The sequence below is a fragment of the Nocardia arthritidis genome, assembly GCF_011801145.1.
Taxonomy (GTDB): domain Bacteria; phylum Actinomycetota; class Actinomycetes; order Mycobacteriales; family Mycobacteriaceae; genus Nocardia; species Nocardia arthritidis_A.
On the sequence record NZ_CP046172.1, the window covers coordinates 3,781,529 to 4,012,214 of the forward strand.

General features: G+C 67.0%; 206 protein-coding genes, 3 rRNA genes and 6 pseudogenes (2 of these 215 cut by a window edge). 142 read left to right on the forward strand and 73 right to left on the reverse strand.

Going from position 1 to position 230,686, the window contains the following annotated elements; genetic code table 11:
- Positions 1–2,769, forward strand: the 3' portion of a protein-coding gene (locus F5544_RS17020) for an acyl-CoA synthetase (RefSeq protein WP_428847175.1). Its footprint begins 135 nt before the window's first position; 2,769 of the gene's 2,904 nt are visible here — the last part of the coding sequence; its start codon lies beyond the left edge, outside the window; it ends in the stop codon at positions 2,767–2,769.
- Between the two features lie 39 nt (positions 2,770–2,808).
- Here F5544_RS17020 and rffA read toward each other — a convergent pair whose 3' ends face one another.
- Together rffA and F5544_RS47315 are read right to left on the reverse strand one after the other, a co-directional pair.
- On the reverse strand, positions 2,809–3,945 hold the full coding sequence (rffA, locus tag F5544_RS17025; RefSeq protein ID WP_167474097.1) for a dTDP-4-amino-4,6-dideoxygalactose transaminase: 1,137 nt from the start codon (positions 3,943–3,945) through the stop codon (positions 2,809–2,811).
- Positions 3,942–4,999 (reverse strand): annotated as a pseudogene (locus F5544_RS47315) (glycosyltransferase). The gene rffA and the pseudogene F5544_RS47315 overlap by 4 nt, the downstream one beginning before the upstream one ends.
- Positions 5,000–5,247: 248 nt before the next feature.
- Here F5544_RS47315 and F5544_RS17035 point away from each other — a divergent pair.
- Genes F5544_RS17035 through F5544_RS17045 form a run of 3 tightly spaced genes read left to right on the forward strand, consistent with a single transcriptional unit; the run spans position 5,248 to position 8,249 of the window.
- Positions 5,248–7,488, forward strand: coding sequence for a hypothetical protein (locus F5544_RS17035; protein ID WP_238847289.1), 2,241 nt, complete (start codon positions 5,248–5,250; stop codon positions 7,486–7,488).
- Complete coding sequence (locus F5544_RS17040; protein WP_167474099.1) at positions 7,485–8,000, forward strand: GtrA family protein; 516 nt, start codon at positions 7,485–7,487, stop codon at positions 7,998–8,000. The genes F5544_RS17035 and F5544_RS17040 overlap by 4 nt, the downstream gene beginning before the upstream one ends.
- A gap of 21 nt (positions 8,001–8,021) precedes the next feature.
- Positions 8,022–8,249, forward strand: coding sequence for a Trm112 family protein (locus tag F5544_RS17045; protein ID WP_167474100.1), 228 nt, complete (start codon positions 8,022–8,024; stop codon positions 8,247–8,249).
- Positions 8,250–8,413: 164 nt separating this feature from the next.
- Here F5544_RS17045 and F5544_RS17050 read toward each other — a convergent pair whose 3' ends face one another.
- From F5544_RS17050 to F5544_RS17065, 4 genes are all read right to left on the reverse strand, one after another.
- Positions 8,414–9,103, reverse strand: coding sequence for a TetR family transcriptional regulator (locus F5544_RS17050; protein WP_167474101.1), 690 nt, complete (start codon positions 9,101–9,103; stop codon positions 8,414–8,416).
- Positions 9,104–9,238: 135 nt separating this feature from the next.
- A complete protein-coding gene (locus tag F5544_RS17055; protein WP_167474102.1) occupies positions 9,239–10,033 on the reverse strand; it encodes an ABC transporter permease in 795 nt (264 codons plus the stop codon).
- Complete coding sequence (locus F5544_RS17060) at positions 10,030–10,752, reverse strand: ABC transporter ATP-binding protein (RefSeq protein WP_167474103.1); 723 nt, start codon at positions 10,750–10,752, stop codon at positions 10,030–10,032. Before F5544_RS17060 ends, F5544_RS17055 begins: the two co-directional genes overlap by 4 nt.
- 88 nt (positions 10,753–10,840) lie before the next feature.
- The gene (locus F5544_RS17065; RefSeq protein ID WP_167474104.1) at positions 10,841–11,326 is read right to left on the reverse strand and encodes a MarR family transcriptional regulator; all 486 of its coding nucleotides are present in this window, start codon (positions 11,324–11,326) and stop codon (positions 10,841–10,843) included.
- An 87-nt stretch (positions 11,327–11,413) separates the two neighbouring features.
- Between F5544_RS17065 and F5544_RS17070 the strand changes: the two genes are divergently transcribed.
- The 8 genes from F5544_RS17070 (at position 11,414) to F5544_RS17105 (ending at position 17,582) form a co-directional block, all read left to right on the forward strand.
- Positions 11,414–12,109, forward strand: a complete 696-nt coding sequence (locus F5544_RS17070) for an NAD(P)-dependent oxidoreductase (RefSeq protein ID WP_167474105.1) — start codon at positions 11,414–11,416, stop codon at positions 12,107–12,109.
- Positions 12,110–12,199: 90 nt separating this feature from the next.
- Entirely contained in the window at positions 12,200–13,369 is a 1,170-nt protein-coding gene (locus F5544_RS17075; RefSeq protein WP_167474106.1) for an NAD(P)/FAD-dependent oxidoreductase, read from the forward strand.
- A gap of 58 nt (positions 13,370–13,427) precedes the next feature.
- Complete coding sequence (locus tag F5544_RS17080; protein WP_167474107.1) at positions 13,428–14,315, forward strand: RNA polymerase sigma-70 factor; 888 nt, start codon at positions 13,428–13,430, stop codon at positions 14,313–14,315.
- 54 nt (positions 14,316–14,369) lie between these two features.
- Positions 14,370–14,684 (forward strand): ArsR/SmtB family transcription factor, encoded by a 315-nt coding sequence (locus F5544_RS17085; RefSeq protein WP_167474108.1) that lies wholly within the window; start codon positions 14,370–14,372, stop codon positions 14,682–14,684.
- Positions 14,681–15,220: an SRPBCC family protein gene (locus tag F5544_RS17090; protein ID WP_167474109.1), complete on the forward strand. Its 540-nt coding sequence runs from the start codon at positions 14,681–14,683 to the stop codon at positions 15,218–15,220. The genes F5544_RS17085 and F5544_RS17090 overlap by 4 nt, the downstream gene beginning before the upstream one ends.
- A 28-nt stretch (positions 15,221–15,248) precedes the next feature.
- Positions 15,249–16,394: a low temperature requirement protein A gene (locus tag F5544_RS17095; RefSeq protein ID WP_167474110.1), complete on the forward strand. Its 1,146-nt coding sequence runs from the start codon at positions 15,249–15,251 to the stop codon at positions 16,392–16,394.
- Positions 16,395–16,433: 39 nt separating this feature from the next.
- A complete protein-coding gene (locus F5544_RS17100; protein WP_167474111.1) occupies positions 16,434–17,057 on the forward strand; it encodes a DNA-3-methyladenine glycosylase in 624 nt (207 codons plus the stop codon).
- Between the two features lie 108 nt (positions 17,058–17,165).
- The gene (locus F5544_RS17105) at positions 17,166–17,582 is read left to right on the forward strand and encodes a DoxX family protein (RefSeq protein ID WP_167474112.1); all 417 of its coding nucleotides are present in this window, start codon (positions 17,166–17,168) and stop codon (positions 17,580–17,582) included.
- A 58-nt stretch (positions 17,583–17,640) separates the two neighbouring features.
- On the opposite strand, the gene F5544_RS17110 is transcribed toward F5544_RS17105, so the two are convergent.
- Positions 17,641–17,976 carry a hypothetical protein gene (locus F5544_RS17110; protein WP_167474113.1) on the reverse strand — a complete coding sequence of 112 codons (336 nt, stop codon included), beginning with the start codon at positions 17,974–17,976 and terminating at the stop codon, positions 17,641–17,643.
- 85 nt (positions 17,977–18,061) lie between these two features.
- Between F5544_RS17110 and F5544_RS17115 the strand changes: the two genes are divergently transcribed.
- The 5 genes from F5544_RS17115 (at position 18,062) to rrf (ending at position 25,751) form a co-directional block, all read left to right on the forward strand.
- Positions 18,062–18,700, forward strand: a complete 639-nt coding sequence (locus tag F5544_RS17115; protein ID WP_167474114.1) for a TetR/AcrR family transcriptional regulator C-terminal domain-containing protein — start codon at positions 18,062–18,064, stop codon at positions 18,698–18,700.
- 82 nt (positions 18,701–18,782) lie between these two features.
- Positions 18,783–20,075, forward strand: coding sequence for a tyrosine--tRNA ligase (gene tyrS, locus F5544_RS17120; protein ID WP_167474115.1), 1,293 nt, complete (start codon positions 18,783–18,785; stop codon positions 20,073–20,075).
- A gap of 502 nt (positions 20,076–20,577) precedes the next feature.
- A 16S ribosomal RNA gene (locus F5544_RS17125) occupies positions 20,578–22,096 on the forward strand.
- A 324-nt stretch (positions 22,097–22,420) separates the two neighbouring features.
- Positions 22,421–25,529: ribosomal RNA gene (locus F5544_RS17130) — 23S ribosomal RNA — on the forward strand.
- Between the two features lie 105 nt (positions 25,530–25,634).
- Positions 25,635–25,751, forward strand: a 5S ribosomal RNA gene (gene rrf, locus F5544_RS17135).
- The 16S, 23S and 5S rRNA genes sit together here, the layout of an rRNA operon.
- 141 nt (positions 25,752–25,892) lie before the next feature.
- Here rrf and F5544_RS17140 read toward each other — a convergent pair.
- The gene (locus F5544_RS17140; protein WP_167474116.1) at positions 25,893–26,963 is read right to left on the reverse strand and encodes a hypothetical protein; all 1,071 of its coding nucleotides are present in this window, start codon (positions 26,961–26,963) and stop codon (positions 25,893–25,895) included.
- Between the two features lie 439 nt (positions 26,964–27,402).
- Here F5544_RS17140 and F5544_RS17145 point away from each other — a divergent pair, with 439 nt between their 5' ends.
- Positions 27,403–27,690: a hypothetical protein gene (locus tag F5544_RS17145; RefSeq protein WP_167474117.1), complete on the forward strand. Its 288-nt coding sequence runs from the start codon at positions 27,403–27,405 to the stop codon at positions 27,688–27,690.
- Positions 27,691–27,851: 161 nt separating this feature from the next.
- On the opposite strand, the gene F5544_RS17150 is transcribed toward F5544_RS17145, so the two are convergent.
- On the reverse strand, positions 27,852–28,115 hold the full coding sequence (locus F5544_RS17150) for a hypothetical protein (protein ID WP_167474118.1): 264 nt from the start codon (positions 28,113–28,115) through the stop codon (positions 27,852–27,854).
- A 196-nt stretch (positions 28,116–28,311) separates the two neighbouring features.
- Here F5544_RS17150 and F5544_RS47075 point away from each other — a divergent pair, with 196 nt between their 5' ends.
- The 12 genes from F5544_RS47075 (at position 28,312) to F5544_RS17205 (ending at position 39,442) form a co-directional block, all read left to right on the forward strand.
- Positions 28,312–28,437: a hypothetical protein gene (locus F5544_RS47075; protein ID WP_275107038.1), complete on the forward strand. Its 126-nt coding sequence runs from the start codon at positions 28,312–28,314 to the stop codon at positions 28,435–28,437.
- Positions 28,434–29,450, forward strand: coding sequence for a tetratricopeptide repeat protein (locus F5544_RS17155; protein ID WP_428847147.1), 1,017 nt, complete (start codon positions 28,434–28,436; stop codon positions 29,448–29,450). Before F5544_RS47075 ends, F5544_RS17155 begins: the two co-directional genes overlap by 4 nt.
- A gap of 620 nt (positions 29,451–30,070) precedes the next feature.
- Entirely contained in the window at positions 30,071–30,424 is a 354-nt protein-coding gene (locus tag F5544_RS17160) for a VOC family protein (protein WP_167474120.1), read from the forward strand.
- A gap of 201 nt (positions 30,425–30,625) precedes the next feature.
- The gene (locus F5544_RS17165) at positions 30,626–31,735 is read left to right on the forward strand and encodes an alpha/beta hydrolase family protein (protein ID WP_167474121.1); all 1,110 of its coding nucleotides are present in this window, start codon (positions 30,626–30,628) and stop codon (positions 31,733–31,735) included.
- A gap of 353 nt (positions 31,736–32,088) precedes the next feature.
- Positions 32,089–33,123 (forward strand): methyltransferase, encoded by a 1,035-nt coding sequence (locus tag F5544_RS17170; protein WP_167474122.1) that lies wholly within the window; start codon positions 32,089–32,091, stop codon positions 33,121–33,123.
- 1 nt (position 33,124) lies between these two features.
- Positions 33,125–33,883 (forward strand): glucose 1-dehydrogenase, encoded by a 759-nt coding sequence (locus F5544_RS17175; RefSeq protein ID WP_167474123.1) that lies wholly within the window; start codon positions 33,125–33,127, stop codon positions 33,881–33,883.
- Between the two features lie 9 nt (positions 33,884–33,892).
- Positions 33,893–35,143 carry a beta-ketoacyl-[acyl-carrier-protein] synthase family protein gene (locus F5544_RS17180; protein ID WP_167474124.1) on the forward strand — a complete coding sequence of 417 codons (1,251 nt, stop codon included), beginning with the start codon at positions 33,893–33,895 and terminating at the stop codon, positions 35,141–35,143.
- A gap of 2 nt (positions 35,144–35,145) precedes the next feature.
- Positions 35,146–36,354 carry a ketosynthase chain-length factor gene (locus F5544_RS17185; RefSeq protein ID WP_167474125.1) on the forward strand — a complete coding sequence of 403 codons (1,209 nt, stop codon included), beginning with the start codon at positions 35,146–35,148 and terminating at the stop codon, positions 36,352–36,354.
- A gap of 15 nt (positions 36,355–36,369) precedes the next feature.
- On the forward strand, positions 36,370–36,609 hold the full coding sequence (locus F5544_RS17190) for an acyl carrier protein (protein WP_167474126.1): 240 nt from the start codon (positions 36,370–36,372) through the stop codon (positions 36,607–36,609).
- A 12-nt stretch (positions 36,610–36,621) separates the two neighbouring features.
- Positions 36,622–37,383, forward strand: a complete 762-nt coding sequence (locus F5544_RS17195) for a cyclase family protein (protein WP_167474127.1) — start codon at positions 36,622–36,624, stop codon at positions 37,381–37,383.
- Positions 37,384–37,397: 14 nt separating this feature from the next.
- Positions 37,398–37,844 (forward strand): SRPBCC family protein, encoded by a 447-nt coding sequence (locus tag F5544_RS17200; protein ID WP_167474128.1) that lies wholly within the window; start codon positions 37,398–37,400, stop codon positions 37,842–37,844.
- On the forward strand, positions 37,844–39,442 hold the full coding sequence (locus F5544_RS17205) for an FAD-dependent monooxygenase (RefSeq protein WP_167474129.1): 1,599 nt from the start codon (positions 37,844–37,846) through the stop codon (positions 39,440–39,442). Before F5544_RS17200 ends, F5544_RS17205 begins: the two co-directional genes overlap by 1 nt.
- Here F5544_RS17205 and F5544_RS17210 read toward each other — a convergent pair.
- Entirely contained in the window at positions 39,415–41,193 is a 1,779-nt protein-coding gene (locus tag F5544_RS17210; RefSeq protein WP_167474130.1) for an AfsR/SARP family transcriptional regulator, read from the reverse strand. The genes F5544_RS17205 and F5544_RS17210 overlap by 28 nt on opposite strands.
- Before the next feature lie 14 nt (positions 41,194–41,207).
- Positions 41,208–41,924: a class I SAM-dependent methyltransferase gene (locus F5544_RS17215; protein WP_238847290.1), complete on the reverse strand. Its 717-nt coding sequence runs from the start codon at positions 41,922–41,924 to the stop codon at positions 41,208–41,210.
- Between the two features lie 297 nt (positions 41,925–42,221).
- On the opposite strand from F5544_RS17215, the gene F5544_RS17220 reads away from it, so the two are divergent.
- Entirely contained in the window at positions 42,222–43,127 is a 906-nt protein-coding gene (locus tag F5544_RS17220) for an HAD-IIA family hydrolase (protein ID WP_167474131.1), read from the forward strand.
- A gap of 41 nt (positions 43,128–43,168) precedes the next feature.
- Here F5544_RS17220 and F5544_RS17225 read toward each other — a convergent pair whose 3' ends face one another.
- Entirely contained in the window at positions 43,169–43,522 is a 354-nt protein-coding gene (locus F5544_RS17225; protein ID WP_167474132.1) for a hypothetical protein, read from the reverse strand.
- Positions 43,523–43,606: 84 nt separating this feature from the next.
- Here F5544_RS17225 and F5544_RS17230 point away from each other — a divergent pair, with 84 nt between their 5' ends.
- The 4 genes and pseudogenes from F5544_RS17230 to recN all read left to right on the forward strand — a co-directional run bounded on the left by F5544_RS17230 (position 43,607) and on the right by recN (position 47,482).
- Positions 43,607–43,870: a hypothetical protein gene (locus tag F5544_RS17230; RefSeq protein WP_167474133.1), complete on the forward strand. Its 264-nt coding sequence runs from the start codon at positions 43,607–43,609 to the stop codon at positions 43,868–43,870.
- A gap of 1 nt (position 43,871) precedes the next feature.
- A pseudogene (locus F5544_RS17235) lies at positions 43,872–44,692 on the forward strand (TlyA family RNA methyltransferase).
- A gap of 5 nt (positions 44,693–44,697) precedes the next feature.
- Positions 44,698–45,729: an NAD kinase gene (locus F5544_RS17240; protein ID WP_428847176.1), complete on the forward strand. Its 1,032-nt coding sequence runs from the start codon at positions 44,698–44,700 to the stop codon at positions 45,727–45,729.
- On the forward strand, positions 45,707–47,482 hold the full coding sequence (recN, locus tag F5544_RS17245; RefSeq protein WP_167474135.1) for a DNA repair protein RecN: 1,776 nt from the start codon (positions 45,707–45,709) through the stop codon (positions 47,480–47,482). Before F5544_RS17240 ends, recN begins: the two co-directional genes overlap by 23 nt.
- Before the next feature lie 23 nt (positions 47,483–47,505).
- On the opposite strand, the gene F5544_RS17250 is transcribed toward recN, so the two are convergent.
- Positions 47,506–47,931, reverse strand: a complete 426-nt coding sequence (locus tag F5544_RS17250; RefSeq protein ID WP_167474136.1) for an SRPBCC family protein — start codon at positions 47,929–47,931, stop codon at positions 47,506–47,508.
- Positions 47,932–48,099: 168 nt separating this feature from the next.
- Here F5544_RS17250 and F5544_RS17255 point away from each other — a divergent pair, with 168 nt between their 5' ends.
- From F5544_RS17255 to F5544_RS17315, 13 genes are all read left to right on the forward strand, one after another.
- Positions 48,100–49,077 (forward strand): sugar-binding transcriptional regulator, encoded by a 978-nt coding sequence (locus F5544_RS17255; RefSeq protein WP_167474137.1) that lies wholly within the window; start codon positions 48,100–48,102, stop codon positions 49,075–49,077.
- Between the two features lie 439 nt (positions 49,078–49,516).
- On the forward strand, positions 49,517–51,643 hold the full coding sequence (locus tag F5544_RS17260) for a fatty acyl-AMP ligase (RefSeq protein ID WP_238847292.1): 2,127 nt from the start codon (positions 49,517–49,519) through the stop codon (positions 51,641–51,643).
- A gap of 1 nt (position 51,644) precedes the next feature.
- Positions 51,645–52,688 (forward strand): 3-oxoacyl-[acyl-carrier-protein] synthase III C-terminal domain-containing protein, encoded by a 1,044-nt coding sequence (locus tag F5544_RS17265; protein ID WP_167474139.1) that lies wholly within the window; start codon positions 51,645–51,647, stop codon positions 52,686–52,688.
- A gap of 21 nt (positions 52,689–52,709) precedes the next feature.
- Positions 52,710–55,331: an aminotransferase class III-fold pyridoxal phosphate-dependent enzyme gene (locus F5544_RS17270; RefSeq protein ID WP_167474140.1), complete on the forward strand. Its 2,622-nt coding sequence runs from the start codon at positions 52,710–52,712 to the stop codon at positions 55,329–55,331.
- A gap of 60 nt (positions 55,332–55,391) precedes the next feature.
- Complete coding sequence (locus tag F5544_RS17275) at positions 55,392–56,495, forward strand: acyl-CoA dehydrogenase family protein (RefSeq protein ID WP_238847293.1); 1,104 nt, start codon at positions 55,392–55,394, stop codon at positions 56,493–56,495.
- 34 nt (positions 56,496–56,529) lie between these two features.
- The gene (locus tag F5544_RS17280; RefSeq protein WP_167474142.1) at positions 56,530–58,005 is read left to right on the forward strand and encodes an FAD/NAD(P)-binding protein; all 1,476 of its coding nucleotides are present in this window, start codon (positions 56,530–56,532) and stop codon (positions 58,003–58,005) included.
- A complete protein-coding gene (locus F5544_RS17285) occupies positions 58,002–59,585 on the forward strand; it encodes a DHA2 family efflux MFS transporter permease subunit (RefSeq protein ID WP_167474143.1) in 1,584 nt (527 codons plus the stop codon). Before F5544_RS17280 ends, F5544_RS17285 begins: the two co-directional genes overlap by 4 nt.
- A 3-nt stretch (positions 59,586–59,588) precedes the next feature.
- Positions 59,589–60,683: a DUF3419 family protein gene (locus F5544_RS17290; RefSeq protein WP_167474144.1), complete on the forward strand. Its 1,095-nt coding sequence runs from the start codon at positions 59,589–59,591 to the stop codon at positions 60,681–60,683.
- A 17-nt stretch (positions 60,684–60,700) separates the two neighbouring features.
- Positions 60,701–61,096: a hypothetical protein gene (locus F5544_RS17295; protein ID WP_167471234.1), complete on the forward strand. Its 396-nt coding sequence runs from the start codon at positions 60,701–60,703 to the stop codon at positions 61,094–61,096.
- Positions 61,097–61,119: 23 nt separating this feature from the next.
- Entirely contained in the window at positions 61,120–62,052 is a 933-nt protein-coding gene (locus F5544_RS17300; RefSeq protein WP_167474145.1) for an SGNH/GDSL hydrolase family protein, read from the forward strand.
- Positions 62,049–63,311 carry an acyltransferase family protein gene (locus F5544_RS17305; protein WP_167474146.1) on the forward strand — a complete coding sequence of 421 codons (1,263 nt, stop codon included), beginning with the start codon at positions 62,049–62,051 and terminating at the stop codon, positions 63,309–63,311. Before F5544_RS17300 ends, F5544_RS17305 begins: the two co-directional genes overlap by 4 nt.
- A 53-nt stretch (positions 63,312–63,364) precedes the next feature.
- Positions 63,365–64,231 (forward strand): alpha/beta fold hydrolase, encoded by an 867-nt coding sequence (locus F5544_RS17310; RefSeq protein WP_167474147.1) that lies wholly within the window; start codon positions 63,365–63,367, stop codon positions 64,229–64,231.
- 19 nt (positions 64,232–64,250) lie between these two features.
- Entirely contained in the window at positions 64,251–64,877 is a 627-nt protein-coding gene (locus tag F5544_RS17315; RefSeq protein WP_238847294.1) for a TetR/AcrR family transcriptional regulator, read from the forward strand.
- Here the strand turns inward: F5544_RS17315 and F5544_RS17320 are convergent.
- The 3 genes from F5544_RS17320 to F5544_RS17330 all read right to left on the reverse strand — a co-directional run bounded on the left by F5544_RS17320 (position 64,874) and on the right by F5544_RS17330 (position 68,892).
- Complete coding sequence (locus tag F5544_RS17320; RefSeq protein ID WP_167474149.1) at positions 64,874–66,691, reverse strand: ArnT family glycosyltransferase; 1,818 nt, start codon at positions 66,689–66,691, stop codon at positions 64,874–64,876. The genes F5544_RS17315 and F5544_RS17320 overlap by 4 nt on opposite strands.
- Before the next feature lie 123 nt (positions 66,692–66,814).
- Complete coding sequence (locus F5544_RS17325; protein ID WP_167474150.1) at positions 66,815–67,582, reverse strand: ESX secretion-associated protein EspG; 768 nt, start codon at positions 67,580–67,582, stop codon at positions 66,815–66,817.
- The gene (locus tag F5544_RS17330) at positions 67,579–68,892 is read right to left on the reverse strand and encodes a hypothetical protein (protein WP_167474151.1); all 1,314 of its coding nucleotides are present in this window, start codon (positions 68,890–68,892) and stop codon (positions 67,579–67,581) included. The genes F5544_RS17325 and F5544_RS17330 overlap by 4 nt, the downstream gene beginning before the upstream one ends.
- Positions 68,893–69,204: 312 nt before the next feature.
- On the opposite strand from F5544_RS17330, the gene F5544_RS17335 reads away from it, so the two are divergent.
- The 16 genes and pseudogenes from F5544_RS17335 to der all read left to right on the forward strand — a co-directional run bounded on the left by F5544_RS17335 (position 69,205) and on the right by der (position 87,611).
- Positions 69,205–69,540 (forward strand): hypothetical protein, encoded by a 336-nt coding sequence (locus tag F5544_RS17335; RefSeq protein WP_167474152.1) that lies wholly within the window; start codon positions 69,205–69,207, stop codon positions 69,538–69,540.
- Positions 69,537–70,811, forward strand: coding sequence for a WXG100 family type VII secretion target (locus F5544_RS17340; RefSeq protein ID WP_167474153.1), 1,275 nt, complete (start codon positions 69,537–69,539; stop codon positions 70,809–70,811). The genes F5544_RS17335 and F5544_RS17340 overlap by 4 nt, the downstream gene beginning before the upstream one ends.
- 196 nt (positions 70,812–71,007) lie before the next feature.
- A complete protein-coding gene (locus tag F5544_RS17345) occupies positions 71,008–71,688 on the forward strand; it encodes a sensor domain-containing protein (RefSeq protein WP_167474154.1) in 681 nt (226 codons plus the stop codon).
- A gap of 196 nt (positions 71,689–71,884) precedes the next feature.
- Complete coding sequence (locus F5544_RS17350; RefSeq protein ID WP_167474155.1) at positions 71,885–72,520, forward strand: sensor domain-containing protein; 636 nt, start codon at positions 71,885–71,887, stop codon at positions 72,518–72,520.
- A gap of 101 nt (positions 72,521–72,621) precedes the next feature.
- Positions 72,622–74,481, forward strand: a complete 1,860-nt coding sequence (locus F5544_RS17355) for an SMI1/KNR4 family protein (protein ID WP_167474156.1) — start codon at positions 72,622–72,624, stop codon at positions 74,479–74,481.
- Between the two features lie 396 nt (positions 74,482–74,877).
- On the forward strand, positions 74,878–76,098 hold the full coding sequence (steA, locus tag F5544_RS17360) for a putative cytokinetic ring protein SteA (protein ID WP_167474157.1): 1,221 nt from the start codon (positions 74,878–74,880) through the stop codon (positions 76,096–76,098).
- Positions 76,099–76,110: 12 nt separating this feature from the next.
- Positions 76,111–77,055 (forward strand): copper transporter, encoded by a 945-nt coding sequence (locus tag F5544_RS17365; RefSeq protein WP_167474158.1) that lies wholly within the window; start codon positions 76,111–76,113, stop codon positions 77,053–77,055.
- 76 nt (positions 77,056–77,131) lie between these two features.
- Positions 77,132–78,856 (forward strand): CTP synthase, encoded by a 1,725-nt coding sequence (locus tag F5544_RS17370; RefSeq protein ID WP_167474159.1) that lies wholly within the window; start codon positions 77,132–77,134, stop codon positions 78,854–78,856.
- Positions 78,857–79,503 (forward strand): annotated as a pseudogene (locus F5544_RS17375) (NUDIX domain-containing protein). It begins immediately after the preceding gene.
- An 11-nt stretch (positions 79,504–79,514) separates the two neighbouring features.
- A complete protein-coding gene (gene xerD, locus F5544_RS17380) occupies positions 79,515–80,456 on the forward strand; it encodes a site-specific tyrosine recombinase XerD (protein WP_167474160.1) in 942 nt (313 codons plus the stop codon).
- A 428-nt stretch (positions 80,457–80,884) separates the two neighbouring features.
- Complete coding sequence (locus F5544_RS17385; protein WP_167479268.1) at positions 80,885–81,823, forward strand: ParA family protein; 939 nt, start codon at positions 80,885–80,887, stop codon at positions 81,821–81,823.
- An 80-nt stretch (positions 81,824–81,903) separates the two neighbouring features.
- Entirely contained in the window at positions 81,904–82,773 is an 870-nt protein-coding gene (locus F5544_RS17390) for a segregation and condensation protein A (protein ID WP_167474161.1), read from the forward strand.
- Positions 82,774–83,627: 854 nt separating this feature from the next.
- Positions 83,628–84,272 (forward strand): SMC-Scp complex subunit ScpB, encoded by a 645-nt coding sequence (gene scpB / locus F5544_RS17395; protein ID WP_238847461.1) that lies wholly within the window; start codon positions 83,628–83,630, stop codon positions 84,270–84,272.
- A gap of 5 nt (positions 84,273–84,277) precedes the next feature.
- Complete coding sequence (locus tag F5544_RS17400; RefSeq protein WP_167474162.1) at positions 84,278–85,459, forward strand: pseudouridine synthase; 1,182 nt, start codon at positions 84,278–84,280, stop codon at positions 85,457–85,459.
- Positions 85,460–85,521: 62 nt separating this feature from the next.
- Positions 85,522–86,193 (forward strand): (d)CMP kinase, encoded by a 672-nt coding sequence (gene cmk, locus F5544_RS17405; RefSeq protein ID WP_167479270.1) that lies wholly within the window; start codon positions 85,522–85,524, stop codon positions 86,191–86,193.
- Positions 86,190–87,611, forward strand: coding sequence for a ribosome biogenesis GTPase Der (gene der / locus F5544_RS17410; RefSeq protein WP_167474163.1), 1,422 nt, complete (start codon positions 86,190–86,192; stop codon positions 87,609–87,611). The genes cmk and der overlap by 4 nt, the downstream gene beginning before the upstream one ends.
- Before the next feature lie 51 nt (positions 87,612–87,662).
- On the opposite strand, the gene F5544_RS17415 is transcribed toward der, so the two are convergent.
- Complete coding sequence (locus tag F5544_RS17415; protein WP_238847295.1) at positions 87,663–88,535, reverse strand: TIGR03621 family F420-dependent LLM class oxidoreductase; 873 nt, start codon at positions 88,533–88,535, stop codon at positions 87,663–87,665.
- A 43-nt stretch (positions 88,536–88,578) separates the two neighbouring features.
- Complete coding sequence (locus F5544_RS46375; RefSeq protein ID WP_167474164.1) at positions 88,579–89,415, reverse strand: SDR family oxidoreductase; 837 nt, start codon at positions 89,413–89,415, stop codon at positions 88,579–88,581.
- Positions 89,416–89,500: 85 nt separating this feature from the next.
- On the opposite strand from F5544_RS46375, the gene F5544_RS17425 reads away from it, so the two are divergent.
- Entirely contained in the window at positions 89,501–90,451 is a 951-nt protein-coding gene (locus F5544_RS17425) for an Lrp/AsnC family transcriptional regulator (RefSeq protein ID WP_167474165.1), read from the forward strand.
- Positions 90,452–90,834: 383 nt separating this feature from the next.
- Here F5544_RS17425 and F5544_RS17430 read toward each other — a convergent pair whose 3' ends face one another.
- Together F5544_RS17430 and F5544_RS47080 are read right to left on the reverse strand one after the other, a co-directional pair.
- On the reverse strand, positions 90,835–91,734 hold the full coding sequence (locus tag F5544_RS17430; RefSeq protein WP_167474166.1) for a hypothetical protein: 900 nt from the start codon (positions 91,732–91,734) through the stop codon (positions 90,835–90,837).
- Between the two features lie 33 nt (positions 91,735–91,767).
- On the reverse strand, positions 91,768–92,580 hold the full coding sequence (locus F5544_RS47080; RefSeq protein WP_167474167.1) for a LysR family transcriptional regulator: 813 nt from the start codon (positions 92,578–92,580) through the stop codon (positions 91,768–91,770).
- Here F5544_RS47080 and F5544_RS17440 point away from each other — a divergent pair.
- The 4 genes from F5544_RS17440 to F5544_RS17455 all read left to right on the forward strand — a co-directional run bounded on the left by F5544_RS17440 (position 92,554) and on the right by F5544_RS17455 (position 95,944).
- A complete protein-coding gene (locus F5544_RS17440; protein ID WP_275107058.1) occupies positions 92,554–93,039 on the forward strand; it encodes a dihydrofolate reductase family protein in 486 nt (161 codons plus the stop codon). The two genes, F5544_RS47080 and F5544_RS17440, sit on opposite strands and share 27 nt — an antisense overlap.
- Before the next feature lie 55 nt (positions 93,040–93,094).
- On the forward strand, positions 93,095–93,928 hold the full coding sequence (locus F5544_RS17445; RefSeq protein ID WP_167474169.1) for a class I SAM-dependent methyltransferase: 834 nt from the start codon (positions 93,095–93,097) through the stop codon (positions 93,926–93,928).
- Positions 93,929–94,006: 78 nt separating this feature from the next.
- A complete protein-coding gene (locus tag F5544_RS17450) occupies positions 94,007–94,762 on the forward strand; it encodes an SDR family NAD(P)-dependent oxidoreductase (protein ID WP_167474170.1) in 756 nt (251 codons plus the stop codon).
- Positions 94,763–94,885: 123 nt separating this feature from the next.
- Positions 94,886–95,944, forward strand: coding sequence for a glucose 1-dehydrogenase (locus F5544_RS17455; protein WP_167474171.1), 1,059 nt, complete (start codon positions 94,886–94,888; stop codon positions 95,942–95,944).
- A 16-nt stretch (positions 95,945–95,960) separates the two neighbouring features.
- Here F5544_RS17455 and F5544_RS17460 read toward each other — a convergent pair whose 3' ends face one another.
- On the reverse strand, positions 95,961–96,371 hold the full coding sequence (locus F5544_RS17460) for a DUF5313 family protein (RefSeq protein WP_167474172.1): 411 nt from the start codon (positions 96,369–96,371) through the stop codon (positions 95,961–95,963).
- Positions 96,372–96,731: 360 nt separating this feature from the next.
- Here F5544_RS17460 and F5544_RS17465 point away from each other — a divergent pair, with 360 nt between their 5' ends.
- Both F5544_RS17465 and F5544_RS17470 read left to right on the forward strand, forming a co-directional pair.
- The gene (locus F5544_RS17465; RefSeq protein ID WP_238847296.1) at positions 96,732–97,430 is read left to right on the forward strand and encodes a sigma 54 modulation/S30EA ribosomal C-terminal domain-containing protein; all 699 of its coding nucleotides are present in this window, start codon (positions 96,732–96,734) and stop codon (positions 97,428–97,430) included.
- A gap of 74 nt (positions 97,431–97,504) precedes the next feature.
- Positions 97,505–97,729, forward strand: coding sequence for a hypothetical protein (locus F5544_RS17470; protein WP_167474173.1), 225 nt, complete (start codon positions 97,505–97,507; stop codon positions 97,727–97,729).
- On the opposite strand, the gene F5544_RS17475 is transcribed toward F5544_RS17470, so the two are convergent.
- From F5544_RS17475 to hypF, 10 genes are all read right to left on the reverse strand, one after another.
- Complete coding sequence (locus F5544_RS17475; RefSeq protein ID WP_167474174.1) at positions 97,724–98,215, reverse strand: hydrogenase maturation protease; 492 nt, start codon at positions 98,213–98,215, stop codon at positions 97,724–97,726. The two genes, F5544_RS17470 and F5544_RS17475, sit on opposite strands and share 6 nt — an antisense overlap.
- Positions 98,212–99,504 (reverse strand): Ni/Fe hydrogenase subunit alpha, encoded by a 1,293-nt coding sequence (locus tag F5544_RS17480; protein ID WP_167474175.1) that lies wholly within the window; start codon positions 99,502–99,504, stop codon positions 98,212–98,214. Before F5544_RS17480 ends, F5544_RS17475 begins: the two co-directional genes overlap by 4 nt.
- Complete coding sequence (locus F5544_RS17485; protein ID WP_167474176.1) at positions 99,488–100,261, reverse strand: oxidoreductase; 774 nt, start codon at positions 100,259–100,261, stop codon at positions 99,488–99,490. The genes F5544_RS17480 and F5544_RS17485 overlap by 17 nt, the downstream gene beginning before the upstream one ends.
- A complete protein-coding gene (locus F5544_RS17490) occupies positions 100,261–101,115 on the reverse strand; it encodes an FAD/NAD(P)-binding protein (protein ID WP_238847297.1) in 855 nt (284 codons plus the stop codon). Before F5544_RS17490 ends, F5544_RS17485 begins: the two co-directional genes overlap by 1 nt.
- The gene (locus tag F5544_RS17495; RefSeq protein WP_167474177.1) at positions 101,112–101,612 is read right to left on the reverse strand and encodes a Crp/Fnr family transcriptional regulator; all 501 of its coding nucleotides are present in this window, start codon (positions 101,610–101,612) and stop codon (positions 101,112–101,114) included. The genes F5544_RS17490 and F5544_RS17495 overlap by 4 nt, the downstream gene beginning before the upstream one ends.
- A complete protein-coding gene (locus F5544_RS17500; RefSeq protein ID WP_167474178.1) occupies positions 101,609–102,763 on the reverse strand; it encodes a 4Fe-4S dicluster domain-containing protein in 1,155 nt (384 codons plus the stop codon). The genes F5544_RS17495 and F5544_RS17500 overlap by 4 nt, the downstream gene beginning before the upstream one ends.
- Positions 102,764–102,872: 109 nt before the next feature.
- Positions 102,873–103,925, reverse strand: coding sequence for a hydrogenase expression/formation protein HypE (gene hypE / locus F5544_RS17505; RefSeq protein ID WP_167474179.1), 1,053 nt, complete (start codon positions 103,923–103,925; stop codon positions 102,873–102,875).
- Complete coding sequence (gene hypD, locus F5544_RS17510) at positions 103,922–105,028, reverse strand: hydrogenase formation protein HypD (RefSeq protein ID WP_167474180.1); 1,107 nt, start codon at positions 105,026–105,028, stop codon at positions 103,922–103,924. Before hypD ends, hypE begins: the two co-directional genes overlap by 4 nt.
- The gene (locus tag F5544_RS17515) at positions 105,025–105,288 is read right to left on the reverse strand and encodes a HypC/HybG/HupF family hydrogenase formation chaperone (protein WP_167474181.1); all 264 of its coding nucleotides are present in this window, start codon (positions 105,286–105,288) and stop codon (positions 105,025–105,027) included. The genes hypD and F5544_RS17515 overlap by 4 nt, the downstream gene beginning before the upstream one ends.
- 10 nt (positions 105,289–105,298) lie before the next feature.
- A complete protein-coding gene (gene hypF / locus F5544_RS17520; protein WP_203217578.1) occupies positions 105,299–107,629 on the reverse strand; it encodes a carbamoyltransferase HypF in 2,331 nt (776 codons plus the stop codon).
- Positions 107,630–108,024: 395 nt separating this feature from the next.
- Between hypF and F5544_RS17525 the strand changes: the two genes are divergently transcribed.
- Positions 108,025–108,645 carry a hypothetical protein gene (locus F5544_RS17525; RefSeq protein WP_167474182.1) on the forward strand — a complete coding sequence of 207 codons (621 nt, stop codon included), beginning with the start codon at positions 108,025–108,027 and terminating at the stop codon, positions 108,643–108,645.
- Positions 108,646–108,680: 35 nt separating this feature from the next.
- On the opposite strand, the gene F5544_RS17530 is transcribed toward F5544_RS17525, so the two are convergent.
- The 4 genes from F5544_RS17530 to F5544_RS17545 form a co-directional block, all read right to left on the reverse strand.
- The gene (locus tag F5544_RS17530; protein WP_167479275.1) at positions 108,681–110,018 is read right to left on the reverse strand and encodes an alkaline phosphatase family protein; all 1,338 of its coding nucleotides are present in this window, start codon (positions 110,016–110,018) and stop codon (positions 108,681–108,683) included.
- A gap of 141 nt (positions 110,019–110,159) precedes the next feature.
- A complete protein-coding gene (locus F5544_RS17535) occupies positions 110,160–110,987 on the reverse strand; it encodes an acyl-CoA thioesterase (protein WP_167474183.1) in 828 nt (275 codons plus the stop codon).
- Between the two features lie 60 nt (positions 110,988–111,047).
- Positions 111,048–112,580 carry a DHA2 family efflux MFS transporter permease subunit gene (locus F5544_RS17540; protein ID WP_167474184.1) on the reverse strand — a complete coding sequence of 511 codons (1,533 nt, stop codon included), beginning with the start codon at positions 112,578–112,580 and terminating at the stop codon, positions 111,048–111,050.
- Positions 112,581–112,584: 4 nt separating this feature from the next.
- Positions 112,585–113,721 carry a nucleotide disphospho-sugar-binding domain-containing protein gene (locus F5544_RS17545; protein WP_167474185.1) on the reverse strand — a complete coding sequence of 379 codons (1,137 nt, stop codon included), beginning with the start codon at positions 113,719–113,721 and terminating at the stop codon, positions 112,585–112,587.
- Positions 113,722–114,173: 452 nt separating this feature from the next.
- On the opposite strand from F5544_RS17545, the gene F5544_RS17550 reads away from it, so the two are divergent.
- Both F5544_RS17550 and F5544_RS17555 read left to right on the forward strand, forming a co-directional pair.
- Positions 114,174–118,457: a glycoside hydrolase family 38 C-terminal domain-containing protein gene (locus F5544_RS17550; protein ID WP_167474186.1), complete on the forward strand. Its 4,284-nt coding sequence runs from the start codon at positions 114,174–114,176 to the stop codon at positions 118,455–118,457.
- On the forward strand, positions 118,454–119,170 hold the full coding sequence (locus F5544_RS17555; RefSeq protein ID WP_167474187.1) for a DUF7158 domain-containing protein: 717 nt from the start codon (positions 118,454–118,456) through the stop codon (positions 119,168–119,170). The genes F5544_RS17550 and F5544_RS17555 overlap by 4 nt, the downstream gene beginning before the upstream one ends.
- 4 nt (positions 119,171–119,174) lie before the next feature.
- On the opposite strand, the gene F5544_RS17560 is transcribed toward F5544_RS17555, so the two are convergent.
- Positions 119,175–119,804, reverse strand: a complete 630-nt coding sequence (locus tag F5544_RS17560; RefSeq protein ID WP_167474188.1) for a peptide deformylase — start codon at positions 119,802–119,804, stop codon at positions 119,175–119,177.
- A 145-nt stretch (positions 119,805–119,949) separates the two neighbouring features.
- Here F5544_RS17560 and F5544_RS17565 point away from each other — a divergent pair, with 145 nt between their 5' ends.
- From F5544_RS17565 to F5544_RS17575, 3 genes are all read left to right on the forward strand, one after another.
- Entirely contained in the window at positions 119,950–120,297 is a 348-nt protein-coding gene (locus F5544_RS17565; protein ID WP_167474189.1) for a hypothetical protein, read from the forward strand.
- Positions 120,298–120,476: 179 nt separating this feature from the next.
- Positions 120,477–121,217, forward strand: a complete 741-nt coding sequence (locus F5544_RS17570; RefSeq protein WP_167474190.1) for a GAF and ANTAR domain-containing protein — start codon at positions 120,477–120,479, stop codon at positions 121,215–121,217.
- Positions 121,218–121,273: 56 nt separating this feature from the next.
- A complete protein-coding gene (locus tag F5544_RS17575) occupies positions 121,274–121,702 on the forward strand; it encodes a pyridoxamine 5'-phosphate oxidase family protein (RefSeq protein ID WP_203217579.1) in 429 nt (142 codons plus the stop codon).
- An 81-nt stretch (positions 121,703–121,783) separates the two neighbouring features.
- On the opposite strand, the gene F5544_RS17580 is transcribed toward F5544_RS17575, so the two are convergent.
- Positions 121,784–122,236: a nitroreductase/quinone reductase family protein gene (locus F5544_RS17580; protein WP_167474192.1), complete on the reverse strand. Its 453-nt coding sequence runs from the start codon at positions 122,234–122,236 to the stop codon at positions 121,784–121,786.
- 77 nt (positions 122,237–122,313) lie between these two features.
- On the opposite strand from F5544_RS17580, the gene F5544_RS17585 reads away from it, so the two are divergent.
- A complete protein-coding gene (locus F5544_RS17585; protein ID WP_342760420.1) occupies positions 122,314–122,898 on the forward strand; it encodes a TetR/AcrR family transcriptional regulator in 585 nt (194 codons plus the stop codon).
- Between the two features lie 30 nt (positions 122,899–122,928).
- Here the strand turns inward: F5544_RS17585 and F5544_RS17590 are convergent, their stop codons facing one another.
- Positions 122,929–123,531, reverse strand: coding sequence for a methyltransferase domain-containing protein (locus F5544_RS17590; RefSeq protein WP_167474193.1), 603 nt, complete (start codon positions 123,529–123,531; stop codon positions 122,929–122,931).
- A gap of 269 nt (positions 123,532–123,800) precedes the next feature.
- On the opposite strand from F5544_RS17590, the gene F5544_RS17595 reads away from it, so the two are divergent.
- The 7 genes from F5544_RS17595 (at position 123,801) to F5544_RS17625 (ending at position 132,955) form a co-directional block, all read left to right on the forward strand.
- Positions 123,801–125,174: an MCE family protein gene (locus F5544_RS17595; protein WP_167474194.1), complete on the forward strand. Its 1,374-nt coding sequence runs from the start codon at positions 123,801–123,803 to the stop codon at positions 125,172–125,174.
- The gene (locus F5544_RS17600) at positions 125,171–126,199 is read left to right on the forward strand and encodes an MCE family protein (protein WP_167474195.1); all 1,029 of its coding nucleotides are present in this window, start codon (positions 125,171–125,173) and stop codon (positions 126,197–126,199) included. The genes F5544_RS17595 and F5544_RS17600 overlap by 4 nt, the downstream gene beginning before the upstream one ends.
- Positions 126,187–127,188 (forward strand): MCE family protein, encoded by a 1,002-nt coding sequence (locus tag F5544_RS17605; protein WP_238847299.1) that lies wholly within the window; start codon positions 126,187–126,189, stop codon positions 127,186–127,188. Before F5544_RS17600 ends, F5544_RS17605 begins: the two co-directional genes overlap by 13 nt.
- Positions 127,188–128,270 (forward strand): MCE family protein, encoded by a 1,083-nt coding sequence (locus tag F5544_RS17610; RefSeq protein ID WP_167474196.1) that lies wholly within the window; start codon positions 127,188–127,190, stop codon positions 128,268–128,270. Before F5544_RS17605 ends, F5544_RS17610 begins: the two co-directional genes overlap by 1 nt.
- Positions 128,271–128,281: 11 nt before the next feature.
- Positions 128,282–129,343: an MCE family protein gene (locus F5544_RS17615; protein ID WP_167474197.1), complete on the forward strand. Its 1,062-nt coding sequence runs from the start codon at positions 128,282–128,284 to the stop codon at positions 129,341–129,343.
- The gene (locus F5544_RS17620) at positions 129,340–130,509 is read left to right on the forward strand and encodes an MlaD family protein (protein ID WP_167474198.1); all 1,170 of its coding nucleotides are present in this window, start codon (positions 129,340–129,342) and stop codon (positions 130,507–130,509) included. Before F5544_RS17615 ends, F5544_RS17620 begins: the two co-directional genes overlap by 4 nt.
- Before the next feature lie 178 nt (positions 130,510–130,687).
- On the forward strand, positions 130,688–132,955 hold the full coding sequence (locus F5544_RS17625; RefSeq protein ID WP_167474199.1) for a glycoside hydrolase family 65 protein: 2,268 nt from the start codon (positions 130,688–130,690) through the stop codon (positions 132,953–132,955).
- Here F5544_RS17625 and F5544_RS17630 read toward each other — a convergent pair.
- A complete protein-coding gene (locus F5544_RS17630; RefSeq protein ID WP_167474200.1) occupies positions 132,952–133,851 on the reverse strand; it encodes an esterase/lipase family protein in 900 nt (299 codons plus the stop codon). The two genes, F5544_RS17625 and F5544_RS17630, sit on opposite strands and share 4 nt — an antisense overlap.
- A gap of 129 nt (positions 133,852–133,980) precedes the next feature.
- Between F5544_RS17630 and F5544_RS17635 the strand changes: the two genes are divergently transcribed.
- The 3 genes from F5544_RS17635 (at position 133,981) to F5544_RS17645 (ending at position 136,485) form a co-directional block, all read left to right on the forward strand.
- On the forward strand, positions 133,981–134,793 hold the full coding sequence (locus F5544_RS17635; protein ID WP_167474201.1) for an AraC family transcriptional regulator: 813 nt from the start codon (positions 133,981–133,983) through the stop codon (positions 134,791–134,793).
- A gap of 50 nt (positions 134,794–134,843) precedes the next feature.
- Entirely contained in the window at positions 134,844–136,202 is a 1,359-nt protein-coding gene (locus F5544_RS17640) for a pyridoxal phosphate-dependent decarboxylase family protein (protein ID WP_167474202.1), read from the forward strand.
- A gap of 70 nt (positions 136,203–136,272) precedes the next feature.
- Complete coding sequence (locus tag F5544_RS17645) at positions 136,273–136,485, forward strand: hypothetical protein (RefSeq protein ID WP_167474203.1); 213 nt, start codon at positions 136,273–136,275, stop codon at positions 136,483–136,485.
- 10 nt (positions 136,486–136,495) lie between these two features.
- Here the strand turns inward: F5544_RS17645 and F5544_RS17650 are convergent, their stop codons facing one another.
- On the reverse strand, positions 136,496–137,545 hold the full coding sequence (locus F5544_RS17650) for a YeiH family protein (RefSeq protein ID WP_428847148.1): 1,050 nt from the start codon (positions 137,543–137,545) through the stop codon (positions 136,496–136,498).
- Positions 137,546–137,643: 98 nt separating this feature from the next.
- On the opposite strand from F5544_RS17650, the gene F5544_RS17655 reads away from it, so the two are divergent.
- Positions 137,644–138,534: a LysR family transcriptional regulator gene (locus F5544_RS17655; RefSeq protein WP_167474205.1), complete on the forward strand. Its 891-nt coding sequence runs from the start codon at positions 137,644–137,646 to the stop codon at positions 138,532–138,534.
- 14 nt (positions 138,535–138,548) lie between these two features.
- Here the strand turns inward: F5544_RS17655 and F5544_RS17660 are convergent, their stop codons facing one another.
- From F5544_RS17660 to F5544_RS17670, 3 genes are all read right to left on the reverse strand, one after another.
- Positions 138,549–139,106 carry a hypothetical protein gene (locus F5544_RS17660; protein ID WP_167474206.1) on the reverse strand — a complete coding sequence of 186 codons (558 nt, stop codon included), beginning with the start codon at positions 139,104–139,106 and terminating at the stop codon, positions 138,549–138,551.
- Positions 139,103–139,690: a hypothetical protein gene (locus F5544_RS17665; RefSeq protein WP_167474207.1), complete on the reverse strand. Its 588-nt coding sequence runs from the start codon at positions 139,688–139,690 to the stop codon at positions 139,103–139,105. Before F5544_RS17665 ends, F5544_RS17660 begins: the two co-directional genes overlap by 4 nt.
- Before the next feature lie 272 nt (positions 139,691–139,962).
- Positions 139,963–140,295 (reverse strand): hypothetical protein, encoded by a 333-nt coding sequence (locus tag F5544_RS17670; protein WP_167474208.1) that lies wholly within the window; start codon positions 140,293–140,295, stop codon positions 139,963–139,965.
- Between the two features lie 268 nt (positions 140,296–140,563).
- On the opposite strand from F5544_RS17670, the gene F5544_RS17675 reads away from it, so the two are divergent.
- Together F5544_RS17675 and F5544_RS17680 are read left to right on the forward strand one after the other, a co-directional pair.
- Complete coding sequence (locus F5544_RS17675) at positions 140,564–141,412, forward strand: PhzF family phenazine biosynthesis protein (RefSeq protein ID WP_238847300.1); 849 nt, start codon at positions 140,564–140,566, stop codon at positions 141,410–141,412.
- 19 nt (positions 141,413–141,431) lie between these two features.
- Complete coding sequence (locus tag F5544_RS17680) at positions 141,432–141,800, forward strand: hypothetical protein (RefSeq protein WP_174867348.1); 369 nt, start codon at positions 141,432–141,434, stop codon at positions 141,798–141,800.
- Positions 141,801–141,985: 185 nt separating this feature from the next.
- Here the strand turns inward: F5544_RS17680 and F5544_RS17685 are convergent, their stop codons facing one another.
- Complete coding sequence (locus F5544_RS17685) at positions 141,986–143,401, reverse strand: threonine/serine ThrE exporter family protein (protein WP_238847464.1); 1,416 nt, start codon at positions 143,399–143,401, stop codon at positions 141,986–141,988.
- A 143-nt stretch (positions 143,402–143,544) separates the two neighbouring features.
- Positions 143,545–144,891, reverse strand: coding sequence for a family 1 glycosylhydrolase (locus tag F5544_RS17690; protein WP_167474210.1), 1,347 nt, complete (start codon positions 144,889–144,891; stop codon positions 143,545–143,547).
- Between the two features lie 409 nt (positions 144,892–145,300).
- Between F5544_RS17690 and F5544_RS17695 the strand changes: the two genes are divergently transcribed.
- Positions 145,301–146,908: a peptide ABC transporter substrate-binding protein gene (locus F5544_RS17695; protein ID WP_238847301.1), complete on the forward strand. Its 1,608-nt coding sequence runs from the start codon at positions 145,301–145,303 to the stop codon at positions 146,906–146,908.
- 76 nt (positions 146,909–146,984) lie between these two features.
- Here F5544_RS17695 and F5544_RS17700 read toward each other — a convergent pair.
- A pseudogene (locus F5544_RS17700) lies at positions 146,985–150,459 on the reverse strand (DNA-directed RNA polymerase subunit beta).
- A gap of 360 nt (positions 150,460–150,819) precedes the next feature.
- Positions 150,820–151,605, reverse strand: coding sequence for an NAD(P)H-dependent oxidoreductase (locus F5544_RS17705; RefSeq protein WP_167474212.1), 786 nt, complete (start codon positions 151,603–151,605; stop codon positions 150,820–150,822).
- A gap of 138 nt (positions 151,606–151,743) precedes the next feature.
- On the opposite strand from F5544_RS17705, the gene F5544_RS17710 reads away from it, so the two are divergent.
- From F5544_RS17710 to F5544_RS17735, 5 genes are all read left to right on the forward strand, one after another.
- Positions 151,744–152,577, forward strand: a complete 834-nt coding sequence (locus F5544_RS17710; protein WP_167474213.1) for a helix-turn-helix transcriptional regulator — start codon at positions 151,744–151,746, stop codon at positions 152,575–152,577.
- 204 nt (positions 152,578–152,781) lie between these two features.
- On the forward strand, positions 152,782–153,801 hold the full coding sequence (locus F5544_RS47320; protein ID WP_203217580.1) for a GNAT family N-acetyltransferase: 1,020 nt from the start codon (positions 152,782–152,784) through the stop codon (positions 153,799–153,801).
- Between the two features lie 241 nt (positions 153,802–154,042).
- Positions 154,043–154,483 (forward strand): phage holin family protein, encoded by a 441-nt coding sequence (locus tag F5544_RS17725; protein WP_238847302.1) that lies wholly within the window; start codon positions 154,043–154,045, stop codon positions 154,481–154,483.
- On the forward strand, positions 154,480–154,881 hold the full coding sequence (locus tag F5544_RS17730; RefSeq protein ID WP_167474214.1) for a DUF3618 domain-containing protein: 402 nt from the start codon (positions 154,480–154,482) through the stop codon (positions 154,879–154,881). Before F5544_RS17725 ends, F5544_RS17730 begins: the two co-directional genes overlap by 4 nt.
- Before the next feature lie 113 nt (positions 154,882–154,994).
- Complete coding sequence (locus F5544_RS17735; protein WP_167474215.1) at positions 154,995–157,022, forward strand: tetratricopeptide repeat protein; 2,028 nt, start codon at positions 154,995–154,997, stop codon at positions 157,020–157,022.
- Here F5544_RS17735 and F5544_RS17740 read toward each other — a convergent pair.
- The 4 genes from F5544_RS17740 to F5544_RS17755 form a co-directional block, all read right to left on the reverse strand.
- Positions 156,976–158,091, reverse strand: coding sequence for a hypothetical protein (locus F5544_RS17740; protein WP_167474216.1), 1,116 nt, complete (start codon positions 158,089–158,091; stop codon positions 156,976–156,978). The two genes, F5544_RS17735 and F5544_RS17740, sit on opposite strands and share 47 nt — an antisense overlap.
- A 139-nt stretch (positions 158,092–158,230) precedes the next feature.
- Positions 158,231–158,695 (reverse strand): hypothetical protein, encoded by a 465-nt coding sequence (locus F5544_RS17745; RefSeq protein WP_167474217.1) that lies wholly within the window; start codon positions 158,693–158,695, stop codon positions 158,231–158,233.
- 55 nt (positions 158,696–158,750) lie between these two features.
- The gene (locus tag F5544_RS17750; protein WP_167474218.1) at positions 158,751–159,200 is read right to left on the reverse strand and encodes a hypothetical protein; all 450 of its coding nucleotides are present in this window, start codon (positions 159,198–159,200) and stop codon (positions 158,751–158,753) included.
- A gap of 43 nt (positions 159,201–159,243) precedes the next feature.
- A complete protein-coding gene (locus tag F5544_RS17755) occupies positions 159,244–159,546 on the reverse strand; it encodes a hypothetical protein (protein ID WP_167474219.1) in 303 nt (100 codons plus the stop codon).
- 550 nt (positions 159,547–160,096) lie between these two features.
- Between F5544_RS17755 and F5544_RS17760 the strand changes: the two genes are divergently transcribed.
- The 15 genes from F5544_RS17760 to F5544_RS17825 all read left to right on the forward strand — a co-directional run bounded on the left by F5544_RS17760 (position 160,097) and on the right by F5544_RS17825 (position 175,331).
- Positions 160,097–161,470 carry an NB-ARC domain-containing protein gene (locus F5544_RS17760; protein WP_167474220.1) on the forward strand — a complete coding sequence of 458 codons (1,374 nt, stop codon included), beginning with the start codon at positions 160,097–160,099 and terminating at the stop codon, positions 161,468–161,470.
- 199 nt (positions 161,471–161,669) lie between these two features.
- Entirely contained in the window at positions 161,670–162,878 is a 1,209-nt protein-coding gene (locus F5544_RS17765; RefSeq protein ID WP_167474221.1) for an MFS transporter, read from the forward strand.
- Positions 162,879–162,907: 29 nt separating this feature from the next.
- Complete coding sequence (locus tag F5544_RS17770) at positions 162,908–163,462, forward strand: hypothetical protein (protein ID WP_238847303.1); 555 nt, start codon at positions 162,908–162,910, stop codon at positions 163,460–163,462.
- Between the two features lie 156 nt (positions 163,463–163,618).
- Positions 163,619–164,911 (forward strand): SidA/IucD/PvdA family monooxygenase, encoded by a 1,293-nt coding sequence (locus tag F5544_RS17775; protein ID WP_167474222.1) that lies wholly within the window; start codon positions 163,619–163,621, stop codon positions 164,909–164,911.
- Entirely contained in the window at positions 164,908–165,279 is a 372-nt protein-coding gene (locus F5544_RS17780) for a cupin domain-containing protein (RefSeq protein WP_203217581.1), read from the forward strand. Before F5544_RS17775 ends, F5544_RS17780 begins: the two co-directional genes overlap by 4 nt.
- Positions 165,276–166,883 (forward strand): class I tRNA ligase family protein, encoded by a 1,608-nt coding sequence (locus F5544_RS17785; protein WP_203217582.1) that lies wholly within the window; start codon positions 165,276–165,278, stop codon positions 166,881–166,883. Before F5544_RS17780 ends, F5544_RS17785 begins: the two co-directional genes overlap by 4 nt.
- A complete protein-coding gene (locus F5544_RS17790) occupies positions 166,884–167,909 on the forward strand; it encodes an NAD(P)/FAD-dependent oxidoreductase (protein ID WP_167474223.1) in 1,026 nt (341 codons plus the stop codon).
- A 25-nt stretch (positions 167,910–167,934) separates the two neighbouring features.
- Positions 167,935–169,233 (forward strand): ATP-grasp domain-containing protein, encoded by a 1,299-nt coding sequence (locus F5544_RS17795; protein WP_167474224.1) that lies wholly within the window; start codon positions 167,935–167,937, stop codon positions 169,231–169,233.
- Positions 169,230–169,553 carry a hypothetical protein gene (locus F5544_RS17800; protein WP_167474225.1) on the forward strand — a complete coding sequence of 108 codons (324 nt, stop codon included), beginning with the start codon at positions 169,230–169,232 and terminating at the stop codon, positions 169,551–169,553. The genes F5544_RS17795 and F5544_RS17800 overlap by 4 nt, the downstream gene beginning before the upstream one ends.
- Positions 169,550–170,896, forward strand: a complete 1,347-nt coding sequence (locus F5544_RS17805) for an FAD-binding oxidoreductase (protein WP_167474226.1) — start codon at positions 169,550–169,552, stop codon at positions 170,894–170,896. Before F5544_RS17800 ends, F5544_RS17805 begins: the two co-directional genes overlap by 4 nt.
- On the forward strand, positions 170,893–171,492 hold the full coding sequence (locus tag F5544_RS17810) for a flavin reductase family protein (RefSeq protein WP_203217583.1): 600 nt from the start codon (positions 170,893–170,895) through the stop codon (positions 171,490–171,492). Before F5544_RS17805 ends, F5544_RS17810 begins: the two co-directional genes overlap by 4 nt.
- 9 nt (positions 171,493–171,501) lie before the next feature.
- Positions 171,502–172,725, forward strand: coding sequence for an acyl-CoA dehydrogenase family protein (locus F5544_RS17815; RefSeq protein ID WP_167474227.1), 1,224 nt, complete (start codon positions 171,502–171,504; stop codon positions 172,723–172,725).
- Between the two features lie 46 nt (positions 172,726–172,771).
- Positions 172,772–172,894, forward strand: coding sequence for a hypothetical protein (locus F5544_RS47085; RefSeq protein ID WP_275107040.1), 123 nt, complete (start codon positions 172,772–172,774; stop codon positions 172,892–172,894).
- Complete coding sequence (locus F5544_RS17820) at positions 172,891–174,402, forward strand: peptide ABC transporter substrate-binding protein (protein ID WP_167474228.1); 1,512 nt, start codon at positions 172,891–172,893, stop codon at positions 174,400–174,402. The genes F5544_RS47085 and F5544_RS17820 overlap by 4 nt, the downstream gene beginning before the upstream one ends.
- Before the next feature lie 56 nt (positions 174,403–174,458).
- Positions 174,459–175,331 (forward strand): GNAT family N-acetyltransferase, encoded by an 873-nt coding sequence (locus F5544_RS17825; RefSeq protein WP_167474229.1) that lies wholly within the window; start codon positions 174,459–174,461, stop codon positions 175,329–175,331.
- A gap of 16 nt (positions 175,332–175,347) precedes the next feature.
- Here F5544_RS17825 and F5544_RS17830 read toward each other — a convergent pair whose 3' ends face one another.
- The 3 genes from F5544_RS17830 to F5544_RS17840 all read right to left on the reverse strand — a co-directional run bounded on the left by F5544_RS17830 (position 175,348) and on the right by F5544_RS17840 (position 179,006).
- Positions 175,348–176,733, reverse strand: coding sequence for an aspartate aminotransferase family protein (locus F5544_RS17830; RefSeq protein WP_167474230.1), 1,386 nt, complete (start codon positions 176,731–176,733; stop codon positions 175,348–175,350).
- Between the two features lie 151 nt (positions 176,734–176,884).
- Entirely contained in the window at positions 176,885–177,373 is a 489-nt protein-coding gene (locus tag F5544_RS17835; RefSeq protein WP_167479286.1) for an Lrp/AsnC family transcriptional regulator, read from the reverse strand.
- A gap of 124 nt (positions 177,374–177,497) precedes the next feature.
- Entirely contained in the window at positions 177,498–179,006 is a 1,509-nt protein-coding gene (locus F5544_RS17840) for a PucR family transcriptional regulator (protein WP_167474231.1), read from the reverse strand.
- A gap of 135 nt (positions 179,007–179,141) precedes the next feature.
- Here F5544_RS17840 and F5544_RS17845 point away from each other — a divergent pair, with 135 nt between their 5' ends.
- The 6 genes and pseudogenes from F5544_RS17845 to F5544_RS17870 all read left to right on the forward strand — a co-directional run bounded on the left by F5544_RS17845 (position 179,142) and on the right by F5544_RS17870 (position 187,117).
- Positions 179,142–180,572 carry a gamma-aminobutyraldehyde dehydrogenase gene (locus F5544_RS17845; protein WP_167479287.1) on the forward strand — a complete coding sequence of 477 codons (1,431 nt, stop codon included), beginning with the start codon at positions 179,142–179,144 and terminating at the stop codon, positions 180,570–180,572.
- A 90-nt stretch (positions 180,573–180,662) separates the two neighbouring features.
- A complete protein-coding gene (locus tag F5544_RS17850; protein WP_167474232.1) occupies positions 180,663–182,207 on the forward strand; it encodes an APC family permease in 1,545 nt (514 codons plus the stop codon).
- Between the two features lie 62 nt (positions 182,208–182,269).
- Positions 182,270–183,610: a 4-aminobutyrate--2-oxoglutarate transaminase gene (gabT, locus tag F5544_RS17855; protein WP_167474233.1), complete on the forward strand. Its 1,341-nt coding sequence runs from the start codon at positions 182,270–182,272 to the stop codon at positions 183,608–183,610.
- Between the two features lie 28 nt (positions 183,611–183,638).
- Positions 183,639–185,092 (forward strand): annotated as a pseudogene (locus tag F5544_RS17860) (NAD-dependent succinate-semialdehyde dehydrogenase).
- Positions 185,093–185,115: 23 nt separating this feature from the next.
- A complete protein-coding gene (locus F5544_RS17865; RefSeq protein WP_167474234.1) occupies positions 185,116–186,099 on the forward strand; it encodes a nitrilase-related carbon-nitrogen hydrolase in 984 nt (327 codons plus the stop codon).
- Positions 186,096–187,117, forward strand: a pseudogene (locus F5544_RS17870) (agmatine deiminase family protein). The gene F5544_RS17865 and the pseudogene F5544_RS17870 overlap by 4 nt, the downstream one beginning before the upstream one ends.
- Positions 187,118–187,204: 87 nt before the next feature.
- Here the strand turns inward: F5544_RS17870 and F5544_RS17875 are convergent.
- Complete coding sequence (locus tag F5544_RS17875) at positions 187,205–189,454, reverse strand: YfhO family protein (RefSeq protein ID WP_238847305.1); 2,250 nt, start codon at positions 189,452–189,454, stop codon at positions 187,205–187,207.
- 131 nt (positions 189,455–189,585) lie between these two features.
- Between F5544_RS17875 and F5544_RS17880 the strand changes: the two genes are divergently transcribed.
- The 5 genes from F5544_RS17880 (at position 189,586) to F5544_RS17900 (ending at position 194,451) form a co-directional block, all read left to right on the forward strand.
- Entirely contained in the window at positions 189,586–190,092 is a 507-nt protein-coding gene (locus F5544_RS17880) for a MarR family winged helix-turn-helix transcriptional regulator (RefSeq protein WP_167474235.1), read from the forward strand.
- A 133-nt stretch (positions 190,093–190,225) separates the two neighbouring features.
- Positions 190,226–190,879 (forward strand): TetR/AcrR family transcriptional regulator, encoded by a 654-nt coding sequence (locus F5544_RS17885; RefSeq protein ID WP_167474236.1) that lies wholly within the window; start codon positions 190,226–190,228, stop codon positions 190,877–190,879.
- A gap of 11 nt (positions 190,880–190,890) precedes the next feature.
- The gene (locus F5544_RS17890; protein WP_167474237.1) at positions 190,891–191,610 is read left to right on the forward strand and encodes an ABC transporter ATP-binding protein; all 720 of its coding nucleotides are present in this window, start codon (positions 190,891–190,893) and stop codon (positions 191,608–191,610) included.
- Between the two features lie 5 nt (positions 191,611–191,615).
- Positions 191,616–193,967, forward strand: a complete 2,352-nt coding sequence (locus F5544_RS17895; protein WP_167479289.1) for an ABC transporter permease — start codon at positions 191,616–191,618, stop codon at positions 193,965–193,967.
- 16 nt (positions 193,968–193,983) lie between these two features.
- Positions 193,984–194,451, forward strand: coding sequence for a nitroreductase family deazaflavin-dependent oxidoreductase (locus F5544_RS17900; RefSeq protein WP_167474238.1), 468 nt, complete (start codon positions 193,984–193,986; stop codon positions 194,449–194,451).
- Here the strand turns inward: F5544_RS17900 and F5544_RS17905 are convergent.
- Complete coding sequence (locus F5544_RS17905; RefSeq protein ID WP_203217584.1) at positions 194,445–195,410, reverse strand: hypothetical protein; 966 nt, start codon at positions 195,408–195,410, stop codon at positions 194,445–194,447. The genes F5544_RS17900 and F5544_RS17905 overlap by 7 nt on opposite strands.
- A gap of 281 nt (positions 195,411–195,691) precedes the next feature.
- Here F5544_RS17905 and F5544_RS17910 point away from each other — a divergent pair, with 281 nt between their 5' ends.
- A complete protein-coding gene (locus tag F5544_RS17910) occupies positions 195,692–196,483 on the forward strand; it encodes a hypothetical protein (RefSeq protein WP_167474239.1) in 792 nt (263 codons plus the stop codon).
- Here the strand turns inward: F5544_RS17910 and F5544_RS17915 are convergent.
- On the reverse strand, positions 196,465–197,382 hold the full coding sequence (locus F5544_RS17915) for a LysR family transcriptional regulator (RefSeq protein WP_167474240.1): 918 nt from the start codon (positions 197,380–197,382) through the stop codon (positions 196,465–196,467). The two genes, F5544_RS17910 and F5544_RS17915, sit on opposite strands and share 19 nt — an antisense overlap.
- Positions 197,383–197,457: 75 nt before the next feature.
- On the opposite strand from F5544_RS17915, the gene F5544_RS17920 reads away from it, so the two are divergent.
- Positions 197,458–198,951, forward strand: a complete 1,494-nt coding sequence (locus F5544_RS17920; protein WP_203217585.1) for an MFS transporter — start codon at positions 197,458–197,460, stop codon at positions 198,949–198,951.
- A gap of 89 nt (positions 198,952–199,040) precedes the next feature.
- Here F5544_RS17920 and F5544_RS17925 read toward each other — a convergent pair whose 3' ends face one another.
- The 5 genes from F5544_RS17925 to F5544_RS17945 all read right to left on the reverse strand — a co-directional run bounded on the left by F5544_RS17925 (position 199,041) and on the right by F5544_RS17945 (position 202,522).
- A complete protein-coding gene (locus tag F5544_RS17925) occupies positions 199,041–200,030 on the reverse strand; it encodes a hypothetical protein (RefSeq protein ID WP_174867349.1) in 990 nt (329 codons plus the stop codon).
- A gap of 35 nt (positions 200,031–200,065) precedes the next feature.
- The gene (locus F5544_RS17930) at positions 200,066–200,650 is read right to left on the reverse strand and encodes a PadR family transcriptional regulator (RefSeq protein ID WP_167474242.1); all 585 of its coding nucleotides are present in this window, start codon (positions 200,648–200,650) and stop codon (positions 200,066–200,068) included.
- A 90-nt stretch (positions 200,651–200,740) separates the two neighbouring features.
- The gene (locus F5544_RS17935; protein ID WP_167474243.1) at positions 200,741–201,217 is read right to left on the reverse strand and encodes an HAD domain-containing protein; all 477 of its coding nucleotides are present in this window, start codon (positions 201,215–201,217) and stop codon (positions 200,741–200,743) included.
- A 102-nt stretch (positions 201,218–201,319) separates the two neighbouring features.
- On the reverse strand, positions 201,320–201,874 hold the full coding sequence (locus tag F5544_RS17940; protein ID WP_203217586.1) for a GrpB family protein: 555 nt from the start codon (positions 201,872–201,874) through the stop codon (positions 201,320–201,322).
- A 69-nt stretch (positions 201,875–201,943) separates the two neighbouring features.
- Positions 201,944–202,522 (reverse strand): TetR/AcrR family transcriptional regulator, encoded by a 579-nt coding sequence (locus F5544_RS17945; RefSeq protein ID WP_238847306.1) that lies wholly within the window; start codon positions 202,520–202,522, stop codon positions 201,944–201,946.
- Positions 202,523–202,649: 127 nt separating this feature from the next.
- Between F5544_RS17945 and F5544_RS17950 the strand changes: the two genes are divergently transcribed.
- The gene (locus F5544_RS17950; protein ID WP_203217587.1) at positions 202,650–203,564 is read left to right on the forward strand and encodes an alpha/beta hydrolase family protein; all 915 of its coding nucleotides are present in this window, start codon (positions 202,650–202,652) and stop codon (positions 203,562–203,564) included.
- Positions 203,565–203,633: 69 nt separating this feature from the next.
- The gene (locus tag F5544_RS17955; RefSeq protein WP_167474245.1) at positions 203,634–204,491 is read left to right on the forward strand and encodes an LLM class flavin-dependent oxidoreductase; all 858 of its coding nucleotides are present in this window, start codon (positions 203,634–203,636) and stop codon (positions 204,489–204,491) included.
- A gap of 196 nt (positions 204,492–204,687) precedes the next feature.
- Here the strand turns inward: F5544_RS17955 and F5544_RS17960 are convergent, their stop codons facing one another.
- Positions 204,688–205,137, reverse strand: coding sequence for a hypothetical protein (locus F5544_RS17960; protein ID WP_167474246.1), 450 nt, complete (start codon positions 205,135–205,137; stop codon positions 204,688–204,690).
- Positions 205,138–205,141: 4 nt separating this feature from the next.
- Positions 205,142–205,366, reverse strand: coding sequence for a VOC family protein (locus F5544_RS17965; RefSeq protein ID WP_174867351.1), 225 nt, complete (start codon positions 205,364–205,366; stop codon positions 205,142–205,144).
- Positions 205,367–205,598: 232 nt separating this feature from the next.
- On the opposite strand from F5544_RS17965, the gene F5544_RS17970 reads away from it, so the two are divergent.
- Entirely contained in the window at positions 205,599–206,318 is a 720-nt protein-coding gene (locus tag F5544_RS17970) for a haloacid dehalogenase type II (protein WP_167474247.1), read from the forward strand.
- Between the two features lie 54 nt (positions 206,319–206,372).
- On the opposite strand, the gene F5544_RS17975 is transcribed toward F5544_RS17970, so the two are convergent.
- The gene (locus tag F5544_RS17975; protein ID WP_167474248.1) at positions 206,373–207,296 is read right to left on the reverse strand and encodes a LysR family transcriptional regulator; all 924 of its coding nucleotides are present in this window, start codon (positions 207,294–207,296) and stop codon (positions 206,373–206,375) included.
- Between the two features lie 290 nt (positions 207,297–207,586).
- Between F5544_RS17975 and F5544_RS17980 the strand changes: the two genes are divergently transcribed.
- The 3 genes from F5544_RS17980 to F5544_RS17990 are packed head-to-tail and all read left to right on the forward strand — an operon-like array spanning position 207,587 to position 210,425.
- Positions 207,587–208,303 (forward strand): TauD/TfdA family dioxygenase, encoded by a 717-nt coding sequence (locus tag F5544_RS17980; protein WP_238847307.1) that lies wholly within the window; start codon positions 207,587–207,589, stop codon positions 208,301–208,303.
- Complete coding sequence (locus F5544_RS17985; RefSeq protein ID WP_167474249.1) at positions 208,304–209,074, forward strand: TSUP family transporter; 771 nt, start codon at positions 208,304–208,306, stop codon at positions 209,072–209,074.
- Between the two features lie 34 nt (positions 209,075–209,108).
- Complete coding sequence (locus tag F5544_RS17990; RefSeq protein ID WP_203217588.1) at positions 209,109–210,425, forward strand: KamA family radical SAM protein; 1,317 nt, start codon at positions 209,109–209,111, stop codon at positions 210,423–210,425.
- Positions 210,426–210,452: 27 nt separating this feature from the next.
- Here F5544_RS17990 and F5544_RS17995 read toward each other — a convergent pair whose 3' ends face one another.
- Positions 210,453–210,755, reverse strand: coding sequence for a DUF4286 domain-containing protein (locus F5544_RS17995; RefSeq protein WP_167474250.1), 303 nt, complete (start codon positions 210,753–210,755; stop codon positions 210,453–210,455).
- A 131-nt stretch (positions 210,756–210,886) separates the two neighbouring features.
- Between F5544_RS17995 and F5544_RS18000 the strand changes: the two genes are divergently transcribed.
- The 7 genes from F5544_RS18000 to F5544_RS18030 all read left to right on the forward strand — a co-directional run bounded on the left by F5544_RS18000 (position 210,887) and on the right by F5544_RS18030 (position 218,506).
- Positions 210,887–211,330, forward strand: a complete 444-nt coding sequence (locus F5544_RS18000; protein WP_167474251.1) for a helix-turn-helix transcriptional regulator — start codon at positions 210,887–210,889, stop codon at positions 211,328–211,330.
- A 5-nt stretch (positions 211,331–211,335) separates the two neighbouring features.
- A complete protein-coding gene (locus F5544_RS18005) occupies positions 211,336–211,746 on the forward strand; it encodes a VOC family protein (protein ID WP_167474252.1) in 411 nt (136 codons plus the stop codon).
- 50 nt (positions 211,747–211,796) lie between these two features.
- A complete protein-coding gene (locus F5544_RS18010; protein WP_167474253.1) occupies positions 211,797–212,612 on the forward strand; it encodes an LLM class F420-dependent oxidoreductase in 816 nt (271 codons plus the stop codon).
- Positions 212,613–212,674: 62 nt separating this feature from the next.
- Positions 212,675–213,928, forward strand: coding sequence for a threonine/serine exporter family protein (locus tag F5544_RS18015; protein WP_167474254.1), 1,254 nt, complete (start codon positions 212,675–212,677; stop codon positions 213,926–213,928).
- A gap of 245 nt (positions 213,929–214,173) precedes the next feature.
- Positions 214,174–215,928: a hypothetical protein gene (locus tag F5544_RS18020; RefSeq protein ID WP_238847308.1), complete on the forward strand. Its 1,755-nt coding sequence runs from the start codon at positions 214,174–214,176 to the stop codon at positions 215,926–215,928.
- Between the two features lie 103 nt (positions 215,929–216,031).
- A complete protein-coding gene (locus F5544_RS18025) occupies positions 216,032–217,228 on the forward strand; it encodes a PucR family transcriptional regulator (protein WP_167474256.1) in 1,197 nt (398 codons plus the stop codon).
- A gap of 213 nt (positions 217,229–217,441) precedes the next feature.
- A complete protein-coding gene (locus tag F5544_RS18030; RefSeq protein ID WP_167474257.1) occupies positions 217,442–218,506 on the forward strand; it encodes a chitinase in 1,065 nt (354 codons plus the stop codon).
- On the opposite strand, the gene F5544_RS18035 is transcribed toward F5544_RS18030, so the two are convergent.
- Complete coding sequence (locus tag F5544_RS18035) at positions 218,479–219,660, reverse strand: aminotransferase (RefSeq protein WP_167474258.1); 1,182 nt, start codon at positions 219,658–219,660, stop codon at positions 218,479–218,481. The two genes, F5544_RS18030 and F5544_RS18035, sit on opposite strands and share 28 nt — an antisense overlap.
- Before the next feature lie 234 nt (positions 219,661–219,894).
- Here F5544_RS18035 and F5544_RS18040 point away from each other — a divergent pair, with 234 nt between their 5' ends.
- A complete protein-coding gene (locus tag F5544_RS18040; RefSeq protein WP_167474259.1) occupies positions 219,895–220,695 on the forward strand; it encodes an acyl-[acyl-carrier-protein] thioesterase in 801 nt (266 codons plus the stop codon).
- On the opposite strand, the gene F5544_RS18045 is transcribed toward F5544_RS18040, so the two are convergent.
- Together F5544_RS18045 and F5544_RS18050 are read right to left on the reverse strand one after the other, a co-directional pair.
- Positions 220,692–222,104 (reverse strand): FAD-binding oxidoreductase, encoded by a 1,413-nt coding sequence (locus F5544_RS18045; protein ID WP_167474260.1) that lies wholly within the window; start codon positions 222,102–222,104, stop codon positions 220,692–220,694. The two genes, F5544_RS18040 and F5544_RS18045, sit on opposite strands and share 4 nt — an antisense overlap.
- A gap of 199 nt (positions 222,105–222,303) precedes the next feature.
- The gene (locus F5544_RS18050; protein ID WP_167474261.1) at positions 222,304–222,843 is read right to left on the reverse strand and encodes a TetR/AcrR family transcriptional regulator; all 540 of its coding nucleotides are present in this window, start codon (positions 222,841–222,843) and stop codon (positions 222,304–222,306) included.
- Positions 222,844–222,940: 97 nt separating this feature from the next.
- Between F5544_RS18050 and F5544_RS18055 the strand changes: the two genes are divergently transcribed.
- From F5544_RS18055 to F5544_RS18065, 3 genes are all read left to right on the forward strand, one after another.
- A complete protein-coding gene (locus tag F5544_RS18055) occupies positions 222,941–223,477 on the forward strand; it encodes a DinB family protein (RefSeq protein ID WP_167479296.1) in 537 nt (178 codons plus the stop codon).
- A gap of 47 nt (positions 223,478–223,524) precedes the next feature.
- Positions 223,525–224,343, forward strand: coding sequence for an LLM class flavin-dependent oxidoreductase (locus tag F5544_RS18060; protein ID WP_167474262.1), 819 nt, complete (start codon positions 223,525–223,527; stop codon positions 224,341–224,343).
- Positions 224,344–224,584: 241 nt separating this feature from the next.
- The gene (locus tag F5544_RS18065; protein WP_167474263.1) at positions 224,585–225,967 is read left to right on the forward strand and encodes an amino acid permease; all 1,383 of its coding nucleotides are present in this window, start codon (positions 224,585–224,587) and stop codon (positions 225,965–225,967) included.
- Positions 225,968–226,039: 72 nt separating this feature from the next.
- Here the strand turns inward: F5544_RS18065 and F5544_RS18070 are convergent, their stop codons facing one another.
- From F5544_RS18070 to F5544_RS18085, 4 genes are all read right to left on the reverse strand, one after another.
- A complete protein-coding gene (locus tag F5544_RS18070; RefSeq protein WP_167474264.1) occupies positions 226,040–226,675 on the reverse strand; it encodes a hypothetical protein in 636 nt (211 codons plus the stop codon).
- Positions 226,676–226,959: 284 nt separating this feature from the next.
- Complete coding sequence (locus F5544_RS18075) at positions 226,960–228,525, reverse strand: flavin-containing monooxygenase (protein WP_167474265.1); 1,566 nt, start codon at positions 228,523–228,525, stop codon at positions 226,960–226,962.
- A 16-nt stretch (positions 228,526–228,541) separates the two neighbouring features.
- A complete protein-coding gene (locus tag F5544_RS18080) occupies positions 228,542–230,116 on the reverse strand; it encodes a flavin-containing monooxygenase (protein WP_167479297.1) in 1,575 nt (524 codons plus the stop codon).
- 185 nt (positions 230,117–230,301) lie between these two features.
- Positions 230,302–230,686, reverse strand: the 3' portion of a protein-coding gene (locus tag F5544_RS18085; RefSeq protein ID WP_174867353.1) for a hypothetical protein. 26 nt of this gene lie beyond the right edge of the window; the window shows 385 of its 411 coding nt (coding positions 27–411); the start codon falls outside the window, past its right edge — the gene reads right to left on this strand; it ends in the stop codon at positions 230,302–230,304.

Genomic DNA, 230,686 nt, shown 5'->3' on the forward strand with positions numbered 1-230,686 from the left:
CCCGGCCGCCCGGTCGCGGTGCTCGTCCCGCCGCTGATGGTCAACGCCGATATCTGGGACGTGAATGTCGCGGACGGCGCCGTCGGCATCCTGCATCGCGGCGGAATCGACTGCTGGGTGGTCGATTTCGGCTCGCCGTCCACCGAGGAGGGCGGTTGGGAGCGTGATCTCGCCGACCATGTGCTCGCGGTGAACAGCGCCATCGACACGGTCACCGAGGCCACCGGCGCCAACGTGCACCTGATGGGATATTCGCAGGGCGGCATGTTCGCCTACCAGACCGCCGCCTACCGAGACGGCAAGGGCGTCGAATCGATCGTCACCTTCGGCAGCCCGGTGGACGTCGTCGCGGGCATGCCGTTCGGATTGCCGTACGGCGTCGTCTCCGATGTCGCGGATTTCCTGGCCGACCATGTCGTCACCCGGTTGCCGATCACCGAATCCATGGTGCGCATCGGCTTCCAGATGCTCGATCCGATGAAGACCGCCAAGGCCCGCATCGATTTCCTTCGGCAGCTGCACGATCGGGAGGCGCTGCTGCCGAAGGAGCGTCAGCGCCGCTTCCTCAACAGCGACGGCTGGGTGGGCTACGCGGGCCCCGCGGCCGCCGACCTGCTCAAACAATTCGTGGCGCACAACCGGCTGATGCTGGGCGGCTTCGTAATTCGCGATCAGCCGATTTCGCTGGCCGAGCTGAAATGCCCGATCCTCGCCTTCGTCGGCGAGGTGGACGATATCGGCCAACCCGCCGCGGTCCGCGGCATCGTGCGGGCGGCGCCGAATGCGGAGGTGTACGAGGCGACCCTGGTCGCGGGTCATTTCGGCCTCGTCGCGGGCAGTATGGCGACCAATCACACCTGGCCGCTGGTGCGTGACTGGATCGACTGGCTGGACAACGACAAACCGCTGCCCGACGATATCGTGCCGATGTCGGATCAGGCCGCGGTCAGCAAGCCGCGGTCGGCGGCGACCAGGGTGGTGCACACCACCGCGTCGCTCGCCGAGGCGGGCGCGGGCATGGGTAAGGCGCTGGAGGCGATCGTCAGCAATACGGTGCGCGGCTCGGTGGATCTGGCCGGCGAGGCGGCCCGTGCGCTGCCCCGGCTGACCCGCCTGGGCATGATCCAGCCGCACACCCGCATCTCGCTCGGCAGGCTGCTCGCCGAACAGGCCCGGCGCGCACCGCTGCGTGACCTGTTCCTGTTCGACGACCGGGTGCACACCAATGCCGCGGTGAACGTCCGCATCGATAACGTTGTGCGCGGCCTCATTTCGGTCGGCATCCGGCCCGCGCAGCGCGTCGGCGTCGTGATGGAGACCCGGCCGAGCGCGCTGGCCACCGTGGCGGCGCTGTCCCGGCTGGGTGCGGTGGCGGTGTTGCTGTCACCGGGCAGCGAGCTGGCTCGGGCCATCGAACTCACCGGTGTCGCAACGCTTGTCGCCGATCCGGAGAATCTGCGCCAGGCCGTCGCGACCGGCGCGCGGGTGCTCGTGCTCGGCGGCGGTGAATCCCGCGAACTCGGTATCCCGCTGGGCGAGAACGTGATCGATCTCGAGCAGATCGATCCGGCGCAGGTGCGGCTGCCCGCCTGGTACCGGCCGGATCCGGGGCTGGCCCGGGAACTGGCCTTCGTGCTGGTGAGCGGCACCGGAGATCGGTTGGAGGCCAAGTACATCACCAACCATCGCTGGGCACTGTCCGCCTTCGGCACCGCGACCACCGCCGATCTCGACCGCCGCGACACCGTGTACTGCCTTGCGCCGCTGCATCATTCGTCGGGTCTGCTGGTGAGCCTCGGCGGCGCGGTCGCGGGCGGCAGCCGGATCGCGCTGGCCCGCTCGCTCGATCCGGCCAGGTTCGGCGCCGAGGTGCACCGCTACGGCGTCACCGTGGTGACCTACACCTGGACCATGTTGCGCGACATCCTGGACGCGGACGTCTTCCCGGCCGGGCACAACCATCCCATCCGATTGTTCATCGGCTCCGGCATGCCCGCCGGACTGTGGCGGCGCACCACCGAACAGTTCGCGCCCGCGCGGGTGCTGGAGTTCTACGCCTCCATCGAGGGAGATGTGGTGCTGGCCAACGTGACCGGCGTGAAGACGGGCTGCAAGGGCCGTCCGGTGCCCGGTACCGCGCGGGTGGAACTGGTTGCCTACGATCCGGAATCGGGCCTGATCCTGACCGACGACCACGGTTTCGCCCGCCGCGCCGCCGACAACGAGGTGGGGCTGCTGCTGGGCAAGGCGGCCGAGGGCGTCGACATCTCCGACGGCGGCCTGCGCGGTGTCTTCGCGGCTGGCGATTCCTGGATGCCGACCGAAAATCTGTTCCGCCGCGACTCCGACGGCGACTACTGGCTGGTCGACCGGAAGGATACGGTCATCCACACCGAGCGCGGCCCGGTGTTCGGCCAGCCGATCGTCGACGCGCTGAACGAGATCACCGCGGTCGATATGGAGGTGGCCTACGGTCTGCCGTCGGGCGACAGCTGCATCGCGGTGGCGGCGGTGAGCGTGCGCAAGGGCTTCCGGCTCACCGCGAAGGATGTCACCGAGGGCATGCGGGCACTCGATCCGGATCAGCGCCCCGACATCGTCTACGTGGTGGATGACATCCCGCGCAGCGCCTCCTACCGTCCGTCCACCAGGGCGGTGCAGGCCGCTGGGCTGCCGGAACCGGGTGAGCACACCTGGCGGTATCACCCGGAGACCGAATCCTATGAATCGCTCACCGCCGACGAGGCGCGAGAGCTGTTCGGGGCGTAGAGCTTTCGTGCGGTGGTCCCGGCCGGGTCCACCGCACGTTCACCACTCGAAACCGGTGACCCCGTCGACGACCCGCTGCAACTGCTGCTCGGTGAGCATCGGCCACAGCGGCAGCCGCAGCAGCGTCGCGGAGAAACGCGCGCTGCGCACGCACGGCACCGGCGTGCGCCCGTACTTCGATCCGGCCGGGCTGGAATCCAGCGGAATGTAGTGGAACGGCGCGACGATACCCAGTTCGCTCAGGTGCCGGATCATGCCGTCCCGGCTCTCCTCGGTCGGCATCCGCAGATAGAACAGGTGCGCGGTGTGCTCGGCGTCGTCGGGCACGTGCATGAGGCGAACATCCTTGCGCGCGGCCCAATCCGGCAGCGCGGCGGCGTAGGTGTCCCACACCCGGTGCCGGTCTTTCTGGATGGTCTCGAATTCGTCGAGTTGCGCGTCGAGCACCGCGGCGTTGAGTTCGCTGGGCAGATAGCTGGAACCGATGTCCTGCCAGGAGTATTTGTCCACCTGGCCGCGCAGGAAGCGGGCGCGGTCGGTGCCCTTCTCCCGCATGATCTCCGCGCGGCCCATCAGGATGTCGTCGCTGAGCAGCAGCGCGCCGCCCTCGCCGCAGTGCACGTTCTTGGTGTCGTGGAAGCTCTGGGTGCCGAGCGTGCCGATGGTGCCCAGCTGCCTGCCGCGCCAGGTGCCGCCGAGGCCGTGCGCATTGTCCTCGATGACGGCGAGTCCGTGCCGATCGGCAAGGGCAAGTAGGGGTTCCATCGCGGCGGCGACACCGCCGTAGTGCATCACCAGCACCGCCTTGGTGCGCGCGGTGATGGCATCGGCGACCGCGGCCGGATCGATATTGCCGGTCTGCTCGTCGATATCGACGAAAACGCATGTGGCGCCGCGCAATGCGATCGAGGTCGCGGCGGAGGTGAAGGCGAAGCTCGGCACGATCACCTCGTCGTCGTGGCCGAGTTCCAGTAGCAGCGCGGCCAATTCGAGCGCATGCGTGCACGAGGTGGTCAGCAGCGCGTGCTGTGCGCCGGTGATGTCCTTCAGCTTGGCGGTGGCCGATCTGGTGAACCGGCCGTCTCCGTGGCTGTGATCGGAGCCGAGTACGGCCTCCAGATTCGTCAGTTCACGACCGGCCCGGTACGGACGGCTGAAGATAATGCGGTCACTCACTCCCCATTGCCCCTCTCGGCGGCGGTTGCCGGCGCCGCGGCCTGCATCTGTCCCGAAACACCCACTCGTTCGAGCACATCCGGCGTCTCGATGGTATCGGGCCGGGGGGTCGGCGAATCCACCGTCAGGTAGAGGGGTTTGCCGACGAGGATATGCAGTGCGACACCGAGGTATTCGGCGATCAGGCCGAGGGAGAACAGGATCGCGCCCGAGCACAGCAGCAGCGCGACGATCATCGAGGTCCAGCCCTCTGGATCGTTGCCGCTGCCGAACAGCTTCTGGCAGATGATCACCGCGGCCATCGCCGCGCCGGCCAGCGCGAGGGTGACGCCGAGCAGGCTCACCAGGCGCAGGCCGCGAGTTCCGCTGCACAGCACCATCTTCCAGAACAGCGAGAACAGCCGCCGGTAGTTGTAACCGGATTCGTCGCGGCCCTCCGCGCGCAGCACCACCGGCACCGAGACGGCGTTGCCGACCACCCAGGTGAGCGCGACGTCCAGGTAGACGCCGTTGGCGGCGACCTCGGCGAGCTGGCGGCCGATATCGCCGCGGATCAGCCGGAAGCTTTCGAAGCGGGTGGAATCGGGAAGGCGAACACGGTGGCCAGCACCAGTTTCGCGCCGCGCGATGTGATGTTGCGCAGGAAGCCGTGCGGCCGGGTGTTGGTCGGCTTGGAGTACACCAGGTCGGCCCGCTCGGCCAGTGCGGTGTCGAGGAAGTCGGCGATGAACGCCGGATCGTGCTGACCGTCCTCGTCCATCGTGACGATCCATTCGCCCTGCGCGGCCGCCATACCCGCGATGGTCGCGGCGTCCTGGCCGAAGTTGCGGCTCAACCACACCGGGCGCACCTGCGGGTAGGCCTGTTCCAGCTCCAGCAGCGCGACATCGGAGCGATCCGGCCCGTTGTCGTGCACCAGGATGATCTCGTCGACGGCGAAGGCGGTGCCGCCCGGCGTCACGGTTTCCGCGGACAGGCGGTCGAGTTCGGCGACGAGCGCGCCGATGGTCTGCTCACCGCGATAGACGGGAACCACGACGGATACGGAATGCACGCGCTGGCGGTACCCGTTCGCCTGGGGGCTGTGGCCGTTCGACCGGCCGGGCCGTGGCGGGCGTGCGGAAGGAATCGGCATTGGCGAGGTTCGACTTTCGATGACGGTGCGATGCCGGTACTCGTCGCGGAAGGCTGAGCCCGAGCCGTGAGGAACTTTAACACGCGCTGCGAAGCGGACCGCAGGGTCCGAGCGGGTCGGCGGACGCGGCCTTCCCTCGACTTGGCATGTAGGGTCTGGGACTCGTGGTGGAAAGTAGAACCCTCACCCAGAAGGACATCTACCGCTGGGGCTGCGTGACCACACTGGGTGTGGTGGCGGGATACGTCGCGGTTCTGCTCGCAAACGTCCGGCACTTCTACACCGACGACAGCGAATCCCAATACGCGCCACTGTGGGTGATGCTCGGTCGGCGGCTGCGCGACGGTGAAATTCCGGCGCTGGTGCCCGAGCACTGGATGGCGGGCAACTACTCCATCGAGGAGGCGGGTCTGCTGAACCCGCCGCAGCTGCTGATCGATCTGATCGCGCCCTCGGTGGACAACCTGCTGATCTACATCACCGTCGTGAAGCTGCTCTTCGCGATCATCCTGGCGCTCGGCGTGTACCGGATCTGTCTGGTGTACGGGGCGAAGGCGCCGTGGGCGGCGGTGGCGGGCGTCGCGATCCCGTTCACCGGCTGGCTGCTGTTCTTCGACGAGGCGAGCTGGGTCACCGCGTTCACCGGCACCGCGTGGATGGTGCATGCCTGGGCCTCCGGTGTGAAGTACGCGCGCGGTAAGAGTGGGCCGATTCCCACTTTCGTCTTTCTGTACCTGGCCATTTCGGTGCAGTACATCTTCCCCGCGGTGGAGGCCGGTCTGATGATCGGCGCGGTGGCCGTCGGGGAGTTGATCTACCAGCGCAAGTGGGTGCCGTCGCTGCGGCTGCTCGGGGTGGCGGCCGGTGCGGCGGTGGCCGGTGTGGCCACCTATCTGCCGAGCATTCTCTCGGCGAAGGTGACCTGGCGCGGCACCTCGCAGATCAACAACGATCAATTCCTCACCGTGCCGTGGTCGGAGTCGTTGAACGCCAGCCTGCCCAGCACCATGCCCGCGTTCAGTTCTTGGTGGGGCTATGTGCAGCCGCTGCCGGTGGTGTACATCGCCTGGTTCCTGATTCCCGCGCTGGCCTTCATCGATTGGCGCAAGGCGCGGGAGAACTGGCAGGAGTTCAGCGGTATCGCGCTGTTCGCGGCGGCCGGTCTGATGTGGACGGCTGGCCCGGGCACCATCGGGCCGCTGCGTTGGCCCGCGCGGGTGCTGCCGATGGTCGCGCTCGGACTGCTGGTGCTGGTGTGCGTATTGCTCGGCCGCTACGCGACTTTCGCCGATTGGCGCAGGCGCGGCATCGCGGGCGGGGTGCTCATCGCGCTCTTGCTGATCCGCACCTACTCGGCCGACCCGCACGCCCTGGTGTGGCATCTGGTGGCGGCCGCCGCGGTGGCGGCGCTCGGCGCCGGACTGGTGTGGCTCGGTCGCACCCGCGGCACGGTCGCGGCCTGCGCGCTGGCGATCCTCGCGGTATTCCCGATCGCCTATCTACAGGTGTACGCGGTGCAGCCGACGCCGATGAGCTGGAATCTGCCGGAGAGCCGGTCGGCGATGAAGGCGAAGTTCCCGCATTTCACCGGCACCACACTGCAATTGGCGGATCGGGCGCTGCTGCAGCCGGGGGAGAAGAACCTCGACGGCGCGTACGGTTCGCTGGTCTTCGGCAACTACGCGAAGGATCTCGAGCTCACCTACACCGGTGGCTACACGCCCAACGGGCACTACTGGTTCGGCGACATGCTGTGCATGCGTTGGGACACCAGCGTCTGCCCCGACGCGTTCCGCCGCGCCTTCTCGGTCGAACCGAGCACACAGCGCACGCTGGTCGATCTGATGAAGGTGGACCGGGTGGTGCTGCAGCGCGCGCTGTATCCGGACGCGCGCAACCATCCGGCGCCGGAGGGCTGGAAGTGGGTCGACTATCCCGGCCACGAGAAGTTCATCTCGGTGCTCGAGCGCGAGGACGGCCCGATCTCCACCCGCAACGGCCGGATCTCCGATGCCAAGGGCGTTGTCGCGACGTCGGTCGAGGAATCCGATATGACCAGCCGGGTGCGGGTCAATTCGGACAACGGCGGGCGCGTCGTTTTCGCGCGGCTGGGGTGGCCCGGATACCGGGCGACGCTGAACGGCAAGGACCTGCCGTTCACTGTCGTTGCGAAATCCTTTGTCGCGGTTGATATTCCGGCGGGCACCAAGAACGGTGACCTGGAGCTGACCTGGCGGCCGCCCGGCTGGCGGCTGGGTGGTGTCGCGATCCTGCTCGGCCTGATCGACCTCGGCGTATTCCAGTGGTGGTATCTGCGCGGGCGGCGGCGCGATGATGATTCCGTGGACGCCACGAGCACTGCGGAGAACGCGACGCCGGAGCCCGATTTGGCGGGCGCGGCGCGATGACCGCCGGTTCGGCGGACCATGCCGCGGCGGTCGACGGTTCGACCGCCGCGGTTGTCGACGCGGCGGAGGCCGGCGGGACGGCGCAGGCCGATCCCGGGCCGCTGCTGCGCCTGGTGCGCCGCCAGGAACTGGCCTTCGCCGTGGTCGGCGGGTTCAACACGCTGCTCGGCATGGTGCTCACCGTCGGCTGGCTCGCGGTGTTCGGTGACCGGGTGTCGCCGTCGGTGGCGGTGGTCGCCGCCTACTGCGTCAGCATTCCGATCGCCTTCGTGCTGCACCGCACGCTGGTGTTCCGGGTGCGCGGCCGGGTGCTGCGCGATTTCGTCGCCTTCGTCGCGGTGAATTCCGTTGGGCTGGTGTCGAACAGCCTGCTCCTGGAGTTCGCGGTGCGGGTGTGTCATTTGCCGGACAAGCCGTCGGCCGTCGTGGTGATGGGCCTGGTCGCGGTGGCCAGCTACTTCGGGCACCGGCACATTTCGTTCCGGCGCCTACCCGAATCGGCTTCCCGATGAAAGCCGGGTAGGTTATCGCTCATGTCGGAAACCACCCTGGACGCCACGTTGCTGAGCCTGCTGGCCTGCCCGCAGGACAAGGGCCCGCTGCGGCTGGTGCGCGACGCCGCGGGCAACAGCGTGCTGTACAACCCGCGGCTGCGGCGCGCCTACTCGATCGAGAACGGCATCCCCGTGCTGCTCATCGACGAGGCCCGCGAGGTATCCGAGGCGGAGGCGGCCGCGTTCGCCGAGCAAACCGAGTCCTGAGCCTAGGCCCTGTGTCGAAGTCCCATCCGGCGCCTCCGCGGCCCAGCTCGCCGCCTGGCCGCGTTGTCGTCGTCGCCGATACAACCCCGGTATCGGCTCCTCCTCCGCCTTGCCAGGCGACGAGCTGGACCACGGATGCATCCGGCCGGACTTCGACACAGGGCCTAGCCTTTCCGAATGCCGTTGGGCCGCTGCCCTTTCGCGGTAGGCCCGGCGGATGACGTTGTGCCGGAACCGATATCGCCGGTGAGATAGCGTTGCAGCGTCGGTCCGACGGCCGCGACGAGCTGGTCGACGCTCGCCTCGGTCAACGGCGGCAGCTCGAGGAGCTTGCGGGTCAGCAGCAGCCCGCCCATCTGGGATATCGCCATCGCGACCCGGAATCGGCCGTCGTCCTCGGGCGTCGCTATGCGCTCGCGCACCCGCTTCAGCACGATCTCCAGCAGGAATGAGCGAGCCAGTGAGCTGTCGCCGCTGTCGCCGCCGCCGATGACGCTGCGCATGGTCGCGACCAGGCCGGGGCCCGCGGCGGAATCCCAGACCCCGAGCACCACCCGCACGATGGTCTCGCCGAGTTCGTCGACCGGCGCCGCGGCGATGGCCTGCAGCACGATATTCGGATCCATCGGCAGTTCGACCGCCGCGGCGAACAACTCCTGTTTGGTGCCGAAGTAGTGGTGTACCAGCGCCGGATCCACCCCGGCGTCGGTGGCCACCGCGCGTATCGAGGTTTTGTCGAAACCGTTGTCGGCGAAGCGCTTTCGTGCCGCGGCCAGGATCGTGCCACGGGTGTCGGTGCGCCCGGGACGGCGGCCGGTTCTGCCGGGGCGGCTGTCGGGATCGGGTCCGCTCATGCCGCACCGGCGCTCGGTCGCGGCGGCCGCCGTGTCGATGATTCGCCCGCAAGCTCGCTCATGCCGCTTCCTCGCTGGCGCTCGGTCGTGGCATGCGCGATGCGCGCTGTGTCGATGATTCGCTCGCAAGCTCGCTCATGCGGTCCGCCGCCGCAGCGTGGCCGCGCCGAGGCACAGTGCGACGATGGTGAATCCGGCGACGATCACCAGATCCCGCCACATGACGCCGGTGGCATCCCGATGGCTCGAAACCTGTTGCAGCGCTTCGACCGCGTAGCTCAGCGGCAGCACATTGCTGAGCGCCTCGAGCCAGCCGGGCAGCTGTCCGCGCGGAACGAGCAGGCCGCACAGGAAGATTTGTGGCGCCACCACCACCGGCATGAACTGCACCGCCTGGAACTCGGTGCGCGCGAAGGCACTTGCCAACAATCCGAGCGCCACACCACACACCGCATCGATCATCGCGATCAACACTACCCAGCCCGGATTGCCCGTCGATTTCAGGCCGAGCAGCCAGAAGGACACCACGCAGGCCACGGTGGCCTGCGCGGCCGCGGCCAGCGAGAACGCGGTGCCGTAGCCGGCGAGCAGGTCGAGTTTGCGCAGCGGGGTGGTGAGCAGCCGCTCCAGCGTGCCCGAGGTGCGTTCGCGTTGCATGGCGATGGCGGTGATCAGGAACATCACGATGAACGGCAGAATCCCGAGCATGCTGATGCCGACCTCGTCGAACAGCCGGACCGGGCGGAACGGGTTGGTCGGCGTGTCCTTGTAGATGAAGTAGAGCAGCGTCATCAGTAGTGCGGGAACCACCAGGATCATCGCGACGGTGCGGTGGTCGTTGCGCAGCTGACGCAGGATGCGCCCGGTGGTCGCGACGTACGGACGCACCAAAGCGGTTGCCGAGGACGGGTTTTCGAGTACGGCGGTCATGCTGCGCGTCCCATCGTGATCAGTGCCAGGAAGGCGTTTTCCAGATTCTGTTCGCCGGTGTTCGACCGCAGTTCGTCGGGGCTGAGCTGGGCGAGCAGCTGTCCATCGCGCATCAGCAGCAGTTTGTCGCAGTGGTCGGCCTCGTCCATCACATGGCTGGACACCACCAATGTCGTTCCGCCCGCGGCCAATTCGCGGAATTTCTTCCAGAGGTCAACGCGCAGTACCGGATCGAGGCCGACGGTGGGTTCGTCGAGGATCAGCAGTTCCGGTTCGGCGACCAGCGCGCAGGCCAGCGACGCCCGGGTGAGCTGTCCGCCGGAGAGTTCGTCGCCGCGCTGTTTGGCGTGTTCCTGGAGGCCGACCGCGGCGATCGCGTCGTCGACGGCGGTGCGGGCGCGGCCGTAGAGGGCGGCGTAGTAGGCGACGTTCTCGCGGACGCTGATGTCGTTGTAGATGCTCGGCGCCTGGGTGACATAGCCGATGCGGCGGCGCAATCCGGCGGATCCCGCGGCTTCGCCGAGCGCGGTGACCTGGCCGGACGCCACGATCTGGGTGCCGACGATGCTGCGCAGCAATGTGGTCTTGCCGCAGCCGGACGGGCCGAGCAGTCCGGTGATCGATCCGCGCGGGATGGTCAGCGAAACGTGGTGCAGCACTTCGCGGCCGCCGCGCCGGACGGTCAGGTCACGGATCTCGACGGCAGGGTTTTGCGACATGGTCGCCTCAATTCATCGAGTGTTGAATTCACTGTGTGATGAATTTAGCTCGGCCGCCGCGACACGACAAGCCGCGACGCGCCGGACGTCACTCCGTGGCGAGTTCGGTCGCCGCCGCGCGCCCGGCGTCGGCGGTCCGGTGCAGGAAATCGGCGATCACCGCGAGTTGCTCCTCGGTGTAGTCCGCGCAGAGCTCGTCCATCCGCCGATTCATCCCGGACAGCACCCGGTACACCTCGGGATTGCGGTCGCGGGTCGCCCGGACGGCGACCGCCCGCCGGTCGCTCGCCGCCGGATCGCGCTCCCGGACGATCCAGCCCGCGCGTTGCAGCCGATCGAGGACGCCGGTCATGGTCGCCGGATGCAGTGCGGCCAATTTCGCCAGTGCGCCGGGGCCGATCGGACCGTGTCGATTGATCAGGTCGAGGCAGTGCCAGTCCACGTCCCTGAGCTCGACCTTCGCGCCGAATTGCCGATTGAGCAGGGCGAGTTGGGTGTTCAGGTCGCGCAGCGAATCCTTGACCGCCTGCGCGGCGCGGCGATGTCGCCGGGCCGAATCGGATACGTTTGTCATATTGTATGACTTTCATATTAGTTGATATGGTTGTCATATGATACGGCGCTCGGATGGTCCGGCGTCGCGCACAGGAGGACTGTCGTCATGCGCATCATCGTTTTCGGAGCGAACGGACCCACCGGCCGCCTGCTGACCGGGCAGGCGCTGGCCGCCGGTCACGACGTCGTCGCGGTCACCCGCAGGCCCGAGGAATTCCCCATCGCTGGCGACCGGCTCACCGTCTTCGGCGGCGATGTGCGCCGAGCGGATTCGGTGCTGGCCGCGGTCGCGGGCGGCGACGCCGTGCTCTCGACGCTCGGCGTCCCGTACGGCAGGAAGCCGATCGACACCTATTCGCTCGGCGTCGCCAATATCGTCGACGCCATGTGCCGCAACGACATTCGCCGCATCGCGGTGGTGTCGTCCAGCGCGGTCGACCCGCAGACGTTCGCTCGCGCCGGCTTCCTGTTCAATCGTGTCATCCAGCCGTTCATCGCCGAATTCCTCGGCAAAACCGTGTACGACGACATGCGCCGGATGGAATCCGTGCTCACCGCAACGGATCTCGACTGGACCATCGTCCGCCCCGGTGGTCTCTACAACCTCCCGTCCGTCACCGATTACACGATGGCGCAAGGGCATCTCGATCATCGATACACCGCTCGAACCGATCTAGCCGCGGCACTGCTGCGGCTCGCCGAGAGCGACGTCTTCATCCGCCAAATCGTGGGGGTGGCGACCACCGTCGAGAATCCGACCGTGCTGCAACTGATCCGCACCGAGGCGCTGGCCAAGCGCTGAGTGACGCGGATCACATAGCCCGACTGTCACGGCCGCGTCGGGTCGTTTGTCCCTTGGTCGTCATCAACCCGATCGACCAAGGAGCAGACCATGAACACCGAAACCCGGATCGTCGTCCTCGGCGCCGGCTACACCGGCATGCTGGCCGCCGTCCGGCTGGCCCGGCGCACCCGCGGGCGCGGCGTGCACATCACGATCGTCAACCCGGTGGCCCGCTTCGCCGAGCGGCTGCGCATGCACCAGGTCGCGGCGGGGCAGGAACTCGCCGACTACCGGATCCCGGATCTGTTGCGCGGCACCGGAATCGAATTCCTCCAGGGTCGCGCGACGGCCATCGATCCGGTCCTGCGCCGCGTCACCGTCGACGACACGCGCTTACTGGACTACGACCACCTCATCTACGCACTGGGCGGCGTCGCCGCGACCGATACCGTGCCCGGCGCCGCCGAATACGCCTGCACACTCGACAATCCCGTTGCGGTACACCACTTCTCGCGGCGTGCGGCCGAGATCGCGGCGCGCGGGGGTGAGGTCGCGGTGATCGGCGGCGGGCTCACCGGCATCGAGGCCGCGACCGAAATAGCGGCGGGCAACCCGGGATTGCGGGTCACGCTCATCAGCAACGCCGAGCCGGGCGCGATGATGGGGGAGCGAGCCCGCGGCTACCTGAACCGCGCCCTCGACCGGCTCGGCATCGCACGGCTGGTCGGCAGCGCGGTTACCGAGGTGCGGCCCGACGCGGTCGAATTGGCAAGCGGTGAACGGATTCCCGCCGATCTCACGCTCTGGACCGCCGGGGTGCGCGGCGTGCCGCTGGCCGCGCAGTCGGGTATCGCCACCGACGCGCGTGGGCTGATCCTGGTCGACCAGACGCTGAAATCGTTGTCGCACCCCGAAATTCACGCCGTCGGTGACGCCGCCGCGGTGCGGATGCCATGGGGACCGCTGCACGGAACCTGCCAGAGCGGTATGCCGACCGCCGCCTACACCGCCGACGCCATAGCCCGGGAGCTGCGCGGAAAGCCGGTGCGGCCGTTCCGTTTCGGCTACATCCACCAGCCGGTGAGCCTGGGGCGCGACGATGCGGTCATCCAGTTCACCCACCGCGACGACACCCCGCGCCGCTGGTACCTGACCGGCCGCGCCGCCGTCCGCTACAAGGAAATGGTCAGCGGCAGCCCGGTTCCGGTGTTCCACCTCAGCAAGAAGATGAACGTCGCGGTGACGCTGCCGGCGGGCGAATACGCCACCGCGGCATGAGGGTGATGGCAGGGAATTGCCGCGACGGGTACGGGTGACGATGCGCGACGATGTGCCGATGACCGACGACCCGATGCGCGATCCGTTCCTGGAGCATCGGCGACTGCTGTTCGCCACCGCCTACCGGATGCTCGGCACCGTGACCGACACCGAGGACGTGCTGCAGGACGCCTGGCTCAAATGGAACGAGACCGATCGCACGGCGGTCGAGCATCCGAAGTCCTATCTGGTGCGCACCGTCACCAACCTGTCGTTGAATCGGCTCACCTCGGCCCGCGCGACCCGCGAAAACTATGTCGGCCCTTGGCTGCCCGAGCCCCTGCTGACCACTCCGAACATCGCCGAGGACGCCGAACTCGCCGATACCGTCTCGACCGCGATGCTCGTCGTACTGGAAACGCTGAGTCCGATCGAGCGCGCGGTGTTCCTGCTGCGCGAGGTGTTCGGCTACACCCACGCCGAGATCGCCGACACCCTCGACCGGCCCGAGGCGACCATCCGGCAGATCGCCCACCGCGCCCGCGAACACGTGCGGGCCCGCCGCCCGCGGTTCGACACCGACCGAACCGCCCGCGATCACGTCACCGAGCTGTTCATGGCGGCGGCATCCGGCGGCGATCTCAATGCCCTGATGGATCTGCTCGCGCCGGATGTCACCGCGTGGACCGACGGCGGTGGCGTCGTCACCGCGGCCCGTCGCCCGCTCTACGGACCGGACCATGTGGCCCGGTGGATCCTCGGCGTGCTCGCCAAGCCGATCGTCGCCGGATTCACCTTGGCGCCCGCGACCATCAACGGCGAACTCGGCGTCATCACCTATCTCGACGACAATCCGGTCTCGGCGTTCACCTACGACCTGGTCGACGGCAAGATCGAGAACCTCCGCTTCCAGGTGAATCCGGCCAAGCTGCGCGGTCTCCACCTCGGCACCGACCTGATCGGCTGAATAACCTGCAAATATTCCTTGTTGCGTATATACGTGAAGGAGTATATTAGCGGTGTGACGACCGATGTATTCGCTGTGGTGGCCGAACCGCAGCGCAGGCGAATCCTCGACGAACTGCGCACCGGCGCGGCTACCGTCAGCGATCTCGTCATCCGGCTCGAGCTGTCCCAGCCGACGGTGTCGAAGCATCTGCGAGTCCTGCGCGACTCCGGCTTCGTCACCTGCGAGGTCGCCGCGCAGAAACGGATATATCAACTCGCCCCGGCCCCGTTCGAACAACTCGACGACTGGCTCGCGCCCTATCTGCGGTTGTGGACACGGCATCTCGACGCGCTGGGCCGACACCTCGAGCGAAAGGAATCCCGATGAGCAACTACCGGCCGAGTCCGCTGCAGCGAGTCGAACTCGTCGACGATGGCGGGCGGTGGTCGCTGGTCTTCCACCGGCAGTTCCCGCAGGCGCCCGGTTCGGTGTGGGCCGCCCTCACCGAACCGGACGAGTTGCGGGAGTGGGCGCCGTACACCGCCGATCGGTCGTTGGCCGCGGTCGGACCCGTCACGCTGTTCATGACCGATGGCACCGAGCTGCCCGGCGAGGTGAGTGCGGCGCAGTCGCCGACTCTCCTCGAATTCACTTGGGGCGGTGACCTTTTGCGTTGGGAGCTGTGCGCGAGCGGTACCGGTACCGCGCTGACGCTCACCCACCGGCTGCCCGAGCGCGGCGTCGCGGCGATGATGGCGGCCGGTTGGCATATCTGTCTGGACGTCGCCGCCGAGCTGCTCGCGGGCAGCCCCGTCGGACCGATCATCGGGATGGCGGCCATGGCGCACGGCTGGCCGGAGCTCAACGCGCAATACTCCGATCGGCTCGGCGTCGAACCTGTCGCGCCGCCCGTGCAGCAATAACTCCGGCGGAGCGGTTTACGCTCCTGCCGTGACCACCGCGAACGCCGAACCCGCCGACGGCGGACAGGTCAGGGTCTCCACCCTGGAACTCTTCTTCGACCTAGTCTTCGTCTTCACCATCACTCAACTCACCCACGTCTTCACCCACGACCCGGGTTGGCGCGCGCTCGGTCAGGTCGCGGTGCTCTTCGGCGTGATCTGGTGGATGTACAGCGGATACGTCTGGCTCACCAACGAGGTGGCACCGAGCAATTCGGCGCGGCGCACCTGGCTGCTCATCGGCATGTTCGCGTTCTTCGTGCTCGCGCTGTCCATTCCGGACGCCTTCCACGGCTCCGGAATCCCCTTCGGCCTCGCCTACATCCTCGTCACCGTCATCCACACCCTGCTGTTCGCCTCCGGCGGCGGCGAATCGGCGACGATCGCGATCAAACGCATCGCCCCGCTGAACGCGCTGGCCGCGCTGCTGGTGCTCGCGGGCGGCTTCGCCGACGGCTGGCTCCAATACCTGTGCTGGACAGCCGCTTTCGCCGTTCAGGTGATCAGTCCATATCTGGTGGAGACCCGTGATTTCCAGGTGCGCGCCGCCCATTTCGCGGAACGGCACGGCCTGGTGATCATCGTCGCCATCGGTGAATCCGTCGTGGCCATCGGAGTCGGGCTGGCGGGGCAGTCGATCACGGTTCCGCTCGTCGCCCAGGTGGCGCTCGGTCTGTCGCTGGCATATGTGCTGTGGTGGGCCTATTTCGGCATCGATGACGAACGCGGCGAACATGCCCTGGCCGCCGTGCCCGTCCGGGAACGATCGACGCCCGCTGTGCTCGCGTACGGATATTCGCTGTACCCCATGCTGATCGGCATCGTCGTCACCGCGGCCGGTATCAATCTGAGCATCGCGCACGGCAATCAACCCACCTCGCTCGCCGCCGCGGCGGCGCTCTCCGGCGGTGTCACCCTCTATTTCCTCGGCCAGTTCGCATTCCGGCTCTCGCTGCGTCTTTCGCGCCCGTGGTCGCGCCTGGCCGCGGCCGTCGCGGTGGCCGCGACGATCCCGATCGGCGTCGCATGGGTGGCCTGGGGTCAGCTCGTCGCCCTCGTCGCCGTCGCATACGCCGCGGTCATCGCCGACGACCTCGTCGCTTTGCGCGCGGGGCAGCACAGTTCCTACGTGTAGCAGTCGGTCCGGGCAGGCCATCGGGAACAATGGAGCGCTGTGTCTGTTGATGAGCTCGCCGTCGAACCACCCGCTGCCGCCCGTCGGTTGCTCGGTTCGATCCTGTGGTCGGGTGCGGTGGCGGTGCGGATCGTCGAGGTGGAGGCGTATGGGGGAGATCCGGCCGGGCCGTGGCCCGATCCGGCCTCGCACTCCGGACGCGGCCGCACCAAACGCAATATGGTGATGTTCGGCCCGCCCGGATTTCTCTACGTGTACGTCAGCTACGGCATGCACACCTGTATCAACGTGACCACCGGCCCGGACGGCACCGCGAGCGCGGCCCTGCTCCGCTCCGGTGAGGTCATCGCCGGACTGGACGAGGTGCGCGCCCGCCGCCCCACTGCCCGCAACGACGCCGGATTGGCAAGGGGCCCGGGCAATCTCGGTAGCGCGCTGGGAATCACCTTGGGCGACTACGGAACCGCGCTGTTCGATCCGGCCTCGGCGATCCGGCTCGAGCTGCGCAAGCCGCTGCCGAAGTCCGCGATCGCCGGCGGGCCGCGCGTCGGCGTCAGCCTGGCCGCCGACCGGCCGTGGCGTTTCTGGCTGCCCGATTCGGCCGCGGTCTCGGCCTACAAGCGCAGCCCGCGCGCGCCTTTGGCGCCGGAACGCGCGTCCTGACCTGCGGCGGAACAAATTTCGGCGGGTTGCGATGAATTCCGCGCCGGGGCGGCGTCTTATCAGGTGAACGCGCTACCGAGAGCGCGAACCGACCCGAAGGAAAAGATCATGGCCACCATCGCCGCCCCCGCCGTCGCCCGCCCGAGCAAGGTCCGCAACCGTGTCCTGTGGACCCTGCAGATCGTGCTCGGCCTGTTCTTCATCATCGCCTCCGGCGCGCCGAAGCTGGCCGGCCAGCAGGACGCCATCCGCGTCTTCAACGAAATCGGTTGGGGCGACTGGTTCCGCTACTTCACCGGCCTGGTTGAGGTCTCCGGCGGCGTCGGCCTGCTGGTGCCGCGGCTGAACGGCCTGGCGGCCGCCGGCCTGTCCATCACCATGGTGCTGGCCGCCGCCACCCAGGCATTCGTGATGGGCGCGCCCGCGATGGCGATCTTCCCGCTGGCGCTGGCCGCGCTGTTCGCCTGGATCGCCTACCAGCGCCGCGATGGCCTGATCGCCGCGCGGAACCTGTTCTCCCGGTGAGTAATACGCGATAAACGCGAAAGCGGCGGACCGCACGGTCCGCCGCCGTCGCGCGTTGTCACTCCGAAATGGGCTGGGACAGATCGTCTTCCGCGACGACCTGGTAGACGGCGTTCAGGGTCGGTTCGCTCACCAGGTCTTTGATCCGTTCGTAGCGGCGCATCTCGATGGGGTTCAGGCGCTCGAGCCAGGCCGGAATATCGGCCGGTTCGGCGTCTTCCATCAGCGCGATGGTGAGGATCTCGCGCGGGTCCTCGACATTGAGCGCGCTGATCACCCGGGTGCGCGGGTCACCGGGAACGGTTTCGTCCGGGATCCAGGCCTTCCGGAAGGTGGCGTAGTCGACGTCGTCGTTGAGGCGGCGGGACATGGCGGCGATCAGCATGGTGGACAAGCCCTCTCAGGTTTTCTTGCAGTGCAAGATAAACCCTAAACCAGTTTTTCTTGCGGTGCAAGAAAAACTTCGGGATGATCGAGGCATGGCTGATCGCAGAGCACGGCCACGAGCCGGGCTGACCAGGGAAAAGATCCTCGACGCCGCAATCGAATTCGTCGACGCGCACGGGCTCACCGCGCTGTCCACCCGCAAGCTCGGCGCCGCCATGGGCGTCGACGGCATGAGCCTGTACCACTACGTGCCGAACAAGGCGGCGCTGCTGGACGGCATGGTCGAGCGCCTGCTCGAACAGTCGCTGGCGGATTTGCTGCCCGCGCCCGGAACCTCTTGGCCCGATGCGGTTTCCGCGATGGCGCACGGATTCCGGACCACCCTGCTGCGGCATCCGGCGGCGCTCGGCATCATCGCCACCCGGCCGGTCAACTCACCCGGCGCCTTCCGCATCCTGGAATCCGGGCTCGCCGTGCTCTGCGATCAAGGCGTCGAACTCGGCAGGGCGATGGACATACTCAACGCGGTGATGATGTTCGTCATCGGGCACACCCTCGCCGAGGCCGGCGCGACCCCAGGTCACGAACAAGACGAGTCGGCCCCGGCCGAGGCGGATCCAGACGCCTACCCGCTGCTCGCCGCGGCCCTCGCCACCGGCGCCGGACTCGACTTCGAAACCCGCTTCACCGCGACCGTCGACATCCTGGTCCGCGGTTTCGCCGCTGGATAAAACCGTTGGCTTCGGCCTGCGTGGCCGGGCGAGACTGAACCTCGGATCGAACCGGAATTGTCGTGCGGAAAGATAGGACATCGTGAGCGGCGACATCATCGATGAATTGACCTGGCGCGGACTGATCGCACAGTCCACCGACCTGGACGCCCTGCGCGCGGCGCTGGCGGCCGGACCGCTGACCCTCTATGCCGGGTTCGATCCCACCGCCGCCAGCCTGCACGCCGGTCACCTGGTTCCGCTGCTCGCGCTCAAGCGGTTCCAGCGCGCGGGCAATCGCCCGATCGTGCTGGCGGGCGGCGCCACCGGACTCATCGGCGACCCGCGCGATGTCGGCGAGCGCACCATGAACTCCACCGACACCGTGGCCGAATGGGCGCAGCGGATCCGTTCGCAGCTGGAGCGCTTCGTCGACCTCGACGACTCGCCCACCGGTGCGGTCATCGCCAACAATATGGACTGGACCGGTCAGCTGAGCACCGTGGACTTCCTGCGCGATATCGGCAAACACTTCTCGGTGAACGTCATGCTGGCCCGCGACACCATCAAGCGGCGCCTCGACGGTGAGGGCATCTCCTACACCGAGTTCAGCTACATGCTGCTCCAGGCCAACGACTACCTTCAGCTGCGCCGCAAGTACGGCTGCGTATTGCAGGTCGGCGGTTCGGATCAGTGGGGCAACATCATCGCGGGCGTCGAACTGAACCGCCGCGTCGACGGTGCGTCGGTGCACGCGCTGACCGTGCCGCTGGTGACCTCGGCCGACGGCAAGAAATTCGGCAAGTCCACCGGCGGCGGCAGCCTCTGGCTGGATCCGGAGATGACCAGCCCCTACGCCTGGTACCAGTACTTCGTGAATACGGCCGATGCCGATGTCGTCCGGTACCTGCGCTGGTTCACCTTCCTGTCCCGCGCGGAACTCGACGAGCTGCAGAAGGCCACCGAGGAGCGCCCGCACGCGCGGGAGGCGCAGCGCAGGCTGGCCGCCGAGATGACCACCCTGGTGCACGGTGAGGCGAACACCCGCGCGGTGCAGCTCGCCAGCCAGGCCCTTTTCGGTCGCGGTGAACTGCGCGAATTGGACGAGTCGACGCTCGGCGCCGCATTGCGGGAGGCCGCGGTGGACGGCGGCGTCGCGGAAATCGGACCGGGCACGCCGAACACGATCGTGGATTTATTGGTGGCGACCGGTTTGTCGGAAAGTCGCGGTGCGGCTCGGCGCGCGGTGAACGAGGGCGGTGCGTCGGTGAACAACGAACGGATTTCCGATCTCGAATGGACGCCCGCGGAAGGCGATTACCTGCACGGTCGTTGGCTGGTGCTGCGCCGCGGAAAGCGGAACATCGCCGGGGTGCTGCGCGCCACCGGAAATTGATCTTGGTGGCTCGGCTCACAATTGTGTGGGCCGAGCCGCCGATCGGCCCCGCCGCGCGATCCTGACATGCGCAAACGCGGTCGCGTCCAGGCGATTTGACGTAGCGTTTCCGAACCCGTAACTTATTCCAGGTCAGAGCGACACGGACACCGACCCGGGCCCCAGCGGCCAGGGAAACGAGGTAGGACGAGGAGCGCCTGACCACCCCAGCAAGATCAGAAAGCTCGACCGAACTTGACTTCGTTCGGGCCTGAGGTTAGGCTGGAAAAGTTGCCTCACTGAAGATCCGGCTAAACCGGATCAGATGTTTGTGCGCCTGTTCTTTGAGAACTCAATAGTGTGTCGATGAATGTCAGTGCCAAATATTTTTGGTTCTGTTCCTCATACCCCCGTGTGAGGGATGGACATTTTTTGTCAGCTAATTTCCGGCTGGCGTTTTAGTTAGGTTTTCGGACTCTGGTTCGAGATACTTTTGATTCACCTTCGGGTGTTTCGTGAGTCTTCAACGGAGAGTTTGATCCTGGCTCAGGACGAACGCTGGCGGCGTGCTTAACACATGCAAGTCGAGCGGTAAGGCCCTTCGGGGTACACGAGCGGCGAACGGGTGAGTAACACGTGGGTGATCTGCCCTGTACTTCGGGATAAGCCTGGGAAACTGGGTCTAATACCGGATATGACCTCGGACTGCATGGTTTGGGGTGGAAAGATTTATCGGTACAGGATGGGCCCGCGGCCTATCAGCTTGTTGGTGGGGTAATGGCCTACCAAGGCGACGACGGGTAGCCGGCCTGAGAGGGCGACCGGCCACACTGGGACTGAGACACGGCCCAGACTCCTACGGGAGGCAGCAGTGGGGAATATTGCACAATGGGCGGAAGCCTGATGCAGCGACGCCGCGTGAGGGATGACGGCCTTCGGGTTGTAAACCTCTTTCGACAGGGACGAAGCGGGAGTGACGGTACCTGTAGAAGAAGCACCGGCCAACTACGTGCCAGCAGCCGCGGTAATACGTAGGGTGCGAGCGTTGTCCGGAATTACTGGGCGTAAAGAGCTTGTAGGCGGCTTGTCGCGTCGATCGTGAAAACTCACAGCTCAACTGTGCGCTTGCGGTCGATACGGGCAGGCTTGAGTACTGCAGGGGAGACTGGAATTCCTGGTGTAGCGGTGAAATGCGCAGATATCAGGAGGAACACCGGTGGCGAAGGCGGGTCTCTGGGCAGTAACTGACGCTGAGAAGCGAAAGCGTGGGTAGCGAACAGGATTAGATACCCTGGTAGTCCACGCCGTAAACGGTGGGCGCTAGGTGTGGGTTTCCTTCCACGGGATCCGTGCCGTAGCTAACGCATTAAGCGCCCCGCCTGGGGAGTACGGCCGCAAGGCTAAAACTCAAAGGAATTGACGGGGGCCCGCACAAGCGGCGGAGCATGTGGATTAATTCGATGCAACGCGAAGAACCTTACCTGGGTTTGACATACACCAGAAAGCGGCAGAGATGTCGCCCCCCTTGTGGTTGGTGTACAGGTGGTGCATGGCTGTCGTCAGCTCGTGTCGTGAGATGTTGGGTTAAGTCCCGCAACGAGCGCAACCCTTGTCCTGTGTTGCCAGCGGATTATGCCGGGGACTCGCAGGAGACTGCCGGGGTCAACTCGGAGGAAGGTGGGGACGACGTCAAGTCATCATGCCCCTTATGTCCAGGGCTTCACACATGCTACAATGGCCGGTACAGAGGGCTGCGATACCGTGAGGTGGAGCGAATCCCTTAAAGCCGGTCTCAGTTCGGATCGGGGTCTGCAACTCGACCCCGTGAAGTTGGAGTCGCTAGTAATCGCAGATCAGCAACGCTGCGGTGAATACGTTCCCGGGCCTTGTACACACCGCCCGTCACGTCATGAAAGTCGGTAACACCCGAAGCCAGTGGCCTAACCCCTTGTGGGAGGGAGCTGTCGAAGGTGGGATCGGCGATTGGGACGAAGTCGTAACAAGGTAGCCGTACCGGAAGGTGCGGCTGGATCACCTCCTTTCTAAGGAGCATCTGCACTGCTTGGTCCGAAGAGTCGGAACCGAGGGTGCCAGAGCCGTTCATGTCCTCGAATGCAGGACTGCGGTGCTCATGGGTGGAACGCTGACATGTGCCTCGAATGTGCCTGGGCTCCAAGGGGGTTCGGGTTCGGGGATGTAGTCGACACACTGTTGGGTCCTGAAAGAACAGGCGTTCTTTCCAGGCAAGAGATAACGACAGGATCGTGCCGTAGTCATACCGGCTCCGTGTGGGAGTGCTGGTGCTGCATCAGGTTTCGGTCTTGTGTGTTGTTTGAGAACTGCACAGTGGACGCGAGCATCTTTGTTTGTAAGTGTTTAAGGGCGTTCGGTGGATGCCTTGGCACCAGGAGCCGATGAAGGACGTAGGAGGCTGCGATAAGCCTCGGGGAGCTGTCAACCGAGCTGAGATCCGAGGATTTCCGAATGGGGAAACCCGGCACGAGTGATGTCGTGTCACCCGCCACTGAATATATAGGTGGTGTGGAGGGAACGTGGGGAAGTGAAACATCTCAGTACCCACAGGAAGAGAAAACAACAGTGATTCCGTGAGTAGTGGCGAGCGAAAGCGGAAGAGGCTAAACCGTGTGGATGTGATAGCCGGCAGGCGTTGTCCATGCGGGGTCGTGGGACTCATCTTCTTATCACTGCCGTGGTGAGCAGTAGTCAGAAAAGTTCGTGTTAGCTGAATTGGTCTGGGACGGCCAACCGTAGACGGTGAGAGTCCGGTAAGCGAAAACGCGTGCTCTACTGTGATGTGTTCCCGAGTAGCAGCGGGCCCGTGAAATCTGCTGTGAATCTGTCGGGACCACCCGATAAGCCTGAATACTACCTGGTGACCGATAGCGGACTAGTACCGTGAGGGAAAGGTGAAAAGTACCCCGGGAGGGGAGTGAAATAGTACCTGAAACCGTGCGCCTACAATCCGTCAGAGCCCTCCTTTGGTGGGGTGATGGCGTGCCTTTTGAAGAATGAGCCTGCGAGTCATCGGTGTGTGGCGAGGTTAACCCGTGTGGGGGAGCCGTAGCGAAAGCGAGTCCGAATAGGGCGTTTGAGTCGCACACTATGGACCCGAAGCGGAGTGATCTACCCATGGCCAGGGTGAAGCGACGGTAAGACGTCGTGGAGGCCCGAACCCACTTAGGTTGAAAACTGAGGGATGAGCTGTGGGTAGGGGTGAAAGGCCAATCAAACTCCGTGATAGCTGGTTCTCCCCGAAATGCATTTAGGTGCAGCGTTGCGTGTTTCACACTGGAGGTAGAGCTACTGGATGGCCTAGGGGGCCCACAAGCTTACCGAAGTCAGCCAAACTCCGAATGCCGGTGTGTGAGAGCGTGGCAGTGAGACTGCGGGGGATAAGCTTCGTAGTCGAGAGGGAAACAGCCCAGATCGCCGGCTAAGGCCCCTAAGCGTGTACTAAGTGGAAAAGGATGTGGGGTCGCGAAGACAACCAGGAGGTTGGCTTAGAAGCAGCCACCCTTGAAAGAGTGCGTAATAGCTCACTGGTCAAGTGATCCTGCGCCGACAATGTAGCGGGGCTCAAGTACACCGCCGAAGCCGCGGCACTCAGACATGTACCTGCTTTCGAGCCAGGTGTCTGGGTGGGTAGGGGAGCGTCGTGTAGCCAGGGAAGCGGCGGGGTGACCTAGTCGTGGAGGCTGCGCGAGTGAGAATGCAGGCATGAGTAGCGAAAGACGAGTGAGAAACTCGTCCGCCGAATGACCAAGGGTTCCTGGGCCAGGTTAATCCGCCCAGGGTGAGTCGGGACCTAAGGCGAGGCCGACAGGCGTAGTCGATGGACAACGGGTTGATATTCCCGTACCCGTGTATCCGCGCCCAATATCGAATCATCTGTGCTAACCATCCAAAAGCGGATGGACCTCCTTCGGGAGGCCGGAAGTGGCTGCATGGGATCCTGGGTGTAGTAGGTAAGCGATGGGGTGACGCAGGAAGGTAGCTGGGCCAGGTGATGGAATACCTGGTGTAAGCCTGTAGGGCGTCTGGTAGGCAAATCCGCCGGACATTTAGCCTGAGAGGTGATGCGTAGCCGATTGAGGCGAATTCAGTGATCCTATGCTGCCGAGAAAAGCCTCTAGTGAGTTGGTACACGGCCCGTACCCCAAACCGACACAGGTGGTCAGGTAGAGAATACCGAGGCGATCGAGAGAACTGTGGTTAAGGAACTCGGCAAAATGCCCCCGTAACTTCGGGAGAAGGGGGACCCGGACTGGTGAACACCCTTGCGGTGGGAGCTGGTTGGGGTCGCAGAGACCAGAGAGAAGCGACTGTTTACTAAAAACACAGGTCCGTGCGAAGTCGTAAGACGATGTATACGGACTGACGCCTGCCCGGTGCCGGAAGGTTAAGAGGACCGGTTAGCGCCCTTTGGGTGCGAAGCTGAGAATTTAAGCCCCGGTAAACGGCGGTGGTAACTATAACCATCCTAAGGTAGCGAAATTCCTTGTCGGGTAAGTTCCGACCTGCACGAATGGCGTAACGACTTCTCTGCTGTCTCAACCACAGACTCGGCGAAATTGCATTACGAGTAAAGATGCTCGTTACGCGCGGCAGGACGAAAAGACCCCGGACCTTCACTATAGCTTGGTATTGGTGTTCGGTACGGTTTGTGTAGGATAGGTGGGAGACTGTGAAGCGGGCACGCCAGTGTTCGTGGAGTCGTCGTTGAAATACCACTCTGGTCGTATTGGACTTCTAACCTCGGGCCATGATCTGGTTCAGGGACAGTGCCTGGTGGGTAGTTTAACTGGGGCGGTTGCCTCCTAAAATGTAACGGAGGCGCCCAAAGGTTCCCTCAGCCTGGTTGGCAATCAGGTGTCGAGTGCAAGTGCACAAGGGAGCTTGACTGTGAGACTGACAGGTCGAGCAGGGACGAAAGTCGGGACTAGTGATCCGGCACCGGCATGTGGAAGCGGTGTCGCTCAACGGATAAAAGGTACCCCGGGGATAACAGGCTGATCTTCCCCAAGAGTCCATATCGACGGGATGGTTTGGCACCTCGATGTCGGCTCGTCGCATCCTGGGGCTGGAGTAGGTCCCAAGGGTTGGGCTGTTCGCCCATTAAAGCGGCACGCGAGCTGGGTTTAGAACGTCGTGAGACAGTTCGGTCTCTATCCGCCGCGCGCGTCAGAAACTTGAGGAAGGCTGTCCCTAGTACGAGAGGACCGGGACGGACGAACCTCTGGTGTGCCAGTTGTCCTGCCAAGGGCACCGCTGGTTAGCTACGTTCGGAAGGGATAACCGCTGAAAGCATCTAAGCGGGAAGCCTGTTCCAAGATGAGGTTTCTCTCCCACTTGATGGGTTAAGGCCCCCTACAGACCATGGGGTTGATAGGCCGGAACTGGAAGCCCAGTAATGGGTGGAGGTGACTGGTACTAATAGGCCGAGGACTTACCAACAAAGAAGCTACGCGTCCACTGTGCGGTATCTGAAACAACACACGCACACCCTCGAACCCGGGGATCACCCTGTGGTTCGGGTGGGTGTGGATAGTTTCATAGAGTTACGGCGGTCATAGCGGTAGGGAAACGCCCGGTCCCATTCCGAACCCGGAAGCTAAGCCTGCCAGCGCCGATGGTACTGCACTCGACAGGGTGTGGGAGAGTAGGACACCGCCGGAACATCTTTCACGATAGGGGACCCAGATTCTGGGTCCCCTATCGGCGTTTCAGCACCCTGTCAGGTGCCTGCCGCACCCGGTATGTGCACCGCACATTCGATGTACAGGGTGTGGGGTTGGTGGACCGGGTGGGGGAACAGAATCACCTACGCAGACAAAGACAATTCACGCGGTATCGTTGCGGGGTCGCGGCGGATAGCGCACCTAGAAAGGGATCACCGTGTCGGATCAGAACGACGGCCGTAAGCCTTTCCGGCGCAGCGGCTCGTCCGATGGCCGCTCGTTCCAGAACCGCTCCGGCAGCGACCGCGAAGGCGACCAGCGCGGCGGATCCAACCGCCGCGGCGACGAAGGCCAGCGCGGCTTCAAACGCAGCGGCGATACCAACCGGCGCGGTGACAATGACCGAGGTGGCTACCAAAGCGGCCGCGGCAGCTCCGACGATCGAGGATTCCGGCGCGGCGGTGATTCCGGTGAACGCGGACCCAATCGGCGCGGCGATAACGACCGCGGCGGCTACCAAGGCGGCCGCGGCGAATCCGGCGACCGAGGTTTCCGGCGCGGCAATGATCCCGCCCCACGCGGTGGATTCAACCGCCGTGGTGATTCCGATTCGCGCGGCGGATTCAACCGCCGTGAAGAATCCGGCGGTGGTTTCCGCCGGGGTGGCGATGACCGCGGTGGCTTCAATCGCCGTGATGACTCGGGTGAGCGCGGCGGTTTCCGCCGAGGCGGTGCCGGTGGTGATCGTGGCGGTTTCGAGCGTCGCGGTGATTCTGGTTCGCGCGGTGGTTTCAACCGCCGTGAGGAATCCGGCGGTGGTTTCCGCCGGGGTGGCGATGACCGCGGTGGCTTCAACGGCCGTGACGATTCCGGTGAGCGCGGCGGTTTCCGTCGCGGTGGTGCCGGTGGTGATCGTGGTGGTTTCGAGCGTCGCGGTGATTCGGATTCGCGCGGTGGTTTCAACCGTCGTGACGATTCCGGTGAGCGCGGTGGTTTCCGCCGGGGTGGTGATCGTGGCGGTTTCGAGCGTCGCGGTGACTCGGATTCGCGCGGTGGTTTCAACCGTCGTGAGGACTCCGGTGAGCGCGGAGGTTTCCGTCGCGGCGGCGCATCGAGTGACCGCGGAGGCTTCGAGCGGCGCGGTGACGCCGATCAGCGTGGTGGTTCCGGTTCGCGCGGTGGATTCGACAGGCGCGGAACCTCGGGTCAACGCGGCGGTTCCGACCGGCAGGGTGATTCGGGTTCGCGCGGCGGATTCAACCGCCGGGACAACTCGGATGAACGTGGCGGATTCAGGCGCCAAAATGATTCCGGCGCAGCCGATTTCAATCGGCGCGGCGCAGAGGACTCGGGCGAGCGCGGTGGATTCAAACGACGCGGTGCCGCGGACCGGCAGGGTGGTTTCGACCGCCGAGATTCGGCCAAGCGCGGCGGCGACACAGGCGACCGCAGTGAGCCCATTCGCCGAAATGATTCCGACGCAGGCGATTCCAGCCGCCGGAATTCGAGCGAGCGTGGATTCGACCACGGTGGCGACGCGGGTGAACGCGGCGGCTTCGACCGTCGAAGTGATTCCGGCGCGGGTGATTCCGGCCGTGAGGATTCGGGCGAGCGTAACTTTGACCGCGGCGGTGACGTAGGCGATCGTGATGGATCCGACCGTCGAAGTGGCTCTGGCGCGGGTGATTCCGGCCGTGAAGATTCGGGCGAGCGTGGATCCGGTCGCGGCGGCGACGCAGGTGAACGTGGCGGCTCCGATCGTCGAAGTGATTCCGGCGCAGGTGATTCCGGTCGTGAAGATTCGGGCGAGCGTGGATCCGGTCGCGGGGGTGACGCGGGTGAACGTGGCGGCTTCGACCGTCGAAGTGATTTCGGCGCGGGTGATTCCGGCCGTGAGGATTCGGGCGAGCGTGACTTTGACCGCGGCGGTGACGTAGGCGATCGTGGTGAATTCGACCGTCGAAGTGATTCCGGTGCGGCTGATTCCGGCCGTGGGGATTCGGGCGAGCGTGAGTTCGGTCGCGGCGGTGACGCGGGTGAGCGTGACGGCTCCGATCGTCGGAGTGATTCTGGTGGGAATTCGGGCGACGAGTACGGATCAGATCGCGGCGCTGCCGTCGGCGAGCGCGGTGGGTTCAACCGTCGAAGTGACTCTGGTGCGGGTGATTCCGGTCGTGAGGGTTCGAGCGAGCGTGACTTTGATCGTGGGGGTGACGTAGGCGAGCGTGGTGGATCTGATCGTCGGAGTGATTCCGGTCGTGAGGATTCGGGCGAGCGTGGGTTCGGTCGCGGCGGTGACGCGGGTGAGCGTGGTGGATCCGATCGTCGGAGTGATTCCGGTGGTGGGGATTCGGGCGAGCATGGGTTCGATCGCAGTGCTGCCGTCGGCGAGCGCGGTGGGTTCGACCGTCGAAGTGACTCTGGCGCGGTTGATTCCGGTCGTGAGGATTCGGGCGAGCGTGGATCCGATCGTGGGGGTGACGTAGGCGAGCGTGGTGGATTGAACCGTCGGAGTGATTCCGGTGCGGGTGATTCCGGCCGTGAGGATTCGGGCGAGCGTGGGTTCGATCGCAGTGCTGCCGTCGGTGGGCGCGGTGGGTTCGATCGTCGGAGTGATTCCGGTGCGGGTGGTTTTGGTCGTGGGGATTCGGGTGAGCGCGGCTTCGAGGGAGGTGGCGACGTGAATGAGGGTGGTGGATTCGGGCGTCGGGGTGCGTCCGGTGCAAGTGATTTCGATCGGTCCGGCGCTGGCGAACGGGGGGGTGACGTGAACGAGCGTGGTGGATTCAAACGGCGTGGTGCCGCGGGGTCGCGTGGTGATTCGGATCGTGAGGATTCGGGTGAGCGCGGGTTCAAGCGCGGTGGGGAGCGGGGGTACGACCGGCGCTCGGATTCGGGTGAGCGTGGTGGATTCGCGCGGGGCGGTGACGACGGGGCGGACCGGCGGCGCGGGGGCGAGGGTGCGCGGGGTGGCCGCTCACTCGATCGCAGGCCGCCGCGGCCCGAGGAGCCGGATCTGCCGGATGACGTGCAGGCCACCGAATTGGATATGGCGGTTCGCCGGGATCTGCTGAGCCTGGACAAGAGCAATGCCGAGACGGTGGCGCGGCATCTGGTGATGGCGGCGCGGCTGATCGACGACGATCCGGGGCTCGCGCTCGCACATGCCCGAGCGGCTCGGCAGCGGGCGGGCCGGATCGCGGTGGTCCGCGAAACCGCCGGCGTCACGGCATATCACGCGGGCGAATGGGCGGAGGCGCTGTCCGAGCTGCGTACCGCGCGCCGGATGTCCGGCGGGTCTGGTCTGCTCGCGGTGATGGCCGACTGCGAACGCGGTCTCGGTCGTCCCGAGCGCGCCATCGAATTGGGGCGCAGTGACGAGGCGCGTGCGCTGCGCGGCGACGAGGCGATCGAACTTCGCATCGTCGTGGCGGGCGCCCGGATGGACATGGGCCAATACGACCAAGCCGTGGTCACCCTGCAGACTCCGGATCTCGATCCGGCCCGCACGGGTTCGGCCCACGCCCGCCTCTTCTACGCCTACGCCGACGCCCTCGTCGCGGCGGGCCGCACCGACGAGGGCCTCACCTGGTTCCTCAACGCCGCCTCCGCCGACCTCGACAGCGAAACCGACGCCGAAGAACGCGCCGCCGAACTGACCGGCGAAACCTACGAACTGGGCGACGACTACCAGTAACGAGGGGCTACCGCTCCCGAGTTCTCGGGATATGTCGAGTGCCGCTGCTTCGCGCTTCGGGCGATGACGGGCATGTCCGGGAACTGTCCCTGGACACGAGGTTTGGCGACTGGACGCCCTCGGACTCCCGAACCTGGGGAGTTTCGAGGGTTCGCCGCCCTCGAGCTCCCGCCAGGGGTGGAGTTCGCGGTTAGGTTGTGATTTCCCGGCGTGTGATGGTCAACTCGGAAGCTGAGTGTTTGCACGAGACATCATGGTGTGCGTCGAACAGGTAGTTGTTGTCTAACTGTGAGCGACAATTTGGATCCGCGTCCGGTGTTGTCGCTCAGAGTTAGACAACAACTACTGCCCAACACCGACCACCGGCGACTTTATGGTTATCTTTGCGCGTAGAAGCAACCCTGCCCGGTGAATGCTGGCGACGACAGCCATCGCCTCGGTCCTAGCCGGGCCAAGCGGATCCGTTGGCCTGAACGTCAGAGACTCCGTCGGCGCACGTTCGGTGGTATGTGGCCACAGGGGGTTTCGGCCTGTCCCGTCGGGACGAAACTGGCTTAGTCCCAACAGATCCCCGAATCAATCGCCTGGTTCTGAAGCTCTGGTATGCCTAAGCTCGGTGGGTGAGCTTGGAATGGGAACAGGTAATTGTTCATTCAGTGGATCCGGTGGCCTTGGGGCAGTGGTGGGCTGAGGCTCTGGGGTGGGTCGTGGTCTACTCCTCCGACGACGAGTTCGAGATCCGTCCGGAGCCGGATCGCCTGCCGGGGTTGGATTTCGTCCGGCTCGATGAGGCCAAGAAGGTGAAGAGCCGACTCCATCTCGACTTCCGGCCCGATGACCAGGCCGCCGAGGTGGCTCGTCTGCTGGCCCATGGTGCACAGCATGTTGATATCGGCCAAGGTGATCAATCATGGGTCGTATTGGCGGACCCCGAAGGTAACGAATTCTGCGTCCTCGGCCAACGACATCAATAGGGGTCTCCTCTGGAGCGGGGTGCCATCCATGCGGGGATTTGGCTAGGCTGAGTCGGCCGAAGGCGAGCACGTCGGGACTGGGAGGGGATTGTCTTGTTGGGCAGGGTATTTCGTTGTCTATTGGTTTTCCTGCTGGCCTCGGCCGCGGTTGACGGCGGTGCCCGAGCCGAACCGGCGCCATCGCAACCGGCGTCGGTGGTCGTGACCTTGCCCGAGCCGAGCGGCACCGATGCGATCGGTGTGGTGGATCTGCATCTGATCGATCCGTCCCGTCACGATCCGTATGTCCCGGCTCGCGCACGCGAGTTGATGGTCAGCATCTGGTACCCCGCCGCCGATCGGGCGGCAATGCCGGTGCGGCCCTGGTTTTCCGAACAGATGGGCCGGGCCTACACGGACGGCTTGGCCCAGATCGGTCCACCGGCCACGGGGTCGTGGACGTTGGCGCCCAGCCACGGTCGGATCGATGCGGCCGCGGACAGCGCCGGTGGGCGACGGCCGGTCGTGTTGTTCTCTCCCGGCATGGGCATGCCACGAGAGGCCAGTACCGCACAGGCCGAGGATCTCGCCAGTCACGGATTCGTTGTGGTCGCCATGAGCCACACCCACGAATCGCTGGCGACCGAATTCCCCGGCGGACGGCTCGAAAAGAACATGCTGCCGCAGGCCCAGGACGTCGAACAGCTCGAGGCGCAAATCGGACAGGCGATGGAGGTCCGCGTCGCCGACACGCGCTTCGTACTCGACCGGCTGGCCGACCTCGGCACGGGCGCCGACCCGGACGCCGACGGGCATCCGCTGCCCGCGAACCTCGCCGGAATACTCGACCTGTCGAAGGTCGCGATGTTCGGGCATTCACTCGGTGGCGCCACCGCGGCCCAGGTGATGCACGACGATCGGCGCGTCGTCGCCGGGGTGGATCTGGATGGCTCCCTGTGGGGTTCGGTGCTCACCGACGGATTGGACCGTCCGTTCGTACTGATCGGCGGCACCGATCACGGACGAGCACAGGACACCGGCTGGCAGCAATTCTGGGCCGCCGATCGCGGACCGAAACTGGAATTCCGGCTCGACGGCTCACAGCATCACTCGTTCTGCGACAACCAGCTGATCGTTCCCGTCCTGGCCGCCGCGGGCATCGTGCCCGCCGATTTCGCCGCCAAGATGGTCGGCACCATCGACCCGCGGGACTCGCTCGATCTGCAGCGCGGCTACCTGCGCGGCTTCTTCGACACGACACTCGGCCGATACGACGATCTCCCGAAAGCCCCGGACACCTTGCTGCACCCGGAAATGATCCCGGTTCCGTAGGCGCTAGGCCGATCAGGCTCGATAGATCTGACCAGCCCGTCGGCGCTGGTCCTCGGGAATCTCCACTGATCGCTGATAGACGCGAATTGTGCGTTCGGCAGGGCATTTTCGAGGCTGATGCTGCCGAAGATCGAATGGCCGAACGGTATTCGAGTTCCTGCTGCCCGTCGGCTACTCGCGGACGACCGCGGCCGCCGGACGGACACTCTCGGCGTAAACGCCTGCCGCTCAACCGATTTGCCGCCCGGCTGAACCGTATCTTCGCCCGGTTGAGACGCGCTCGAGCCGCAGCGGATTTTCGCCGGATGCGCCGCCGTCAGGATTGCGTCATCGACCGCGACGAAAGCGAAGACATGGCAAGCATCTCCGCAATCCAATCCGATATTTCTCGCATCAAAGAGGTTGCCTGGGGCCTGGTTTCGACGGCAGCGCTGGTTACGGCCGTCGATCTCGGTATCGCGGGTGCGCTGGCGGCGGGGCCGCGCACCGCGGCGGCCCTGGCGACGGAGCTCGACGCGGACCCTGTCGCGCTGGCGCAGCTATTGGATGCGCTTGTCGCACGCGGGGTTTTCGACCGATCCGATGACGGCGCGTACGGCAACAACGGGTTGTCGAACCTGTTGCGCGAGGACGATCCCAATAGCGTGACGTACCTGGTCCGCTGGATCGGTCACCCGATTTTCTGGCGGCTGTGGCCGCATCTGCGGGAGGCCGTGCAGGAGGGGAAGCCGCAGTCGACGGCGGTGCTCGGCAGCGATTTCTTCCGCTACATCCACACGAACGAGCCTGCGGCCGTGGTGGTTTTCACCGCGGCGATGACCCAGGCCAGCGCGCACACCTCCGATGCGGTGGTTCAGGCGCTCGGCTTGTCCGGCACGGAGACGGTGGCCGATATCGGCGGCGGACAGGGCAGACTACTGTGCACGGTATTGGAGGCTTATCCGAACGCAAGCGGCTATCTGCTGGACCTGGAAGGCGTTGTCGCTCAAGCGCTTCCGGAACTGCGGACCGGGGCGCTCGCCGGGCGGGCCACCGTGCTCGCCGGTGACTGCCGCGCGGATATACCCATCGAGGCAGATGTCTACATTCTCAAGAACATTCTCGAATGGGATGACGACAGCACCGTGAAAACCCTGGAGAACGTGCGGCGCAACGCGCGACCGGGCGCCCGGGTGCTGGTGGTGGAGACGCTGACGGATCATACGCCGGAGCCGGTGGTCACCTCGGCACTGGACATGCTGCTGCTGTTGAACGTCGGTGGGCGCAAACATAATTCGCATCACGTCGCCGAACTCTTCGAGCGCGTCGGCATCCGCTTCGACGGCGTGCGGTCGACTGGAACTTTCCTCGCCCTCGTCGAGGGCGTCGTACCGGAAGGCGGTCGCTGACATGGGAATCCGTCTCGATGATCGGGTTGCGCTGGTCACCGGCGCCGCGTCGGGTATCGGCGCGGCGGCCGCGGTGGTGCTCGCCGCGGCGGGCGCGCGGGTGGTGCTCGCCGATCTGCAGGATTGCGCCGAGGTGGAGCGCGCGGTCAAAGACGTTGGCGGCGAGGCGATCACGGTGCGCGCGGACGTTTCGCGGGCCGCTGACGCGCAGGCGATGGTGGATAGGGCAGTGGAGCAGTTCGGGCGGCTCGACTGCGCGTTCAACAACGCGGGCGTCGAGGGTATGGCCGAACGGGAAATCCACGAGGCGGACGAGTCGGCGTGGGATCACGCGCTCGCGGTGAACCTCAAGGGCGTCTGGCTGAGCATGAAGTACGAGGTGCCGGCGATGCTGCGCGGCGGTGGCGGCGCGATCGTGAACGGCGCGTCGGTGGCGGCCATGGTGGCCTTCGACAAGAACGGTTCGTATGTCGCGAGTAAGCATGCGGTGGTCGGGTTGACCAAGACCGCGGCGCTGGAGTACGCCGATCGCGGTATCCGGGTGAACGCGGTGTGTCCCGGTGTGGTGCGCACCCCGTTCCTGGAGCGGTTCACCGGCGGCGTGCCGGAGGTGGAGGCGCGGTATACGGCGATCGTGCCGATGGGTCGCATGGCGACGCCGGAGGAGATCGCGAAGGCGGTGTTGTGGCTGGTCTCCGCGGAATCGTCGTATGTGACCGGGCACGGCTTGGTGATCGACGGCGGTCTGGTGGCTCGGTAGGGAAGCGCAGTGGAATCGCGTGTGGTGATCACCGGTATGGGTGTGCTGGCGCCGGGCGGTGTCGGCGTCAACGAGTTCTGGAAGCTGCTCGGCGACGGACGCACCGCGACCCGGCGGATCACGCTGTTCGATCCGGCGCCGTTCCGCTCCCAGGTGGCCGCCGAAATCGATTTCGTCCCAGCCGAACACGGGCTCACCGAGGAGGATGCGTCCCGGCTCGATCGGGCAACCCAGTTGGCGCTGGCGGCGGTTCGGGAAGCGCTCGGGTCCGGGCGCACCTTCGATCCGCATCGCACGGGCGTGACCATCGGTACGGCGGTCGGCGCCACGATGGGTTTGGAGCGGGAGTACCGCGTGGTCAGCACGGAGGGCCGCGACTGGCTGGTGGATCATCGGCTGGCGGTCGGGCATTTGTACGACTATTTCGTCCCGAGTTCGATCGCGGCGGAGGTCGCCCGCCGCACCGGTGCGCGAGGTCCGGTCGAGATCGTGTCGACCGGATGCACGTCCGGAATCGATGCCGTCGCGCATGCCGCCGAACTCATCCGGGACGGCATGGCCGACACGATGATCGCCGGTGCGACCGATGCGCCGCTTTCGCCCATCACCACAGCGTGTTTCGACGCCATCAAGGCGACGACACCGCGCAACGACGATCCCGAGCACGCCTCGCGGCCGTTCGACCGCACCCGCAACGGGTTCGTGCTCGGTGAGGGCGCCGCGATATTCGTGCTGGAGAAATACGATTCGGCGCGGGCGCGCGGCGCCGAAATCCTGGCCGAGCTGGCCGGTTACGGTTCCCGCTGCAATGCCTTCCACATGACGGGTCTGCGTCCGGACGGGCGGGAGATGGCGGCGGCGATCCGGACGGCGCTGGACCGGGCGCGGGTCGATCCCGGCGATATCGACTACATCAGCGCGCACGGCTCCGGCACCAAACAGAACGACTTGCACGAAACCAATGCGGTGAAGCGCGTTTTCGGGGCTCGCGCGTACGACGTTCCGATGAGTTCGATCAAGTCGATGATCGGTCATTCGCTCGGCGCGATCGGTTCGCTGGAGATCGCGGCGTGTGTTTTGGCGATCGGTGACAATGTGGTCCCGCCGACCGCGAATCTTCGTGAGCCGGACCCGGATTGCGATCTCGACTACGTGCCGGTCACCGCGCGGGAGTGGCGGACCGATGTGGTGCTGACCGTCGGCAGCGGCTTCGGCGGATTCCAGTCCGCGATGGTGTTGCGCGCACCGGGGAGGCGGTAGCGGTGCGGGCGGTGGTGACCGGGCTCGGCATCATGGCGCCGAACGGGATGGGGGCCGAGAAGTATTGGGCCGCAACGCTGGACGGGGAGATGGGGATCCGCCGGATCCGTCGTTTCCAACCGGACCGGTATCCGGCGCGGCTGGCCGGGGAGGTGATCGATTTCGTTGCCGAGGAACATATTTCGGGTCGGCTGCTGCCGCAGACCGATCACATGACCAGACTTGCTCTCGGCGCGGCCGATTGGGCGCTGGGCGATGCGGAGATCGATGTCCGCGAGGGCGACGGTTTCGATGTCGGCGTGGTAACCGCAAGCAGCGCGGGCGGTTTCGAGTTCGGGCAGCGGGAGTTGCAGAACCTGTGGAGCAAGGGCGGTTCGTATGTGAGTGCCTACCAGTCGTTCGCGTGGTTCTATGCGGTGAACACCGGTCAGATCTCGATCCGGCACGGATTACGCGGCCCCAGTGGGGTTCTCGTCGCCGATGACGCTGGCGGGCTGGCGGCGGTCGCACAGGGCCGCCGCCTCGTCGGCCGGGGCACACCGGTGGTGGTCTGCGGTGGCGTCGACGGCGTCATCTGCCCGTGGGGTTGGGCCGGTCACCTCGCGAGCGGGCGGCTCAGCGTATCCGACGATCCGTGTGCCGCGTACCTGCCGTTCGATGCGCGGGCGAGCGGATATGTGCCGGGTGAGGGCGGTGCGATCCTGGTCGTCGAGGACGCCGATCATGCGCGGCAACGCTGTGCCGCAAGGTGTTACGGCGAGATCGCCGGATACGGCACCACCTTCGACCCCGACACGGGGGATCCGTGTGGTCTGCGACGCGCGATCGAATCGGCGCTGGCGGCGGCGGATTCGGAACCGTCCGATATCGATGTCGTCTTCGCCGACGCCGCGGCCTCGGTGCCGCTGGACACCGCGGAGGCGCTGGCGCTCGCGGCGGTCTTCGGCCCCGGCGGCGTACCGGTGACCGCGCCGAAGACGCTGATCGGCCGTCTGGGCGCGGGTGGTGCCGCGCTGGATCTGGCCACCGCGCTGTTGTCGTTGCGGGACAACGTGGTTCCGCCGACCCGCAATGTGGCGCCCGCCGCGGAATACGACATCGATCTGGTGGTCGGCGCCGCGCGGCCGATGCCGCTGAACGCGGCGCTGATACTCGCTCGCGGCCATGGCGGCTTCAATTCCGCCATGGTGGTGCGCCGATCAACACAGTAGAAGGGAGAAACCGCCATGCGGCTCGACGAACTCATCGCGATATTGCGTCGCTGCGCCGGCGCCGACGAGGACGTGGTCCTGGACGACACCATCGTCGACACCGATTTCGAAAGCCTCGGCTACGACTCCATCGCGCTGCTCGAGGTGACCTCGGATATCGAGCGATCACAGCACATCGAACTGGGCGACGACGCCATCAAGGTCACCACCACACCGCGCGAGGTTCTCGCGCTGGTGGCCGAACGCGGCGCATGACGGGAAGGAGAAATGATGCCCGACAACCTCGCCCAGATTTTCGCGGCGGCGGAACTCATCGATTTGTCGAGCGATATCGGCGATCACGCCGAGGGACCGTTCACCACCCGAATCGATGCGCTCGAACCCGAACCGGGCGCGGATTTCTTCTGCGCCAACGTATTACCCAAGATCGCGGCGCACGCGGTCGGCAGGCTGAACGCGGCCGATTTCCCGGACAGCGCCTTTCTCCGCCATGAAATGGTGCACGCCTCCGTGCACGCCGGATCGCATATCGACGCACCGGGCCATTACGGTCCGGCGGCGGACGGTGTGCGGCGCGATATCAACGATGCGCCGCTGCGTTCCTTCTACGGGCCCGGTGTGCTGTTCGATCTGGCGAAACCGGACGGCGAGATCGTCACCCGGGCCGATATCGAATTGCCGGAGGGCACCGCGCCGGGATCCATCGTGCTGATCCGGACCGGCGGTGACAAGGCGATCGCGGCGGAGGCGATCGAATATCTGCTGGATGCCGGAATAACCGTAATCGGTACGGACGGTGCGAGTTTCGACGGTCCGTTCGAGCCGATGATCGAACGTTTTCTGGCGGGTGACCGTGCCGCGCTGTGGCCGGCGCATGTGCTGGGGCGGCACCGCCCGTATTACCAGATCGAGCGGTTGGCGAATCTGGACAAGCTGCCCGCCGCCGGATTTTTCGTCATCGCATTACCCGTCCTGATCGCGGGCGCCACCGCCGCGTGGACCCGCGCCATCGCTGTGCTCCAATCCTGATCGGGAGAAAGACAATGCAGGTCATCACTCGCTCCGTAATCGTCGACGCGCCCGTCGACGTCGTCTACGAGGTTTCCAATCGCATCGATCAGTGGCCGCAGATGATCCCCGAATATTTGAAATCGGAGATCCTGCGCCGCGAGGGCCGCAAGATCTGGTTCCGGTTGACCAACGCCGACAATCTTTCCTGGGTGTCGTGGCGGATGCTGTATCCGCCGTTGATCGCGTACGCGGAGCGGTACGAGCCGCTGGCGCCCTTCACGTTCAACCATCTCACCTGGGTCTATCAGCCGCTGCCCGGATATCGCAGCCAGATGACCTGGGATATGTACTTCGAACTCGTCGAGGACAAGCGCGCCGAGGAACCGCAGTGGCGGGAGCGGATGGCCGAGCACACCGCCGCCAATCAGGAGGCGGTGCGCGATTACATCGAATCGCTTGTCGGCGAGCTCGGCGCGTGATGAATACCGTTGAACGGGTGCCGGTGCTGGTCGTCGGCGGCGCGGTGAGCGGGCTGACGATGGCCGCGTTCCTGGCGCGGCACGGGGTCGGCTGTCTGCTGGTGGAGCGGCGCGACCGTCTTTCCCGGCATCCGCGGATGAGCGATATCGGGCCGCGGGCGATGGAGTTGTTGCGGGCCTTGGGAATTCAGGACCGGATCCGGCCGCTGGACGAGGAGCGGGAGAGCACGATCCTGCGGGTCGAAACGCTGGCCGGACGCGAAATCGATCGGTATTCGATGGGCGGGCCGGAGGAATTCGGCGGGCTGACGCCGGAAAAGCAGGTGTGGTGCGATCAGGATCAGCTCGAACCGATTCTGCGGCAGCGGGCCGTCGAATTCGGCGCCGGGATCCGATTCGGCACGGAGCTAACCGGATTCGAACAGGACGAGCGGGAGGTGCGGGCCGAGCTGCGCGACACCGTGACCGGGCGCCGCGTCAGCGTGGTCGCCGACTATCTGATCGCGTGCGACGGTTCGGGCAGCCCGGTCCGTGAGGCGCTCGGAATCGGTTGCGCCGGACCGGGATTGCTCGCATTGCAGGCGGGCATCCTGTTTCGCGCGGACCTGACCGCGGCGCTGCGCGGCCGGAGTTTCGTGCTGTGCATGGTGAACGATCTGGACGCGTCCGCCGCCGGTGTCCGGTTGAATATTCTGCTCGAACGCAACCTGAATCGCTGGACGCTCAGCGTTCCGCACGATCCGGCGACCGATCCGGAGCTGTCGGAGCGGCGCTGCGCCGAACTGGTCCGGCGCGCGGTGGGCGATCCGGATCTCGCGGTCGAAGTACTGGGCGTTGACATCTGGCAGATGCGGGCGTTGCTGGCCGACACCTTCCGGCGCGGGCGGGTGTTCCTGGTGGGCGACGCCGCGAAAACCTTGCCGCCCACCGGTGGTTACGGCGGCAATTCCGGTATCGATGACGCACACAATCTCGCGTGGAAGCTGGCGTTCGTGCTGGCGGGCAGGGCAGCGCCGGATCTGCTGGACAGTTACGAGGTCGAACGAAAACCGGTCGCGCAGTTGCTGATCGAGGATTCCGTCGTTCGGGCGGGTCTGCTCATCGCGGGTTCCGCGGAGGGCGGGTCGCGCCAGCCCGGCAACCGGCCGAGTAAGGCGAGCATCTGCCTCGGCTATCGGTATCGTGCGGGCGCGCTGATTCCGGAGGAGCCCGATGCCGGGGATGCGACGGAGGATCCGCGTAAGCCGACCGGCCGGCCCGGTACGCGGGCCGCGCATGTTGTGCTGATGCGAGATGGCCGGGAGATTTCGACATTGGATTTGTTCGGCTCGGATTTCGTGCTGCTCACCGGTTCGGATGGCTGGGAGCGGGCCGTGGACGGGCTCGGCGTTGTGGTGCACCGGATCGGGGCGCAGCTGATCGATGTGGAGGGCCGGTGGGCCGAGGCGTACGGGGTGACCGAGTCGGGGGCGGTGCTCGTGCGGCCCGACGGTTTCATCGCTTGGCGCAGCCGAAACGCCGCGGCGGACGACGCGCCGGCGACCGTGCTCCGGTCGATTCTCGGTGTGGCTCAACCGGTGTCCAGCTCCGAGAGGTAGCGGGCGACCATGGGCGGCAGCGTCATCGGCTTGCGCTCGGTGGCGACACGCGCGGTCACCATGCCGGAATCGATCAGGCTCAGCAGCGCGATCTCGGTTTGCGTCGGCGTGGTCGGCGCGAGCGTCATCACGTCGTCGATGTCGAACGGGCGGTCCCGCAGCGCGATGACGCTGCGCAAGACGGTGCGCTCGACGGCGTCGAGGTCGCGGTAGACGGCATCGATGCGGTAGAACAGGTCGAATCCCAGATTGGCCAGATCCGAAAGGCGCACGGCGTCATCGGGATTCATGATCCGCCTGCGGAGATGTTCGAGCGGGTACCTCGGCGAGACGGTCAGCCGGTCGCCGATGAACCGGATGGCCAGGGGGAGCGCGCCGACGATTTCTATCAATTGTTCGGCCGCGCGTTGCTCCCGTTTGATCCGGTCGGCCCCGACGATGGCGGCGAGCAGGTCGAGGCCGTCGCGGACGGACAGCGGGTCGAGCAGGCATTTGTCCACGCCGAACAGGCCGGTGAGCGGGCGGCGGGCGGTGATGATGGTCGCGGATCCGAGGGGCAGATGCGGCACGATATCGGCGCCGCGGTGCAGATTGTCGAGGACGACGAGGATGCGCCGCCCGCGGGTGATCGAGCGGAAGAGCGAGACCGCGCCCGCGAGGGTCGCGGGTAGCTCGCGGTCGCCGATGCCGAGCGCGCGCAGCACATCGGAGAAGGCGTCGAGCCCGGACCGCGCGGTGTCCTCGAGATCGATGTGCAGCTGGCCGTCGGGAAATGATCCGGCCACCGCGTGCGCGATGGTGAGTGCCGCCGCGCTCTTGCCGACGCCCGGCATACCGTGCACGCAGATCGTCCGCGGCGAATTCCGGGTGAGCAGATCGACGGCCGCGTCGACGGCGTGCCGATGCCCGACGAAATCCGGCACCATCGGGGGGAGCTGGGTCAGCTTGAGCGGTTCACCGCGGATATCGCCCGGCGCCGCGGGAACCGGGCCGAGGTTGCCGCGCAGGATGTCCTGTTGCAGCTGCCGCACCGGCTGGCCCGGTTCGATGCCCATCTCGTCGGCGAGCCGGGTGCGCAGCTCGCGGTAGACGTTCAATGCCTCCGAACGCCGGCCCGAGCGGGCCAGCGCCGCCATCAGCGTTTCGTGGAAACCCTCGTGATACGGGTTCTGTTCGATGTGGAATTTCAGTTCGCCGATCACCTCGTCGAAGCGCCCGAGCCGCATCTCGGCGCGCAGGCGCATCTCGATCACCTGCCGATTGCGTTCCTCCAGCCAGGCCACCCGGTTGCGCAGCCGCTTGCCGAGGATGACGTTGCGCAGCGGCGCGCCGTGCCAGCACGACATGGCCTGGCCGAGGTAATCGCTTGCCTCGGCCAGTTTTTCGGGTGAGTCCTCGGCCATGCCCGCGCGCAGCAGGCCGGCGCCGCTGTCGGCCAGCCGCTCGAATTCGTCCAGATCCAGGTAGGCGTCGTCGAGCCGCAGCGAATAGCCGCCCTGCCTGGTGACGATCAGGTTCTCGCCGCCCTTGCCGAGTATTTTCCGGAGCTCGTAGATATAGGTGTGTACCGTCCGGCTCGGTGTTGCGGAGCTCGGCAGGCGCCAGAGTTCGTCGACGATCCATTCGATCGGCACCGTGCGTCCGTGCTCGATGGTGAGCAGGGCCAGGATGCTTCTGATCTTCGGTTGCCTCGGCGTGATGTCGATATCGTCGAATTCGACCGAGAACTCACCGAGAACCGTGAAGTTCACAGGGATTCCCCCGTTCAGTTGCCGGCGCGGGGATTTCGCGCGGAGAAAAGACAGACGACGCCCGAGCGGGCGATCCGGACTTCCGTGAAACGCGCTGCCAATTCGGTTGCCAGATCTTCGATGCGGTCCGCGCTGTTGCTGAAGGAGTTGCGGCGGTTGAGGCGTCGCTGCAGCGCGGACGACACCGCGTTGTGTCCTGGATCGGCGCCGAGGACGGTGCTGCCGAACAGTCGGCCGCCATCGTCGAGCAGGGGCGCGAGATTGTCGAAGACGGCGGCCTTCCGGTGGACGGCACCGGGCAGGCAGTGCAGCAGAAAGTTCATGCCGATCGAATCGAACTGTGCGGCACCGAGATCCAGAGGTTTGAACACGTCGCCGACTACCGTGGCCGGACGGTAGCGCCGGATTCGCTTGGCCGCCACGGCCAATGCGCCCGCGCTGAGGTCGACGAGCGTGATCGACGGTGTGGCCGTGGGAAATCGGCAGTTGCCGAGGAACCAGCCGGTGCCGGGACCGACGTCGAGGTGGCGGGCGCCGACCTGATCGTTGTAGTGCGCCAACATCTTCGAGCGTGGGCAGCGCCAGACCCAGCGGCTGATCAGACCCAGCACCAGCCAGTCGTAGACGGCCAGCATGCGAGCGTGGTACGGCGCTATCCCGGCCTGGATGCGCGCCTCGATCGCCGCCGGGTCGTCTCCGGATTCGCTGAAATCCACGGTGTTGAATTCCACTGTGCGGCCTCTGCTTTGTGCTGACGCGGACTGCATCTGGATGCTGCGATATTGCGCGCCGATGTCGAGATCCCAAGGGCTCGTACCGGATTCATCGTAGACGATGTATCTGCATCCGAGATAGTGCCGATCGGATTCGGCATGGTGCGGGCGTACCACTGATCGACACGTTTTAACGTCGGTTGCGGTTCACCGGTGAAATCGCGGCCGCCCGCGACGCGGTCGGCTCCGGATCGGGGCGCTGGCGTATGGTGCGGATGATTCGAGCCGATACGGGTATGGATTTGGAGTGAGGGTGTGACGCGACTACGGGACCGCTACGCGGCATTGCTGCTCGATCTGGACGGGACGCTTTATCGCGGTCCCGTCGTGATCGATGGCGCACCGCAGGCGCTGGCGAATTCGGGCGCGTCGCAACGATTGATCTATGTCACGAACAATGCGAGCCGTCGCCCTGGACCGGTGGCCGAACATCTCGCCGAACTGGGCTACCCCGCCACCGATGCCGACGTGGTGACCAGCGCGCAGGCGGCGGCCCGGCTGCTGGCCGAGCGGCTGGACACCGGTGCGACGGTGCTCGTCGTCGGCACCGACGATCTGGCCGCCGAGGTGGCCGCGGTCGGTCTGCACCCGATTCGCCGCTTCGACGGCGTCGCCCCGGCCGCGGTGGTGCAGGGACATTCGCCGAACACCGGCTGGCCCGACCTGGCCGAGGCGGCGTATGCGGTGCGCGCCGACGCGCTGTGGATCGCCGCGAACACCGACAAGACCCTGCCGAACGAGCGCGGACTGGCGCCCGGAAACGGCGCGATGGTCGCCGCGCTGCGGGCCGCGACCGACCGGGAACCGTTGGTCGCGGGCAAGCCGTACCCGCCGCTGCTGGAGGATGCCATCCGGCGTGCCGGTACCCGCGACGCGCTGGTCGTCGGCGACCGGCTGGACACCGATATCGAGGGCGCCAACGGCGTCGGCCTCGACTCGCTGCTGGTGCTCACCGGCGTCAGCACCATCGACGAGTTGAAAGACGCTCCGGCGGAACGGATTCCGACATTCGTCGCGGAAACGCTCGATGCGCTCAACCATCCGGTCGCCGCGATCGACCCGATTGCGGCGACAGGTGATTTCGGGGATCGGGTGGTCGCCGGGTTGCGGCGGCATCAGGGCCGAGCGATTCCGTTGGCCGTTCGCGAGTTCGCGCGGTAACGCGAAGCAGGCGATTTCGCGGTATGGGGTCGGGCGATCCGTCAACTGTTCAGCAGTTCGCGCAGCGGCACCGCGACCTCCGGCTGCGGTGTTCCGCAGCGCGGACATGCGGTGCCCACGGCCGGGATATCGAGCCAGTAGCCGTCCACGAACGACCGGGTGGCCGCGACCGCCTGCTGGAGCTGATCGGTCGTCACCCGCTGCCCGCTGGGATTAGTGCTCAGTCCGGCCAGCACGACGACGCGCGGGTTCCGCTGCCGCGCCTGGGCGGCGGCCTGGCGGACGAAGTCGGCGAATTTCGCGGTATCCGCCTCCGAACCCTGAGCCTGGATGTCGATCACATCGGCGGATGCGGCGGCGCCGACGGTGACGCGGTACCGCAGCCGGTGGTGCATGACGCGTCAGCCGAACCGGCCCGGCGTGACGGACGCGACGGGTACGTGTGTGCGAATGCGAACTCCGGTAGCGTTGTCGCCACGATGACTACTCCTATGCCGCACCCCCAGGTCCCCGGGCCTCGACCGGCCGCGCCGCTGCCCGGGCAGCATCTGCCCGGCGCGAATCAGGCCGCGTTCGCCGAGCCCGAGAAGGTCCGGGCGGAGATCGATGCGCTGCTGGCCGAATTGGCCGCGGGGGCACGGGATTCGGAGATCGACGGCACCGATCTGACCCGGCGCGCCCGGATCCTGGAGCAGGCGCACGAGGTGCTGGTCCAGGCATTGGCCACGGTGGACAAGATCTGAGGTGGCCAGACGCGCGCGGGTGGACGCCGAACTGGTGCGCCGCGGGTTGGCCCGATCGCGGGAACACGCGGTCGAGCTGATCGGCGCCGGTCGGGTCCTGATCAACGGCGCGGTCGCGGTGAAACCGGCGACCGCGGTGGAAGCGGGCACCCCGCTGCTGGTCCGCGAGGAACCCGACGAGGTGTCGTGGGCGTCGCGCGGCGCGCACAAACTGCTGGGCGCGCTGGAGGCGTTCGAACCGCGGGGGCTGACGGTGGCGGGGCGGCGCTGCCTGGACGCGGGCGCGTCGACCGGCGGATTCACCGATGTGCTGCTGTCTCGCGGCGCGCGCGAGGTGGTCGCCGTCGATGTCGGCTACGGACAGCTGATCTGGCGGCTGCAAAATGACGATCGAGTCCGGGTTTTCGACCGGACGAACGTGCGCAACCTGACCCGGACGCCATCGATGGCACGGTCGAACTGGTGGTCGGCGATCTGTCGTTCATATCGCTCGCCCTGGTACTGCCCGCGCTCGCGGCGTGCGCGGCGCCCGAGGCGGATCTGCTGCCGATGGTGAAACCGCAGTTCGAGGTCGGCAAGGACCGCGTGGGTTCCGGTGGCGTCGTGCGGGATTCGGGCCTGCGGGCCGAGGCGGTGCGCGAGGTGGCGGCCGCGGCGGCCGCGCTGGGCCTGCGTACGCTTGGCGTGGTGGCCAGCCCGCTGCCGGGACCGTCCGGCAATGTCGAATACTTCTTGTGGCTGCGTAAGATCGGGCAGTTCGAGTACGACGGCGAGCAGGTCGCGGGCCTCGTCGAGCATGCGGTTATGGAGGGTCCACAGTGAACGCGCTGTCGGCGGGCGGTTCCGGTTGCCGGGAGATCCTGCTGGTGTCGCATCCGGGGCGGGCGGAGATCATCGAGACCGCCCACCGGGTCGCCAAGATCTTCGCGGATGCCGGTATCTGTCTGCGGGTGCTGGCCGACGAGGCGGACAGCACCCGATTCGAGGCGGAGCCGAGCGGCTTCCCGGTGCGGGTGGTCGAACACGGCCCGGAGGCGGCGGTCGGCTGCGAAATGGTGCTGGTGCTCGGTGGCGACGGCACCTTCCTGCGTGCCGCCGAGCTGGCCCGCCCGGCCAGGGTGCCGGTGCTGGGTATCAACCTGGGCCGCATCGGATTCCTGACCGAGGCCGAGGCCGAACACCTCGACGACGCCCTGGCGCAGGTGGTGCGCGGTGAATACCGCATCGAACACCGCATGACGATCGATGTCAGCGTCCGGGTGGACGATGTCGTCACCGAATCGGGCTGGGCGCTCAACGAGGCGAGTATCGAAAACGCTTCCCGCATGGGCGTTCTGGAGCTGGTCCTGGAGGTGGACGGGCGTCCGGTTTCCTCGTTCGGCTGCGACGGCATCCTGATCTCGACGCCGACCGGATCCACCGCGTACGCGTTCTCCGCGGGCGGTCCGGTGGTGTGGCCGGAACTGGAGGCGCTGCTGGTGATCCCGAGTAACGCGCACGCGCTGTTCGCCAGGCCGCTGGTCACCAGCCCGGAATCGCGGATCGCCGTCGAATCCGTTGCGACGGGCCATGATGCGATAGTTTTCCTCGATGGCAGGCGTACTCTCGCACTGCCGAAGGGTGGTCGGTTGGAGGCGGTCCGCGGTGCCGAGCCGGTGCGCTGGGTGCGGCTGGATTCCGCGCCGTTCGCCGACCGGATGGTGCGCAAGTTCCAGTTGCCCGTGACAGGCTGGCGTGGTCGCCGTCCTGCGCGGTCAGGTGCGGAGGAGATAGCGGAGCGTAACCACATAGCGCCCCGCGAAGGCGAGGTCGAGCACCGCCGAACGGAGAACACGAGTGCTGACAGAGATCAGGATTGACGGATTAGGCGTCATATCCACGGCTACCGCGCAGTTCCACGAGGGTCTCACCGTCCTCACCGGTGAGACCGGCGCCGGTAAGACCATGGTGGTGACCAGCCTGCACCTGCTCAGCGGGGCGCGGGCGGACGCCGGCCGGGTGCGGCTCGGCGCGACGCGCGCGGTGGTCGAGGGCCGGTTCACCGTCGACGAGGTCAATCCGTCGGCCCGCGCCGAGGTGGCGCAGGTGCTGGAAGCCGCTGCCGCGGAACAGGATGACGACGGCAGCGTCATCGCCATCCGCACCGTCGGCAGCGACGGCCGGTCCCGCGCGCACCTCGGCGGGCGCGGGGTGCCCGCCTCGGTACTCGCCGATTTCACCGCGCCGCTGCTGACCGTGCACGGCCAGAACGATCAGCTGCGGCTGCAGCGCCCCGAACAACAGCTGAACGCGCTGGACCAGTTCGCCGCCGACACCATCGGTCCGCTGCTGCGCAAGTACCGGGTGCACCGGCGTTCCTGGTTGGACGCGCGCGGTGAACTGCTGGAAAGGACAGCGCGCAGTAGGGAATTGGCGTTGGAGGCGGACCGGCTGAAGCATTCGCTGGCCGAGATCGACGGTATCGCACCGGAACCGGGTGAGGACGAACGCCTGGTGGCCGAGGTGCGCAGGTTGAGCGATCTGGATTCGCTGCGCGAGGCGGCCGCGGCGGCGCACGACGCGCTGACCGGCCCCGCGGACGCGCCCGAGACCGGTTCCGGCGCACTGGATTTGCTCGGCGGCGCCCGGGCCAGGCTCGAATCCGCCGAGGATCCCGCGCTTTCCGGGCTCGCGCCGCGATTGGGCGAGGCGATCGCGGTGGTGGTGGATCTGACCGCCGAACTCAGCGGCTATCTGCAGGATCTGCCGTCGGATCCGGGCGCGCTCGATTCGCTGCTGACCCGCCAGGCCGAATTGAAAACGCTGACCCGCAAATACGCGCCCGATATCGACGGCGTACTCGCTTGGGCCGATGACGCGCGCTCCCGGCTGGATTCGCTGGACGTCTCCGAGGAGGCGCTGACGAAGCTGGCCGCCGAGGTGGAGATCGCCGCGGAAAGGGTGCGGGAGTCGGCGCGCAAACTCAGCGCCGCGCGCACCAGGGCGGCGGGCAAGCTGGCCGCCGCGGTGAGCGCCGAATTGTCCGGGCTGGCAATGGGAAAGGCGCGGCTGGAGGTCGAGGTGCGGCAGGCGCAGGCGGGTCCGCAGGATTCGGCGCCGCTCACCATCGGCGGAAAAGAGTTGCACGCCGGGGGATCCGGGGTCGACGAGGTGGAGTTCCGGCTCTCGGCGCATTCGGGCGCACAGTCACTTCCCCTGAGCAAGAGCGCGTCCGGCGGTGAGCTGTCCCGGGTGATGCTGGCGCTGGAGGTGGTGCTCGCGAGCTCGGATCACGGCGCGACAATGGTTTTCGACGAGGTCGACGCGGGTGTCGGCGGCCGGGCCGCGGTGGAGATCGGGCGGCGGCTGGCCCGGTTGGCGCGCACCCACCAGGTGATCGTGGTGACCCATCTGCCGCAGGTGGCGGCGTTCGCGGACACCCATCTGGTGGTGAACAAGTCCGATGACGGGAAGGGCAAGGTGAACAGCGGCGTTCGCGCGCTGACCAAGGACGAGCGGGTGATCGAGCTGGCGCGCATGCTGGCCGGCCTCGACGATACCGAGACCGGCCGGGCGCACGCGGAGGAGCTGTTGGAGACTGCGCACGCCGAAAAGGCGGGCGCGGCAAGCTGATTCGTCGGTAGGCGACGAATCGTTCAGGCGCGCACGGCCTTCTGCGCGCCCTTGAGGAACTGCGTGATCAGGTTGTGCAGCACGAACTCCAGCGCCTTGTCGGGCACCGGGAGCTTGGGTTCGGATTCCATGGTGTAGGTGACCAGGGTGCCGTTGTCGGCGTCGGCGAAGGTGACGACGCCGACGTGCCGCTTGACCGGAACGCCCTTCACGATCTTGTATTCCATCCGCTCACCGGGCACCAGGTTGGTGATCTCCTCGGTGATACCGACCGACCCGAGGCCGAAGACGTGCTGCGCGCCGACCTCGTCGCCCGCGTTGATCCCCGGCCTGATCTTGGTCACCTGGATTACCGGCAGGTAGGGGCTCATGGATTCCCGCTCGGTGAAAAGCTTGTATACGACGTCGCGCGGTGCGGGGATGACGGCGTCGACGGTGCTGGTGGCCATGTGGTCTCCTCCTCGAGTTACCTGTGACCGGCAGCATACAGATATCTGTGCCACCGTCCGCGTGGCGGGCTTCGATCGTCGATTTATACCGCGAATGATGGTGCGACGGAACAGGTTTGGTTGTGCTACCCTAACTGGGCGCCGCATGAGCAGGCGCCTGGTACAAGGATGATCGTGACGCCCTACTCGCCGCTGCCTCAGGTCTCCGACGAGGTGCGACTCGCACTGCGCGCCGCGGAGCTCTACCACCTGGAGGGCGCCACCCGGGCGGAGATCGCCGCCAAGCTGGGAGTTTCCCGCCCTACCGCGGGTCGGCTCATCGCGCATGCCAAGGCGCACGGCATGGTGCGCGTCGAAATCGGCGTCACAAACGCGTGGCATTCGGCCGTGCACACCCCGCTCGAACACGCGTTGGAGGCGCGATTCGGGCTGGTCGAGGCGGTTGTGCTCGGCGAATCGGGCGGTGACGAATCGCCCGGTGACCAGGCGCTGGGCCACGCGGCCGCGGCGCTGCTGGTGCGGCGACTGCGGCGCACCGACACACTGGGCTACACCTGGGGGCCGGAGACGGTCGCGCTCGCGAAGGCGATCCGCGCGCGGACCGCCCGCTGTGCGGCGGTTGTGCAATTGAACGGGGCGATGACCTCCGCCGAATATCGGACCGGAGCCGACTACATCCTCGGACGCTGCGCCACCCTATTGCAGGCGCGGCCCGTGTCGCTACCGGCCCCGCTGTACGCCGACGTGGGCGTGCTGACCGCGGATTACCTTGTAAGCCAAGCTCTTTCGATCGGTACCGCGGCGGACATCATGGTGTTCGGCACCGGGCCGGTCGGCCCGGCGAGCACCCTGTGCACCGGCGGTTATCTCGATGCCGCGGCGCTCGACGAGCTGCGCGCGGCGGAAGCGGTCGGGGAGATCGGCGGCAGGTTCTTCCGGATCGACGGTTCGCAGGTCGGCGGTGCGCTGTCCGCCCGCACGATCGGGGTATCGCTGGCCGCGGTGCGGGACTGCCGGACCTCGGTGCTGGTCTCCGGTGGCGTGGCCAAGCATGAGGCCGTTCTCGGTGCGCTGAACGGCGGGCTGGCCAAGGTGCTCGTCACCGATGTCGAATGCGCACGGTGGTTGTCGGCGCAGCCGCGCTGAGTTATTCACACTGTTTCGGGAATTTCGATAACGGGTAGTAATAATTTGCTACTCCGTCGTTCGTGAAAAATACGAAAATCAGCGGCGAAAGTCTGTTCTGTGTGCTGTGTGAGCTGGGCGACTCGCCTCGACATCATCGTTTCATCATTGCTGAATCTATTGCGCATCAACATAACTCGTGTTCATCGGCGGCAGGTCGAGGCGGGTGGGTCGCGCGCGCCTCGTGCGGAGCCCTGCGACGCAGGCCAGTTAACATGGATGTCATATAAGCGTATTTCAATTCCATTTGGTTGCGTCCGCTTCATCGGTCGATTAATGTCGATTTCAGTTCCGCTCGAGACTTGTAATACGAGCTGTGGTCACACTGTCGTGACACGGCATTCTGCGTAATACGGCGTATCGATCGTGCGGAGGCTTCTTTACTGTGTCGAGGTGTTTCGTGCGAGATCCATCAGTACCTCCCACCCTGCCCGCAATTCATAATTTCGCAGAACTGTTGCGTGCGCGGTCGGAGGATAAGGGCGAGCAGCGTGCATTCGTATTCTTGAATGCCGAAGGTGAGCCGGAGCAAATGCTCACCTATGGGGAGCTCCAGTGGCGCGCGTGCGCCGTCGCCGAGCGGCTCCGCGATCGGGTATCTCCAGGTGATAGGGCACTTTTGCTGCATCCGCCCGGGTTGGAGTATGTGGTCTCCTTTTTCGGCTGCCTGTATGCCGGAGTGATCGCGGTACCGCTTTATCCGGTACAGCGGAATAAGCTGGGGCAGGTCGAGGCGATAGCCGAGGATTGCGCCGCCGCGGTAATTATGACCACCCCGGCGGTGGCCGCCGAAATGGCTACGCAGACTGCGGGATCGCCGTTGGGCGAGCTGCCGGTGATCGCGGTGGATATGCTGTCCGATCCCTCGGAGCCGACGAACTCTGCGCAAATCGCCGAGCCGACCGCGCCCGACGCGGATGCGCGAATTGCCTACCTGCAGTACACCTCCGGGTCGACCTCGACGCCCAAGGGCGTGATCGTCACCCATCGGATGCTCGCCCACCAGTGCGCCGAGCTGGTGGCGGGCTGGGGTGTCGGCGACGACGCGGTGGTGGTCTCGTGGCTGCCGCACTTCCACGACTTCGGGCAGCTCAGTGGTGTGCTGCTGCCGGTGTACGCCGGTATCGAGGCGGTGCTGATGGCGCCGTCCACCTTCGTCAAGCAACCGATCCGCTGGCTGGCCGCCGTCACCGAGTATCGGGGAACGCATTGCGGCGCACCGAATTTCGCGTACGACCTATGTGTCGACCGGACCACGCCGCAGCAACGGTTCGGGCTCGATCTGAGCAGCTGGCAACTGGTGTGCAACGGTGCGGAGCCGGTGCGCAAGGCCACCCTGGACCGCTTCCAGCGCATGTTCGAGCCGTACGGACTTTCGGCGACCGCGCTGTCGCCCGGTTACGGGCTGGCGGAGGCCACCCTCAAGGTCGCCTCCAGCGCACCTGACAGCGCGTATACCGCCACCGCGTTCGACGAGTCCGCGCTCGGCCTGCGCCGGGTGGTACCGGGCAGCGGACCGGACGCCACCGAACTGGTCGGCTGCGGCCGACCGGTGCTGTGGACCGAAATCGCGATCGTGGCACCGGAATCCGGGCTTCAGGTGGGTGCGAACGAGGTGGGCGAGATCTGGGTGTCCGGGCCCAGCACCGCGCCCGGCTACTGGGACCGCCCCGAGGACACCGAACGCACCTTCCGCGCCCGCATCACCGGCGCCGACGATGACAAAACCTGGTTGCGGACCGGTGACCTGGGCTTCGAGTACGAGGGCGAGCTGTACATCTGCGGCCGGGTGAAAAACCTGATGATCGTCAACGGCGTGAACTACTACCTGGAGGACATCGAGTCCACGGTGGTGAACAGCGACACCTCGCTCAGCGCTGGCGCGGTGATCGCCTTCGCGGTCGAGCAGGACGGTGTGGAGGGCTTGGTGCTGGTCGCGGAATATCGCGCGGGCGGTGATCCCGCGCCCGCGGACCTGGTCACCACCGTGCACGACGCGGTGGCCCGACGCCACGCGCTCGCGCCTGCGGTGATCGTCTTCATCGAATCCGGCACGATACCGCGCACCACAAGCGGCAAACTGCGCCGACAGCAGTGCAGGGCCGACTTCCGAGCCGGGCGGCTCGCGGAGATCCATCGTTGGGAAGGCATTGTTACCGTGACTGAAACCGCTGCGGCACAGGAGAATTCGTCCCCGCAGCTGGTGTCGATGTTCGAGCTGGTTCGTGCCGGGCTGCTTGTCCAGATCGCCGACTGGATCACCCGCAATCTCGGCCCCGACGCGCCGCGGCTGGACCAGACCCGTTCGCTGGCCGAGCACGGACTCGGCTCGGTGCACCAGATGAACCTGCACGAGGCGCTGGAAACCTGGTCAGGCAAGCGTTTTCCACCCGAACTGATGTGGGACGCCGAGACAGTCGAGGAGATGACCGGTCTGATCGCCGCGCACATCGTGCCGGGCGGGTCCGATACCTCCGACGAAATTGTAAGGGCCACAGAAGATCCCACCGGCGTAGGAGTGAACTGAGATGAGACTGCGCTCGGTGGCGGCGGGCCTGCCGTCCCGCGTCGTCGGCAATACCGACATCACGGAGCTGATCGCGGCGCACAGCACCGGCTGTTTCGACGGTGATCTCGACGCCGCGCTGCGCACCGTCGACTACTACCTGCGATATGCCGGATCGGAGCGACGACGCTGGCTCGACGCGGGAGAGCGTCCGATAGACCTGCTCCGCAAGGCCGCGAATTCGGCACTGGCCCAAGCGGATCTGTCGGTGGACCAGATCGACCTGCTCATTTACACCGGTATCGGTCGCGGGTTCATCGAGCCGGGCGGCGCCTATCATTCGGCTGCCGCGATCGGCCTGCGCAACGCGCACTGCTTCGACGTCCTCGACGCCTGCATGAGCTGGACCAGGGCGGTGCAGATCACCGAATCACTGTTCCGCACAGGGCAATTCCGGCACGCGATGATCGTCAACGCGGAGTTCAACCTGCGTGCGGGCGGAGTGGTGTTCCCGCACCTGTTCCGCATCGAACGGCTGGCGGCGCTGGAATCGACCTTCCCCGCGTACACCCTGGGCGAGGCGGCCACCGCTACGGTGCTCTCCGCGGAGGACAACGAGCCGTGGGAGTTCCGGTTCATCTCCCGCCCGGACCTCGCGCCGTTGTGCAACGTCACCCTGGACGGCTACGACGGTTATTGCGACCCCTCGGATAAGTTGGCCCGCAACGGGGTCGGCATCTTCACCTCCTTCGGCTTCGAGATGCACGAGGCGGGCGCCGGCGAGGCGCTGGCGGTGTTCGAACAGCTCGCACCGCCGACCGACGAGGTGGCGGCCCTGTTCACCCACGCGTCGAGCAAGCGCTACTGGCAGACGATGGCCGACAAGGTCGGACTCGGCTCGGTGATCCAGCACATCTACCACGAGACGGGCAACGTGGTCTCGGCGTCGGTGCCCGCGGCCATCGCGTCGGCGCTGGCCGCGGGTCGGCTGCAGACCGGGCGGCGTGCGGTCGGCTGGGTGGGCAGTGCGGGAATGTCCTTCGGCGCCTTCAGTTTCGTCATCTGACCAGTCACCCGGAGCCGAATCATGTTGAAACATCTGGCCAAGGCGGCCACGTTCACGGCGCTCGGCGCTGCCGAGTACTCCCTTGCCGCGCTGCGCGAGCGGGGGAACAGGTCTCGCGACCAGCGGCGGGCCGACGCCATCCTGGAATTCCTGGTCCGCATGGGGCCCATCTACATCAAGATGGGCCAGATCGCGGCCACCCGCTCGGATCTACTGCCGCCCGAATGGGTGAACACGTTGCGGGCGCTGCAGGACCGGACTCCGCATATGCCGCCGGAGCGCACCCGCAGGGCGATCGAGCGGGAATTGGGTGGGCCGATCGAAAAGACTTTCCGCACAATTGATCTCACTCCGGTGGCCAGCGCATCGGTGGCGCAGGTGCATATCGCCGAGCTGTGCGACGGACGCAAGGTCGCGGTGAAGCTGGTCAAGGACGCGGTGCCCGAGCAGATCGACGAAAGCCTCGGAGCCATCGGAAATCTGCTGCGTCTGGCGCACCGTGCGACGCCGCGGATCCGGGAACTGGAGCTGCCCAAGCGATTCGACGAGGTTGCTCGGCTGCTGCGGCCGCAGGCCGACATGACCCATGAGGCCACCCAGCAGCGGCGGATATACGCCAACTTTCGATCGCATCCGTACGTGCGGGTTCCCGCGGTGCTGCCCGAGCTGGTGACGGCCCGGATGCTGGTCATGGAGTACATGGACGGCATACCCGGAAAGCATTCGGACACGGTCGGATTCCCGCCCGAACGGCTGGCCCAGCGGCTGCAGGATGTCATCTACACGATGCTGTACATGCACGGGCTCAGCCACGGCGACCCGCATCCGGGCAACATCATGTTCGGCCCGGAGGGTGAGCTGATCCTGCTCGACTACGGCGTGACCGTCGAGCTGAGCGAGGACGAGAAATGGGGGCTGTCCTCGTTCTACTACGCCTGCACCCGCAAGGAATGGGATATCGCGATCGACCGGTTCACCCGGTACTTCGTGCTCGCGGGGCCGGAGCTGGAGCGCAACCGTGCCGAGTACGACGCGAAGATGGCCGAGGTACTGCGCTACCACTTCGACGTCAGCTCCAACCGCTGGTCCACCGTCGCCTACTTCAACGACGTCAGTGCCGTTCTGCGTCAGTACAATTCGCAGTACACCACCAACTTCACCAAGGTGGAGCTGGTGTTCCTTTCCTGTGAGGGGTTCGCCTCGCAGATAAACCCGGGCATCGACATCTGGGCCAACGCGCGGAAATTCACCGATCGGTACTCGCCGTACATGAACGCGGAGGTCGAACGGCGGTTCGCCGAGAGCTTCGCCCAGCAGATGCCGACCTCGCTGAAGATGCGCGACCGAGCCCGCGACACCCTCGTCGCCCCAACACATATCGACCGCTACTTCTTTCCGAGCGGATTCCCCGTCTTCGTCAAGGAGGCGGTCGGTGGCATGGTCCGCGATTTCGACGGCAACGAATATATCGATCTGTCAGGGGGATACGGGCCGCACCTGCTCGGCTACGCCCATCCGGCGATCAATGCCGCGATCGCCGACGGCGTGGCACGCGGCCTGGTGAACGGTATCGGCAATCCGGCCGAGATCGAACTGGCCGAACTCCTGGTCGACGCGTTCCCCTCGGCCGACAAAGCGCTGCTGTGCAATTCGGGCACCGAGGCCATCCAGATCGCCATCCGGATGTGCCGTGGTCTGCGGCGGCGCACCAAGGTGGCCAAGTTCGAGGGTCACTATCACGGGTTCTCCGATCAGGGCATGGTGAGTTCCTGGTTCCGGTTCTCCGGCGACCGCGACGAGCCGAAACCCGTTGCGGGATCGCTGGGTGTCGCTCCGGGCACGGTGGAAAGCACCATGGTGCTGCAATACGGCGACCGGGCCGGATTGGCCCGGCTGCGCGCGCACGCGGACGAATTGGCCTGCGTGATCCTGGAGCCGATGCCCACCTCGGTGGTCACGCTGAAACTGGAGTTCCTCGCCGAATTACGGACGCTGTGCACCGAACTCGGCATTCCGCTGATCTTCGACGAGGTGGTCAGCGGATTCCGGGTGGCGTACGGCGGGGTGCAGGTGCTCGCCGACATCCACCCGGATCTGACCTGCCTCGGCAAGGTGATCGGCGGCGGGCTGCCGTGCGGTGCGGTGGTCGGCGCGGCCCAGCTCATCGACATGGCCAAGAGTTCACAGGACCCGTTCTACGACTACGAGAACAAGGTTTTCGCCGGCGGCACGCTCAGCGGCAACTCGCTGACCTGCGCCGCGGGACTGGCCGCCCTGCGCCATCTCGGTTCGCACCAGGAGATATACACCCGACTGGAGGACAACACCCAGCGGCTGGCCGCGATGATGCGCGAGGCGGCGCACCGGCGAGATATCGCGTGCCGGATCAACGCGCGCAACTCCGTGTTCTCGCTGAACTTCAGCCACCGCGAGGCGGGGCTGTACCGAGAACGCATGGCCGGCAGCAACTTCAAGGCCACCATCGCCCTGGCCTACTACATGCGCAAGCACCAGGTGTACCTGCCGGAGCTGCACAGCTTCCTGATCAGCGCCGCCCACACGAGCGAGGACCTCGACCAGGTCGCGCATGCCTTCGAGAAGAGCCTCGACGAGATGCTCGCCGACCAACTGTTCGTCATCTGACCCGGCCACATATCGCGGGGGACCAACATTTCCGAAACTTCGGAGGACGCAATGCAATTCATGACACGAGAACGCGAAACCGCGGAACGGTTCCTGCCCGGCCTCGACGCCGAGCTGCGGGAGACGCCGCTGGATGTGCTGGAATCGACCGAGAGCCCGGGACTTTCGATCTTCAAGAAAACCGGCGGCACCGGGCTGCTGATCGGCGCGGAATCCGGTGGGCTCGGCGCCTCGCTGCTCGACGCCGCGCGCATCCACCGGCTGATCGGCAGCTATTCGCCATCGCTGGCCATCGCGGTGAACATGCACTCGTGCACGGTGGCCGCCATCCCGCCCGGCCCGGCCTCGGAAATGCTGCTCGGCATGGTCGCGCAGGGCGGGCTGTATCTGGCTTCGGCCTTCGCCGAGGGGATTCCGGGCGCCAGCGTGATCGCGCCGACGCTGAGCGGTTCCCGAATCGACGGCGGCTGGCGGCTCAACGGCAGCAAAAAGCCGTGCAGCCTGTCGAATTCGATGGACATCCTGACCGCGAGCGTGCTGCTGCGCCCGGACGGCGCGGACGAGGACGAGTTGGCGCTCGCCGTGATCCCGGCCGGCACACCGGGTATCGAGGTGCGCCCGCTCGACAGCGCGAACCGGATCTTTCCCGGCTCGGAGACCAACGAGGTGGTGCTCACCGACGTCGACATCACGGCGGATTCCGTGTCGTTCTTCGGCAAGACCGACACGCTGAACGCGGCGCTGTCGGCGGCCTGGCTCACCTTCGAACTGCTGGTGTCCGCATGCTATCTCGGCATGGTCAGCGGGCTCGTCGAACAGGTGCTCGACCAGCGTCGCGGCGGTGCCGCGGACCGGATGCTGCTGGTCGGCGAGCTGGAGACGGCGATGGCGGCGATCGAAGCTGTCGCCCTCGAAATCGGTTCGGGCGCGGCCGAATCCGGCACGGTGGGCCGGGTGCTGCACCTGCGGTTCGCGGTGCAGCGCACCATCGAACGCACCTCGGCCCTCGCCACCGAACTGCTCGGCGGCGTCGCCTTCATGGTGGGCTCGAGCGCGCTGCGGTACACCGCATGCCGCGGGCTGGCCTTCCACCCGCCGTCGCGGATGAACATCGCCGAGCCGCTGGACCGCTTCGTCGCGGGCGAGCCGCTGATCGTCACCTAGATCCGCAACCGGCAGTACAGAATTCGAGGTTCTCATGACAACCGTCGCCGTGGCTGCGGTCATCGTCCAGATCGGGCGCGGGCCGACCGGGACGGCGTTGGCGAGGCAGTTGCTCCCGACCTTGCCGCCGGGCACCCGATACGTGGTGATAGACCGCGACCCGGGCGCACCGCACCTGCCGTTCGGCACGCCCGAGCCGACCCATCTGCTCAACACCCGAGCGGCGAAATCCAGCCTGAATCTCGGTGATACCGAGGAATTTCAGCGCTGGCTCACCGCGTTGGCCGCGGCGACCGGGGGCTCGGTGCCCGAATTCCCGGCCCGCGCCCTGTTCGGCCGCTACGTGCGGGATATGTTCGATCAAGCGGTGCGGCAGGCGGTTTCGGCCGGCGTCGAGGTGGATGTGGTATCCGACGACGCGGTCGGGATCGAGCAGTTCGGTACGCGTTGGCAGATACGCTGTCGCAGCGGGCGGATTTTCGGCGCCGACCGAGTCGTCGTCTGTACCGGCATGCTGCCGCAGTCGGATCCGTATCCCGGAATAGCCGGGCACGAGGGATATTTCGATGATCCGTGGCGGCTGCCGTCGCTGCCGGAGCACGCCGCGGTCGCGGTGCTCGGCACCCGGCTGACCGCCATCGACACCCTGCTCACGCTGACCGCGCGCGGGCATACCGGACCGGTGCTGTTGGCCTCGCGGACGGGGCGGCTACCGCGGCTGCGTGGACCGGAAACCGTTGCGCCGGTGCCGAATGTGGAGCTGTGCATGCGGCGGGCCGCCGATTCCGGCACGCTGCGGCTCGCCGATTTCGGGCGGGCGCTGATGGCCGATATCGAGGCCGCGTCGGCCGCCCCGCCGGACTGGTCACAGGTGCGCGGCGGGCCGACCACCCGCGCGCAATTGGCCGCCGAGCTGGCCGAGGTCGAGGCGGGCGCCGAACGCGGCTGGCAGCAGGTGGTCAACGGTGCGTCGCCGCTGCTGCTGCCCGCGTGGCAGCTGCTCGCCGCCGCGGACCGGGCGGAGTTCTTCGCAGAATGGCTCACCCCACTGCTCGTGCACGGCGCGCCCATTCCGGCGGTCACCGCGCGCCGGGTACTCGCCGAGCTGGATGCGCGACGACTGCGGGTGCTGGGTGGATTGCACGAAATACGGTGCTGTGATGGCCGATTCGAGGTACACACCGCGGATCGGGTGGACGTGGTGGATGTGGTGATCAATGCCACCGGCGCGGGCACCGACGAGGCGGCGCTGCGCCGGGAACCGATGCTGGCGGGCCTGCTCGACTCCGGCCTGCTGACGCCGCATCCGCAGGGCGGGGTGCGCATCGACGTCAGCACCTTCGAACCGTTGGATGCCGGTGGCGCGCCGGTGCGGGGGCTCCATGTGGCGGGCGATCTCGTGCGCGGCGCGGTGCTCGTCACCAACGACGTGATCGCGCTGTCGTTCCAGGCCACGCTCGTCGCCACCGCGATGAGCGCGAAAACTGAAGCAGGGGTGAATATTTCATGACGACAACGACGACGGCCCGAGCCAAGGGGCCGGTGCTGGCGGTGCTGTGCCTGTGCGTCATCGCGATCTACATGGACGCGATGATCGTCAATTTGGCGCTGCCCAGCCTGGTGAGTGCCCTGGGATCGAGTACCAGCGGGCTGCAGTGGATCGTCGATGCCTACGCGCTCACCTTCGCCGCGCTGGTGCTGGCCGCGGGCAGCCTGGGTGACCGATTCGGCCGGCGGACAACGCTTTTGGCCGGATTGGCGGTGTTCACCGTCGCCACCGGGGCAGGTGCGCTGTGCACATCGACCGGACAGCTGATCGCGGCGCGCACGGTGATGGGGCTCGGCGCGGCACTGATCTACCCGTCGACGCTGTCGATCCTGACGAACGTATTCACGGAGCGCAAGGAACGTGCGGCGGCCATCGGCGTCTGGGGCGCGGTGTCGGGTATCGGCGTGGTGCTCGGGCCGATCCTGGGCGGCCTGCTGCTCGATCACTTCTGGTGGGGCAGCGTATTCGTGGTCGTCGTGCCGGTCGGAGTGCTCTGTGTCCTGTTGACGGTGCTGGTGGTGCCGAATTCACGGGACCCGCGGACACCCCGACTGGATCTGCCCGGCCTCATCGCGTCGACCACCGCGATCGGGTTGCTCGTCTACACCATTATCGAGGCGCCGGACCGCGGTTGGTCGGGCGCCGCCAGCCTGCTCGGATTCGCTGGTGCGGCAGTGCTTTTGGCGGTACTGGTGTGGCGGGAGCTGAACACCGAGCATCCGATGATCGACGTCCGGCTGTTCGGCAACCTGCGCTTCTCGGCGGCCTGCGGCACCATCACCATCACGTTCTTCACCCTGAACGGCTTCACCTTCCTGGTGACGCAGTACTTCCAGTTTCTGAAGGCATACACCCCGCTTGGCGCGGGTGTGCGGCTGATCCCGGTCGCGGTGGCCATCATCATCGGCTCGGTGCTCGGCGGCAAATTCGTTACGCGCGTCGGCACTCGGGCGGTGGTGACGACGGGCCTGGTGCTGATGGGCATCGCGTACGCCTGGTTCTCCGCGGACGGCATCGACACCGCCTACGGCGTGATCGCGGGCCAGATGGCGCTGATCGGGTTGGGGATCGGCGCGGTGGCGGTGCCCGCCACCGAGGCGATCATGAGCGTCGTACCCGCCGCGAAGGCCGGCATCGGCTCGGCGATGAACGACGCGACAAGGCTTTTCGGCGGCACGCTCGGCATCGCGGTGGTCGGCAGCGTGCACCATTCGCTCTACACCGGGCGGCTCGGCGAAGGCAGCGTCCCCGGTGTGCCCGCCGGGGTGCTCGAGCACAGCCGGGATTCCGTCGGCGCGGCACTGCAGGCGGCGGCCGCCCTGGCCGCACGCGGTCAAGAGACGGTGGGTTCCGCGCTGCGGGACGCGGCGCAGCAGGCGTTCCTGCACGGCTTCGAGGTGGCCTGCCTGGTGGTGACCGGCATCTGCGCGGCAGCCGCCCTCGCGGCGGGCGCACTGCTGCCCACCCAACCGCCCGAAGATCCGAATTCCGAACCGGCCGAACCGGATACCGCGACAGCGTCTCCCATTAAGGATTTGTAGAAGATGAAAACTGCTGAGCCACAGGATCGTTGGTTGCTGTACAGCACCTGTGACGAGGATTCCCGCTCGGAGATGCGGGCCTTGGAGATCGGCGCGAACGACGATGTGCTCGCGGTGACCGGCAGCGGTTGCCGGGCGCTGAGTCTGATGGTGAACAACCCGCGCACGGTCACCGCGGTGGACAGCTCGGCGGGGCAGACCTATCTGTTGGAGCTGAAACTCGCCGCCATCCGGCATTTCTCGTACGACACGCTGCTGGCCTTCCTCGGCGTCGACCCGTCGAACGAACGATGGCGACTGTTCGACGAGTTATCGCAGCGGCTTTCGCCCGGATGTGTCGCGTATTTCACCCGCTACCGGAAGGCGATCGAAAAGGGTGTGCTGACGCAGGGACGGCACGAGCAGCTGTACGTGCGGGTGGTCGCGCCCGTCATGCGGCTGCTGTACGGGTCGGCGATGCGCGAGATCTTCACCGCCGCCGATCTGGAGCACCAGCGCCGGATCTACCGGACCAAGGTGGACGGCCGATTGTGGCGGGCCATGGTGCGCAACGGTTTTTCCGAACGCACGCTGAAGTTGGTGCTCAACGACGACTCCTACCGGGTTGTCACCGATGTTCAGGATTGCGGCGGGTATGTGCTGGAACGGTTGGATCATATATTCACCAATCACCTTGCCAGGAACAATGATTGGCTGTCCTTCATGTTCCACGGCGGCTATCCGGATCGGGAAGTGCTGCCGCACTACCTGTTACGTGACAACGTCGCGGTGATCCGGTCGGCGCGGACGGAAATGAACATCGTCCGAGGTGATCTGATGCAGCGGCTGCGCGCGCTGCCGGACGGTGCGATCGACAAGTTTTCGCTGTCCGACGTAACCAGCTGCATCGACCGGGAGCAATTCGCGGTGATGATGAAAGAGGTTGTGCGTGTGGCCCGCAAGGACGCGCGGATCGTCTACCGCAACTTCCTGTCCCGGCATCGCCCGGCCGCCGGCTTGCTCGACGTGCTCACCCGCGACGACGCGCTGTGCGATCAGCTGTACCACGACGACTACGCCTTCGTCTATCAGTTCGAAGTGTTCACCGTAGACGCCTGAGATCGAAGGGAAAACCCGTGCCCGAGAACAGGATACGGATCATCCGCGGCGCTGCTCTCGCTGCGGTGCTTGCCGCGGCGCTCACCACCACCGCCTGCGGCGGTGACAAATCCGATTCGCCGCCCGCGACGAAGAGCCCGGTGGTCGCTCCGATGGCGACGATCACTGTCGCGCCCGCTGTGCCTACCGAAGCGCCGCAACCGCAGCAACCCGTGCCGCCCCCGCAACAGCCGGCGCCGCCCCCGCAACAGCCTGCACCCACGCCGCCGCAACAGCCTGCACCCCAGCCGCCGCAACAGCCCGCGCCCCAGCCGCAGCCGAAACCCGCCGCGCCGCAACCGAAACCGGAGACCGCCAAACCGCAGCCGCCGACCCTGCCCGACCCCGGATTCGAACCCAAGCCCGGCTACTGACCCGGCCAGCTACGAGGAAAGTCATGACCACTTCGACACGCTTACGCGCCATCGCCGCCGCTGTCGGCTGCGCCTCGGCCGTCCTCACCGGGACCGCGCCTGCCGCGACGGCCGCCGAGGGCGGTAAATCCGTTGTCGTACTCGGTGATTCGTTCACCGCGAACGGCGATATCGCCGCCGCGCTGGAGAACGCCGCACCCAACGCCAGCCCCGATTGCTCGCACGGCGCCACATCCTGGCCCACCCAGCTGGCGAAGGGGATGGGCCTCTGGGACACACCGGATTTCGCCGACCTGTCCTGCCGAGGCGCCTCGCTGGTGAGCGGTCCCGGCTACACGCTGGCGCACGAGGCCCGCGGTGCCGATGCGGCAGGCGCGTTCGGACCGAACACCAGGGCGGTGCTCATCCAGACCGGTCTGAACGACGCCTGGGGCGATAACCAGGTCCGGTTGCGGCAGACCTTGCTCAACTGCGTGCTCGACGTGATCCGCGGCTGTGGTCCGGAGGCGGCGGCCGAGGGGCGGGCGACCGACTTCCGCGGCGTGGAGGGCGGGCTCTACACCGAGCGGATCAAGCCGGTGGTCGATTATGTGCGGTACTACGCGCCCAACGCGCGGATCATCCTGGTCGGTTATCCGGAGATGAACGCGCCCGGTCAGCGGCAGTGGTGCATCGATGTGCTCGGCGTCGGCTCGATCGTGCAGACCAGGGCCGATGCGGCGATCGAGCTGTGGGACCGAATGGATGCGGCGCAGCGGACCGCGGCCCGGACCCTCGGTGTGGAGTTCTTCGACGCCAAGGCGGTGACGGCGGGGCACGGATTGTGTTCGGCCGAGCCGTGGTTGGCCGGGATACTGGATCCGCGCAGCGATTTGATGGGGACACCGGTGCACCCGTCGGCACACGGTGACGCCGTGGTCGCCGGGGCGCTGCAGAAGCTGATCGCCGAGCGATGACCACCGAGGAGACGGTGGCGCGGACGCCGGGAACTGTTGCCGCCCAGACAGATTTGGGCGGCACGGACCGGCGCGGGCCCGCGCTGCCGTCGCTCACCGGCGCCAGATGGTGGGCCGCGTTCGCGGTATTCCTGCTGCACGCCTTGGTTTTCCTGCCGGTATACCCATTTCAGAAGTCCGAGCTGTTCCGCCGGATCCATGCGGTGCTGCCGATGCAGTTGGGCGCGGCGGGTGTGACGTTCTTCTTCGTGCTGTCCGGGTTCATCATCTACTGGTCGTTCCGGCCCGGCGATTCGGTGCGTTGGTTCTACTGGCGGCGGGTGCTGAAGATCTATCCGTCGCATCTGGTCGCGGCGCTGCTGTTCGTTGCGGCGGCGAGCGTTCCGCTGCACCGACCGGTGGTGTGGGCGCCGAACCTGCTGCTGATCCACACCTGGGTGCCGAAGTGGACGACCGTCGGCGGACTGAACGTGCCGTCCTGGTCGCTGTGCTCGGAGATGTTGTTCTACACGAGTTTTCCGCTGCTGTTGCCGCTGGTGCGGCGCATCCGCGGGGCGCGGCTGTGGTGGTGGCTCGGCGGGCTGCTCGTACTGATCCTGCTGCTGCACACCGCATACTACCTGTGGGTGCCCGGACCCAAGGGCATCGCGAATGCCTTTGCGCCGCGGCTTGTTCCGGGAGAGACCTCGCCGTACTACGAATTGCATGCCTCGCACGCGTGGTTCGCCCAATCCGATATCCCGGTCTCGCCGTCGTATTGGCTCAGCTACGACTTCCCCGCGTCGCGGCTGCCGGAGTTCTTCCTGGGGGTGCTCGCGGCCCGGCTCGTGCTCGAAGGCCATTGGCGCCGTACGGCTCTCGGATGGCCGCTGCTCGCCCTCGCGACGGCGTACGCGACCACCTGGGTGGTACCGGTGAACTACAAGATGTCGGCGCTGCTGGTGGGACCGATGACGGCGGTGGTGGCCACCATGGCCGCCCGCGATCTGGCCGGAATTCGGGGGCTGAATGCCACACCGCGCATGGTTCGGCTCGGTAATGTCTCTTATGCGTTCTATCTCGTGCAGTTTCCCGTCATGGTGTTGATTACTCGAATCTTTATAGGCGGCAAGCAGTTCGGCTTCTTCGGTTGGTTCGGATGGGCGGTGCTGAGTCTGATCGTCTCGGTGCTCGCGGGCGCCGCCGTCTACTACTGGGTGGACGATCCGCTTATGCGGCGGTTCGCCGGCCGGCGTCGCCGAGCCGGGGGGCCGCGGTAGATCCGGATCCGTAATCGACAGCAGGACAACGACATATCGCCAAGGAGGAAAGTGTGGAGCTCAGCAGCTCGCTCGGCGGGCAACACGAAGTAGAGCTATCCGGTGGCCGGATTCGTTACTACGACACCGGATCCGGTGCGCCCGTCGTCTTCGTGCACGGCCTGCTCGTGAATGCCAACCTGTGGCGCAAGATGGTGCCCGCCATCGCCGCGGCCGGACACCGGTGCCTGAGCCCGGACTGGCCGCTGGGCGCACACCGGATCCCGGTGCCGCGAGCGGATCTGACGCCTACCGGGCTCGCCGACATGATGGCGGAGTTCCTCGCCGCGCTCGACCTGGACGATGTCACCATCGTCGCCAACGACACCGGTGGTGCGATCACGCAGGTATTGTTGAGCCGCAACAGGAATCGGATCGGCCGGGTGGTGCTCGCCTCGGTGGACTGCTACGAGCGGTTCCTGCCGCCACCGTTCAACATGCTGCCCCCGGTGGCCCGGATTCCCGGCTCGCTGCGCCCGGTGACCGAACTGCTGCGGATCAGGGCGCTGCACCCGCTGCCGATCGCGCTCGGCTGGGTCGCGAAACACCCGGTGCCACATGACATCATCGATACCTACCTGATGCCCAGCCGCGAGTCGGGTGCTATCCGGCACGACCTGCGCCGGTTCTTGAAGACAGCGAACCGGAAATACACGCTGGCTGCGGCCGAGCATTTCCCCGAGATCGATCTGCCCGTCCTGCTGGCGTGGGCGCGCGAGGACAAGCTGTTCCCGGTCCGGCTCCCGGAACGTCTTGTCCGCGAATTGCCCAACGCCACATTGAAATTCATCGATGACTCGTACACCGCGAGCCCCGAGGACCAGCCTGATTTGCTGACCGAGCTGATTCTGGAGTTCACTCGTTCACATGCAAAGCCGTAGTCAGGAAGACCGTTCCCGAGTGACCCGGACGGCGTTGGAGCAAGCTGGCAGAACGCTTTTCGCCGAACAGGGTTTCCTCGCCGTATCCACGGACGAGATCGTGGCCGCCGCGGGGGTGACCCGCGGCGCGCTCAACTATCACTACGGTGACAAACGCGGACTGTTCCTGGCTGTGCTCGAGCGTATGGAACGCGAGAATTCGGCCGAGATCCAGGCGGCCATAGCCACCGTCGCCGATCCGGGAGATCTGGTCGAAACCGTCGATGTGGGGCTGCGGGTATTTCTGGAAATCTGCCAGCGCCCCGACATGGTGCAGATCGCGCTGTCCGACGCGCCGGGGGTGCTCGGTTGGCAGGCGTGGCGGGAGTTCGAGGCCAGGCATGGGCTCGGTCTGATCACCGCACAGCTCGAGCAGGCGCAAGCCGCGGGATTGCTGGTCGACATGCCGATCTCCATGCTGGCGAAACTACTGCTGAGCGCGATCACCGAGGCCGGTCTGCTTGTCGCGCAAACCGATGATCGGGCGGCCGCGAGCGCCGATGCCGCCGCGACCCTGGCCGCGATCGTCCGCGGACTGTTGCGCGGCGCCGAGCCACGTCGGGCCGTCACCGATCAGCTCGCGGAACCCGGGACCGACGGCCGCTAGCGGCGCCCGCAGTAGTAGGCGAGGACGGCCGGTCCGTTGCCGCCGGGGCGAAGTTCCTTGCAGTGCTGCCGAATCCAGTGCACCCGGGAATCGTCGGCGGGGGCGATCAGAACCAGGCCGACCTGGCCGCCGGCAATCAGGCGGGCGATCTGCTCGGTGGTCGGGACGGGGGCCTCGCCGGTGAAACCGCCGATGGAGGGGATTTCGGTGCCGCTGACGGTGATGAACGGTGCGGCCAGGGCGGAGGTGTAGGTGAGCAGTGGGTAGCGCTCGGAATGGGGTTGTTTGTGCAGGTCGTTGAGGACTTTGTCGGCCGCTTTCAGCGATGAGCCGAGGAAGCCGTGGGTGACCTGGCGGGCCTGTGCCGATTCGAAGGGCGTGTCCAGTGCGCCGTCGTTGTTGACCAGCAGCGATACCGAGGCGACCGCCGGTGCGGCCAGTACCGCGGCGAGTAGGAGGGCCGTGGTCCGCCGCAACAGTGCCGCGATGCCGAGGACCAGCGCCGAAATGGTTGTTGCCCAACGTATTCCGGGTGGTGCGGGGGCGAGTAGCCACCAGGCGTACGCGATGGTGATGGCCCCGGCGAGTAGGCCGAGGCCGCGCATTCGTCGGTCGCCCGCCGCCTCGACGAACGCCGTCGCGCCCATCCCGATCAGCGCGGCCAGCGCCGGTGTGAGCGCCGCGAGGTAGTACGGGTTGACCGTGCCGATGGTCAGGAACGCCGCGATATGGATGAGCAACCAGCCGCCCCACAGCACGAGAGCGCCGGTCGCTGGATCGGTGCGCGGTCCGCGGCGAGCGCGCAGCGCGAGCGCGACCAGGCACAGCAGCGCCAGCGGTACCAGCCAGCCGATTTCCCGGCCGCCGACACCGCCGAAGATGTGGTCGAAGCGTTCGTTCGGGCCGATCACCAGTGCGGCGCGATAGCTCGTGCCGGACGCGGCGCTGGTGGCGAAACTGGCGGCGCCGACGTTGAACGAGTCGTTGGCGCGGCTGGCGGCGTTGTAGAGGAAGACCTGCTCGAACAGCGAATTATGTTGGCTGCCATCGATATACGGCCGGTGTTCGGCGGGCAGCACCTGCACCACCGTCAGCCAACTCAACGAAACCACAAGCGCCACAAGGCCGAACAGTACGGTGGCAGTAATACGCTGCCGCAGTTCGGATCTCGGCGCGGTAATGAGCACCGCGGCGGCCAGCGCCGGTATCACGAACCACGCCTGCACCATCTTCGTCTGGAACGCCAGACCGACGAACAATCCGGCGTACATCAGGTTCCTCGTGCGGCCGGACGCGATCGTCGCCGCGACCTGATCGGCGGCCAGCACGAGCAGCAGGATCAGCAGCGTATCGGAGATATTGCCGCGATTCAGCGCGACCGTCGCTGGGGTGAGCGCGGCCACCGCGGCGGTGATCAGCCCGGCCGTCGGAGTGGCGAGGCGGCGCACCGCGCGGTAGAGCACCAGGATGGTCAGCACGCCCGCGACGACCTGCGGCAGCAGATACGCCCAGGTGTGCGGGCCGAAGATACGCACCGACAGCGCCTGCACCCAGAGCGCGCCCGGCAGTTTGTCGACGCTGATCGTCGCGTCCGGATCGAAGGCGGCGAAGAAGAAGTTGTGCCAGCTCATCGACATCGATCGGACGGCCGCGGCGTAGTAGACGTGCGGGATCTGCGAGCCGATACCCCACGCGTACAGCACCGCGGCGACGGCGGCGATCGCGAGCAGTGCCGGGCGCGCCCAAGCCGGTTGGTCGTCCGGTGCGCGCCAGATCCGCCGGTATCGCGAGTGCGCCAGGACCGCGGTTGTCACGGGACAAATATCCGCACGGGCGCGGCGGGCTGTCAAAGGATTTCACTCAGGACGAACCGGCCCGGTCGCGGCGAATGTGCCGAAGGATCGCCGATGATGCTGTGCGACAACCACTTCGGCGGATCACGCGTCGATGCGGTAGTCCGGATCGTGCTCTTCGCGATAGCCCTTGATCGTGGCGTTCAGGGCGCGGTCCAGATTGTCCCGCAGACCCGCTGCCTCGGCGGGCGTGGCGCGCAGGGTGTCGCCGCTGCGAACCAGGTAGCGGCCATCCGGATAGTCCATCACGTGGAAGCCGCGCGACGGCGCGGGCCGGTTGTCCCATGCCGGGCCCGCGTAGGCGGCGATATGGACGACGTTGGTGCGCGGACGTCCGAAGAAGCGCGCGGCCTGCTCCTTGGGCGAGCGATGCCCGACCCGGTACGGCCGGTCGTCCTCCTCTTCGATATCGCGCCGGGCGACCTCGAGACCCGGACCGCTCGCGGGCGGCACGGAGGGCAGCAGCGCGATGAGCCGCGGCGCGACCTGCTCGGCGTCGATCATCGACATGCGAACCGTCCCACCGGAATCCGGTGCACCGGACGGTTCCTGAACCAGCAGCACCGCGGTGTTGCGCTGCACCGCGGCATGGGCCCGCAGCTTGTCGGGGCCGAGGAATCCGGCGACCTCGACGCGCGCCTCCGGCTGGGTGAGCACGCCGAGCGCGGAGTACAGCCAGTCGTCGAGCCGGGCGTGCAACTGCCCGGCCTCGTCCTTCCACGCCTGCTCGTATTCGGCCACCGTCTCGTGGGTCGAGCGGTACTGCAACGGATACGGCAGGATGTCGCGGTCGAAGGCGCGCCACAGCACCGTGAAGCCGAGTGGGCTGAAATCCCATTCCCGCACGCTCATTCGCCGATCACCGGCGGCACCGATTTCACGCGGCTCTTCTCGTCGAGTCCGGTGAGCTCCTCGCCGTTCTCGCGATTCACCAGGTAATCCTTCGTCTTGTGCTCTTTGTCGTCGTCGCCCTTGCCGCGGGCCGCGCCGGGCATGCCGAAACCGGACGCGCCGTTGGCGCCCGCCCGGGTGGCTGCGGCCAGGTTCGCCGGATTGGCGGCGGTGACGACCGGTGGCAAGTTGAGGCTGCTGCGCGGTGCGCCCGGGTTACCGGTATTCGGGGTGCCGGTCTTCGGGGTGCCGGGCAGGCCCGTCTTGCTCGGGTCGAACGTCGTCGGGCTCGGTGTGGTGGAGGTCGGGTTGGTGCTGGTGGGGTTGGTTTTGGTCTTCGACGGGTCGTCTGTTTTCTGAGTGTCGGTCTTGGTGGGGTCCGTATTCGTCGGGTTCGTGCCGGTCGGGTTCGTGCCGTCGGGCTTCGTGTTGTCGGGATTGGTGCCCTGGTCCTTGTCTTTGCCGTCCCCTTTGTCTTTGCCGTTCCCGTCCGGGCCGTTCTTGCCGGGGCCCGGGTCGCCGCCGGGTTTCGGCTGGTCGCCGCCGGTCTTCCGGACGACCGGGCCGACCTCCTCCTGGTGAATCGGGTTGTCCGGCTTGGGCACCAGCGGAACTCCGCTGTCGGTTTCCCGGACGGCGGGGTAGAAGACGTTCTTGATCGTGTTGACGGCGGCGTTCTGGTACTGGTCGTCGCGGTGCTGATTGATCCGCCAGGTCGGACCGGGGACCCAGCTCGCGATATTGCTCGACAGGGTGTGGTCCGGGGCCTTCTGCACATTCGGCCGGGTGAGCTCGATGCCGGATCGGATGATCTTCACCTTCTCCGACACGAGCTGGACCGAACCGAGCAGACCCTGCGCGTTCTTGACGTATTCGGTGATGCCTTCGGACGCCGCCTTGTGCGACGCGCCCTGCCACTTGTCGTCGGTGGCCTTGGCGATCGCCGGGCCGAAATCCTTCAGGCCGCTGTCGAGCCGGTCGCGCACCGATTCCCAGCGCTTATGCGTGGAGACCACCTCGTCGACCGACATGGCCTGCACCCGCTCGTACAGGTCGTGCATGGTGGACGGGTTCTTGTAGGCGTCCTCAGGCACCTTCGCCGATTGCGATTGCAGGCCGAGGCCCTCGTTCTGGATCTCCCTGATCCGGTTGCGGGCGATGGACGCGTCGGGGCTCTGATCCGGTGACACCTGCGGCGGGCCGGACTTGCGCCATTCGCTCAGTACCGAGCTGATGACCGTTATCGACGTCGGGTCGAACGGAAAGACCACCGACTATCCCCCAATCGCTCAGATCTGCACATCGCCTCGAGGTCTATGACGCACCTCGCCGCGCTTCGGTTCCATCAGATCACGTGAAGTCACCGGCTCATAGGGCGACCGGCGATAGCCGGCCGGCATGCGGTCAGGCGTTGCGGGTCGCGGTCCGTCAGCTGTCAGGGGATGTCTGGTCGATGTGCCGCTGAATCCCAAGCGACAGTGAGGGTTCGGACTCCTCGTGGGGTATCGCTGGTGATGGTGTGGTCGCTACGATGAGGCATCAGCGGCGTTGGGGTGGTCTGCCGATCAGGGGAGGAGCATCGAATGGCGATTTACAGCAAGCCGGGCGGTTGTTGTGGGGCGACCGGATTCTATTTGGACACCGAAAAGGTCGCCCAGCATGCGCGGCTCCTCGATGCGGCCGGCAGCAGCCTGACGGCTTTGGTCGGGTCAGTGGATTTCGCCAGTACCGCGAACTCTTTCGTCGGATCAGACCTGGCCGCGATCCTCGGCAACGGTGCGAACGTTCTCGATTCGGCGCTGACCAGCCATGCCGGGTTGGTGCAGTCCACCAGCGAAGGATTCGCGCGAGTGGTGAGCGAGATTTCGAAGCAGGACCAAACCAGCGCCGACGCGATCAAACAGGCAACTGCCCAGTGAAGCTGACCCGAGCGCAACTGGAAGCGGTCGATCCCAGCGCGTTACACGGGCTCGCGACACAAGTGGGAAATGTTCACGAGGAACTGACGCAGCACGCCAAAACGCACGAACAAATCTGGCACGATCTCGACGACGGCTGGCGAGGTTCGGCAGCCGACAGCGCCAGCGATAGCCTCGACAACCACATGCGGCGACTGCGAGCCAACGCCGAGGGCGTAGAACAGTTGCAAACCTCGGTCACCAGTGCGGCGGCGGACCTGAGCACCGCCAAAGCGAAAGTGCTCAGCACTGTCGCACAGCTGGAGGCCAACGGCTTCAAAGTCGGTAATGATTGGTCGATTCAGGATGTATCGGGCGCAAATGACACGGCGTGGTCGGAGAGTTTGCAAAACAACTCTGTCGCACTTCGGGGAGCGCTCGACGGGTATGAATACGCGGAGAAGCTCGCTGGGCAGAAGATCGAGGCCGCGTACAAGAATATCCAGCCCGTCGCCGCCCCCGCTCCTGGGTATGGCAATCCGGATAACTGGGACACAAAATGTCACATTACTGGCGGGTTGACGTGGGGTGACTTCACTGAAGAGCAGAAGAGGAACGCTCGAGATATTTATGCGGTAGGGCGTTGTCTCGGGATGAAGAAGGAAGAGATCCAGCTCGCGTTGATGACCGCGTTGCTCGAAAGCCACATGTACAATATCGGCGACAAGACCATAGCTGGCTCGGAAGAAAAAGCGGACGGCCGCAATGGGAAAAAGTGCATGGGTCACACCGAGGACTCGGATAAAGAAAGTGGTGCCGGAATTTTCCAGCAGCATCCGTTCGATAAAAACGGGTACTGGGGAACTGCCGACGAGATCATGGATCCGGTGCAGGCTGCAACAATGTTCTACAAAGGCCGATGTACGCCGAGTGGTGTGCTAGCCGATGGTATTTGGACTTACACCCGAGATCGTGGAATAGCTATCGACCCGTCCGCTGAAAGTCAGTATCTTTACGAGCCGAAGGAACGGAATCCGACTATCAAGATAGCGGATGGTTCTCCGAAGTCTTTACCGCCTTGGGCGATTGCACAAGCTATTCAGCGCCCTGCCATGCTGGAGCTGCATAATGGGGGCGGCCCTTATCCGAGTTATGAGGCCAACTGGGACAACGCGAAGGCCCTATACGGCAAGCTGGAGGAGGATCAGGCGCCTTTTGTCAATAACTCCGACTACTGCTCGGTACGTGCTGCGCGAGTGAACAATATCCTCCGGCAGAACACATGCGTATAATGTGGCCGAATCCCGATAAGGGTCCCGGTCAACCCGTACGCCGAAACGTGCTGTCGATTGCTGCGTCTGTGTACAACCTAAGGGGAGGGTCGTGTTCCGAATCGCTTTTCTAGTTGCAATTGTGGCTATATTATCGGGGTGTTCATCGAGCCCCGTCGCTTCGCCACCGTCGTCGAACGTATCGTCGTCGTCGACTGTGACACCTTCGTCGAGCGTAAAGCGTGATGCTGCCCTGGATGACCGGCTCGCTTCGTTCCTGCTCGACGAAGGTGAAGTCGATGCGCTGCGCACGGGTCAGGACCTGCCTGGGTTCAATCGGGACGGGGTTCGAGAATGGTTCAGTAAGAGGACTTCTGAGCCATACGATACGTTGCTTCCACCCCCAGACGTCAGAATTGTCGAGCCGGGCAAATGCGGCGATGCCGTTCGGCAGTCGTACAACTTCGATATCGCTGGCTGGACAGGGTTCGCGCGGTTCAGGCGTTTCGGGAACGAGGGGTCCAAATATGAGATATCACAGAGCGTGGCGGCTTATCCAGATATGTCCGCGGCGAAACACGCGTATGCGGGTATCGCTGATAAGGTTCGCGCGTGTGGAAACATGTCGGGAACTGTAGGGGTGAATGTCTCGGGGGGAACACCTATTGTCGGACCATTTTCCATGGAGATGCGTGATAACAATGATACCTCCCTGCGGTGGACATACATCAGTCATCGATTCTACGAAGCAAGCTCACCCCAATATTCGACGGAAGTGATGCTCGCAGTTGTCAACAATATTGTGGTGTGCACATCTGCCTCACGTTTCTCCGACTCCGAGCACCTCACCACCGCACTGATGCAGGCGCTAACCCAGCGAATTACATCGTCACGTTAGCGTCGGTCGACCCGGCGCAGCGAACGTGATGTCGATAGCTGCGTCCGTGGACAACCTAAGGGGGATGATCGTGTACCGAATCGCGTTTTCCATTGCAATCGCGATTATCTTATCAGGGTGTTCATCGGGCTCAGTCGCGCCATCGCCATCATCGACCGTGGTGTCGTCGACATCGACTGTGGCCTCTTCGTCGAGTATGAAGCGTGATGCTGCCCTGGATAACCGGCTGGCTTCGCTCCTGCTCCACGAAGATGAAATGAAGGCGTTGCGCACAAGCCGGGACGGGCCCGAACAATGGCGTACCGCCGGGTTTTCCGAACCGCCCGATACGAAATCTCCATGGCCTGACCTCAAAAATATCGAACCGAGCCAATGTAGCGATGCGGTCCGGCAGTCGTATAACTTCGATATCGCTGGCTGGACAGGGTACTCGCAGTACAGGCGTTTGGGACCGGAGGGCTCCGATTATCGGATAATTCAGACTGTGGCAGCTTATCCGGACGCGTCCTCGGCCCAACGCGCCTATACAGGTATCGCTGATAGGGTTCGCGCGTGCGGAAACACGTCGGGAACCTTAGCAGTGAAAGTCTCGGATATTGTTTCCGGCCCATTCTCCATCGAGCTGCGAGATATCAACCCTACATCGCTGCGATGGACATTCATCAGTCATCAAGACTTCCAAGCGGACTTCCCCCAATATTCGACGGAAGTGATACTCGCAGTTGTCGACAAGATCGTCGTGTGTGTATCTGCCTCGCGTTTCTCCGACGCCGAGCACCTGACCACCGCGCTGATGCAGGCGATCACCCAACGAATTAACTCGTCACGTTAGCCTCGATCTTTGCCCTTCCGGGGAACGAAGATAGACCTACATGATCAACAGTCCGTGCAGAAGAGCGGCCCCCGAGGGCACACAACGCATCGGTGTGCTCGATGTGGATGGCCTCGGCTGGCATTGCACTGATCAGCGTGGTCGGCTTGACGGCAGGGTTGAGACCGTCGCCCGTATCGGCCGAGGTGGCCTCCGGAGCAGGCATCGATGTCAGAGGTAGATGTGATGATCCGACGATGCACGTTTCTCTCATGGAAGAGTCCTGGCGACGGATCGACTCCTGGCTCGCCGCGAACGCGCCGCGCACGTTCGCATCCCTGCGCCCGCCCGCCTCGCAGGAGGCGATCAGCGCCGCGGCTGCCGAGCTGGGAGTGGAGTTCCCCGCGGATCTGGTCGCGTATCTGCGGCACCACGACGGAGTCTCCCCTGGGAAGCGGGGTTACGTCTCCCCCGAGGAGGGAGGTTTCAGCTTTCCCGGCTTCGAGCCCTACACCCTCGCCCAGATCGTCTCCTCGGGCTTGAGCAAGCAGGAGACGTGGGCCAGGTACGCCGAGGACGGGGTAGTCGAGGGACCCGAGGGCTTACTCGAGGGACCCGGGGGCTACTGGCACCGGGATTTCCTGGCTTTCGCCCGCAACATCAGTGCGGACGCGTTGGTCGTGGATTGCCGTCCAGGCGAGTCGTTCGGCGCGGTGGGCGAGGATGCGGAGGCCGAGGGCACGATATTCGGGGAATGGGGAAGCCTGGGAGCCTTCATGAAACAGGTCGCCGACTCCCTGGAGAGCGGAACCGCCATGACGGTTGGGCTGTCGTATGTGCCTGTCGTCGACGACGGGATGCTGCTGTGGGAGCTCACTCCCGAACGGCGACCCGAGCCGCGGTCCCTGTTCGACCGCGGGCTCGCCGACCCGGTCATCGCCGCGCCACGCCGGACGACTGCGCAAACCACGCCGAACAAGACCTGGCCCAGCGGGTACGACAATTTCTGCCTGACCTTCGCGCAGGCCTTGGACGAGACCGAACTCCTGCGCCGGTTCGGCGCGTTGCCCGAGACCCGGCGCCCACGGTGGAGGGAGGAGGCGGAAATTCCGGACCAGCGGCAGAACCCTGCCGTGCTGCTGCCGGTGGTCCGTGTGGGAACCCACGGCGGTTGGGCGTTCGGCATCGAGGAAGGTCACCATATTTTGGAGGGCACACGCGATGAGGTGCTGCGCCGCATGTCCCGTGGCACCCGTGCGGTGTCGGTCAGCTATTGGGGTGAAAGCGGCCCTATCTCGGTGTCTCTTTTCGACAACGGCGAACTGGTGACGAAGTACAACACTCAGTGGGCCGCGCTGCAATGGGCCGTCCCGCCTGACTGCGGGCGCGACCCGTTCGAGATCTTCCCCGGTCTGCCGCCGTACGGCGGTCAGGAACCAACACCCGAGCAGTGGCGGGAACGGCTGCTGGCGGTGTGTGATGCGGTCGTTCGCCGCTGCGGCATCCTACTGCCGCCGCCTGGCCTGGACGGTGAACTCGACAGCGCGCGGATCCTTCCTCTGCTGCCGGACAACAACTCCGGGGTACCCGTGCCTGACCGATTTGCCTCCCTCGTCGACGCCGCGCCGCCCGAGCGCCTGCGCCGCGCACTCGCCATGCAGATGTCGGCACTGGCCGCCGAGACCGGACTCGACACCTATCGCGAGGTCACCGACGCACTGCCCCTGCTCAGCGCGGAGGATCGCCCCGGCATCACCGACGATTCCGCACTTGACCTGCGGCTGCGCCGCGTTCACGCCGAGGCCCAAGTGATATACGCCGACTGGAACGACCGGTCTGTCTGGCAGGACCGCGCCATGGCCGCCCGCGCCCTGGCCGACGCGCTCAGCCTGCCGGTCCGGGAAGCCCTGGGCTTGGTCATAGGCTGCCGTCAGGACCCCCAATGGCGGCAGGAGTTTCGCAAGCAGCTGACCGACGACTGATTCCTGCATGATCCCTGGTTGCGCCGGACACGCCTAAAGTGGCTTTCAGTAAAGAGAATCGGCCGCCGATGAATCTTCGGGCAGCCCGATAGTAATGCGAGGTCAGCCATGGGCCGCGGTCGGGATAAGGCAAAACAGACCAAAGTGAAGTACCGCGGCGACCCCAGTGGCGGCGCCGCGGGTGTCCGCGAACCGCGCAGGCCAGTACCTCCGGATGATCATCTGGGCGCAACCCGCCCGTTCGATCCGGACCCCATAACGGTCAGCTTTCCCGACCCACGCAGCTGACGCCGGCACGAACCGACCGCGGTAACCGGAAGTATCACAGTGACGAATGTGACGCATGGTGCGGCGCGCCTCCACCATTAGTTGAGGGTTTGCGGCCATCATCGGGCCATGAGGATGCTGGCACTGCTGTCGAAGAACACCGAGACGCTGCCCGGACTGACCGGGATAGCCAGGGTCGACCGCAATACCAGGCGTCTGCTCAAGCGGGTCGGGCCGGGGGATGTCGTGGTGCTCGACGAGATGGACCTGGACCGCGTCACCGCCGACCGGCTGGTCGAGGCCGGGGTGGTCGCGGTGGTGAACACCTCGCCGTCGATCTCCGGCCGCTATCCGAATCTGGGCCCGGAAGTGTTGGTGGCCAACGGAATTCTGCTGTTGGATACGGTCACCTCGGATGCCTTCGGCAGGATCAAGGACGGTGTCAAGGTCCGCATCGACGAGGGCGTCGTCTACGCCGACAAGGTGACCAAGAAGGAACCCGAGGTCCTGGTCGAGGGCATCGAGCTCACCGAATCGGCCATCGCCGACCGGATGATCGAGGCGCGCAACGGTCTCGCCGATCATCTGGAGGCGTTCGCCGGCAACACGATCGAGTTCATCCGCACCGAAAGCGCCCTGCTCATCGATGGAATCGGTGTGCCGGAGCTGGAATTGAACATGAAGCACCGGCAGGTGGTCGTGGTGGCCGACGGGCCCGACCACGCCGACGACCTCAAGCGGCTCAAGCCGTTCATCAAGGAGTACGCGCCGATCATGGTCGGTGTCGGCCGCGGCGCCGACACCATGATGAAGCAGGGCTACAAACCCGATCTCATCGTCGGCGATCCTGACGAAATCACCACGGCCACTTTGAAATCCGGTGCGGAAATGATCCTGCCCGCGGACACCGACGGGCATGCGAAGGGTTTGGAACGCATCCAGGACCTAGGCATCGGGGCCACCACCTTCCCGTCCTCCGGCGCACCCGCCGATCTGGCGCTGCTGCTGGCCCACCACCACGGCGCCGCGCTCATCGTGACCGTCGGCGCGGCCGCCTCGCTCGACGATTTCTTCGACCGCAGCCGCCGCGACAGCAATCCGGCCACCTTCCTGACCCGGCTGAAGCTCGGCACCAAGCTGATGGATGCGAAAGCCGTCGCCACGCTGTACCGAAACCGGATGTCGGGCACCGCGATCGCGCTGGTGGTGCTCGCGGCGCTGATCGCGGTGATCGTGGTGCTGCTCGCCTCGAATTCCGGTACCGACCTGCTGAATTGGGGTTTGGACAGCTGGCATCGGCTCTCGCACTGGGGACATCGGTTCCTGGCACATTACGTCGAGCGAAAGTAGCAAGGGACGCAGATGATTTCGCTTCGCCAGCACGCAATCTCCATCGCCGCCATCTTCCTCGCACTCGCCATCGGGGTGGTGCTCGGCTCGCAGACGCTGGCCGCCGACCTGCTATCCGGGCTGCGCGCGGACAAGACGGATCTGCGCCAGCAGCTCGATTCGACGGCCGACCAGAATCGCAAACTGACCGATCAGCTGAACGCGGCCGACCGGTTCATCGCCGGCTCGGCGGGCCGCATCCTCGGCGGCACCCTCGCCGATCGCACCGTCGCGGTCTTCACCGCACCCGACGCCGATCCGGCCGACGTCGAGGGCGTCACCAAGGCGTTGGAAACCGCCAATGCCACCGTCACCGGCAAGATCGCGCTCACCGATGCCTTCCTCGACGCCACCGAGGGCGACCGGCTGCGCACGGCCATCACCAACGTCATCCCGGCGGGCGCCCAGCTGCGCACCGGCGCGGTGGACCAGGGCAGCCTGGCCGGCGACCTGCTCGGCCTGGTGCTGCTGCTCGATCCGAGCAACGCGCAACCGCGCAGCACCCCGCAGGAGCTGGGGCTGGCCTTGGAGACGCTGCGCGGCGGCGGCTTCCTCGCGTACGGGGATCCTGCGGTGCGGCCCGCGCAGCTGGCGGTCGTCGTCACCGGCAACGGCGCGAAATCCGGTGAGAACAACCAGGGTTCGAATCTCGCGCGGTTCGCCGGAGCGCTGCGTGGCCGCGGCGCGGGTGTCGTACTGGCCGGACGCGCCGGATCGGCCGATACGCCGGGGCCGATCGCCGCGGTCCGCTCCGACGCCACGCTGGCGGGCAGCGTAACCACCGTCGACAACCTGGACCGCGAGATCGGCCGCGTCACCACCGCCCTCGGCCTGACCGAACAGCTCAGCGGCGGCGCGGGCCGATACGGCACCGGCACCAAGGCGACGTCGCTCACACTCGCGGCGATGCCACGCTGACCGCGGCCCAGTCACCGGATGGCAAACGCGCGTGGCGTTCGATCCGGACCCCCTTTCCGTGTTACCGTGAAGACCCGTGGGTCAAACACGGATTCAGGCGCGAACGGCCACGAAGCACATCTTCGTCAGCGGTGGTGTCGCCTCCTCTCTGGGTAAGGGTCTTACCGCCTCCAGCCTCGGACAGCTGCTGACGGCGCGTGGACTGCGGGTCACCATGCAGAAGCTGGACCCGTACTTGAATGTCGATCCGGGCACCATGAATCCGTTCCAGCACGGAGAGGTGTTCGTGACCGAGGACGGTGCGGAGACCGATCTCGACGTCGGCCACTACGAGCGATTCCTCGACCGGGATCTGTCCAGGGACGCGAATGTGACCACCGGGCAAATCTATTCGTCGGTCATCGCCAAGGAGCGCCGCGGCGAATACCTCGGCGATACGGTGCAGGTGATTCCGCACATCACCGATGAGATCAAGAGCCGGATCATCGCTATGGCCGGTCCGGATCTGCAGGGGCAGACCCCGGATGTGGTGATCACCGAAATCGGCGGCACCGTAGGCGATATCGAGTCGCAGCCGTTTCTGGAGGCGGCCAGGCAGATCCGTCACGACGTCGGCCGGGAGAACGTCTTCTTCCTGCACGTGTCGCTGGTGCCGTACCTGGCGCCGTCGGGTGAGCTGAAGACCAAGCCGACCCAGCATTCGGTGGCGGCGCTGCGCAGCATCGGTATCCAGCCGGACGCGCTGATCCTGCGCTGCGACCGCGAGGTGCCGCAGGGTCTGAAGAGCAAGATCGCGCTGATGTGCGACGTCGACGTCGACGCGTGCATCTCCACCCCGGACGCACCGTCGATCTACGACATTCCGCGCGTGCTGCATCGCGAGGGCCTCGACGCCTACGTGGTGCGCAAGCTCGGGCTGCCGTTCCGCGACGTGGACTGGACCGTCTGGGGCGACCTGCTGGAGCGGGTGCATTCGCCGCGGGAAACCGTCGAGGTGGCGCTGGTCGGCAAGTACGTCGACCTGCCCGACGCGTACCTGTCGGTGACCGAGGCGCTGCGCGCGGGCGGCTTCGCCTCGCGGGCCAAGGTGAACATCCGCTGGGTGCCATCGGACGAATGCGAGACCCCGTCGGGCGCACAGGCGGCGCTGCGCGAGGTGGACGCGGTGCTGATTCCCGGCGGCTTCGGCATCCGCGGCATCGAGGGCAAGATCGGTGCGGTGAAATACGCACGGACACGCGGTATTCCGCTGCTCGGGCTGTGCCTGGGCCTGCAGTGCGTGGTGATCGAGGCGGCCCGCTCGGCCGGCCTGATCGAGGCGAGCTCGGCCGAATTCGATCCGGACACACCGCATCCGGTGATTTCGACGATGGCCGATCAGCGAGACGCGGTGGCGGGCGCGGCCGATCTCGGCGGCACCATGCGGCTCGGCGCGTATCCCGCTGTGCTGGAAAAGGGTTCGGTTGTCGCCCAGGCTTACGGCGGTGAGCAGGTGTCGGAGCGGCACCGGCACCGCTTCGAGGTGAACAACGCCTACCGCGACAAGATCGCGCAGAGCGGGCTGAAGTTCAGCGGCACCTCGCCGGACGGGCACCTGGTCGAATTCGTCGAGCTGCCCGCCGACGTGCACCCCTTCTTCGTGGCGACCCAGGCGCATCCCGAGTTGAAGAGCCGCCCGACCCGGCCGCATCCGCTGTTCGCGGCGCTCATCGCGGCGGCGCTGAAATACAAACTGGCCGAACGTCTTCCGGTCGACATCCCGGGTGAGGAAGAATTCGCCGACGCGGAGCAGGGTGCCTGAGTGAACGGTCCGGGGAGCCACGATTTCGAGACGGTGGCGAGTAGGACCGTCTACAGTGGCGCGATCCTCGCGCTGCGGCTCGACAAGGTGGCCATGCCGGGCGGCAAGGTCGTCGAACGCGAGGTGGTCGAACATCACGGCGCGGTGGCCGTTCTCGCCGTCGACGATGCCGACAACGTGGTGCTGATCCGCCAGTACCGGCATCCGGTCGGCGCCCGGCTGCTCGAGCTGCCCGCCGGGCTACTCGACGTGCCGGGCGAGGACCCGTTGACGGCGGCGCGGCGCGAGCTCGCCGAGGAGACCGGGCTGGCGGCGCGGGACTGGTCGGTGCTGGTGGATGTCGCGCTCTCGCCCGGCTTCACCGATGAGGCGCTGCGCGTGTACCTCGCCAGCGGTCTTTCCGAAACCGACCGTCCCGAACCGGAATTCGAGGAGGCCGATCTGGAGCTGGTGCGGCTGCCGGTGGCGGAGGCGGTGCGCGCGGCGCTGGCGGGGAGATCTCCAACGCCACCGCCGTCGCGGGTGTGCTCGCGCTGGCCGCCGCGCGGGCGAGCGGTATCGCGCCGCGCCCCGCCGATGCGCCGTGGCCGGGACAGCCCACCGCGTTCCTGGAACGCAAAGCCGCGCAACAGCAGTCGGAAGCCTGACGGGGCGCCCCATGGTGCTCGCGCGCGAGATCGACGCCTATCTCGACCATCTCGCCGTCGAGCGCGGCGCGGCGCGCAATACGCTCGGCGCCTACCGGCGCGATCTGGACCGCTACCGGAATTTCCTTACCGGGCGCGGTATTCCGGCGCTGGACGCGGTGACCGAGGGTGATGTCGCCGAGTTCATCATGGCGCTGCGGGCCGGTGGTCCGCAGCATCCGCCGCTGGCCGCGAGTTCGGTGGCGCGGGCACTGATCGCGGTGCGCGGGCTGCACCGGTTCGCCGCCGCCGAGGGACTCACCGTCACCGATGTCGCGCACGCGGTGAAACCGCCCGCGCCCGGCCGCCGGTTGCCGAAAGCCCTTCCGTACGAACAGGTGCTGCGGGTGCTGGAGGCGGCGGGCGGCCCGGTGGACGGTGACGGCGCGGATGGCGGGCCGCGCGGGCTGCGCGACCGGGCACTGCTCGAGCTGCTGTATTCGACCGGCGCCCGGATCTCGGAGATGGTCGGGCTCGACGTCGACGATCTGGACACCGCCGAGCGGGCGGTGGTGTTGCACGGCAAGGGCGGTAAGCAGCGCATGGTGCCGATCGGCAGGCCCGCGCTCGCCGCGGTCGACGCGTACCTGGTGCGCGGCAGGCCGCTGCTCGCCGCGCGCGGCAAGGCGAACGCCGGTGCGCTGTTCCTGAACGCGCGCGGCGGGCGGTTGTCGCGGCAGAGCGCGTGGCAGGTGCTGCAGACCGCGGCCGAGCGCGCGGGCATCGACGCGGCGGTCTCACCGCATACGCTGCGGCATTCGTTCGCCACGCATCTGCTCGACGGCGGCGCGGATGTGCGTGTCGTACAAGAACTTCTGGGGCACGCCTCGGTGACGACGACCCAGATCTACACCCTGGTGACCGTCAATACCCTGCGCGAAGTCTGGGCGACCGCGCATCCCCGGGCGCGTTGACCGCCGCTGCGCATACCATTTGTGTTCGCGCGCAGCGGATCGCGGTGTACACGAACACGAAACCCATGCGGCGCGACACACCCGACCGCGAATTCGGACGAAACGGCCGGTATCGACCGGCCGGAAAGGCGTGGATGGCGTATTCGAGACTTATCCGCGAATCGCCGGAAAACCGCTGTCGCGTGTCCGAGCGTGGATCTCGAGCGATCGGGCGGTAGCGTCTATCGGAAGCTGGACCGTACGTGAGCGAACGAAGAGAGCGAACCATCAGATACAGCGCGCATCGCGCACGGCGGAACCGAGCGCCAGCGAGGAGGAGCCGTAAGCGAGGTCGGGCCTGATCGGCTTCGCTAGGCTCGGCGAAGAAACGGGCAGGAACGTATAAGGAGCAGCGGATCGTGACGACAGCCGACGCGGCGGAGCCGCCGATGGGTGCTGGGGCGCAGCCGCTTATGGGCCCGCGAGGTCCGTACTCGGCCGCCGCGGCGGAAGCAGCCGTGTGGTCCGGGGCGGATCTGCCGGACGACGCGACACTCGGTCCGACGGGGCGCCCGCTGCGCCTGGTACCCGACCCGGCGCCGGTCCAGTCGCACGGCAATGCCCAGATCATCGCCATGTGCAACCAGAAGGGCGGGGTCGGCAAGACCACCTCGACCATCAATCTCGGCGCCGCGCTCGCCGAATACGGCAGGCGGGTGCTGCTGGTGGACCTCGATCCGCAGGGCGCGCTGTCCGCGGGATTGGGTGTGGCGCACCACGATCTGGAATTCACCGTGCACAATTTGCTCATCGGCTCCAAGGTCGGCATCAACGACGTGCTGATGCACACCCGGGTCGAGGGCATGGATCTGCTGCCGAGCAATATCGATCTATCGGCCGCGGAGATCCAGCTGGTCAACGAGGTCGGGCGGGAACAGTCGCTCGGCCGCGCGCTCGCGCCCATCCGCGACAACTACGATTATGTCCTCATCGACTGCCAGCCCTCGCTCGGTCTGCTCACGGTGAACGCACTCGCGTGTTCGGACGGCGTGATCATTCCGATGGAATGCGAATACTTTTCGCTGCGCGGCCTCGCCCTGCTCAACGACACCGTGGAGAAGGTGCGGGACCGGTTGAATCCCCGACTGAGCCTGTACGGCATCGTTGTCACCATGTTCGATGCGCGCCTACTACATTCCCGGCAGGTCATGGCGCGGGTTGTCGAGGTATTCGGTGACCTGGTCTACGATTCGGCGATCTCGCGGACCGTCCGATTCCCCGATGCCAGCGTCGCCGGTGAACCCATCACCACCTGGGCCCCCAAATCCAGTGGAGCCGAACAATATCGGTCGATGGCGCGGGAAGTCATCTACCGGTCCGGCCGGTGACCGGGCCTGCCCCATCCGCACGACAGTCGACAACGGAAACCATCGGTACCGAACCTGCTGTCGTGCAGGGTGATACCGCCGTGTCCGCCGAACCGGTTGCGGCGGAACAGGAGTCGCAGCCGCCATCCGGATTCCAGCTGCGCCTGAGCAACTTTCAGGGACCGTTCGACCTGCTGCTGCAGTTGATCAGCTCGCGCAAGCTGGACGTCACCGAGATCGCGCTGCACAAGGTGACCGACGAATTCATCGCCTACACCAAGGCATTGACCGCGAGCCTGGCCGACGAGCACAAATTGCGCGCGGACAAGATCCTGGATCAGACCACCGAATTCCTGGTGGTGGCGGCCACGCTGCTGGATCTGAAGGCGGCGCGGCTGCTGCCCTCCGGCGAGGTGACCGACGCCGAGGACCTCGAGCTGCTGGAGGCGCGCGACCTGCTCTTCGCCCGGCTGCTGCAATACCGGGCGTTCAAGCAGGTCGCCGAGTTGCTCGGCGAATTGGAGGCGGTGGCGCTGCGGCGTTATCCGCGCGCGGTGGGGTTGGAGGAGCGTTACCTCGGCCTGCTGCCGGAGGTTACCCTTGGGGTTGACGCGGCAGGTTTCGCCGATATCGCCGCGGCGGCGTTCCGGCCCCGGCCGGTACGCAAGGTCGGTCTGGAACACCTGCACGCACATGCCATTTCGATCGCCGAACAGGCCGCGCTGGTGCTGGAACGGTTGAAGCTGCGCGGTCCCGGCGGCTGGACCACCTTCGGTGAGCTGGTGGCCGACTGCACGATACCGATCGAGATCGTCGCCCGTTTTCTGGCGCTGCTCGAGCTGTACCGCGGCAAGACAATCGAATTCGACCAGCCCGATCCGCTCGGGCCGCTGTCGATCAGCTGGATCGGGGATCCGGAGAACGGGGCGGCGCACACACCGGCATTGACCATCGAGGAGGACTACGGGTGAACGAGTTCAGCGGGCGGACGGAGGAATCCGCGGACTCCTCCGTCGATGCCGACACCGCCGTTCCCGTGGACGCAGCCTCGGTCGATACTCCCGCTCGCCGGGTAGATGTCGCTGCGGCGATCGCTGCTGCGGCTCGGGCTGACGCTGCGACCTCTGGCGATGCCGGTGCCTCTGGCGATGCTGCGGTGTCTGGCGATGTCGATACCTCTGTTGATAAGTCGGCCCCGGTGGATGCCTCTGCTCCGGTCGATGTCGCCGCCGCAATTGCCGCCGCGGCTCGGGCTGATGCTGCTGCGTCAGCCGATGCCGCGATCTCTGGCGATGCCGCGGTGTCTGGCGATGTCGATGCCTCCGTTGACATGTCGGCCTCGGCGGATGTCTCTGCTCCGGTCGATGTCGCCGCTGCGATCGCGGCTGCGGCTCGGGCTGATGCGGCTGCGTCGTCCGCTGCCGCGACCTCGGTCGACGCCGAAACCTCTACCGGTACTTCGGCCCTGGCGGATGCTGTCGCCTCAGACGATGCTGGTTCGGTTGATGCCGGCGCGACTGCTACTGCGGCCGATGTTGTCGCCCCGGGTGCTGCGGCGATCCCGGCCAGTGGCAAAACCCCTATCCGTACTTCGGGTCTGGAGGGTGCATCCGCCTCGGTCGATGCCGAGATCACGGTTGATGCCGACACTTCTACCGGTACTTCAGCTCCACCCGATGCCGCCGACTCGGCCGATACCGCCGACTTGGGCGATGCCACCGACTCGCCCGATGCTGTCGTGTCGGCGAATGCGGGGCGGGCGACCGATGCGGATCTCGTTGATCTCGATCACACCGGCGATGAAGACGCCGCTTCCGACGACGAGGTGGCGGAACTCACGCCCGAACCGCTCGGGGATGCCGAGTTCCGCGCGGCATTGGAGGCGATGTTGCTTGTCGTCGACGCTCCGGCCCCGGTAGATCAGCTGGCTGCGGCGTTGGCGGATACCGCGCTGCGGGTGGAGACGGCGCTGCGCGCGATGTCGGCGGAGCTGTCGGAGCGGGGCAGCGGGATCGATCTGCGTTTCGTCGGTGACGGCTGGCGCTTCTATACTCGCAGCGAGTACGCGCCGTATGTGGAACGGATGCTGCTCGACGGCTCGCGGTCGAAATTGACGCGGGCGGCTCTGGAAACGCTGGCGGTGATTGCCTACCGCCAGCCGGTGACCCGGACCAGGGTCAGCGCGGTGCGTGGCGTTAATGTCGACGGTGTGATGCGGACCCTGCTGGCCAGGGGCTTGATCGCCGAGGCCGGGGCAGACCCGGAAACCAACGGGACGCTTTACTGCACCACCGAACTGTTCTTGGAACGGATCGGGTTGGCGTCGGTGAGCGACCTGCCACCGTTGGCGCCGCTGCTGCCCGGCGTCGACCTGATCGATGAGATCAACGAGAGCCTGGATACGGACCCCCGTTACACCAGGCTGAGGAAACCCGCCGAGACCGACCTGGATCTCGGCGCCGAGGATTAGGACAGATGAATACTTCCGCTCGCCGAGATGGCACACCGGATCGTAGAAATAGAGGCGACCAGCCCGCACGGGGTGGCGCCGGCCGCACCGCGGGCACCAGCCGCGGCGCCCGTGCGGCACAGCGGGGGAGCTCCGAACGCGGCATCCCGGATCGGCAGCGCGACGGCGCGCCACGCCGGGGAGCCGGTGCCCGTGGTACCGGCTATGGTGCGGGAAGTGCCGCACCGCAACGGAATTCGCAACGCAAAGCGGAACCCGGGCGTAAGCAGGAGCCGGGGACCCAGCGCCGCACCGAATCCGCGACGGCCGGTAAGCCGGTCGGCAAGAAAACCAAGAACGCCAAGCCGCAGCGGCAGTCCCAGCAACCGACGTTGCTGAGCAACGCCAAACCGGCCCGCCGCCAGCACGTCGACGCGCCCGCCGAGGGCGGCCACACCAAGCTGCCGTGGGGTGAGGGCGAACGGCTGCAGAAGGTGCTGGCCAAGGCGGGTGTCGCCTCGCGCCGCGCCGCCGAGGAGCTGATCGCCGCGGGCCGCGTCGAGGTGGACGGTGCGATCGTCACCGAACAGGGGCTGCGGATCGATCCGCAGCATGCGGTGGTCCGGGTGGACGGCACCCGCGTCATGGTCCGCGAGGAACTGGTGCACCTGGCGCTGAACAAGCCGAAGGGCTGGCAGTCCACCATGTCCGACGATCTCGGCAGGCCGTGCGTCGGCGATATCGTCGCCGAACGCATCGCCGCGGGCCAGCGCCTGTTCCATGTCGGCAGGCTGGACGCCGATACCGAGGGGCTGCTGCTGCTCACCAACGACGGCGATCTCGCGCACCGGCTGATGCACCCCTCGTACGAGGTGTCCAAGACCTATCTCGCGACGGTCAACGGTGAGGTCAACGCCAAGATCACCGGTAAGCGCCTGCGCGACGGCATCGAACTGGAGGACGGTCCGGCGAAGGTGGACCGGTTCCAGGTGCTGGAGTTGGGCGAGGGACGTTCTCTGGTCAAGATCGTGTTGCACGAAGGGCGCAAGCACATCGTGCGGCGGCTGCTCGACGCGGTCGGCCATCCGGTGACCCGGCTGGTACGCACGCATATCGGGCCGGTCGCGCTCGGCGATCAGCGTCCGGGCACGCTGCGGGTGCTCGGCCGCGATGAAATCGGCAAACTGTATGAGGCGGTGTCGTTGTGAACGGTGTGGAGATTCCGGTCCGGGCCGAGCGGCTGTCGGGCACGTCGCCGCTGGTCGTCGCGATGGACGGGCCGTCGGGGACCGGTAAGTCGAGCGTGTCGCGGCGGTTGGCCACCCGGCTGGGCGCCCGCTATCTGGACACGGGAGCCATGTATCGGGTCGCCACCCTGCGCGTGCTGCGCGCGGGCATCGAGCTGACCGATTCGGCCGCCATCGCCGCGGCGGTGAAGGAGCTGCCGCTGCGCATCGGCACCGATCCGCGGCGCGAGCTGATCGAGCTCGACGGTGTCGACGTGTCGGCGGAGATCCGCGGTGACGCGGTGACCAAGGCGGTGTCCGCGGTATCGGCGGTGCCCGAGGTGCGCGAACTGCTCGTCGACCTGCAGCGCGAGATCGCGCTGGTGGCGCAGCGGATCGTGGTCGAGGGCCGCGATATCGGCACCGTCGTGCTGCCCGACGCGGACGCCAAGATCTATCTGACCGCCTCGGCCGAGGCGCGGGCGCATCGGCGTAATCAGCAGAACATCGCCGAGGGGCGCGGTGACGACTACGCGGCGGTGCTCGCCGACGTGCAGCGCCGCGACACCCTCGATTCCACCCGCAAGGTGTCGCCGCTGCGGCCCGCCGCGGACGCGGTGCTGGTCGACACCAGTGAAATGAATATGGACGAGGTCATCGACGAGTTGTATCGCGTTGTGGCGCAGCAGGTTTCGGCCGGAGAGGGGCGGTCGTGACGGAAGACGTGCTTGCGGGCGACGGTATCTGGAGCGACGAATCCGATTGGGAGATCGTCGATCTGGCGGGTGAGCCGGAGGACGAGGAACAGCTCGCCATGCCGACCCTCGCCGTGGTCGGCCGCCCGAATGTCGGCAAATCGACGCTGGTGAACCGCATTCTGGGGCGGCGCGAGGCCGTCGTAGAGGACATTCCCGGCGTCACCAGGGACCGCGTCTCGTACGAGGCGCTCTGGGCGGGCCGCCGCTTCTGGGTTCAGGACACCGGCGGCTGGGAGCCTGATGCCAAGGGCCTGCAGCAGTCGGTGGCGCGGCAGGCCGAGCTGGCGATGGAAACCGCGGATGCGATCGTGCTGGTGGTGGACGCGGTCGTCGGCGCGACCGCGACCGACGAGGCGGCGGTGAAGAAGCTGCGCCGCTCCAAGATTCCGGTGATCCTGGTCGCCAACAAGGTCGACGATCAGCGCATCGAGGCCGATGCGGCGGCGCTGTGGTCGCTCGGGCTCGGCGAGCCGAGGATGGTCAGCGCCGCGCACGGCCGCGGCACCGGCGACCTGCTCGACGACATACTCGCGGTGCTGCCCGAGACCCCACGCGAGGGTTCCGGCGGCCTCGGCGGCCCACGCCGCGTCGCGCTGGTCGGCAAGCCGAACGTCGGCAAATCCAGTCTGCTGAACAAGCTTTCGGGCGATGAGCGTTCGGTGGTGCACGATGTGGCGGGCACCACCGTGGATCCGGTGGACTCGCTCGTCGAATTGGGCGGCAAGATCTGGAAATTCGTGGACACCGCGGGCCTGCGCCGAAAGGTGGCCAATGCCAGCGGGACCGAGTTCTACGCCTCGCTGCGCACCAAATCGGCGCTGGAGGCCTCCGAGGTGGCGATCATGCTGATCGACGCCTCGCAGCCGATCACCGAACAGGATCTGCGGGTGATCAGCCTGGTCGCCGATTCCGGCCGGGCGCTGGTGCTGGCCTTCAACAAGTGGGATCTGGTCGACGAGGACCGCCGGCTCCAGTTGGAGAAGGAGGTGGACCGGGAACTGGTCCGGGTGCCGTGGGCGCAGCGGGTCAATATTTCCGCGCACACCGGGCGCGCCGTCCAAAAGCTGGTTCCCGCAATGGAAACCGCGCTGGAGTCGTGGGATAAGCGGATTCCGACCGGCCGGCTGAACACCTGGCTCAAAGAGGTGGTCGCGGCCACGCCGCCGCCGATGCGCGGCGGCAGGCTGCCCCGCATCCTGTTCGCCACCCAGGCCACCACCCGCCCGCCGACGTTCGTGCTGTTCACCACCGGCTTCCTGGAGGCGGGCTACCGCAGGTTCCTGGAGCGGCGGCTGCGCGAGGAGTTCGGCTTCGACGGGTCGCCGGTGCGGATCTCGGTGCGCGTGCGCGAAAAGCGGGACCGCACCAAGAAATAACGCGATGAAATCGGGGTCGGCCAGCCGGTCGGCCCCGATTTCGTTTGCGGCTCAACGGAGCCGGTCGATCACCTCGGCGAAGTCGGCCATGGCGGTGGCGGGCACGACGAAGTGGGTCAGATGATATTTCCGCCGATAGCACTCGAGTGTTCCGGCGATGTCGTCGGGCGAACCGTGTAGGACGCCGGGCAGGGCCAGCAGTTCGTCGTCGGACAGGCCGGGGGCGAACATGCGCTGCGTCGTCAGGTCGGGCATGCCTTTGCCGTCCAAATGCACTGTCATGATGGTCAATCCGAGTTCCAGTTGCTCGATCGGACGTCCGGCCGCGGCGCGGATGAATTCGATGCGATCGGCGAGCGCCCGCTCGACGGCCTCCTCGGTGACCGGGCGTTCGGTCACATCCACCCCGGCCAGCGAGATGATGTCGGCGTTGGCGGCCGCCATCGCGAGCAGCCGATCGCCGCGGCAGGCGACGAGAATCGGCGGAGCGGGCTGTTGCAGCACCGGCGGATTCCCGGTCGCGAACCGCCGCCGCAGCTCGGTTATCGTGCGCTCGACATGCGCGATCCGTTGACCGGCGGGCGGGAACGGCAGCTCGGCATCGGCGAATTCGTCTTGTGCCCAACCGGTTCCGAGCCCGAGCTCGAGGCGTCCCCCGGTCGGCAGGTCGGTGCTCGATACGTCGCGGGCCAGCAACGCTGGTTTGTAGAAACCTGTGTTGAGTACGAATGTGCCCAGCCGCGGCCGGGTGGTCACGGCGGCCAGCGCGGTCAATGCCGGGAACGGCGCGGCCATTCCGAGATGGTCCGACACCATGATCACGTCGTAGCCGAGGTCTTCCGCCGCTCGGGCCTGGTGCTGCCAGTCGGACATCGACGCGTCGGCGGATAATCCGATGCCGAAGCGAAATGGTCTGTCGCTCAATGTGATTCCTCCTACTGCTGAGTTCAGTGGATCCTGTTTCGGCTCAGCGGAATTCGGCGCGGTGGTCGAGCACCCACTGGTGCAACGTGCGCGGCGGGTGGCCGATGATGTCGGCGACGGTGCTGGTCGGAATCTGTTGCGGGCCGGTGCGCATCGCGTCGAAACCATCGAGCAGCACATCGACATAGGAGTCCGGGAAGTCCGGATCGGCGAGCATGCGTTCGCGTTCCTCGGCGCGGGTGAGCTCCACCCAGCGCAGCGGTCTGCCCAGCGCCTCGCCGATCACCCGCACCTGCTCGGCTCTGGTCAGCACCTGCGGGCCGGTCATCGTGTATGTGGCTCCGGCATGGCCGGATTCGGTGAGCGCGTGCCGTGCGACGGCGGCCATATCCGCCTCGTGGATCGGGCACATCGGCAAATCGCCGTGGCTGCCGCGCACGATATCGCCCGCGCGGATCTGGTCGGCCCACCACAGCGTGTTGACGGCGAACATGGTGGGTTGCAGCACAACGGATTCGATGCCGAGGCCGTGCACGAGGCGCAGCTGTTCGGTATACGGCAGATCCGGGACGCCGCCGGTGCCGAGGAAGACCAGGCGGCGGGCGCGTTCGGCGATGATGTCGAGCGCCTTCGGAAATTGCGCGCCGGTGTGCAGCGGCCACAGCAGGAACACCGCGTCGACGTCGCGGACGCAAGCGCGCAGCGTATCCGGCTCGGCCAGATCGGCGTGAACCACCTGGACCTGGGTCGGGAATTCGGCGGTAGCCGGATCGCGGGTGGCGGCGCGGACGCCGTGGCCCGCGTCGAGCAGCTGGTGGACGAGTTGGGTGCCGACGTTGCCGGTCGCGGCCAGGACGAGGATATTCGGGTCGTTGCTCATGGCACGATCATGGTCAGCCGGGCGAATGGGTCCACATAACCGAGGCTATTATTGCTGGAAACCGTCATCGAATGGAGGATTGTAGATGGATTCCGTCGATCGCGGAATTCTGCACGCCCTGCGGATCGACGGGCGGGTTCCCTTCCGGGCGGTCGGCGAGGTGCTCGGCATTTCGGAGAACACCGTCGCCCGTCGCTACCGGCGGCTGCGCGCCGAATACGGTATGCGCGTGGTCGGCGCGGTGGACGGCAGCCGACTCGGCCACGCGCAGTGGACCATTCGGCTGCGCTGCACACCCGACGCGGCCGAGTCGGTGGCGAAGGCGCTTGCCGCCCGCGACGATACGCATTTCGTCTATCTGCTCTCCGGCGGGACCGAGGTGTCGTGCACCGTGCAAACGCGCAGTACCGACGACCAGGAATCGCTACTGCTGCACAAACTTCCGCGCACCAGCCGGATCGTCGCGATGTCGGCGCATCTCATCCTGGGCGGGTTCAAGGTGCCGGACCAGTGGCAGGCCCCGGATGTACTGACGCCGGACCAGATCGACCGGCTGCGTCCGGAGCTCGGCGAAATCACCACTACACCAACGCATTTAGATGATGGCGAGCGCGCGCTGCTGACCGCCCTCAGCCGGGACGGCCGCGGCTCCTATGCCGAGCTCGCCACCGCCACCGGCTGGTCGGAGGTCACCGTCCGTCGCCGCATGGATATCTTGCGGCGCAGTGGGATTCTGCATTTCCGCCTCGATATCCCCGCCGCCGCATTCGGATTCGGCACCGAGGCCAGGCTGTGGATCGGCGCACAGCCATCGGCGGTCGCCGAGGTAGGGGCGGAACTGGCCCGGCATCCCGAGGTGGCCTTCGTCGGATTGACGACGGGCCCGACCAATCTGGTCGCGGCCGTCAACTGCCGCGATGCAGTCGACCTCGGGCGCTATCTCACCGAACGGATCGCGGGGGTGTCCGGTGTAGCGACCTTGGAATCCGCGCCGATCATTCGCACTGTGAAACGCGTTGGTGCGCTGCTGGTTTGAGTTGAGCAGCCGCGTGTTCCACTGATGCTGTGGCGAATTCGGCTGCTCCGCACCGAGCTCTCGCGACAACGGCTACCTCGGAGCTGTGCTGGAGTGAGGCCGAGATCAGGCGCCGGATCGCGGTGAGCCCGCCAGCGTTGCGGGTGAGCTCGGTGCGGCGGTTCGATCACTGCAAGGCCCGGCGCAGCTGGTCGTAGCCGGGTGCGAGGCGGCGCATTCCGGTGGCGAATGCCGCATCATCCTTGTCGGCCACCGGATATCGCAGTCCGCCGATGATTCTGGACTGTTCGGTCGCGGTTTTCGGTGTGGCCCGCCGCTTGCAGGTGGGTCGATGCGTCGCCCGGCTCGCCCGCGTTTCGGGCGGGCTCGGTGGGGCGGTTCGGTCACTGCAAGGCCTGACGCAGCCGGTCGTAACCGGGTGCGAGGCGGCGCATTCCGGTGGCGAAGGCGGCATCGTCCTTGTTGGCCACCGGATATTGCAGTCCGCCGATGATTCTGGACTGTTCGGCGGCGATATCGGCGGCCTCGGTGCGGCCGACCGCGCGCAGGTGGGTCGATGCGTCGTTGAGTCTGCGCGCGCCGAGCCCGACGGAGAACCAGCTCAGCAGGCCGCGGGCCGGGTCGGGGAGTCCCGCATCGGCGAGTTCGGCGAACTGTTCGGCCTGCTGCGCGGCGCCGGTGAGCCAGCGCGCCGCGTATGGTAGCGAATCCTTCAGTGCCGCAAGGGGTTCTACTTTGCGGTTGACGCTGAATTCGGATCGCATGATGTACGGCGTATTCGTGTACGAGATGCGGTCGGCGCGCCAGGATTCCAGGAAATCCGTGATCGGCAGCGTTGCGTACGGGTTGCCCTGCGGATCGTGTAGCAGCACCCAATCGTCGCCGACCTCCAGTGCTATCACGTAATGGTCTGCGCCACCGACATTTCCGGAGTTCGGGTGGTACCGCAACAAGCCCATGTCCACCGGGCCGACCAGCACCGGCCCGCGCGACACCGCCGCGCGCAGTCGGTCCAGCGCCTCGTCGGGTGTGCCGCCGGTGGTGCGCGCGCAGGTGCGGCCGAGCAGTTCGATGGCCGCGTCCAGGCCGATTTCCGGATCCCAGCCGATCGGGCTGAAGAACGGCATGCCGCCCGGCGTCGACCCGGGGCCGCGATACAGTTCGACGCCGAACGGTGCGCCGGCGAGGGTTTCGATCAGACCGACCGGCGGCGCGTCGGATCCGATGAGCATGGCGAGTGAGTTGCTGTAGCAGTACGGGCCGGAGCCGATATAGGAGACCATGGCTCCACTGCACCGCCTGACATGGTGTGAGAGTCAAGCGGTGAGCGCGGCCGGATCGCTGGCGAAGCGTCCGGCATTGCGCAGCGCGTCGTCGGCGTCCGGCAGTAACGACCAGAACACCTGAAAGGCGTGCGCCGGAACGGGATACACCTCCAACCGGGTCGGCACGCCCGCGGCGCGCGCCTGTTCGGCGAGCGCGTGACCGCCCGCGCCGTACGCGTCGTGCTCGGCCACCTGGATGAGCAGCGGCGGTAGGCCGGACAGGTCGGCGACCGTCGGGTTGGCGATCGGATCGTCGAGCGATGCCTCGCCCAGATAGCCCGCCTGCAATTGCTCGTGCACGCCGCGGTCGCCCGGCGTCGGTGCGTCGCGACCGTACAGCCCGGTGCCCGGACACAACAGCAGCGCGGCCTTCGGCAGCTCGGCCTGCATATCCTCGAAGGCCGCACGGAAGGTCGCCCGATCGGTACAGACATCCAGCAGCGATTCGACCGGCTCCCACATGCGCCGGGTGCGGGCCGCCAGCTCGCCGCCGACCGATCGGGTCGCGGTGATCGCCTCGTCGAATTCCGCGAGCAGGCGGTTCGACCATTCCCGGAATACCTCACCGGCCAGGGTCGGCCGCACCGTATGGCTGTTGCGATACACCAGCTCGCAGCCCAGTTGCCGCTCCAGCGCCCGGATCTGGCGGCTCAGCGCGGGTTGGGTGATGTGCAGCCGCCGCGCCGCTCTGCCGAAATTCAGCTCCTCGGCCACCGCGACGAAGGCACGCAGATGTCGCAATTCGATTCCGTTGGCGGAGTTGGGTATCGGTAGGACATTCGGTTCGTACGAGGGAATCAGCATGGACATGAGGTCGGCCAGGCGGTCGGCGCCCTGATGGCCCGCAATGACGCGATGCTGATGGGCCGCAAGACCTATGAGGGTTTCCTGCCATTCTTCGGTAGCCAATCCGGACCGTATTTCGATGCCGTCAACGAGATGCCGAAATACGTTGTCTCCACGACGATGGGCAAGGCCGAGTGGAAGAACACCACCGTGCTCAATACGAATTTGGCCGATGAGATCGCCAAGCTCGAGGATCCGCCGGGTGAGGTGATCGGCGTCGGCGGCAGCGCGACCCTGGTGCGCTGGCTCCTGGCCGAGGGGCTGCTCGATGAGCTGCATCTGTTGCTGTTCCCGGTGATCCTCGGCGGCGAAGGGGCCCGCCTTTTCGAGCACGATATGACCGTGCCTGATCTGCGCCTGACCGGTGCCGATACGCTGGCTTGCGGAGTGGTCAATTTGCACTATGTGTCGGCGTAAGTAGTTGGTGGACAAGCCTTTCCGGCACGTGGTCTGAGCAGGAAAGGGTTTGTGCATGCAGACCGGAGAACCGAGCCGCACCGCGATGGGTGTCGCGATCTATCGTGCGGAGCACCAACTTGAGGACGGCGGGCGGATCTTCACCGATCCGCTCGCCGTTCGCGTCGTCGACGGCATGGTCGATCCGCTGAACATTCACGAGGATCCGGCGATCCGTCGCAGGATGCGGTTGATCATCGCCGCCAGAGCGCGGTACGCGGACGACGCGCTGGCGGCGGCGGTCGCCGCGGGCACGACGCAGGCCGTGGTGCTCGGCGCGGGCCTGGACACCCTCGCCTACCGCAATCCGCATGCGGGACTGCGTGTCTACGAGATCGACCATCCGGCCACCCAGGAGTGGAAGCGGAACCGGTTGCGCGAGACCGCGATCGATATCCCCGGCTCGGTGACCTACGTGCCGGTCGACTTCGAACGGCAAACACTCGAACAAGCAATGGCCGCAACGGAATTCGATCCAGGTCGGCCCGCCTTCGTGATCTGGCTCGGTGTCGTCGTCTATCTCACCGGCGACGCGATCCGCGCGACGCTGCGCTACCTGGCCGGTCTGGCACCGGGCACCGAGGTGGTGCTCGACTATGCCCAGCCGGTGCGCGCCGTCACGCCGGAGGAACAGGCGATGGCCGAGGTGCGCGAGGCCCGGCTGGCCGCGCTGGGTGAGCGCTGGCTCAGCCTGTTCACCCCGGAGGAGATGGCGGGGGAACTGCGCGCCGCCGGATTCGAGATCGCCGAGGATCTGGATCCGGCCGCCGCGATCGGCCGCTACCTCGGCGCGGATCTGCCGGCGGAACGCCTCGGTCCGCATATCGTCCGGGCGGTCGTCCCCTCTTAAAAAGACATCTTGTTGATAACGTGGTTCCTTGCTGATATGAATGGCTGCGCCTGATTCGCGTCGTTCGGAGGGAACCATATGCAGATCCGGGACAACGTGGTGCTGGTCACCGGAGGGGCCTCCGGGCTCGGGCTGGCGACCGCGCGCAGGCTCGCCGCCGACGGCGCCGCGGTGGTGAGCTTCGACCTGCCGGAATCCGATGCCGCGCGGGTGGCCGCGGAACCCGGACTGACCTTCGCACCCGGTGACGCGACCGACGAGGACGACGTCACGGCCGCGCTGGACGTCGCCGAATCCCTCGGCACGCTGCGGGCCGTGGTGAACTGCGCGGGCATCGGGTTGCCAGGCCGGGTGCTCACCGGGGATCGGGTGATTCCGCTGTCCGCCTTCCAACTCGTCGTCGAGGTCAACCTGGTCGGCACCTTCAACGTGCTGCGGCTGGCCGCCCAGCGCATCGCCCGCACCGCGCCGGTCGACGGTGAACGCGGCGTCATCGTGAACACCGCGTCGGTGGCGGCCTTCGACGGGCAGGTCGGTCAGGCCGCGTACTCGGCGTCCAAGGCGGCGGTGGCGGGCATGACCCTGCCGCTGGCCCGCGATCTGGCCGAACATCTCATCCGGGTGGTCACCATCGCGCCGGGCATGTTCGATACGCCACTGCTGGCCGGGCTCTCGCCGGAGGCGAGAACCGCACTGGCGGAACAGATTCCGCACCCGCAGCGGCTCGGCCACCCGGATGAGTTCGCCGCGCTCGTCGCGCACGTCATCGACAATCCGGTGCTCAACGGCGAGGTCATCCGTCTGGATGCCGCGCTGCGCATGGCCGCGCGCTGATCCTCGGCGAGCGCCGAATCCGGCCTGTCGCGGGCGCTTCCGGCGTATGGTCCGAGCGGTCGGGGGTGTGAACGGCCGCGTCCGGGTATTCGCTGCGCGCGATGCTCGAGATAAGGAGATGCTGTGCGCGCGCTCACCTTGATCCCGCAGACACCCGGCACGCTCGGCGTGACGGAGGTGCCGGACCCGGCGCCGGAGGCCGGTGTGTTGACGGTCGACGCCATCGCGGTCGGCATCTGCGGCACCGATCGCGAAATCGCTTCCGGCGCATACGGTTGGGCGCCGCCGGGCCGGGAACGGCTGATCCTCGGCCACGAATCGCTCGGCCGGGTGCGAACGGCGCCCACGGGCAGCGGATTCGCGACGGGCGATCTGGTGGTCGGCATCGTGCGGCGGCCGGATCCACTGCCGTGCGGCGCCTGCGCCCGGGGCGAATTCGATATGTGCCGCAACGGCGAATACACCGAGCGCGGCATCAAGGAACGCGACGGTTACGCCGCGCAGCAGTGGACCATCGAGCCGGAGTACGCGATCAAGGTGGATCCGGCGCTCGCCGATGTCGGGGTGTTGCTGGAACCCGCGACGGTGGTGGCCAAGGCCTGGGAACAGATCGAAAAGATCGGTGCGCGAGCGTGGTTCGCGCCTCGCCGGGTGCTGATCACCGGCGCCGGACCGATCGGGCTGCTCGCGGCGCTGCTCGGCCGCGAGCGCGGGCTCGAGGTACATGTGCTCGATCGCGTCGCCGACGGGCCGAAGCCGAAGCTGGTCGCCGAGCTCGGCGCGCAGTATCACACCGAGGAATTGACGGTGGTCGGCCCAAAGATCGCCCCGGACATCGTGATCGAGGCCACCGGCAACGCACAGGTCGCCCTCGGCGCGATGGAGACCAGCAGCCCGGCGGGCATCGTCTGCCTCACCGGTGTGTCATCGGCAGGCCGGGCGACGCAGGTGGACGCCGGACTGCTGAACCGGAATCTGGTGCTGGAAAACGATGTGATCTTCGGATCGGTGAACGCGAACCGCCGCCACTACGAGCAGGCAGCGTTGGCGCTGGCGCGGGCCGATACCGGCTGGCTGGCGGGCCTGATCACGCGCAGGCTGCCGCTGGAGCGGGCGGCCGAGGCATTCCGGCCGGGGGAGCATGCCGACATCAAGGTCGTCATCGATATGGAGACGAAATAGCCTGCGCGGCAACGGATCAGCCGCGGCCGTGGCGGCGCTCGTACGCCGCGCGCTCGGCGGCGGCCCGGTCGCGTTCGCGCACATCGGCCAGCGCCGGATCGAGGCCGTGCTTGGCCAGCCGGTGGCGCCGGTAGACGTACATGAGCGCGACGGTGAAATAGATGAGCGGCAGATAGAGCAGCGCCATCATGGCCAGACCCATCCACAGCGGCCCGGGGATCAGCAGGAACAGGCACAGCGGCGGGATGATCGGGATCAGGATACGCAGCAGGTAGCGACGGGCCGCGCCCGGTCCGGTCAGATCGTCGATCACCCAGTCCGACATCGACGGTGGGAGGGTGCCGCCGCAGGCGTAGCGGATCCGCTGCGCGATGGAGGGTGTCGCGGACTCGCCGTTTTCCTCGTCGCGTCGTGCTGCTGTGCGCATGGGAACCATTCTTCCGTTCGTCGGCGGGCACCTTCGACCGCTGGAGTGCCGGGTCGGGAGGCGTTTCGAGAGTAGCGCCCCGGGTAGTGGGCAACCGCGGGCCCGGCCACCGAATGTGGCGCCGGGCACGACCGGCGGGCGCTGCTCGGTCGAGTGCACTCGATGGTGCAGCGAAATCTGTTGTGGCGGAGGGTGTCAAGGTCTTTGGTCCTCACCTTCGTATCCTTTCGGATCTTGGTTCGATGCGCGGCATCGGCCAGAGTGGGTGACTCCACGGAACGCGTCCGATGGATCGATCGAAAGTGAGGGCCGACGTTGCCGCGCGCGTCACAAGGGTGGTCGTCGCCGAGATTTCCCGACGTGGTCGTGTTCGCGCGCGGCCGAGTTTCGTCGCTGGAGATGGAACGGGTGTCCGGCGCGATCGGCAGGCTGCTGGAGCGATACGGGATCCCCGGCGGCGCACGGGTCCGGGTGACCGGTGCGAACTGCGACGACGGGCCGCTGCTCATCCAGGTGAATCTGCGGGTCGGGGACAAGCCGGTAAGGGTGCAGACGATGACCCGCGGCGGCGGCGACATCCTGACGGTGGTGGTGCGGCTGGAACGGCGGATCGCGGAACTGTCCGCGCCGTGGCGGCCGCGGCCGTGGCCCGATGCCGCCGCCCGCCCGCTCGCCGGTATCGGGCCCGGTGACCTCGCCCGGCGGAAGGTGTACCCGCTGCTGGTCGCCGAACCGCTGGCCGCCGCCGCGGTGCTGGACGCCATGGATTACGACGCGCACCTGTTCACCGACGCGGAGACCGGCGAGGATGCCGTGATCTACCGCGCGGGGCCGACGGGTTTGAAGATGACCCGCCAGCATCGGGTGCATCCGGCCGACACCACGTTGCTGACAACCAATCCGACGTCCGCGCGCAAACAGACCGAAACCGAAGCGACGCTGCGATTGTGCGCGTACGGGTTGCCGTACCTGTTCTACACCGACCGGGATACCGGCCGCGGCCACCTGCTGTACCGCCGCTACGACGCGGATCTCGGGCTGATCGTCCCGGTGGGCTGACCGTAAACCGGCCGTACGGCGCGCGGCGCGATCTATCGTTGAGTGGTCACGCCGTGTTCGGAAGGTGTTGTGCGATGAACGATTTGGAACAGCGCATTCGCCAGGCGCTGCACGATGCCCGGCAGGCGCTCGCCTCCGGCGATGTCGGGGCGCTCGGGCAGCACATCGCCGCATTGCGCGCCGAGGCGCAGGCGGCCCAGTGCGCCGACGACGACCGTGCGCGCCTGCTCGAACTGTGTGATGCGGGCCTGAAAAGGGTTGGCTGGGCGGCGAATCGGCGCAAACCCAGCGCGTCATGAACGATCCGGCTCGGCCGGCGTCTCGATGCCGATGCGGGCCAGCTCGGCGAGCACGGCGGCCAGCACGTCCGGTACGGCGGCCGCCACCGGATCCGAAAGGCCGACACCGAGTTCCAGACATTCGGCCTCGACCGCGATGACCACGAGCTCGTCCGGGACACGTCCGAGCGCCCGGCCGAGCGGGAGCGCGTCCGGGATGCCCATGGCATGCGAGCTGGCGGCGCGGGTGACGCCGCGCAGCGCGTCGACGGTGGTGCGCCAGATGCGGCCCGGCGTGCACGGTTCGCACAGCACCGCGTCTACCACAACCGCCAATTCGGCGCCGGCCCACAGGTCGAGCAGGCCCGCGGGTTCGCCGTCGCACAGCGTCACCAGAACCTCTGGCAGGCCGAGTTTTTCGAGATCGGTGGCGATGCGGGGGCCGATGCCGTCGTCGTGGCGGAACTCGTTGCCGACGCCGATGACGACGGCCCGCGGCCCGGTCATCGGCCCACCACCTCGAGCTCCAGGAAATGCGCCGAACAGGAGATGCACGGATCGTAGTTGCGGATGGTGCGTTCGCACAGCGCGGTGAGCGCGGCATCGTCGAGGTCCAGATTGGCCGCGACGACGCGGCGCAGATCGTCCTCGATGGCGGCCTGATTCTGTGAAGTGGGCGGGACGATATTCGCGGCGCGAACGATGCCGTCGGCGTCGACCTGGTAACGGTGATAAAGCAATCCGCGCGGCGCCTCGGTCACCCCGTGCCCGATCCCGGCCCGCGCCTCGGCGGGAACAGCTGGGCGCGCGGGCATTTCGTAGTCGTCGATGATCCGCAGCGCCTCCTCGACGGCGTAGACGACCTCAACGGCCCGAACCAGGATGCTGCGGAACGGGTTCCGGCACACGGTACCGAGACCGGCCTGCGCCGCCATCTCCTTGGCCAGCGGTGAGAGCTGTTCGTAGTTGAGCGTGTATCGCGCGAGCGGCCCGGTGAGATAGCGCCTGCCGTCGAGTTCGGCGTGCAGGGCGGTGGAGTGCGGCACCTGGCGTTCGACCACGTGTGCGGCGAATTCCTCTGGCGGAAAGGATAATCCGGTGCTGGTGTGCACGATGCCGTTCTCGATGGCATACCGATCCGGTGCGGTGGCGGCGAGCAGGTCGTGGTCGAGTTCCAGGTCCGGATAGTCGAAACCGGCCGCCCACTGGACGGTGTGTATCGCGTAATCCAGTGCGCGCCTGAGCTGTTCGGCGAGCAGTGCGAGATCCACCCGACCCGGTGTCGAATAGAACCCGCCGACGCGCACGTTGATCGGGTGGATCGGCCTGCCGCCGATCAATTCCAGCAGCGCATTGCCCGCCTTCTTCAGCGCGAGACCCTGTTCGACCAGATCCCGGTGATCGGCGGCCAGCGTGATGGCGTCCGGATAGCCGAGGAAGTCCGGTATGTGCAGCAGGTGAATGTGCAAGGCGTGACTGGAGATCCATTCGCCGCAGTAGAGCAGCCTGCGCAGCGCGAGCAGCGGCGGGTCGAGTTCGACGCCGCAGATCTGTTCCAGCGCGTTGCAGGCGCTGGTCTGGTAGGCCACCGGACAGATGCCGCAGATGCGTGCGGTGATGTCGGGTGGTTCGGTGTAGCCCCGACCGCGCAGGAACGCCTCGAAGAATCGTGGCGGCTCGTAGATATTCAGTTCGGCGCGGGCCACGACGCCGTCGTCGATCACGACGCGCAGCGCACCCTCGCCCTCGACCCTGGCCAGCGAGCTGACCCGCAGCTGTCTACTCCGGTGACTCATCGCGATTCCGTTCGGCGAAGGCGGGCGCGGCCGCGGCGAAGGTGGTGAAAACACGGTCGACGTCGTCGGTCGACATCCCGTTGACGCGCAGGATCGGCAGCAGCGCACCGACATTCGGCCGCGCCATCGGGCCGAAACAGCCGAAGCAGCCGCGGTGGTACGACGGGCACAGCGCGCCGCAACCGGCCTGGGTGACCGGGCCGAGGCAGGGAATGCCGTGTGCCACGGTCACACAGGTGGTGCCGCGGCGCTTGCATTCGGTGCAGACGCTGGTGTTCGGGATATCGGGTGCGCGACCGGTCAGGAAGGCGCCCAATGTGTTCAGCAGTTGGCGGCGGTCGATCGGGCAGCCGCGCAGCTCGAAATCCACCGGTACGTGCGCCGCGATCGGCGTCGAGGTGGCCAGCGTCGAAATATGTTGCGGGCTGGCGTAAACCACCGAGGTGAATTCGGCGATGTCGGCGAAATTGCGCAGCGCTTGGATTCCGCCGTGGCAGGCGCACGCCCCGATGGTCACCAGAATCCGGGATTGCGCGCGGATTTCGGCGATCCGGCGTTCGTCGTCCGGCGTGGTGATGGAACCCTCGACCAGCGAGACATCGTACGGTCCCGGTTCCACCGCGCTGGACGCCTCGGTGAAATGCGCGATGCGGATGCGGCCCGCGAGCGCGAGCAGTTCGTCCTCGCAGTCGAGCAGGGTGAGCTGGCAGCCGTCGCAGGAGGTGAACTTCCAGACCGCGAGCGTCGGGGCGCCCATCACAGCTCCCGCACCGTGAGCAGGGGTTCGGCGGTCGCGTAATCGACGACGGGACCGTCCCGGCACACCAGCAGCGGGCCGAGCTGGCAGTGGCCGCAGCGGGCGACGCCGCAGCGCATGTTGCGCTCCAGCGAGACTCGGATATCGGTGGCCGGAATGCCCTTGCGCAGCAGGGTTTGCGCGCAGAACCGCATCATCGGTTCCGGGCCGCAGAGGAAGGCCGTCGTATTCGCCGGATCGACGGCGAGCCGGGCGAGCGGTTCGGTGACGAAGCCGATGGGGCCGGTCCAGCCGGGCGCCGGATGGTCGACGGTCTGGTAGAGGTCCAGTGCCGCATGGGTTTTCCAGCGTTGCTGATCGTCGCGGAACAGAATGTCGGCCGGGGTGCGCGCGCCGGTGATCAGCGTGACCCGGCGGTAGCGGGCGCGGTCGGCGAGCGCGCCGAGCACCACCGGGCGCAGCGGCGCGAGGCCGACCCCACCGCCGACGATGACCAGATCGCGCCCGGCGGCCGACGCCAGATCCCAACCGGTGCCGAAAGGCCCACGGACGCCGATCGACTCGCCGACCGCGCGATCGTGCAGCGCATCGCTCACCGCGCCGACCGCGCGAATCGTGTGTTCCAGCAAACCGTCGGTGGCACAAGGGTTTCCGCTTATCGAAATCGCGACCTCGCCGACGCCGAAGTGGTAGAGCATCATGAACTGGCCCGCCAGGAAGGGCGGGGCGGCGGTACCGGTCGGCGTCAGCAGCAGCGTCGCGGTGTCGGCGGTCTGCTGGATACGGTCGACCACCTGGTACGGCCGCATCATGTCGTCGGCCTGCCTGTCGCGGGCCGGTGCGCCGACGGTCATCGCGGGCCGCCGATCCGCACCGGTGTGCAGGTACAGGTTTCGGCCGGATTGCGGTACAGATCGAGGAGTCTGGCCCTGGTCGCCTGCAGCCGTTCGAGCACCGCGCCGAACAGCATCAGGGTCAGCGCGTGGCCGAATGCCGGGTCGGATTCGGCGAATTCGGCCAGCGTCGCGGAATCGAATTCGATCGCGTGCACGGTGTCGACGGTGCGCGCGCCGAAATGCCAGCGATACGGCGGCACCAGCCAGGACCAGCCGAGCAGATCGCCGGATCCGAGCGTCTGCACCACCACGTCACCGCGTCCGGGCACCTGCGCGTCGAGCAGCACGGCGCCGTCGCGGATCAGCCAACAGCGGTCCGCCCGTTGACCTTCCACGATCAGCCGATGCCCGGTCGGGTAGGTGACGTCGTGTCCGGCCGCGGCCAGTACCGCCAACTCCTCGGGGCCGAGCGTGGCCAGCTGGGCGAATTCGGCGAGTTCGGCGGCGGTCGTCATACCTGGTCCCTTTGCGAAAGTCGTTCCGTGGAGCCGAGTTCCGCGAGCCGGGTTACCTCTGCGGTCAGATCGATCCCGGCCGGGCACCAGGCGATGCACCGCCCGCAGCCGACGCAGCCGGAACTGCCGAACTGGTCGTGCCAGGTGCCGAGCTTGTGGCTGAGCCACTGCCGGTAGCGGCTCTGTCCCGACTGCCGCACGCTGCCGCCGTGCAGATAGGAGAAGTCGAGTTCGAAGCAGGACGCCCAGCGTTCCCAGCGTTCGGCGTGCTCGCCGGTCAGGTCGGTGACGTCCTCGGTGGTGGTGCAGAAGCACGTCGGGCACACCATGGTGCAGTTGGCGCAGGTCAGACAGCGGCTCGCCACATCGTCCCAGTGCGGTGATTCGCGGGATTCGCGCAGCACCGCGGGCACGTCGACATCGGGCATCGCGCGGCCCATCCGGTCCGCGGCCGCCGCCACCGCGGCATGTGCCGCCGCGATCTCGGCGGTATCGGCGGGGCGGGCGGTGAGCTCCGCGAGCACCTCGGCGCCCGCGGGCGTACCGACCTCGACCAGGAAGCGGTGTCCGGCGTCGTCGACGCGTTCGGTGAGGGCCAGATCGTAGCCGGGGCCCGCCGCAGGGCCGGTCCCCATGGACGCGCAGAAGCACACGCCGCCGGGCTCGGTGCAGTTGACCGCGACGATGAACAGTCCGGCGCGGCGGGCGGCATACGACCGGTCCGGGTGTGTGCCGCCGCCGAGCACCCGGCCGAGCACCGCGATCGCGGCCAGATCGCATCCGCGCACGCCGATGAATGCGGTGCGTACCGGAACCTCCTCGGCCGCAACGATATTCAAGTCAGGTCCGGTCTCCCACACCTTGCGGTGCGGCGGATGCAGGAACTGTTTCCAGGAGCCGGGGCCCGCCGAATTCGCGAAAACCGCCTCGTCTTCGCGGCGGAACAGCCGGTAGCTGCCCGGCGCGGTGCGCACCCCCCAACCGGCGGGCAACCGGGCGCCGGAATCGAGTTCGTCCAGGACGATCGCGCCGTCGCGCACCTGCGGTCCGATGACGCGGTATCGCTGCTCGCGCAGCACATCCACCAGCCGATCCAGGCCGTCGCGGTCGATCACGGCGGTCTCGTGCGCACTGTCACCGGAGCCGGTCATCGCACTGCCTCCCTGCCTTCGCCCTTCGAGTCTGGCCCGATCGCGCGTCGCGGACGAGGGTCCAACGTCCCCGTGCGTTGCGACCGATGCCATTCACTCGCAACGCCTTTCAACAGATTCGCGGTAGCTGCTCGCCGACCAGCATGTCCACGATGCGGGCCGCGCCGATGAGCGTGCGCGCGGTGACCCGTCCCGCCGGACCGTCGGTGACCCGGCCGATCACGGTCGCCGCCGCGCCCGCCGCCACCGAACGCATGGCCGCGAGTGCGCGCTCGGCCGCGGACTCGGCGACGAAGGCCACCAGGCAGCCCTCGTTCGCGACGTGCATCGGGTCCAGGCCGAGCAGTTCGCAGGTGGCGGCGACCTCGGTGGGCACGGGCACATCGGCCTCGACGATCTCGACGCCGACACGGGAGGCGGCGGCGAGTTCGTTGAGCGCGCTGGCCAGCCCGCCGCGGGTCGGATCGCGCAGCGCGTGCACGTCGGCGCCGCACGCCGCGATCAGCGCGGCCACCAGCTCGTGCAACGGCCTTGTGTCGGAACGGATATCGGCGTCGAAGCCGAGATCGCCACGGGCGCAGAGGATCGCGGTGCCGTGCGCGCCGATCGGGCCGGACAGCAGCACCACGTCACCGGGTCTGCCACGGGTGGCCGATGGGTCGGCGCCGGGCAGCCGGGCGCCGATTCCGGTTGTGGTGATGTAGATTCCGTCGGCGGCGCCGCTGCCGACCACCTTGGTGTCGCCGGTGACGATGCGGACGCCGCACGCGGACGCCGCCCGGGCCACCGAGGCCGTGACGGCCCGCAGCTCGGCCAGCGACAACCCCTCCTCCAGCACATAGGCCAGTGAGAGCGCGACCGGCCGCGCGCCGCGCATGGCCAGATCGTTGACCGTGCCGTGCACCGCGAGCGCGCCGATATCGCCGCCGGGGAACCAGCGCGGGGTGACGACGAAACTATCGGTGCTGAAAACCACACCCGCACCGTCGATTTCGACTATCGCGGCATCCTGCAACGGCTCGTGCCCGCCGAGTTCGGCGACGATCACCCGATCGATCAGCTCCGCCATCAGCTGGCCGCCGGATCCGTGTCCGAGCAGCACCCGCTCGTTCTCCGTATGGGGGAGCGGGCAGGCGGGGTCGGCTATCCGCGCCGTGTTCATCGACTCACCGCCGCATTCGGCCGCCGTCCGGCGGTGTAGAAGGCCGCGCAGGTGCCCTCCGACGAAACCATGGGCGCACCAAGCGGTTTGCGCGGTGTGCAGCGGGTGCCATACGCCGGGCAGTCGGTCGGCAGCGCGGTGCCACGCAGGATGTCGCCCGCGATGCAATCGGCGTTCTCGGTGGCGACCGTGTCGTCGGTGCCGAAGCGGCGTCGCGCGTCGTGCCCGGCGAATTCGGGGGCCAGGGTTAGCCCGCTGTCCGGAATGGTGCCGATACCACGCCAATTGCGCTCGCTCACCTGGAAGACCCGCCGAATCGTCTGCTGCGCTTCGGTATTGCCGGAACGGCGCACGGCACGCACATACTGATTGCCGAGTTCGGCGGTGCCGCTTTCCAATTGCCGCACCACCATCAGGATGCCCTCCAACAGATCGAGCGGTTCGAAACCGGTGACCACTATGGGCACTTGGTATTTCGCGACGATCGGCTCGTACTCGGTCCAGCCCATCACCGCGCACACGTGCCCGGCGGCCAGGAATGCCTGCACCTGATTGTCGGGCGCGTCCAGGATCGCGGTGATCGCGGGCGGCACCAGCACATGGCTCACCAGCATGCTGAAATTGGTCACCCCGGTGGTCGCGGCGTGCAGCACCGCCATCGCGTTCGCCGGTGCGGTGGTTTCGAAACCGACGGCGAAGAACACCACCTCGCGGTCCGGATGCTCGCGGGCGATGGTCACCGCGTCCAGCGGCGAATACACCACCCGGACGTCGCCGCCGCGCGCCTTCACCCCGAGTAGATCGCCGGTGCTGCCCGGAACCCGCAGCATGTCACCGTAACTGGTGAAGATCACCCCCGGCCTGGCGGCGATCTCGACCGCCTGATCGATCATCTCCAGCGGGGTGACGCACACCGGGCAGCCCGGTCCGTGGATCATCCGGATGCCCGCGGGCAGCAACTCGTCGATGCCCTGGCGGACCAGCGTATGCGTCTGCCCGCCGCAGACCTCCATGATCGCCCACGGCCGGGTCGCGGTGGCTCGCAACTCGTGCAGCAGCCGCCGGGCCAGCGCCGGATCACGGTATTCGTCAAGGTATTTCATACGACCTCCACATCGGGTCCGAGTTCGGTGGCGATGGCGTCCGGGATCGCCCGGAGCACCGCGAGCGTCTTCGCCGCCTCGACCTCGTCGACTCGGCTGATCGCGAAGCCGACGTGCACGATCACGTAGTCGCCGAGCGCGGCCTCCGGCACATAGGCCAGGCACACCGGGCGCCGGATTCCGTCGAAATCGACCGTCCCCATCCGCAGCGGCGATTCGTCGGTCACCGCGACGATCCGGCCGGGCACTCCGAGGCACATCGGCTGACTCCTAATCGTTGGTGGGATACGGATTCGCGATCGTGGCGGCCGCGATCGCGGCCTGGCCGTAGCAGATTCCGCCGTCGTTCATCGGAACCCGCTCACCGACAAGACCTTTCAGACCGGCATAGGCTAGGCCGGACAGCACGAGGGAGGTGAGCAGCGCGTTCTGGAAGACGCCGCCGCCGAGGCAGACGACGGCATCCGGTGCGAGCACTGCCGCGGCATCGACGGCCATGGCGACCACCACCTCGGCGATGGTGCGGTGGAACCGCGCGGCGATCTCGCCGGCCGGGCGGTCGCAGGCGAGCGCCTCGCACAGGGTCGGCGCCGGGTCGTATACCAGCAAGCCGTCGTGGCGGTGCAGCGCCCAGCGCAGCGGTTCGCTTGCGGTACCGGCGAATTCGGCCGCTGCGGCCTCCAGCCGGACGGCCGCCTCGCCCTCGTAGCTGTTGTCGTCGCAGAGGCCGAGTAGCGCGGCGAGCGCGTCGAACAGCCGTCCGGCACTGGATGCCCTCGGACAGTTGATATTTCGTTCGATCATCGCGCGGACGGCGGCGGTTTCCCGTTCGGGTAGCCGGTCCAGCAGTCCGGCTGCCGCATCTTCGGGCAGTACCGTTCCGAAAGACTCTGCGCCCCAGAGGTATCCGAGCGCCATGCGGGCGGGCCTGCGCACCGCGGCCGCACCGCCGGGCAGCGGCGCGGTGGCGAAGCGGCCGACCCGGCGGTACCCGGTGTAGTTCGCCAGCAGCACCTCGCCGCCCCAGAGCGTGCCGTCGTCACCGAAGCCCAAGCCGTCCAGGGCGATTCCGACGAACGGGTCGCTGACAAGGTGTTCGGCGGCGGTGGCCGCGACATGCGCGTGGTGGTGCTGGATCACGATGCGGCGGTCCACGGGCCAGTGCGCACGCGCGTACGCGGTCGACAGATAACCCGGATGACGGTCGTGCGCAACGAATTCCGGGTGTGCGCCGGATAACCGGCACAGCGCGTCGGTGCCCGCCTCGAAGGCGGCGTACGCATCCGCGTCGGCCAGATCGCCGAGGTGTGGCCCGATGCTCGTGGTGTCCGAAATAGCGAGGGCAGCAGTATGTTTGAGCTGTGCTCCGACCGCGAGCACCGGCTTGGACGCGAATATGGGCAGCGGCAGCGCGCCGGGGGCATAGCCGCGGGCGCGGCGCAGCGTGACGGTCCGGCCCGCCACCACCCGCACCACCGAATCGTCGTAGCGGGCGCGGATCGCCCGGTCGTGGCACAGGACCCCGTCCACGATCGGGCCGAGCGCGGCTACGGCGGCCGCATCGTCGATGACGGTCGGCACGCCGCCGCGGTTACCGCTGGTCACCACCAGCGGGCGGTCCAATTCGGCGAGCAGCAGATGATGCAGCGGGCTGTACGGCAGGAAGACGCCGATTGTCGCGGTGCCGGGTGCGATATCGGCGGCGACGGGCGCGTCGACGCGCCGGGGCAGCAGCACGATCGGCGCGGCGGGCGAGGTGAGCAGCCCGGCCGCGACGGTGTCGACCGCGCCGAGGGTCCGGGCCGCCGCCAGATCGCGGACCATGACGGCCAGCGGTTTGGTGGGGCGTGGCTTGCACGCGCGCAGCCGGGCGACGGTGTGCGCGGCCTGCGCATCGCATACCAGCTGATAGCCGCCGATGCCCTTGATCGCGACGATGCCGCCCGCCGCCACCGCGGCGCAGGCCGCCGACAGCGCGTCATCCCCGGTGGCGCCGGTCGGCAGCCAGTTCAAGCGGGGGCCGCAGTCCGGGCAGCTCGTTGGCTCGGCGTGGAAACGCCGGTCGGCCGGATCGCGGTATTCCGCGGCGCAAGCGGGGCACAGCGGGAATTCGCGCATCGCGGTGCGCTCCCGGTCGTAGGGCAGCGCGTCGATCACCGTCGCGCGCGGGCCGCAGTCGGTGCAGTTGAGAAACGGGTAGCGGTAGCGCCGGTCGGCCGGATCGAAGAGTTCGCGCAGGCAGGCCGGGCAGATCGCCAGATCCGGCGGAACCCGCGCGGCGAGCCTCGGCGTGGTGCCAGGTCCGCTGTCGGCGACCGCGAAATCCGGGCTCAGCTCGATACCCGCGGCGAGCGGAGTCACCGCGATATCGTCGATGACGGCCGCGGCCGGTGCCGAATTTTGTAGGCGCACAACGAATTCGGCGATGGAATCGGTATCGCCCGCGACCCGCGCCACGACCTGGCCGCCCGCATTGCGCACATCACCGGTGAGGCCGAGCTCGTGCGCGAGGCGGTAGACGAACGGCCGGTAGCCGACGCCCTGCACAACACCGTGCACCGTCACCTGGACTCGCCGCATGCGTGCGGGTGCCCGGGTCATGGTCTCGGTCTGCGGTCGACAGGAAGCGCGTGCGTACCCACCTGTCAACCTTCCATCGAGATGATCTCACCCACCTAGGGCCGAAAGTCCTTTCGCTGGAGGCATCTTGGCGCACGGTCGGCCGCTCGAACCTTGCGGCGCCGGGGCCGAAAAGGGTTCGCTGAGCGGTGAACCGGTCGCGTCGTCGGCGTATAACGGGCCGTCCCGGCGGTCGCGGACCGGTAGCGCGGCATCAATCCGGATGGACGGCGCTGTGCAGGGCTTTCCCGGGGCGGTACGTCAGGTCGCGACGGGTCTCGAATCGTGCGGTTATCGTGGGAATAAGGGGCGGTTGACGCCCGTTTCGGAGCCAGGCCGGAGCACGACGAACCCGCTTGCGGAAGGAAGTCGCAACGATGGCCGCGATCACCGTGATCGGCGTTGGAGTGGCGGCGGCGGTGCTGGTCCCGGCGGCGGTCGCGGTCGCGACCGACTACCCCTTCGCCGGAAATCCGGCGCCGTCACCCGCGCCGCACGGTGGCTGCGTACTGTTCTGCGCGTCATCCGGCGGCGGCATCATGGCACCGGCGCAACCGCTGTCCGGCGGTTGTGTCATGTTCTGCGACAACCGATCCGGCGCACCGGCTCCCGATTATCGCGCTCCATCGCAAATGCCGTTCGGCACAACGGGTCCGGTGCCGGCATCGCCCGGATCCGGTGGCCCGGCGCAAATGCCGTTCGGTTCAGGCGAATCCCCGCCGCCGTCGTCCGGTTATCAAGGGCCAGTCCAAATGCCGTTCGGCACAGGCGGTTCCGCGCCGCAGTCTGGAAACCAGGGTGCGGTGCAGATGCCGTTCGGCACAGGCGGTTCCGCGCCGCCATCGTCCGGTAATCAGGGGCCTGCCCAAATGCCGTTCGGTTCAGGCGGATCCGCGCCGCAGCCTGGTAACCAGGGTGCGGTGCAGATGCCGTTCGGGGGTGGATCCGCGCCGCCCTCGTCCGGATATCATGCGCCGGTGCAGATGCCGTTCGGCTGAGCGGTCCGGCACGAATATCGTTCGGTGCCAGGTGATTACGGGATATGCGGTTTGGTGCCCGGCTCCTGTGCCGGTTCGGTTTGCGGGCTCGCCGGGACCTGCGGTTTGGGTAGCAGGTCGGTGGCGTTGGCGCGGGCCACCTCCGCATCGACGCCGGGGAACTGCACCGGCTGGGTGCTCGGCGGCCGGTCCAGGCGTAGCGCCGAGGTCAGGTCGCCGAAGGTGCGGCGGCGCCAGTCGGAGATATTCGGCTCGCGAACGCCGGTGAACCACTCCAGGAATCGTAGACAGGAGGTGTGGTCGAATTTTTCGGTCGCCACCCAGCCGCCCGCCGTCCACGGCGAGACGATGACGCACGGCACCCGGTAACCGCCGCCGATTGGCGCGCCCTGAACGAATTCGCCCGGTTCACCGCTCGGCGGCAGCGGCGGAACCACGTGGTCGAAGAGTCCGTCGTTCTCGTCGTAGTTGAGGATGAATACCGTCTTGGCCCAGACATCCGGGTTCGCGGCGATGGCGTTGATCCGGTCGGCGATGAATTTCGCGCCGTCGGCGGGCCGGAAATCGGGATGTTCGCAGGCCGCGGCGTTGGGCAGGATCCAGGACACCGCGGGCAGGTTGCCCGCGCGGGCGTCGGCCTCGAACTGGCCGATCGGCGAGGTGGCGATGCCCTTGGTGAACAGCGGGGAATCCGGCCCGGCCGTCTCGTACTGATTGAACTGTTCGAGGAGGTTGAGGCCGTAGTCGTCGATCTCGTTGTAGACCTTCCAGCTCACCCCGGCCTGTTCCAGGCGTTCCGGATAGGTCGTCCAGCTGTAGTCGCCGGGGAGGTTCCGGATGATCGGGCCGCCGTTCGTGCCATCCGGATCGATGGTTCCGGTCATCCACATCATGCGGTTGGGCCAGGTCGGTCCGAGCACCGAGCAGTGGTAGGCGTCGCATACGGTGAACGCGTCGGCCAGCGCGAAATGGAAAGGGATGTCGGCCCTTTCGTAGTAGCCCATCACGTAGGGGCCGTTCACCCCGTCGGCCTTGCGGTGCGCGGGCAGCCACTGATCCATCTTGCCGCCGTTGAGCGCGGCGTGCTGCACGGACCAGGCGTGCGAGGTGGACGGGATCTTCTGCACGCTGTTGCGATAGGTGTCGAGGTGGAACGGCAGCGTGTAGCCGTCCGGATTCTGCGGATCCGGCTGCTGGAATACCGATGCGCCGTTGGGTAGCCGGATCGCGCCCGGATCACCGAAGCCGCGGACGCCCGGCATGGTGCCGAAATAGTGGTCGAAGGAACGGTTTTCCTGCATGAGCAGCACGACGTGTTCGATCGGCTGCGGCGTCACCGGTTGGGCGAGCGCACGCCGCACGTTCGGCGGCATCGCCGCGAACGCCGCGGCCAGCGCGGCGCCACCCAGAAAACGCCTACGCGTGAGGCGAGTGGCCGGAAGTCCCGAATCATTCACGCACGTCAAACTAGTTGAGCCGTAAGGATTCGCAACTGGGGCGGGTCCGGGGAGTGATCAGATCGCGTCGACCAGCCGCAGCATTCGCTCCTGCGCGACCATCGCGACCAGCGTGCCGTCGCGGTCGAAGACGCGACCGTTGGTGAACGCCCTGCCGAAATCGGCCGACGGCGAGGCCTCGTCGTAGAGCAGCCAGTCGTCGATGCGGCACGGGCGCAGGAACCAGATCGAGTAATCCAGTGCGGCCGTTTGCATTTTGACCCAGTTGTGCCGGGTCAGCGCCGCGCCGAGCAACGTGATATCGCTGGCGTAGGCGAGGGCGCAGCTGTGCAGGACCGGATCGTCGGGCAGCGGATGGGTGTAGCGCAGCCAGACCTGCTGGCGGGTATGCGGGCCGTCGGCCGAATCGGTGAGGCCGTCGGGGATCCGGCGGATCTCCCAGTTGTCGTCCAGTCCGATCGCCGAAAGCCAGGCGTGGCCGGGTTCGGCCGGGCCGAAGCGCGCGATGGCCTCCGGTGCGGGGACCAGCGGCGCCGGATCCGCATGCCGCACACCTTTATCGCCGACGTGGTAGGAGGCGTTCATGACGAAGATGTCGCGGTCGCCCTGCCGCGCGACCACTCGCCGCAGCGCGAATGTGCGGCCGTCGCGCACCGCCTCCACGCCGAAATCGATACTCGATTCCGGGTCGCCCGGGCGAACGAAATATCCGTGCAGCGAATGGATGGCGAATTCCGCGCCGATGCTGCCCGCGGCGGCCGCGACGGCCTTGGCCGCGATTTCACCGCCGAATACCCGGGCCGGTGTCGTGCCCGCCTTCGGTGCGCTGCGGAAGACGTTGTCGTCCAGCGGTTCCAGAGCGATTGTGTCGATCAGGTGAACCATTGTTGGCCTCCAGTGTGGGTAGTGGGGGTCGACGACGGCTTCGTCATCAGGGCGGGGCTGTCATCCGGCGAGTGCGGCGAGTTCGCCCGCCGGGTGGTCTGCGGTGGTTCGATCGCGTTGGGGCAGTAGGGCGATGGCGAGCAGCGCGCCGATGGCGGTGACCGCGGCGGCCGCGAACGCCCCGGTGCGCAGCCCGTCGACGAAGGCCAGCCGGGCGGCGTCGGCGGCGGTGGCGTCCGGCGCCGCGGTGAGCGCGGTGACGGCGGATCCGCGTCCTCGTTCGACGAGCGCGCCCGGAATGTTCAGCTCGGACCAGAGCCGGGCGAGCCGGTCGCGGTAGGTCCAGCTCATGGCGGATCCGAGGACGGCGACGCCGAGTGCGGCGCCGAGTTCGCGGGTGGTGTCGTTGACCGCGGACACCACGCCGGCGCGCGACGGCGGCACGGTGTTGAGCAGCGCGTCGGTCGCCGGACCGGTGACGCAGGCCAGCCCGGCCGCCATCACGCACATACTCGGCAGGATCGGGCCGAGGTAGGCGGACCGCACGCCGATGGTCGAGGCCAGCAGGAAGCCGCAGCTCATCAGCGACAACCCAACCGCGACAACGATTTTCGTGCCGAATCTGCGGGTGAGCGACATCGCGAGCGGCGCCGTCGCCGCGACGACGACGGCGTAGGGGATGGTGGCGAGCCCGGCCCGCAGCGGGCTGTAGCCGCGCACAGTCTGGAAGAAGAAGGTGATCATGAAGCTGAAGCCGACGAGCCCGAAATAGGCGGTGGTGATGGACCAACTCGCGATCGAGAAGCGGCGGTCACGGAACAGCCGGACGTCCAGCAGCGGATGCCGCGTCCGGCGCTCCCAGCGGAAGAATCCGACCAGGACCAGGGCCGCCGCCGCGAAGGCCGCGACGATCACCGGATCGAGCCAGCCGCGCTGCGGTGCTTCGATGATCGCCCACACCAGCAGTCCGGTGCCGATGATCGCGGCCGCCGCGCCGATCCGATCCAGCCGTCCGGTCACCGGACCGCGCGATTCCGGCACCGCAACCAGTACCGCGGCGAAGGTCGCCGCCACTACCGGGATATTGACGAGAAATACCGCGCCCCAATGGAAATGGGCGAGCAGTAGGCCGCCGGCGAGCGGTCCGAGCGCCACCGAAAGCCCCGAAACCGCCGACCAGATGCCGACCGCGGTCGCCTTCTCGGCCCGGTCGGTGAATGTCGCGGCGATGCTGGCGAGGGTGGCCGGATAGATCAGCGCCGCCGCGCCGCCGAGCACCGCGCGGGCCGCGATCAGCGCACCGGCACTGTCCGCGTAACCCGCCGCCAGCGACGCGAGCGCGAAGAGCGCGAGGCCGAGCAGCAGCATCCGCTTGCGCCCGTACCGGTCGCCGAGGTAGCCGCCGACCAGCAGCAGCCCGGCCAGCACCAGGATGTAGGCGTCGATCACCCACTGCAGCGCGGACGTCGACGCCGCGAGTTGGCTGCCGAGCTTCGGAAGGGCAACGTTCACAACGGTATTCGCGATGCCGATGAGCAGTGCGGCCAGGCACACCGCACCGAGCGCACCCCAGCGACGCCATCCGTCGGCCACTGGATCACCTGCCGATCGAGATGGCGGCGGATAGCCGGAGGTGCTGTTCGAGCAGGTCCGCGCCGCGGCCCGGGCCGCCCGCCGCGGCGAATCCGGCGGCGACCCGCCGCGCGCCGGCACGGCGGGTGATGGCCTCGTCGATACCCGCGCGCAGCCGTGCCGGGTTCAGGTTCTTCTTGGACACCCGCACCCCGGCCTCGTTCGTGACGACCCGCCGGGCCACCTCGCGCTGATCCCGCCCGAACGGCACGACGCATACGGGAACGCCTGCGGCCAAAGCCTTTTGGGTGATGCCCATACCGCCGTGCGAGACCACCACCTCGGCCCGGTCCAGCAGCAGGTGGTGCGGCAGGAAGCGTTCGACGCGGGCGTCGGCCGGTACCGTGAAGCCGGACGGGTCCACCGCACCCGTCGTCACCACCGTGTACATGCCGCTGCCGGTGAGCGCGTCCAGCGCCAGCTGTGCCAGCTCGCCGTCGTCCTGGAATTCGGTGGAGCAGGTGACCAGCGCGAGCGGCTTGTCGATGCCGTCCAGCCAGGCCGGGCGGTCGGCGGGCGGCGCCCAGAGACCGGGGCCGATCTGGTGCACCTCGGTCGGCCAGTCGTCGCGCGGATCGTCGAAGGGCCGCGCGGTGAAATTCAGCATCAGCGGCGGTTGGGCCAGGTAGTCGAGGGTGTGCCGGAGCGGTTCGAGGCCATGGCCGCGGCGGGCCGCGTTGAGGTCGGAGAGCACCTCGTCCCACATCCGGTTCATCGCGCCGCGCACGGCCGCGTCGCGCAGCCTGCCGAGCGGGCCCGGCTTCGGAGTCAGCCCCAGCCCGAACGGCGGGACCTGCTTCGACGGCATCGGCAGCAGCATCGGCGACCAGGATGCCCACGGCAAACCCGTTGCGGTGCCGAAGATTTGAGCACCGACCGAGGTCATGTCGATCAGCAGGGCGTCGGGGCGGGTCGCGGCGACCGCGGCGCGCATCGCGGCGATCTCGGCCGGGATATTGTCGACCAGTGAGCGGGTCGCCGCCCGCAGCGCGGCGAGCGGTGAGCGCTGGGCGCCGTCGCCGAGGCCGTTGTGGATGAGGTTGGCGGGCAGGTCGCGGGTCTCGATGCCGAGCGGGGCCAGCGTTTCCCGGCTGCCTGGCAAGGTTTCCGCGGTGACCCGATGTCCCCGAGCCGATAATTCCCCAAAACCGGAACAAGTGGATATAGGTGACCTTTCGATGGACGCGTGAAAACGAGCAAATGGGCCATGACTAAAAGCGTTAATCTTCAGCAAACCTCATGCAAGTGGGTGTAATCCAAATCACCCCAATAAGAAATCGTATTGATTCCTAGGTTTAGGGTTAATCTCGGCGGCGTCTGCTCGGCGTAACTTTAAGTAGTCCGGCTCCCTGGGTGAAAAGCGGGCTCAGGTGAATTTCGGCGGGCGAATCAAACTTCAGGTCCGATAATTGGGCAACTAATGTGCAAACAGTTGCTAAGTGTTTCGTCGCCCCGGTCCGGCGGGACGCTGCCGATGGCCGGTCGTGCGCGCATGACCGCACCTTCATCTCTCATCCGCCGGTAGAAGATCGCTTCGCATGGGAATCTGAAGAGGTGACCGCGCAGATCGTCGCCGCCGACTCGACCGACCTCTTCGTGGGATCCGAGGCGGAACCCAGGCAAGTGCTACGGGTGACCCTGCGTCGCGCAGGGTCGTGCACCATCGAGGTGAGCGGGCAGTCCGTGCGGGGGAGCGCGGCGGTTCCGGACGGGGACGGGCAGGTCGTCGTCGACGTGCCGCTCACCATCGAGGCGCGCCCGGGCGCCGAACTACCCGTGGCGGTGACGGCGGGAACCGCCCGGCTGGAGACGGCGGTGACGGTGGCCGAACCGGGCTGGACCATGTTCATGATCTCGCATTTCCACTACGACCCGGTGTGGTGGAACACCCAGGCCGCGTTCACCCAGACCTGGGAGCTCCAGGGCAACGACGGCACGACGCGGCCGGTGTGGGAGCACAACGGATTCAACCTGGTGCGTGCGCATCTCACTATGGCGCTCTCGGATCCCGACTACGCGTTCGTCTTGGCCGAGGTCGACTATCTCAAGCCGTTCTGGGACACCTTTCCCGAATATCGTTCGGTGCTGCGGGATTTGATCGCACAGGGTCGGGTCGAGATCATGGGCGGCACCTATAACGAGCCCAACACCAACCTCACCGGCTCCGAGACCACCATCCGGAATCTGGTGTACGGCATCGGATATCAGCGCTCGATCATGGGCGCGCGGCCGCGAACCGCCTGGCAGCTCGACGTATTCGGTCACGATCCGCAATTTCCCGGGCTGGTCGCCGAGGCCGGGCTGAGCAGTACCTCGTGGGCCCGTGGGCCGTTTCATCAGTGGGGGCCGATTCTCAACACCATTCACGGCGTCGGCGGGGACGCTCGCCACATGCAGTTCCCGGCCGAATTCGAATGGTTGTCGCCGTCCGGGCGCGGGGTGCTCACCCACTACATGCCGAACCACTATTCGGCCGGGTGGTGGATGGATTCCTCGGCGACCCTGACGGAGGCGGAGCAGAAGGTCTACGAGCTGTTCCAGGCACTGAAACCCGTTGCGGCGACCAGGAATTGCCTGCTGCCGGTGGGCACCGACTACACCCCGCCGAACAAGTGGGTGACCGAGATCCACCGGGACTGGAACGCGAAATACGTTTGGCCGCGGTTCATCTGCGGCCTGCCCAAGGATTTCTTCGCGGCCGTGCACGCCGAACTGGCCGAACGCGGCGTCCGGCCGAGCCCGCAGTCGCGCGATATGAACCCGATCTACACCGGTAAAGACGTCTCCTATATCGACACCAAACAGGCGCAGCGGGCGGCCGAGACGGCCGCGACCGACGCCGAGAAGCTGGCCAGCTGCGCGGCGCTGCTCGGGCTCGGCCGGTATCCGGAGGCCGCGCTGGACAAGGTCTGGCGGCACCTCGCCTTCGGCGCGCACCACGACGGGATCACCGGTTCGGAATCCGACCAGGTGTACATCGACCTGGTCACCGGATGGCGGGAGGCGCACGATCTGGCCGCGGACGTGCGCGATACCGCGCTCACGGCGCTCATCGGGCGGATCGACACGGCGGGGGGCGGTCTGCCCGTCGTCGTGGTGAACACGCTGTCGTTCACCCGTACCGACCTGGTGCGAATCGCCATGCCGCCCGGTGCGTTCCGGCTCGTCGACGATACCGGCGCGGATGTCCCGTTCGTCGTCGAGGCCGATACGGCGACCTTCGTCGCGGTGGATGTGCCCGGCATCGGCTGGCGCACCTGGCGCTTACTTCCCGCCGAAACATCCGGCGCCGGTTGGGCATCCGTCGAGGCCGACACCATCGGCAACGAATTCTTCGCCGTCCGCGCGGATCTCGCCCGCGGCGGCGGCCTGACCAGCATCCGCGAGCTGGCCTCCGGCCGGGAGCTGTTGCGCGACGGCGGACTCGGCAATGAGCTGCGGGTGTACGAGGAGTATCCGCAGCATCCGCAATTCGGCGAGGGGCCATGGCATCTCGTGCCGACCGGGCGGGTGGTGAGTTCGGCGGAGCGGCCCGCGTCGAGCCTGCGGGTCGAACGGTGCGCCGCGGGGCAGCGGCTCGTCGTCACGGGTGTGGTCGGCGAGGTCGAATACGAACAGGTGATCACCCTTTGGGCCGGGCTGGCGCGAATCGACCTGCGCACCAGGGTGATCGACTTCACCGGGAGCGATCGGCTGCTGCGGGTGAAGTTCGCCGTCGAGGTGCCGGGCGCGCGGCCGGTGTCCGAGGTGGCGGGCGCGGTGATCGCCCGCGGATTCGCGCTGCCGGACGTGGATTCCGCGCAGGCGCCGTGGACGCTGGACAATCCGGCCAACACCTGCTTCGCACTCAGCAGCACCGCACACCTTTCCGTGCACGACCCGGACGGCGCCGAGTTGGGGCGGGCCGCGATCGCCGTCGCCGAGATCGTGGTGCCAACCCTGGACGCCGCGGCCGACGCCCGCGATCTGGTGGTCGCACTGGCCGGAATCGGGGTCACCGCGACCACGTCCACGGCGGCGGGCAGCAGATACGGCTGGCTGGACGTGGATTCGAACCTGCCCGATGTGCGAATCGTGCTCGGCGGACCCGAAACCAACCCGCTGGCCGCCGAACTCGTCGCGCGCGATCCGCGGTACGCCGCGCAGTTGCGGCGCCAGCTCGAGACTACTGGCAGCGCAAGGCTTTTCGTTCCGTCCGAGCGGGCGGTGGAGCAGGCTTGGGTGCCGAACGCCGACCTCCGCGATATCGGCGCGCTGCCAGCGGTGATCGTCGCGGGCCGGGACGCCGACACGCTGGCCGCCGAGATCGCGGCGCTGGCCATCGAATTCGGCGCGCATACGGCGGCGCGGGTGACGGCCGTCGAATTCGGCGCGACCCGGCCGCTCGACGCGTACACCGTCGGGCTGCTCAGCCGCGGCATGCCCGGTTTCGCGATCGACCCGAGCGGCGCGCTGCATCTGTCGCTCATGCGGTCCTGCACCGGCTGGCCGTCGGGCGTCTGGCTGGACCCGCCCCGCCGCCGCACGCCGGACGGTTCGGCCTTCCAGTTACAGCACTGGACACACGAATTCGACTACGCCATCGTCGCGGGGGCGGGCGACTGGCGCGCCGTCGATCTGGTCGCGCACGGCCACGCCTTCTCCGCGCCCATGCACGCCCGCACGTCCGGAGGTCATGCGGGGGATCTGCCACCCACCTACGCGCTGCTGCGGGCGACGCCCGAGCGCCGGGTCGAGATCCAAACCGTGAAGCCCGCGGGGAATCCCAGCGCCAACGGCGCACCCGCCGAACTCGACCCGGCGGCCGGACTCACCGTGCGGCTGGTGGAAACCAACGGATTGCCGGTCCGCGCAACGGTTTTCTCGGCCTTCGGCTGGATCGCCGCGCGGCATACCGATCTGCTCGAACAAGACGGGCGCGACGCGGTGCTGAGCATCGAGGACAACGTCATCGTCACCGCGCTCGACGCGAGTCAGATCGCCACCATCGTCGGCGAGCCGAAGAGTTACGCGGCCGAACGCGCCAGGAAAACCCTTGGGCGGCAGACCGAAACAGCGCAGCCGGTGTACTCGCGATACTGGCTGCACAACCGCGGACCCGCGCCGCTCGGATTCCTGCCGGTCACCATCTCGGCCGGGCCGACGGTGTTCACCGCCACCGGCGAACCGCTCGACAGCACAATCACCATTGCCAGCCAATACACCGAAACCGCCGTCGACGCGCTGCTGACCGTCGTCGCCCCCCAGGGCTGGGTCACCGAACCCGCGACGCGCCCTGTCACGCTGCCGCCGGGCGGGCACACCGCGTTCCCGCTCACCATCGCAACGCCCGGTGGGGTGGCGCCCGGCCTGTATTTCGTTCGCGCGCAACTCGCGGTCGGCGCGGACACCATCGAGGATGTGCTCACCGTGCTGGTGCCCGGCGCGGGCACCGATGCCGTGCTGCCGCCGCCTGCCGGGCCCGAACTCGACCAGGGCACCCAGAACGCCGGTACCGCGGCGGATTCCGCGCGGCCGCTCGGCCTGGAGATCACCGCGATCACCGAATCGGTCACCGTCCGGTCCGGTGGTGCCGCCGAGCTCGCGCTGCGGGTGCGCAGCATCGCAGGCAGTCCGATCGAGGGCGAGGCCATGCCGATCAGCCCGTGGGGTACTTGGGAATTCGTCGGGCCCGGCAGTAAAGGGTTCCGGGTGCCGCCGAATTCGGATGGCGAGCTGACCTTCGATGTCGCGGTGCCGCCGGACGCGCGGCCGGGGCGCTGGTGGATCCTGGTGAAGCTCATGTGGTTCGGCCGCATCCAGTACAGTCCCGCGATCCCGTTCGTGGTGACGGCATGATCCGGCAGGACGCACCCGTCATCGGCTGGATCGACGGCGCGCCCGTGCCGCGTGAGCGGCTGGACGCGCGGCTGGCGGCGCTGCACGCCGGGCGGCGGGCCGCGGCGCTGCCGAAAACCGGTACCAGCGAATACCGGCAGCTGATTCGCTGGACGGCGCACGTCATCTGCACCGAAGAGCTGTGCCGCCGCGCGGTTCCGATGGCGCCGCGCGCGACGGTGCCGCTGGACGCGGTGGGCGCGGTGCAGCTCGGATCGATCAATTACGCCGCGTGGCAGTCCGATCCGGCGGTCGCGGCCGCATTCCTCGCGGTGATTCCCGGCGCGGACCGGGAGGTGGAGACGCCGGATTCGGTGCGGTGGTGGCGGATCCGCTACGCGATGGGGACGGGGAATCCGCCACCGGCCCGGCCGTCGCTGTCGAGCCTCGGTTGGAGCACGCTCGACGACCTACCCGTCGTGCTCGCCGCCGCGGCCCGTGCCGCGGTGCCGGGCACGGTGATCGGCCCGCTGATCGACGGAAACCGTTGGTACTACCTCAGAGTCGACGAGATCGCACACCGGCCCGCCCGCATCGCCCGCCGCGACGACGGCGAGCGGCTGCGTGCGTTCGCCCGCTGGCTCGACCTGCGCCGCAGCGAATCGCTGGTGATGGCACCGGGTTTCGAACATCCCGGCGATACCGACCAACCTGACAATACGCACCGGCACTGATCCGTCACGCCAAGTCGAAGCCCAGCGCCTCCGCCGCCGCGGCCGGCGTCGGCTGGGCCCATCGTTCCTGGAGTGCGGCATTTGTGGTGATAGATCGGGTGAGCGCCCTGTCGATGTAGATGGTGCCCGCGAGGTGGTCGGTCTCGTGCTGGAAGATGCGCGCGGGCCAGCCGGTGAGTCGCTCGGTGTGCCGGATGCCGTCGAGATCGGTGTAGCTCGCCACGATCGACTCGGGCCGCCGCACGACGGCCTGGAATCCGGGCATGCTCAGGCAGCCCTCATAGAATCCGACCGGCGCACCGTCGGCGGTATAGCTCGGATCGACGATCGTGAACTCGGGCAGCGGCCGCCGCTTGCGCGCCGCCGCCACCTCCGGGTCGAGACCGGTCGCCGGATCGCCGAGTACCGCCATCCGCAGCGGGATGCCGATCTGCGGTGCGGCGACCCCGACGCCGGGCGCGGCGCGCATGGTCGCGAACATGATGTCGGCCAGTTCCCGCAGCAGCGCCGAATCGATCTGTCCGGCAACGGGTTGCGCCTCCCGGCGCAGCACCGGATCTCCGACCAGCACCAGCGGGGCGGGCCCGCCACGGTGCGCTGCCACCAAATCCGCGATCAGCTCGGCGATCTCCATCGGCCCATTGTGCCCACACCGGTTTTTACACCCGCGAAACCCCCGGCAGCCGAGGGATTTCGGATCTGAGCGGGTATCATTTCGTAATAATTCCCTCGAGTCCCGAAGAGCGGCTCCGGATCCGCTACCGCCGATGGAGAACTCCGTGACTGAGCCGATGTGGAATCGTGATGCACGTGCGTGGGAATTCCGTTGGCCGCTGGCCTATTCCCACGACCGGGCCGGACTGTCCGGCGATACCGCCGCATTCGCCGCACTCGGCGACGATCTGGTGCGGGAAATCTTCGGTATCGGCCTGCGGCTGCAGGAGGTGCGGGCGATCTTCGACGGCGAGCAGGTCAGTGTCGAGGAGTTGCGCGCTGCCAGATCGGCCATGGTCGAGCTGCTCGACTGCCTCGATCGGATGATCAGGGAAACCGGCGTATCGATGCTCGCGCTGACGTCCGCACGGCCACCGATGGAATTGTGGAGCAGGCGCGCCAACGGCCATTGACCACCGTGCGCGGGACAATGCCATGCGCACAAGGGGATTGACACGACCGTGGCCGGGTATTGTGTAGCCGTGTGACGTCGGGGCGGGGCGGTCACACGGAGACCGTCCGTGTAGTGAGCGACCGCCCGGGTAGTGCGCGCCGATGTCTCGCGGATCGTCCAGGGACTGCAGGCGCTGACATGACCGATGAACTGGCCGCCGGAATGTCGCGACTTGCCGGGCTGTTGCTGGCGAGCGGGGATCTCACCGATTCGTTGGCCGAGGTCGGCGCGATCGTGACGCGAATGCTGCCCGGCAAGCCGATGGTGGGCATCATCGTTGTCCGCGCGGGCGCCGAATTCGTCGGCGGGACCGTCGATCTGCGCCGGACGGTATTGGCCGAGAACCGGATTCGTGATCTCGGTCCGGCCAGGCAGACCGTCGCCACCGGGCTCGCGGTCTCCGCGCCGGATCTCGATCTCGAACGGCGGTGGCCGGATCATACGAAGCAGTTGCGTATACAGGGAATTCGGTCGGTTTTCACCCAACCGCTGGTGATCGAGTCCGCGCCGGTCGGCGCGCTCGTGCTGTATGCGACCGAACCGAACGGATTCGGCACCGCCGCCCGACACGCGGCGGAGCTGACCGCCGACCACATCGGTGTGCTGTTGACGCTGGCGCTGACGGCGGCCGACCGGGCGGAACAGACCGAGCAACTGCACGCCGCCTTGGCCTCGCGATCGACCATCGATCAGGCCCTCGGCATCATGATGGCCAGATTCCGCTGCTCCCGCGACGATGCCTTCGACCGGCTGCGCGGAATATCCCAGCACCGCAACGTGAAAGTCGCCGCGCTGGCCGCGGAAATCATCGAGGCGGTGACCGGAAATCCACCCGGTCCGGTGCATTTCGAGCATCCGCGCGGCCTGCCGCGACGGTGAGATTGTGTCGGGGTTGACGCTGTCCTTGCGAAACGTGGTGCGGAATAATGTTATTCATGGCTGTCGAGGATGAGCGGCAGGCGCGTGAGTTACCGATCGTGGAATCGCTGCGGTTGCTCGGGACCGCTCGGTTCGGCCGGGTGGTCTTCGCGCGCTACGCCCTGCCCACCCTCCGGCCGGTCAACCACATCGTCGATGGTGGATGCGTGGTGATCAGAGCGCATCTCGGGACCGGCTTTTCGGCGGACCGGCAGGTGGTGGCGTACGAAGCGGACATGATCGATCACGAAACCCTGCTCGGCTGGTGCGTGATCGTCACCGGGCTCACCGAGGCGGTCACCGACGCCGCGGAATTGGAGCGCTATCGGCGTCTACTACCACTTGGAATATCCGGGGCGCAGGCCCGCATATTCCGCATCGAACCCGACATCGTCACCGGCATAAGTTATGTCGCGGATCGACGTGCGTCGGCCGGCCGCGGCTGAGGTGAGAATTCCTCCGCCGTAGGCGCTTCGGTATCGAGCGCGATGGAAGAAGCCGTCGGGCAATGGATTTGTCGTCGGCCTTCAGCTCGCGAGTTCGATGCGGACCAGGGTGGTGTGGGCGGCGGCCGCGTCGATATCGCCCGCATTCGGGCGTCCATCGGCGTCGCGGCGGACGCCGTAGTATTTCGAATCGCTCGGAAATGCCTGCAGAAAGCGGGCGAGGCCCTCGGTGACGATGGCGGAATCCCTTGTCGCCGTGGCATTTCCGCTCCAGTTCCGCCCGGCGATCCGCAATTCGACGGTGGCGCCGCCGCGCAGGTTGCGCCACCACCCGCCATCGGTGTAGCAGGTGATGACATCGCCCTCGCGCAGGTACCGGATCGGAATGACGTAGCGGGCGCCGGTTTTCCGGCCGGTGACGGTGAGCAGCATGATGCTGCGGCTGAGCATCGGGTGCAGCGGTGAGCGGAGAGTCTTTCGGACGAGCCAGTTCACGTAGCCGGGGACGGTGGGGAGGTTGACGGAGGAGGTCATGGCGAATCCTCTTATTGTGCGTGTGTGCAATAACGAAGGTACTCGTTGTTGTACGCGTGTCAAGTAACGTGTTGCGGATGGTACGACGACGGATGAGCCCGGAGCAGCGCCGCGGACAACTGCTCGATATCGGCGCGGCCCTCTTCGCCGAAATGCCTTACGAGGACGTGCTGATGGAGGAGGTCGCCGAGCGCGCCGGCGTCACCCGCGGCCTGATGTACCACTATTTTCCGACCAAGCGCGACTTCTATGCCGCGGTCTTCCGGCGGGCCAGCGACCGCCTGCTGTCCAGTACGGAACTCGACGACGATCGCTCGTTCGAGGAGATCTTCGCGTCCGGGCTGGACGCGCACATCCAATACTTCGTCGACCATCCCCGCGAGGCGTTGTCGGTGAATCGCGGTGCGCTGTCCGGTGATCCGGTGATCCAGGCGATCATCGCGGAGGAATTGACGACGGTCGGGCAGCGCATTCTCGACAAACTCGGGTTACAGAGCCACGCACGGGAATTGGCCGCGGTGGCGATACACGGGTGGTTGGTCTTCGTTCGGGCGGTGTGCGTGGAATGGATCGAATCGCGGACCATCACCCGAGACGAGTTGACCGCACTGTGCATGCGGGCATTTCGCGGAGCGATGGAACCGGTGCTGGGCGAGTGGTAGGCGTACCTCCGCATTCGCTCTGGGCGGGATTCACGCCGCCATCGGGAGAGCGCGGCCGACCAGCAGGATGGTCATCGGGGTCGGCGGCAGCAGGCGGGGGATCACGCGGTGCAGGCCGGAGGTGTCGAATGCCGCGTCGCGCAACGCTTCTCGGGTGCGGCGGTTCGGGTGGCAGCCGTCGGCGAGCGCCATCCACGGACGTTCCATGGCGTCCTGGGTGAAACCGATCGCGCGGTTGAGCAGACCGTCGTCGCCGGCGTGCACATGTTCGAGCACCAGGACTTGTCCGCCGGGCCGCAATACGCGCCGCACTTCCGCCAGCGCCGCCGCCATATCCCGAACGCTGCACAGCACCATCGGTAAGACGACGGTGTCGAATTCGGCGTCCGGAAACGGCAGGTTCTCCGCGTACGCGTCGTGGATTTCGAGCGCGATCCCGTGGCGGCGCGCCCGCGCCAGCGCGGTCGAGCGCATTATCGGGTTCGGTTCCACGGCGGCGATCGAGGTCACTTCTACCGGTAGATAGCCGATGTCGTGTCCGGGGCCCAGCCCGATGAACAGGACCCGGCCGCGCGCGTCGGCCAACAATTTCCGCCGGACCGGTCGCAGGAAGATGGGCTCCGCCACGGACATCCCCGCCGAGTACCACGTGCCGAAAAACGGGCTGCACATAACCGAAACGGTAGCGCATAACTGTCTGGCACAGTTCGGAATCGGTGCGGGACGGGCGGTCCGCGGCCATTCACCGAGTGATAGCTGGAACGGCGTGGCGGCCGGGCTGAGGCTCGGTGAATGGTTAGGATTCTCGCGAAATCGGCTGATCATCGGCGTCGAGAGGGGAGTTTGTTGCGGTGCGGCAGGCGCTGTTGCGTCACACTTGCTGATCCTGTGTCAGCTCGCCGGTGATCGATCAGACCGGGCGTGGTCCGACCGCGCGGCAACTGCTTATCGCGGGTGCCGCGGGGTTGGTGGCTTTCGCGCTCGCGCTCGGTTTCCTGATGGGCCGATACACCGGCTCTTTCGGATCGAAAATAGCCGTGGTCGCACAGCTGACGAATGTCGGCGACGGTCTGCCGCAGGGGTCCTCGGTCAAATTCCGCGGCATGCGGATCGGCGAGGTGACCGATGTTTCGGTCGCCGCGGTGGGCACGGAGCAATCGGTGCGCATCGAGCTGGATCCGGAATTCGCGGGCAAGATTCCGGCGAATGTGACGGCGCGGGTGGTGCCCGACAATCTGTTCGCGGTGGCCGGTGTCGAACTCGTATTCAACGGCGGCGATCGCGAATTCCTGCACGCGGGTTCGCGGATCGCGCAGGACCGCAGCGCGGGCACGATCACGCTGCAACACACCCTCACCTCGGTGCGCGGCGTGCTCGACAAGATCGATCCGATGCAATTCGGCCGGGTGCTCGGCACCCTTTCGTACGCGCTCGACGGCAGCGGCCGGATGCCCGGCTCGACGCTGGAGCGGGTGGATCGCTGGCTGCGCGAGGTGAGCGCCGCGACGCCCGACGTGCCGGGCCTACTCGACGATCTGGCGGCGTCCATGCACGCGTTGAATCAGTCGGCGCCGGATCTGATCGGCGTGCTGGCGAATTCGGTCGAATCGGCGCGCACCATCGCGGACCGGCGGGGGCAGCTGGTGGCGTTGCTCACCGGAAGTACCAGCACGGTGGGCACGGTGCAGGACCTGTTCGCGCGCAATCCCGATGTCGGCAAAGAGGTTACGGCGGGCACCAGCGATACCTTCGGCGGTCTCGCCGCCGACCCGGACGCGGTGACACAGGCCATCGCGAACCTGAACGATTCGACCCGCCGACTGAAGACCACCTTCACTTGGGGCCCACAGCACCAACAGGTTTGGAACGCGGGCATCAGCTTCACCCCGTGGGAGCCGAATACCGTCGCCGACTGTCCGCGCTACGGCGCGCTGACGGGTCCGAGTTGCGGAACCGCCCCTGCCGTCCCGGATTACGGCTACCTGCCCGAATCCATGCGCCCGCACCGGCTGGACGCGGCCGCCGGATTACCGCCGCCCGCACCTGTGGCGCCCGGAAATCCGTTGCCGCACAGTGGGCCCGACCCGTTCGCCGGAACACCGTTGCAGGGCCTGTTTCCGGCCGCGCTGGCGCAGCCGGGCGGCACGATCGCGCTCTCGGGTGATGCCGCGCAGATCGCGCTGCTCGGCCGACGGCCGAACACCGCCGAATACCTCCTGCTGGCAACGATTCTGCGTGGCGGGACCGTGCAAGTGAGCCCGGGGGAGGGGAAATGAGCATCCGGCGGCCGCTGATCGGCTTCGGTTTGTTCGCCGTTGTCTCGGTGCTGGTGACGGCGGTGATCTGGAATACGTTGGCGCGGCCGGTACGTGGGGCGACCGACACCTACACCGCGACCTTCACCGATGTGCTCGGGCTGCGCGAGGGTGACGACGTGCGCATGGCGGGCGTGCGGGTCGGGAAGGTGGATGGCATCGAGCTCGACGGCGCCGATCACGCGCGGGTGCGAATTCTGGTGCGGCGCGACAAGAAGTTGTACGGCAATACGAAAGCCCTTGTCCGCTACCAGAATCTGATCGGCCAGCGCTACATCGCACTCGAACCGGGCAAGGACGGCGATCCGGCGCCGCTGCCCGGCGGCGCCACGATCCCGCTGACCCGCACCGAACCGTCGTTCGAGGTGTCGGTGCTGCTCAACGGTTTCCGGCCACTGTTCCAGGTGCTGTCCCCGGATCAGGTGAACAACCTCTCGGAGACCTTGATCCAGGCGTTGCAGGGTGACGGAGTGTCGTTGAGCGCGTTCATCACCCAGGCCGCCGCGCTGGCCACCGACTTCCGGCAGCGCGACACGCTGCTCGGTGACGTGATCACCGAACTCTCCGGTGTGATGTCCGGATTGGCAAGGCGCGGAAGCGAATTGGAGACACTGGTGACCCAGACCAGGGCGCTGGTGAACGGGCTGTACGAACAGGGGCAGTCATTGCAGCGGTCGACAACGCGGATCGCCGAGGCCACCGGCTCGGTCGTCGCCATGCTTTCCCGGGTCCAGCCGCAGTTGGGACAGGCCCAGCGCGCTACCAGGGATGCGCTGGATCTGTTGCTGGCCAACGGTGAGCGACTGGACCGGACGGCGGTCGATCTGCCCGCGATCATGGCCGACGCGGGCCGATTCGCCGACGAGGGCACCTACACCAACGCCTACATGTGCCGCGTCGACATCACGCTGTGGGGTGTGCTTTTCCCGCGCGGCCTGATCTCGCAGATCGGCGGCCCGGCACAGTCGGCGGTGTGCCGTCCGTGACCGGCATCCTCGCCCGATTCGACGGGAACCGCAATCTGTGGATCGGCCTGCTGGGCGCGGTGCTGCTCGCGCTCATGCTCGCGGTGCCCCGCGGCTGCCAAATGCTCGGCGCCGGTGAGCAATCCATTCAGGCGGAGTTCGCGCAGGCGGCTGGGATCCGGGTGGGGGACGAGGTGGATGTGGCCGGCGTTGCGGTGGGCCGGGTTTCGGGGCTGCGGCTGGACGGCAGCTTCGTGACGGTCACCCTTCAGGTGGGCCGTGACGTGCGGCCCGGTCCGGACGCGAAGGCATCGATCCGGCTGGCCACCCTGCTCGGCCGTCGTTACGTCGATCTGCGTCCCGGCGACCACTCCGGCCTGCCGGGAAATCGGATTCCGCTGTCCAACACCGATGTTCCGTACAACCTCGCCGATGTGGTGCAGATCGGCACGCCGAAGTTCGCGGCGCTGGACACCGGCAAGCTGGTGACCACGCTGAACCTGCTCGACCAGCAGTTCGGCAGTTCACCCCAGCTGTTCGCGCAGGCGCTGGACAGCGTCGGCGCGCTCGCCGAGGTGATCGACAAGCGGCGCGGCGAGGTCGCGAACCTGCTCCAGGATCTGGACCGGGTGACGAAAATCCTTGGGGAGAACCGCAACAGCGTGCTGCTGGTGATCACCCAGGGCGATGCGATCGCCGCCAGGGTGATGGAGCGGGAGGGGTTGCTGCGGCAGCTGCTGGACAATATCGCCACGCTCACCCGGCAACTGCGCGATATCGGCGCCGACAACGACGACCAACTCGGCCCGACCATCGACCAACTGGACACCATGACCCAGGGCCTGCGGAAGAACAAGGAGAACCTGGACCGGCTGCTGTCGATCATGCCGCCCTCGGTCCGCTATCTCGCGAATGCCTGGGGCAACGGCAATTACGCCGAGGTGGCCTTCCCGTGGCTGTTCCCGGACAACTGGCTGTGCTTCGCGAACGTGATCGAGGGGTGCCGGTGATGATCAGGTGGGTCAGGGTACTCGGGGCCGGGTGTATCGCACTCGCCATGGGCGGCTGCTCGCTGGTGCCGGGCTCGGTGAACAGCGCGCTGGGCAATACGATTCGCATCACCGCCGATTTCGAGAGCGGCGCAGGCGTTTTCGAGGGCGACGAGGTCGATGTGCTCGGCATGCCGGTGGGCCGGGTCGAAAAGGTGGTGCCCAAGCCGACATTCGCCGAAGTGCACCTCTCGATCGACCGGAACGTGAAGATCGCGCACGACGTGGTCGCCGCGATCGTCTCGCCGTCGGTGGTGACCGATCGGCACATCGAGCTGACACCCGCGTACACCGGCGGCGAAACCCTCGCGGCCGGAACGCATCTCCCGACGGCCAGGACCAGGACGCCGGTCGAGATCGATGCCCTGATCAAAACCATCGATCAGTTCGCCGCGGCGCTGAAGCCGGAGCCGGGCACCGAGGTCGGTGTGCTGTCGGGCCGGGTGCTGTATCCGATGCTGAACGGGAACGGTGCGAAGCTGCGGGACACGCTGAACGCGCTGTCCGGTGCGCTGAAGGTCGGCGTGGACAACAAGGACGCGGTGGCCACCATCATCGTGCAGCTGAACGAGCTCACCACGGTGCTCGCCGAAAACGACGAATCCGTACGGGATTTCAGCAATCGGACCACCCAGCTGTCCGGGTTGCTCGCCGATCAGGCGCCGGGCCTGCAGGCGACGCTGGAGCAGATCAACGGCTTCCTGGTGAACACCAGCTCGCTGCTGAGCAAGTACCAGGACAGGCTGATCGACACCGTGCACCGGCTGACCGAGGTGACGGATCAGCTGCGCGCCAACGCGTTCGGCGTCACCGAGATCGTCGATGTGGCGCCGATGCTGCTGCAGAGCATCGATCGGTCGATGAACCGGCAGTACGGCTACATCAGGTTGCACGCGCTGCTCGGCACCGCGCTGTCCGGCGAGCAGATCGCCGTGATCTGCCAACGGCTGCAGATGCGTGCGGACGGCTGCCGCACCGGCCGGGTCGCCGATCTCGGACCGGATTTCGGTATCACCGCCGCGCTGCTGGGGTTGACGAAGTGAGGCGGGCTGGTATGCCGCTGATCGCGGCGGCGGTCCTGGCCACGACCGCGGGCTGCGGGGTCACGGTGGAGCGATTGCCCTTGCCGTCCAAGGGAATGTTCGAAGCCACCTACCCGATACACGCGATCTTCGCGAATGTGCTCAACCTGCCGGATCAGGCGAAGGTGAAGGTCGGCGGTTCGGATGTCGGGGTGGTCTCGCACATCGATGTCGACAATTATCGGGCGGAGGTCGAGCTCGATATCCGCAAGGATATCGAATTACCAAGGGGCACAACGGCACAGCTGCGGCAGGCGACGCCGCTCGGCGATGTGTTCATCGCGCTCGCCGAACCGAACGCGGCTCCGGACGGTCCGAAACTGCGCGCGGGCGACACCCTGCCGATCGAGCAGACCTCCGCGGGCGCCACCGTCGAGGAATTGCTGGTTTCGGTATCGCTGCTGTTCAACGGCGGCGGCATCGCCGATATCGCGCAGCTGACCGACGAATTGGACGCGGCGGTCGGCGGCCGCGCCGACGAATTGTCCTATCTGATCACCAAAACGACGAGCACCTTCACCACCCTGCACGACAACAGCTCCCGAATCGACGGCGCGCTGGCCGGATTCGACGCGCTCACCGCCACCATCGAGGCGAATCACGCCGAACTCGGGCAGGTCGCCGAGACCTTGCCGCCGCTGCTCGGCACGATCGCCGAAAACAACAGGGCGCTGGGGGAATTACTCGCGAAGGTGGCGACCGTCAGTGCGGCGCTCGGTGATTACGCCGACTCCTCGACCGAACAGTTGCGCGGGCTGCTGGACAACACCCGAAAGCTGATGTCCGCCTTGGCCGCCACCGGTGACACCTTCGGCGCGCTGCAGGACGCCTTCCACGAGATCCGGCCGTATGTCGATGCCACCTTCCGCGGCAGCGCGCTCGCGCCGTACGCGAATATCCAGTACCTCGATATCGGGCTGCTGACGGCCCCCGGCACCAGCAAATTCTTCGATCTGACCGATATGGCGGATTTCGTCGGCAGCCTGATGCAGGTGCTGCAGATCATCACCGCCCGGCTGACGGGGCCGCGATGAAAACCCTTGTGCGGCACCGGCTGCTGCTGGCGAACCTGAGCCTGGTGCTGGTGTTGCTCGTTGGCGGCGGATATCTGCTGGTTTCGGTGATGCGGGTGAATCCGCTGCGCTCGACCTACACCGTCACGGTGCTGCTCGACGCGTCGGGCGGCCTGCAGTCGGGCGGTGATGCCACCATGCGCGGGGTACGGGTCGGCGATGTCGCGAAGGTCGACGTGGTCGATGCCGGGAATTCGATTGCCGCAGAGGTGAGGATCGACGCGAAATACCGGATTCCGGTCGACACGGATGTCGCCGTCGCCCGATTGTCCGCGGCGGGCGAGCAGTACCTGGATTTTCGTCCGGCGCACGACGCCGGGCCGTACCTCGACGACGGGGCTGTGGTGCCGTTCGATCCGCGGCGGGTGCACACGCCGACGCCGGTGTGGTCGCTGCTCGACAATGTCAGCGCACTCATCACCCAGCTCGACCCGGAGAAGATCGGGGTGATACTCGGCGAGCTGGATACCGCGCTGAGCGGCGGCCCGGATCAGCTGCGGCACACGGTCGATGGGCTCAGCCTGGCCGCCGCCGGTCTGGACAATCTGCTGCCGCAGACCACGAATCTGATCACCGACCTGCGCACCATCGCCGCGACCACCAAGCACGCTCAACCGGATCTGACCACCCTGACCCGTAATTCGGGCGTGCTGGTCGATCAGCTGAATCGAGCCAATGCCGAACTGCGCACCGTATTGGACAGCGCGCCAGGACAATTGACCGAGCTCGGTGCGGTACTCGACCGCAGTGCCGACCCGATCACCGGCCTGCTCACGAACCTCTCGGCCATCGTCAGGGCGGCGCAGCTGCGGAATTCCGCGCTGCGGGCGCTGTTCCCGTCCTTGGCGCTCGGCGGTGCGGCGCTGGGTGTTCCGGCGCACGAGAACGAATTCCACGCCATCTTCGATATCTGGCTGCGGCCGTACTGCCAGTACCGGTCGACGCCGATCAAATCCGAGGTGGTTCAGGACGGCACCCTGCCGAAGTGGAATTACTGCGATTTCCCGCCGCCGGGACAACAAATTCGCGGCGCGGCCAACGCTCCCCGGCCGGATGTGCCGAACAACGGCGCGAATATGCCGCCCGATGTCGACCCAGACGAGCGCACCCTGCCGCCGGTGCGCTGAATTGCACAACCGGTAGTTTCCCCGGCTTCCGGACGAGCTGTTTGTGTTGGCACCATCACGTGCGTGCCTGTCGGGGATCAGGTCCGCCGGTCGATAGTGTGTCAGCCGGGGCTGTGGTGTGGATGGAATACGCTCGTCGAGAGGACACTCGCGGATGGCATCGGCCCGGGGATCGCGGATGCGGTACGGCATCGTGCGCATGGCACTGGTCCTGCTCACCATCGTCATGTTGCCGTCGGCCTATCTGGCCCGGCCGGTTCGCGCCGAGACCGATGATTCCGGCCAGTGGGCGGCCACGTCGGATACGTTCGCGCCGCAGGACTTCCGGGCGGCCCCGTATCTCGGCAACGGCCGGATCGGAACCATGCTGCCGCCGAGCGGCGGCGGCTACCAGGGCTACGGCGACGACGTGCGCACGGCATTTCCCTTGCAGGAACCTAGGTACACAGGCACCTATCTCGCGGGTTTCTATGCGCGCTCGCAACTTTCGTGGAACAACACCCAGGTGATCGCGGCGCTGCCCGCGTGGTCCGGCTTCACCGTCGAGGCGGCGGGGCAGGCCTATCGACCGGATACGGACCCGGCCACGGTCCGGGATTACCGGCAGACCATGGATTTTCGCGCCGCGAAAGCGACCACCCTGGCGACCTGGACGCCGGACGCTGATCATCCGGTGGAGTTGACATACGAAACCTTCGTCTCGCGTGCGCGTCCCGATCTGGCGGTGCAGAAAGTGACTGTGCGCCCGCACTTCTCGGGCCCGCTCACGGTGACCGACCTGATCGATCGGGCGGCCGCCCGCCGCGCGTCGGTGATCACCGCGGCCGCCGATCCCGGTCTCGGCCGGACCGTGGTCGGGGTGCGCGCGGACGGCACCGACGACACCGCGTACCTGGTCTCCGCGGTGGACGCACCGGCGGGTGCCGCCGGATCCGCGCTGCCCGGCGGCGACGGCATCGCCTATACGCTCGACGTGCGCGACGGCGGCAGCTATGGCTTCGTCAAATACGTCGGCATCTCCTCCGACGACTACGGTCCCGACCCCCGCGCCGCCGCGACGGCCGCCGCCGAAGCGGGCCGCGCCGCTGGTTTCGACGCGGTCGGCACCGAGCATGTCGCGGCGTGGGATGCGCTGTGGCGGCCCGCGATTCGGATCGCGGGCCGCGACGATTACGGCCGCTGGGTGCGCACCGCCCTGTATTCGGTACTGGCCAGCGTGCGGGCGGGGGACCGGTGGTCGGTGCAGCCCGCGGGTCTTTCCTCGGACGACTATGGCGGGCTCACCTTCTGGGATGCCGAAACCTGGATCTTCCCAACGCTTCTCGCGCTGTATCCGGAGCTGGCGCGCACCGTCGTCGAATTCCGGGTCGCGGCTTTGCCCGCGGCACAGGCGAACGCGCACGCCTACGGTCTGCCCGGCGCGCTGTATCCGTGGGATGAGGGCCCGGGCCAGCGCTGCGCGTCACCCGCGGTGTGCGGCCTGGTGGAAGAGCATCTGCACAACGAAATCGTGCTGGCGCAGTGGCAGTACTATCTCGCGACCGGTGACGAGCAGTGGCTGCGCGCCGACGGCGCACCGGTGATCGCCGCGATCGCCGACTACCTCACCGCCAGGGTCGGCCCGAAACTGCCGGACGGCAAATACCATTACGCGCCGGTCGGTGGCGCCGACGAATACGTCGCGACCTCGGTCGACAACGCCCTCACCAACGGCGGTGTCATGAACACCATGCGAATCGCGAGGCGCGCGGCGCAATTGGCGGGTCTGCCGGTGGATCCGCGGTGGGCCGATATCGAGGCGAATATGGCGATGCCGCCGGATATCGTGCCCGGTGTGCCCGCCGAATACCTCGGCTACGCGGGCGCGCCGATCAAGCAGGCCGACACGGTGCTGCTCAGCTATCCGTTCTCCTATGCGGGGCAAGGCTATTCGCCGGTCGATACGTTGCACTACTACTTCGACCGGACCGATCCGGGCGGCCCGAATATGAGCAACAGCGTCGGCGCGATCCTGAGCGCGCAATACGATCCGTGCCGCACCCAGGAATTCCTGGATCAGGGCGCACAGCCATATGTGCGCCCGCCCTACGGTTTTCAGTCCGAGGCGCGCGGTGACCGCTCCGGTGCGAACGCCCAAGGACAGTCGGCGTGGATCTTCGTCACCGGCTCGGCGGGCTTCCTGCAAGGTCTGCTCTACGGCCCGACCGGCCTGCGCTGGACCGATTCCGGTCCGCGCCTGGACCCCATGCTGCCCAGCGGTTTTCGCGACGGCATGACGGTGCGCGGCCTGGCCGTCGGCGACGGCAGGCTCACGGTGCGCATCGAAAAGTCCACCACCACGGTCACCGTGACCGACGGCGGCCCGGTCACCCTCGAAACCCCGTTGGGCCGCAAGACGATCGGCAAGGGCGACGAACTGCGCCTACCGACCCGGCCATCCTGCTAGGGGCAGGGGTTGCCCTCGAAGGAGGGATCGAGGGCGCGCTCGACGATGTAGGCGACGGTTGGTGAATTGGGCAGGGTGGCGTGTAGGTAGGGGTCGGCGGGGCAGAGGTCCTGGACCATCACGTTGTGCACTGTCGCGCCGGGGCCCGCATGGAGGAATGTCTCCTCCGGCGGCCGCGATACGTCGTCGAGGCGGCTGGCGATCGCCGTGTAGTCGATGCCGGGCACGGTTTCGCCGTCGTCGTTGAGCTGGTGCAGGAATTCGCTGCCGACCAGCTGCTGCACTATCGCGACGCCGAGCAGCGGCGCGGCCATATGCTCCGGGCTCTGCGGGGTGTCGACGCGATTGGCGTTGACGAGTCCCTGGTACGAGGTGCCGTGATTCGATCCGACCAGGGTGATGAGGTGGCCGACCCGGTCGCCGCCACCGTCGAACCGCACATACTGCCGGGACACCACCGCACCCTGCGAATGGCCGACGAGCGCGACCTTCGCCGCCCCGGTCGCGGCCCGCACCCGCTCGACGAACGCGCCGACCTCCCGTGCCGATGCCCGGATATCGCCGGTCGCGTACTGGCCGGGAATCGACCCGAACAAACTTGTGGCGTCTCGGCCGTAGTTCAGCGAGAAGACGCAGTAGCCAACGGCTTTCAGCCGCGGCGCGAGCACGTCCCAGGCGTTCTGGTTGTCCCAGGTTCCGTGGACGAGCACCACGGGCTCCGGATGTGCGGCGCTCGGTGCGCAGCTCCAATCGTTCGCTCCGGGCGGCGCAACGCTGCCGTCGGGGTTCTTGCCGAACGGCGCCGCGGCCGCATTCGGGGCCAGGGAGCCGAAAAGCGCTGAGCAGCACAGAAAACCGCTGAGCGCGGCGGCGAACCACCGCTTCGAACCGGCCATCGGGCTTCCTTTCGTCCGAATCGATTGGGAAAGATCAATTATCCGAATGATCATGCCGTCAACCGGTTCCCGGCGCACGCCCTCGGTCTCGGGGTCCCGGCAGGCGGATGGCCGAGGGATCATGAAACCGTGGCAGAACAGGTCAGGTACTGGCGGCATCCGGCCGTCGCCGACGTCGATCTGGTGGTGGCCCGGTACCGGCGGCACGAATTCACCAGGCACAGTCACGAGGCATTCGCCATCGGGCTGAACGAGATAAACGGCGAGCGCCTCGGCATCCGCGGTGACAACGAGGTGGTGCGGCCCGGCGGACTCATCCTGATCAACCCGGGGCAGGTGCACACCGGGCGGCCCGCGACGCCGGGCGAATGGGGTTATCGCGCAATATATCCGAGCCCGGCCCTGGTCGGCGCGGTGGCACGGGAACTGTCGACCGGCGCGGCGGAGTTCCGGCGGTCCGTAGTGTATGACGACCTGTGCGCCAACGGTATTCGCGTCGCGCACCGGGCCGCCGAACGCGGTGACCGGCTCGCCGCGAGTTCGGCGCTGCACGCCGCGCTCGGCCTGCTGCTCACCCGGCACGGCGATCGGCGACCGCGGCCGGTGCGCACCGCGGGCCGCCGCGATGTCGCGCTGGCCCGGGCCATGTTGCACGAGCGGATGGCCGCACCGCCGACCCTGGATGAGCTGGCCGAGCACGCCGGAACCGGAAAGTTCGCGCTGCTGCGGGCATTTCACGCGGAGTTGGGACTTCCGCCGTTCGCATACCTCAACCAACTGCGGGTGCGCCGGGTGCGCGAACTGCTCGCGGCCGGTACCCCGCTCGCGGCCGCGGCGGCCGAAACCGGATTCGTGGACCAGGCGCACATGTCGAGGCATTTCCGCCGCATCGTCGGAATGCCGCCGGGTATCTATCGGGCGCAGACGGGCGGAGCTCGCTGACCGCAATCACGTACAAGAATCGCCGACCGGTCGCGTTCTACCGTCGCGGAATGACGGAATTCCCACTGGAGCCCGATGCCGAGGCCATTCGTGAAATGGGCATGCGCGCAATAGATTTCGTAGCGGAACAGGTCGAGAAATGGCCGCGGACGCCGGTGTGGCGCCCGGGGGCGACGAATCCGCTGCTCGCGCCGCCGCCGGAGCTGCCGGGCGAGCTGGACAAGCTGTTGTCGATGGTCGGCGATGCCGCCGATCGCGGACTGAACACCGCGTCCGCGGGCTATCTGGCGTACTTTCCGGCCGGCGGGCTGATCAGCGCCGCGATCGGCGAGATGGTCGCCATGTCGCTCAACCGCTTCACCGGATTCGCCGCGCTCGCACCGGAACTCGTCGCCATCGAGCACAGCGTCATCGCCTGGCTGTGTCGCCTGTTCGGGCTGCCGGAAGGGGCCGGCGGGTTGATAACCACCGGCGGATCGCTGGCGACGCTGGCCGCCGTCGTCGCGGCGCGCGAACGCGGCGGCGGCCCGGATTCGGTGCTCTACGTAGGCGAATACGCGCACCACTGCATCGCGAAGGCGGCGCGGCTGTGCGGACTGCCGGACGACCGGATCCGGATCGTGCCGTCCACCGCGGAACTGCGGATGGATGCCGGGCGGGCCGCGGAGATGATCGCCGCCGATCGGGCGCGTGGGCTACGACCGTTCCTGCTCGCCGCGGCGGCGGGCAGTACGAGTACCGGATTGATCGACCCGCTCGACGAACTCGGCGAATTGGCCGAACGCGAGGGGCTGTGGTTCCACGTCGACGGCGCGTACGGTGCGCCGTTCCAGCTCACCGAGCGCGGGCGGGCGCTGCTGACCGGCATCGAGCGGGCGGATTCGATCGTGCTCGATCCGCACAAGAGCTTGTTCCTCCCGTACGGGACCGGGGTGGTGCTGGTGCGCTCGGAAAGCGCACTGCGGGCAGCCCATTCGGGAGACGGCAGCTATCTGCACGATATCGAACGGTGCGCCGGTCTGCCCGACTACGCCGACATCGGCCCCGAATTATCAAGGGAGTGGCGAGGTTTGCGGTTGTGGCTGCCGCTGCACCTGCACGGGATCGGCGCGTTCCGCCGAGCGCTCACCGAAAAGCTCGAACTCGCGGAATTCGCCCATCGCGAGCTGATGCGGATACCGCGACTGGAGGTGCCGTGGGCGCCGGATCTGACCGTCGTCGGATTCCGGCACCGCGACGGCACGGCGGCGAGCAGGCAACTGCTGGAACGGATCAACGGCGCCGGACGGTACTTCCTGTCCAGCACCGAGGTGGCGGGCGCCTACACCGTTCGCATGTGCCCGTTGAGCGTGCGCACCCATGCGGAGCAGATGGAGGAGGTGATCCGGGCGATCGCGGCGGCGGTGTGAACAGCTATCGTCCGGTATCGATCGCGCGCAGCGGCCCGTATATTGCGCCGGAACGTGATATGAACTCCGAATGTCGGAGGACCCGGATGTGGCGCAGGCCCGTGTGCTATTGGACGCCCTTGCCGCACAGATCATCTCGCTGACGCGCGCGGTCGACGTCGCCGAGCGGAATCGGCGGCCGGACGAAGCCCGCGCGCTACGCGTCGACCTGCACAACGTCCGGCGCTATATCGAGCGCATACACCAGCGCTTTCCGGAAACGGTTGAGCCGCGCCACGATTAGCTCGAGCTGATCAGCCCGCGAGCAGCGCACCGCCGAGTGCGACGGCGGCGATCCAGCCGGTGCTCGCGGCGGCGAGCACAATCGGGCGCGGCCCGACCTTGGCGAGCGCGGTGAGCCGGACCCCCGCGCCGATGGCGAACATGGCGGCGGTGAGCAGCGCGGTTTGCAGCAGTTTCGCCGGTCCGAGCACCCCGGCGGGCACGATGCCGGTGGTGCGCAGCGCGGCGCAGCCGAGGAAGGCGAGCACGAAAAGCGGCATCAGCGGAACATTTTTCGCGGCGGCCCGGTCGGGGCTGGTGCGCCGCACCTGCCAGCCGACGATCGCGAGCACCGGGGCGAGCAGCACGACCCTGGCCAGCTTCACCACCACCCCGACGGTGAGCGCCGCACCGCCGATCGCGCCGCCCGCCGCGACCACCTGGGCCACCTCGTGGATGGCGCCGCCGGCCCAGATGCCGCCGGTGTGCTGATCGAGTCCGAAAGTATCAGCCAACAAGGGGATTACGCCGATCATCACGGTGCCGAAGACGACTACCAGTGCCAGCGCGGTCAACAGCTCCTCATCCTCGGCGTCGATCACGCCGTCCACCGCTGCGGCCGCCGCGGCGCCGCAGATGGAGAAGCCGCAGGCGATCAGCAGCCGCTGGCTCCAGCTGATGCCGAGAAACCGGCCGAGCCACATGGTGAATCCGATACCCGATCCGACGATCGCGACGACGACGATGATGGCCACCGGGCCGAGTCCGAGAATATCGCTGAAGGTCAGCTGCAAGCCGAGCAGCGCGACTCCCGAACGCAATAGTCTGCGGCCGGAGAATTGCAGGCCCGGCTGTAAACGCTGCGGCAGCGCAACGACATTCGCCAGCACCGCACCGAGCACGATCGCGACCAGCAGGGGGCTCAGCGCGGGCAGATAGTGGTTGATCGTCAGCACGATCGCCATGACCGCGCAGGCGAGGCCCAGTCCCGGTGCCGCGGCACGCAATTCGGCGACCCGGCGATTGGTCCATGATGTCTTGCCCGGCAGGGTTTTTCGATTGCCGGTCGCTTCGGTTGTCACCCCATCACGGTGCGGGGTGCGGATCGGCGGCGGTAGAGCCGATCCGGCTATCACCTCATATCCCGGTGATATGAGCTCCGACCCCATATGATCGGGACATGTCGAGGCCCGATCTGGTGCTGTTGGAGTTGCTGGTGGCCGTCGACGAGCAGGGCAGCCTCGGTGCCGCGAGCCGGAATGTCGGTATGGCACAACCGAATGCGAGCCGCGCGCTGCGGCAGTGGGAGCGCAGGCTCGGATTGCAACTCGTCGAACGCAGCCCGCGCGGCTCCCGGCTGACCCCGGCGGGCACCGTGGTGGCGCACTGGGCGCGGGAGGTACTCGCCGACCTGGACCGGCTGGTCGACGCGGCGCACGCACTGCGCGCCGACCGGGCGGCCGAACTCACCATCGCCGCCAGCCTGACCGTCGCGGAATGCCTGCTCCCCGCTTGGCTCGGCGAATTCCGCAGGCAGCGACCGGATATCCAGATTCACCTGCAGGTCAAGAATTCACAACAGGTGTTCGAGGAACTGTTCGCCGGCGAATGCGACCTCGGATTCGTCGAATGCCCCACCGTGCCGCCACGGCTGCACAGCGTCGCGGTGGCGCGCGACAGCCTGGTGGTCGTGGTGGCGCCGCGGCATCCGTGGGCGCGGCGCAAACGCCCGCTCGCCACCGCCGAACTCGCCGCGACCCCGCTGCTGGTCCGCGAGCCCGGCTCGGGTACCCGCGACACACTGGATCTCGCGCTCGCCGAATATCCGCGTGCCGAACCGCTTTTGGAACTCGGCAGCGCCGCCGCGATCCGGGCCAGCGTGCTCGGCGGTGTCGGCCCGGCCGTGCTCAGCACCCTCGTCGTCGCCGACCAGCTCGCGCGCGGCGAGCTGTGCCCGGTGCGCGTCACCGAACTCGACCTGCACCGCACGCTGCGGGCCGTCTGGCGGGCGCCGCGCGAACTCGGCGGCGCCGCAGGGGAATTGCTCGCGGCGGTGGTCGGCCGAGGGTGAACCGGCCGAATAGCTCAGGTCGACAGCAGCTGTTGGAAGAACACGCGATATTCGCGGAACCTGGTGCGCAGCGCCTCCGTATCGCCCGCGCCGCTCGACCATTCGTCGGACATGCGCTTGTGCCGATCGGCATAGGAGGCGGTGAGCTGATCGATTGTCGCGCCGACCAGTTCGTGCGCCTGCTCGACCGCGGCGCGTGGATCGTCGACGAAGGCGATCTGCAGTTCGCGCCAGCGGTCGCGCAGCCGCTCCCGGTCGGCCGCGACGAACAGTGGCTCGATCGGTTCCTGCCCCGAATTCGATTGCGCGGCAAGCCGATCGGACTCCGAGAGCGGTTGCGGACCTGAGGATTCGCTTGCGATACCGGCCTCACGCATATCGTGTACCGCCGATTCGGTGGATGTGTCGGTATCGGACGTGCTCGGGCCGGATTGTGGTGCTGTCGTCTTCGCCTGCGGCGCTTCATGCTCGGCTTGACGGTGTACTGCGGCAAGCTTCGGGTCGCGGCCTGCGGCATGCTGGCCGGTCTCGGCATCGTCGCGTTCGGTCGCGTCCGTTGTTCGTTCGTTCATGGCAGCACGTCCTTCTTGTGGTTTTCGGATCCCGTCGCGTGCTTGTCACCGCGCTGCGCGTCGTGCGAATTCCCGTCCAGCAGTTCGGCGAACAGCGCGCGATAGTGCACCAGTGCGGTCCGCATATCCTCGGTCGAGGCGCCGTCGTGCCGGAGGGCGATGGCGTGCGCGTTGCGGTAGTTGTCCAGTACCCCGCCGTGCTCGACCGAGAGGTCCGCCACCTGCTGATCGTAATCCGTTGTGGGATAGCCGCGTTCGGCCATCACCTCGGTGACGAGCCGATCCGCGGCGTGTACCGCCTCGTCGGGGTTGTCGATGAATTGCTCCTGCACGCCTGCCCATTCGTCGGCGAAGTGCCGCTTGCGTTCGGCGGGCAGCTCCCGCAGCTCCAATTGCGAATGCCTGCGCTCCCGGTCCTTCAGCTCGCGTTCGGCCGACCGACGGTCCGCATGGTCGGCCACGGCCCGGTCGTATTCCGCACCGAACCGCCTGCGTAGTCGCTGCCGTTGGATCAGCGGCCAGCACAGCACTACGGCGACCGCCAGGATCAGCACTACCACTACGATCACCCACACAACAGCCACCTCATCCTCCTTCGACGAGACCGCCCCTCCAGAACCGGTAGTGCCTCGCGGGCAGGAACTCAAACCTTCGGCGGCGAGCTTTCAATTCCCCTTCCGAACAGCGGAATTCGATCTTGGGCGACAGCCGTTTCGGATCGGTCGGGCCGCGGTGTCGCGGTCTGGGCTCACCTCGGCGGCCCGCTTGGGCTTTCGTCCGGTCGGCACCTTTGAATGGTTCGATGCCGAGCAGACCCTGTGCGTGGCCGGGCTGCACTCGTTCAAAGGCGAAATGCTCAGAAGTCCGCGACTTCGCTCATGATTTCGAGTGTGCCGCTGCGGCTGAATCGCCTGCGGCGCAGGAATACATAGATCGGCCACGCGATGCCGAAGAGAAGCAGGGCGGAACCGATGGCGATATCGATGCTGACCCACTCGGGGGTAGGCGGGTCGATCGAGGCCCGGTGCACGGGTTGGCCGTTCGATCGGCAATCGACGGTATAGGTGCCCGACTTCGGCACGGCGAACGTGCCGATAGTGGTCGTCTTACTGTGTTTTCCGGATGTGCTTGGGGAACGGTGAATTCGCGATCGAAGGGCGGCTGCCCGGCCGGTGGCCGGAATGCGCACATGATGTGGTCACCGGTGCTGACGGAACCGCTGAGCTGGTACGAGGCGTCCGCATCCAGTAGCACCGGCCGCCCGAGCTCATGCGGATGCACGAACACCACTGAAACGAGCAGGATGATCAAACAGACGCCGGCGCCCAATAGCGCCGGCGGCGACAGCAGATACCACAGTGCGCTCATTCGCTTGCGGCGCAACCCATCACGACGAGCCATCTCGCCCCCCATTCCGGTCGAATCGGCTCAGCGTAACCGCAGCTATGTCCGGATGCATGCCTGGGCAGGGTGTTTCGATCGGCTCGGTGGTCTCTTGCCGCGATGTCGCGGCGTTACGCTTGGCCATGCGCTTCTGGTTGGTGGATGCCTTTACCGATTCCGCGTTCGCCGGTAATTCCGCAGGTGTCGTCTTACTGGACGCTCCGGCAGATGATGCGTGGATGCAGGCGGTGGCCGCCGAGTTCAAACATTCGGATACCGCTTTCGTACATGGTGATCGGCTTCGGTGGTTCACTCCGGCGAAGGAAGTGGATCTCTGTGGGCATGCCACGCTGGCGGCCGCGCACGTGCTCGGTGGCGAGCACGTGTTCCGGACTCGCAGCGGCCCGCTGGTCTGCCGGGCCGAGAACGGCTGGGTGCACATGGACTTCCCGGCCGACCCGCCCGAACCGGCGACGGTGCCCGTCGAGCGAGCCCTGCCCGGTGTGGCGGTCGAATTCGTCGGCCGAGGTGTATCCGATGTGATCGTGGCGGTGGCCGATGCGGCCGAAGTCCGTGCCGTGCAACCTGATCTGGCTGTTGTATCCACGTGGGACGCACGCGGTCTGGTCGTCACCGCACCCGGTGATCGACCGGGCATCGATATGGTGAGCCGAGCCTTCTACCCGGCGTTCGGTTTACCGGAGGATCCGGTCACCGGCTCGGCGCACTGCACGCTGGCCCCATATTGGGCGGCCCGGCTCGGCCGGAACGAACTGGTCGGCGAACAGGCATCGGAGCGCGGCGGCATCGTACGCATGCACCTGCGTGGCGACCGGGTAGACCTGGCAGGTCAGGCGGTGATAGTGGCCTCGGGTGAGCTCACCGCCGTAACGACCCGAGGTCGAAATCCGATGATCGGATGACCTATTGGGAGGATTTCACATGAGAAAACCGACAATCGCCGCCGCACGGGTCGCGGTCGGGGCCGTATCGGTGCTGGGCTTTGCCGCGGTAATCGGTTCGGGGACAGCCGAAGCCGCACCACAGGACTGTGTCGTCACGCGAGACCTGTTCGGCGCGACAGCGACATGTCACGACACCGACGCGCCTGCTGGCAGGGAGTACGCCCTGATCGTCGAATGCGTTGGCCTGCACGGTATTCCGAACGCCTTTCCGCTCATGGCAATCGGTCCCTACGAGGGTTCATGGAGTGGTTCCTTCGCCCCGACCGGTCAGGGCACGGCCTCGTGTTTGGGGCCCACCAGTATTGGGACAGCCACCAACGCTTACGTAGCGATCTACCGCAACTGATCGGATCGCGGTTGCGATAACCATCAGGTCGTCGCGGGAAGGGACGCACCGCCGCGCAGTCGGTTCAGCCCGGCGACGAACTCGCTGAGCAGTCGGTTCGCCGAGCCGGATACGAACAGGTGCTCCAAGTCCGCCCGGGCGACCTGACCCTACCGGCCACGCGGCCGACATCCGGAAGCCGCGAATCACACTGTGCCGGAACGACGGGAGAAGATGGGGCGGCGAGTTGTGCCGTCGGTGCGCAGGATTCGGGGTCTGCGGACGGTGCGGTCGAACCATTCGCCGAGGGTTACGCCCGCGGCGAGGGCGCAGCCGACGCCGAAGGCGGCGAGCAGTTGGTTGGCTCCGAGGATGAGTTGATCGTTGAGCAGCGCGTACAGGCCGCGATACACCTTGAGGCCCGGTAGCAGCGGGGTGATTCCGGCGACGGCGACGACCAGCGGGGGAGTGAGCGCGCGCCGCGCGAGCAGACCGCCGGCCAGGCCGATCATCGTCGCGGCGACCCCGGAGGACACCACCGGGCCGAATCCGGCGTCCTGCACCAGCAGATAGCAGATGGTGCCCGCCGCGCCGCCGAATGCGGCCGCCGCGAGCGCTCGCCGCTCGGCGTAGCAGGCGAGCGCGAACATGAACGCCGCCACCGCACCCGCGACCACCTTGAGCACCAGGTCGGTGCTGTCCCGGCCCGGATTCATATTGATCGCGGGCACGGTGGCGCCGGTGATCTCGCCGACCCGCAGCGCGCAGGCGATGCCCGCGATGATGCCGCCGGTCATGATCATCACCTCCAGCATGCGCGCCGACGCGGTGATCGGCGCGCCGGTTATCGCGTCCTGCACCGCGCCGAACAGCTGTAAACCGCTGAGCAGCACGGTGATTCCGGCGGCGATGATCAGGGTGGCGTCCACCTTGATGCCCAGTGGTTCGGCCAGCGTGGACAGCACGATCGCCGGTGTCGCCGCGATCGCGCCGCCGACCATGTGCTGGAAGAAGAACGGCAGCCCGTACCGGTTGAGCACCCGGTTGGTGCGGTCGATGGCGGCGGTCGCGACGAAGCTGACCGCCGCGACGATCAGATCGCCGCCGAGCAGCGCCGCGATGGCGGCGGCCAGCAACGACCACGCCAGCGTCGCGGCCCAGCGCGGATACGGGTGGGCCGCGGCCACGATGGCGTCGAGCGTGGCGCGGGCCTCCTCCGGCGGCGGCAGTTCCCGGCGGATGCGGCGGGTGAGCCGGTCGGCCGCGGCCAATCGGGTGAAATCGAGCGCCCGATGGTGCACGACGCGCATGGTGCTCGCGGGCGGCAGCAGCGGCCCGCGGTCGGCCCAGATGCGAATCGCGTCGTAGGTGACATCGATGTGGCACTGCGACAGCCCGTACGTCTCGGCGATAAACCTGACCTGAGCGGTCGTATCGATCACGCTGGTGCCGGACGCCAACACCACCTCACCGACCCGCACGGCCAGCTCGAGCACCTCCGCGACCCTGGCGTCGTCGGTGAGATCGATCGGCTGCAGCGGCGCGGGCGCGGTGACGACCCGGTCGATGATGGCGTGCCGGTCGCCCGCCAATTTGTCCAGAACCGGGCTGAGCAGCGGGATCCGCAGCGCGAGGCGGCGCCGCGGCCCGCGTCGCACATCGGTGTCCAGTACGGCCCTGTCATCGAAGGCTGCATCACTCGCCATGATCGCGAAGGTAGTCACCATCCGCCGGGTCGCGCATCCGCAAAACGCGATTGCGGTGGCTACACCCCCGGAAGTGTGATCGGATCGTCGCAGCTGGACGGCGGATCGATCTGGGAGCAGCCGGCCGGCGGGCGGGTCGGCAGATAGTTTCCGGGCACGCCGCCGCTCCTGGTGATCTCGCTGTAGGCTCCGACGGCGTCGGTCGGGCGGCGCAACAGGATCGGATCGCTGCGGACATCCACCGTGTAGAGGCCGAAACGCGGTGTGTAGGAACCCCATTCGTAGTTGTCGGTGATGCTCCAGTAGTTGTAGCCGATCACCGGGATGCCATCCATGCGTGCGCGCTGCAACCAGTACACGACATCGCGCAGGTAGTCGGCGCGGTCGTAGCCGTCCGGACGCGGCAGCCCGTTCTCGGTGGCCATGCCGTTCTCGACGACGTAGAGGCTCTTGCCGGGGAAGATTCGCTGATAGCGCCGCAGCGCGTAGTAGATTCCCTCGCTCGCCAGCGGCAACTCCCACAGTTGCAGCGTGTCGCTGCCCGCGGCGGAGCGGGCGACGGCCCTGGGGTCGGCGACCGCGTCGAAGTAGTAGTCCACCCCGACGTAATCGAGCCGGTCCCGGATCCGGTTCACCCACGGCCCGTTGACCTGCTCGTCGGCCTTCGCGACGAATCCGACATTGCTGGTGACCATGGCACCCGGCTGCACGCCGTGGATGTAGTCGTAGATTCCGTTGTGCGCCTGCGCCATTCGGTCCGCGATCGCGTTGAACACCCGGTCGCGGTCGGCTCCGGGCACGCCGGTGTTGTTCAGCTCCTGCACGATATAGGCGACCGGCTCGTTGATGGTGACCCACAACGGATTCCGGTTCGCGTACCGGTCGACCACCCGGCGCATGCCGGTGAGCCACCGCTGCACCATTCGGTCGTCCTGCCAGCCGCCGTCACCGGACACCCAACCCGGATACACCCAGTGGTCCAGCGTCAGCATCGGCCGCATGCCCGCGGCCGTGATCGCGCCGATGAGGGCGTCGTAGAACAGGAATGCGCCCTCGTCCCACCCGTCCGGACGCGGTTGCACCCGAGCCCATTCGATGCTGACGCGGTACACCTTGACGCCGAGTGCGGCCGCGCGGGCGATGTCCTCGAGGAAACGGTGATAGCTGTCAACGGAATTCAGATAGGGCTCGTATCCCGACCGGGCAATATAGCGCGTCCAGTTGCTATCCGGGGCCGAACCCTCGGTCTGGAATCCGGAAGCCGCGACGCCCCAAAGGAAATCGGGTCCCAGCGATGCGACCGGCCCGGGCGCTTGGGCGTGGGCCTGCGCGGGCGTTGCCGCCCCGGCGAGCACGGCCAGCGCGGCGGCCATGGCAATCGAACACAGACGAACAGACGAGCGCATAGAACTCCGATCCGAAAGGCCAATCAGAACAAGGGTTTCGGCACCACCACACATCCGCATGGCCTTCGGAGCGGCCGCATGCCCGGATGGGATCGCCGGACCAACTGGGGATCTTCCGTTGCCGTACCTCCGTGCGTCGACGGGACCGGCCGCGAGCACGCGGCACGCCGCATTCGGTCAGTGATACCACGGCCCCGCGGGCTTTTCCGGGTGAACCGGATGCGCGATGATCACGATTCCGGCGTGGTCGCGGGCGGGGCGGGACCGCCGGTCGCCGGATTGGTCGGTCGATCCGATCACACTGGACGTTCTGATTGATTACTGTCCGAGGGAATCACAAGTGGACCGTCCCGGTGCGGGCACCCCGCGCCGGGCGGTTCGAACTCTGCTTTGTCGATCGGAGAACCCGTTGAGGCTCGACAGAATCGCCGCGCTGGGCGCCGCGGTGTTGCTGACCGCAGGACTGGCGCTGACCGCCTGCTCGTCCAGCAGCAGCGACGACACGGGCGTCGTGCGAACCAATCTCGGCGAACCACAGAATCCGCTGCTACCCGCCAACCAGAACGACAACAACGGCAGCCGCATCGTCGACCGGTTGTTCGCGGGCCTGAAGTACTACGACGCGAATGGCAAGGCCTACAACGAGGTGGCCCAGTCGATCGAGACGAACGATCGCATCCACTACAAGATCACCCTGAAGCCGGACTGGAAATTCACCGACGGCACCCCGGTGACCGCGAAATCATTCGTCGACGCCTGGAACTACGCGGCGCTCGGCACCAACGCCCAGATTCAGGGCTACGTGTTCAGCTCGATCGTCGGCTACGACGATGTGAGCGTGAAAGATCCGAAGGTGCAGACGATGTCGGGTCTGCAAGTGGTGGACGACCACACCTTCACCGTCGCGCTGAAGAGTCCGTCGATCGATTTCGAGGCCGAGCTGGCGTACGCGCCGTTCTATCCGCTGCCCGCGGTGGCCTTCAAGGATCTGAAGGCGTTCGGCGAGAACCCGATCGGCAACGGGCCGTACAAGTTCGCGCGCAACGGCGCCTGGCAGCACAACGTACAGGTCGACCTGGTGCCGAACCCGGACTACAAGGGCAGCAGGCCCGCGAAGAACAAGGGTCTGCGGATGGTGATGTACCAGTCCCTCGACACCGCGTACGCGGATCTGCAGGCGGGCAACCTGGATACCCTCGACACCATTCCGGATAGCGCGCTGGCCACCTATAAGAAGGACCTCGGCGACCGCGCCATCACCAAACCCACCGCGCAGAATTCGCATGTCGGCGTGCAACCGACGATGGCGCATTTCGGTGGACAGGAGGGCGTGCTGCGCCGCAAGGCGATCTCGATGGCGGTGGACCGGAAGCTGATCGCCGACAAGATCTTCCATGACCTCCGTGTCCCGGCGCGCGACTTCACCGCGAGGACGCTGCCGGGCTTCAACTCGGACCTGCCCGGGGCCGATGTGCTGAATTACAACCCGGACGAAGCCAAGAAGGTGTGGGCGCAGGCCGACGCGATCTCCCCGTGGTCGGGCCAGTTCCAGATCGCGTACAACTCCGACGGCGGCCATCAGGCCTGGGTCGACGCCGTGTGCAACAGCATCAAGAACACCCTAGGTATCGACGCCGCCGGCGCACCGTATCCGACCTTCAAGGACATGCGGTCGGCGATCACGAACAAGACGATCGGCAAGGGGTTCCGCTACGGCTGGCAGGGCGACTATCCGACGATGCTGGAGTTCCTGACCTCGAACTACTACAGCACCGCCGGATACAACAACACCAACTACGACAATCCCGAATTCGACCATCTGATCGACCAGGCACTGGCCGCCCCGACCCAGGCGGAGTCGGACAAACTGGTCGGCCAAGCCCAAACCCTTTTGCTCCGTGACCTTCCCAGCATCCCGCTGTTCGATTACATTGCGGCAGGGGGCCGTTCGGACAAGGTGAAGAAGGCGGAACTCAACTGGGCTGGACAGTTCGATTTCGAAAACATCGAGAAGTAGGAAGGTCTCGCCGGTCCGCCGGGTCGTGGGCGTACCCCAATTCGGGTACGCCCACGGCTGTTGGCCCTGTGCGGACCTAGTTCATCAAATCGTCGACGGTTGCGGCTTCGTTGCGGGAGAGGTTGATTCCCAGGTTGGCTGCCGCGCGTTCGAGGTCTTCGTCTTCGCCTTCGCGTAGTTCGATGGCGGCGCCGTCGGAGGAGAGTACTTCGACGTTGAGGCACAGGGATTGCAGCTCTTTGAGCAGGACCTTGAACGATTCGGGGATGCCGGGTTCGGGGATGTTCTCGCCCTTGACGATGGCTTCGTAGACCTTGACCCGTCCGACGACGTCGTCGGATTTGATGGTGAGCAGCTCTTGCAGGGTGTAGGCGGCGCCGTAGGCCTGCATGGCCCAGCACTCCATTTCCCCGAACCTTTGGCCACCGAACTGGGCCTTACCACCGAGCGGCTGCTGGGTGATCATCGAGTACGGGCCGGTGGAGCGGGCGTGGATCTTGTCATCGACCAGGTGGTGCAGTTTCAGGATGTACATGTAGCCGACCGCCACCGGGTACGGGAACGGTTCACCCGAACGCCCGTCGAACAACTGGGCTTTGCCGTTGGCGTCGACCATGCGTTCCCCGTCCCGGTTGGGCAGGGTCGACCCCAACAGGCCGGTCAACTCTTCTTCGCGGGCGCCGTCGAACACCGGGGTCGCGATATTCGAATCCGCGGGGGCGGCCAGCATTTCCTCGGGCAGGGCCTTGGCCCAGTCCGGGCGGCCCGACCCGTCGGCGTCGACGTCCCATCCGGCCTTGCCGATCCACCCGAGGTGGGTTTCCAGGATCTGGCCGATGTTCATACGCCGCGGCACACCGTGGGTGTTCAAGATGATGTCGACCGGGGTGCCGTCGGGCAGGAACGGCATGTCCTCGGTGGGCAGGATCTTGCCGATGACACCCTTGTTGCCGTGGCGGCCGGCGAGTTTGTCACCGTCCTGGATCTTCCGCTTCTGGGCGACGTAGACGCGCACGAGTTCGTTGACGCCGGGGGGCAGGTCGTCATCGTCGTCGCGGGAGAACACCCGGATCCCGATGACCTTGCCGGACTCGCCGTGGGGCACCTTCAGCGAGGTGTCGCGGACCTCGCGGGCCTTCTCCCCGAAGATCGCCCGCAACAGGCGTTCTTCCGGGGTGAGTTCGGTTTCACCCTTCGGGGTGACCTTCCCGACCAGGATGTCGCCGTCGCGGACCTCGGCGCCGATCCGCACGATGCCGCGCTCGTCGAGGTCGGCGAGGACCTCGTCGGAGACGTTGGGATGTCGCGGGTGATTTCCTCGGCACCGAGTTTGGTGTCGCGGGCGTCGATCTCGTGTTCCTCGATATGAATCGAGGTCAACACATCCTCTTCCACCAGACGCTGGGACAGGATGATGGCGTCTTCGTAGTTGTGGCCCTCCCACGGCATGATCGCCACCAGCAGGTTCTTACCCAACGCCATTTCACCGTTCTCGGTGCACGGCCCATCCGCGAGGACCTGCCCGGCCTCCACGCGTTGGCCCTCGTCCACGATCGGACGCTGGTTCGAGCACGTGCCCTGATTGGACCGGTTGAACTTGCGCATCCGATAGGACTTGCGGGTGCCGTCATCGGCCATCACCGTGACGTAGTCGGCCGAAACCTCCTCCACCACACCGGACTTCTCGTTCACCACCACATCACCGGCATCGACCGCGGCCCGCAACTCCATCCCGGTACCCACCAACGGGGCCTCCGACCGAATCAACGGCACCGCCTGACGCTGCATATTCGCACCCATCAGCGCACGGTTCGCGTCATCATGCTCGAGGAACGGAATCATCGCCGTCGCCACCGACACCATCTGACGCGGCGACACATCCATATAGTCGACCTCCGACGCGTCGACCACCTCGACTTCCGCGCCCGCGCGCCGAACGGTGATGCGCGCGTTGCGGAATCGGCCGTCGGCGTCGAGCGGTTCGTCGGCCTGGGCGACGACGTGCCGGTCCTCGATATCGGCGGTGAGATAGTCGATCTCGTCGGTGACCTTGCCGCCCAACACTTTTCGATAGGGCGTCTCGATGAACCCGAACGGGTTCACCCGGGCGAACACCGAAAGGTACCCGATGAGACCGATATTCGGGCCTTCCGGCGTCTCGATCGGGCACATGCGGCCGTAGTGGGTGTAGTGCACATCCCGCACCTCCAGCGCCGCGCGTTCGCGGGTGAGGCCGCCCGCGCCGAGCGCCGAGAGGCGGCGCTTATTCGTCAGACCCGACAGCGGATTGTTCTGATCCAGGAACACCGACAGTTGCGAGGTTCCGAAGAACTCCTTGATCGCGGCGACCACCGGGCGGATGTTGATCAGGGTCTGCGGCGTGATCGCCTCGACATCCTGGGTCGTCATCCGCTCCCGGACCACCCGTTCCATGCGGCCCAGACCGACTCGGATCTGATTCTGGATGAGCTCGCCGACGGTGCGCACGCGGCGGTTGCCGAAGTGGTCGATATCGTCGATCTCGACCGGAACCTCGATACCGCCCGGCACGGTCATGGTTCGGTCGCCCCGGCGCAGGCGCAGCAGGTACTCGACGATCGTGCCGACATCCTCTTTGGTGAGCGCCGTCGTCACCCGATCGTCTTGCGGCACACCGAGTTTCTTGTTGATCTTGTAGCGGCCGACGCGGGCCAGGTCGTAACGCTTCTCCTTGAAGAACAGGTTCTCCAACAGCGTCTGCGCCGACTCCTTGGTCGGCGGCTCACCCGGACGCAACTTCCGGTAGATATCCAGCAGCGCCTCGTCCTGACCGGCGGTGTTGTCCTTCTCCAAGGTCGACATCATGATCTCGGAGAAACCGAACCGCTCGACGATCTCCTCGGTCGTCCAACCCAGCGCCTTCAACAACACCGTCACCGGCTGCCGACGCTTACGGTCGATACGCACACCCACGGTGTCACGCTTGTCGACGTCGAACTCCAGCCACGCACCACGCGACGGAATCACCCGCACACTGTGCAGATCCTTCTCGGTGCCCTTGTCGACCGAGTGATCGAAATACACACCCGGCGAACGCACCAACTGCGACACCACAACACGCTCGTGCCATTGATGATGAACGTGCCCTTATCGGTCATCATCGGGAAATCCCCCATGAACACCGTCTGGGACTTGATCTCACCAGTGTTGTTGTTGATGAACTCCGCGGTCACGAACAACGGCGCCGCGTAGGTCATGTCCTTGTCTTTGCACTCATCGATCGAGGCCTTCACCTCTTCGAAGCGCGGATCCGAGAAGGACAACGACATGGAACCGGAGAAGTCCTCGATCGGCGAAAGCTCCTCGAGCACCTCCTCGAGTCCACCGACTAGGCCGACGTCACCACGAGCGGCCCGCCACTCCGGTGCGCCGATCAACCAGGCGAACGATTCCGTCTGCACCGCAAGCAGATTCGGAATGGCCATGGGCTCGGCGATTTTCGCGAAGGAGACCCGCCTCGGGGCTCCGGGTACCCCGTCCCTGGATTCGGTTCGAGAGCTAGTTGCCACCATGCGTCCTTCCACCCCGTGCACCGGCGTATGCCCGGCGCCCACCGACTATGCGTAGATCAATTCCGTACCGCCCGCGGAACTCGATGACGACGACCCGATTCCGGGACGAATTCAATGGGGTCGTGAATCGAGGTTTGGGCAGGCGGCGGCCAACGCTCAGCCGAAATTACACCCATATTCGGTGGATGTCGAGAGGTGATGGGAAATAAAATTCCGGAATCCGAACCGGTTGCTACTACAATAATGACATTCGGGCCCTTCGATAGTCAAGTATTCGGCTTCGAAGTTTCGGATATATCTCATTTCCGTGGGTCGGCGAGAAAAACTCTATTTTTCGGCGAGTCGGTGTGTTATGGTTATTTATGAGGGGGAATTCACGTGCAGTCCGAAACCTGAGCGTCCCGCGGGCTCCAGCCCCGCCTTCAAGTGCAGCGATGGGATCTCGTAGTCGCCGAAGTTCTGGCGGCGGAACGCGATCGGCTCGGTCGAGTCCAGGGTGAGCAGGCGCTGTTCCCAGGCTTTGGCGATCTCGGGAAAATCGTCATCGGTGGTTCGGTCCGTGCCGTACAGCACGAACGGCGGCAGCGCCTCGATGCCCGGGTAGAAGAGGATCCCATGGTGGATCGGGAACAGCAGGTCGTCGATCGGGCCGTTGATTCCGCGCTCGGCATAGTGCGGCCGCGGGCCGCCGACGGTCACCGACAGCAGCGCCCGCCTGCCCGCGAGCGTCCCCTCACCGTAACGCTCCCCGTACTTGACATCGCTGTGCTCGCCGACGCCGTACGCGAAGTGAGAGGTGAAAACCCGGTCGACCCAACCCTTGAGGATCGCGGGCATCGTGTACCACCACAGCGGGAACTGGAAGATGATCGTGTCCGCCCACAGCAGCTTCTCCTGTTCGGCGCGGATATCGGGGGTGAGGGTTCCGGTGTCGAAGGCCCGCCCCGAATCCGCGACGACCTTCAACGGGCTCGAAGCGGACGGGCCGAAATCCCCGGCGTCCGCGACCGCCTTCCAGCGCATCTCGTACAGATCGCTGACTCGCACCTCGTGCCCGGCCTGCTCCAGCGTGGCCACCGCCAGATCCTTCAGCGAACCGTTGAGCGAGCGCGGCTCCGGATGTGCGTAGACGATCAGCGTTTTCATGTGAACTCCTTCGAATCGGATGCCTTCGATCCTGCGCATCCGGGCGGCCGTTGTTCAGGGACGGCGCTTCCGTCGGATTCGACTTCCTGGTAACGACAGGGCCACCCTCGTCGCCGCGGCCCGCGCGATACTTGGCCGATGGACGATCTCGCGGGCTTCCTACGCACCCGCCGCGCCCGGGTGGACCCGGCGGCGGCGGGCATTCCGGTCGACAGCCGCCGCCGGGTCGAAGGGCTGCGCCGCGAAGAGGTCGCGCACCTGTCCGGGGTGAGCGTCGACTACTACGTCCGCCTCGAACAAGGCCGTGCCACACAGCCTTCGGAGCAGGTGCTCGACGCGCTCGCACGGGTCCTCGGGCTCGACGACATCGAGCGCGGACACCTGTACCGACTGGCCCGGCAGCGGCGCCGGAAGGCGAAATCGCCCAGCGGGCGGCTGCGCCCGGAACTGGCGCGGGTCCTGGGCCTGATCACCGACGCACCCGCGTTCATCGTCAACCACCGCCTCGACGTCCTCGCGGGAAACCGCCTCGGCGAGTTGCTGTACGGCAGGCCGTTGCAGGGCTTCAACACGGCTCGGCACATCTTCCTGGAGGAAACCGAACGCGGCCTGTACGCCGACTGGGAACGGTGCACCCGCGACGGGGTCGGGCATCTGCGGCTGGCGGCGGGCAAGTACCCCGATGATCCGCGTCTGGCCTCGTTGATCGGGGAGCTGGCGATGGGCAGCGAACGCTTCCGTCGCCTGTGGGCCCGCGCGGACGTCTGCGCGCGGACCTACGGCCGCAAGGCCTACCGACACCCACTGGTCGGGAAACTCGAACTGCACCAAGAGAATTTCGCGCTGCCGGATGAATCGGGGATGGAGTTGCTCGTGCAGTCCGCGGCTCCCGGCAGCCCATCCGCGGACGGTCTGCGACTCCTGGCCGGGCTGGACGCCGATGCGCGACAGTCCGAAAGTTCTTTTCGCTGAACGTCTTTCGTGGATCGGCGGCTTCGGTTCGCCCGGACTTCGTCGGTGACGTCGACGCTGTTATGGTTGGTTCCGCGCAGGACGCGCGTTGTGACCGGAACGAAGGAGCTGATGAATATGGCCGTCACGGGCTTTATTCAGCATGTCCTCGTCCGGTCCGTGCGCTGACGCACGACCGGATCGTTTCCACGATCTGGAGTTTTCGTGTCTTCTATTTCCCCGGTGACCGAGCTGGTCACCGAACATCTTGTTCTGCGTTGCTGGACCCACGCCGAGATCGAAGCCGTGCTCGCGGGCCGGCGCGGACCGCACTGGGCCGCCGACTTCCCGGCCGAGGGGGATCTCGTCATTGCCGGTCTGCTGTCGGATCATCCCGGCTGGCTGACCGCGTATGGCCATCGGCTCGTCGTCGAACGCGGCAGCGGTCTGATCGTCGGATCGATCGGCTTGTTCTGGCCGCCGAGCGATCGTGCACTCGAAATCGGTTACGGCATCGTGCCGTCTCGACGTGGCCGCGGCTATGCGCCGGAGGCCGCGCGGGCATTGACCGAATTCGCGTTCACCGCACCAGAAGTGCATACGGTGTTCGCGAAGGTGAAACTGTCCAATCCCGCATCGGTGCGGGTGCTGGAGAAATCCGGGTTCCAGCGATGGCCCACGTCCGCCGACGAGAATGTCATCGAACTGCGTATGACTCGCACCGACGCTCGGGTGAGCGGACGACCGTGGATCACGCGCGCGGAAATCGACGCCGACATCCCCGCCATCCGTGAGATCGACCTGGCGGCTTTCGATACCGCGCAAGAGGCCGTTCTGGTCGAGGCACTACGCACCGACCCGGCGTGGATCGACGGCCTGTCCCTGGTCGTCACGGACCATGACGACAGGCCCGTCGGGCATGCGCTGCTGACCCGCTGCCACATCGGTGATGTCCCGGCTCTGTGTCTGGGCCCGGTGGCCGTATTGCCCGAACACCAGAACACCGGCGTCGGGGACGCCGCGGTGCGTGCGGCACTGCGGGCCGCCACCGACATCGGCGAACGCTTCGTCACCGTTCTCGGGCACCCGAACTACTATCCGCGGTTCGGTTTCACCCGCGCCGGTACGCACGGGATCGGCATCACCATCGATGTCCCGGACGAGGCGCTGATGGCCATGGCCCTCGACGCCCGGCATCCGCTGCCTGGCGGCGTCATCCGATACGCCGCGCCCTTCGGTATCTGACCGATCACCGTGTGGGGTCTCGGCCCCACACGGTGTCCTGCGGCAGTGTCCCGTAAACACGAAAGTCGATGACCGACAACCACAACCGCCGCATCCTGCTATCGAGAGCTGCGGCTGGGCCGAAATATATTCGGCCACAGCATATTTCGAATCATCGGCCGGTCGAGGTGTCGGCGCCGACCCGCCGGGTATTCGCGGCACGACCGTGGGTCGGTGCGGGTGTGCGCCCCGCGGTGTCGACATGCCAGCGCAAACGGAGGAATCGGATATGACCGGCACGGTCGGGGACCGGGCGGCGCAGTCACCGCCCGTATCGGAATTGGTCAGCACGGCGAGCGAGCAGTTGAGCAGGCTGATCCGCGAGGAGGTCGCGCTCGCCGCGCTGGAGACGCGGGGCAAGGCGCGGCAGGCCGGATTCGGCGCCGGATTGACCGGCGCCGCAGCGGTTTCGGCGCTCGGTGGCATCGGCGCGCTGATCGCCGCGGCGATACTGGCGCTGGCATTGGCGCTGCCCGCATGGGCGGCGGCGCTGATCATCGCGGGCGCACTGCTATTTGTCGCCGCGCTGCTCGGGCTGGCCGGGTGGGCGGCCGTGCGCAAGGCGGCACCACCACTGCCGCGACAGGCGGTCGCCGATATCAAGACGGACGTCGCCGTCATCAAGGACAGGAGTCAGCGATGAGCATTCCGAACGATCCCGAGGAACTGCGCCGCGATCGCGACCGAACCCGGGAGGAATTGGGCCGCACCGTCGCGGCGCTCACCGAGAAATTCGATGTCACCGGCCGGGCGCGGGCCTCGCTGCGCCACGGTGTCGAATCCGCGCAGGACACCGCGGCGCTCGCGGTGGACCGCGTCACCGGTACCGCGGCCCGCCTCGGCCAGACGGTGCAGCAGCGCGGCGCCGAGGCGGCGGAACAAACCCGGCAGGTGATGGACAAGGCGCCGATCCCGGAGGCCGTCGCCAGCCGGGGCCGCCGGATTTCCGCGGTGGTGCGCGGCCAGCCGCTACCGATCGCGATCGCCCTGCTAGTGCTCGCGGCGCTGCTGTGGTTCATCGTCCGCAGACGGACTTCGTGAATTCACGGATTGCGTTGCGGCGCGTGGTCTTTCCCGCCCGGTGCGGATGCTGATACCGTGCCTGCGATCGCCATTGCCTCGATGCGCGGTGGCCGAGCAGGGGAGGTGTGCGGGTGCACGAGGTGCCGAGGCAGATTCCACCGCGGAACCGCAATCACGTGAATCGGGAGTCGCAGCTCCAGTTGGTCGAGCGGTTGGTCCGCGACGCCGACGGTAATAAGGTGATCGTGCTGTCCGGCCCTCATGGCGTCGGAAAGACGGCACTCGCCATCGAGTCCGTACATCACGTGAAACAGGTTATGCCCGATCGGTTTTCGGATGGTCAACTGTTTCTGCCGCTGTCGATCGACGGCGTGTCCGCGAGCGCGGCGGATCTGCTCGGCGTCGCGTTGGCCGCACTCGGCGATCAGTACGACGAGCTCCCCGATCGACTCGATGCGCGCTACAACCGATACATCACGAAGACGCAGGGTCGGCAGCTGTGCGTGGTGTTGGACGGCGCTCTCACTGCGGGACAGTTGAAGTGGCTCGAGCCGGGGGATGGCAATTCGGTGGTGCTGGTGACCGCGCGCACCGCCGCGACCGATCTGAGCCGGGGCACGACGGCGATCGATGTCGATGAGTTGCCTCCCGTGGCCGCCCGAGAGCTGTTGGGCCACATCGCCGGACCCCACCGCGTCGAGCGCGAACCGGAGGCGGTGGACCGGCTGCTGGCGCTGTGCGGCAATGTGCCCTCCGCGATCCTGGTGGTCGGTGGAACACTCGCGGTGAATCCCGGCTGGTCGATTTCCCGCTTGGCCAACCTGATGTCCGACGACGGGCGCAGGGCGGAGGAGTTGAAGTTGTCCGAGATATACGATGCGGCATACCAATCGCTGCCCGACACCGCCAAGCGGTGTTACCGTGCGCTGGGCGCGCATGCGTACGCGGGGTGGATCAGGACGCCGGTACTCGCGGCGGCACTCGAACTGCCGGTCGACGACATCGATTGGGCCATGCTGAAATTGGTGCGGATGGACCTGGTCCGCGAATTCCATGGCGGTTACCGGGTCGGCGATTTGGTGCGGGTGCACGCCCGCGGCGTCGCCCGTGACCCGAATCGCGATGAATACCTGGCCATCGGGAATCGGCTGGTCGAATACTATGACCGGGCAATCCGTTTCGCCGACGTACTGCTGGCGCCCGGCCGGCCGTGGCGCGCTCTGCTGCTTCGGGCCGTCCAGTTTCCGGGGCCCGGCGTCGGCGAATTCGACGATGCCGCGTCGGCGCGGGAATGGTTGCGCCAAGAGATCTACAACATCGCCGCCGCGGCCGAATTCGCGAGCCGCGCGGGTAAAAGCCAGTTGGTCGCGCGGTGGTGCGTGCTGCTGTGGTCGTTCCACGAGAAGGACAAGTACCTCGACACCATGCTGGCCATGCACCTGCTGGCCCTCGAAACGCCGCAGCGGAGCCAGGATCCCGCGGTGGCAAGCCTGCTGCATACTCAGCTCGGATTCCTGTATTACTGGCGGCGCGAACTCCCGGAGGCCGATTCGGCATTCGGGAGCGCCGTCGAGCTGGCGCGAGCGCTGCCCAGATCGATGGCGAGCAGGCAACTGGAGGCATCCGCATTGGAGGGCAGGGGTCTCGCGTTGCTCGCATGGGATCGGCTGGACGACGCGCTCGCGGAACTCCGACTGAATTACCAGCAGGCGGAGGAGATCGGTGACACACGCCGAATCGCCATCGCCGCAATGCATTTGGCGAAGATCGAGGAATCGGGTCAGGCACTGGAACTGCTGTCGCAGGCCGAGCGGGTGTTCGCCGCCTCGGCGGATGACGAGACCGAGAACCGCGCGAAGACCGAAGGGTGGCGCGGCCGTGCGTTGCTGCGGCTGGGGCGGATCGCCGAGGCCGAGACGGCGCTGCGCTCGGCGCTCACCGTGCTGCGTGCGCGGCGGCGGCGCTTCGACGAGGCAGAATTCGTTGTTGCCCTTGGCGCCTGTCTATTCGCCTCCGGGGACGTGGACGGTGCGCTGGAGCAGCATCGAATCGGCCTCGGCATATATGAGGAGCTGTGTTTCACTGTCCCGGCGCGGGCGGTCGCGGAGCGAATCAGCGCGATGATGGACGGTCGAGTTCCGCCGCCGCTTCGACCGTGACCGGGTAAGTCGTTGCGGCGCAGCTTATTCGCCATTCGCCGAGCAGATCGTCGAATGCCGCGCCGTCCGCGCGGAGTTCACGGCTCAGCGAGGCGAACAGGCGGCAGCCGAGGTCGGCCCCGCGCACCGACAGCAGTCCGGTCGCATCGCCCACCAGCCACCGGCCATGCTCGGCGGGAGCGCAGGCTATTGCGCAATTACGCAGGTGGGCAAGGGTTTCCGTGATCCACGCCGCGGCCTCCCCGCCGTGGCCGCCGATCAGGACGTCGGCGGATTCCAGCCAGCGGATCTGTGGTTCGTCGACACCGACGGCGAGATGGCTGCGGCGACCGTTGGTGTGCGCCGTAGACAGCCGTTCGGCCGGGTAACGCGTGACGGTCGCCGTACGTTCCGAATCCATATGCACCACAACCATATGCGCATTCGGTGCGTGCAGCGGTTTCTGCGGGACCGGCAGCGTGGTGAGCGCGGGCGGGCGCGCGGGTTCGGGTAGATCCATCGCGCGATACATCGCGGTGCGCAGCAGGGCGGCGGCGGAACCGGGGATGGAGGTGGTGAGCGCACCGATCGCCGCGTAACGGCCGGTGTCGTGCTCGTCGATCGCACGCCGCACCTGTGCGGCGATATCGCCGGAATCATCCAGTCGCGGTGCGGAATTCAGCAGTCGAGCGATGGGCGACGCCGGATCGACGGTATGTGCGGGGGCGGTGGCGAGCAGGATCGGGTTGCCGAGCGCCGTCGAATAGAAGCCGACCGAGCCGTGATCGCTGACGGTGAGATCGGCGGCGATGATCGCGACCCGCCAATCGTCGACCGAATCCGGGACATGCACCCCGGCCCGTGCGGCGTCGGCGAGATATTCCGCGACCTGCCAGCGGGAGTGATATGCGGCGATATTCGGGTGCATGGCCAGCGTTATCCGGAATTCGTCGGACGGCAGCGCCGTCGCGAGCGCGAGCGGCAGATCCGGATTGGTGGCGAGCAGCGAATCGGGGCCCCAGGTGGAGGAGAGGACGATCAGTTTCTGATCGGTGCCGAGGCCGAGCGCGCGGCGGTATGTCGGTCGCAATGGGGTGCTTGCGCGAATGCGGTCGAAACATATGTCACCGGCGATGAGGGCGCGGTCGACCGCAGGTGGGCAGGCTCGGGCGAGGCGTTCGCGCTGTTCGTGGTGGGAGAGAACGATTATCGATGGAATGAGTTGTTCGTTATGTAGCAGCCATTCGGGGGCTAATCCGAAGACCGAAGTTCTTTGTTCTTTGTTCTTTGTTCTTTGTTCTTTGTTCTTTGTTCTTTGTTCTTTGTTCTTTGGCGAGATATTTATTGTATCCCATACCGTGTGGCACAACAATTAACGGAGCGTCCACCGAATATAAATCCCCGCCATAACTGGCGGAAACGGCTAGATCGTATTCGCCCTCGATCGCCTGTGCCCACGGAATCTCCAGCACGCCCCGCGCGGCGAGAAATTCCGCTGTATCGGTATCGAAGACCGACGATCCGGTCCGAGTGAACACGATCCGAACCCTCGGATCCGCCGCGAGCAATCCGACGACATCGAACAACCGGGTCGCCGCCGTCGTATTGTGCACGACGGCGAGTACGGTTCGCTCGTTCGAGTAAGTCGACCAGCGCCCCGCACCGAACGCTGACTGCTGATCGACCGATGACATGACCACTCGATCGTAATGCCGCCCCGGATGCCCTGGTAATCGGTGACGACTACCTTCATCGCGGCTCGGCCGACCGGTTCCGCAGCCAGCGGCGCCGGATCGGGCCCATGCCGACCCGGATGAGGAAAAGCAGGGCGGTGAAGGTGGCTATCGCGGTACCGGTGGCGGTGCAGATGGCCGAGCAGGCCGGGGCGGGTGGGTCCGTGGGGGTGCCGTCGGGGGTGAGCCAGATTTGTGCGCGAGCGCCGCGGGCGGCGAAGTTGCCGACGGGCGCCGTCGCGATGTGCGGTTTGCCGTCGCGGACCCAGCGGACCTGCGCCTCGTAGCGGCGGGCGGCCTGATCGTAGTGTGGATCGTCGGTGATCGTCGCTGTGACAACGGTTTTCGCACGGTCCATCGCGCTGATCCGGTCGGCGGCGTCGCGGTAGGCGACCGCGCCGACTACGCTGGCGATCAGGACGCCCACCAGGCACAGCGCGGTGATGACGAGTACCGTGCGCGGCATCCGGAGTGATCCTTCGGCGGCGGAAATCCCGCCCGCTATCCCGCTACCATCCGCCGCCGGCATGGCGCCGCCTTCCGAAATCGGTTCCGGTGTAGAGCGCCGCCCAGGTGGCGGAGCTGGACAGGTCGGCGACGAGTGCGCTGCCGCGCGGCGTCAGGCGCACGACGGTGTCGACCGGATCGTCCCAACTGCCGCCGCCCGCGCTGATCAGGCCGTGCGCGGCGATGGTGCGCAGCGCGCTCGCCAGCGGGCGGCGGCGGCACCCCACGATCTTCGCCAACTCTCTTGTGGTGCATGGGCATTCCGACAGTGCGTCGAGTACTTCGACCACGTGTCGGTTGCTCACCAAATCCCGCAGGTCTCGACTCACCTGGTTCGTGCCTCGCGTCGTCGTAAGGAATCCGGTAATCGAACCTACGAGCGACGACCCGATGCCACCGGCACATTGACGTCTCGTTACCGGTGCACGCCGTTTCCTTGACGAAACCCATACGGGCCGCGAATCCGCTTCGTTCAGGACCCATCTCAGTGGCCCACACCATAGAGAAACGATATCCATCCGGAGCACTTTGCCGAAATCGTTAATGCTGGGCCGTTTTCCGCCGATCCAGGGGTGGATGCGGTGTGTCCGCTACTCGCCGGTACCTCGCTGTCCGTTCATCTGCCGGACGAACGAATCGAATTGGAGGCCCCTTGTTCGTGTGTACCGTGAACCGCGGGAGCCGCACCGTCGTGTTCCGGAGACAATGCTCTGTTCGCGGTGGGCGACCCCGGTACGCGCGCGCCCGGGAGCGCGACCGGTACCGCTGCGGTGACCGACACGGATGTCGAGCGGCGGCACTAGGCCCAGGCGTTCCCTTGTGCCGCACTGTGATTCAGAAGTTGGACAACTGCACATGGGTAGACGAGAACGACCCATCGACACCTGTACCGGGCCGCTTGCCGCCTTCGCGGGCGAGCTCCGCGGGCTCCGCGCGGCAGCGGGCAATCCGTCCTACCGGCGGATGGCCGGTGTCGCCCTGTATTCACCGTCGGTGCTCTCCGAGGCCGCGAGCGGCCACCGGCTGCCGACGCTGCAGGTGACCCTGGCATTCGTCAAGGCGTGCGGCGGCAGCGCCGCCGAGTGGGAGTCGCGCTGGCGGGCGGTATGCGGCACCGACGCGCCCGGCGAACAATCGGCCGACGATCGCCAGGCCGCCGCGGATCCCGGCCGTCCGCGCCCGGCCCAGCTACCGATCGGGCCGCACGAATTTGTCGGGCGCGCAGCGGAATTCGACCGTGCGCGCGCCACGGCCGCACAGCTGGATTCCCGGGCGCCGCTGATCGTGCGCGGACCGGTCGGTATCGGTAAGACCACCTTCGCGCTGCGGTTCGCCCATCAACTGGTCCGCGACTTCCCGGATGGGCAACTGTATGCCGATATGGGTGCGACCAGGCCGGACCGGGCCGTGCCGATGGACGTGATGGCGGGATTCCTGCATGCGCTGGGCGTGCCGCCGGATCAGGTACCCGGCGACGAGATGCACCGCACCGGCCTCTATCGCTCCATGCTCGCCGAACGCCGGGTGATGGTGTTGCTGGACAACGTATTCGACGAGCGGCAGGTCCGGCCGCTGCTGGCTCGCTCACAGCACAGCCAGATCCTGGTGACCAGCCGCTCACGGCTGCTCGGGCTGGAGGGGGTGCGGCGCATCTCCCTCGGCCCGCTGTCACGGGCCGAATCGATCGGGTTGCTGCGGGTGCTCGTCGGCGGCGACCGCGTCAATGCGGAATATAGTGCGGCACAACAGATCACGGAGTTCTCCGGTCAGCTGCCGCTGGCGCTCACCATTACCGGACGGAAGATCGCGGCCCAGCCGGGACGCCGGCTGATCGAGGTGGCCGATCGGCTCGCCGCCGGTGTGCACGTGGCGAATTGGCTGCGGATCGGCGACGTCGGGCTGTCCGACGCGGTATTGCCCGCATTCCTCGCGCTGCCACCGCTGGCCAAGCATGTTGTGCATATGCTCGGCGGGCGAGCGGATGAGCTGACCGTCGGCGGGCTGGCCGAAATGCTGCACATCTCCATCGACTCCGCCGAATACGCGATGGACCGGCTGATCGATGGCGGTCTCCTGCATCGTGTTTCGTCCCATGATCGATATTTCGTGCCACCGTTGATCGGACAGTTGATCGCGCAGGAGACCGATCGCTTCGCCATCCAGGCCGACCCGGACACCGAGCCGCTGCGTGCGGTGCTGCGGGTCGCGGGCGTCCCTTTCGCCGATTGACACCTCGTGCCCGATTGATCGGCGCCGGCTTCCGGACAATTCCCGGCCCGTCGCGCGTCGCCGTCGAATTGTTGTTCTTTTGTTCGTGATTCGCGTTCGGCGGCGGAATACATCGATGTCGCGTGGGTAGCGTCATCTCGCAAATCCGTTCCGCGGGTTGATATCCCAGACGTGCATCGCTCCCGACGAGGACCCTTCGATGACTGCTGTTCGTACCCGAGTCCGCGGCGGTGTGCTCACCGCGATCCGCGAAACTCCGCCGCCGGTCCGCTATCTCCTCCTCGGCGTGCTGGTGAATCAAATGGGCGCGTTCGCCCAGACATTTCTGGTGCTGTACCTGACGCATCGCGAATTCACCGTCGGTCAGGCCGGTATCGCGCTCACCGCCTACAGCGGGGGCGCCGTATTCGGCACCGTACTCGGCGGGGAGCTGACCCATCGGCTGGGTGCGCGCGGCACGATAGTCGCCGCTATGACGGGGTCGGCGACCGTCCTCGCGGCGATCCCGCTGCTCGCCCGGCCCGGACTGTTCTTCGCGCTGATCGGCGCGGTCGCGGCGGCCGGGCTGGTGACTCAGGCCTATCGGCCCGCCGCCGCGGTGCTGTTGAGCGACCTTATGCCGCAACAACATCGGGTGATGGCGTTTTCCATGATGCGGATCGCGCTGAACGCGGGCGCGGCGGTGAGCCCGTTGATCGCCGCCGCGGTGATCCTGGCCGACTGGAATCTGCTGCTGTGGATCGATGCGGCGACGGCGGCGGTCTACGCCGTTCTGGCCTGCACGCTGCTGCCCGGTCGTGCGGTCAGGGGTTCGATAGATACTGCTGCGGCGCACCAGAATTCGAAGCTGTCGGTAATTCTGCGCGACCGGCGCTACCACCTGTTCCTGGCCTCGGTGCTGCTCGGCTCGGTGATCTACACGCAGTACATCGTCGCGCTGCCGTTGAATATCACCGCCGATGGTTATCCGACAACGCTTTACAGCGCGGTGCTGGTGACGGCGTCCGCGGTGCTGATCGGGTGCGAGTTGAAGATCACCTCGTACGTGCGGCATTGGCCGGGCGCGGCGGCGGGTGCGGTCGGCACCATGGTGATGGGGTTCGGCGCCGCGGGCTTCGTCTTCGCCGGATACTCGGCCGCGGCGATCGTGGCCTGCACCGCGGTCTTCGTGCTCGGCGTAATGATCAGTGGCCCAACGATGTTCGCGTATCCGAGCAGCTTCCCCGCCGAGGTCAAGGCCCGCTATGTCGCCGCCCATCAGGCGACCTTCGGGCTCGGATCCGCGCTCGGGCCGACGCTCGGCGTGCTGGCGTGGGAGCGGCTCGGGTCCGGTGTCTGGCCACTGTGCGGCGCACTGGGACTCGTCGCGGCGTGGTGCGCGTACGCCGGGATGCGCCGGGCGGCCTGAGGCAGCATCGATCGTCGCCGGAGGAAACCATGCCCATCGATGTCGCCAAGGCGCGCAACGGCGTTCGGGCGCGTGGGCGGGAGTTGACGGCGCCGGTCGCCGTCGCGATCGCGGCGCCTGCCGCGTTCGGGGCCGCGATCTGGGCCTCGACCCGGATACACGCCGGGCCGGTGCTGTATCACGCCGCGCTGTTCACCCACCTGTCCTCGCTCGTGCTCGGATTCGGTGCGGTCCTGGTCGCCGACTACCTCGCCGTGCTGTGGCTGGCGGGGCGCTGCACACTCGCCGAGGCGGTGGCGGGCGCACAACGGCTGCACCTGCCGATCTGGCTCGGCCTGTCCGGCCTCGTGACCAGCGGCATGTTCCTGCGCCCCGAACTCGATGCGACGGCGACGCGAATCAAGCTGGCGCTCGTGCTGATCCTGATCGTCAACGGCGTGCAGGCGCTGGCGCTCGGCAGGCGGATGACGGCCGCCGAGCCGATCGGCACCCGGCTGCTGGTTCGCGGCGTCGCGACAACCGTTGTCTCCCAGCTGTGTTGGTGGGGATCGCTGTGGATCGGCTTCTGGACCGCGCAGTCGTGACCAGCTGAGCCCTGGGTAGCGCGTAACACGTTGCTACCCAGGGCTTTTTGGTGTGTTCGGAGTTGATGTCCGGGTCCGGCGAACGCTGTCGATCAATGCGCGCGCCGCATTCACTGATTCCAGCGAATCGAACCCATCGAGAATCAGGCGGAAGATGTGACCGAATACGACCTCGACGTCCTGGCGGTCGGCGCCGGGCCCGCGAACCTGGCCCTCGCCGTCGCCTTGGAGGAATCCGGGCACCGGCGCCTCGCCGAGAACACCCTGCTGCTCGAACAGCACCCCGACGTGAAATGGCAGCGCAACCTGCTGCTGCCATGGGCGCGCAGTCAGGTCTCCTTCCTGAAAGACCTTGTGACACTCCGTAATCCGCGCAGCAAGTTCTCTTTCCTGAACTACCAGTACGAGCGCGGGCGGCTCGACGAATTCGTCAACCTAGCCACGTTCAACCCCTACCGCTGGGAGCTGTCGGATTATCAACAGTGGGTGGCACATTCGTTGGACCACGTCCGGGTGCGCTACAACGCGCGGGCCGAACGCATCGAGCCCCGCTGCGCCGGTGACGGCGGGATCACCGGGTGGACCGTGTATTTGGCCGACGGTGACCGGATCAGTTGCCGCGATCTGGTTTTCGGTGCCGGACGTGATCCGCACATCCCCGGGGTCTTCGCGAATCTACCGGCGGACAAGGTGATTCACAGCAGCCAGTACTGCGCCAGGATCGCGCAGGTCGCCGCGGCGGAGGAATCGGTTCGCCCGGTGGTGGTCGGCGGCGCGCAGAGCGCCGCCGAGATGTTCATGGCGGTGCACGCTGACCTGCCGCGCAGTGAACCGACCATGGTGCTGCGCTCGATCGGGTTGCAGAACTACCAGACAAGCAAATTCGTCAACGAGCTGTTCTATCCGTCGTTCGTCGACGAGTTCTACGGCTGTGCGGGCGAGGTGCGCGGCCGGATTCTCGACGAGGTGCATCTGACCAACTACGCGGGTCTGGCGCCGCCGTTCCTCGACGAGCTGTATTCGATGCTGTACCGGCAGAAGATGTTGGGGGAGCGGCGATCCCGGATCCGCTCGATGACCGAGGTGGTCGCGGCGCGGATGGACGGCGCCGAGATCGTGCTCGACCTGCGCGACCGCAAGAGCGGCAAGGTGGAACCGCTGCGCTGCGACACCGTATTGCTGGGCACCGGCTACGACCAGCGAATGCCTGCGATGGTGCGGGAACTGGTGGCCCGGATCGGGCTCGCCGAGCCGGCGGTGAGTCGGCGCTACCGGGTCGAGCTCGGTGGATCGAATTGGGGCGCACTGTATTTGCAGGGCGTCAACGAGCGGACGCACGGTATCTCCGACAGCCTGATCAGCGTGCTGGCGCATCGCTCCCAGGACATCGTCGACGATCTGCTCGATCGCCGCGCGGTATCCGGCATGGCGCAGGTGCGGTCGGCATGATCGAGATCCGCGGTCTCGACCGCACCGAACTGATCCGGGCATACGGCGTCGAATCCGCGCGCCTGCTGCCGTGGCCCGCGCTGAACGCGCCGTTCGAGGGCGCGTGGTGTGTGCTGCGCCCCGGCGGGGTGTCCGCAGCGCACGCGCACCACGAATACGAGTTGTTCATCGGCATCGCGGGCCGGGCCGTCGTCGAGGTGGACGGCGAGCGGCACGCGTTCGCCGCGGGCGATCTGGTGCATCTGACACCGGGGGCGACCCATCACGTCCGCAACGACGGCGATGCCGACTTCGAGTGGTACGCGATCTGGTGGGACACCGCCATGACGGCGAAATTCGCGGCGCGGCACGAGGAGTCGGCGCGATGAGCGAGCTTGCGAGCGAATCAATGGGCACAGCGCGCACCGCGCATGCCGCGACCGAGCGCCAGCGAGGGAGCGGCATGAGCGGGCCCACTATCGTGATCTCCCCGGCGCCGACGGCGAACGGCGATCTGCACCTCGGCCATATCGCCGGGCCCTTTCTCGCCGCCGATGTATATACCCGGTACGCGCGGGCGGTCGGCCGGGAGGTGTTGTTCGGCAGCGGCGTTCAGGACACCTCCACCTTCGTGACGACGACCGCGCATCGGCTCGGCACCACCCCGGAGGCGCTGATCCGGCGTTCCGCGAAGGAGGTCGAGGCGACGCTCGGCGCGCTCGGTATCGCCGTCGACGGATTCACCGGTTGGGAGTCGCGTTTCACCACATTCGTCGCCCGCTTCGTGCGCGAGCTGTACGACCTGCGCCGACTGGAGCCGCGACCGATGACCTTCCCGTATCTACCGCGCACCGGCGAGTTCCTGGTGGACGGTCATGTGGCCGGGGCCTGCCCAGTATGCCTGGAGGAGTCGTGCGCGGGATTGTGTGAGGGCTGCGGACATCCGGTAGCCGCCGCCGAACTGCTCGACCCGCGGTCGACCCGGTATCCGGACGAGCCGCTCGAATTCCGCACGGCCGTGGTTCTCGTGCTGCCGCTGGAACGCTATCGGGTTCAGCTGCGCGCGCATTTCGCCGGCTTGGTCGCGACGTTGCGGCCGCACCCGGCCCGTCTGCTCGCCGAGCTGCTCAGTAGTCGATTGCCGGATTTCCCTGTGACATACCCGATTTCGTGGGGCATACCGGTGCAGGGCGGTGAGTTCGGCGGTCAGGTGATCAATCCGAACGCCGAGTCCGCCGCCTGGACGATGTACTGCGCGACGGTCGCGGCGGAGCGCCGCGGCGGCAACCCCGAGGCCGAGGATGCGCTGTGCCGCAGGGAATCCGGGGCGCGGATCGCGTATTTCCTCGGCGCCGACAATATCTACCCGTTCGCCATCGTCGCTCCGGCGCTGATGCTCGCGCACGGCGATCGCTATGCGCTGCCGAAGATGTTCCTCACCAACGAGTTCTATGAGCTGGACCATGAGAAGTTCTCGACCAGCCGGGGACATGTGGTGTGGGGCCGCGAGCTCGCGGCGCGGGTGCCGCGGGATCTGACCCGGTTCCATCTGGCCGATGACAGCCCGGAGTTCCAGCGCACCAGCTTCAACGAGCGCGCGCTGGCCGAGCGCACCGGCGCTCGGCTGGTGGACCCGTGGAATCGGGTGGCGGACAAGGTCGATGCCTGGGTAGGGCGCGGCCCGCTCGCGGTGTCGCCGCGGGCCCGGGAACTGTCCGCCCGGATCGTCGAGCGCTTCACCGCCGCATACGAATTGCCCGGATTCAGCCTGAATCGCGTTGCGCGGACAGTGACCCGGCAACTGATCCGGTTGGCCGCCACCGCCGAGGAAGGCGGCGATTTCTGTCAGCAGGTCGATGTGGTATTGCGCTGTGCCGCACCAATTCTCATCGACCTGGCAGCCGTGCTGCCGGATACCGGGATCACCGGCGCGGCCGACCGGACCCATATCGAACCGCTGCGTCTTCCGCGCCTGAGCCGGGTGGGTGGCTGAATGGGCACCGTCGTCATCGTGGGGGCCGGGATCACCGGCCTGCTCACCGCCGTCCAATGCGTGGGGCAGGGGCATCGGGTGATCGTCATCGATCGCGGCCCCATCCCGAATCCCGCGTCGAGCTCCTTCGATCAACACCGGGTGCTGCGGGCGCCGACCGACGCCGATGTGGGCCTGCACCGGCGGTGGCTGGGGTTGCAACTGCTGCTCGGCGGCCACTTCTACCGGCGGGTCGGCGTTGTCACCGGCTGGCCGAGCGAACGCGTGGACGGCGCGATGGCCGCGGCGCGCAGGGCGGGCATCCCGATCAGCTTCGTCACGCCGAACCGGCTGCCGCACATCGTATTTCCCGCCGGATACCTCGGCATCCGGGAGGCCGACGCGGGGGTGCTGCTCGCCGCGCGGGTATTGCACGCGGCCGTCCGGTGGCTGCGTGCGCGGCAGGCGGTGACGCTGCGGCCGTGGACCGAGGTGGTGGCCGTCGACGCCGCCGCGGGCCGCGTCGAGCTGGCCGACGGCACCGCGCTGACCGGGGATCTCGTGCTGATCGCCGCGGGCGTGCGGACGCGCGAACTGGTGTCCGTCCGGGTGGTCGTGCACCGTCAGACCGTCGTATACGTGCGGCCGCCGGAGGAATTGCTGCCGTGGTGGGAGCGGGCGCCGAGCGCGGGCGGTGTCGGCGCGGACGGTACGGGCTGGCTGCTGCCGCCCGGCGACGGCGCGCTGCTGAAGCTCAGCTCGACCGGAATGTGCCGTGCGGTATCGACATTCACCGAGCCCGCCGACACGGATGTGGCGGCCGCCCTGCGCTGCCGGGAACTGCTGTTGCCGCAGGCGGATCGGTACGGGGTGGTCGCGATCAAACACTGCCACTACACCGTCGACGCCGAATCCGGTCGCGCGGCACTGGAACAGGTCGGTCCCGCGGTGTGGGCCAGGGCGGCCGTCGGCGGCGACGGGTTCCGCACCGCGCCACTGGTCGCCGAGCGCATCGCCGAACTGGCCGCGGCCGGGCTGGCCGCCTGACGAAAACATAAGGGAGACAAAAAGTATGAACACCTCCGACGACGCACTGCTGGTGATCGGCAGCGGGCTGCGGGTATATCGCGAATACCTGGTCCGGTCCGCGCACGCTCGGGCCAGGACACACGGGCTGGATCTGATCCTGCTGAACAACCTCGAACCCACCTGGCAGCGAGACTATTTCGACGATTTCGTCGTCGCCAACCTCTTCGATCACGACATCCTCATGGCGAAGGGCCGCGAAATCGCCCGTAGGCGAAGCATTGTCGGCCTGCTGTGCTGGGACGAACCTCTGGTGCAACCCGCCGCGGACCTGGCCGATGAACTCGGCGTACCCGGACTGAGCCCCGCCGGCGTGCGCGGTTGCCGGGACAAGAACCGGACCAGGACGGTGCTCACCGCCGCCGGACTGGTGCAGCCGCGTTTCGCGCTCACCGACACCGTGGCACAGGCGCGGGCCGCCGCCGCGCGCATCGGCTACCCGGTGGTGGTGAAGCCGCAGGCGCTCGGCGCGAGCATGGGTGTCGTACTCGCCCGCGACGAGCGCGAATTGACGGTGGCGTTCGGCGTCGCGGCCGGCGCGAGCACCATCGGCGACGCGCCGTTCCGGGACACCGCGCTGGTCGAGGAGTTCGCGGTGGGTCCGGAGATCAGCATCGACGCCGCGGTCTACAAGGGTGAGTACCTGCCGATGTTCCTGGCGCGCAAGCGAACCGGAATGGAGCCGTATTTCGAGGAGGTCGGGCATATCGTCGACGCCGACGATCCGCTGCTGCGCGACGAGGCGTTGCTGCGCACACTGTCCGACGCGCACCGGGAACTCGGTGTCGAGAACGGCATCACGCACAGCGAGGTGCGGTTCACCGCGCGCGGCCCGCTGATCATCGAGATCAACGGGCGGCTCGGCGGCGATCTGATTCCGTTCCTCGGCAAGATCGCCACCGGGATCGATCCGGGCGAGGTGCTCGTCGATATCGCGACCGGGCGGCGGCCGACCCTGGCCCGGACGCGAAATGCCGTGGCGGGTATCCGTTTCGGCTATCCGGAGCACGACTGCGTCGTCCGCTCGGTGCGGGTGCCCGAGTGGGGACCCGGTCTGGTGACGGCGGCGGCGATGGTCGAGCCCGGCGCCGAATTGCGGCTGCCGCCGGGCGGATACATCGCGCGGCACTCGTTCGTGGTGTGCGCGGCGGCGGATCCGGCCCGATGCGCCGAATTCCTGGACGCCGCGGCGGATTCCGTGCGATTGGACGGCGAGCCGCTGGAACCGCTCACCGCCGGTGCGGCTTTCACGCTGCCCGCCGGACTGCTGGACGCCGACAAATGATCAATTACGACGGCCGCCGCTTCCGCAACCCCGCCGATGACGACGGTGTCATCGCGCGCTACCACCAGCGCGGCGACCTGGTGTGGGCGTATTTCGCCGGCGGTCCGGTGCGCCGCGGCGCCGCGACCGGGGTCTGCGAGCGGGACGGTGTGCTGCGACTGGCCTACACGATGGTGCTCGCCGACGGCGCGGTCATCGCCGGACACACCCGAACGACCCCGGAACACACCGAGCATGGCGTGCTGCGCCTGCGCGAGGAATGGGAGCGCTACGGAAGCGATTCGGCCACCGGCGTCTCATATCTGGAGGAGGTGCGATGAACGAGCTCGCCGAGCTGCGCGCCGGGCGGGTTCGCTATCCGGGCGAACCCGGATTCGCCGCCGCGACAGCACCTTTCAACAAGCGTTACGCCGATTTGCGGCCCGCCGCCGCGCTATCGGTGCGCGGCGCGGTCGATGTCGCGCGCGCGATCGACTGGGCCCGCACCGAGGGGGTGCGGGTGGCGGTGCGCGGCGGCGGGCACAGCTATGCCGGTTACTCGGCGGGCGCGGAGCTGGTGCTCGATCTGCGCGCGCTCGACGATATCCGGGTCGACGCGCGATCCGGGCTGGTCACGGTCGGCGGCGGAACACGGTGTGGCGCACTTTATTCGGTATTGCAGCGGCACGATCTGGCGTTCCCGCTGGGAAATTCGGACGATGTCGGCATCGGCGGGCTGGTGCTCGGCGGCGGTGTCGCCGCCGTATCCCGCGCCTTCGGGCTGACCGCCGACGCGCTGGTGCGGACCGAGATCGTGTTGGCCGACGGCACCATTCGCACCTGCGACGCCACCGAACATGCCGACCTGTTCTGGGCCTGCCGCGGTGGCGGGGGCGGAAACTTCGGTGTGAACACATCTTTCACCTTCCAGGCGCGGGCGCCGCGGCCCAGTGCCACCTGCCTCGTGCTCTGGGAATGGGCGCATGCCCGCGAGGTGCTGGCGATATTGCAGAAGATCATGGCGGCCGCGCCCGACGAATTCGCGGCCAGGATCGGAGCGAGTCGTGCGGGCCGGGCGGCCGGGACGGTGTCCATCGTCGGCCAACATCTCGGCACCGCGGCCGAATTGCGTGAACTCCTCGCACCCGCGCTCGCGGCGCAACAGCCGCGACATTGCGATATCGGAGATCGATCGTATTGGGCGGCAAAGGATTTCCTGCGCCACGAGACCTCCGGCGATCCATTCGCCGCGCGCACCCGCTGCACGGCGGAACCGCTCCCGGAGGCGGGTATCGAGACGATCGTCGCCGCCCTCGATCGCTGGCCGGGCAGCGGCAATCCGGACGGCGCCGGTGTCGCGCTGTTCACCTGGGGCGGGGCCATAAGTCGGATCCCGGTGGCGGACACCGCGTTCCCGCATCGCGACACCCTGTTCCTGATCTCGATGGACACCTCGTGGAGCCGACTGGATCGGGCGCGGACGGTATGGTGCAACCTCGAATGGCTCGACGGCCTGTACGCGGAGATGGGCGCGTACGCGGGCGATGGCGCCTACGTCAACTTCACCGATCCGAGCCTGCCGCACTGGCGTTCGTCCTATTACGGTCCGAACCGGTCGCGGCTGGTCGAGATCAAACGGCGCTACGACCCGGATCGTTTCTTCGACTTTCCGCAGGCGTTATGAACGGGTGCACAGCGGATCTCGGCGGACAGCTGAGGGAACCGCCGGGACCGGTACCGGAATTCGATGGCCCGGACGCATCGATGCCGTTGCGGCCCAGCGGAATTACCGCCGATGCCCTGCGCGACACCATGCGCGACTTCGCGACCGGGGTCGCCATCGTGGCGACATATGTCGAGCACACCGGTATCCGGGTGCACGACGCCGTCACCGTCAACTCGCTGACGTCGCTGTCGCTGTCGCCGCCGCTGGTGTCCATCAGCCTGCGCCGCGACTCCCGGTTCCGCGCGGATCTGGAGACGTCGAGGGTGTGGTCGATTTCCATACTCGATGGCGAATCACAGTGGCTGGCAGCCTATTTCGCACGCGAGCGGATCGAGCGCGCCGCCGCGCTCGGTTCGGTGCGCACCCGGCCCGGCCCGCACACCGGCGCACTGCTGTTCGATGCGGCGGGCTGGCTGGAATGCGTGCTGGAGCGCGGTTACGAGGTCGGTGACCACACGCTGTTCGTCGGCGCGGTCGTCGGGTCCGGCACCCACCGCAAGAGCAGCCGCCTGGTGTTCCTGCGCGGCGGCTACCACGTACTACCTTCCGGCTAGGAGACCCAGATGACCATCGTTTCCGAACAACCGATCGCGCCCGAGCGCGGCGATGCCGCCGAAATCCTCGCCCGCGCACAGGCCGTCGCGCCGCGGCTGCGCGAGCGGTCCGCGGAGATCGAGCGGCTGCGGCGACTGCCGGACGATATCGTCGAAATGCTGCGCGACACCGGCGTTTTCCGGATGGGCTTCGCCCGGCGCTGGGGCGGACCGGAACTCACCTCGGTGGAGCAGACCGAGGTGATCGAGGCCATCGCCTACGGTGACACCTCGGCGGGCTGGTGCGCGATGATTGGCTCGGATACCGGGCTCTACGCCTCGTTCCTGGCCGAACATGTTGTGCAGGAGATGTTTTCGAGCCTGGACATGGTGACGGCCGGACTGCTGTTTCCGGTGGGCCGGGCCGAGATCGTATCGGGCGGCTACCGGCTGACCGGCCGCTGGCAGTTCGGCAGCGGTATCACGCACGCGGATTGGGTGGTCTCGGGCGCGTTCCTGTACCGGGACGGGCGGCCCGAACCCGGACCCGAGGGCATCGCGCACGCCTCGCGGCTGCTGATGGTGCCGCGGGAACAGGTCGAGGTGCTCGACACCTGGCACACCACGGGTCTGGCGGGCAGCGGCAGTTGCGACTACACCGTCACCGACGTGTTCGTGCCCGAGGGACGAACCCTGCTGCTGAATGCCGCTCACGCACCGGGACCGCTGGCCCAGCCGGAGGTGCACATGCGGAATATGCCGGGCGTCGCGCTCGGCGCCGCCCGTGCCGCACTCGACTACGTGCGGTCCGAATCCGCCTCGCGGGCCGACGATTACCGGCTGCAGGTCACCGTCGCGGAATGCGAGGCGGAGCTGCTGGCCGCCCGCTGCGCGGTGTACGGCAGCCTGCGGCGGCAGTGGGAGGTGCTCGCGGCGGGCGGCACGCTGGACGAGCTCACGCCGGAGGAACGCGCGGCGCTGCCGCTCGCGCGCCTGTTCGCCTTCCGCGCCGCGCGTTCGATCGTCGCCCGGCTCTACGACCTGCGCCAGACGGCGTCGATCTACCGTCCGTCGCCGCTGGACCGCTGGCTGCGCGACACCACGACGATGTGCCAGCACGTCGTCGCGCAGGACCGCATCCTGCAGTCGGCGGGTGCGTATCTGCTCGGCGGCACACCGAGTTTCGGCCTGTGTCTCGGCCTGGCACCCGGAAACCCGACGGCCCGAGCCCAGCTCGGACAAGTCAACCGATAACAGAGCTCGCCGGATAAGCGAGCCTGCTCGATCGAACGGAGAAAGAATGCGACCCAAGACAATCGCGGCCTATTCGGTGCTCGCCGCGCTCACGCTCACGGCCGGCGCGTGCGGCGGTGCGCCCGCCCGCGCCCCCGTCACCCCCGCCCGCCCGGGGAGAACGCGGTGATCAGCTACAACGCCACCGAACCGGAAAGCCCACTGGTGCCGGGCGATACGGTGGAGGTCGGCGGCATCAAGGTGCTCGGCGCACTGTTCAAGGGGCTGGTGGAATACGATCCGAAGACCGCGGCGCCGCGCAATGCGATCGCCGAATCCATCAAGACCACCGATTCGAAGGTGTACACCATCACGCTGAAGCCGGGATGGACCTTCCAGGACGGCACCCCGGTCACCGCGAAAAGCTTTGTCGACGCGTGGAATTTCACGGCGTACGGACCCAACCACCAGAAGGGCGCCAGCCTGCTCTCGCACATCCAGGGCTTCGATCAGGTCAACTCGAGTGCGGACGTATCACCGGCCGCCGCCGGCCCGGCGCCTGTCAAAGAGATGTCCGGTCTGCATGTGGTGGACGACCGGACCTTCGTCGTGACGCTGAGCGCTCCGTTCGCGGTCTTCCCGAGTCAGCTCGGCAGCGTGCAGTTCTTCCCGCTGCCCGCGTCGTTCTACCGGGATCCCGTGGCGTTCAAGGCGCATCCGATCGGCGACGGCCCCTTCGAATTCGTCTCGCACAAACCGGGTTCGAATATCGTCGTGCGCCGGTACGACAAGTACGCGGGCCAGAAACCACATATCGGTGGCATCGAATACCGGTTCTATCGGAATCTGGACGACGCGTACGTGGATGTGGTGGCGAACAAGCTCGACTACCTGGATTTCGCCCCGTGGACGGCGCTCGTCAACGACCGGTACAAGTCCGAGGTGGGCGATCGCAGTGTCTCCCAGCCCTATATCGGCGTGCAGGGGATCTCCTTTCCCATCTATGATCAGCGCTACGCCGATCCGCGTGTGCGCCAGGCTATTTCGATGGCCATCGACCGAGTGGGGTTGATCCAGAAGGTATTCCTCGGCCATCGCGTGCCCGCCGACGGCATCGTGCCGCCGGATATGCCGGGCGCTGCCTCTCATCAGTGCGGTGACCTGTGCACCTATCAGCCGCAGCGGGCCAAGGAGCTGTTCGACTCGACCGGGTTCACCGGCGCGGTGGAGCTGGCGTCCAATGTCGATTCCGCGAACGAGGCGTGGATGCGGGTGGCCTGCGATTACATCGCCCAATCACTGGCCAGGCCATGTAATTTCGTCTCCGTGCCATCGCTCGGTGAGTTCCGCAGGCAGATCGATTCGCACACCATGACGATGCCGTTCCGTTCGGCGCTGGTCGCCGAATACCCGTCGATCGAGAACTTCCTGAACCAGGCGTACCGGACCGGCGGTTCGGTGAACGCGGGGCTCTACTCCAACCCCGCCGTCGACGCGCTGCTCACCCGCGCCGACGCGGCGCCGACGGAGCAGGACGGCTGGAAGCTCTACCAGGAGGCCGAACGCATTGTCCTGCAAGATATGCCGTCGACCCCGATCTGGTTCCAAAGTGCGCTGTCGATCTGGTCGAGCCGGATGCACAATGTGCAGCCGACGCAGTTCCGCGAACTGGACCTGTACAGCGTCACCGTGTCATAACCATCCGCGCAGGGGCGGGTGCGCCGCCCCTGCGCGAATCACGAAAGTCCGGACAGATGACGGAGTTACACGGGATCGAAGCCCGATCCTTCCTGCGGCCCGCGGAATACGATCAACTGCGCGAACTGGCCCGAGCCGTCGACGAATTCGACGGCATCGAGGTGCGGCTGATCTGGTCGCGCCTGACCTCGGACGAGCATCGCCCGGGTAGGCACTACCTGCTCTATTACCACCGCGGCAGGCTCGTCGGCTTTCTCGGCACCTTCACCTCGCCCGGCCCGGAGCTCAGCGGCATGGTCCATCCGGAATACCGCGGCCGCGGCATCTTTCGGCGCTTGTGGGCCGCCGCCATGGCCGAGGGCGCCCGGCTCGGCTACGAGTCGTATCTGCTGATCGTCGACGCGGCGTCGGTGCCGGGCAAGCGATTCGCCGACGCACTGCGCGCGACACCGGACCATGTCGAACACAAACTGATATATCCGGCCGACCGTGCGGTTGTGCCGGTGCGGCGCAACGGATTCGAGCTCCGCCGTGCCACCGTCGACGATCTGCCGATCCTGCGCGCGCTGACCGCCGACGGTTTCGGCATGCCGCTGGCGGAGGTCACCTGGTTCGACGCCCGAAATATCGCCGAGGACAAGGTGCGCGGTCTCCTGGCGCTGCACGAGGGACGGCCGATCGGGAAGGCCGACTATTTCGAAACCGGTGACAGCGTCTGCATCATGGGGCTGACCGTCGATGCCGCGTACCGCGGCCGCGGCGTCGGCCGCCTGATCCTCACCGGCGTCGTGAAAGACATCCGCGACCGCGGCCCGCGCGATATCTGGCTGGAGGTGGACGCCGTCACCGACGACGCCCTGCACCTCTATCAATCGTGCGGTTTCGAGCGCGTGCGCAGCTACAACTACTACGCCTACCGGCAGCGATGATGGATTCCGTTGCGGCTCAGAGCAATTGCCACGCGCCGGTGAGCGCGTACCGCAGCGCCCGCTCCATCTCGTCGAATTGTTGCTGGTCGCAGATCAGCGGCGGCGCGAGCTGGATGACGGGTTCGGCGCGGTCGTCGGCGCGGCAGTGCAGGCCGGCCTCGAACAGTGCGTGCGAGACATGGCCCTTGAGGATGCGGGTGGCGTCCTCGTCGGTGAATTTCTCTTTGGTCGCTTTGTCTTTCACCAGTTCGACCGCGTAGAAGAAGCCGGTGCCACGGACATCGCCGACGATCGGCAGGTCGTACAGCTTTTCCAGCGTGCCGCGGAAGGCCGCCTCCTTCGCGCGGACGTGCCCGTAGAGATCCTCGCGCTCCATCAGGTCGAGATTGGCCAGCGCGACCGCGCAGGACACCGGATGCCCGCCGTAGGTGGAGCCGTGCAGGAAGGTGGACCCGCGCTGGAACGGTTCCATGATGCGGTCGCTGATGAGCACCGCGCCGAGCGGCGCGTAGCCGGAGGTGAGGCCCTTCGCGGTGGTGACGATATCCGGCTGGTAGCCGAAACGCTTTGCGCCGAAGTCGTATCCGAGCCTGCCGAAGGCGCAGATCACCTCGTCGGAGACGAGCAGCACATCGTGGCGGTCGCAGATCTCGCGGACCCGCTGGAAGTAGCCGGGCGGCGGGACGAAGCAGCCGCCGGTGTTCTGCACCGGTTCCAGGAATACCGCGGCGACGGTGTCGGGGCCCTCGAACAGGATGGCCTCCTCGATTCGGTCGGCGGCCCAGCGTCCGTACGCCTCGTAATCGTCGGCGTGCTCGGTGGCGCGGTAGAAGTTGGTGTGCGGAACGCGCTGGGTGCTCGGCACCAGCGGCTCGAAATCGGCCTTGGCTCCGGGGATTCCGGTGATCGACAGCGCGCCCATCGAGGTGCCGTGATAGGCCATCGACCGGCTGATCACCTTGTGTTTGGTGGGTTTTCCGGTGGCCTTGAAGTACTGCCGGATCAATTTCCATGCGGTTTCCACGGATTCGCCGCCGCTGACGGTGAAGAAGACGCGGTTCAGGTCGCCGGGCGCGGCATTCGCCAGGCGCTCGGCGAGTTCGATGGCGGTCGGGTGGGCGTAGCCCCACAGCGGGAAGTAGGCCAGTTCGCGGGTCTGCCGGGCGGCCGCCTCGGCGAGTTCTTCGCGGCCGTGCCCGACCTGTACCGCGAACAGTCCGGCGAGGCCGTCCAGGTAGCGCCGTCCCGTCGAGTCCCAGATGTAGGCGCCGTCGCCGCGGACGATCACCGGTACATCGGCGCCGGTGAGCCCGGTGTGCGGGGTGAAGTGCAGCCACATGTTGTCCCGGATGATGCGCGCGGCATCCGGGCTGGTCGTGGGATGCGGATCGGTGACGGTCATGTGCGGACTCCTAGCGAGCGGACCGGAAGGGCGGGGAGGACTCCGTTTATGCCACAACTATTTACGGGTCCGCAACAGAATCGGTTGCCGATAGGCGCTCAGATTGCAAGAAACAGTTGCCGAATGGCACACGAGCTACGGATTTCGTAGCTCAACGCGCGCCCCATCGATAGGTCTGTTTACGGAGTTCCAGATAGACCATGATCTCGGCGTGCCGCACCTGCGCCAGCCTGCGCAGCCGGTCCGATACCAGCTCGAGCAGCGCCGCGTCGTCGGCGCACACCGCCTCGCAGAGGATGTCGTAGCGTCCGGCGCATTCCACCACGTAGGTGATCTCGTCCATCGCGGCGAGCGCGTCGGCCACCGGCCGCAGCGGGCCGTCCACCGTGATCGCGATCATCGCCTGCCGAAATAGCCCGACCTGCAAGGGATCCGAGACCGCGACGATCTGGATGACGCCCGCGTCGGACAGCCGCTGCACCCGCTGCCGCACGGCCGCCTCGGACAGACCGACGGCCTTGCCGATGGTGGCGTACGGCCGTCGGCCGTCCTCCTGCAGCTGGGCGATGATCCGCTTGGAGATCTCGTCGAGCATCGGGCGGGCCTGGCGGTTGATTTCCTGGTCGGTCACGGTGGGCATCCTGCCGAAGAACGGCGTCGCGGACAATCCGCACCGTGGTGCTTCGAGATCGAATACGTCTCTCGGCGGGCCGACAGACAACGAATTCCGTCGATTTTTCGATCTCTGCCGTGGAATCCGTAGCTCAGTCGCCGTGGGCGAGCAGCGCGAGCAGCAGTTCCGCGCGGACCCGCGCGCTGTCCAGATCGCGGTCGAGCAGGTCGCGCACCGTGCCGATGCGCTTGCGCAGCGTGTGCCGGTGCACGCCGGATGCCGCGGCCGCCGCGTCCCAGTGTCCGTTCGCCTCCAGGAAGGTTCGCAGTGCGACGACGAGTTCGGTGCCGTGCGCCCGGTCGTAGTCGAGTACCGGGCGCAATACGGTGACGGCCATCGACGCGAGCACGTCCCGGGTGGCGGCATGCGACAAGAGGGTCAGCGAGCCGGATTCCACGACGGGGCCGCCGCGTTCGGCCGCCGCGGCGGCCGTCCTGGCGCCCGACACCGCCGTCGCCAGCTCGCGGACCGGATGCGCGGCGCCGAGTCCGGCTCGGATGAACCGCCGTGTGCCGCCGATGATTTGGGCATTCACCCGATGTGCGACGGGAACGGCCCGCGCCGCGGGTAGCACCACGAGTACGAGATGCCCTGTGCGATGCAGGAATAGTGGGAGCCCGGCCCGGATCACGGCGTCCTCGGCCGCGTCTCGCATCGCGTCGGCCGCCTCCTCGGTATCGCATTCGGCGGCGAGCACCCGGATCAGCCCCTGGGGGTCGGCGGCCTGCGTCAACTGCGCCCACGCCGGTTCCGGATCGGTGTCGGCGCCGAGTAGCAGCGCCAGCGCCTGGGCATTGAGCAGGTGCTGGGTGGCCTGAAGCCGGGCCGGTTTGGCGAAGTCCAGTGCCAGTAGCGAATTCGCGTGACCGAGCAGGATCTGGTCGACATGGCCGAGCGGCGCCGCGCTCACCACCACCAGATCGCCGTGCCTGCGGCGGCCGACGCCGATGCGCTGGTGGGTGATCGACGCACCGGACGGATCGGTGCGCACGCCGCTGGCGGGTCCGCTGGCGGCGGCCTCGCGCGCCGTGCGCACCAGGCCGGGATCCGTTCTGCCGGGCTGGTATTCGACGACCGCACCGTCCGGATCCAACACGATCACCGTGGCGGACAACGATTTCGCCAGCTCCGCGACGATGGCGTCGGCACCGGATCTGATGAGCGCCCTCGTCATCCTCGGCTGTGCGTTCGACGCGCGCAGCACCGCGTCGTACTGCTGTTCGGCGATCCGCGCGGTGACCCGTTTGACGATGGCCGCGAACGGAATCGGCAGCGGTACCTCGAAAACCGGCAGACCGATCGCGTCCGCCGCCGCGATCAGATCCGCGGGCACCTCGGCATGGGTGAGGCCGGTGCCGAAGCCGAGCCCGGCCACCCCGCACTCGGCGAGCCCGCGCAGATAGGCGGTGCGCCGTTCGACGCCGTTCGGCAGCCGCATCCCCGTGGTGAGCACCAGTTCGCCGCCGGACAGCCACCGGAACGGATTTTCCAGCTCGGTGGTGACGACGAGCTGGATATCGTGGCGCACCCCGGCCGCGCCACCGCGCAGCCGCACGGCCAGATCGGGTTGCCGCAACACCCATTCCACGGAGACGGTCATCGCCCGGAGTGTACAAAACGGCGAAAGTTCTGCCCAGACTTATCCATTTCGTCAAGGGTGGGCTGAATGTGTCGTGGCGCACACTGGTGCCCAGACGAACGACACAGCACGCTCAGATGGATGGACGGTGAATACATGTCGAGTCCCGTGCTCGAGAACTACATCGACGGCAAGTTCGTGGCATCGTCGGCCATCGAAACCCTCGACCTGGTGAATCCGGTGGACGAGACCGTCGTCGGACGGGCGCCGATCTCGAATCGCGCCGACGTCGACGCCGCGGTGGCCGCGGCGGCCAGGGCCTTCGAATCCTGGGGCAGGACAACGCCGGGCGCGCGCCAGACGGCGCTGCTGAAGCTGGCCGACGCGATCGACGAGCACAGCGACGAACTGGTGGAGGCCCAGTGCCGCAACACCGGACAGCCCAAGGCGGTGATCGCGGCGGAGGAGATCGCCGTCGGCGCCGATCAGATCCGATTCTTCGCGGGCGCCGCCCGCCTGCTGGAGGGGCGCGCGGCGGGTGAGTACATGGCGGGGTTCACCTCGTATGTGCGGCGCGAGCCGATCGGCGTTGTCGCGCAGGTGACTCCGTGGAACTACCCCTTCATGATGGCGGTCTGGAAGATCGGGCCCGCCCTGGCCGCGGGCAATACGATCGTGCTCAAACCGAGCGATACCACGCCGGAGAGCACGCTGACGCTGGCCCGGCTCAGCCGCGGCATTCTGCCCGACGGTGTGCTGAATGTCGTTCTCGGCGATGCGAATACGGGCGCCGAGCTGGTGCGTCACCCGACACCGGGGCTGGTGTCGATCACCGGATCGGTGCGCGCCGGTATCGCGGTGGCCGGGTCGGCGGCCCAGCAGGTGAAACGCGCGCATCTGGAGCTCGGCGGCAATGCGCCGGTGGTGGTGTTCCCGGATGCCGATTTGGCCAAGGCGGCCAACGGTATCGCGCAGGCGGCCTTCTTCAACGCGGGCCAGGACTGTACGGCGGCCACCCGGGTGCTGGTGCACGAGTCGGTCCACGACGAGCTGGTCGCCGCGCTGGTGAAGAGCGCGCAGAGCCTGCGGCCCGGCCTGCCCGACGACCCGGACACCTTCTACGGACCGCTCAACAACCGCAACCATTTCGACGCGGTCATGGGCAGGCTGGCCGCGCTGCCCGCACACGCCACCGTGGTGACCGGCGGAAAACGACTGGGCGACAAGGGATTCTTCGTCGAACCGACCGTCATCACCGGAGTCCGCCAAGACGACCCGATCGTCCAGGAGGAGACCTTCGGCCCGGTGCTCACCGTGCAGCCGTTCACCGATGCCGACCACGCCGTCGGCCTCGCCAACGACGTGCGCTACGGCTTGGCCGCCAGCGTCTGGACCCGCGATCACGGCACCGTCGAACGGCTCACCCGCGCACTGGATTTCGGCGCGGTGTGGGTGAACTGCCACATCCCGATCGTCGCGGAGATGCCGCACGGCGGATTCAAATACTCCGGCTACGGCAAGGACCTCTCGGTCTACAGCGTCGAGGAATACACCCGGATCAAGCATGTCATGAGCGCGCACGACTGAGCGCGTTCTCGCGTCGGCCTCGGGATCCGGGGCCGATCGGCGTCGTCCCGTGCCTTCTTCGGAAGTCGTTGCCGGGCAAGGAGAATACGAATGGACATCAGCGCACCCCGCAACGGCGCGGGGCAGCAGCCCGTCGACAAAGGACTGGCGCCGGGTAGCGTCGGCACGATTTCCGGTGCCGTGCTCGGCATTTCGACGGTCGCGCCCGGTTACACGCTCACCGCGAGCATCGGATTGATCGTGGCCGCGGTCGGATTGCAGATGCCCGCGATCGTGCTCGCCGGATTCGTCCCGATGTTCCTGACCGCATACGCCTATCGCGAGCTGAACGCGCGGATGCCCGACTGCGGGGCGTCGTTCACCTGGTCCACCAAGGCATTCGGGCCCTACGTCGGCTGGATGTGCGGGTGGGGCATGGTGATGGCGACCGTGATCGTCCTGTCGAATCTGGCCGCCATCGCGGTGAAATTCGGATACCTGTTCGTGGCCCGGATATCCGGCCATCCCGGCATCGCCGAACTCGCCGACAACCGCGCGGTGAACATCCTGACCACGCTGGCACTGGTCGCGGCGGCCACGCTGATCTCCAGCCGCGGCATCACCACCAGCGAGCGGTTGCAGCAGGTGCTGGTCGGCTTCCAGATGGTCGTGCTCGTGGTCTTCGCGATCACCGCGCTGGTGCGCGCCTGCTCCGGTGACGCGCCCGCGCGACTCGACTTCCGGCTGGACTGGTTCAACCCGTTCACCGGAATCACCATGAGCGCCTTCATGATCGGCGTCACCGGATCCATCTTCGCCTTCTGGGGCTGGGACACCTGCCTGACGCTGGGGGAGGAGTCCAAGGATCCGAAGCGGGTGCCCGGCCGCGCTGGAATGCTGTGCGTACTTTCGATTCTCGCGACCTATCTGCTGGTGACGGTCGCGGTGATGATGTACGCGGGGGTCGGCGAATCCGGACTCGGCCTCGGCAACGCGCGCAACGCCGACAATGTCTTCGGCGCGCTGGCCGATCCGGTGCTCGGCTGGGCCGGGCCGCTGCTCCTGCTCGCCGTGCTGGCCTCCGCGGTCGCCAGCCTGCAGACCACCTTCCTGCCCGCCGCCCGCACCGTGCTGGCGATGGGCGTGTACGGCGCCTTCCCGAGGCGATTCGCCGCGGTGAGCCCGCGATCCAGGGTTCCGGTGTTCGGCACCGTCGTCGCGGGGGTGGTCACCGGAGCCTTCTACACCGCCGCTTCGCTGCTTTCGACCAGGGTGCTGGTGGATACCGTTGCGGCACTTGGCATCATGATCTGCTGGTACTACGGCATCACCGCCTTCGCGTGCGTATGGCATTTCCGCGGCGAGCTTTTCGCCTCCGCGCGCAATATCGCCTTCAAACTCCTCTTCCCGCTGATCGGCGGGATCATGCTGGCCGTGGTGTTCGTGGTGTCGGTGCGCGAGAGCATGGATCCGGACAACGGCAGCGGCGCCTCGATCGGCGGCATCGGCCTGGTGTTCTTCATGGGCTTCGGCATCCTGCTGCTCGGCGGGCTGCTGATGCTGGTGGCCCGCTGGCGCAATCCCGACTTCTTCCGCGGTGGCCCGCTCGGCCGGGAATTCGCCGAACCCGCGCCGCTGGTATCCGAAGCGGCCTGATCCGGTTGCGGCCGAATCGGTTTCGAAAACTTACCCATCTGTTCGACTGGAGAGTCTGCCGAATGATCGAACTCGCCCATCGCCTGCCGCAGCGCCGCAAGCTCGTCACGGCACTGCCCGGCCCACGCTCGGCGGCGCTCGCCGCCCGCCGCAAGGCCGCCGTCGCCGCCGGAGTCGGTTCCACCGCACCGGTTTTCGCCGCCGACGCGGACGGCGGCGTACTCGTCGACGTCGACGGCAATTCGCTCATCGACCTCGGCTCCGGTATCGCGGTCACCTCGGTGGGTGCGTCCCACCCCGCGGTGGCGGCGGCGATCGCCGAGCAGGCCGCGCGTTTCACCCACACCTGCTTCATGGTGACGCCCTACGAGGAATACGTCCGGGTGGCCGAGGAATTGGCCGCGCTGACCCCCGGCGACCACGACAAGCGCAGCGTGCTGTTCAATTCCGGCGCCGAGGCGGTGGAGAATGCGGTGAAGGTGGCGCGGCTGGCCACCGGCCGCACCGCCGTCGTCGCCTTCGACCACGCCTACCACGGCCGCACGAATCTCACGATGGCGCTGACCGCGAAGAATATGCCGTACAAGGAGCGGTTCGGGCCGTTCGCGCCGGAGATCTACCGGATGCCGATGTCCTATCCGTATCGTGACGAGCCCGGGTTGACCGGCGCGATGGCGGCGCGGCGGGCCATTTCCCGGATCGAAACACAGCTCGGCGCCGATGCTGTCGCCGCGGTCATCGTCGAACCCATACAGGGCGAGGGCGGTTTCATCGTTCCGGCACCGGGTTTCCTTGCGGCACTGTCGGATTGGGCGCGCGAGCACGGGATCGTCTTCATCGCCGACGAGGTGCAGACCGGATTCGCCCGCACGGGAGCGTGGTTCGCCTGCGAGCACGAGGGCGTGGTGCCCGATCTGATCACCATGGCCAAGGGCATCGCCGGTGGTATGCCGCTCGCGGCGGTCACCGGACGGGCCGAACTGCTGGACGCGGTGCACTCGGGCGGGCTCGGCGGCACCTACGGCGGAAATCCGGTGGCCTGTGCGGCTGCCTCGGCCACGCTCGGGGTGATGCGCGAGCTGGATCTGCCCGCGCGGGCCCGGGAGATCGAGGCGGTGGTGCTACCCCGATTGCGCGAATTGGCTGCCGAGACAGGCGTTGTCGGTGACGTGCGCGGGCGCGGTGCCATGCTCGCACTGGAGCTGGTCCGTCCCGGCACCGCCGAACCCGCCCCGGAACTCGCCAAAGCCGTTGCCGCCAACGCACTCTCGCAGGGCTTGCTGACGCTGACCTGCGGCACCTACGGCAACGTCATCCGGCTGCTGCCGCCGCTGGTGATCGGGCCGGACCTGCTCGCCGACGGCATCGGCGTGCTTGCCGACGCACTACGAGCCAGTGCCTGAATGTTCCACCGAGAGAGGAGAATTCGTCATGCGTGAGGTGGCCGACCTGCTCGCCGCCGTGCCGACCGGCCTGTGGATCGGCGGCGAACAGCTGCCCGCGACAGGCGGCGGCGCCTTCCCGGTATTCGATCCGGCGACGGGGAGGTGCTGACGACGGTCGCCGACGCCACCGCCGCCGACGGTGCGCGTGCGATGGACGCCGCCGCGGCCGCGCAGCCGGGCTGGGCGGCGACTCCGGCCCGGGTGCGATCCGAAATCCTGCGCCGCGGTTGGGAATTGATCAACGAGCGACGCGACGACTTCGCCATGCTGATGACGCTGGAAATGGGTAAGCCGCTGGCGGAGAGCTACGGCGAGGTGACCTACGGCGGGGAATTCCTGCGCTGGTTCGCCGAAGAGGGCGTGCGGATCAACGGCCGCTATACCCGTTCGCCCGCGGGCGGTGGCCGCATTCTGGTCACCAAGCAGCCGGTGGGCCCGGCACTGGCGATCACGCCGTGGAACTTCCCGCTCGCCATGGGCACCCGAAAGATCGCGCCCGCCTTCGCCGCCGGCTGCACGATGGTGGTGAAACCGGCGGCCGAGACGCCGCTGACCATGCTGCTGCTCGGACAGATCTTCGCCGAGGCCGGGCTGCCGCCGGGCGTGCTATCGATCCTGCCGACCGCGCGGGCGGCCCGGTTGACCGATCCGCTGTTCGACGACGCGCGACTGCGCAAGGTGACCTTCACCGGATCCACCGCCGTCGGCAAAACCCTACTGGCGCAATCGGCTTCGCGGGTGCTGCGGACCTCGATGGAGCTCGGCGGCAACGCGCCGTTCGTGGTATTCGACGACGCCGACCTGGATTGCGCCATCGATGGCGCGCTGGCGGCGAAGATGCGCAATATCGGCGAGGCCTGTACCGCGGCCAATCGCTTCCACGTCGACAACGCGGTGCGCACGGAATTCACCGCCCGGCTCACCGATCGGATGCGGGCGCTGAAGATCGGTAACGGACTGCTCGACGGCGCACAGGTCGGGCCGCTCATCAGCGCGAAACAGCGCGAGTCGGTCGCCGAACTGGTGGCCGACGCGGTGCGCAAGGGCGCGCGGATCACCACCGGCGGCGCGAGTCTGCCCGGGCCGGGCTACTTCTACGAACCCACCGTGCTCGCCGACGTGCCGCCCGATGCGCGCATCCTGCGCGAGGAGGTGTTCGGCCCGGTGGCCGCGATCACCGGCTTCGACGGTGAACAGGCCGGTGTCGCCGCCGCCAACGACACCGAATTCGGTTTGGCCGCATATATTTACACGAAAGACCTGGACCGCGCGCTGCGCGTCGCCGATGCGATCGAGTCGGGCATGGTCGGTGTGAATCGGGGCGTCATCTCCGATGTCGCGGCGCCGTTCGGCGGTGTCAAGGAATCGGGGCTGGGCCGGGAGGCGGGCACGGAGGGCATCGAAGAGTACTTGGAAACGAAGTACATCGCGCTGCCGTAGTCGATCGAATCAGGAGATATCCCATGACCGAACCGGCGTATGTGGTCGAAACCGCGCTCACGCCACCGCCTTCGTTCGCCCGCCTCGGCGCGCCGCACCGGCCGCCGCTGCGGGTGGGGCTGGTGCAGCATCGCTGGCTGGCCGATCCGGACGAGTTGGCCGCCCGGCTCGCCGACGGCATCCGGATCGCCGCCGAATACGGCGCGCGGGCGGTATTCCTGCCGGAGTTGACGCTCTCGCGCTACCCGGCCGACACCAGGGCGGGCGCGAATCCCGGTGCCGGCGCGGAAGATTTGCTGTCCGGGCCGACCTTCACCTTCGCGGCCCGGGCCGCGAAGGAATACGGCGTGCTGGTTCACGCCTCGCTGTACGAGCGCGCCGATGCCGCGGACGGGCTCGGCTTCAATACCGCGATCCTGGTTTCGCCCGAGGGCGAATTACTCGGGCGCACCCGCAAATTGCACATCCCGGTCACCGACGGCTATTACGAGGACACCTATTTCCGTTCTGGCCCCGCCACCGATGCCTATCCGGTGTACCGGCCCGCCGCGCTGGACGGCGCCGCGCTCGGCCTGCCGACCTGCTGGGACGAGTGGTTTCCCGAAGTGTCGCGGATGTATTCGCTCGGCGGCGCGGAAATCCTGGTGTACCCCACCGCGATCGGCTCGGAGCCGTCCTTTCCGAGCTTCGACACCGAACCGCTGTGGCGGCACGTCATCGTCGGAAATGGCATCACCGCAGGCACTTTCATGATCGTGCCGAACCGTTGCGGGGACGAGGGCGGTGTGTGCTTCTACGGATCGTCGTTCATCTCCGACCCGTACGGACGGATTCTGGTGCGTGCGCCGCGCGCCGCCGCCGCGGTACTGGTCGCCGATCTGGATCTGGCGCAGCGGCGCGACTGGCTCGATCTGTTCCCCTTCCTCACCACCCGCAGGCCCGACACCTACGGAAGACTCACCGCCGCTGTGGATGCCGCCGCACCGTACGGATCGGAGACGCCGTGACCTGGATGATGCCGCCGGAAACCGCTCCGCAGGAACGGATCTGGATGGCATTCCCGCCGCTGGGCGCGAGCGTCTTCGATACGCCCGAATCCGCGCACGACGCCAGAACGGCTTGGGCCGCCGTCGCACACGCCGTACTGGACTTCGAACCGGTCACCGTCGTCGTCGACCCGGCCGACCGGGCGCAGGCGCGGCGCTACCTGTCCGCCGAGGTCGAACTCGTCGAGGCGCCGCTCGACGACGCCTGGATGCGGGATATCGGGCCGACTTTCGTCCTGGACGAGCAGGGCGGGCTCGGCGCGGTCGACTGGGTGTTCAACGGTTGGGGCGGCCAGGATTGGGCGCGCTGGGAACGCGACCGGCACATCGGCGCGCTCGTCGGCGGGCTGGCCGGGGCCGAGCTCATCGGTTCGACGCTGGTCAACGAGGGCGGCGGCATCCAGGTCGACGGGCGGGGCACGGTACTGGTCACCGAGACCGTCCAGCTCGATCCGGGCCGCAATCCGGGCATCGAGAAGTCCGCCGTCGCAGCCGAACTCGCCCGCACCATCGGCGCGCGGCATCTGGTCTGGCTGCCGCGCGGACTCACCAGGGACAGCGAACGTTTCGGTACCCGTGGGCATGTCGACATCGTCGCGGCCGTCCCGGCCCCGGGCGGCTGCTGGTGCACGCGCAACGCGACCCCGCCCATCCGGACGCCCAGGTCACCGCCGAACTGATCGCGGCACTGCGGGAATCCCACGATGTCGATGAAAAGCCCTGGGAGATAGTCGAAGTGCCCGCGCCGCGAGTGCTGCGCGATGCCGAGGGGTGGGTGGACTACAGCTATATCAACCATCTCGTGGTGAACGACGGGGTGATCTGCTGCGGCTTCGGCGATCCGAACGACGCGGTGGCGCGCGACATTCTGGCCGAGGCGTATCCGGGACGCCGGGTGGTGACGGTGGACGCGAGGGAGATATTCGCCCGCGGCGGCGGTATCCACTGCATCACCCAGCAGCAGCCCGCGGCCCGCTGACACCTTCGCCACCGGGCTCGGCGCGGATCCGGCGCATCGCGCATCCCGGTCACCAGTAGCTCGCGAATCGCCTGCGGCGCAGCGCGATTACACGAGCGCGTGGACCAGGGCGTCCGGTTCGGCCGGTGACCGGTCTTCGGGCCGGTCGGCGGGTGGCGTACCCGGTTCGCCGCGTCGCGTGCGGCGGTAGCGCCACTGCAGCAGTCCGAGGCCGACCAGTCCAGCGATGGCGGTGGCGATGCCGATCTTCCAGCCGGGCGGCCACCAGGCCAGGACCAGCTCGGCGTCGTCGGTGCCGGGTGGTATGTCCACCGCGATGAAAGTGCGTGCGATGGTGCGGAATCCGATGTCGTGCCCGTTGAGTGTGGCCCGGTAGCCGGGCCACGCCAGGCGGGCGAAGACCACGCTGCCGCCGGTCCGCGAGCTGACGCGGATACGGCTGGTCATACCATCCTTGGAGATCGGTGCGGCGGTGGCGTCGCGGGTGTCGGCGATGAAACCGTTCCGCGTGGAGACCGGGCCGTTCGCGCGTTCGAGCACCCAGATGTAGCGGTCGTGGCCCGGATAGTCGACCCACTTCCAGCCCGGCGGCGCAGGGTGATTGCGCGCGTCCGGATACTGGACGCGTTGCAGCACAACGCGATCCACCTTCATCAAGTCCACTATCGTTCGGCCGGTTGCCGGTTCGGTGGCGAATGCGCGGCGGAAGGCATCGGGGCAGGTGCTGCCGTCCCAGCCCATGCAGAGGATCGCGCTGAACGCCGAGTAGCCGATGGGGGTGTAGGCGTTGACGTAGTTCAGTGGAATGTTCTTGGCGTAGTTGCCGAATGCCAGCGAACCCCAGGCGCCGGCCAGGCTCTGATCCTTCGGCCCGACCAGGCCCCGGTCGGCGAGTTGCAGTGTCACGCCATCGAAATGCGGAAAGGTCGCGGCGATTTCGGAGCGACGCTCCGGGAAGTGGTACGACATCGGGGTCGGCGACTGGGCCCGCACCTGGTCGTACGCGATCGGGAACATGGCCAGGATGGCGAGCACGCTCGCGACGGCCCCGCCCCGGGTGTGCGCCAGCCATACCAGCGCGGCGGTGAGCGCGCCGACGACGCATACGGCGATCAGATGCCGGATGATCAAATGCGGTGCCGCGCAATATGTTCGAATGAACAGCAGGCCGAGTAACACCGCGGCCGCGATACCGCGCCGCCGCCAGTCCGCGAAACGCCCGTAGCGACTGAGGAATACGCACACCAGTACCAGCAGCGCCACCGCGAGCATCGGCAGCACCCTGGCCGGCCAGCGCAGCGGACCGATCCGGCCCGGCCCGGCGGTCCACATCAGGAAGATGACGGCGAACAGGATCGGCCCGGTGAATTCCCGTGCCACGCGCCGGATCTCACGCCAGTCCAGGAACGCCAGCATCGGGATCAGGAACCACGCGATGTACACCATCGGCATCGGTTGTACGTAGCCCCACCATCCGGTGAACGCGGGTACGGTGCTCGGCAGGCTGGCGTTCAGCGATTCCGACCATGGCACGGTGAGGAATTGGTCGTTGATGACCCGCTCGTTGCCGCGCCAGGTCACCGCGGAGGAGAGTATGCCCGGCAGATAGGTTTCCAATCCCGCGAGCCCGGCACAGGCGGCGACCATCAGCAATCGGGCCGATGGCCGCCAGGTCCGCTGGTACACCAGTTCGCCCGCCGCGACGGCGGCGATCATGAGCGCGGATTCGACTGCGGGAAAGACGTATTGGACCGAGATGGCCAGATAGAGGTAGACGAATACCGGTATCGGCCCGCCGCGCCCGCGCGTGTAGCGCACGGCCGAGGCCCAGGCGTGCAGCATCCAGGCGGTGCCGGTGAGCGAGGTGGCCCAGCTGGCCTCGTCGAAGAAGAGGAACCAGCCCGAGAGCGGGAAGGCGACGGCCGCGACGGCCGCCCACGCGGCTCGGGCGCCGTAGGCCAGGCAGATCCGGAATACGCCGAGCGCGGCGATGATCGAGAAGATCAGCTTGACGACGGTGACGTAGGCCGCGAGGTTGTCCACCGACGGCGCGATCAGATCGACGAGCATCTGCGGCGGGTTGTACAGCCCCGCCTCTTCCATCGAATAGTTGCCCGACATCCACTCCCACGGCACCAGGCCGGGGAAACGCGCCTCGCGCAGGTGCCGCCCGAGCATGACCCACATCGGACCGTACTGGGATTCGGTGTCGTCGGTGTAGAAGTGGCGCGGGTTGGCGAGCAGCACCGCGGCGTAGCCCGCGACCACGCCGAATACGGTGACCAACCCCCATCCGTATACGTCCTTGCGCGGCCGGGGAACTGCACGAACACCCACGAGCCGGAGACATTACATGATCAAAGCAGTGTGCAACAGTTTCCTTATGCACCGGTTACCTGAGTGCGACACGATTGCCGAGATTGTCCACATGCCGAGATGAGACGGCAGGATAGAGGTAACCGGCGAATATGGTGACGGAGGTAGTCGTGGTGGGCAAGGATGCGGTGGCCGGAGAATCGGTCGATGAGATCACCGATGCTCTGATGACCGCGTCGCGGTTGTTGGTCGCGCTGTCCGCCCGCTCGATCGCCTACGTCGACGAGTCGATCACCATCCCGCAATTCCGCACGCTGGTGATCCTGTCGACCCGCGGTCCGTCGAAGATCGCGACGCTGGCCGGGCTGTTGAATGTGCAGCCCTCCACGGCAACTCGCATGGTCGATCGGCTGGTGGCGGCGGATCTGCTGGATCGCAAACCGAATCCGGAGTCGCGCCGCGAACTGATCATCGAATTGACAACGCGGGGACGCGAAGTCGTCGACGCGGTCACCGCGCGCCGCCGCGCGGAAATCGCCGACGTGGTGCAGCGGATGCCCGCCGCCGACCGGTCCGGCCTGGTGCGTGCGCTCACCGCCTTCAGCGCCGCCGGTGGTGAACCGCTCGCGGCGACGGTCATCGAGGGCTACCACTTCTGAAGCGGCGCAGCGGGTTTCGCGTGCTCCGAAAAAGAATGCAGTAAGCAACTGTTGCACACTGCCAAACTTTGGTAGGGTTGGGCATACGCCCAAGGTGAATGCCCAATACACGGCTTGCTGGTGAGGGGGCGCGATGGTGACATCCGCCGAACAGGGCCGGGAAACCCGCGACCGGCTGATGGATGCGGCGGTCGAATTGATCGCCGAACGCGGGTGGGGTGCGGTGACCACCCGGATGCTCGCCGAGCGCGCCGGGCTGCGGCCCGGACTGGTGCACTACCACTTCAACTCGGTGAACGACCTGCTGATCGATGCGGCACTGCGGATGGCTCGGCAGCTGGGCGCGGGCGTGCTCGACGGTGCGCTCACCCGGTCCGGTGCGGCCGGGGTGCGCTACCTGCTCGACGCCGTCGAGTTGTACACCGCCGCCGATGTGGACACTCGTGTATTCAGCGAAATGCTTTTGGCGGCAACGCGATACGAGCGCCTGCAACAGGGGCTCGGCGAGGTGCTCCGCGAATTCCGCGCCGCGGTCGCGACCTGGCTCGACGGCTCGGTGCCGGATCCGGCGGCGACCGCGGTGGTGCTCACCGCGGTGCTCGACGGGCTGATCCTGCATCGCCTGATCGATCCGCGACTGGGCGAATCCGGTGTCGACGGCCCGCTGCGCCGATTGACCGGCCAAATGGGTGCTGTCGGCGAAGCCGTCCGCAGACCGCGCATGGCCGGAGCGAATGCGGAGGAACGCTTGTCCGACTACGGCGGGACCGGAGGGGTAGAACAATGAACGATTCGGCCATGGCAGCAGGCCCGCGCGGCGGGATCCGGCTGCACGCGGTGGACAAGACCTACGGCAGTGGCGATATCGCGGTGCACGCGCTCCGTGATATCGATATCGACGTCGCACCAGGGGAATTGGTGGCGGTACTCGGCCCGAGCGGATCGGGCAAGACCACCATGCTCAATGTCGTCGGCGGGATCGAACCGGTCGATCACGGCTCGGTTACTGTTGCCGGACAGGATATTTCGGGCCTGCACCCGCGTGATCTCGGTGAGTTCCGGCGTAGACACATCGGTTTCGTATTCCAGTTCTTCAACCTGATACCGAGCCTGACCGCACGGGAGAACGTCGAGGTGATCATCGAACTCACCGGTCGCGGCGACCGCCGCGCCGTGCGGGAGTTGCTCGACGCGGTCGGGCTGGCCGAGCGGGCCGACCACTTTCCCGCGCAACTGTCGGGCGGTCAGCAGCAGCGCGTTTCGATCGCGCGCGCCCTGGCCACCGACCCGGACCTGCTGCTCGCCGACGAGCCGACCGGCGCGCTCGACGTCGCGACCGGCCGTGGGGTGCTCGAATTGCTCCAGCGCACCGCACGCGACGGGCGCGGGGTGGTGATGGTGACGCACAACGAGGCCGTCGCCGAGATCGCCGATCGGGTCATCCGGATGCGGGACGGGCGGGTGGTCGCCGACGACCGCAACGCCGTCCCGGCCGATGCGGCATCGGTGCGGTGGTGAGTGCGATGTGGCTGTCCCGGAATCGGTTGCTCGGCCGCAAGATACGGCGCGACCTGCGGCGCAGACCTGCGCAGGCGGTGGCGATCGCGATCACCGTGATGCTGGGCGTACTGCTGTTCATCGCCAGCTACGACTCGTTCCGGAACCTGTCGGCATCCTACGAACAGACCTACGCGCGAACGCATTTCGCGGATTTCGTGGCCACCGGCAACGATCCGGGCGCGCTCGCGGCCGCGGTGCGCGGTGCGCCGGGGGTGGCGCGCACGGCGGTGCGGGTCCAGGCGGACGTGCCGATGGAGATCGGCGGCACCAAACTGCTCGGCAGAGTGAGTGGTGTTGCGGCGCAACCAGATTCGGATGTGGACGCACTGACGCTCACCGCGGGGCGGTTACCGGACCCGGCGCGGCCCGACGACGTCGTGATCGAACACCACGCCGCCGACACCTTCGGATTGCGGGTCGGTGATCGGCTCCGGATTTTCGACGGCGGCGCCTGGCATGCGGTGACGGTCGGCGGCATCGCGCGCTCACCGGAATATCTGTGGCCCGCGCGCAGCAGGCAGGACGTGATCGCCGACCCGCATTCGTTCGCCGTCGTTTTCGCGCCGCAGGCCCAGGCGCTGCGCCTGACCGGCCGCCCAAGGCCGGATCAGGCGCTGATCGAAATGTCTTCCGCCGCAAGCGCGGCCGATCGTGACCGAGTGACCGCACTGCTGCGGAGAGCCGGAGCCACCGATGTCGCGACCCGCGCGCAGCAGCCGTCGGACGCGGCGCTGCACGAGGATCTCAACGGGTTCTCCGAAATCGCGGTCGGCTTTCCGCTGCTGTTCCTCGTCGCGGCGGGGATCGCCGAATACGTGCTCATCGCCCGGCTCGTTCGTGCCGAGCGGCCGATTATCGGAACCCTGCTGGCGATGGGTGCGCGTCCGGGCGCGCTGGTGCGCCACTACGTCGGCTACGGCGCGGTGGTCGCGGCCGTCGGCGCTGCGGCCGGTGTGCTGCTCGGCGCCGTCGCGACCTCGGCGGTCACTGCGGCATACACCGGGGCCGTCGGCATTCCGGACACCGTGGTGGAACACCGGATCAACACCGCCGCAATAGGTTTCGCGCTCGGCCTGGCCGCGGGCTGCGTCGCCGGGCTGGCCCCGGCGCTGACCGCGGCGCGCACCGCACCCGCGCGGGCCATGCGCGGCGACGGCGCGGGCCCGGCGCGCCCCGGCCCGCTGGCCCGGCTCTCGGCCCGCTGGACCGCGCTGCCGGTGGTGGCCAGGATGGCCGTGCGGTCGCTCACCCGGGACCGCCGCCGCACGCTGGCGACCATGTTCGGCACCGTGCTCGCGCTGGTGCTGATCCTGGCGTCGGTCGGCATGGTGACGAGCATGCGCCGGATCCTCGATATCCAGTTCGGCCAGGTGGATCGCGAGGACGCCACCGTATTTGTCACGCCTGGAACGGATCTCGACGCCCGATTGCGCGCCGTACCCGGCGTCGTGGGCACCGAGCCCGAATCGTCCGCACCGATCACGGTGCGCGCCAACGGCGGAACGTATTCGACGGTGCTGACCGGGCTGCGACCCGATACCGATATGCACGGCTTCCGCACCACCGAGGGTGCGAGCGGACTGCCCGCCGACGGGGTCGTCGCCGGCTCCGGGCTCACCGACCGGATCGGCGCGCACGTCGGCGATATGCTCACGGTGACAGCGGCTTTCGGCACATCGCAGCAGGTGCGGCTGGTCGCGCTCGTCGACGAGCCGTTCGGCACCGCGCTGTACGCCACCGGCGATACCGCCCGCCGGATCGCGCCCGCGGCCTTGCCCGGCTATCTGCTGCGATTCGCGCCGGGAGCCGACCGGGGCGCGATCCGCGCCGCGATAACCGGGATCGACGGTGTGGTCGCCTACAGCGATACCCACGCCATCGTGGACGAGGTGAACAGCTTCCTGTCACTGTTCTGGGTGTTCGTCGGAGTCATGCTCGGCCTCGGCGCGGTGCTGGCGTTCACCGTCATCTACGTGACGATGACCGTCAACCTCGCCGAGCGCACGACCGAGCTGGCGACGCTGCGCGCCGCCGGGGTTCCCAACGGTCGCCTCACCACCGCTCTGGCTATCGAAAACCTCACCGCCACAGCCATTTCCGTGCCAGCAGGCGTAGTGGCCGGACTCATCGCGGCCTGGGTGTTCCTGCGCTCGTTCAACAGCGACATGTTCACCATGCACCTCTCGGTGGGCGTTGTCGCCCCCGCGCTCGCGGTCGCCGCGGTGCTGGCGGCCGCCGCCCTCTCCCAACTGCCCGCCCTGCGCTTCGTGCGACGGATCGACGTTGCCCGCGTCGTCCGCGAACGTGCGCTGTGATCGAACGGAGGACATCATGACCATCGCCGATACGGTCGCCAGGTTCGGCGCCCATACGCTGAGTACCCGCTGGATGGTGCGCGCGCCGATCGGAATCTACCGTGCCGGAATGGGTTTCGTATTCGGTCGCCGAATGCTCATGCTCGAACATCTCGGGCGGCGCAGCGGGAAGCGCCGCTACGTGGTGGTCGAGGTGGTGGACCGTCCCGCACCCGGTGAGTACATCATCGTGTCCGGATTCGGCGCCGGGGCCCAGTGGTATCGAAATATCCTGGCCCATCCGCAGGTTCGGATCTGGGTCGGGTTCCGGCGCGCGGCATCCGCGACCGCGACCCCGATGACCGAGCCGGATTCGATTGCGGCGCTCGAGTATTACAGTCAGAGGCATCCGCGAATGTGGAAACACCTGCGCGCCGCCATCGAACGCGCCACGGGCAGACCGGTCGGGGTGCTGCCCATGGTGCGGTTGCGTATCGACTACTGAGATGCGGCTCGAGCGGTGCAATTCTTTTGGGAATCGAGACGAACCTTGTGGCCGGTGAACTCCTCCAGTATCGAGATATTCTCGGAGGAATAGTTCTTCTCGGTGACCTTGTCGGCGTTCGGGCTGCCGAGCTTACCCGTGTACGGCGCGGATTTATCCAGCCAGTAGGCGGTGCGCAGGAATTCGATCAAGACGAAATCACGCAGCGCCGGTTCGTTCTTGATCTGCTCCCAGTAGTCGGGGTGGTTGCTCTTGGCGACACGCAGATACAGCAGCAGATAGCGGAGATTGGTCGCCGCGATATCCCTGGCGTTGCTGGCGCCGATGCCCTGGATGAATTCCTGTAGCACCGTCACCGCGGGAAGTCCCATCAGGCCCGCGTTCAACTCCGCGGTCACGCCCTGCAGGTGATAGTCGCCCTGCTGCTGATCGCGCAGGTAGATGCCGTCCATATCGTTGCTGTAATCGTCATCGATCAGCGGCAGGATTTCCTTGCGCGGGAAACCGTCGTGCAGCGGCACATTCGTGAGCTGCTGGTCGGCGTTGATCCAGGCCGCGGTGTACTGGTCCCAGTTGGTCCTGGACGAATCGAGATCCCACATGTGGGTTTCCTCGTGGATCGCCACCATCATCGATTCGGCGAACGCGTTGAAACTGCTGGTATCGACGAACTGATTCCAGTTGGGGTCGGCGGCCTGGGCGATCGCCAGCTTTTCCCCACTCGGCCAACGGCGGTGGTATACGCCCTGGAGGGTTTGCATCCAGTTCGAGCTGGAGAAGGCCGCGGCCAGGTCGCTCACATCGGCCTGGGGTGAGGAGGATTCGTCATAGCAGTACGGGTCGGTGACCGCGGGGGCGGTTACCGGCTGGGTATTTTGCGCCGCGACGGCCACCGAGCCCGGCCCGAGTGACAGGGCCAGACAGACGGTGAATACGGGCAGCAGATATTTGCGATACACAGGGGACCTCGCTTCGGGGAGATGTATCGACCTCGCCGGAGATATCCCGCTTGCTCGCCGCGCGGCTGACGGAGGGCGAGAACCGTTGCGCGAGAAGATGCCCCAGCCGACGGCCGCCGAAATTCCGGATTGCTGCCCGAATCATGACACGAAAGATCCGGGTGCGGACCTCCCCAGTTGGCCCCCATTCGCGCACACGATCACCTGTGCTTCCATGTGCAAGTGTGAATCTCATGCGCAGCACGGCGACCCGTTACGCCGTGACATTTGTAATCGGTTTCTTGGCAACAGGTTTCGCCGTATTACCGGGTGCCTGTGCGACGTCCGAAGCCGCGCCTGTCGGTCCGAGTACGCAGCCGGAACCGCTGCAGCCGGATCAGCAGTCGCGGGTGTACTTCAAGATACCGCTGGCCAACGAAATCATCCGCCTCCGAACACATTTCACGGTTCCGGCGCAGCCCGCCGAGATCGGAACGCTGTTCCTGTGGCCCGGCCTCGAGCCGCGGGCCGGCGGCCGGAACTACGATCCGATCGGCCTCGGCGTCCTGCAACCCGTGCTCACCTGGGGCGATGCCTGTGCCCCGACCCCGCAGCCGCCGACCTACTCGACCTGGTGGATTTCGGCGCAATACGTCAATGTCGGCAACGACCCCGACTACTCCGGCTGCAAATCGGGCCAGGCGATGTCGGTGAACGTCGGTGACCCGCTCGATATCGATATGACGCTGAACCAGACGACCGGTGTGTGGACCCAAACCGTCACCGGGCCGGCGGGTTCGGTGGACTACTCGATCAATATGAGCGGCCAGGCGCAGAATCAGGCGTTGTTCGCGATCGAGCCGTGGGACGGTGCGCGCAGTGCCACCGACACGCTCACCTTCTCCGACACCACCATCACCTTCCGCGATCCGGACGAGAACAGTTGCCGCAACCCGGAACTGAGCTACACCGGCACCGGCGGCCGGATCACGCAACCGCAACCCGGCACCGGTGGCAGCTGCCATATCGACACCGTCACCGTGAACAGTCCAAGCCTCGACCGCGATGTCGCGGCTCATGGTGTGACACGGTAGCTTCCGCTCAGTGCGGTGCGGAGGGTGTCGCGCAGCCAGCGTTGCGCCGGGTCGGCATCGAGCCGGGCATGCCAGAGCAGGCGCACGTCGACCTCCGGTAGATCGGCCGGGATGGGGAACCAGCGTATGCCGAGGGTTTTCCCATACTGTTCGGCGAGGCGCTGCGGCACCAGCCCGACGTAGTGGCTGGAGGCGACGAGGAATGCGGCGACCGCGGGGGTCGGCACCACGGCGGCCACGTGCCGCCGCAGCCCCGCGGCCTCCAGCGCATCGTCGAGCGGACCGCGCGTGCGTCCGCGGCGCGAGGCGGAGACGTGTGGGTGCTGGCACAGCTGCGCGAGCGTCGGGCGGCGGCGCCTGCCCAGCGGGCTGTCCGAGCGGACGATGCCAACTATTCGCTCGCGATACAGCACGGCCGTACGGATATCGGGGGACGCGGCATCGCTCGCGCCTATATCCAGGTCGATCGAGCCGTCGCGCAGGGCCTCGATGCTCTCGCTGCCCTCCGCGACGAAACGCAGTGTCACGCCGGGCGCGGCCGCGGCCGTCGCATCCACGGCCACCGTCGCCAGGGTCGCGGCGATGCCGTCGTTGATGCGAATCGTGAAGGTGCGCTTCAGTTCCGCGATGGTCACCGAGCGGTCGGCGCTGATCAACGCCGCCGCCTCGTCGAGCAGCGACCGCACCCGCGGCGCGGTGCGCAGCGCGAACGGAGTCGGCGCCATGCCGCGGCCGGCACGCACCAGGATCGGGTCGCCCATTGCCCGGCGCAGCCTGCCGAGCGCGCGGCTGGTCGCCGGGATGGACAGGTGCAGGCGTTCGGACGCCGCGGTGACGCTGCCGTCCTGCAGCAACGCGTCGAATACGCGCAGCAGGTTCAGGTCGAGCTGTTCGGGCATGGTTGCATCTTACGCAAGGATTTGTTGCCGAAGTTGCGTCGCGCGTAGGTTTTCCAGGTCCATAGCGTGATGGCCATGCCTTTGAAATTATTGATCCGCGACAGCCCACCGGAGTCGCGGGAACGGTCCGGCGGCCTGCTCGCGGTCATGTGCGCCTGCGTCATGCTCGTCGTCGGCATGGTCGCCGCGATCAACCTCGCCGTCCCGCTGCTCGCCGCCGACGCGCTTCGTCCATCCGCTTCGGCGCTGGTCTGGATCGTCGACACCTATGTGATTTGCTTTGCCTGCCTGGTGATTCCCGGCGGGGCGGCCGGTGATCGCTTCGGGCGCAAGGGAGTTCTGCTCACCGGGCTCGGATTGTTCGCCGCCGGTGCGCTGCTCTCCGCGTTCGCGCCGAATGTGGTTGTGCTGCTGGCCGGTCGCGCGATCACCGGCGCGGGTGCGGCCGCTGTGCTGCCCAATACGCTCGGTGTGCTGCTGCACGCCGTTCCCACCGAACGCAAGAGCGCGACGATCGCCACCTGGGCGTCGATGACCGGTCTCGGCGGCGTCATCGGCAATGTCGGTGGCGGGGCGATCCTTTCGGCCGGGTCGTGGCGGTGGTTGTTCGCCGCCGCGGTACCGATCGCACTGGCGCTCGCCGCGCTCGTCGGGGCGATCGCGCCGGTCTCGCCGCGGCACGACCGCAGGCTGGACCCGCTCGGCGCGGTGCTGCTCGTCGGCGCGTCGGTCGCACTGCTGCTCGGTATCGTGCAGGGTCCGGAGGCGGGCTGGGGGAGTCCGCTCGTTGTCACCGGATTCGTTTGTGCCGCCGTACTTTTCACGGCATGGACGGTCGTGGAACTGCGGGCCGAACACCCGCTGCTCGATCCCCGGCTGTTCCGGCTTCCCGGTCTGCGCAGCGCCGGCCTCGGCATGACGGCGGTGTTCTTCGGAATGTTCGCGCTGTTCTATGTCAACGCGTCATTTCTGCAGTACGCCAAGGGATTCGGCGTGCTGTGGACCGGTATCGGCGTTATCCCGCTGACCGTGCCGATCATCCTCGGCGCGCGACATGTCGGGCGCTTGACGGAGCGGATCGGCCTCGACGCCACCATCGCCCTGGCCTTCGGCTGTGTCGGCGGCGGACTGCTCGGGCTGTCCGTGAGCGACGCGCGGACACCGTACGCGGAATACGCCGTATGGCTTGTCGTCATGGGAATCGGTGTGACGCTTGCCCTTCCGACGTTATCCGGCGCAATCGCGGGCTCGCTGCCGCCCGCGCAGGCCGGGGTCGGCGCCGGATTGCAGGCGACAACCCGGGAGTTCGGCAGCGCCCTCGGTGTCGCGGTCATCGGCACGGTGCTCACCGCGCGATTCGCCGCCGCGCTGCCGCAGGATATTCGCGCCGAACACGATCCGCACACGGTCGCGCAGGCGCTCGCCGTCGCCGCACCCGGTCGCGCGGGGGAGATCGTCACCGCGTTCATCTCGGGCGCCGATCTCGGCCTGCGGGTGATCGGCATTGCCGTGCTTGTCCTCGGCGCGCTCGTCGTTCTGGAGTCGCGGCTGTCCCGGCGGTCGCGGTAGTACGAATTACCTTGGGCTACAGGAGTTGTCGTTGTCGGATAGGAATCGGGTCTGCGGCGGGGTGTCGCGGACCCGATTCATGGACATGGTCAGCGGCCGAACTTTTCGATCAGCCCGCACAGCGTGTCGAAGGCGGGCTTCGGGGTGTAGTCGTCGGTCATGATGCCGAACTGATGAAACAGATCGGGATTGGCGCTGTCCGCGTCGCGGAGTGCGAAATGGGTGTATCCGGTGATGTTCAGCTCCTCGGCGAGCGCGGCCACCTGTTCGACGACGGTCGAGACGACCTCGGCCTGCCGCTGTGGTGTGCGGTCAGGCCCTGTCGGCCAACCATTTTCGGCGATGTGCAGCGGGATCGCGCCGAAGCCCGCCTCGTTCAGCAGCGAACGATGGTGGCGGAGTAGGCCTTCCACGGCGCGCGGCATATCCTCGGCCGCGACCGGGTGGAAGACGTCCGGGAAGAAGTCCAGTCCAACGTAATCGAGTTGTTCGATGAATTCGGCGCCACCCAGCTCGGCCATCTCCGAAAGGAACGATGCGGCGGGTCCGTACAGCGGGGTGAAGTTGAAACCCACACGCAGATGGGCGAATCCGAGTTCGTGCGCTCGCTCCTTCGCGGCGGCGACGCCACGGACGATGGCCTCTCGCACGCCGGGGAAATAGCCGTCGAGGATCGGCATATCCGTCATGGTCGGTTCCTCGGCGATCTGCAGCAGATCGATCGTCTCGCCGTACTGCTCGACCAGTTCCCGCACGAATCCGCAATAGCCGTCGGTATTTCCGGTGGCGGATTGGTACTGGGCGACCAGCTCCAGCCGCCGTCCATCCACCGCGTACCGGCGCGCGTCGGCCGGTGTCGCGGTGGGCTGGGCACCGGATGCGGTGTCGTCGTTGAACGGTAGATAGGCGCGCACCCGGAACGGGCGTCCCGGCCTGCCCTGCAACCGATTCAGCGCCGCGGTGATCCGTGCCGGGTCGTCGTCCGGCCCGGTGGCCAGGTACCCCTGACCGAGGTACTCCTCGCGCGCATCCGTTCCCGTGACCCCGCCGGGATATATTCCGAAGGTCAATTCGGTCATATTGGGTTTCCTTCTATTTTGTTGTTGACCTCGACTTATTTCCGTGGTTGCGTCGCAGGCCAGGCGAGCGTGCCCGAGCGGATCTCCGCGACCACCGACTCGACCCACGCGATCTCCGAATGTGCCTGTGCCAGTGCGTATTCGGCTTCGATGACGAACAGTCGCGGCACGCCGTCCGCATGACATTCGCGCAGCTTTCCCGCATCGATGTCGGCGCGTTCACGCAATTTGGCCGCCCGCTCGGTGAGCGCCGCGACGGCCCCTTCCGGCCCGAGCGCGCCGAGATAACTCACCGCGCCGAGGAATGCGGAGAATTCCCGCCCAGGATTGCGGATCGCGGCGTCCAACCGCCGCACCAGCTCCGCGGTCCCCTCGGGGGTCAGCGCGTAAACGGTGTGCTCGGGTCGATTTCCATTGCGCTGCTGCCCCTCCGGCACCGCCCACCCCGCGTCGGCAATCGCGGAGACCACATTGTAGAGCGTGCCTCGATTCACGACGGCAGCGTAATGCTCACTGCGCGAACGCAATTCGGCAAATATCTGATAGGGATGCGCCGGTCGCTCCAGGAGCAGGCCGAGCACCGCGACAACGATCGGGTTATCGAGTACACGCGCTGGCATGGTCTAACTCTAACAGTCTAAATAAACCATATGCAAGATCCGCCCTGGCTGCGGCTGAGAAGCCTTCGGCCCCTGCGGATCTCGGATGATTCAGCTTCCGCGCAGCCACCGCTCGATGGCCGCGTAATCCTCGTCGGCAAGCCCCAGAGATGGTTCGACATGCCGGAGAAATGCTCGGCCGGAATGATGGGTGGCAACCCAGTCGCGATCCGCGTCGCCGATCTCGTCGTCGACCCAGGCGAACGGTCGCCCGGCGGCCCAGCTCACCAAAGTCCGGGTCTTCCAGCAGAGCCCGAACCAGCGGTCTTCATGCTCCTCCCCAGCCGTTGGCTCCGGCCAATACACCACCGGCAGCCGCGGCAGCCCGATCCGTGGCGCGATCTCGGCATTGGCCCGGTCCTCCCACGTTGTGGCCCAAACCAATTCGCACGGCAGCGCCGCCAGCCGCTTCCCCACCTCGCCGTCGAGGCGACGAACACCCGCGCCGCCCCGCCGCGGGTTTTCGCCGAACGGCAGCAGTGGCCCATCGACATCGAGAAACAGTATCGGACGTCGCACGCCGAGCATGTAATGCACTCTGCCACCGTCATCGACGCCCCGAACCTTATCGAAGCCGTTGATACTCCGACCATCTGGACCAGACCAGTGCCGCCATCCGAAAGCCCCCGATCAAACCGGCGTCCAACCGCAATTCTGTGCCCACTCCTGTGCCCGCCGGGTTATCTCGGTGATCAGTGGCCCCTTTTCCTCGGCATATGCGTTCATGTCGGCCCAGTCTCGTTGCGCGAGCTTACGTTTGAGTTGCTCATATGCCGTGCGGTCGGCAGCGTCGAGCCGCAGCCAGTCTCGGAAGAGCAGGTGGCGGCGTTCCCATTCGCTGCCGAGGGTGCAGATATGGACGTGGACGTCATGGTGCGGGGTTCGCACCATGCGGTGTCCGGGCTCCCGGACTCGTAGGCGGTAGCCTACGGCGAGCAGTGCGTCGAGATAGGTTGCCTCGTCCTCGACATCCGGGACGCTGAGGTCGATGTCGATGATCGGCTTGGCGGCCAGACCCGGCACCGAGGTCGAACCGATGTGGTCGATGCGGCGTGCGGTCGCGCCGAGCGCCGCGGCGATGCGGGCGCGTTCTTCGGCGAAGCGTCGCGGCCACGCGGCGTCGTAGTCGACGATCCGAATATCACGTTTCTCGATGCCGCCGATCAGCTCTCTTCGGTCGTTCACGTCAACTATTTTCGCTCGAGCCGCTGGAGCGGTCGGGCGGATAATGTTGCGGCGGAGGGGAGTTCGTTGCTATCTGCGGCAGCCGGCGAGGAGTAGGCGGATGGTTAGGCGGGCGTCGTAGTTCGGGTCGGTCAGTTCCGCGCCCGCGCAGATATCGCCGATGGCGCGCATCAGTTGGTAGGCGGTGAGGTCGGCGGTTATTTCGTTTGCGGCTCGGGCGGCGGTGAGCAGGTCGTCGAGGATCGGTACTAGGCGGTCGAGGAACAGGGTGTGCAGGGCGGCGTAGCCGTCGGGGTCGTTGCGCATCGCCGCGGCGAGGCCGTGCTTGGTGATCAGGAAGTCCGCGAAGCGATCCACCCATCGGCACAGCGCGGCGGATGGGGAGGTTTCCTCGGCGAGCAGCGCAGGCCCGGCCTCGGCGCAGGCATCGATCTGGTGGCGGTAGACGGCCGCGACGAGGTCTGCCCGGGTGGGGAAGTGTCGGTAGATCGTGCCCATGCCGACGCCGGCGGCGGTGGCGATCCGGCGCACCGGCGCGTCGACCCCGTGCGTGACGAATACCGACGCCGCGGCATCGAGCAGGGCTCGCTCGTTGCGCCGTGCGTCGGCGCGCTTGGCCGGGCTCACGACCTGCTCGTCTGCGTCCACGCGGCATTCCCTTCTCGCAACCCTGGCTAAGCGGAGCATTGTTCCGTATATTCGGAGCAGCGCTCCGCTTAATAGTGTATCCGCGGCCGAAGCGGATGAAGCGCGCATCGCAATCGAAGGGAATCCCATGTCCGCACCCAGCCCGAGCGCCGTACCCGCCATGCCCACCGCGATCATCAGCGTCAAACCGGTCGTTCTTCCCGCGCCGGAGCGCGGCGACGACCTGCGGGTTCGCGTGTCCGCGCCCGTCACCGGCTCCGGCCTGCCGGTCCTCGTATTCGCCCACGGCTTCGGACAGTCGATGTCCTCTTACGACCCGCTTGTCGACTTCTGGGCGAGCAACGGCTTCGTCGTCGTCCAACCGACATTCCTCGATTCACGGACCCTCGGCCTCAACCCCGCCGACCCGCGCTACCCGGATATCTGGCGCATTCGGGTCCGGGACGTCACGCGGGTACTCGATGAACTCGATCGCGTCGTCGCCGCGATTCCTGGGCTCGGCGACCGAATCGATCGCGACCGCATCGCCGCCGCGGGACACTCCTGGGGCGGTCAGACCGTCGGCATGCTGCTCGGGGCGCGCGTACTCGGCGCGGATGAGGAGGATATGACCGATCCCAGGGTGAAAGCCGGTGTGCTCCTCGCGACGGCCGGCCGCGGCGGCGATGACCTGACACCGTTCGCGACGCAGAATTTCCCCTTCATGAACCCCGACTTCGACGGCCTCACCACGCCGACCCTCGTGGTCGCCGGCGATAACGACCAATCCCACCTCTCCACCCGCGGCCCCGACTGGTTCACCGACGCCTACGTCTACAGTCCCGGCGCCCGCGGCCTGCTCACGGTATTCGGGGGCGAGCATTCGCTGGGCGGAATCCACGGCTACAACGCCGCGGACACCACCGACGAGAGCCCCGAACGCGTCGCCTTCATCCGGGAGGCCACCTGGGCGTACCTGCGCAGCGAACTCGGGATCGACGAGACGGCGTGGAAGGATCTCGCGCGGGCCACCCACCCGATCGGCCGCATCGACACCAGGTAGCCGCGGAAATCCCTTGGGTCGCCGAATATTCGGTCGACCGCGGCGGTCCGGTCCGGTAACGATGGGCGGGTGACGAGTCTGGGTGTTGTCTTCGAACCGCAGAATCCGCCGGAGCAACTGCGAGAGGTGGTGCGCGTAGCCGATTCGGCTGGCCTGGAACAGCTTTGGCTGTGCGAGGACTGCTTCGCCGAGGGTGGCATCGCCACCGCCGCGGCCGCGCTGGCCTGGTCCGAGCGGGTGCGCATCGGTGTCGGGGTGCTTCCCGCTCCGCTGCGCAATGTCGCGGTGACGGCGATGGAAATCGCCACGCTGGAGCGAATATTTCCCGGCCGGACGATCTGGGGTGTCGGCCACGGTAATCAGCAGTGGATGAGTCAGGCCGGCGCCCGGGTCGCCTCGCCGCTCACCCTGCTGCGCGAATATCTCGATGCCCTAAGGGGTTTGCTCGCGGGAGAGCGAATCAGCGTGCGGGGCCGCTACATTCGACTCGACGATGTCGCGCTCGACTGGCCGCCCGCGGCCGCGCCCACCGTGATCGTCGGCGGATTCGGGCCGCGCACGCTGCGGCTGGCCGGTGCGGCCGCCGATGGCGTCGTCACCGGCACCGCGCTCGCAGGCATGCGACAGGCTATCGAGCTCACGCAGGAAGACCGGCCGCACGGCGGGGACTTCTCGTTCATGGTCCAACTGGTGGCCGCCACCGGCCCCGGCGCGGCCGAACGCGCCGAAGCCGAAGTGCGAAAATTGGGCCATACCAGCGAAGATGGTCTCTGTGCCGTCGGCGATGCCCAGGCGATCGCCGATACCGTCGCACAATGGGCGCAGGCCGGTGCCGACACCGTCATCCTCGAACCCACACCCGACGAGCCCGACCCCGTAGGGTTCGTCCGCTTCATCGCCGAAAAGGTGAGCCCGCTCATCGCCTAATGTGCGCCGCCAGCAACGCCGTCCGCAGACCGCGCATAGTCGCAGCGAATGCGGCGGTACGCCTAATCGGTGCTGTCGGTGGAGCCGTCCCTGGCCCGTGCATGGCCGGAGTGAATGGCCGAGGTATGTCTAATCGGTGCTGTCGGCGAAGCTGTTCCCGGCCCGTGCACGGCCGGAGCAAATGGCCGAGGTACGCCTATGGTTTGTCAGGCCCGATCCTGCGCGGTTTGGCGATGCGCCGAATCCCCGCTGCCGAGGCGTCGTTGCCCGCTCGTTTCCGCCGCACCGCGCCGAAATCGATGACGCTCCCGTCATGTTCGGTTCGACCCGGATCGGATACCGGAGTGTGCTGCCACGCGGGACCGAGGTCCAACGGCCAGGCACCCGTTTCGCGCTGCAGCTCCGATCGCAGTACGGGTTTGGTGGGTGTCGGATCGAGGACGGGGCCACTGTCGGAGCGCCAGGTTTTGCGGCGAGGTTCGGCGGCATCTTCCGTGACGCGCCGGGGGCGATGCGGTAGCCGGATGAGTTTCGCTGTGTGCTTGCCCGTTTCGGGGTGACCGGTTTCGGCGGCATCCTCGTTTTCCGGCGTACCAGATCGCACCGCATCGAACTCGTTTTCACCGGGGCCCGGCAAGTCACTCACGCCCCTATTCTGCCTCAGGTTCGCACAGTCGTTCCGACGCTCCTTCCCTGGGCACCGGATTAGCCAGTATTCGGGCCCGCAGCCGTGGTGACCACTGCACGTATTCGACATTGGTTCCGTCACTGTGACGCAGGTAGGCGTATCGGCCGGTTTCGCTTCGGAAGGGGCCACCGATGATCGCGGCCTCGGTGAGGTCGGCGATCAATTCGTCGAGATCGTCGACGATCACCGGACCGATCGTCGACCGGTATCGGTCGGTGTGTTCGGGTGCGCCCGCGATGAGCAGAAAGTCACCGACGGCGGCGGCCGGAGCGGGGCTCGTCGAGACCGTTCACACTTTGTGCGTATGGTCTCGCACGCACCTCGACCAGCTACTCACCGCACCCGCACACCGATCGATCGGAGAGCCGGGTCACATGAGGTAGCTGCGAAAGTGCCGGGCGCTTAGGGTGATACCGCTAATGATCTTGAAAGGGGTGGGTGTGGATATCGATGCCGCGGTGTTCGATGTGTTCGGCACGTTGACCGATTGGCGTTCCAGTGTGGCGGGTGAGCTGGCCGCGGCCGGGGCCGGACAGTCCGCGGATTGGTTCGCGGTCACCGACGCATGGCGCGGTCGGTACAGTCCGACGTTGGCGAAAGTCCTTGCGGGAGAGCTGCCTTGGCAGTCGCTCGATGCGCTGCACCGGATCATGCTCGACGAGGTGCTTGCGGAATTCGGCCTGGACGGGTTCGACGAGCCCACCCGCGACGAGCTGGTGACGGCCTGGCATCGCCTCCGCCCATGGCCCGACGCACCGGACGGCCTCGCGCGACTCCACCGGTCCGACGTGCTCACCGCGACGCTCTCGAACGGCGGCGTCGGCCTGCTCGCCCGCCTGACCAAACAGGCCGGGCTGCGCTTCGACTGCATTCTGTCGGCGGAATTGGCGAACTCGTACAAACCCGATCCGAAGGTCTATCTGCGCGCCGCCGAACTCCTCGATGTCGCGCCGGGACGCCTCCTGATGGTGGCCTGCCACCCCACCGATCTCGCGGCCGCCGCGCGGGCCGGCCTCCGCACGGCTTACATTCCCCGCCCGTTGGAATGGGGCCCCGACGCCCCGCCGGTCGCCGCACCCACCGACGTCGACCTCATCGCCGCCGATGTCGTAGACCTGGCCGAGCAACTGGCGCGCTGATCGAATTCGGTGGGGAAGCCGGTCAGGTACGCGGTGCCCGGTAAGACCGAACGGCTACTCGTCGGCCGCAGGCAGCGTGCGCGCACGCTGGGTGACGGCAATCGCGATCTTGACGAACGCATCGCGGAGCGGGTGGTGGGTGGTGTTCAACCAGACGATTTTCAGGAAGACCGGCGGAGCATCCGTCAGCTCCCGGAACCGGACGTGTGGATGCCCGTGAAAGGTCGTGGTCGATAGGGGTGTAACCCCTACACCCCGCTTCGCGGCGATCGCTTCGAGCCATTCATCGATATTCCGGGCCGTGGTGATCATCCGGCCGTCCGTCGCATGTCCCCAGAGGTCGACCTCCGTGGTGCCGACAATTCCGATGACGAGCGGTTCGGCGGCCAGGTCGCGCAGCGAGACAGTCCTGCGGTTACTCAATGGATGGTCTGCCGGAAGTGCCGCCACCCGAGGCTCGCTGAGCAAGAACGCGCTGGCGACTCGATCGTCCGGAGGCTCGCTGCGCAGGAAGGCCACGTGTGTGTCGCCCTCGTCGAGGCCGGCCAGCGGTGTCATGGTGCGGACCAATTCGACCTGCGCACCCGGGCACGTCTCCTCGAACTCGCGCACGATTTCCGCCGTGTACACCCCGGCCGCGGTCCAGGTGAAGCCGACTCGGAGCACGATCCGTTGCCCGCGAACGGCATGCTCGGCCTCTCGAATGGTCGTCAGCACCCGATGCGCGTACGGCAGCAGTCGGGCTCCGGCCTCGGTCACCGTCACCTGTTGACCGGATCTGTCCACCAGCCGCGCATCGATCAGCCGCTCGAGTTGCGCGACCGTCCGGCTCAGCGCGGGCTGACTCACGAAAAGTGCGTTCGACGCGCGCGTGAAGCTCCCTTGCTCGACGAGGGTGACCAGCGCGCGCAGATGCCGGACCTCGATTCTGCTCCCCGAAGAAACCATCTTGCCCATGCCGCCCCCCAAGTGCGTCACGACACCACCATGAAGAATGAACCGATAACCCGCGCAAACCCAGACCCGACTTCTGGCGCCCCATAAATTCCGACTGGTCGGTCCGATAGCTTCCTATCGTGGCTCGGATGCCATTCGAGCGACTGTGGAGCGAATCGGCTGCGCCCGATTGGGCCACCGCGAGTAACCACCGGATATGTGTTCAGCGTATACACCATGCGATCTTTGCATTGGCTACACCTCGCCGTACAGACCTAGCCTCCTAAATGAATCGAAAAGCCTTGTAACCTATTACCAGTAATGGGGTTGACGTGCGGATCACTGATGAGAAGAGTTTTTCCGAGACCGCGTTGGCGGATACCGGCCACGCTCTGGTAACGGAACTCCGGAACGAAGGGGAAGCGGTCCACCTGCTCGAGTCCCTTGGTTCGATAATTCCGCAGTACGACGGCAAAGTCCGGCATGATGTGACCTATCAGCCCGGATACCAGGATCAGTCCTATTCGCGCAGCACGAATACGATCCGCGCGCATACCGAGGCACCGGGGTGGACTCCGGAACCGCCCCGCTACCTCGCGCTGTACTGTCATCGGCAGGACCGGTTCGGCGGCGGCCACACCGACCTGCTCGATGGCGAGGTGCTGCGCGAACGGCTGCCCGCCGCGGAACTGGACCTCATGGCCGCTATGCCGATCACATTCCCGGGACGAAACGGCTCGATCACCGCGCCGATGTTCGAGACACATGCGGACGGCCGCAAACTGTTGCGGTTCAGCTTCAATCTGTTGACCAGCGGCAGCTACGAAGCGAAATTGACCGAACCGACGCCGGACCCCGCGGATCTTCCGGCGGGCGCGGCGGGAGTTTCCCTTGCCCACCAGGTCAGTGCGCTGTTCGATGAATTCCGGACGCGAATCCTTATTCCGGAAAACGGCCTTTTGATCTGGGATAATCAGCGCCTCCTGCACGCCCGATCCGAATATTCCGACCGGGCGCGCCATCTGACCAGATTCTGGCTCAGCATATAAATGGATTTCTCAACCGCCGCACTTCTGTTGCCGATCGTCGCCTTCGCCGCGGGCTGGATTGATTCCGTGGTGGGCGGCGGCGGCCTGTTACAACTTCCGGCCCTCATGATCGCGGTTCCCGGCGCTCCGGTGGCCACGCTGCTCGGAACGAACAAACTGGCATCCGCCGCAGGCATGTCGATGGCCGCGCTGACGTACACCCGCCGCCTGACCACGAACCGGCGGATCGCGTGGCTCGCCGGGCTGCTCGGCATCGGCGCGGCGGCCACCGGGGCCGCGTGCGCGGGTGCCATGTCCTCGGCCGTGCTGCGTCCGATGGTCCTAGCGGTCCTCGTCGGCGTGCTGGCAATCGTCGTGCTGCGCCCCGGTTTCGGAGCCACCGAGCGGGTAGTACCGAGACCTGTGCTGCGCGGTGTCCTCGCCACCGCGGTCGCGGGACTGGCCATCGGTTTCTACGACGGAATCCTCGGGCCTGGCACCGGCGCCTTCCTCGTCTTGGCGTTCACCGGCCTCATCGGCACGGACTTCCTGCGTAGTTCCGCGCTCGCGAAGATCGTCAATACCGGCACCAACGTGGGGGCGCTGACCGTCTTCGCGCTGCAGGGGCACGTGCTGTGGAGCGTCGGTCTCGGGATGGCCGTGGCCAGTGTGCTCGGCGCGCGGCTGGGCTCGATAACGACGCTCCGGCGCGGAGCCACGTTCGTGCGGGCGGTGCTGATCTGTACCGCGATATCGCTCATCCTCAAGCTCGGCTACGACGAATTCGGCTGAGCCGCAACAAGACCCATGGAAGAAGGGGGACACTGTGACCGCGGCGATTTCCCGCCCGCCGGTCCGGACGTTCCGGGCCTACACCACAAAACACCTCGACGAACTGACCGCGCGAGCCGGACTTTCCCCGGCCGAGCGCCTGGCCGTCAGAGCGGTTGCGACCGTATTGCCGTTCCGCACCAACAGTTATGTCGTCGACGAGCTCATCGACTGGTCCGCCGCACCCGATGATCCGATCTACCGGCTGGTCTTCCCGCAGGCGGATATGCTGCCTGCCGAGGACGTCGCCGCCATCGCGGATCTGCTCAGCGGCGCGGCCCCACGGTCGCAGATCGAGGCCGCCGCGCACGCGGTGCGGATGAAGCTCAATCCGCATCCGGCCGGGCAGCGGCAACTCAACGTGCCCAGACAGGGGACCGAAGCGCTACCCGGCATGCAGCACAAATACCGGGAGACGGTGCTCTTCTTCCCGAGTCAGGGCCAGACCTGTCACGCGTACTGCACATACTGTTTTCGCTGGGCCCAGTTCGTCGGCGAACCCGATCTCAAGATCAGCGGCGGGATGATCGATCGGTTGGTCGCGTATGTGACCGCCCACCCCGAGATCACCAGCGTGCTCATCACCGGCGGTGACGCGATGATCATGAACGAGTCGGTATTGCGTCGGTACGTAGATCCGCTGCTGCGGATCGAGCAACTCGAGTCGATCAGGATCGGTACCAAATCGCTGGCTTATTGGCCGCAGAAGTTCATCGGCGACCCGGACGCCGACGATATGCTCCGTCTGTTCGAACGGGTCCGCGCGGCCGGGAAGAACCTCGCGTTCATGGCGCATTTCACCCACCCGCGCGAACTGGAGCCGCCGTCGGTGGCCGAGGCGATGCGCCGCATCACCGACACCGGTGCGACCATCCGTACCCAGTCACCGCTGATTCGCTCGATCAACGACGACCCCCGGATTTGGGAAACGATGTGGCGCCGCCAAATACGGCTCGGCGCCGTGCCCTATTACCTGTTCGTCGAGCGTGATACCGGGCCGCGGGACTACTTCGCGGTACCGCTCACCCGCGCGTACGAGATCTTCCGGGACGCCTACAAGAATGTCTCCGGACTGGCGCGAACCGTTCGCGGCCCGTCGATGTCGGCCACCCCCGGCAAGGTGTGCGTGGACGGCCTGGTGGAGGTGAACGGCGAGCAGGTCTTCCAGCTGCACTTCATCCAGGCTCGCGATCCGGAGCTGGTCAACCGGCCGTTCTTCGCGAAATACGATCCGGCCGCGGTGTGGCTGGATCAGCTCACCCCCGCGTTCGCCGACCGATTCCCCTTCGAACCGGGCACGCGGGCGGCATGAGATCCCGCCTCGACAAGCGCTGATCCCTCAACGAACGCTGAACACGACCTCCCCGGTGCACCGGGTGAAGCTCACCTTCCCCGACTCGACGAACCGTGCGCCCTCGGCGCGCAACTCGACGGCCGGGCCCGATTCGTACGCGGCGAAGGTCTCCCGATCCGGGAACAGGTAGCGGCTCTCGACGCGCCCGTCGTCGAGCAGGACGACCTGGCCGGAAACGGCCGCGCCGAGCTCGACCACCTTCGCCACATGCCCGTCACGCATCCAGGCCAGGTACTCCGTCCGCGCCTCGTCGCCGGTGAATTCCGCGGTAACCACATATGTGAACATGTATGAAAACTAGTACAGGACAACGGTATCCGGCTCGACCGGAAAATCGCATCATCGACGGTATCGGAACAGATCCGGGCCGCGCCGACCTGATCTGGGCAAATCCGGTTCGGCGTGGCACTATCTGGCAGGTGACATCCGCTACGGAGCAGCACCTGCGTGATCTGGCCCGGTTGCGCCGCGTCCGGGACCGGATCGACCGCGAATACGCGCAGCCGCTGGACGTCGAATCGCTCGCCAGGGATGCGCACATGTCGGCGGGCCACCTCAGCCGCCAGTTCCGGCTCGCCTACGGCGAATCGCCGTACGGCTATCTGATGACGCGGCGCATCGAGCGCGCGATGGCGCTGCTGCGGCGCGGTGATATGAGCGTCACCGAGGTCTGTTTCGCGGTCGGGTGTTCGTCGCTCGGCACCTTCAGCACCCGTTTCACCGAATTGGTCGGCGTCGCGCCGAGCGTCTACCGGCGCGACGCCGCGCTCGCGACTGCCGGGATGCCGTCGTGCGTCGCGAAGCAGGTAACCAGACCGATCAGAAATCGAGAAGCTCCGGTTACCTCACAGCAACTAACGTGACCGTCATGGATATCAGCATCGACGCCAGCTTTCTTCCGCAGCGGGATCCGGACGCCGCGCTGGAGTTCTATCGCGACATCCTCGGTTTCGAAGTGCGCAACGACGTGGGTTACAACGGGATGCGCTGGATCACCGTCGGCCCGGTCGGTCAGCCGGATACCTCGATCGTGCTGTATCCGCCGGAGGCGAATCCCGGTATCACCGAGGACGAGCGCCGGGTGATCGCGGAGATGATGGCGAAGGGCACGTTCGGGCATATCATCCTGTCCGCCAAAGACCTCGACACCGTCTACGAAAAGGTGCGGGCCCGCGGCGCCGAGGTGGTGCAGGAGCCGACCGAGCAGCCGTACGGGGTCCGTGACTGCGCGTTCCGTGATCCGTCGGGCAACCTGGTCCGCATCAACGAGCAGAGCTGACGCACTCGATCGAGCGGAATATTCGACGGCCGGACCTGGTTCGTCCCCGTATGCAGATAGGTGTGAACACCTTCGTCACCGATGAGGGCATCAGCGGTCCGAAACTCGGCGTCGCGCTGGAAGAGCGCGGATTCGAATCGCTGTTCGTCGCGGAGCATTCGCATATCCCGGCGAGCAGACAGAGCCCCTATCCCGGCGGCGGCGAACTGCCGCGGGTGTATTACCGCGCGATGGATCCGTTCGTCGCCCTCGGCGCCATCGCGGCCGTCACCGAGCGGCTGGTGCTCGGTACCGGGGTCACCCTGCTGATCCAGCGCGATGTCATCCACACCGCCAAGGAGGTCGCGACGCTCGACGTGATCTCCAACGGCCGCGTCGTCTTCGGCGTCGGCGTCGGCTGGAATCTGGAGGAGATGGCCGATCACGGCACCGACCCGCGCACCCGCGGCGCGCTACTGGACGAGCAGCTGCGGGCAATCCGGCAGATCTGGACCGAGGATCTCGCCGAATTCCACGGCCGCTTCATCGATTTCGATCCGATGTACGCCTGGCCGAAACCCGTCCGGCAGCCACCGATCTACATCGGCGGCGGGGAAGCCGCGGTGCGCCGGGCGATCCGGCACGGTGCCGGCTGGCTACCGATCGCGGTGACCGATCCCGCCGAGGTGCCCGCGCAATTGGCTCCGCTCGCGGGCCGGGATCTGCCGATCACGGTTCTCGGGGCCGCGCCGGTTCCGGCCCTGCTCGACGCGTACGCCGAGGCCGGGGCGGAGCGGGTGACCTTGGTGCTGCCGGGCCTCCCGGAATCGGAAACCCTGCGCACCCTCGACAAATTCGCGAAGGTCGCCGAGCGCTACCTGAGCTGAGCCCGCCGACCCGCCGGTCGGGCTGCGCCGCAATTCCGCAATCGGACAGCTACCTTGAGCACATGCCGGATACGGATGCCGACGGCCCGCCAGCGTACGGCGCGCTGGATTTCCTCACCCGGCTGACGGTGGCGATGCTGGAATCGGGATCCGCCACCGACGCCGTGGTCGACTCGGTCGGGCGCTGCGCCGTCGCGCTCGGCGTGCGCGGCGCGACCGTGGTGACGCTCGGTCGCGTCGTGACGATCGACCATGCGGTCGGCAATCGACATGCCGTCACCCGGGTCGCGATGGCGCGATCGCTCGATATCTTCGACTGTGACCGGATGCGGCGGCTGGATCGGGTCGCGAAGACGGTCATTCGGGAACGGCCCGAAACGGCAAGGGCCACCGCATTATTGGCGGATGCACTGCGCGCCCGGCCGCCGTGGCCGTGGTGGGTGGTGCCCGGCGGCGGCGCGCTGCTCGCGGTGTGCATCGCGCTGCAGGTCGGCGGTTCGCCCACGGCGGCGGCACTGGCGGCGGTCGTTTTGATCGCGGTGAATCTGATCGGTCGCGGCGTCGGCAGGCTGCGGTTGCCGTCGATGTACACCGTCGCCGCCCAGTCGGCGGCGACGGTGGGTCTGGGCGCTGCGCTGTATGCGGCCGGGCTGCTGCCGATCACCGGGACCGCGGTGCTCATCGCCACCAATTGGCTACTGCTCATGCCGATTCCGCAATTGCTGCTCATCGCGACCGATGCGGTCGGCACGCGCGGGCTCACCGCGCTGGAGCGCGCGGCGTCGGCGGGTGTGGCCGTGATCGGCATCGGCGTCGGCGGCGCGCTCGCCCTCGCCGCCTCACACCGGGTGGTCTTCGACGGGCCCATCCATTCGGAGCTGCCGGTGCTGCCGGTCTGGCTGGCGCTGATCTTCGCGATCCTCGCCGCGGTCGGCAATGCCGTATTCAACCGGGGCGGACCGGATCTGCTGATACCGGCCGCGATCGAGGGCCTGGTGACGGGCGCGATCTATCAGGTGCTCGTCCATGCCGCCGAGGTGAAACCGCTGATCGCCGCGCCGCTCACCGCGGTCGTGCTCGGATTCGCGGCCGGGATCGTCGCCGACCGGTTCCATCTGCCGGTCACCGCGATGGCGTTGATCGGCATCACCGGTGCGCTGCTGCCTGGTCTCACGGTGTATCAAGGACTCATCTCCGAACTGTTCCATCGGTCCGGTTTCGGATTCTTCGCGCAGGCGGTCGGCATCTGCGTCGCGTTGGGGGCCGGTGCGGCGCTCGGGGTCGCGCTTTATGTGCGATCGATCCGGCGGGTGTGAGCGCATCGCGGTCGGCCGAATCCCGGTGCGTTACAACGGCGGCTTGATCCGCGATATGCCATTTGGCGGCACGGCTTCGCGGATGCGGATTTGGTCGGATGACAAAGTTCGGCCGCCGGAGTTGTTCCGCAACCGAATTCGCGGAATTCCCAACGGTATTTCTCGTCGGGATGCCTGGTCGGTGCACCGAACTCCTTGTGAATAGCCCAATGCCCGGGCCGATCGGGCGTGGAAACGTGTCGCGCGTGAGATATGCGGCGTGGCATGGAATCAATGGTTGGGCTGCGACGGCTGCGGTGGCGTTCGTTGTTGCGGGTGCTCTGCAGCCCGGTGTCGCGGCGGCTGGACCGCCGGTTTCGGCGGCAACCGATCGACAAGAGCAGCAGTTGGCGACCCGTGACGGGGTCGCCGTGTCGTATGTGAGCTTTCGGCTGCCGTTGCCGGATAACGCGCCACCGCACCCGGATTCGTGCGACCGAGCGGGTTTCCTGCGCTACCGGCCGGTGGGCGGGCCCGCGGATGCCCGGGATGCCGACGCGGTGGTGGTCCAGCAGCAGGGGTTCACCGGCGGTGCGATGAATTCGGATGCGGTGGCGGCGAATACGGTTCGCTCGGCGAAGGCGTCGGGGCGTTCGGTGGAGTTCTGGGCGTTGGCCCGGCGTAGCCAATGCCTGGATGAGACAACGGGTTTCGACTACGCACTGCGCACGGGCAACTACCTCGACGCGGTCGACTACTACTTCAACGGCAAACCGGTCGGCGGTCGAACGTTCCCGGGTTTCAAGAACTCCGGCGATCTGGCGATCCTCGACTGGATGGGGCTGGAACGGGTTATCCGCGACCAGTACGAGATCATGCTGGCCGAGATGCCGGATCAGGCTGAGCGGCAACGCAAGTACGTGTGCACCGGGATCTCGATGGGTGGATTGGTCACCGGATTCTTCTCCGATTGGGATTTCGGCGGCGGCGATCCCGCGACCGCGGGCTACAACCAGTGCGCCGCGTTCGCCGCGCAGGACACCATGGTGTCATCGGATCCGGCCGCGATCCAGAACACCCCGTTCTTCCACGACATCACCGACGCCATCGTCGGCCCGATCAACGGGCTGGTGAAGGCCGGGCTGGACAGCGGCGTCCTGCCGTTGCGAATCCTGGGTCCGACTCCGGTGATCGGCACCAAGGCGCTACTGCTCTACCGGCTCGCGGGGCTGGCGGCATATCTCGAGCCGGACGCGGAAAGCCAACTGCTGGCGCATATTCCGCGTGATCCGGAGATCGAGGCGACGCTGGCGTTCATGTCCGGTCAGAGCTGGGGCGGGGTGATCACCGGCAGCGACGGCACGCTGCGCGACTACCGACTCACCAATACCGCGTTGCTGGGCAGCCTGATCGACAACAACTCCGGCAACTTCGCGCTCTTGCAGCAGGGCGTCGGTGCGCTGTCCGGTGGTCCGGTGGCCGAGAAGACATTCCCGAATCCCGGTGGTGTGGCACAGATTCCGGTGTTGGGTAACTTCCTGCGGATGAGCACGGGGCCGCAGACCCGAGTCGCGCCGACCGATCACAACGTCCTGTACACCTGGCGCAACTACAACGACGTGGCGGGCATCCCGTGGACCGCGCCCAACCATGAGATCGCCGATATCCGAGAAGTGGCCCGCCAGTTGGGTTCCGGTGGCCCGGCCGCCTATTGGGAGAGTTACTTCCCGCTGCGGGTGGTGCTCGACATCGCCGCGGGCTACGGCGGCGCACGCGGCGGTGATATGTCGAATCTGCGCTACCACAATATGAGTCGCACCAAGCCGAACCTGGTGCTCTACGCCGGTGACAGCGTGGTGCAGTACGGAATGACCTGGCTGCCCAATCCGCCACTGGCACAGGTGGAATCCCTGCCCGGCTACACCCATATCGACTCCATCGGCGCCGCGGCGGTGCAGAACAACGGCAAACCCGACTACAGCGGCCAGTACCTCGCGGAATTCGTCAGAAGCGTTACCTGATGAGGTTTGTGCATTCGACCGCGCCGAAGATTGGCAATGTGCACAAATATCCTTGTCGGACTGCTCATTGCGCCACCGGGTTTGGTCATGCAAACAATATGCGGTGAGTGATTCCCCGGTACTCGATGAATTTTCCGAGTACTTCCGTTCGTCGTTGCCCGCCATCGCGCGCGTCATGATCGTCGGTGTGCTCGACGCGGTGCCCGACTATCGCGCGCTGCCCGATGATTTGGTCGGTGAGGAATTGCCGAGGGCGACCGAGGCGAACCTGCGCCTGTTCCTGCGGTCGGTGCAGGAGCAGCGGGTGCCGCGCCAGGACGAACTGGCCGAACTGATCGCCATCGCGGTGCGCCGGGCGCGGGCGGGAATGGCGCTGGACACCGTGCTTTCGGTGTATCACCAGGGCGCCGCGGTGGCCTGGAACGCCATCGCGTCGGCGGCGCGAACTCCGGAACAGCGCGAGCAGCTGCTGGCCGCGGTGCCGTTCATCCTGGGCTATCTGGGCGCGGTGACGCCCGGGGTCGCGGCGGCATACGTGCGGGAGCGCCAGGATCTGCACTGGGAGCAGCGCGAGGCCAAACGCGCGGTGGCGCAGGCGCTTTTGCAGGGCAACCCGGTCGAGCTGCTGGCCGAGCGGTTCGGCATCGCGCTCGACGGCGGTTTCCACGTGCTGGTCTTCCGGCTGGCGGCCGAGCCCGATGACGAACCCGGCGGCGTCCGGCCGGTGCTGCGCATCGCGCAGACCGAGGTGGACGCGCTCTCGCCGCGGGCGCTGAGCGTGCTGGAGCGCGGCGGCGGCACCGTCCTGCTGCCGACGGCCGAAAGCGATGCGGCCGCGAAGCTGAGCGGATTCGTGACCAGGTTGTCGGCGAATGCGGGCGCGCGCACTGTCGCTGGTCTGGCCACCGCCGCGAGCGTCGCGGACGTCGCGACGGGCGCGGCGGAGGCCGCCGAGCTCGCGCTGCTGGCCCGCCAATTGCGCCGTCCCACCGGCATTTACCGGATGAGCGAGCTGGCGCTGCAATATCAGCTGGCCAGGCCGGGGCCCGCGCGGGCGTGGCTGCTGGGCCTGCTCGCCCCGCTGCTGGCCCATCCGCATCTGCTGGAGGCGTTGCGCGCGTTGATCGCCCACGACTACAACCGGCAGGAGGCGGCGGCTTCCCTTGTGTTGCATCGCAATACGCTCAACTACCGACTGGGCCGGATCGCCACGATCACCGGATACGATCCGGGAAGGCCGGATCACGCCCAGCTTTTCGCCGCCGCGCTCACCATGCGGGATCTCGCCGACGCCGACTGATCACCCCAGTTGTCGCCAGTCGAGATGATCACGCCGGATGTGGTTCAACTTTGTCATGAATTCCACATTTGACGCGCGCGGTCGGTCGTTCGGCGATTCCGGGATGCGCGAGGGCGGTATCGGACTCGGGCGGAGTGAGACATGAACGTCCGGCGAATATCTTCGGCGGTCTTCGGACGCGGCCGGGCAGCGCGAAAAGCGAACGGCCGGCGAATGCGCTTGGCGGCGATCGGAATCGGGCTGCTGCTCGGCCTGACCGGATTCGCCCCCGCCGCGACGGCGCGGGACAACAGCACACCGGCGGACAGCACCTGCGCGACCAAGCCGCGCCCGACAGGTCAAGTGCTGCAAGGCTATTGGGAGAACTGGGACGGCGCCTCCAATGGCGTGCACCCCGGTATGGGGTGGATCCCGATCACCGATTCCCGCATCGCCGGACACGGCTACAACGTGATCAACGCGGCGTTCCCGGTCATCGAATCGGATGGCACCGCGCTGTGGCAGGACGGGATGGACCAGAGCGTCAAGGTCGCGACCCCTGCGGAGATGTGTCAGGCCAAGGCGGCGGGCGCGACCATCCTGATGTCCATCGGCGGCGCGGCGGCCGGTATCGACCTCAATTCCAGTGCGGTCGCCGACCGGTTCATCGCGACCATCGTGCCGATATTGCAGACCTACAACTTCGACGGCATCGATATCGACCTGGAAACCGGCCTCACCGGCTCCGGCGACATCAATACGCTGTCCACCTCGCAGGCGAACCTCGAGCGGATCATCGACGGCATCCTGGCGCAGATGCCCGCCGGCTTCGGCCTGACCATGGCGCCGGAGACCGCCTACGTCACCGGCGGCAGCGTCACCTACGGCTCGATCTGGGGCGCGTACCTGCCGATCATCAAGAAGTACGCGGACAACGGCCGACTCTGGTGGCTGAACATGCAGTACTACAACGGCAGCATGTACGGCTGCTCCGGCGATTCGTACCAGGCGGGGACCGTCCAGGGGTTCACCGTGCAAACGGATTGCCTGGCAACGGGTTTGACCGTGCAGGGCACCACCGTCACCGTGCCGTACGACAAGCAGGTCCCCGGCCTGCCCGCACAACCGGGCGCGGGCGGCGGCTATATGTCGCCGGATCTGGTCGCGCAAGCGTGGAACCATTACGGCTCGGCGCTGAAGGGCCTGATGACCTGGTCCATCAACTGGGATGGCTCGCGGGGCTGGACCTTCGGCGATAATGTCCGGTCGCTTCAGGGTCGCAGCGCGGCGGCGGGCTGACGGCCGGAGGCGGCGAGCCGTCCGGCGAATTCGGTGATCGAATCCGGATCGGTATTGCTGAAGCTGACCCGGATGGTGCCGCGGTCGTCCGGCATGAACGCGGTGCCCGGGATGACCAGGGTGTCGTATTCGAGAATCAGCTCGCGCACCACATCCTCGGTGGACCGCCCGGCGAACGGATGCCGTATCCAACCGAAAAATCCACCGGTGGAAAGCATTTCGTAGCCGCCGGGCCGACCGGCCATCACCTCGGTGAACCGGTGCCGCCGCACGGCGATATCGCGGGCTCGGGCGCGCCGCCACGGTCCGGCCGACCGGAGACCGGCCAGCGCGGCCTCCTGGCCGATCCGCGGCGCGCAGATCGCAACGCAGTCAAGCAGTTTGGCGACCTCGGCGCCCAGTTCGGTGGACGCGACCACCGCGCCGACCCGGTAGCCGGGGATGGCGAGATCCTTGGAGAAGCTGTGCAGGCCGACGACGGTGCGGGTCCACTCCGGGTCGGCGAACAGCGGATGCGGCGGCTCGGTGGTGTCGCGGAACGAGCGGTAGGTCTCGTCGAGGATCAGCGCGATATCGTGGCGCGCCGCCACCTCCGCCAGCGCCGCGATCCGCTCGGGCGGCACCGTGACGCCGCTCGGATTGCCCGGCGTCACAACGAGTATCGCCCTGGTGCGCGGGGTGATCAGCGCCTCGGCCGCCTCGGGTCGCGGAATCAGATCGGGGCCCGGATCGAGGTAGACCGGCGTGATGCCGGTCATCCGCAGCCACATGTCGTGGTTGAAGTAGTACGGCAGGCTCAGCACGATCTCGTCGCCGGGCGCGGCCAGCGCCGACGCGACCAGACAGAAGGCCTGGTTGCACCCGGCGGTGATGATCACGTGTTCTGGACGGACCAGGCCGCGGTAGTCGGCGGTCAGCTCGGCGGCGAACGCCTCGCGCAGGGCGGGTAGCCCGGCGGTGGCCACATAGGCCGCGCCGTGCGGGTCGCGCGCGGTGGCGGCGATATGCTCGACGACCTCGGGGGCGGGCGGGTACTGCGGCACCGCCTGTGCCAGATCGAGCAGGTCCAGCCGCCCGGCGCGCTGGCCGAGCAGGGCGTGCGCGCTGGCGATCGGCGAGTAGATGGCCTCGATTGCCAACGGGTTCAATCGCATACCGCGCTCCAGCGGTTCGGCCGTCCGAGCCTGGCTAGGTCTGTCATATAAATACCTTCGCACGGATCCGCGGCCGCCCGCCTGCCGCCGGAGTAGGGGCCACCGCGCCGCGTGTTGCGGCAACCTGCCCGCGACCGATATCTGAGTTAGGCTCGATCCACTGTGGCCCAGTGTCGTCGCCACAGGCAGTCCACCGTTGTCCGCCGTTCGGCCGAATGTCCGGAGATCGCAACCATGCCGAAAGAATTCGTCAGCCCGGCCTCGTCCGCGGGGACGGTTATCGAAGAGCATCCAGCGCTGCGCCCGCTGGCCCCGGTGCCGCCGACCGGTCATATCTTCGATATCCGGCGCCGGATGGGGACCGTCGACATGGACGAGCGCATGTGCCTGCGCGTCGACGGTATCGCCCGCCAGCTCCAGGAGGCGGGCGTCGACCACCTGTTCCATGTCGATGCGATGGACGACCATCCGCACTGGATCGTGCGTCGCACGGTGATCGATGTGATCCGGCCGATCGAATGGCCCGCCGAGCTGCGGCTGCGGCGGTGGTGCTCGGGGCTGTCGCCCCGCTGGTGCAATATGCGGGTGCGCATCGACGCCGACAACGGCGGACTGATCGAGACCGAGGGCTTCTGGATCCACATGAACAAGCAGACGATGGGTCCGTCCCGCGTCGCCGACCGGTTCTTCGAGCTCATGTCGAGCACCACCGCCGAGCACCGGCTGCGCTGGCAGCAGTGGCTCACCGATCAGCTACCGTCGGTCGCCGGTACGCGATTCCCGTTGCGCCGCACCGATATCGATCACTTCGACCATCTCACCAATACGGCCTATTGGCACGGTGTGCACGAATCATGCGCCGAGGCGGCCGATCTCATGGCGGGACCGCATCGCTACGTCCTCGAATACAACAAGCCGGTGCGGTTCGGTGAGCACGTCGATATCCACACCGACCGCACCGCCGACGCGCTCACCATGTGGTTCGCGGTGGACGGCGACGTTCGCGCGATCGCGCGGCTGCGTGCGCTTTCCTAGACCGGAAAGTTGCTGCGGAACAAGCCTTTCGGGTCGCGGTGCCGTTTGATGTCGCGCAGCCGGGCCAGGGTGTCCGCGTCGACGGCGTCGGCGGCGCGCTGCCCGGGCGCCAGGAAGCCGAACGGCGTACGGCCGGTCGCATTCTCGCCGAACGCGTCGAGGTAGTCGCGGATCCGGGCCTGGACGTTCGCGGTGTCCTCCGGTCGCATGCGCAAGCCGTGGAAGCCGACGCAGAAGCGTTCGGGCACCGCGCCCGCCGCGCTGTCCGACGGGCGGGTGAGCGCGCCGCCGAGCTGCCGGACCTGCACGCTGATCAGGGGAGATATCGGCCCCGTGAGCAGGGCCCCGATGGCGGGCTCGGTGAGATCGGTCAGCAGCACGGTGTGGTGCAGGCTGGGGCTCGGTCTGGTCGGTTCGGCGGTGATCGCGCCGATATCGTTGAGCGGCAGGATCTTTCGGGTGTCGGCGGTGCGTCCGTCGACGCGCTCCAGCGGTGCGAGCAGCGCTTGCGCGGACGCGGCGTCGCCGAGGTAGGTGACGCTGACGCCGACCATCGGTGGGGCGCTGGGGAATTGGGACAGGCTCCACCACAGGGTCAGCTCGTCGGGCGCGATCGCGACGATCTCCCGGAACGCCGCGAGCACCTGCGGGGCGCGCTCGGCGGGCCACACCATCCGGCCGCCGTACAGGGACGGCACCGGGTGCAGCGCGAATTCGATCGCGGTGACCAGCGCGTAATCGCCGCCACCACCGCGCAACGCCCAGAACAGATCCGGTTCGGACGAGGCGGTGACGCGCAGCCTCCCGCCGTCGGCATCGATGACGTCGAATGCGGTGACGCTGTCGGCGGTCCAACCGAATTCGCGGGAGAACCAACTCAATCCGCCGCCCAACGTGAAACCGGTGACGCCGACCTGCGGCGCGCTCCCGGTGACGCCGGTCAGCCCGTGCGGTGCGGCGGCCTCCTGCACCTGGGCCCAGGAGACCCCGGCGCCGACCCGTGCGGATCGGGTGCCAGGTTCGACGTGAATTTCGTCGATTCGGTTGGTGCGCACCAGGATTGCCCCGTCCAGCGCGTCGGCGGCGCCATGCCCGGTCGGTTGTGCCGCCAGCGTGCGTCCGGTGTCGCGGGCATAGCGGACGAGCGCGGCCGCGTCGTCGGCGTCGGCGACCTCGACGACGGCGCGCACCGATTGCTCGACGGTCAGGTTCCACGGCTGGCGCGCCTGATCGAAATCTCTGTCGCCGGGCAGCGATACCCGGCCGCGGACCGCCGATCGCAACCCGGCGTCGTCGGTAGCTGCCCGGCTGTCCGGTGCGCACGACGCCACCGCGAGTCCGCCGCCGACGGTGAAAAGCTCCCGTCTGCTCGACGCCGGTGTATCTTCGCCCGTGCGACCGGTTTCCATCCATTCCTCCTAGGTGATCTGTCGAGCAACTGTATAGAGCCGAAATGTGCAGTTGCCGGGAGGAAGCCACACGTCGGTGCGAAAATGATCAATCGCTGATCGGAAATTGATCCGCGCGTCGGCGGAAATGGTCTTCTATCAGGTGAATGCGGTTCTCGGTATGTCGAACCGGGCGCCTATCCGATATTTTGCCCCGAAGTTACTTATAGAGCAGCTTTTCCAGCTGAGCGAATGCCGTGGCGGCCGTATTCGGCGTCAGCTGAACACCTTTGATCACCGCGATTATGAGCTCGACCGCCTCGTCCGGATCGACGCGCGCCGACCACGCGCCCGATTCCGTTCCGGCGACGAACAATTCGCGCAGCCAGCGCCGCCAGTTGGCCTCGTGCCGCTCGAGTATCGCCCGCACCGCGGGATCGCGGCGGGCGCGCAGATCGAGTTCGGCGGTGACGACGAACACCTCCGGCGCGTCGGCCAGCAGCTCGCGCAGATGGGTCAGGTAGGTGCGCAGGGACTCGGTCGCACCTTCGGCGGGCGTCACGGCGAACCGGCCGATCGTGTACCGCGCCACCTCGGCGATGATGTCCTGTTTTCCGGGGAAGTGATGGTGCAGGGTCGAGTGGTCGATGCCGACGTCCTCGGCGATCTGCCGCAGTCGCAGACCCTCGAACCCGCCCCGGGCCAGCTGATCGAACGCCGCCCGGACGATCTCGGTCCGCCTGTCCGCCTGTCCGCCCACGCGGCCTCCTCGCTCACCAACCAGTTGGTTGATCGTAGCGCCTGTGGTTGACTGTGCTCACTCAACCAAGTGGTTGGTGGAGGAGGGACTGTTGACTATCGATTGGGCAGACGAACTCGGCGATCAACTGGACTGGCACTGGCGAGAACGCCTGCGGCCCAGGCTGATCGGGCTGACCGATGCGGAGTATTTCTGGGAGCCGGTCCCGGATTGCTGGACCGTGCGCCCGCGCCGCGGCGAGCACGAGATGGGCGGCGGCCGGTTCACCGTCGACTACGCCTTTCCCGCCCCGAGCCCCGCGCCGGTGACCACCATCGCATGGCGACTGGCCCACATCACCGTGCACGTGCTGGCCAAACGCGCCGAAATACATTTCGGCGCAACGCCTGTCGACTACGACACACACGTGTACGCGGGTACCGCCGCCGCGGCCCTCGACCAGCTCGACCGCGCCTATGCCGCGTGGGCGTCCGGTATGCGCACGGCGGATCTCGAACGCGGCTGCGGCCCGGACTCCGGTCCCTTCGCGAGCCGTCCGCTGGCGGCGCTGGTCCAGCACGTCAACCGCGAGGTGATTCATCATGGCGCGGAAATCGCGCTACTGCGCGACCTATATCTGCGTATGGCTCGGTGAAAAATAGTTTTCTAGAACGTATTACAGGTTAGCGAAGAGGAGAAACGATGATGGATAGACGTTTTCGCTTCGGGGTGATCGGTGGACCGGGAGCCCAGTGGCGCGAACTCGCCTGCCGCACCGAGGAACTCGGCTATTCGACCTTGCTGATGCCGGATGGTCTGAGCCTGCTCGCACCGTTGCCCGCCGCCGCGGTGGCGGCCTCGGTCACCAAGACGCTGCGCGTCGGCACCTTCGTGCTGGCGAGCACCGTGCGGATGCCGCGAACGGCGGCATGGGAGGCCGCCAGCGTCGCGGTGCTGACCGACCACCGGCTGGAGTTGGGCATCGGCACCGGGAATCCCTGGATGAACCGGGCGGCCGTCGACGAGCTCGGGATGCCCGAGACCACACCCGCGCAGCGACTGGCCCTCGTCGAGCAGACCGTGCGGCACCTGCGGGAACTGGAGACGACCGCACACACCCCCGTGCTGATCGCCGCAGGCGGCCCGCGCTCTCGAAAACTGGCCGGGCAAATCGCCGATATCGTCACCCCCGCCAACCACCCGCTGGCCGACCGGCAGGAGATCGCGCGAATCGTCGCCGAGATCGACGCGGCCGCCGGACCCCGCGCGGACCGGCTCGAATACCTGATGAACGTCCTCATCGTCGGCGATGCCATACCCCGGCGGCTGGCGCCACTCGCCGGCGACGATATCGGCGCCCTGATCGCGGCCGACTCGTTGAGCCTGTTGCGCGGTACCCCTCGGCAAATGGCCGACGAGATCCAGCGTCGCCGCGACGCATTCGGCTTCTCCTACATCACCGTCAACGAGCTCTTCATCGACCAGTTCGCGCCGGTGGTCGAGCTGCTGGCCGGACGATGAGTAGCCGCTTCGTTGCTCTGTGACCGGCGTTCGCGTTGACGGCGTCGGATGCGGGCCGATTTCCCTGGAGGGTGGTCGAGCTGGCATCCTTCCGGCGTATGCGGCGACTCGGTCGCCTGACCATTTGCCTTTAGGAGTCTGCACAGATGCCTCTCGCCGAAGCCGCGATTCTGGATGCGCGACGAGTGGTCGTCGGGCTGTGGCGTGGGGGCCGGGCCTCGGTGGTGCGGGCGGGTGCGCGGTGACGACGACGCGAGATCAGGTGGGCACCGATCTGCGGAGGTCGCTCGGGCGTCGGCAGATGACGATGCTCGGGCTCGGGTCGGCATTGGGTACCGGACTTTTTCTGGGGTCCGGTGCGGCCATCGGTATCGCCGGGCCCGCCGTGATCGTCGCGTACGTGATCTGCGCGGTGATCGCGGGCATCATCTCGGCGTGTCTGGCGGAGATGACCGCGCGCTACCCGCTGCGCGGCGCGTTCGGTGCGCTGTGCGCGCGGTTCCTGTCGCCGTTCGCCGGGTACGTCGCCCGCTGGTCCTACAGTGCGGCGGCGGTGATCGCGGTGGGCAGCGAGGTGGTGGCCGCGGCCACCTATCTGCGGTTCTGGTGGCCCGGCCTGCCGATGTGGGTGGGTGTCGCGGTGGTCGCCGGGATCGTCGTCGCGATCAATCTGGTCGGCGTCGGTTCGTTCGGCGCGGTGGAATTCGTGCTGTCCAGCGTGAAAGTCATTGCGCTTTCGCTGTTTATCGTCTTCGGAGTGCTGCTGGTATTCGTCGGGCTGCCGCGCTTGGACGCGGTGGGCGTCGAAAACCTCACCGGGCACGGCGGATTCGCGCCGCACGGCTGGGCGGCGGTGTGGCAATCGATGTCGATCGTGATCTTCGGATTCGTCGGCATCGAGCTGGTCGCCATCTCGGCGCCGGAGGCGAAGGATCCGCGCGGCGCCATCGAGGCGGCGATGCGCACGCTGATCTGGCGGCTGGCGTTCTTCTATATCGCGGCGGTCGCGATCGTGCTCTGCGTCGTGCCGTGGACCGACGCCGCGACGGGCGGCGGCGTCCGGTCGAGTCCGTTCGTGCAGGTCTTCGGCGCGGTCGGGATTCCGGCGGCGGCCGCGATCACGAACTTCCTGGTGCTGGTCGCGGCGGTCTCGGCGGCGAACGCCAACCTCTACGGCGCGACGCGATTGATCAACTCGCTGGCGCTGGACGGTATGGCGCCCCGGATACTCCGCGCGACCTCGGGGCGCGGCGTTCCGGTGGCGGCGGTCGCGCTGGCCGCGACCGGCACCCTCGTCGCGGCGGTGCTCACGATGTCGGGCGTCGCCAATATCTATGTGCTGCTCACATCGGTGGCGATTTTCGGCGTGCTGGTGACCTGGCTGTTGATCCTGGTGTCGTACTTGCGTTTTCGCGACGGGGCGCCGCGGACCGGGTTCGCGGCGAAATTGGGTAAGCCCGCCGCGCTGGTCGGCATCGCAGGTGTGCTCGCGATCGTCGCGACCGCCGCCGCGGTGCACATGATGACGATGTCGCTGGTGATCGGGCTGCTGTTCCTGCTGATTCTGGCCGGGGTGTATCGAGCCGCGGGGTTGCACAACCGCTTGCCTGCCGCGACGGACTGATCGTTGGATACCGGCGCGGGCGAGCCCGTGGTGCGGGGCTCGCCCGGCCGTTATTCGTTGTGTGACAATCGGTTACGGGCCGACGGTGATCGGCTGCGACGGATCCGTCGTGTTGTTCAACACGAGGGTGCCGGATACCGATCCGGTCGTGGCGTCCGTCGGACAGATCGGGTCACCGGTAGTCCTGATCGGGGCCGAGACATTGTCGATCGTCACCGTCGGGGGATTCCCGTTGGTGAAGGTGCCGGACAGCGTCACGGGGCCATCCGGTGCCACCACGGTGGTGCAGTTGGCCAGGCCACTGCCCTGAATTACCATGCCGCCCTGCGGAATTGTCAGGCTTCCGGTGATCGTCGACCCGTACTGCACCTGGACCCCCCAGGTGCCGCTGGTGCTCACCGCGATCGTGACCGGCAGGCTGCTGGAGCAGTCACCGATCGTCGGCGACCCGATCTGCACCGACACCGGACCGCTCGCGTTCTGGTTGCCCGGCGCCGCGGGCACGGAACCGTTCGCGTTGACGGTGTTGCAGCTTCCGGTCACTTCGCCCGCGGCGAAGGTCAGCGGGCCCTGGTTGACGGCCGAGACGGCGGCGCCCGCCGGGGTGACCGTTGTCGAGGCGTCGGCCTGAGCCGGGCTCGCGACGGCGACCGCGGTACAACTCGCCGCGGTCAGCGCCAGGCATGTGAAGGTAAATCTGCCGAGCATTACGCACTCCTCGATCAATGAGGGATTAGTCGACGACGGTGATTCCGTCGTCTGAAAAAGATGTGATTAAGATACCGGCGAGAGCGATCCGAGCGGGCGGTCTCAACTGGGGAAAGGTTCCCCAGGAACCGGGAGCTTTATCCGGCGCTTCGGGCCGCTCGAAATAACTCCGGAGAATTAACTGAACCGATGAATTCCCACCGGCAACGAAAGATCTTGGCCGGTGGAAATTTTCGCCGACCCGTAGACCGCGATGAGCACGCGATCATCCGGCCGACGGTGATTCAGCTGGTGGTGGCCAGTGCGTCGTCCTGCGTCGCGGCGCGCGGCCGCGTGGTGCTGTAGCTGTAGTCGTTCAGCGGGAAATGCCGATTCTCCCAATACATTTCGAGCTGAGTCGACGGGCGGAAGGCGGCGCCGTCGCCCTGGTAGTTGATGTAGTAGGTGTTGGAGGTGACGCACCCCTGGGTGAACAGGTGCGTCCGCTTGGCGCGTTCGTCCATGCGGGCGAAGTAGCGGTCGTGCGGAACCTGGCGCACCTCGACCCGGGTGGCGCCGCGCCTGCGGGTTTCGGCGATCACCCTGGCGGCGTGTGCCGAAGTGGACTCGATCAAGGGGATATACGAGCCCGGCGCGTACGCGTACGGGCCGATCACCAGGAATGCGTTGGGGAATCCCGGGACCGAGACGCCCTGGTATGCCTGATACCTGTTGGTGTCCCAGAATTCGCCGAGTTCGATGCCGCCGCGGCCGTATATCGGGTAGGCGGGTGTCGCGCCTTTTTCCATCACCCGGAATCCGGTGGCGCACAGCACCATATCGAATTCGCGTTCGGCGCCGTCCGCGGTGACGATTCCGGTGGAGGTGAACCGGGCGATCGGCGTGGTGTCGAGTTCGACGTGCGATCGGGTGAAGGTCTTGAAGTACACGTTGGAGACCGACGGCCGCTTACAGCCGAGCCGATAGTCGGGGGTGAGCTTGCGGCGCAGTTCCCGATCGCGCACCTGGCTGAAAAGGTAGCCCTTGAGCGCTATTTCACCGATCCCGATGGCCGCACCGGTGAGCCTTGGATAACTCGAAAGGGCCAGGCCGGCGCCGAGACCGGCGTTCACGCCGACATTGCCGACGAACCGGACCGTCTTCTGCAAGGGCGGAAAGTTGAGGACCGAGTTGAGCGCCGGGCCCATCGGGAAGTCCAGCTTGGGGCCGATCCAGATCGCGCGCCGCTGATACACCGTCAGTTGCGCCACCGACTTGGCGAGCTCCGGTATCACCTGCAAAGCCGTTGCGCCCGTGCCTATTACGGCTACCCGCTGGCCCCGGTAATCGTAGGAGTGGTCCCACCGCGCGCTGTGCATGATCTTGCCGGCGTACTCGTCGATACCCGGAATGTCCGGTGTCTGCGGCACTTCCAGGCCGCCGACCGCGCCGATGGTGAACCGGGCGGTGATCTCGTCGCCGTGTTCGGTGCGGATCCGCCACAGATCGGCCGCCTCGTCGAAGGCCGCGCCGACGGCGCCGCAGCCGAGCCGCAGCTTGTCCCGCAGGCCCTGCCGGTCGACGACTTCCTCGGCGTAGCGCTGGATTTCGTGACCGGGTGCGAAGAATCGCGACCAGTTCGAGCGTTGCTGGAAGGAGAAGTTGTACACCGGCGACGGCACGTCGACGGCGACGCCGGGATAGGTGTTGGCGAACCAGGTTCCGCCGACCCTGCCCCATTTATCGATGATGAGGAAATTCTCGACGCCGACCCCGCGCAGCGCGACGCCGGCGCCGATCCCGCCGAGCCCGGCGCCGATGATCACGACGTCGTATTGGGGGATGGTGCGAGAACCGTTGGTGGAACTCATCGTTGAGACCTCTTGTTCAGAATCGTGACGACGCCTCGGCGACGCGCGCGGCCCTGTTGGTGGCCACCACGGGCAGCGCCTCGTAGCTGTAATCGTCGAGCGGGAACCGGCGATGCCCGCGGCGGGCGCGGAAGAATCCGGTCGGCCTGATATAAGTGCTGTCGCCCTGCGAATTTCGGTAGTACGTCGGCACGTGACCGTTGAGTTCGGTCAGGTAGAAGCGCATGGCCGCGCCGTGACGGTAGATATCGCGGTGATACGCGTCGTGCACATCCTGGCGGATCGCCATATAGGTCGCGCCGCGGCGGCGCGCCTCCCGGATGGCGCGCACCGCGTGATCGGCGGTCATCTCGACGAAGGCGTGCCAGCCGCTGCCGGTCCACGAATACGGGCCGACCAGCGTCCAACGATTGGGCAGGCCGGGCAGCGAAACGCTTTGGTACGCCTGCAATCCGTGCTCGGCGTAGAACGCGCCGAGGTCCAATCCGTTCGCACCGACCACCATGCCGGGCAGGTAGGTCTCCGGATCGGAGAAGACGTGGTATCCGGTGGCAAGCACGATCGCGTCGAAGGTGCGCTCGATGCCGTCGGTGGTGCGGATGCCGTTCGTGGTGATCCGGTCGATCGGTGTGGTTTCGAGTGCGACATTCGCGCGGTTGAAGGCGAGCAGGTAGCCGGTATTCGCGGTGGGGCGCTTGGCGATCGGGCCGTAGTCGGGTGTGAGTTTCGCTCGCGTCGCCCGATCGCGCACCATGAGCCGCAGCAGGCCCCGGTATCCGGCGATGGCGGTCGCGTCGGCCGCGCGCATGGCCGGGCGCACCAGCGGCATCGGCGCATTGGAGAGGACGCGCAGTCCGGCGTCGACCACCAGCAGCACCGCGCCGTGGGTCGCGGCCTGTAGGCCGGGGGTGCGCAGGGCGAACTTGACGATGCCGGGAATCCGCGGATTCGGCTTGGGAATACACCAGACCGGGGTGCGCTGGTAGACGGTGAGGCTGCCGACTCGCGCCGCGATGGACGGCGTGATCTGCACCGAACTCGCGCCGGTGCCGATGACGGCGACGCGCCTGCCGTCGATGTCGTAGTCGTGATCCCAGTCGGCGGGCCGCAGGACCTTACCGCGGAAATCGGTGAGCCCCGGAATCCCCGGATCCTGTTTGGGGCTGATGAACGCGCCGACCGCGCTGATCACGAATCGCGCCGTGATCACCCCGCCGTCCGCGAGATGCAGGTTCCACCTGTGGTTTTCGGCATCCCACCGCTCGGCGACCACATGCGTGCCGAATCTGAGGTGCGGGTACAGCCCGAACCGGCGGGCCACGTCGACGTGGTACTGCTTCACCTCGGCTCCGGCCGCGAACAGCCTGCTCCAGTTGGGATTCCGCGCGAACGAGTACTGATACGCGATCGACGGGATATCGACTTCCAGCCCCGGATAATGATTTTCGTGCCAGCTGCCACCCACCTCGTCGGCGCGGTCCAGTATGGCGAATTCGGTGATCCCGGCCTGTTTCAGCTTCACACCCGCCGCGATCCCGCCCGGCCCGGCACCGATGACGACAACCTCGTGGTCGGGGCGCGAATCCCGCACCGCCGCTTCACCGTTCGATGCCGTGGTCACGATTGTCTGGGCCTCTCGGATAAAGTCGGCAGCTGGGCGGCCGCCGCTGATGGACGTTCACGCGCAAAAGCGGCGTGTCACCCAGAGTAAGTCCGTCTGAGACACTATTCAAGACTCGATCTCGGGACCCGGATCGACCTCATCGAGGGCCGTGGTCAAAGCTGTTGAGCGGCTTTTGGAATCGTCATCGGCGTGGTGGAAGATATGGCGGGCGTTGTAGCCCGGCAGTGTCGCGCGGGCGGTCCGGCCCGCCTGGCATGGTGCGCCTGCGCGGCGTGTAAGCGGGCGGCAATTCTCCTGGCCAGCAGGATGATCGCGTGTTCGCGCAGTATGCCGATGCGCTCGGCGCGATCGTCCACCAAGGACAGGTGGTAGTCGTCGTACACCCCATCGGGGTCGCTGAGCAGTTCGTCCAATTCCATCCCGATAATTGCTTGCTCGCGCGTGAGCAGGCGGCCGGGAAGCCAGCTCAGCTGCCAGACATGGCTGCCGTCCTGCGGCATACGGATGGCCCACTCGGGGGTGATATCGCTGGTGATC

What these genes read in the sequence shown, in the direction of transcription:
- F5544_RS17040 (WP_167474099.1), top strand. Translation starts at nt 7,485, where the DNA reads ATGACCGCCGGTTCGGCGGACCATGCCGCGGCGGTCGACGGTTCGACC.
- F5544_RS17045 (WP_167474100.1), top strand. Translation starts at nt 8,022, where the DNA reads ATGTCGGAAACCACCCTGGACGCCACGTTGCTGAGCCTGCTGGCCTGC.
- F5544_RS17050 (WP_167474101.1), bottom strand. Translation starts at nt 9,103, where the DNA reads ATGAGCGGACCCGATCCCGACAGCCGCCCCGGCAGAACCGGCCGCCGT.
- F5544_RS17055 (WP_167474102.1), bottom strand. Translation starts at nt 10,033, where the DNA reads ATGACCGCCGTACTCGAAAACCCGTCCTCGGCAACCGCTTTGGTGCGT.
- F5544_RS17060 (WP_167474103.1), bottom strand. Translation starts at nt 10,752, where the DNA reads ATGTCGCAAAACCCTGCCGTCGAGATCCGTGACCTGACCGTCCGGCGC.
- F5544_RS17065 (WP_167474104.1), bottom strand. Translation starts at nt 11,326, where the DNA reads ATGACAAACGTATCCGATTCGGCCCGGCGACATCGCCGCGCCGCGCAG.
- F5544_RS17070 (WP_167474105.1), top strand. Translation starts at nt 11,414, where the DNA reads ATGCGCATCATCGTTTTCGGAGCGAACGGACCCACCGGCCGCCTGCTG.
- F5544_RS17075 (WP_167474106.1), top strand. Translation starts at nt 12,200, where the DNA reads ATGAACACCGAAACCCGGATCGTCGTCCTCGGCGCCGGCTACACCGGC.
- F5544_RS17080 (WP_167474107.1), top strand. Translation starts at nt 13,428, where the DNA reads ATGACCGACGACCCGATGCGCGATCCGTTCCTGGAGCATCGGCGACTG.
- F5544_RS17090 (WP_167474109.1), top strand. Translation starts at nt 14,681, where the DNA reads ATGAGCAACTACCGGCCGAGTCCGCTGCAGCGAGTCGAACTCGTCGAC.
- F5544_RS17105 (WP_167474112.1), top strand. Translation starts at nt 17,166, where the DNA reads ATGGCCACCATCGCCGCCCCCGCCGTCGCCCGCCCGAGCAAGGTCCGC.
- F5544_RS17115 (WP_167474114.1), top strand. Translation starts at nt 18,062, where the DNA reads ATGGCTGATCGCAGAGCACGGCCACGAGCCGGGCTGACCAGGGAAAAG.
- F5544_RS17145 (WP_167474117.1), top strand. Translation starts at nt 27,403, where the DNA reads ATGGATCCGACCGTCGAAGTGGCTCTGGCGCGGGTGATTCCGGCCGTG.
- F5544_RS17150 (WP_167474118.1), bottom strand. Translation starts at nt 28,115, where the DNA reads ATGCTCGCCCGAATCCCCACCACCGGAATCACTCCGACGATCGGATCC.
- F5544_RS17170 (WP_167474122.1), top strand. Translation starts at nt 32,089, where the DNA reads ATGGCAAGCATCTCCGCAATCCAATCCGATATTTCTCGCATCAAAGAG.
- F5544_RS17175 (WP_167474123.1), top strand. Translation starts at nt 33,125, where the DNA reads ATGGGAATCCGTCTCGATGATCGGGTTGCGCTGGTCACCGGCGCCGCG.
- F5544_RS17190 (WP_167474126.1), top strand. Translation starts at nt 36,370, where the DNA reads ATGCGGCTCGACGAACTCATCGCGATATTGCGTCGCTGCGCCGGCGCC.
- F5544_RS17195 (WP_167474127.1), top strand. Translation starts at nt 36,622, where the DNA reads ATGATGCCCGACAACCTCGCCCAGATTTTCGCGGCGGCGGAACTCATC.
- F5544_RS17200 (WP_167474128.1), top strand. Translation starts at nt 37,398, where the DNA reads ATGCAGGTCATCACTCGCTCCGTAATCGTCGACGCGCCCGTCGACGTC.
- F5544_RS17205 (WP_167474129.1), top strand. Translation starts at nt 37,844, where the DNA reads ATGAATACCGTTGAACGGGTGCCGGTGCTGGTCGTCGGCGGCGCGGTG.
- F5544_RS17225 (WP_167474132.1), bottom strand. Translation starts at nt 43,522, where the DNA reads ATGCACCACCGGCTGCGGTACCGCGTCACCGTCGGCGCCGCCGCATCC.
- F5544_RS17230 (WP_167474133.1), top strand. Translation starts at nt 43,607, where the DNA reads ATGACTACTCCTATGCCGCACCCCCAGGTCCCCGGGCCTCGACCGGCC.
- F5544_RS17250 (WP_167474136.1), bottom strand. Translation starts at nt 47,931, where the DNA reads ATGGCCACCAGCACCGTCGACGCCGTCATCCCCGCACCGCGCGACGTC.
- F5544_RS17255 (WP_167474137.1), top strand. Translation starts at nt 48,100, where the DNA reads ATGATCGTGACGCCCTACTCGCCGCTGCCTCAGGTCTCCGACGAGGTG.
- F5544_RS17265 (WP_167474139.1), top strand. Translation starts at nt 51,645, where the DNA reads ATGAGACTGCGCTCGGTGGCGGCGGGCCTGCCGTCCCGCGTCGTCGGC.
- F5544_RS17270 (WP_167474140.1), top strand. Translation starts at nt 52,710, where the DNA reads ATGTTGAAACATCTGGCCAAGGCGGCCACGTTCACGGCGCTCGGCGCT.
- F5544_RS17275 (WP_238847293.1), top strand. Translation starts at nt 55,392, where the DNA reads ATGACACGAGAACGCGAAACCGCGGAACGGTTCCTGCCCGGCCTCGAC.
- F5544_RS17280 (WP_167474142.1), top strand. Translation starts at nt 56,530, where the DNA reads ATGACAACCGTCGCCGTGGCTGCGGTCATCGTCCAGATCGGGCGCGGG.
- F5544_RS17285 (WP_167474143.1), top strand. Translation starts at nt 58,002, where the DNA reads ATGACGACAACGACGACGGCCCGAGCCAAGGGGCCGGTGCTGGCGGTG.
- F5544_RS17290 (WP_167474144.1), top strand. Translation starts at nt 59,589, where the DNA reads ATGAAAACTGCTGAGCCACAGGATCGTTGGTTGCTGTACAGCACCTGT.
- F5544_RS17300 (WP_167474145.1), top strand. Translation starts at nt 61,120, where the DNA reads ATGACCACTTCGACACGCTTACGCGCCATCGCCGCCGCTGTCGGCTGC.
- F5544_RS17305 (WP_167474146.1), top strand. Translation starts at nt 62,049, where the DNA reads ATGACCACCGAGGAGACGGTGGCGCGGACGCCGGGAACTGTTGCCGCC.
- F5544_RS17325 (WP_167474150.1), bottom strand. Translation starts at nt 67,582, where the DNA reads ATGAGCGTGCGGGAATGGGATTTCAGCCCACTCGGCTTCACGGTGCTG.
- F5544_RS17335 (WP_167474152.1), top strand. Translation starts at nt 69,205, where the DNA reads ATGGCGATTTACAGCAAGCCGGGCGGTTGTTGTGGGGCGACCGGATTC.
- F5544_RS17350 (WP_167474155.1), top strand. Translation starts at nt 71,885, where the DNA reads ATGAAGCGTGATGCTGCCCTGGATAACCGGCTGGCTTCGCTCCTGCTC.
- F5544_RS17355 (WP_167474156.1), top strand. Translation starts at nt 72,622, where the DNA reads ATGTGGATGGCCTCGGCTGGCATTGCACTGATCAGCGTGGTCGGCTTG.
- steA (WP_167474157.1), top strand. Translation starts at nt 74,878, where the DNA reads ATGAGGATGCTGGCACTGCTGTCGAAGAACACCGAGACGCTGCCCGGA.
- F5544_RS17365 (WP_167474158.1), top strand. Translation starts at nt 76,111, where the DNA reads ATGATTTCGCTTCGCCAGCACGCAATCTCCATCGCCGCCATCTTCCTC.
- xerD (WP_167474160.1), top strand. Translation starts at nt 79,515, where the DNA reads ATGGTGCTCGCGCGCGAGATCGACGCCTATCTCGACCATCTCGCCGTC.
- F5544_RS17385 (WP_167479268.1), top strand. Translation starts at nt 80,885, where the DNA reads ATGGGTGCTGGGGCGCAGCCGCTTATGGGCCCGCGAGGTCCGTACTCG.
- F5544_RS17400 (WP_167474162.1), top strand. Translation starts at nt 84,278, where the DNA reads ATGAATACTTCCGCTCGCCGAGATGGCACACCGGATCGTAGAAATAGA.
- cmk (WP_167479270.1), top strand. Translation starts at nt 85,522, where the DNA reads ATGGACGGGCCGTCGGGGACCGGTAAGTCGAGCGTGTCGCGGCGGTTG.
- F5544_RS46375 (WP_167474164.1), bottom strand. Translation starts at nt 89,415, where the DNA reads ATGAGCAACGACCCGAATATCCTCGTCCTGGCCGCGACCGGCAACGTC.
- F5544_RS17425 (WP_167474165.1), top strand. Translation starts at nt 89,501, where the DNA reads ATGGATTCCGTCGATCGCGGAATTCTGCACGCCCTGCGGATCGACGGG.
- F5544_RS17430 (WP_167474166.1), bottom strand. Translation starts at nt 91,734, where the DNA reads ATGGTCTCCTATATCGGCTCCGGCCCGTACTGCTACAGCAACTCACTC.
- F5544_RS47080 (WP_167474167.1), bottom strand. Translation starts at nt 92,580, where the DNA reads ATGCTGATTCCCTCGTACGAACCGAATGTCCTACCGATACCCAACTCC.
- F5544_RS17445 (WP_167474169.1), top strand. Translation starts at nt 93,095, where the DNA reads ATGCAGACCGGAGAACCGAGCCGCACCGCGATGGGTGTCGCGATCTAT.
- F5544_RS17450 (WP_167474170.1), top strand. Translation starts at nt 94,007, where the DNA reads ATGCAGATCCGGGACAACGTGGTGCTGGTCACCGGAGGGGCCTCCGGG.
- F5544_RS17460 (WP_167474172.1), bottom strand. Translation starts at nt 96,371, where the DNA reads ATGCGCACAGCAGCACGACGCGACGAGGAAAACGGCGAGTCCGCGACA.
- F5544_RS17470 (WP_167474173.1), top strand. Translation starts at nt 97,505, where the DNA reads ATGAACGATTTGGAACAGCGCATTCGCCAGGCGCTGCACGATGCCCGG.
- F5544_RS17475 (WP_167474174.1), bottom strand. Translation starts at nt 98,215, where the DNA reads ATGACCGGGCCGCGGGCCGTCGTCATCGGCGTCGGCAACGAGTTCCGC.
- F5544_RS17480 (WP_167474175.1), bottom strand. Translation starts at nt 99,504, where the DNA reads ATGAGTCACCGGAGTAGACAGCTGCGGGTCAGCTCGCTGGCCAGGGTC.
- F5544_RS17485 (WP_167474176.1), bottom strand. Translation starts at nt 100,261, where the DNA reads ATGGGCGCCCCGACGCTCGCGGTCTGGAAGTTCACCTCCTGCGACGGC.
- F5544_RS17490 (WP_238847297.1), bottom strand. Translation starts at nt 101,115, where the DNA reads ATGACCGTCGGCGCACCGGCCCGCGACAGGCAGGCCGACGACATGATG.
- F5544_RS17495 (WP_167474177.1), bottom strand. Translation starts at nt 101,612, where the DNA reads ATGACGACCGCCGCCGAACTCGCCGAATTCGCCCAGCTGGCCACGCTC.
- F5544_RS17500 (WP_167474178.1), bottom strand. Translation starts at nt 102,763, where the DNA reads ATGACCGGCTCCGGTGACAGTGCGCACGAGACCGCCGTGATCGACCGC.
- hypE (WP_167474179.1), bottom strand. Translation starts at nt 103,925, where the DNA reads ATGAACACGGCGCGGATAGCCGACCCCGCCTGCCCGCTCCCCCATACG.
- hypD (WP_167474180.1), bottom strand. Translation starts at nt 105,028, where the DNA reads ATGAAATACCTTGACGAATACCGTGATCCGGCGCTGGCCCGGCGGCTG.
- F5544_RS17515 (WP_167474181.1), bottom strand. Translation starts at nt 105,288, where the DNA reads ATGTGCCTCGGAGTGCCCGGCCGGATCGTCGCGGTGACCGACGAATCG.
- hypF (WP_203217578.1), bottom strand. Translation starts at nt 107,629, where the DNA reads ATGACCCGGGCACCCGCACGCATGCGGCGAGTCCAGGTGACGGTGCAC.
- F5544_RS17525 (WP_167474182.1), top strand. Translation starts at nt 108,025, where the DNA reads ATGGCCGCGATCACCGTGATCGGCGTTGGAGTGGCGGCGGCGGTGCTG.
- F5544_RS17530 (WP_167479275.1), bottom strand. Translation starts at nt 110,018, where the DNA reads ATGCCGCCGAACGTGCGGCGTGCGCTCGCCCAACCGGTGACGCCGCAG.
- F5544_RS17535 (WP_167474183.1), bottom strand. Translation starts at nt 110,987, where the DNA reads ATGGTTCACCTGATCGACACAATCGCTCTGGAACCGCTGGACGACAAC.
- F5544_RS17555 (WP_167474187.1), top strand. Translation starts at nt 118,454, where the DNA reads ATGATCCGGCAGGACGCACCCGTCATCGGCTGGATCGACGGCGCGCCC.
- F5544_RS17560 (WP_167474188.1), bottom strand. Translation starts at nt 119,804, where the DNA reads ATGGAGATCGCCGAGCTGATCGCGGATTTGGTGGCAGCGCACCGTGGC.
- F5544_RS17570 (WP_167474190.1), top strand. Translation starts at nt 120,477, where the DNA reads ATGACCGATGAACTGGCCGCCGGAATGTCGCGACTTGCCGGGCTGTTG.
- F5544_RS17575 (WP_203217579.1), top strand. Translation starts at nt 121,274, where the DNA reads ATGGCTGTCGAGGATGAGCGGCAGGCGCGTGAGTTACCGATCGTGGAA.
- F5544_RS17580 (WP_167474192.1), bottom strand. Translation starts at nt 122,236, where the DNA reads ATGACCTCCTCCGTCAACCTCCCCACCGTCCCCGGCTACGTGAACTGG.
- F5544_RS17585 (WP_342760420.1), top strand. Translation starts at nt 122,314, where the DNA reads ATGGTACGACGACGGATGAGCCCGGAGCAGCGCCGCGGACAACTGCTC.
- F5544_RS17590 (WP_167474193.1), bottom strand. Translation starts at nt 123,531, where the DNA reads ATGTCCGTGGCGGAGCCCATCTTCCTGCGACCGGTCCGGCGGAAATTG.
- F5544_RS17600 (WP_167474195.1), top strand. Translation starts at nt 125,171, where the DNA reads ATGAGCATCCGGCGGCCGCTGATCGGCTTCGGTTTGTTCGCCGTTGTC.
- F5544_RS17610 (WP_167474196.1), top strand. Translation starts at nt 127,188, where the DNA reads ATGATCAGGTGGGTCAGGGTACTCGGGGCCGGGTGTATCGCACTCGCC.
- F5544_RS17615 (WP_167474197.1), top strand. Translation starts at nt 128,282, where the DNA reads ATGCCGCTGATCGCGGCGGCGGTCCTGGCCACGACCGCGGGCTGCGGG.
- F5544_RS17620 (WP_167474198.1), top strand. Translation starts at nt 129,340, where the DNA reads ATGAAAACCCTTGTGCGGCACCGGCTGCTGCTGGCGAACCTGAGCCTG.
- F5544_RS17625 (WP_167474199.1), top strand. Translation starts at nt 130,688, where the DNA reads ATGCGGTACGGCATCGTGCGCATGGCACTGGTCCTGCTCACCATCGTC.
- F5544_RS17630 (WP_167474200.1), bottom strand. Translation starts at nt 133,851, where the DNA reads ATGGCCGGTTCGAAGCGGTGGTTCGCCGCCGCGCTCAGCGGTTTTCTG.
- F5544_RS17640 (WP_167474202.1), top strand. Translation starts at nt 134,844, where the DNA reads ATGACGGAATTCCCACTGGAGCCCGATGCCGAGGCCATTCGTGAAATG.
- F5544_RS17645 (WP_167474203.1), top strand. Translation starts at nt 136,273, where the DNA reads ATGTCGGAGGACCCGGATGTGGCGCAGGCCCGTGTGCTATTGGACGCC.
- F5544_RS17655 (WP_167474205.1), top strand. Translation starts at nt 137,644, where the DNA reads ATGTCGAGGCCCGATCTGGTGCTGTTGGAGTTGCTGGTGGCCGTCGAC.
- F5544_RS17660 (WP_167474206.1), bottom strand. Translation starts at nt 139,106, where the DNA reads ATGAACGAACGAACAACGGACGCGACCGAACGCGACGATGCCGAGACC.
- F5544_RS17675 (WP_238847300.1), top strand. Translation starts at nt 140,564, where the DNA reads ATGCCTGGGCAGGGTGTTTCGATCGGCTCGGTGGTCTCTTGCCGCGAT.
- F5544_RS17680 (WP_174867348.1), top strand. Translation starts at nt 141,432, where the DNA reads ATGAGAAAACCGACAATCGCCGCCGCACGGGTCGCGGTCGGGGCCGTA.
- F5544_RS17690 (WP_167474210.1), bottom strand. Translation starts at nt 144,891, where the DNA reads ATGCGCTCGTCTGTTCGTCTGTGTTCGATTGCCATGGCCGCCGCGCTG.
- F5544_RS17705 (WP_167474212.1), bottom strand. Translation starts at nt 151,605, where the DNA reads ATGAAAACGCTGATCGTCTACGCACATCCGGAGCCGCGCTCGCTCAAC.
- F5544_RS17710 (WP_167474213.1), top strand. Translation starts at nt 151,744, where the DNA reads ATGGACGATCTCGCGGGCTTCCTACGCACCCGCCGCGCCCGGGTGGAC.
- F5544_RS17725 (WP_238847302.1), top strand. Translation starts at nt 154,043, where the DNA reads ATGCCAGCGCAAACGGAGGAATCGGATATGACCGGCACGGTCGGGGAC.
- F5544_RS17730 (WP_167474214.1), top strand. Translation starts at nt 154,480, where the DNA reads ATGAGCATTCCGAACGATCCCGAGGAACTGCGCCGCGATCGCGACCGA.
- F5544_RS17745 (WP_167474217.1), bottom strand. Translation starts at nt 158,695, where the DNA reads ATGTCATCGGTCGATCAGCAGTCAGCGTTCGGTGCGGGGCGCTGGTCG.
- F5544_RS17750 (WP_167474218.1), bottom strand. Translation starts at nt 159,200, where the DNA reads ATGCCGCGCACGGTACTCGTCATCACCGCGCTGTGCCTGGTGGGCGTC.
- F5544_RS17760 (WP_167474220.1), top strand. Translation starts at nt 160,097, where the DNA reads ATGGGTAGACGAGAACGACCCATCGACACCTGTACCGGGCCGCTTGCC.
- F5544_RS17765 (WP_167474221.1), top strand. Translation starts at nt 161,670, where the DNA reads ATGACTGCTGTTCGTACCCGAGTCCGCGGCGGTGTGCTCACCGCGATC.
- F5544_RS17770 (WP_238847303.1), top strand. Translation starts at nt 162,908, where the DNA reads ATGCCCATCGATGTCGCCAAGGCGCGCAACGGCGTTCGGGCGCGTGGG.
- F5544_RS17780 (WP_203217581.1), top strand. Translation starts at nt 164,908, where the DNA reads ATGATCGAGATCCGCGGTCTCGACCGCACCGAACTGATCCGGGCATAC.
- F5544_RS17785 (WP_203217582.1), top strand. Translation starts at nt 165,276, where the DNA reads ATGAGCGAGCTTGCGAGCGAATCAATGGGCACAGCGCGCACCGCGCAT.
- F5544_RS17790 (WP_167474223.1), top strand. Translation starts at nt 166,884, where the DNA reads ATGGGCACCGTCGTCATCGTGGGGGCCGGGATCACCGGCCTGCTCACC.
- F5544_RS17795 (WP_167474224.1), top strand. Translation starts at nt 167,935, where the DNA reads ATGAACACCTCCGACGACGCACTGCTGGTGATCGGCAGCGGGCTGCGG.
- F5544_RS17800 (WP_167474225.1), top strand. Translation starts at nt 169,230, where the DNA reads ATGATCAATTACGACGGCCGCCGCTTCCGCAACCCCGCCGATGACGAC.
- F5544_RS17805 (WP_167474226.1), top strand. Translation starts at nt 169,550, where the DNA reads ATGAACGAGCTCGCCGAGCTGCGCGCCGGGCGGGTTCGCTATCCGGGC.
- F5544_RS17810 (WP_203217583.1), top strand. Translation starts at nt 170,893, where the DNA reads ATGAACGGGTGCACAGCGGATCTCGGCGGACAGCTGAGGGAACCGCCG.
- F5544_RS17815 (WP_167474227.1), top strand. Translation starts at nt 171,502, where the DNA reads ATGACCATCGTTTCCGAACAACCGATCGCGCCCGAGCGCGGCGATGCC.
- F5544_RS47085 (WP_275107040.1), top strand. Translation starts at nt 172,772, where the DNA reads ATGCGACCCAAGACAATCGCGGCCTATTCGGTGCTCGCCGCGCTCACG.
- F5544_RS17825 (WP_167474229.1), top strand. Translation starts at nt 174,459, where the DNA reads ATGACGGAGTTACACGGGATCGAAGCCCGATCCTTCCTGCGGCCCGCG.
- F5544_RS17830 (WP_167474230.1), bottom strand. Translation starts at nt 176,733, where the DNA reads ATGACCGTCACCGATCCGCATCCCACGACCAGCCCGGATGCCGCGCGC.
- F5544_RS17835 (WP_167479286.1), bottom strand. Translation starts at nt 177,373, where the DNA reads ATGCCCACCGTGACCGACCAGGAAATCAACCGCCAGGCCCGCCCGATG.
- F5544_RS17840 (WP_167474231.1), bottom strand. Translation starts at nt 179,006, where the DNA reads ATGACCGTCTCCGTGGAATGGGTGTTGCGGCAACCCGATCTGGCCGTG.
- F5544_RS17845 (WP_167479287.1), top strand. Translation starts at nt 179,142, where the DNA reads ATGTCGAGTCCCGTGCTCGAGAACTACATCGACGGCAAGTTCGTGGCA.
- F5544_RS17850 (WP_167474232.1), top strand. Translation starts at nt 180,663, where the DNA reads ATGGACATCAGCGCACCCCGCAACGGCGCGGGGCAGCAGCCCGTCGAC.
- gabT (WP_167474233.1), top strand. Translation starts at nt 182,270, where the DNA reads ATGATCGAACTCGCCCATCGCCTGCCGCAGCGCCGCAAGCTCGTCACG.
- F5544_RS17865 (WP_167474234.1), top strand. Translation starts at nt 185,116, where the DNA reads ATGACCGAACCGGCGTATGTGGTCGAAACCGCGCTCACGCCACCGCCT.
- F5544_RS17880 (WP_167474235.1), top strand. Translation starts at nt 189,586, where the DNA reads ATGGTGACGGAGGTAGTCGTGGTGGGCAAGGATGCGGTGGCCGGAGAA.
- F5544_RS17885 (WP_167474236.1), top strand. Translation starts at nt 190,226, where the DNA reads ATGGTGACATCCGCCGAACAGGGCCGGGAAACCCGCGACCGGCTGATG.
- F5544_RS17890 (WP_167474237.1), top strand. Translation starts at nt 190,891, where the DNA reads ATGGCAGCAGGCCCGCGCGGCGGGATCCGGCTGCACGCGGTGGACAAG.
- F5544_RS17895 (WP_167479289.1), top strand. Translation starts at nt 191,616, where the DNA reads ATGTGGCTGTCCCGGAATCGGTTGCTCGGCCGCAAGATACGGCGCGAC.
- F5544_RS17900 (WP_167474238.1), top strand. Translation starts at nt 193,984, where the DNA reads ATGACCATCGCCGATACGGTCGCCAGGTTCGGCGCCCATACGCTGAGT.
- F5544_RS17915 (WP_167474240.1), bottom strand. Translation starts at nt 197,382, where the DNA reads ATGCCCGAACAGCTCGACCTGAACCTGCTGCGCGTATTCGACGCGTTG.
- F5544_RS17920 (WP_203217585.1), top strand. Translation starts at nt 197,458, where the DNA reads ATGCCTTTGAAATTATTGATCCGCGACAGCCCACCGGAGTCGCGGGAA.
- F5544_RS17925 (WP_174867349.1), bottom strand. Translation starts at nt 200,030, where the DNA reads ATGACCGAATTGACCTTCGGAATATATCCCGGCGGGGTCACGGGAACG.
- F5544_RS17930 (WP_167474242.1), bottom strand. Translation starts at nt 200,650, where the DNA reads ATGCCAGCGCGTGTACTCGATAACCCGATCGTTGTCGCGGTGCTCGGC.
- F5544_RS17935 (WP_167474243.1), bottom strand. Translation starts at nt 201,217, where the DNA reads ATGCTCGGCGTGCGACGTCCGATACTGTTTCTCGATGTCGATGGGCCA.
- F5544_RS17950 (WP_203217587.1), top strand. Translation starts at nt 202,650, where the DNA reads ATGTCCGCACCCAGCCCGAGCGCCGTACCCGCCATGCCCACCGCGATC.
- F5544_RS17970 (WP_167474247.1), top strand. Translation starts at nt 205,599, where the DNA reads ATGATCTTGAAAGGGGTGGGTGTGGATATCGATGCCGCGGTGTTCGAT.
- F5544_RS17985 (WP_167474249.1), top strand. Translation starts at nt 208,304, where the DNA reads ATGGATTTCTCAACCGCCGCACTTCTGTTGCCGATCGTCGCCTTCGCC.
- F5544_RS17995 (WP_167474250.1), bottom strand. Translation starts at nt 210,755, where the DNA reads ATGTTCACATATGTGGTTACCGCGGAATTCACCGGCGACGAGGCGCGG.
- F5544_RS18005 (WP_167474252.1), top strand. Translation starts at nt 211,336, where the DNA reads ATGGATATCAGCATCGACGCCAGCTTTCTTCCGCAGCGGGATCCGGAC.
- F5544_RS18010 (WP_167474253.1), top strand. Translation starts at nt 211,797, where the DNA reads ATGCAGATAGGTGTGAACACCTTCGTCACCGATGAGGGCATCAGCGGT.
- F5544_RS18015 (WP_167474254.1), top strand. Translation starts at nt 212,675, where the DNA reads ATGCCGGATACGGATGCCGACGGCCCGCCAGCGTACGGCGCGCTGGAT.
- F5544_RS18030 (WP_167474257.1), top strand. Translation starts at nt 217,442, where the DNA reads ATGCGCTTGGCGGCGATCGGAATCGGGCTGCTGCTCGGCCTGACCGGA.
- F5544_RS18035 (WP_167474258.1), bottom strand. Translation starts at nt 219,660, where the DNA reads ATGCGATTGAACCCGTTGGCAATCGAGGCCATCTACTCGCCGATCGCC.
- F5544_RS18040 (WP_167474259.1), top strand. Translation starts at nt 219,895, where the DNA reads ATGCCGAAAGAATTCGTCAGCCCGGCCTCGTCCGCGGGGACGGTTATC.
- F5544_RS18045 (WP_167474260.1), bottom strand. Translation starts at nt 222,104, where the DNA reads ATGGAAACCGGTCGCACGGGCGAAGATACACCGGCGTCGAGCAGACGG.
- F5544_RS18060 (WP_167474262.1), top strand. Translation starts at nt 223,525, where the DNA reads ATGATGGATAGACGTTTTCGCTTCGGGGTGATCGGTGGACCGGGAGCC.
- F5544_RS18070 (WP_167474264.1), bottom strand. Translation starts at nt 226,675, where the DNA reads ATGCTCGGCAGATTTACCTTCACATGCCTGGCGCTGACCGCGGCGAGT.
- F5544_RS18075 (WP_167474265.1), bottom strand. Translation starts at nt 228,525, where the DNA reads ATGAGTTCCACCAACGGTTCTCGCACCATCCCCCAATACGACGTCGTG.